The sequence below is a fragment of the Aliidiomarina halalkaliphila genome (assembly GCF_007096385.1).
Classification (GTDB): Bacteria; Pseudomonadota; Gammaproteobacteria; order Enterobacterales; family Alteromonadaceae; genus Aliidiomarina; species Aliidiomarina halalkaliphila.
On the sequence record NZ_VJWL01000001.1, the window covers coordinates 1033288 to 1211387 of the forward strand.

160 protein-coding genes and 3 tRNA genes are annotated in these 178100 nt (G+C 50.3%); 47 read left to right on the forward strand and 116 right to left on the reverse strand.

Annotated elements, in window-relative coordinates; all coding sequences use genetic code 11:
- Positions 1-195: 195 nt before the first annotated feature.
- A complete protein-coding gene (locus FM042_RS04780; protein WP_143234837.1) occupies positions 196-924 on the reverse strand; it encodes a 3-deoxy-D-manno-octulosonic acid kinase in 729 nt (242 codons plus the stop codon).
- A gap of 102 nt (positions 925-1026) precedes the next feature.
- Between FM042_RS04780 and FM042_RS04785 the strand changes: the two genes are divergently transcribed.
- Together FM042_RS04785 and FM042_RS04790 are read left to right on the forward strand one after the other, a co-directional pair.
- Complete coding sequence (locus FM042_RS04785) at positions 1027-2076, forward strand: glycosyltransferase (RefSeq protein WP_143234840.1); 1050 nt, start codon at positions 1027-1029, stop codon at positions 2074-2076.
- Between the two features lie 355 nt (positions 2077-2431).
- Positions 2432-3175 (forward strand): glycosyltransferase, encoded by a 744-nt coding sequence (locus tag FM042_RS04790; protein ID WP_143234843.1) that lies wholly within the window; start codon positions 2432-2434, stop codon positions 3173-3175.
- Positions 3176-3178: 3 nt separating this feature from the next.
- On the opposite strand, the gene rimI is transcribed toward FM042_RS04790, so the two are convergent.
- The 4 genes from rimI to FM042_RS04810 all read right to left on the reverse strand — a co-directional run bounded on the left by rimI (position 3179) and on the right by FM042_RS04810 (position 7530).
- Positions 3179-3637: a ribosomal protein S18-alanine N-acetyltransferase gene (gene rimI / locus FM042_RS04795; RefSeq protein WP_185960703.1), complete on the reverse strand. Its 459-nt coding sequence runs from the start codon at positions 3635-3637 to the stop codon at positions 3179-3181.
- A gap of 5 nt (positions 3638-3642) precedes the next feature.
- The gene (locus tag FM042_RS04800) at positions 3643-4299 is read right to left on the reverse strand and encodes a hypothetical protein (protein WP_185960704.1); all 657 of its coding nucleotides are present in this window, start codon (positions 4297-4299) and stop codon (positions 3643-3645) included.
- A gap of 260 nt (positions 4300-4559) precedes the next feature.
- Positions 4560-6599, reverse strand: a complete 2040-nt coding sequence (locus FM042_RS04805) for a S9 family peptidase (protein ID WP_143234850.1) — start codon at positions 6597-6599, stop codon at positions 4560-4562.
- Positions 6600-6948: 349 nt separating this feature from the next.
- A complete protein-coding gene (locus FM042_RS04810; RefSeq protein WP_143234852.1) occupies positions 6949-7530 on the reverse strand; it encodes a hypothetical protein in 582 nt (193 codons plus the stop codon).
- Between the two features lie 274 nt (positions 7531-7804).
- On the opposite strand from FM042_RS04810, the gene iscR reads away from it, so the two are divergent.
- Complete coding sequence (gene iscR / locus FM042_RS04815) at positions 7805-8248, forward strand: Fe-S cluster assembly transcriptional regulator IscR (protein WP_143234854.1); 444 nt, start codon at positions 7805-7807, stop codon at positions 8246-8248.
- Positions 8249-8437: 189 nt separating this feature from the next.
- On the opposite strand, the gene FM042_RS04820 is transcribed toward iscR, so the two are convergent.
- The 7 genes from FM042_RS04820 to sufB all read right to left on the reverse strand — a co-directional run bounded on the left by FM042_RS04820 (position 8438) and on the right by sufB (position 14740).
- The gene (locus FM042_RS04820) at positions 8438-8845 is read right to left on the reverse strand and encodes a SufE family protein (protein ID WP_143234856.1); all 408 of its coding nucleotides are present in this window, start codon (positions 8843-8845) and stop codon (positions 8438-8440) included.
- Between the two features lie 185 nt (positions 8846-9030).
- Positions 9031-9555 (reverse strand): putative Fe-S cluster assembly protein SufT, encoded by a 525-nt coding sequence (gene sufT, locus FM042_RS04825; protein ID WP_143234858.1) that lies wholly within the window; start codon positions 9553-9555, stop codon positions 9031-9033.
- A 4-nt stretch (positions 9556-9559) separates the two neighbouring features.
- Complete coding sequence (locus tag FM042_RS04830) at positions 9560-9916, reverse strand: HesB/IscA family protein (RefSeq protein WP_143234861.1); 357 nt, start codon at positions 9914-9916, stop codon at positions 9560-9562.
- Between the two features lie 150 nt (positions 9917-10066).
- The gene (locus FM042_RS04835; protein ID WP_143234863.1) at positions 10067-11290 is read right to left on the reverse strand and encodes an aminotransferase class V-fold PLP-dependent enzyme; all 1224 of its coding nucleotides are present in this window, start codon (positions 11288-11290) and stop codon (positions 10067-10069) included.
- Positions 11280-12545, reverse strand: coding sequence for a Fe-S cluster assembly protein SufD (gene sufD / locus FM042_RS04840; RefSeq protein WP_143234865.1), 1266 nt, complete (start codon positions 12543-12545; stop codon positions 11280-11282). The genes FM042_RS04835 and sufD overlap by 11 nt, the downstream gene beginning before the upstream one ends.
- Positions 12542-13300, reverse strand: coding sequence for a Fe-S cluster assembly ATPase SufC (gene sufC / locus FM042_RS04845; RefSeq protein ID WP_143235614.1), 759 nt, complete (start codon positions 13298-13300; stop codon positions 12542-12544). Before sufC ends, sufD begins: the two co-directional genes overlap by 4 nt.
- A 3-nt stretch (positions 13301-13303) precedes the next feature.
- A complete protein-coding gene (sufB, locus tag FM042_RS04850; protein ID WP_143234867.1) occupies positions 13304-14740 on the reverse strand; it encodes a Fe-S cluster assembly protein SufB in 1437 nt (478 codons plus the stop codon).
- A 637-nt stretch (positions 14741-15377) separates the two neighbouring features.
- On the opposite strand from sufB, the gene FM042_RS04855 reads away from it, so the two are divergent.
- On the forward strand, positions 15378-15980 hold the full coding sequence (locus FM042_RS04855) for an outer membrane beta-barrel protein (RefSeq protein ID WP_143234869.1): 603 nt from the start codon (positions 15378-15380) through the stop codon (positions 15978-15980).
- 306 nt (positions 15981-16286) lie between these two features.
- Positions 16287-16952 carry a pseudouridine synthase gene (locus tag FM042_RS04860; protein ID WP_143234870.1) on the forward strand — a complete coding sequence of 222 codons (666 nt, stop codon included), beginning with the start codon at positions 16287-16289 and terminating at the stop codon, positions 16950-16952.
- Between the two features lie 57 nt (positions 16953-17009).
- Here the strand turns inward: FM042_RS04860 and FM042_RS04865 are convergent, their stop codons facing one another.
- Both FM042_RS04865 and FM042_RS04870 read right to left on the reverse strand, forming a co-directional pair.
- On the reverse strand, positions 17010-17696 hold the full coding sequence (locus FM042_RS04865) for a transposase (protein ID WP_143234872.1): 687 nt from the start codon (positions 17694-17696) through the stop codon (positions 17010-17012).
- A 318-nt stretch (positions 17697-18014) separates the two neighbouring features.
- Positions 18015-19076: a tetratricopeptide repeat protein gene (locus FM042_RS04870; protein WP_143234874.1), complete on the reverse strand. Its 1062-nt coding sequence runs from the start codon at positions 19074-19076 to the stop codon at positions 18015-18017.
- Between the two features lie 151 nt (positions 19077-19227).
- Between FM042_RS04870 and FM042_RS04875 the strand changes: the two genes are divergently transcribed.
- The gene (locus FM042_RS04875) at positions 19228-19980 is read left to right on the forward strand and encodes a glucose 1-dehydrogenase (protein WP_143234876.1); all 753 of its coding nucleotides are present in this window, start codon (positions 19228-19230) and stop codon (positions 19978-19980) included.
- Here the strand turns inward: FM042_RS04875 and FM042_RS04880 are convergent.
- Positions 19948-20349 carry a hypothetical protein gene (locus tag FM042_RS04880; RefSeq protein ID WP_143234877.1) on the reverse strand — a complete coding sequence of 134 codons (402 nt, stop codon included), beginning with the start codon at positions 20347-20349 and terminating at the stop codon, positions 19948-19950. The genes FM042_RS04875 and FM042_RS04880 overlap by 33 nt on opposite strands.
- A 326-nt stretch (positions 20350-20675) precedes the next feature.
- Entirely contained in the window at positions 20676-21245 is a 570-nt protein-coding gene (locus tag FM042_RS04885) for a ZrgA family zinc uptake protein (protein ID WP_143234880.1), read from the reverse strand.
- A gap of 119 nt (positions 21246-21364) precedes the next feature.
- On the opposite strand from FM042_RS04885, the gene FM042_RS04890 reads away from it, so the two are divergent.
- The 3 genes from FM042_RS04890 (at position 21365) to FM042_RS04900 (ending at position 23119) form a co-directional block, all read left to right on the forward strand.
- Positions 21365-21757 (forward strand): MerC domain-containing protein, encoded by a 393-nt coding sequence (locus FM042_RS04890; RefSeq protein WP_143234882.1) that lies wholly within the window; start codon positions 21365-21367, stop codon positions 21755-21757.
- Position 21758: 1 nt separating this feature from the next.
- On the forward strand, positions 21759-22409 hold the full coding sequence (locus FM042_RS04895) for a DUF1826 domain-containing protein (protein WP_143234883.1): 651 nt from the start codon (positions 21759-21761) through the stop codon (positions 22407-22409).
- Positions 22410-22672: 263 nt separating this feature from the next.
- Positions 22673-23119, forward strand: a complete 447-nt coding sequence (locus tag FM042_RS04900) for a hypothetical protein (protein ID WP_143234885.1) — start codon at positions 22673-22675, stop codon at positions 23117-23119.
- A 418-nt stretch (positions 23120-23537) separates the two neighbouring features.
- Here FM042_RS04900 and FM042_RS04905 read toward each other — a convergent pair whose 3' ends face one another.
- The gene (locus FM042_RS04905) at positions 23538-25265 is read right to left on the reverse strand and encodes a Na/Pi cotransporter family protein (protein WP_143235615.1); all 1728 of its coding nucleotides are present in this window, start codon (positions 25263-25265) and stop codon (positions 23538-23540) included.
- Between the two features lie 437 nt (positions 25266-25702).
- Positions 25703-26305 carry a hypothetical protein gene (locus FM042_RS04910; RefSeq protein WP_143234887.1) on the reverse strand — a complete coding sequence of 201 codons (603 nt, stop codon included), beginning with the start codon at positions 26303-26305 and terminating at the stop codon, positions 25703-25705.
- A 260-nt stretch (positions 26306-26565) separates the two neighbouring features.
- Here FM042_RS04910 and FM042_RS04915 point away from each other — a divergent pair, with 260 nt between their 5' ends.
- Positions 26566-27204: an outer membrane protein gene (locus FM042_RS04915; RefSeq protein ID WP_143234889.1), complete on the forward strand. Its 639-nt coding sequence runs from the start codon at positions 26566-26568 to the stop codon at positions 27202-27204.
- 44 nt (positions 27205-27248) lie between these two features.
- On the opposite strand, the gene FM042_RS04920 is transcribed toward FM042_RS04915, so the two are convergent.
- The 27 genes from FM042_RS04920 to rfaH form a co-directional block, all read right to left on the reverse strand.
- Positions 27249-27836, reverse strand: coding sequence for a hypothetical protein (locus tag FM042_RS04920; protein ID WP_143234891.1), 588 nt, complete (start codon positions 27834-27836; stop codon positions 27249-27251).
- Between the two features lie 377 nt (positions 27837-28213).
- Entirely contained in the window at positions 28214-28546 is a 333-nt protein-coding gene (locus tag FM042_RS04925) for a hypothetical protein (protein ID WP_143234893.1), read from the reverse strand.
- Positions 28547-28788: 242 nt separating this feature from the next.
- A complete protein-coding gene (locus FM042_RS04930) occupies positions 28789-31896 on the reverse strand; it encodes a YjbH domain-containing protein (RefSeq protein WP_185960705.1) in 3108 nt (1035 codons plus the stop codon).
- A 16-nt stretch (positions 31897-31912) separates the two neighbouring features.
- A complete protein-coding gene (locus FM042_RS04935) occupies positions 31913-32665 on the reverse strand; it encodes a YjbF family lipoprotein (RefSeq protein WP_143234897.1) in 753 nt (250 codons plus the stop codon).
- A gap of 102 nt (positions 32666-32767) precedes the next feature.
- Positions 32768-34117, reverse strand: a complete 1350-nt coding sequence (locus tag FM042_RS04940) for a capsule assembly Wzi family protein (protein ID WP_185960706.1) — start codon at positions 34115-34117, stop codon at positions 32768-32770.
- An 86-nt stretch (positions 34118-34203) separates the two neighbouring features.
- On the reverse strand, positions 34204-36834 hold the full coding sequence (locus FM042_RS04945) for an SLBB domain-containing protein (RefSeq protein WP_143234901.1): 2631 nt from the start codon (positions 36832-36834) through the stop codon (positions 34204-34206).
- A gap of 82 nt (positions 36835-36916) precedes the next feature.
- Entirely contained in the window at positions 36917-38050 is a 1134-nt protein-coding gene (locus FM042_RS04950) for an undecaprenyl-phosphate alpha-N-acetylglucosaminyl 1-phosphate transferase (RefSeq protein WP_143234903.1), read from the reverse strand.
- Positions 38051-38480: 430 nt separating this feature from the next.
- Positions 38481-38975: a WbuC family cupin fold metalloprotein gene (locus tag FM042_RS04955; protein ID WP_143234905.1), complete on the reverse strand. Its 495-nt coding sequence runs from the start codon at positions 38973-38975 to the stop codon at positions 38481-38483.
- A gap of 3 nt (positions 38976-38978) precedes the next feature.
- Positions 38979-40175: a glycosyltransferase family 4 protein gene (locus tag FM042_RS04960; RefSeq protein ID WP_143234907.1), complete on the reverse strand. Its 1197-nt coding sequence runs from the start codon at positions 40173-40175 to the stop codon at positions 38979-38981.
- A gap of 3 nt (positions 40176-40178) precedes the next feature.
- Complete coding sequence (gene wecB / locus FM042_RS04965; protein ID WP_143234909.1) at positions 40179-41309, reverse strand: non-hydrolyzing UDP-N-acetylglucosamine 2-epimerase; 1131 nt, start codon at positions 41307-41309, stop codon at positions 40179-40181.
- Between the two features lie 9 nt (positions 41310-41318).
- The gene (gene wbjC, locus FM042_RS04970; protein ID WP_143234911.1) at positions 41319-42425 is read right to left on the reverse strand and encodes a UDP-2-acetamido-2,6-beta-L-arabino-hexul-4-ose reductase; all 1107 of its coding nucleotides are present in this window, start codon (positions 42423-42425) and stop codon (positions 41319-41321) included.
- 2 nt (positions 42426-42427) lie between these two features.
- The gene (locus FM042_RS04975; RefSeq protein WP_143234913.1) at positions 42428-43462 is read right to left on the reverse strand and encodes a polysaccharide biosynthesis protein; all 1035 of its coding nucleotides are present in this window, start codon (positions 43460-43462) and stop codon (positions 42428-42430) included.
- Positions 43455-44651, reverse strand: coding sequence for a glycosyltransferase family protein (locus FM042_RS04980; protein WP_143234915.1), 1197 nt, complete (start codon positions 44649-44651; stop codon positions 43455-43457). The genes FM042_RS04975 and FM042_RS04980 overlap by 8 nt, the downstream gene beginning before the upstream one ends.
- Before the next feature lie 145 nt (positions 44652-44796).
- Positions 44797-45960 carry a glycosyltransferase gene (locus FM042_RS04985; protein WP_143234917.1) on the reverse strand — a complete coding sequence of 388 codons (1164 nt, stop codon included), beginning with the start codon at positions 45958-45960 and terminating at the stop codon, positions 44797-44799.
- 21 nt (positions 45961-45981) lie between these two features.
- The gene (locus FM042_RS04990; protein ID WP_143234919.1) at positions 45982-47097 is read right to left on the reverse strand and encodes a hypothetical protein; all 1116 of its coding nucleotides are present in this window, start codon (positions 47095-47097) and stop codon (positions 45982-45984) included.
- Positions 47081-48076 (reverse strand): sulfotransferase, encoded by a 996-nt coding sequence (locus tag FM042_RS04995; protein WP_143234921.1) that lies wholly within the window; start codon positions 48074-48076, stop codon positions 47081-47083. The genes FM042_RS04990 and FM042_RS04995 overlap by 17 nt, the downstream gene beginning before the upstream one ends.
- An 896-nt stretch (positions 48077-48972) precedes the next feature.
- Positions 48973-50223 (reverse strand): flippase, encoded by a 1251-nt coding sequence (locus FM042_RS05000; RefSeq protein WP_143234923.1) that lies wholly within the window; start codon positions 50221-50223, stop codon positions 48973-48975.
- A gap of 526 nt (positions 50224-50749) precedes the next feature.
- Positions 50750-51940, reverse strand: a complete 1191-nt coding sequence (locus FM042_RS05005) for a CDP-glycerol glycerophosphotransferase family protein (RefSeq protein WP_143234925.1) — start codon at positions 51938-51940, stop codon at positions 50750-50752.
- Positions 51933-52733, reverse strand: coding sequence for a phosphocholine cytidylyltransferase family protein (locus tag FM042_RS05010; protein ID WP_143234927.1), 801 nt, complete (start codon positions 52731-52733; stop codon positions 51933-51935). Before FM042_RS05010 ends, FM042_RS05005 begins: the two co-directional genes overlap by 8 nt.
- Positions 52730-53389 carry a gamma-glutamyl-gamma-aminobutyrate hydrolase family protein gene (locus FM042_RS05015; RefSeq protein ID WP_143234929.1) on the reverse strand — a complete coding sequence of 220 codons (660 nt, stop codon included), beginning with the start codon at positions 53387-53389 and terminating at the stop codon, positions 52730-52732. The genes FM042_RS05010 and FM042_RS05015 overlap by 4 nt, the downstream gene beginning before the upstream one ends.
- Positions 53386-56436, reverse strand: coding sequence for a PEP-utilizing enzyme (locus FM042_RS05020; protein ID WP_143234931.1), 3051 nt, complete (start codon positions 56434-56436; stop codon positions 53386-53388). Before FM042_RS05020 ends, FM042_RS05015 begins: the two co-directional genes overlap by 4 nt.
- Positions 56437-56883: 447 nt before the next feature.
- Positions 56884-57993: a DegT/DnrJ/EryC1/StrS family aminotransferase gene (locus tag FM042_RS05025; protein ID WP_143234933.1), complete on the reverse strand. Its 1110-nt coding sequence runs from the start codon at positions 57991-57993 to the stop codon at positions 56884-56886.
- 1 nt (position 57994) lies between these two features.
- Positions 57995-58465: an acyltransferase gene (locus FM042_RS05030; protein WP_143234935.1), complete on the reverse strand. Its 471-nt coding sequence runs from the start codon at positions 58463-58465 to the stop codon at positions 57995-57997.
- A complete protein-coding gene (locus FM042_RS05035; protein ID WP_143234937.1) occupies positions 58452-59522 on the reverse strand; it encodes a Gfo/Idh/MocA family protein in 1071 nt (356 codons plus the stop codon). Before FM042_RS05035 ends, FM042_RS05030 begins: the two co-directional genes overlap by 14 nt.
- A 43-nt stretch (positions 59523-59565) precedes the next feature.
- Positions 59566-60537 (reverse strand): Wzz/FepE/Etk N-terminal domain-containing protein, encoded by a 972-nt coding sequence (locus tag FM042_RS05040; RefSeq protein WP_143234939.1) that lies wholly within the window; start codon positions 60535-60537, stop codon positions 59566-59568.
- 175 nt (positions 60538-60712) lie between these two features.
- Positions 60713-61882 (reverse strand): nucleotide sugar dehydrogenase, encoded by a 1170-nt coding sequence (locus FM042_RS05045; RefSeq protein WP_143234941.1) that lies wholly within the window; start codon positions 61880-61882, stop codon positions 60713-60715.
- A 170-nt stretch (positions 61883-62052) separates the two neighbouring features.
- A complete protein-coding gene (rfaH, locus tag FM042_RS05050; RefSeq protein WP_185960707.1) occupies positions 62053-62547 on the reverse strand; it encodes a transcription/translation regulatory transformer protein RfaH in 495 nt (164 codons plus the stop codon).
- A gap of 329 nt (positions 62548-62876) precedes the next feature.
- On the opposite strand from rfaH, the gene pgi reads away from it, so the two are divergent.
- The 3 genes from pgi to FM042_RS11980 all read left to right on the forward strand — a co-directional run bounded on the left by pgi (position 62877) and on the right by FM042_RS11980 (position 65329).
- A complete protein-coding gene (gene pgi / locus FM042_RS05055; RefSeq protein WP_143234946.1) occupies positions 62877-64397 on the forward strand; it encodes a glucose-6-phosphate isomerase in 1521 nt (506 codons plus the stop codon).
- 265 nt (positions 64398-64662) lie between these two features.
- Positions 64663-65175 carry an ImmA/IrrE family metallo-endopeptidase gene (locus FM042_RS05060; protein WP_143234948.1) on the forward strand — a complete coding sequence of 171 codons (513 nt, stop codon included), beginning with the start codon at positions 64663-64665 and terminating at the stop codon, positions 65173-65175.
- A gap of 25 nt (positions 65176-65200) precedes the next feature.
- Positions 65201-65329: a hypothetical protein gene (locus tag FM042_RS11980; protein WP_269902487.1), complete on the forward strand. Its 129-nt coding sequence runs from the start codon at positions 65201-65203 to the stop codon at positions 65327-65329.
- Positions 65330-65537: 208 nt separating this feature from the next.
- On the opposite strand, the gene FM042_RS05065 is transcribed toward FM042_RS11980, so the two are convergent.
- Complete coding sequence (locus FM042_RS05065) at positions 65538-65786, reverse strand: hypothetical protein (RefSeq protein ID WP_143234950.1); 249 nt, start codon at positions 65784-65786, stop codon at positions 65538-65540.
- 486 nt (positions 65787-66272) lie between these two features.
- Here FM042_RS05065 and FM042_RS05070 point away from each other — a divergent pair, with 486 nt between their 5' ends.
- The gene (locus FM042_RS05070; RefSeq protein ID WP_143234952.1) at positions 66273-67679 is read left to right on the forward strand and encodes an MBL fold metallo-hydrolase; all 1407 of its coding nucleotides are present in this window, start codon (positions 66273-66275) and stop codon (positions 67677-67679) included.
- Positions 67680-67766: 87 nt separating this feature from the next.
- Here FM042_RS05070 and FM042_RS05075 read toward each other — a convergent pair whose 3' ends face one another.
- From FM042_RS05075 to FM042_RS05135, 13 genes are all read right to left on the reverse strand, one after another.
- Complete coding sequence (locus FM042_RS05075; RefSeq protein WP_143234954.1) at positions 67767-69458, reverse strand: GAF domain-containing hybrid sensor histidine kinase/response regulator; 1692 nt, start codon at positions 69456-69458, stop codon at positions 67767-67769.
- A 47-nt stretch (positions 69459-69505) separates the two neighbouring features.
- Positions 69506-70411, reverse strand: a complete 906-nt coding sequence (locus FM042_RS05080; RefSeq protein WP_143234956.1) for an EAL domain-containing protein — start codon at positions 70409-70411, stop codon at positions 69506-69508.
- Positions 70405-70794: an Hpt domain-containing protein gene (locus FM042_RS05085; protein WP_143234959.1), complete on the reverse strand. Its 390-nt coding sequence runs from the start codon at positions 70792-70794 to the stop codon at positions 70405-70407. The genes FM042_RS05080 and FM042_RS05085 overlap by 7 nt, the downstream gene beginning before the upstream one ends.
- Positions 70795-70822: 28 nt before the next feature.
- A complete protein-coding gene (locus tag FM042_RS05090; protein ID WP_143234960.1) occupies positions 70823-72514 on the reverse strand; it encodes a two-component system response regulator in 1692 nt (563 codons plus the stop codon).
- Between the two features lie 78 nt (positions 72515-72592).
- Positions 72593-73231, reverse strand: coding sequence for a response regulator (locus tag FM042_RS05095; RefSeq protein WP_143234962.1), 639 nt, complete (start codon positions 73229-73231; stop codon positions 72593-72595).
- A gap of 375 nt (positions 73232-73606) precedes the next feature.
- Positions 73607-74284 (reverse strand): hypothetical protein, encoded by a 678-nt coding sequence (locus FM042_RS05100; RefSeq protein WP_143234964.1) that lies wholly within the window; start codon positions 74282-74284, stop codon positions 73607-73609.
- A 223-nt stretch (positions 74285-74507) separates the two neighbouring features.
- Entirely contained in the window at positions 74508-77546 is a 3039-nt protein-coding gene (locus FM042_RS05105; RefSeq protein ID WP_143234966.1) for a M66 family metalloprotease, read from the reverse strand.
- Positions 77547-78100: 554 nt separating this feature from the next.
- Positions 78101-79150, reverse strand: a complete 1050-nt coding sequence (locus FM042_RS05110) for an ABC transporter ATP-binding protein (RefSeq protein ID WP_408608847.1) — start codon at positions 79148-79150, stop codon at positions 78101-78103.
- The gene (locus FM042_RS05115) at positions 79128-80906 is read right to left on the reverse strand and encodes an ABC transporter permease (RefSeq protein WP_333472949.1); all 1779 of its coding nucleotides are present in this window, start codon (positions 80904-80906) and stop codon (positions 79128-79130) included. The genes FM042_RS05110 and FM042_RS05115 overlap by 23 nt, the downstream gene beginning before the upstream one ends.
- 399 nt (positions 80907-81305) lie before the next feature.
- A complete protein-coding gene (locus FM042_RS05120; protein ID WP_143234970.1) occupies positions 81306-82340 on the reverse strand; it encodes a Fe(3+) ABC transporter substrate-binding protein in 1035 nt (344 codons plus the stop codon).
- Between the two features lie 101 nt (positions 82341-82441).
- Entirely contained in the window at positions 82442-83269 is an 828-nt protein-coding gene (locus tag FM042_RS05125; RefSeq protein WP_143234972.1) for a 3',5'-cyclic-nucleotide phosphodiesterase, read from the reverse strand.
- Positions 83269-83733: a DUF3429 domain-containing protein gene (locus FM042_RS05130; RefSeq protein ID WP_143234974.1), complete on the reverse strand. Its 465-nt coding sequence runs from the start codon at positions 83731-83733 to the stop codon at positions 83269-83271. The genes FM042_RS05125 and FM042_RS05130 overlap by 1 nt, the downstream gene beginning before the upstream one ends.
- A gap of 264 nt (positions 83734-83997) precedes the next feature.
- On the reverse strand, positions 83998-84966 hold the full coding sequence (locus FM042_RS05135) for a calcium/sodium antiporter (protein ID WP_143234976.1): 969 nt from the start codon (positions 84964-84966) through the stop codon (positions 83998-84000).
- A 132-nt stretch (positions 84967-85098) separates the two neighbouring features.
- On the opposite strand from FM042_RS05135, the gene FM042_RS05140 reads away from it, so the two are divergent.
- Positions 85099-87111 (forward strand): BCCT family transporter, encoded by a 2013-nt coding sequence (locus tag FM042_RS05140; RefSeq protein ID WP_143234978.1) that lies wholly within the window; start codon positions 85099-85101, stop codon positions 87109-87111.
- A 381-nt stretch (positions 87112-87492) separates the two neighbouring features.
- On the opposite strand, the gene FM042_RS05145 is transcribed toward FM042_RS05140, so the two are convergent.
- The 3 genes from FM042_RS05145 to FM042_RS05155 form a co-directional block, all read right to left on the reverse strand.
- On the reverse strand, positions 87493-89073 hold the full coding sequence (locus FM042_RS05145) for a Na/Pi cotransporter family protein (RefSeq protein WP_143234980.1): 1581 nt from the start codon (positions 89071-89073) through the stop codon (positions 87493-87495).
- A gap of 102 nt (positions 89074-89175) precedes the next feature.
- Entirely contained in the window at positions 89176-89760 is a 585-nt protein-coding gene (locus tag FM042_RS05150) for a TMEM165/GDT1 family protein (RefSeq protein WP_143234982.1), read from the reverse strand.
- A gap of 312 nt (positions 89761-90072) precedes the next feature.
- Positions 90073-90906 carry a substrate-binding periplasmic protein gene (locus tag FM042_RS05155; RefSeq protein WP_143234984.1) on the reverse strand — a complete coding sequence of 278 codons (834 nt, stop codon included), beginning with the start codon at positions 90904-90906 and terminating at the stop codon, positions 90073-90075.
- A gap of 435 nt (positions 90907-91341) precedes the next feature.
- Between FM042_RS05155 and FM042_RS05160 the strand changes: the two genes are divergently transcribed.
- From FM042_RS05160 to FM042_RS05185, 6 genes are all read left to right on the forward strand, one after another.
- Positions 91342-91683 (forward strand): ArsR/SmtB family transcription factor, encoded by a 342-nt coding sequence (locus FM042_RS05160; protein ID WP_185960708.1) that lies wholly within the window; start codon positions 91342-91344, stop codon positions 91681-91683.
- A complete protein-coding gene (arsB, locus tag FM042_RS05165) occupies positions 91683-92714 on the forward strand; it encodes an ACR3 family arsenite efflux transporter (RefSeq protein WP_143234988.1) in 1032 nt (343 codons plus the stop codon). Before FM042_RS05160 ends, arsB begins: the two co-directional genes overlap by 1 nt.
- Before the next feature lie 106 nt (positions 92715-92820).
- Positions 92821-93828 (forward strand): ArsJ-associated glyceraldehyde-3-phosphate dehydrogenase, encoded by a 1008-nt coding sequence (locus FM042_RS05170; RefSeq protein ID WP_143234990.1) that lies wholly within the window; start codon positions 92821-92823, stop codon positions 93826-93828.
- Between the two features lie 198 nt (positions 93829-94026).
- Positions 94027-95211: an organoarsenical effux MFS transporter ArsJ gene (gene arsJ, locus FM042_RS05175; protein ID WP_143234992.1), complete on the forward strand. Its 1185-nt coding sequence runs from the start codon at positions 94027-94029 to the stop codon at positions 95209-95211.
- Positions 95212-95615: 404 nt separating this feature from the next.
- The gene (gene gltB, locus FM042_RS05180) at positions 95616-100091 is read left to right on the forward strand and encodes a glutamate synthase large subunit (RefSeq protein ID WP_408608848.1); all 4476 of its coding nucleotides are present in this window, start codon (positions 95616-95618) and stop codon (positions 100089-100091) included.
- Complete coding sequence (locus FM042_RS05185) at positions 100091-101623, forward strand: FAD-dependent oxidoreductase (RefSeq protein WP_232366364.1); 1533 nt, start codon at positions 100091-100093, stop codon at positions 101621-101623. The genes gltB and FM042_RS05185 overlap by 1 nt, the downstream gene beginning before the upstream one ends.
- Before the next feature lie 312 nt (positions 101624-101935).
- On the opposite strand, the gene asnC is transcribed toward FM042_RS05185, so the two are convergent.
- Positions 101936-102382 carry a transcriptional regulator AsnC gene (asnC, locus tag FM042_RS05190; protein WP_143234996.1) on the reverse strand — a complete coding sequence of 149 codons (447 nt, stop codon included), beginning with the start codon at positions 102380-102382 and terminating at the stop codon, positions 101936-101938.
- Between the two features lie 179 nt (positions 102383-102561).
- On the opposite strand from asnC, the gene asnA reads away from it, so the two are divergent.
- From asnA to FM042_RS05265, 15 genes are all read left to right on the forward strand, one after another.
- The gene (gene asnA / locus FM042_RS05195; protein WP_143234998.1) at positions 102562-103524 is read left to right on the forward strand and encodes an aspartate--ammonia ligase; all 963 of its coding nucleotides are present in this window, start codon (positions 102562-102564) and stop codon (positions 103522-103524) included.
- A 280-nt stretch (positions 103525-103804) separates the two neighbouring features.
- Complete coding sequence (locus FM042_RS05200; protein ID WP_143235000.1) at positions 103805-104041, forward strand: bacterioferritin-associated ferredoxin; 237 nt, start codon at positions 103805-103807, stop codon at positions 104039-104041.
- A 536-nt stretch (positions 104042-104577) separates the two neighbouring features.
- Positions 104578-105042, forward strand: a complete 465-nt coding sequence (bfr, locus tag FM042_RS05205; RefSeq protein WP_143235002.1) for a bacterioferritin — start codon at positions 104578-104580, stop codon at positions 105040-105042.
- Positions 105043-105053: 11 nt separating this feature from the next.
- Positions 105054-105524, forward strand: a complete 471-nt coding sequence (gene bfr, locus FM042_RS05210; RefSeq protein WP_143235004.1) for a bacterioferritin — start codon at positions 105054-105056, stop codon at positions 105522-105524.
- 16 nt (positions 105525-105540) lie between these two features.
- Complete coding sequence (locus FM042_RS05215; protein WP_143235006.1) at positions 105541-106095, forward strand: Na+/H+ antiporter subunit E; 555 nt, start codon at positions 105541-105543, stop codon at positions 106093-106095.
- Positions 106092-106379, forward strand: a complete 288-nt coding sequence (locus tag FM042_RS05220) for a monovalent cation/H+ antiporter complex subunit F (RefSeq protein WP_143235009.1) — start codon at positions 106092-106094, stop codon at positions 106377-106379. Before FM042_RS05215 ends, FM042_RS05220 begins: the two co-directional genes overlap by 4 nt.
- Positions 106376-106717, forward strand: a complete 342-nt coding sequence (gene mnhG, locus FM042_RS05225; protein ID WP_143235012.1) for a monovalent cation/H(+) antiporter subunit G — start codon at positions 106376-106378, stop codon at positions 106715-106717. The genes FM042_RS05220 and mnhG overlap by 4 nt, the downstream gene beginning before the upstream one ends.
- Positions 106714-106983 carry a Na(+)/H(+) antiporter subunit B gene (locus FM042_RS05230; protein ID WP_143235015.1) on the forward strand — a complete coding sequence of 90 codons (270 nt, stop codon included), beginning with the start codon at positions 106714-106716 and terminating at the stop codon, positions 106981-106983. The genes mnhG and FM042_RS05230 overlap by 4 nt, the downstream gene beginning before the upstream one ends.
- Positions 106980-107669 carry an MnhB domain-containing protein gene (locus FM042_RS05235; RefSeq protein ID WP_143235017.1) on the forward strand — a complete coding sequence of 230 codons (690 nt, stop codon included), beginning with the start codon at positions 106980-106982 and terminating at the stop codon, positions 107667-107669. The genes FM042_RS05230 and FM042_RS05235 overlap by 4 nt, the downstream gene beginning before the upstream one ends.
- Complete coding sequence (locus FM042_RS05240; RefSeq protein WP_143235020.1) at positions 107659-107943, forward strand: NADH-quinone oxidoreductase subunit K; 285 nt, start codon at positions 107659-107661, stop codon at positions 107941-107943. Before FM042_RS05235 ends, FM042_RS05240 begins: the two co-directional genes overlap by 11 nt.
- A complete protein-coding gene (locus tag FM042_RS05245; protein ID WP_143235022.1) occupies positions 107940-109397 on the forward strand; it encodes a complex I subunit 5 family protein in 1458 nt (485 codons plus the stop codon). The genes FM042_RS05240 and FM042_RS05245 overlap by 4 nt, the downstream gene beginning before the upstream one ends.
- Positions 109394-110899, forward strand: coding sequence for a proton-conducting transporter transmembrane domain-containing protein (locus tag FM042_RS05250; RefSeq protein ID WP_143235024.1), 1506 nt, complete (start codon positions 109394-109396; stop codon positions 110897-110899). Before FM042_RS05245 ends, FM042_RS05250 begins: the two co-directional genes overlap by 4 nt.
- Before the next feature lie 145 nt (positions 110900-111044).
- The gene (locus tag FM042_RS05255) at positions 111045-112370 is read left to right on the forward strand and encodes a complex I subunit 5 family protein (protein WP_143235026.1); all 1326 of its coding nucleotides are present in this window, start codon (positions 111045-111047) and stop codon (positions 112368-112370) included.
- 193 nt (positions 112371-112563) lie between these two features.
- Positions 112564-113157 carry a hypothetical protein gene (locus FM042_RS05260; protein WP_143235028.1) on the forward strand — a complete coding sequence of 198 codons (594 nt, stop codon included), beginning with the start codon at positions 112564-112566 and terminating at the stop codon, positions 113155-113157.
- An 83-nt stretch (positions 113158-113240) separates the two neighbouring features.
- Positions 113241-113331, forward strand: a tRNA-Ser gene (locus FM042_RS05265).
- 149 nt (positions 113332-113480) lie between these two features.
- Here the strand turns inward: FM042_RS05265 and FM042_RS05270 are convergent.
- The 4 genes from FM042_RS05270 to FM042_RS05285 all read right to left on the reverse strand — a co-directional run bounded on the left by FM042_RS05270 (position 113481) and on the right by FM042_RS05285 (position 116304).
- Entirely contained in the window at positions 113481-114008 is a 528-nt protein-coding gene (locus FM042_RS05270) for a hypothetical protein (protein WP_143235030.1), read from the reverse strand.
- A 127-nt stretch (positions 114009-114135) separates the two neighbouring features.
- The gene (locus FM042_RS05275) at positions 114136-114348 is read right to left on the reverse strand and encodes a DUF2798 domain-containing protein (protein WP_221931497.1); all 213 of its coding nucleotides are present in this window, start codon (positions 114346-114348) and stop codon (positions 114136-114138) included.
- Positions 114349-114444: 96 nt separating this feature from the next.
- Positions 114445-114909, reverse strand: a complete 465-nt coding sequence (locus FM042_RS05280; RefSeq protein WP_143235035.1) for a hypothetical protein — start codon at positions 114907-114909, stop codon at positions 114445-114447.
- Between the two features lie 18 nt (positions 114910-114927).
- Complete coding sequence (locus tag FM042_RS05285; protein ID WP_143235037.1) at positions 114928-116304, reverse strand: SLC13 family permease; 1377 nt, start codon at positions 116302-116304, stop codon at positions 114928-114930.
- Between the two features lie 175 nt (positions 116305-116479).
- On the opposite strand from FM042_RS05285, the gene FM042_RS05290 reads away from it, so the two are divergent.
- A complete protein-coding gene (locus FM042_RS05290; protein ID WP_143235039.1) occupies positions 116480-116608 on the forward strand; it encodes a DUF3149 domain-containing protein in 129 nt (42 codons plus the stop codon).
- A gap of 23 nt (positions 116609-116631) precedes the next feature.
- Here the strand turns inward: FM042_RS05290 and FM042_RS05295 are convergent, their stop codons facing one another.
- The 17 genes from FM042_RS05295 to FM042_RS05375 all read right to left on the reverse strand — a co-directional run bounded on the left by FM042_RS05295 (position 116632) and on the right by FM042_RS05375 (position 132247).
- Positions 116632-117486, reverse strand: coding sequence for an NAD(P)H-binding protein (locus FM042_RS05295; RefSeq protein WP_143235041.1), 855 nt, complete (start codon positions 117484-117486; stop codon positions 116632-116634).
- Between the two features lie 41 nt (positions 117487-117527).
- Positions 117528-118571 carry a quinolinate synthase NadA gene (nadA, locus tag FM042_RS05300; RefSeq protein WP_143235043.1) on the reverse strand — a complete coding sequence of 348 codons (1044 nt, stop codon included), beginning with the start codon at positions 118569-118571 and terminating at the stop codon, positions 117528-117530.
- Between the two features lie 184 nt (positions 118572-118755).
- Positions 118756-118831 (reverse strand) — tRNA-Lys (locus FM042_RS05305).
- Between the two features lie 40 nt (positions 118832-118871).
- A tRNA-Lys gene (locus FM042_RS05310) sits at positions 118872-118947 on the reverse strand.
- 230 nt (positions 118948-119177) lie between these two features.
- Positions 119178-119945: a tol-pal system protein YbgF gene (gene ybgF, locus FM042_RS05315; protein WP_143235045.1), complete on the reverse strand. Its 768-nt coding sequence runs from the start codon at positions 119943-119945 to the stop codon at positions 119178-119180.
- Between the two features lie 122 nt (positions 119946-120067).
- Positions 120068-120601 (reverse strand): peptidoglycan-associated lipoprotein Pal, encoded by a 534-nt coding sequence (pal, locus tag FM042_RS05320; protein ID WP_143235047.1) that lies wholly within the window; start codon positions 120599-120601, stop codon positions 120068-120070.
- A gap of 67 nt (positions 120602-120668) precedes the next feature.
- Positions 120669-122021, reverse strand: coding sequence for a Tol-Pal system beta propeller repeat protein TolB (gene tolB, locus FM042_RS05325; RefSeq protein ID WP_143235049.1), 1353 nt, complete (start codon positions 122019-122021; stop codon positions 120669-120671).
- Between the two features lie 12 nt (positions 122022-122033).
- Complete coding sequence (gene tolA / locus FM042_RS05330) at positions 122034-122933, reverse strand: cell envelope integrity protein TolA (protein ID WP_143235051.1); 900 nt, start codon at positions 122931-122933, stop codon at positions 122034-122036.
- 8 nt (positions 122934-122941) lie between these two features.
- Entirely contained in the window at positions 122942-123370 is a 429-nt protein-coding gene (gene tolR, locus FM042_RS05335; protein ID WP_143235053.1) for a protein TolR, read from the reverse strand.
- A gap of 2 nt (positions 123371-123372) precedes the next feature.
- Positions 123373-124092, reverse strand: coding sequence for a protein TolQ (gene tolQ / locus FM042_RS05340; protein ID WP_143235055.1), 720 nt, complete (start codon positions 124090-124092; stop codon positions 123373-123375).
- The gene (gene ybgC, locus FM042_RS05345) at positions 124082-124486 is read right to left on the reverse strand and encodes a tol-pal system-associated acyl-CoA thioesterase (protein WP_408608841.1); all 405 of its coding nucleotides are present in this window, start codon (positions 124484-124486) and stop codon (positions 124082-124084) included. Before ybgC ends, tolQ begins: the two co-directional genes overlap by 11 nt.
- A 1033-nt stretch (positions 124487-125519) precedes the next feature.
- The gene (gene ruvB / locus FM042_RS05350) at positions 125520-126536 is read right to left on the reverse strand and encodes a Holliday junction branch migration DNA helicase RuvB (RefSeq protein ID WP_143235059.1); all 1017 of its coding nucleotides are present in this window, start codon (positions 126534-126536) and stop codon (positions 125520-125522) included.
- A 15-nt stretch (positions 126537-126551) separates the two neighbouring features.
- Positions 126552-127175 (reverse strand): Holliday junction branch migration protein RuvA, encoded by a 624-nt coding sequence (ruvA, locus tag FM042_RS05355; protein WP_143235061.1) that lies wholly within the window; start codon positions 127173-127175, stop codon positions 126552-126554.
- Between the two features lie 45 nt (positions 127176-127220).
- Entirely contained in the window at positions 127221-127721 is a 501-nt protein-coding gene (gene ruvC / locus FM042_RS05360; RefSeq protein ID WP_143235063.1) for a crossover junction endodeoxyribonuclease RuvC, read from the reverse strand.
- Between the two features lie 6 nt (positions 127722-127727).
- The gene (locus FM042_RS05365; protein ID WP_143235066.1) at positions 127728-128465 is read right to left on the reverse strand and encodes a YebC/PmpR family DNA-binding transcriptional regulator; all 738 of its coding nucleotides are present in this window, start codon (positions 128463-128465) and stop codon (positions 127728-127730) included.
- Between the two features lie 99 nt (positions 128466-128564).
- Positions 128565-130316: an aspartate--tRNA ligase gene (gene aspS / locus FM042_RS05370; RefSeq protein ID WP_143235069.1), complete on the reverse strand. Its 1752-nt coding sequence runs from the start codon at positions 130314-130316 to the stop codon at positions 128565-128567.
- A gap of 86 nt (positions 130317-130402) precedes the next feature.
- The gene (locus tag FM042_RS05375; protein ID WP_185960709.1) at positions 130403-132247 is read right to left on the reverse strand and encodes a diguanylate cyclase domain-containing protein; all 1845 of its coding nucleotides are present in this window, start codon (positions 132245-132247) and stop codon (positions 130403-130405) included.
- A 61-nt stretch (positions 132248-132308) separates the two neighbouring features.
- On the opposite strand from FM042_RS05375, the gene cmoA reads away from it, so the two are divergent.
- Together cmoA and cmoB are read left to right on the forward strand one after the other, a co-directional pair.
- Positions 132309-133061, forward strand: a complete 753-nt coding sequence (gene cmoA / locus FM042_RS05380; RefSeq protein WP_143235073.1) for a carboxy-S-adenosyl-L-methionine synthase CmoA — start codon at positions 132309-132311, stop codon at positions 133059-133061.
- The gene (gene cmoB / locus FM042_RS05385; RefSeq protein WP_143235075.1) at positions 133048-134046 is read left to right on the forward strand and encodes a tRNA 5-methoxyuridine(34)/uridine 5-oxyacetic acid(34) synthase CmoB; all 999 of its coding nucleotides are present in this window, start codon (positions 133048-133050) and stop codon (positions 134044-134046) included. The genes cmoA and cmoB overlap by 14 nt, the downstream gene beginning before the upstream one ends.
- Positions 134047-134296: 250 nt before the next feature.
- Here cmoB and FM042_RS05390 read toward each other — a convergent pair whose 3' ends face one another.
- A complete protein-coding gene (locus FM042_RS05390; protein WP_143235078.1) occupies positions 134297-134671 on the reverse strand; it encodes a DUF6170 family protein in 375 nt (124 codons plus the stop codon).
- Positions 134672-134864: 193 nt separating this feature from the next.
- Between FM042_RS05390 and galU the strand changes: the two genes are divergently transcribed.
- A complete protein-coding gene (gene galU, locus FM042_RS05395) occupies positions 134865-135770 on the forward strand; it encodes a UTP--glucose-1-phosphate uridylyltransferase GalU (RefSeq protein WP_143235081.1) in 906 nt (301 codons plus the stop codon).
- Here galU and FM042_RS05400 read toward each other — a convergent pair.
- The 21 genes from FM042_RS05400 to murJ all read right to left on the reverse strand — a co-directional run bounded on the left by FM042_RS05400 (position 135762) and on the right by murJ (position 154268).
- A complete protein-coding gene (locus tag FM042_RS05400) occupies positions 135762-136745 on the reverse strand; it encodes a response regulator (RefSeq protein ID WP_143235083.1) in 984 nt (327 codons plus the stop codon). The genes galU and FM042_RS05400 overlap by 9 nt on opposite strands.
- Before the next feature lie 129 nt (positions 136746-136874).
- Entirely contained in the window at positions 136875-137729 is an 855-nt protein-coding gene (locus FM042_RS05405; protein ID WP_232366365.1) for an MlaA family lipoprotein, read from the reverse strand.
- Positions 137726-138928: a c-type cytochrome biogenesis protein CcmI gene (gene ccmI, locus FM042_RS05410; protein WP_143235085.1), complete on the reverse strand. Its 1203-nt coding sequence runs from the start codon at positions 138926-138928 to the stop codon at positions 137726-137728. Before ccmI ends, FM042_RS05405 begins: the two co-directional genes overlap by 4 nt.
- The gene (locus FM042_RS05415; RefSeq protein WP_232366366.1) at positions 138928-139440 is read right to left on the reverse strand and encodes a cytochrome c-type biogenesis protein; all 513 of its coding nucleotides are present in this window, start codon (positions 139438-139440) and stop codon (positions 138928-138930) included. The genes ccmI and FM042_RS05415 overlap by 1 nt, the downstream gene beginning before the upstream one ends.
- Positions 139437-140027, reverse strand: coding sequence for a DsbE family thiol:disulfide interchange protein (locus FM042_RS05420; protein ID WP_143235087.1), 591 nt, complete (start codon positions 140025-140027; stop codon positions 139437-139439). The genes FM042_RS05415 and FM042_RS05420 overlap by 4 nt, the downstream gene beginning before the upstream one ends.
- Positions 140024-142009 (reverse strand): heme lyase CcmF/NrfE family subunit, encoded by a 1986-nt coding sequence (locus FM042_RS05425; RefSeq protein ID WP_143235619.1) that lies wholly within the window; start codon positions 142007-142009, stop codon positions 140024-140026. The genes FM042_RS05420 and FM042_RS05425 overlap by 4 nt, the downstream gene beginning before the upstream one ends.
- The gene (gene ccmE, locus FM042_RS05430) at positions 141999-142532 is read right to left on the reverse strand and encodes a cytochrome c maturation protein CcmE (RefSeq protein ID WP_143235089.1); all 534 of its coding nucleotides are present in this window, start codon (positions 142530-142532) and stop codon (positions 141999-142001) included. The genes FM042_RS05425 and ccmE overlap by 11 nt, the downstream gene beginning before the upstream one ends.
- Positions 142533-142534: 2 nt before the next feature.
- Positions 142535-142732: a heme exporter protein CcmD gene (gene ccmD, locus FM042_RS05435; RefSeq protein ID WP_143235091.1), complete on the reverse strand. Its 198-nt coding sequence runs from the start codon at positions 142730-142732 to the stop codon at positions 142535-142537.
- The gene (locus tag FM042_RS05440; protein WP_143235093.1) at positions 142722-143495 is read right to left on the reverse strand and encodes a heme ABC transporter permease; all 774 of its coding nucleotides are present in this window, start codon (positions 143493-143495) and stop codon (positions 142722-142724) included. The genes ccmD and FM042_RS05440 overlap by 11 nt, the downstream gene beginning before the upstream one ends.
- Position 143496: 1 nt before the next feature.
- On the reverse strand, positions 143497-144174 hold the full coding sequence (gene ccmB, locus FM042_RS05445) for a heme exporter protein CcmB (protein ID WP_143235095.1): 678 nt from the start codon (positions 144172-144174) through the stop codon (positions 143497-143499).
- Positions 144174-144833, reverse strand: coding sequence for a cytochrome c biogenesis heme-transporting ATPase CcmA (gene ccmA, locus FM042_RS05450; RefSeq protein WP_143235097.1), 660 nt, complete (start codon positions 144831-144833; stop codon positions 144174-144176). The genes ccmB and ccmA overlap by 1 nt, the downstream gene beginning before the upstream one ends.
- Positions 144834-144925: 92 nt before the next feature.
- A complete protein-coding gene (locus tag FM042_RS05455) occupies positions 144926-145294 on the reverse strand; it encodes a PulJ/GspJ family protein (protein WP_143235099.1) in 369 nt (122 codons plus the stop codon).
- A complete protein-coding gene (locus FM042_RS05460; RefSeq protein WP_185960710.1) occupies positions 145291-145752 on the reverse strand; it encodes a hypothetical protein in 462 nt (153 codons plus the stop codon). The genes FM042_RS05455 and FM042_RS05460 overlap by 4 nt, the downstream gene beginning before the upstream one ends.
- The gene (locus tag FM042_RS05465; RefSeq protein ID WP_143235103.1) at positions 145722-146180 is read right to left on the reverse strand and encodes a prepilin-type N-terminal cleavage/methylation domain-containing protein; all 459 of its coding nucleotides are present in this window, start codon (positions 146178-146180) and stop codon (positions 145722-145724) included. Before FM042_RS05465 ends, FM042_RS05460 begins: the two co-directional genes overlap by 31 nt.
- Positions 146167-146643, reverse strand: a complete 477-nt coding sequence (locus FM042_RS05470; RefSeq protein WP_143235105.1) for a prepilin-type N-terminal cleavage/methylation domain-containing protein — start codon at positions 146641-146643, stop codon at positions 146167-146169. The genes FM042_RS05465 and FM042_RS05470 overlap by 14 nt, the downstream gene beginning before the upstream one ends.
- A 204-nt stretch (positions 146644-146847) precedes the next feature.
- Positions 146848-147807, reverse strand: coding sequence for a 4-hydroxy-3-methylbut-2-enyl diphosphate reductase (gene ispH, locus FM042_RS05475; RefSeq protein ID WP_143235107.1), 960 nt, complete (start codon positions 147805-147807; stop codon positions 146848-146850).
- The gene (fkpB, locus tag FM042_RS05480) at positions 147804-148250 is read right to left on the reverse strand and encodes an FKBP-type peptidyl-prolyl cis-trans isomerase (protein WP_143235109.1); all 447 of its coding nucleotides are present in this window, start codon (positions 148248-148250) and stop codon (positions 147804-147806) included. Before fkpB ends, ispH begins: the two co-directional genes overlap by 4 nt.
- Before the next feature lie 16 nt (positions 148251-148266).
- Positions 148267-148791 (reverse strand): signal peptidase II, encoded by a 525-nt coding sequence (gene lspA / locus FM042_RS05485; protein WP_143235111.1) that lies wholly within the window; start codon positions 148789-148791, stop codon positions 148267-148269.
- A 12-nt stretch (positions 148792-148803) separates the two neighbouring features.
- On the reverse strand, positions 148804-151638 hold the full coding sequence (ileS, locus tag FM042_RS05490; protein WP_143235113.1) for an isoleucine--tRNA ligase: 2835 nt from the start codon (positions 151636-151638) through the stop codon (positions 148804-148806).
- A gap of 68 nt (positions 151639-151706) precedes the next feature.
- The gene (ribF, locus tag FM042_RS05495) at positions 151707-152702 is read right to left on the reverse strand and encodes a bifunctional riboflavin kinase/FAD synthetase (protein ID WP_143235115.1); all 996 of its coding nucleotides are present in this window, start codon (positions 152700-152702) and stop codon (positions 151707-151709) included.
- A gap of 51 nt (positions 152703-152753) precedes the next feature.
- Complete coding sequence (murJ, locus tag FM042_RS05500; protein ID WP_143235620.1) at positions 152754-154268, reverse strand: murein biosynthesis integral membrane protein MurJ; 1515 nt, start codon at positions 154266-154268, stop codon at positions 152754-152756.
- A 336-nt stretch (positions 154269-154604) separates the two neighbouring features.
- On the opposite strand from murJ, the gene rpsT reads away from it, so the two are divergent.
- A complete protein-coding gene (gene rpsT, locus FM042_RS05505) occupies positions 154605-154871 on the forward strand; it encodes a 30S ribosomal protein S20 (RefSeq protein ID WP_143235117.1) in 267 nt (88 codons plus the stop codon).
- Positions 154872-154947: 76 nt separating this feature from the next.
- Here the strand turns inward: rpsT and FM042_RS05510 are convergent, their stop codons facing one another.
- From FM042_RS05510 to FM042_RS05530, 5 genes are all read right to left on the reverse strand, one after another.
- A complete protein-coding gene (locus FM042_RS05510) occupies positions 154948-155208 on the reverse strand; it encodes a phosphopantetheine-binding protein (protein WP_221931498.1) in 261 nt (86 codons plus the stop codon).
- A 147-nt stretch (positions 155209-155355) separates the two neighbouring features.
- Positions 155356-155973 (reverse strand): 3'-5' exonuclease, encoded by a 618-nt coding sequence (locus FM042_RS05515; RefSeq protein ID WP_143235119.1) that lies wholly within the window; start codon positions 155971-155973, stop codon positions 155356-155358.
- Positions 155973-157814, reverse strand: coding sequence for a DUF294 nucleotidyltransferase-like domain-containing protein (locus tag FM042_RS05520; protein ID WP_143235121.1), 1842 nt, complete (start codon positions 157812-157814; stop codon positions 155973-155975). The genes FM042_RS05515 and FM042_RS05520 overlap by 1 nt, the downstream gene beginning before the upstream one ends.
- A 213-nt stretch (positions 157815-158027) precedes the next feature.
- Entirely contained in the window at positions 158028-159734 is a 1707-nt protein-coding gene (locus tag FM042_RS05525; protein ID WP_143235123.1) for a sodium:solute symporter family protein, read from the reverse strand.
- Between the two features lie 3 nt (positions 159735-159737).
- Positions 159738-160004 carry a DUF4212 domain-containing protein gene (locus tag FM042_RS05530; RefSeq protein ID WP_143235125.1) on the reverse strand — a complete coding sequence of 89 codons (267 nt, stop codon included), beginning with the start codon at positions 160002-160004 and terminating at the stop codon, positions 159738-159740.
- A 186-nt stretch (positions 160005-160190) separates the two neighbouring features.
- Between FM042_RS05530 and FM042_RS05535 the strand changes: the two genes are divergently transcribed.
- Entirely contained in the window at positions 160191-163655 is a 3465-nt protein-coding gene (locus FM042_RS05535; protein ID WP_143235127.1) for a PAS domain-containing hybrid sensor histidine kinase/response regulator, read from the forward strand.
- Positions 163656-163889: 234 nt separating this feature from the next.
- Here the strand turns inward: FM042_RS05535 and FM042_RS05540 are convergent, their stop codons facing one another.
- Positions 163890-164534: a response regulator gene (locus FM042_RS05540; RefSeq protein WP_143235128.1), complete on the reverse strand. Its 645-nt coding sequence runs from the start codon at positions 164532-164534 to the stop codon at positions 163890-163892.
- Between the two features lie 32 nt (positions 164535-164566).
- A complete protein-coding gene (gene acs, locus FM042_RS05545) occupies positions 164567-166510 on the reverse strand; it encodes an acetate--CoA ligase (protein ID WP_143235130.1) in 1944 nt (647 codons plus the stop codon).
- A 154-nt stretch (positions 166511-166664) separates the two neighbouring features.
- Between acs and FM042_RS05550 the strand changes: the two genes are divergently transcribed.
- The 3 genes from FM042_RS05550 (at position 166665) to FM042_RS05560 (ending at position 169957) form a co-directional block, all read left to right on the forward strand.
- Complete coding sequence (locus FM042_RS05550; RefSeq protein ID WP_143235132.1) at positions 166665-167828, forward strand: DcaP family trimeric outer membrane transporter; 1164 nt, start codon at positions 166665-166667, stop codon at positions 167826-167828.
- Positions 167829-167991: 163 nt separating this feature from the next.
- Positions 167992-168585, forward strand: coding sequence for a DNA endonuclease SmrA (gene smrA, locus FM042_RS05555; RefSeq protein ID WP_143235134.1), 594 nt, complete (start codon positions 167992-167994; stop codon positions 168583-168585).
- Positions 168586-168604: 19 nt separating this feature from the next.
- On the forward strand, positions 168605-169957 hold the full coding sequence (locus FM042_RS05560; protein WP_143235136.1) for an alkaline phosphatase: 1353 nt from the start codon (positions 168605-168607) through the stop codon (positions 169955-169957).
- Between the two features lie 77 nt (positions 169958-170034).
- Here the strand turns inward: FM042_RS05560 and purL are convergent, their stop codons facing one another.
- A complete protein-coding gene (gene purL, locus FM042_RS05565) occupies positions 170035-173919 on the reverse strand; it encodes a phosphoribosylformylglycinamidine synthase (protein ID WP_143235138.1) in 3885 nt (1294 codons plus the stop codon).
- 168 nt (positions 173920-174087) lie between these two features.
- Here purL and mltF point away from each other — a divergent pair, with 168 nt between their 5' ends.
- On the forward strand, positions 174088-175524 hold the full coding sequence (gene mltF / locus FM042_RS05570; protein WP_143235140.1) for a membrane-bound lytic murein transglycosylase MltF: 1437 nt from the start codon (positions 174088-174090) through the stop codon (positions 175522-175524).
- A gap of 75 nt (positions 175525-175599) precedes the next feature.
- On the forward strand, positions 175600-175761 hold the full coding sequence (locus FM042_RS11840; protein ID WP_185960711.1) for a hypothetical protein: 162 nt from the start codon (positions 175600-175602) through the stop codon (positions 175759-175761).
- 9 nt (positions 175762-175770) lie between these two features.
- Here FM042_RS11840 and tadA read toward each other — a convergent pair whose 3' ends face one another.
- Positions 175771-176262 carry a tRNA adenosine(34) deaminase TadA gene (gene tadA / locus FM042_RS05575; RefSeq protein ID WP_143235142.1) on the reverse strand — a complete coding sequence of 164 codons (492 nt, stop codon included), beginning with the start codon at positions 176260-176262 and terminating at the stop codon, positions 175771-175773.
- Between the two features lie 9 nt (positions 176263-176271).
- Complete coding sequence (locus FM042_RS05580; RefSeq protein WP_143235143.1) at positions 176272-177681, reverse strand: Na+/H+ antiporter NhaC family protein; 1410 nt, start codon at positions 177679-177681, stop codon at positions 176272-176274.
- Between the last annotated feature and the right edge of the window lie 419 nt (positions 177682-178100).

Below are 178100 nucleotides of genomic sequence, written 5' to 3' on the forward strand. Positions count from 1 at the left end.
GTATCGCGTTGGCCTTCCGTCGGTTCCCCCGTACCCAAGGTATCGCGTTGGCCTTCCGTCGGTTCCCCCGTACCCAAGGTATCGCGTTGGCCTTCCGTCGGTTCCCCCGTACCCAACGCACCCCGTTGGCCTTCCGTCGGTTCCGCGTACCCCAGGTATCGCGTTGGCCCGAGGCTTGAAACTTAAGGCGCAGAATTACGCTGCATGCGTTCCCTGATAGCCCGCCATAAACGCCGACCAATCGCTCTCTTTCCAGCCGAAGCTGTCATTCTTAGTCAGCTCTTTACGCAGCGACCTCAGCAAGCGCTCACAGTTGGCCTGCTGCCACTCGCCAGGCTCCCGACGCTCACATTTATCAAAATCAATCAGCCACACTTTGTTGTCGCTATCGAGCATAATGTTGTGACAATTGAGATCCGAGTGATACACACCTTTGTCATGCATGGCGCGAACCGTAGCGCCCACGCTCTGCCACAACGCGCTATCGAGCGGGCCTTGGTCGGTCATCATGCGGAAAATATCGCGGCTATTGGGAATCATTTCAATCAATAAATCAGCACGATAGATCAAACCACGACGGGCATAACGGGCAGCGCAGGGGCGCGGCACTGGCAAACCTTCGTCCGCCATCCATTGCAATAATTGAAACTCGCGCATAGCTCTAGATTTTTCCACCGACTCTAGCCAGAACTGGTCTGTGAGCACTTTGCCCACAAGGCCGCCACGGTAATAGTGGCGCAGCACCATATTGCCCTGCTCGCCTTGCACGAACCAAGCAACATTACGCCCCGTTGAGCTTCCCACGACGCGATCCTGCTCCTGCCACCAACTTGGTTGAAAATGGGGTTCATCCGGTTCCGCGATACGCGTGGGATCCCACCAGTACACGGCCGCTGCAGTTTCTTTTTTCTGTAATCCAGACATCGCAATCCTAACCTAAACTTTACATTCATGGACTAGCGTATTGTGCGGGATCCCATGGATAATTGAAACCCGCTGTTTTGGCTCCAACCGTAGGATGTATTCATGAAGATCGCCCATATAATTCTCACCTCGTCATTTGCTGGGAGTGAACGCTACGCCGTGAGCCTCGCCAATCTGCAAGCCGAGGCTGGGCATGAGGTGCATCTCATTTTACACCGACGTGCACGCCTCAACCCGGTGAACCCCATCACCCCACGCGTGGGCGAACTCGTGCATGTGCATTATGTCAGCGGTCTGCCACCCATCGCCCGTTGGCATACGCGCAAGATCCTGCGGCGTTTAAAACCCGATGTAGCACACGGACATTTAAGCAATGCCTGCAAATCACTGCACCCTATGAAGGGCGAGCTTACGCGCATTGGTTCGCTGCATATTCACTACAAAGCGCAACAGCATGCTAAGTTAGACGGCCTGATTGCCATTGCGCCATGGCAAATTCTGCATATGCCTGAGCGCATGCGTCAGCGCACCAAACACGTGGATAATTGGATTGCCCCAGTCGATATAGATCCAGAAGCCCGACGCCGAATTCGCGCCGAGATTGGAGTCGCCGACGACGAAATTCTTATTGGCACCGTTGGTCGCCTCGAACCGAGTAAAGATCAGATGAACCTAGTGCGTTCATTTCGCCGCGCCGAAATCAATGGCGCCCGCTTGGCTATTGTCGGCCATGGACGCGAAATGAGACGGTTGAAGAAAGCCGCCGCAGGCACCGTGATTTTCCCTGGGTATGTGACCAATGTGCGCGAGTGGATGTCGGCGTTCGACGTATTTGTAAACACCGCCCATAGCGAACCCTTTGGATTAGTGTTCCTTGAAGCCATGCAAATGGGGCTACCGATTTTAGCCACCCGCACCCAGGGCGCATTGCATCTATGCGAACGTCAACGCGCCGCCGGCGATCCCGAGTTTGTACAGCCTTTATTACCCATCGGCGACTCCCTCGCCCTACAGAGTGCCTTGATCCAACAAGTAAAACGTTGCAAAACCAACGGCTGCCCCCGCATCGACTACGGCATGAGCAAATACGCCCCCGAACCCAGCCTCAACGCCATCACCAACCTCTACACAACAACTACGCCCCAGGGGTGAAACGCGTGTTTTCGAGCACCTTCAACAATTACGCCCCAGGGGTGAAACGCATGTTTTCGAGCACCTTCAACAATTACGCCCCAGGGGTGAAGCGCGTGTTTGGGGCAGCCTTCGACCCTGCCCCAACAAGCCCACAAGCCGTATAGCTGCAGCGTTTCAACAATTACGCCCCAGGGGTGAAACGCGTGTTTTCGAGCACCTCCAATTGTTTTGCCCCTGGGGCGGAATTCGTGTTTTCGCGAAACTACAATTGTTTTACCCCTGGGGCGGAATTCATGTTTTGGGCGGTGCGAGATGTAGCGAGCCCTGATATACTCGCTCGATAACCGCTCGCAAATCTGCAAGAGAGGAAAAAATGAGCCAGCCAGTCAATATTTTATGCATTAAGTGGGGCAACAAATACGGCCCTGAGTATGTAAACAAGCTCTATTCCATGGTGAAGCGCAATCTCACCCTACCATTTCGCTTCGTGTGTCTTACCGAAGACGGCGAAGGCATCGATAAAGACATCGAAGTCAAAGATATCCCCATGGTCGGATTTAAAGATTTTGACGAGCGCGCACCTTGGTCGTTCGGTCACGGTTGGCTTAAAGTGACCAGCTTCGCAAAGCCCCTTTACGATTTGGTTGGTCCTACGTTATTCATCGATCTCGACGTCGTAATTGTCGATAACATCGATTGTTTTTTCGAGCCTGAAGGTGAATTCCGCGTGATCAAAGAATGGGATAAGCGCGACGAAACCGGCAATACCTCGGTTTACCGCTTCACCATCGGCGCACACCCGGATCTCATTGAGAAACTCAAAGAAAACAAAGATAAAGAGCTAGCGAAGGTGCGTAACGAGCAGGAATACGTCACTAGCCACCTCGCCAAGCAAGGCAAGCTCCAGTACTGGCCGCCGGGTTGGTGTGTAAGCTTTAAACGCCACTGTATGCCAAAAGGTATCAGCAGTTGGTTTAAGGCTGCGCAGATCCCTGAAGGCGCGAAAATTGTCGCATTCCACGGCAAACCAAACCCACCGGATGCTATCGCAGGTCGCAGCGGCAAGTGGTACCGCCGAGTGTTACCGGTGCAATGGGTAGAAGATAACTGGAAGTAAAGGTTACTTAGCTCGGCTCATGACGATCGCGGACTCGCGTTCGTCGCCGGGCACGACCGGTGGATAATAGCCGGGACGCCGGCCAATTTCGCTAAATCCATTGCGCTCGTACAGGCGTATCGCCGCTTCGTTATGCTCGCGCACTTCAAGAAATAACATATCTTTTTGCACGCCATTTTCATCGCTGGCGAACGCCAACAAATCATCTAACAAAAGCTGACCATACCCCTTGCGATGATGCTCAGGCGCCACCGCAATATTCATCAACATAATTTCGTCGAAAAGCACATGCGACACCGTGTAACCGACCAAACGATGATTCAGAAAAAGCCCAATAACCCGATAGCGCGGACCGAAAGAGTTGCCAAATACGTTCGCGCCCCAAGGCACGCGATGCGCGGCGCGTTCGATCGTCATCATATCTGGGCTCAGCCCGTGCAGGGGGGCAAGTATGAGGGCCATATCGGTTAGCTCCGCTGCTCGAGGGCGGGTTTCAATAAGGCCCATAAGGCTTTCTTCTCGTCGACACTCAAGGTCTCCCGAGCGTAGGCGTCACAGTTAATCTGCACCAACCTCTCCCCCGACGCACTAATCAACGATGGCTTAGAGCCAATGTAACTCGCCAAATCATTAATCCAGGGATAGCGCCCGACGGGCAATGCCTGACTAAACTCCAGCGCCCATGGGCCGAGTTTATACAGATGTGGGGTGGGTGTTTCAGTGGATTGTGTGTCGGAAGCTGCAGATTGCTTCGCTGCAGTTTCTGTGGTTTTCGGGGCTTCAGGGGCTTCAGCGGTTTTCGGGGCTTCAGCGGTTTTCGGGGCTTCAGCGGTTTTCGGGGCTTCAGCAGATGCAGGGGCTTCAGCAGATGCAGAGGTTTGCCCGTTAACTTCAGCACTCTTCTCTGCAGAAAGCTCAGATGACACCGGGCGCCCAGCCTCAGTCGTATTCCCAGTTTCAACTGTCTCACCCTCAACGGACACCGGCCCACCAGGGGCAGGTGCAACCGCATCATCCGCACGCAATGGCGCATTGAACACATGAGAATCTTCAGGCAGATCAAGAAATAGCTCAGCATCAATGCCAAGCGCCTTCAGAGCCTCACGTTGTTGAGTTGTCCACATCAGCGTTTTCCCACCGCGAACCATAATATTCGTATGGTAACGCGTAAATTAAACCGTCGCCATCGTATTGCGTTAACCAACTGTAAAGCCCAACCACAACAATTTCGCCCCAGGGGCACAACTGTTGAAAAAGGCGCCCTAGCCTCACCTAACGCACCGCGTTAGCCATTTGAAAAGAAAGAAAAAACAGAATTTTACCCCTGGGGCGCAATTGTTGAAAAAGGCGCACTTCGCGAATTCCACCCCTGGGGCGTAACTGTTTAATCTTTAGCGCGGTATTTGTCGAACCAATAAATTACATAGGCGGGTTTTGCCATATGATTCGATGGACGCGCGTGCAGCGAGTGCGACGCACCAGGGATGCGCACCATCGCGGTATCAATACCACGCAGTTGCAACGCCTGATAATACTGCTCAGTTTCCGAAATCGGGGTGCGATGGTCCGACTCACCGGTAAACAGCAAGGTCGGCGTCGTCACATTGCCCACGTAAGAAATCGGCGAATGCTTCAGATAATGCTCAGGGTCTTCCCAAGGCAATGCTGGGAACCAATACTGGGTGAAGTAGTTGTACATATCCGCGTTGAGTACGAAACTATACCAATTAATCACTGGGTTGATGGCCGCCGCCGCACGGAAACGGTCAGTATGGCCAATCGCCCACGTGGTCAGCACCCCGCCACCTGAACCGCCCGTAATAAACAGCTCGTCTTCATTAATAAAGCCGCGCGCAACCACCGCATCCACGCCATCCATCAAATCATCAAAATCGTGGCTCGGATAGTTATGATGAATCAAGTTGGCAAAATCCTCGCCATAACTCGTGGAGCCGCGCGGATTGGTATACAACACCACATAGCCTTGGGCCGCCATCAATTGCAACTCCATGGCAAAATAAGGCCCGTAAGCCGTATGCGGTCCACCGTGGATTTCCAAAATCATTGGGTATTGTTTGCTCTCATCAAAGCCCGGCGGATAAATCACCCAGCCATGAATCGGCTTCTCGTCCACCGACGAGTTATACCAGAACTCTTCAACCTGCCCGATATCACGCTTCATCAGCAGATCGCGGTTCAAACTGGTAATTCCCGTTACCGTCACAGAACGCCGCTGCTGATTCAACACCGCCAGTTCTGCTGGGCGTTGCGTGCTAGCATGAGTAAACACCAAACGACCATCGGCCAACACCGCAAAATCGCCACCCGAATACGGACGACTATAAGCTAAGCCACCCACTTCATCGGTTAGTTCACGACGATCACCGCGCAGCGGCTGATGGGCCAAAGTGCCCTTGCCTTGTGCGTCATAATAAACAAACAGGCCGCGGGAGTCCGGCGCCCATTTAAAATCGCGAATGTGCTGGTCGAGGTCTGCCGTAAGTGCACGCACATTCGAACCATCAATGTTCATCACATAAAGCCCGTGGTTTTGATGCGCCAAGCGGCGATCATCAACGCCGGCAAATGCAATCATGCGGCCATCCGGCGACACCATTGGGCTGTGGTCCGGTCCGTCGCGGTCGGTCAACTGGGTCAGGTTGCGCGATTCAATATCTAAACGGAAAATCTCCGAATTAATCGGCTGCGACTTCCAGTCTTCGTAGCGATTCGCGCTAAAAAACAATGCACTACCATCGGCAGAAAAGCTCATACTGCCGCCATGATCGAAATCGCCAGAGGTCAATTTAATCGGCGTGCCGCCTTCCGCAGGCATCATGTAAATGTGACGATAGCCGCTCGGCAAATAGCCGCGTCCATCCGCGCGATAATTCATATCTTCAATAAAAATAGGCGATTCAGCCCAGTTGGCACCATCAGGACGCCCCGGCAAAGTCACCGGATTCGCCCGCCGCTGTGGTTCAAACATCGAGAAAGCAATCCAGCTGCCATCAGGCGACCAGGTTAGATTGCCCGGGCCTTGCTGCAAATGGCTAATTTGGGCTTGGCGACCAGACTCCACCCAATACACGTGAATCTGCCCATCCGCCACATAGGCAATACGCGAGCCGTCAGGTGACCAGGTTGGCTGCGACGCGTTCTGATCTTTGGAGGTTAACGCTTGCAAGTTAGAGCCGTCCGCATTTACTGTCCACAGCGTGCTGCGACGGCGATCCTGCATACGATCCATCCAATTGCGCACAAACACAATGGTTTGACCGTTCGGCGCAGGCGCTGGATCAGATGCAAACTCCAACAGAAAAACATCATCGTATTGCAATGGACGAACATTGTTCTCTGCCAACGCCACCGCGCTCAGCGACCACAACGCCACCACTAAAAATGCTGAATGTAGAATTCTCACGTGCCTTCCCCTTCTATTGCGATACCCTGATAGTACCGCACCACACCACACCCGCAACTAAACTGCGACCAACTTGCACCCACGCACGCCCGAAAACAATTCCGCCCAACAATTCCGCCCCAGGGGTGAAACCCATGTTTTCGGCAATCTCCAAAAAAAGCCAACGCACCCACAAGCCGCATCACCGCTGAATTCCAACAATTCCGCCCCAGGGGTGAAACTCATGTTTTCGGCGCTGTTCAACAATTCCACCCCTGGGGCGGAACCTATGTTTTGACCTAAGTAAGAGGCAAAAAAAAGCCGGGGAAATATCCCCGGCCGGTTCCACAAATTAATATTCAGGACAACATTAAAAGTGGAATGAAACGCCTAAGCGCACCGCATCGGTGTTGCTATTGGTAAAGCCATAGCTCGCGTCTACTGAAAACTTCGGTGAAACAAAGTAGCGGGCGCCAATTTCAGCGCGAGTTTGATGCTCACGGTATACCCGGGCGCGCTGCAATTCCACACGTAACTCCACGTCTTCACTCGGGCGAACCGCAACACCGGTGAAATACAGGTGATCAAGGTTGCTGCCGGCTGCGTCTGTACTATACGCATTCAAAAAGCCCGCACCCGCATAAACAGATGAACGCTCGTCAACTGCAAAACGTGCGCCCAAAGAAAATTCTGATTCTTCATAGGTGGCACCGTCGCGCGATACAGACTCGTAACCGCCGCGAACAAAAACCACATCGGTGATTGAACGACTGAACTGGGCGCGCATCCCGGAGAAGGTCGCGTCTGAAGAGCTGTGCTCCATCTCGCTATAACCCGCGCTCAGGTAATTGAATGAAGGTGCAACCGACGCTTCCTCTGCATTGGCGTTTGCCGCGAATACAACAGAAGACAACAAGGCACTAGAAACTAAGCTTACTGCAAACTTTTTCATGATTTAACTTCCTTTTTATACAACAAATTCGGTGTGCTTATCCGTTTCTCAACGCGTGTTTACCATTCAAAGTTGAGGTAACGGCAAACAACGTGAGCGCACAATACCAATACCGAGAGCGCTAAACCATGGGGGATTTGTCGTAAAATTGTAACGAATTGTAAAGGACGCTCCGGGAGGGAAATTCAACCGCGATAGACAAGCCACAATACTTGACTGAAATAGTCAAGTTATGCGATGCTAACGGCATTGAACTTCAGCGCGAGAAAGGGTTATGAAACTGACATCGAAAGGTCGTTATGCGGTCACAGCGATGCTGGACGTGGCACTCCACGGACACAATTCTCCTGTGACCCTTGCCGACATATCTGAGCGTCAGGATATTTCCCTATCCTATCTCGAGCAGCTGTTTGCAAAGTTACGTCGCGCCGAACTCGTGAACAGTATTCGCGGACCCGGCGGCGGCTATTTGCTCAACCGCGACCCCTACAAGATCTCTATCGGCGAGATTATCCATGCGGTAAATGAAAGTGTGGATGTTACCCGATGCCAAGGTAAATCCAACTGCCAAAGCGGCAGCCGCTGCCTCACCCACCATCTGTGGGCGGATCTCAGCGACCGAATTTCAGACTTCCTGCATGATATCAGCCTCGGCAGCCTCACCGCCGACGCAGCCAACAAAGAAGCCCCTGAGCGCATCCCTGTCCAAAGCGCCTAGCTCACTTTCGCTCCATACTTAGCCCCAGCAAAAACAGAGTTTCGCCCCAGGGGTGAAACTGTTAAAACTCAGGCGTGACACTGCCCGCAGCGCGATTGGGGAAAATCGGAGAACGTTGAAAACATGAGTTCTGCCCCTGGGGCGAAGGTGTTTTTTTACCCCTGGGGCGGAATTGTTGAGCGGAGCGGATTAGCCGGTGGCGGCAAGTTCGCGGATTTTGCCAACGATGGCGCGCAGGCCGTTGCCGCGTGTCGGAGAAATATGGCGCTCTAAATCGAGCTCTTTGAAGAATCCATCGATATCGAACTGGAGGATTTCAGCGGGTGACTTCTCATTGTATGCCGACATCACCAACGCCAATAATCCGCGTACAATTACGGCATCGCTATCCACTTGGAATGTCATCACGTCGCCCTGATGCGACGGCAATAACCACACATCACTCTGGCAACCTTTCACTTTAAGCTCATCCGCGCGGGCATCTTCCGGCAGCTTCGGCAACGCTTTACCTAAATCAATAATGTACTGATAACGCGATTCCCAATCTCCGAGAAACTCGAGATCATCAACAATTTCAGAGGGTTCAGGTAATTTCATCTGCAAGTTCCTAGCGTTAACAGCGCTTAAACACGGGTTCCACCCCTGGGGCAAAACTCTGTTTTTCCAACGCGGTGCGTTGGGTACTATGTTCGGGTATGAGTTTCACCCCTGGGGCGAAACTCTGTTTTGCTTTCACCCCTGGGGCATAACTCTGTTTTGCATTCACCCCTGGGGCGGAATTGTTAAAAAAACAGGCCGGCTTCGAGTTGGGCTTCTTCGCTCATGCGGTCGCGAGACCACGGCGGGTCGAACACCAAATTCACTTTCACCGACTCCACGTGCGGCACCATGCCCACGCGGTATTCCACATCCCCCACCAGAACGGGGCCCATGCCACATGCAGGTGCGGTCAACGTCATATCGATCAGCACGTTATTGCCCTCGATAAGCACCTTGTAAATCAGCCCTAACGATACCAAATTAATTGGAATTTCAGGATCATACACACTTTCCAACGCTTCCCACACCTGCTTCTCGTCGATCTTGCCATCGGCAGGTGACTCGAAGGTGAGTACCGTCGGTTTACGACCCAGAGCATCCGCGTCAGTGCCGTCGATGCGATACATATTGCCGCGCCACGTAATGGTGTAGTTGCCGCCAAGGTCCTGAGTGATATTCACGAACTCGCCCGCAGGCAGCGTGAGCGGATCGCCCGAGGGAACCCTGCGCGCCTTCACTTCGCGAGATAAGGAAACAATTTTCTGCATGCAGTTACGATTTCACACTGAAGCTTTCACCGCAGCCACAGGCCTCGGCGATGTTTGGATTGTTGAATTTCAGCACGCCGTTGATGCCTTCCTTCACGTAGTCAATTTCGGTGTCGCGCAACATGGGAATAGCGTTGCGAGCAACCGCGACCGTGAGTTTGTCACTTACGCGAATCACTTCGTCGCCAGCTTCTGGCGCCTCGGCGAAGTCCACCACGTAGGCATAGCCAGTGCAGCCGCTTTCGCGGGTTGCGAAACGGATAATTTGCTGCGAATCACCCAGCTTTTGCTCGAAATGACGCGCTGCGCTTGGCGTTACGGTAATTACGCTTGCTGCGGGAACAAAGGTTTCTACAGCCATTGCTTACTCCAAAATTGTTGAAACATTGAATTCCACCCCTGGGGCGGAACTCTGTTTTTACCAACGCGGTGCGTTGGCTACTGCGTTCGAATGTCGATTCCACCCCTGGGGCGGAACTCTGTTTTGAATTCCACCCCTGGGGCGGAATTGTTAAACCAGCATGTCGCGGGCTTTAGCGAGAGCGGTGAACAGAGCGTCGACCTCGTCTAGTGTATTGTACACCGAGAACGATGCCCGTGCTGTACCCGGCAGGCCAAGACGCTTCATCAACGGTTGCGCACAATGGTCGCCGGTGCGAATCGCCACACCCTGCTTGTCCAAAATAAAGCCAATATCCGCTGGATGCGTACCTTCGATAACAAAACTAAACACCCCAATTTTTTCCGGGGCAGCACCCACTAATCGCAGGCCTTTAAACTCCGAACCGAGCGCCACTGCACGATCTAACAGTGCTTTTTCATGAGCTTGCACATCGGCGACGTCCAACGTTTGGAACCATTCAATCGCCGCGGCTAAACCCACCGCCCCAGAAATATGCGGCGTGCCCGCTTCCAATCGATGCGGCAATGCGCCCCAGGTTGCGTCTTGATAACTCACTTCCGCGATCATCTCGCCGCCAGTGAGCCACACAGGCCATTCCGCTAACAACGCACGACGGCCCCACAACACACCAACCCCAGTTGGGCCGAACATCTTGTGCCCGGAAAACGCGTAAAAATCGCAGTCTAAATCTGCCACCTTCACGCCGCCATGGGCCACACCCTGAGCGCCATCAATCAACACCAGCGCTCGCGGCGAGCGTGCACGCACCTCTTTAATTAGGCTACGAACTGGGTTCACAGTTCCCAAGGCATTCGACACCTGCGGCATCGCCACAAAGGCCGTTTTCTCACTCAGCATGGTTACAAATGCATCGGCATCCAACGCGCCATTGGCCAAAATAGGCACCACGAGCAAGCGCGCGCCAGCTGCTTTACAGGCCTGCTGCCAGGTTACCAGGTTCGCGTGGTGCTCCATTTCCGTGACCAGCACCTCGTCGCCCGCTTGCAGGCGCTGAGCCATGCCTTTCGACACAATATTAATACTTTCTGTGGTGCCGCTGGTCCAAATCACTTCTTCACGACTGGCCGCACCGATAAAGCCTGCCACTACGTCCCGCGCATGTTCATAACGGCGCGTCGACTCGTCCGACAGCGCATGCGCCCCACGATGCACATTCGAATTGCACTCGGTATAGAAACTCACCAAGGCATCAATCATCGCCTGCGGCTTCTGGGTTGTTGCGGCATTATCAAGGTAAACCAACGGCTTACCATTCACTTCTCGGCTTAAAATCGGAAACTGGGCACGAATCGCCTGAACATCAAGAGCCATTGCGCACGTCCATCAGCATAAAGCGATCCCGCAACTGCGGCTCGAGCCATTTGGCCAAGGCTTTATTTGGCATTTGCGCCACCAATTCTTGGATAAAGCCAAAGTTCAACATCACTAGAGCCTGCTCGCGTTTGATACCGCGCGATAGCATATAATAGAGTGCTTTATCGTCGATTTCCGCAACCGTGGCACCATGGGCACACTGCACGTCGTCGGCATAAATCTCCAGCTCAGGCTTGGTACTAATAGTGCCGCCGCGCGACAACAATAAATTGCGATTATTCAGCTCCGCCAGAGTTTTCTGGGCATCGCGATGAATATGAATGCGGCCATTAAACACGGCGCGAGCGCGGTCACCAATAATGCCACGGGCATTTTCTTCAGTGGTGCCATTAGGCACAGCGTGTTCAATATTGGTATGTAAATCAAAGTGTTCCCGCGGCGCTAACAAATACACCGCGTTTAATTTCGCGTTTGCATGTTGCCCCGCGTGAATCACATCGTAATCCAAGCGGCTCAACTGACTGCCATAGCCCACCAAGGTGCTGTTCAAGCGCGCTTCCGTGCCCAAACTAAAGTGCGCCCCACCAATATGAATGGCATCGCCACCGTGCAAGGCAAAGCGGTAATGTTCCAACCGCGCCTTCGCGCCCAAGGCGTACTCGGCAAACGCTGTATTTACGCTAGCACCAGATCCAGCGCCATGCTCAATCACGCTCACTGAAGCTTCGTCGCCAATACGCACGAGCACCCGATGATGCGTTTCAGAACCGGCGCTGACAAAATTCAGAATACGTAGTGGCTGTGAGATTTTGGCGCCCGCGGCTACATCGATTACCAAGCCGTCGGTGGCAAGCACGTCGTTGACCAAACCAAATAAATGCGTGCGCGGCTTCACGGTACCGAACACCTCGGTGGCCGCAGCTTGCATGGCAGAGTCAGTTAGACCACCCACGCTCACGCCTTTCGGCAACTTGGGCATGTCGCCTTGGAGCTTACCGTTCACAAATACAAAATCGAGAGAGTCGACACCGTCGATCTCAGGCACCGCAGGCACATCCTGCGACAATGCCGGTAACGTCATATCTTCCAGCGGATGCAACGACGTATAACGCCACGCTTCGGTGCGTCGGGTCGGCCACTGCTGCTGCTTAAGCTCAGCTAATGCGTTCTGGCGCAGAGAGGCCAGTTCGTCTTTTTGCGCATTGGCGACCGCATCGGCACGGTCGATGACCTGTGCTAACCAATCACTCATGCGCCAGCCTCCTCAGGCTTACCCAACCAAGCATAACCTGTTGATTCCACTTCTTTTGCTAGCTCAGGACCACCGCTTTTCACGATCTTACCGTCCGCCAAAATATGCACATAATCAGGCTCGATAAAATCAAGCAAACGCTGATAATGGGTCACCACAATAAAGCTGCGCTTGCCGTCGCGCTGGCTATTCACGCCATCCGCAACCACTTTCAACGCATCGATATCCAAGCCCGAATCAGACTCGTCAAGAATCACCAACTTTGGCTTAAGCAGAATCAACTGCATAATTTCGTTACGTTTTTTCTCACCGCCTGAGAAACCTTCGTTCACGCCGCGCTTTAAGAAATCCAGCGGCAAATTCACCTGTTTGCAGGCTTCTTTAGCAATCTTCAAAAACTCAGCCGCAGTAAGTGCTTCCTCACCGCGCGCCTTACGAATAGCGTTCACCGACTCTTTCATAAATTCCATATTGCTTACGCCAGGAATTTCTACCGGATACTGAAACGCCAAAAACAGACCCTGCTGGGCGCGTTCTTCAATATCCATTTCCATCAAGTCTTCGCCGTTCATTTCAATGCTGCCGCTCACGAGCTCATAGCCATCGCGTCCCGACATCACATAACCAAGCGTACTTTTACCTGCGCCATTGGGGCCCATAATCGCGTGTACTTCACCTGGCTTCACCGTTAGGTTTAGACCTTTCAAGATGATTTTGTCTTCCACACGCGCATGCAAATCTTTAATGGTTAACATCATTTACCCCACTGAACCTTCAAGACTGATTTCCAGAAGTTTGCCGGCCTCGACCGCGAACTCCATCGGTAATTCTTTAAATACTTCCTTACAGAAGCCGTTCACGATCATCGACACGGCCTTCTCTGCATCCAACCCACGCTGCTTACACAGGAACATTTGGTCGTCACTCACCTTCGAGGTGGTGGCCTCATGTTCAACAATCGCCGACGGGTTCGAGCTTTCAATGTACGGGAAGGTATGCGCCGCACACTTATCGCCAATCAATAACGAATCACATTCGGTATGGTTACGCGCGCCGTCGGCACCCGGGCCCATTTTCACCAAACCGCGGTAGGCATTACTCGAGTTGCCTGCGGAAATACCCTTGGAGACGATAGTGGACTTGGTGTTTTTACCCAAGTGAATCATCTTGGTGCCGGTGTCCGCTTGCTGACGTCCGCGCGTTAAGGCAACGGAGTAGAACTCACCCACCGAGTTGTCGCCTTTGAGGATACAGCTCGGGTACTTCCACGTAATCGCAGAGCCGGTTTCCACCTGGGTCCACGAAATCTTCGAATTCTTGTGCGCAATACCGCGCTTGGTCACGAAGTTGTAGATACCGCCCTTGCCGTTCTCATCGCCCGGATACCAGTTCTGCACCGTGCTGTACTTAATTTCCGCGTCGTCGAGGGCAACCAATTCCACCACCGCCGCATGCAACTGATTCTCATCGCGCTGCGGCGCTGTGCACCCTTCCAGATAGCTCACATGGCTACCTTCATCGGCAATAATTAGGGTACGCTCGAATTGACCAGTGTTCAGCTCGTTAATGCGGAAATAAGTGGATAGTTCCATCGGACAACGTACCCCTTTCGGGATATACACGAACGAACCGTCGGTAAACACCGCACAGTTGAGTGCCGCAAAAAAGTTATCGCTACGCGGAACCACAGAGCCAAGATATTTCTTCACCAGCTCGGGATATTTTTGGATTGCTTCGGAAATCGGACAGAAAATCACGCCCGCTTCTTCCAGCTTGGCACGGAAGGTAGTGACCACCGATACCGAGTCGAATACCGCATCGACCGCGACACCCGCCAGCATCTTCTGCTCGTGCAAAGGAATGCCCAATTTCTCATAAGTGCGAATCAGCTCAGGATCCACCTCATCAAGAGATTTCGGCTTATCTTTCATACTCTTAGGAGCGGAGTAATAGGAGATTGATTGATAGTCAATGCGCTCGTAGCCCAAGTGAGCCCAGTCTGGCTCTTTCATTTTTAGCCACGACCGAAACGCCTGCAGACGCCATTCAAGCATCCACTCAGGTTCATTTTTCATTTCGGAAATGCGACGGATGACATCCTCATCCAACCCGGGTGGGAAGGTATCAGACTCAATCTCGGAGACGAAACCAGCGTCGTACTTCCGCGCTATCGCCTTCTCGATTTGCTCACTCATGCCAAAAACCTCATCGTCAGCTGACTCTAAATTTGGCCTGCATTATACCATTTCCCGACTATTTTACTCAAGTAATACCGCCCCCTCTTTTCAACAGTTACGCCCCAGGGGTGAAGTTCCAGTTCTCTGCTCTTTTCAACAGTTACGCCCCAGGGGTGAAGTTCCAATTCTCCGCTCTTTTCAACAGTTACGCCCCAGGGGTGGAAATCCAGTTCTCCGCTCTTTTCAACAGTTACGCCCCAGGGGTGGAATTCCAGTTCTCCGCTCTTTTCAACAGTTACGCCCCAGGGGTGTAAATCCGCTTTTTCTCTAACTCCGCGACCACCAGAACAAAGCGCCAGCCCGCGCTACACCTGTGGTTAAACAGTTGTGCCCCTGGGGTGGAACCCGTGTTTTAGGCTATCTCCGTGAGTTGTGCCCCTGGGGTGGAATTCGTGTTTTAGGCTATCTCCGTGAGTTCTGCCCCTGGGGTGGAACCCGTGTTTTAGCCGACCTCCGTGCGTTCTGCCCCTGGGGTGGAAGTGTTGATTTTGCAAAAATTCATCAAACGCTCACACTTTTTTACAATTTCCGGCAGAATTAGCGCCTACACTGATTTGAGTGAACCATTTGCGTTCCGTAACGGGGAGAATTCGCAATGAAAACGAGAGTAAAACATTGGCTTCAAGCGACGGGAGTCGCAGCTTTTATCCTAACAAGCGCAGCGTTCGTAGCGCCTGGAAACGCCCATGCGCAAGCCTTTGAAAGGGATTGGAAAGTGTCTGTACATACCGGTCGAGCGAGCTTAGACCGCTTCACAACAGGCAGTGGCACGTGGGATTCAATTACTGACGACAGCGGCACCATCTACGGTGGCTCACTCTCGTATTTCCTCCACCCCAATCTCAGCGTGCGCGGCACCTACGAGCGCGGTAGCGATTTTCGCACCATCAACAGCTGCCCAGATAACGGCACATGTCCGGCAATCGCCATTACAGAGCGCGGCGATGTGCAACACTTCGCAGCCGCACTAGTTCCAGAAGTATCGCTCACCGAAAAAGTCGATTTGTTTGGCAGTATTGGTTTAGGCACCACACGCAAAAGTGCGGGGCCAACGCTAGATAATTACAGCGACAACGGATTAGTCTACGGCGCAGGTATCGGTTACCGACTCGACCGTCGATTCTACGTATCGGGCGAATATCAGCGCTCAAGTTCTGATTACGACGTCTTCCGCGTCGCATTCAGCATCCGCTTCTAATTTTCGTTCCTTTAAACAGAGTTTCGCCCCTGGGGTGGAACTCTGTTTTTTTGTTATCTCCGCGAATTGTACCCCCGCGAATTGTACCCCTGGGGCGAAACCCTGTTTTCTCCCTCACTCCATGAAACCAATCTATTGCGTTAAGCCCAAGTACTGAGGGGCTTTCAACAACTTCGCCCCTGGGGCAGAACTCGTGTTTCCAGCGATCTCCGCGAATTGTACCCCTGGGGCGAAATTGTTGTTTTTGCTGTCTTTCGTGGGGAGCTCGCGCTAGTATTTCAGCGTTGTCCCACTATCGGAACCGTCATGATTGTCGCTACTCATCCTGATTTCTACATCGCTGCCAAACCGTCTGGAATTGGTATGCATCAAGAGGATGCCCAACTAGGCTTTATTACCATTCTCAATGAGCTTACCGGCGAAGCACTGTTTCCGGTTCATCGATTAGACAAAGATACGAGCGGGTTATTGATCGTGGCACGCTCAGCTGAGGCAGCCGCGGCTTTCGGAAAGCTATTTGAATCACGAGAGATAGAGAAATATTACATTGCCTTGGGTGGCAACAAGCCCCGCAAGAAGCAGGGGGCCATTAAAGGCGATATGGAAAAAAGCCGAAATGGGAGCTGGATGCTCACTAAAACGCTCACGAACCCGGCAATCACCTACTTTTTTAGCCACGGCACCGACACCGGTACTCGACTTTACGTACTCAAACCGATCAGCGGGAAAACGCACCAACTTCGGGTCGCGCTGAAAAGCATTGGCGCGCCTATTCTCGGAGACAAGCGCTATAAAGGGGCCCCCGCCGACCGACTCATGTTACATGCAATGGCTCTCCGCTTCATGTGGCACGGCGTGGCCCACAGCTACGTTCTACCACCGTCTGAACTAGACGATTTTCCGCAACTTGATTGGTCGCTCTTTCCCAACCTCACCACACCTTGGCTCTATCCCTGGCCGTCGAAACCATGAATTCCACCCCTGGGGTGTAGTTGTTGATCGCAGTTCAAGCCCAGGAGCTCCCTCCAGTCAAGCGCTGCAATGAGACCGCCGGCGGCGCGGATTCGACGGCAGGCCGGTGATTTCCTCAAGCAATTCCAAGAATTTTTCTGAGCCAATCGGATAACCCAGCCTGGTGCGCCAACGAATCTGCTCAATCAACTCATTCGCCATAGGGCTGTGAACTAGCTTCCTATAATTCGCCAAACGCTTTTCCACCGTATCACCTAGCATCAGATAATCTGGATGCGGCGTAATCAGCGAATTGGCGTAGCCAAGCGCATTGGCATGATAACTACTCCAGATATAACGTCCCGGGTGTTGCGTAAGATTCGCCCGCACCGGATTCAGCTCAATATAGCGATATAGCTGCAACAGATAGTCCATGGTTTCCACCGGAATCGACTTAAACCGCGTAGAAAACAACACCCCTTCGCGCCCAGCTACTTTATTGACCTTACTCACAAAAACAGAATTCAAGTTCTGCATGAACATCGAAATTCCATTCTCTTTCATCGCAGTGAGCAGGATGTGCACGTGGTTCCCCATGAGCACATAGGCATGCACCTGCACGCACGCTTCTTTAGCATACTTTTCCATGAGACGGAGATAGGTGCGGCGTAGATCCTTGGAGAAAAAGATCTCCTTGCGATCTACGCCGCGTTGGTAGACATGGTGCGGTGTCCCTACCACACAATATCTTCGCTTTGTTGACATAATTGGCCCTACCTGGCCGATGACTTAATCAAGTTCGGCACTCATCCTGAGACATCCGAACCCGCCATGAGCATCCTTGCTCGAAAATGATTATGGCCATTTTTTCGCTAATGTCATGCATCGAAATGATTTTTGCGACATTGCGTACAAAAACAACAGTTTCGCCCCAGGGGCACAGCTCACGGAGGTGCGCAAAAACAACAGTTGTGCCCCAGGGGCACAACTGTTGAAGCCGAGTATTGATAAGGGCTGCAAAGGATTTACGGGAAATCGAAAAGTGCGAGAAACATGGTTTTCGCCCCTGGGGCATAAATGTTGTTAGTTGCGCGACGCAGCCGTGTGGGTGATTCCGCGGATGATGTCTTCAACGCGCACCATTTCTTGCGTCATTTCGTTTGCTTCTTCGAGCCATTTCAATGCATTGCGGGCCTCGTCGGCGAACTCCTTAGCCTCAGCCAGTTGACCTGAAAGCTGATGCCACTGAGCACAATTTGCAAACAAGTTCGCGAACAACCGGTAATCCCATTGATTCTCGTGCCACTCCACATCTTCAAACAGCTGCAGCGCGGTATTCAAATAAGGCTCCGCTGCGGCCAAATCACGATTACTCAAGAGCAAGCGCGCTAAGCGCTCATTGCAAGAAACCACACAAAAATCAGCCTCATAGCCCGGATTTCCCTCACGCTGAAGTTCCCGCGCATGGAGTGACTCGGCAAAATGCAGGCGCGCCTTATCAAACTTAAATTGACGCTCGGCCACCTCACCAAGAAAATGATGCGCCCGCGCGATATCCACCTGATCCCGCCACTCGCGGTACTCTTTATACATGGCCTCGTGCAATTTGAGCATCGTAAAGCCAGTGTCGTAGGCCTCCTGCAACCGACCTAAATCCGCATACAAATTGCTAATAAGATCGTACACATAACCCACGGAAGCCCATGAGAAATCGTCATTTTCTTGCTCGTGAAATGCTTGGGTTTGAACCAAACACGCCTCAAAAACCTCGAGAGCGGCCTCGGCCCGACCACTCAGCCCATACACCCGCGCCAAGTTTTCAACCGTGCGATGATAGCGGCGTAAAATCTCACGATTGGGCTGCTTTTCCATCAAATGAGTAATCCGCTCAACGCCCTCACCATAGTAATCAGACGCCGCCAAATAATCGCCCAACTGCTCATAGCACGAGCCAGTATTATTGAATAAAGACAATAGGTTAAGCGAAAAATTTTCAAACTCTTCATCGCTCAGATCATCCGGCTCGCCGTCCAGCAAAAACTCCAGCGCACCGCCGTAGTAAGACAACGCCTGCTCATATTCTTCGGCTTCATGATGCTCCTGAGCACGCTCAAGAACTTCATTAAAGTCAAGCTCTTCTTCCACCTAAATACGCCCCTGCGTTAAATTCGCCATCAATTGCCCTTCATTCTAACCCAGCAGCCCGCCTACTTCACACCGCTGTGATCAAGATCAAGAGAATTGTCTAGTTTTTGTGCAACACTAGACATTCAGTCAACATCAAGGAGATTACACAATGACTACCTCACCTGTCGCACTTATCACCGGAGCAGCAGCCGGAATCGGCAAGGAAACGGCCTTAGCTTATGCACGTTCGGGGTGCGATGTCGTCGTTGCGGACATCCAAGAAAGCGCGCTTCATCAATTAGTTAAGGATATTAAGCTAATCGGTGTCGACGCCCTTGCGGTAACAACCGACGTCTCCGACATCAACGCAGTGAAAGAACTGCACAACAAGATAATGGAGCGCTTCGGACGCCTTGACTACGCCTGCAATAATGCAGGAATTGAGGGCGAAAATGCACCAACAGCTGAGAGCTCCCTCGAAAATTACGATCGCGTGATGAACATCAATGTGCGTGGGCTTTATGCTTGCATGCAGGCGCAGTTAGCCATTATGAGTAGCCAAGGGCGCGGGTCAATCGTGAATATGGCCTCGGTTGCTGGACTCATTGGCTTTCCTGGTCTGCCCGCCTATTGCGCATCGAAAGGCGCCGTGGTGCAACTTACCAAAACCGCGGCCGTTGAGTACGCTGAGCAAGGGGTGCGGGTCAACGCCGTGTGTCCAGGCGCAATCAAAACCGACATGATTGACCGGATTACCAGCAAAGATCCGGAAACGGAAAAGCAATTCGCCGCGCTACACCCCATGAACCGCATGGGTACCGCCGAAGAAGTGGCCAATGCGGTGGTGTTCTTATCGCTACCGGGAGCGTCATTTATTACTGGACAAGCTTTAGCGGTTGATGGCGGAATGGTCGCCCGTTAAGGGAAAGTTGGTCGCGATAACGGTGCCGTCTGACAATAGATATGTCATGATTGCGCCGCTATCTTCTTCGAACGAGACGTGAATTGTACAATCGGCGCGAATGCGTCCCGTTTCGTATATTGTGCCTTCGAGGGTACCATTGCAGCCCGTGATACCCTGCAAAACCCAACCTGATGCCGGTGTGGCCGTAAAGGTCGCCCTACTCCCATCGCGCACACTCATCGAACGGGGCGACAGCTCGCCCTCGCCCGCCACAACACTTGACACTACAAACTCCGGCCCACCGACGCGCTCAATAGCGCAGCCCGCCAATGGCAGCACCAATGCCAGAACACTTATCCATAAACGCATCTTCAGTACCCAACGCACCGCGTTGGCCCTCCTAAATCTAAACACACACCCCCAACTTAACAATTCCGCCCCAGGGGTACAATTCACAGAGATCGCCCAAAACAACAATTCCGCCCCAGGGGTACAATTCGCGGAGATCGCCCTAAACAACAGTTTCGCCCCAGGGGTAGAACTGTTGAACTTCAAGCGCAGCAATGGCCCCAGCCCGTTTTAAGCGTCCTCGGAGCCCCTGCAAAACATGGTTTACGCCCCTGGGGCGAAGTTGTTAGAGACAGCCCAAAACATGAGTTTCACCCCTGGGGCGGAATTGTTGAAGGCGGAGAGTTGCGGGGGGCGTGGGGACATTAACGCAATCGGAAGCTCGTGTTTGCCGGAGTGAGTTCAACAGTGTCTGTGCGTGTGTCGCGGATCCAATGAGCGTCGATGCGCTCGAGGGCGCTGTACTCGCTGAACAAATGCACCGACACCTGAGATAAATTGCGCGGTCGCTCACAGCGAAACGACATGTCGACGGTAACATCCACATGGCCGGAATGGTCTGCATCCAGTTGGCTAGTTTCCGCGTTGCCACTTACCCATGCACACTCCGCGCGCTGCGGGAATTCCAGCCAACTGCCGGATGCAAGGTAAGAAAGCACCGACTCCAACTGCTCACGCTCATCGTCGTCGCGCGGGTAATGCTCGTAGCCCACCAAATCGCCCGCCGACGCATGAAAAAACAGCGACACATCGGTGTCATCAAAGTACATCGATAGCTGGCCCACGCCATGCTCATGGCCGCCATCGTGGCTGTGACTATGGCTGTGATCGTGCCCGTTTTCATGGTCGTGGTCATGTGCAAGGTGTTCAAAATAGTACCAGCCGCCGGCGACCAGAGCGCCAGAAACCCCAAGAAAAACAGCTGCTTTCTTCATTTCTATCACCTCACGCTAATTCAAAGTTAACTCGCGACCGTTAATGTTATATTATAACATTGCCATTTGGTTCCACTATAGTAACGGAACCTGTGCTAACCGACAAACGAGAAGCCATCATGCTAAAGTCACGACTCGCGAAAGATAAACTCGGAATGTTCCTGTCTGGCCTGTGCATCGGTCATTGCCTACTCACACCACTCGCCCTCATCGCCTTCGGAACCTCCACCGCCGTCGGCGTACTTGCGAGCGAATGGGTTCACATCGCACTTTATTTACCGATGATTCTGCTCGTTACCCTGTCCATCGTTCCAACCTGCGTGCATTTGCAAGCGTACCGTCCTCTGGTGCTTGGCGTCGCCGGTATTCTCCTCATGACCATCAGCTTTGGATTCTTCGGCATCAGCGAGTTGCTTTTATCGTTAGCGGGAGCGAGTTTTGTATTTGCAGCGCATTTGCTGAATTCGCGGGCGATAAAACGCCAGCATTGTCAGGCTACATCAGGAGCTTAACATGGAAGCCCTCGCGATTAAGAGCATTCAGAACAACGAACGCCGCGCCATTTATGGCAGCGAAGCCGATGTGTTTACCTCGATCTTTGATGAACAAACTTGCATGGCCGTATGGCAACGCAGCCATTCCAAGGCGTTGCAAGCCGATATTCAGAGCGCCTTAACAGCCGCCAACTGGCGGGATGTCCGACTCGCCGCGCCTAGCAATACCATCGCCGACGCCATTTCTAAGCAACATCACCTCGGCGATGCCCTCAAGGACGATGTTATACTTCTCGCAGATATGCTCGCCTGCCTGTTCGACGCCGAACAAATTGCCTTACGGTTAGCGCGCGCGGAACAAGCAACCTGCCCTCGATTTCATATCGATCACATTCCAGCGCGCATGATCACCACTTACACCGGCGTCGGTACCGAATGGCTGGAAAACAAATATGTGAGTCGGCAATTTCTTGGCCGTGGCAACAACGGCCAACCCGATGAGCAGTCAGGGCTAATCAAGCCTGACGCGACTATCCAACAATTGCGCGCAAGCGACGTCGCCCTTATGAAAGGCGAAGCCTGGCCCAAAAACGAAGGTTTGGGCTTCGTCCATCGCAGCCCCAACCCCCAAGGCAATCCCCGCCTCATGCTCACCCTCGACTTCGCTTAAACAACAGTTTCGCCCCAGGGGTACAACCCACGGAGATCGCCCGAAACAACACTTCCGCCCCAGGGGTACAACTGTTGAACTCTAAGCGCAGCAAGAATTACAGCCTGCTTTAGGCAACCTCGAACATACCCAGAAACACACGTTGTGCCCCAGGGGCACAATTGTTGGAGATGAAGCAAAATTATCTACTTGGAACTGTTTGAATTTTATGCTCTTATAGCTAGGCATAGACTGCAAATACAATAAAAACAAGGAGATAGAAAATGAAACAATTCGAAGGAAAATTCGGTCCAGCAGTGATTCAAGCGCTTATTTTATGTGTCGTTCGCTTCTTCACAATCCCATGGTTGATCTGGAAAGGCGCAGTTTTCCGTCTTGCTGCACTCCGTCAAGCTACCGAGGAAGACAAAAATACAGAGCAAACCAGCGAATTCCCGGTGTTCAATTGGTTCAGAACTGCATGGGACGGCATCATTTTTCTGTCGTGGCCGGTAACCGCCATCATCGCCACCTTCGCACTACTCGGCGGTCTAATTAACGGCTATGCAGAGTACGCCTTCGGCGCCTTCATCATTACCGTCGTGTATGGTTACTTCGCCGTTATTTTAATGTCGCTCGCGAAGGAAAGCTTAATACTCTTCCTATCAATCGCACTCAACGTTGAGCGCATTCACGCAAAACAAGCAGGAAAATCATCAGATAACGGCTAATACCTGTTCGCTTCTGAGTTCTACCAACCCCGAGCCCGCTCGGGGTTTTTTGTACTTAAACAACACTTCCGCCCCAGGGGTACAACCCACGGAGATCGCCCGAAACACCAGTTGCGCCCCAGGGGTACAACCCACGGAGATCACCCGAAACACCAGTTACGCCCCAGGGGTACAACTGTTAGATCTCAGCCATACCAACGTCTAGAAACCTATTTAACCGATCGCGTAGAGTCCACTAAAAATGGCTTCCACCCCTGGGGCACAATTGTTGAAAAGAGCGAGGAAATCGAGCTTCACCCCAGGGGCGTAAATGTTGAACTTCACCCCTGGGGCGTAAATGTTGGGGGTTAAGTGTTGGGAAAGCCACGCAAAAGGCACAAAAAAAGCCCCGAAGGGCTTTTTTAAAAGTGCACGGAGCTTACTTGCCGTCGATGCGCATGGCCTTCAAACGACGTCCGGCGGCTGATTCATTCACATTCAGAATGTGATCACCGATACGCTCCAAACGATTCAGGATGTCGATAAAGGTCACGCCAGAACGCGCGTTGTACTCGCCCGCTTCCAAACGCGCATAGTGATTGTCGCGTGCTTCGTCGCGCACCTTATCAATCAATTGCTCTAAGCGAATGGCCTCGTCCAGCTTCACAGCATAAGGCGCCTTCATCGAATTCGACTTCATTTCCTGCACCGCAGACCCAACCGCTTCCATCATCTTGCGCATCTCGTCGAGGGCAGATTCAGGCCAGCCAGTTGTGTCTTCCAAGCGCTCGGAAATCTTGGAAATCTGATAGAAAATATCCGCAATCCGCTCGAGATCATTCACCATCGTTTGCATAAAGCGCATGCGACCAGTCAGCTCGTGTTCCATGCTGGAATGCTCACTAATACGCACCAGGTAGTCGGAAATCTCAATTTCCAACTGATCCGTCACTACTTCATACTTTCGAATCTTCTCAAGCAGCTTCTCCCGATCCGCTTTAGGATCGAACAGCAATTCGCTCAAAGCCGCATGCATTTTGTCGATCACGTCGGTGAATTGCTGCACTTCTTTCTGCGCTTGTTCTACCGACAGCCCAGGCGATGTCATCGGGCCCGCGCTGATATATTTGAGGTGGAATTCCTCGTCGTCACCGCGATCCGGCTGAATATACTGAACGAATCGCACAAGCAACGGTACAAACGCAAATAATAACAGCACGTTCAACACGTTAAACGAGGTATGGAAGAGCGACAGCGCAAGGGTCGCATTCGCCCTCGATTCCGCAGCCCCCTCCATCACCGAAATCGGCGTCGACGCAAACTGATTAACCACAAAGTCCATCGCATGCAAGAACGGGAAGATCAGCGCCAACATCCACAGCACACCGATCACATTAAAGAAGAAGTGAAACCTCGCGGCCCTCTTCGCATGCACGTTCCCCACGAGGGCCGCAATATTGGCGGTCACCGTGGTCCCTATGTTCTCCCCCAAAATCATCGCCGCAGCAATTGGGAAAGAGATCCATCCCTCGAACAGCATGACCAATGTTATCGCGGTCGCCGCCGACGACGATTGCGTCAGTAAGGTCAGCACCGTGCCCACGCCCACGAACAGAAGAAGCGACAAGAAGCCATAATCTGTCCAAGAGTCGAGGAACATGAAGATTTCAGGGTTGGTGTTGATATCCGGCACCGAGCCCTTGATGAACTCCAAACCAATAAACAGGATACCGAACCCGACCATCGCCTCAGCGATGTTCCGTAACCGATTGTTTCCTGAGAATAAAAAGGCAAAAAATACGCCGATAATTGCAAGAGCTATCGGCGTAATCTGAAACTTGAATCCAAATAAGGCGACCATCCAGGCGGTGATTGTGGTCCCTATATTGGCCCCCATGATCACCCCCGTCGACTGCACAAAGGTGAGCAGCCCGGCGTTAACGAAACTAACCGTCATTACCGTAGTGGTGGTCGAGGATTGCGTGATGGCAGTGGTTGCAAACCCAGTAAGGATACCGGATGCGCGGTTGCGAGTCATACCGCTGAGGATGCCCTTCAGCTTACTTCCAGCAATTTTTTGAAGCCCTTCGCTGAAAATTTTCATCCCGAAGATGAAAATACCCAATGAACCGATGAGCTGAAGAAAGTCAAATAACGAGTAGTTCATAAGCATGTGCGGCTCTAATAATTCATTACATTCCAATCAGTTACACACTTGGAAAGTAACCCAGCCGCTTCTCCTATGTTGGTTTTATTCATCCTAGGTGACTGCATTATAACTGCCATAAACGCCATGCGAAACAAAAACGTCACTCCTCTGTCACAAACAACAGTTCCGCCCCAGGGGTACAGTTCACGTAGATACCCCGAAACAACAGTTCCGCCCCAGGGGTACAATTAGTGTTCCGCGGCAAAAGTCCAAGCCCCACAAGGCCTCAGCGCCCAACACACCGCAACTGAAACGGTCTCGTAGTTGCCGTAAAACAGCGGTTACGCCCCAGGGGCGAAGTTGTTGGAGTTCGCCCCTGGGGCACAAATGTTTCAACGTTCCACCCCTGGGGCACAAGTGTTGAAACGCGGTCGAACGTGGAGTTGTTTAACGGATTATTCGCAAGGCGATTCTTGGTCGAAGTAGGCATAAAATAAGCGATAACCCACCTCGTAATCAGGACATACCTCAGTCCACACGTCTTCAGAAACCTCATCGCCAAGAGCCGGGCCACAAGCTTCACTCAAACGCGTAGTCCATTCTTCCGACCACATAACCTCGTCGAATGCAGCCATCCGTTCATTAAAGTCCGCCTGCATTTTTTCAGTTTCTCGGGTGTAGTCGCTATATCGCTTCACCCGGCTTTCATATTGATCTTGCAAGCTTTGACACAAAGAAGCCGACGTTCTAGGGCGGTCCGCCTCACAATCCTGATAACGCTGATTGGCCGTATCAGACTCCGACCTCAATCTCGCTGCCTCACCCTGACGCAACTCGACATGAAAATCATGAGTGAACTTCTCGTTATAAATATCGACAATGCCTTCATTTTCGTTTTGAAACGTTTCAAATTCACTCAAACACTGGTGTGCGAGCTCTTCCTCGGTAGCACTCGATTCGGCGGTTAACGTCAGAAGCCCCGCGGCCAAAACCAACGCACACACGGCACCGACAATGAGAGAAACCTTGTTGCGTGACACAAATGTAGAACCTTCCATAATCGTCCTCCTTTGCAGTAAACCTAGCAACGATGTCACCGTTCCGCCATAAAACCGCTTAAACAACATTTCCACCCCTGGGGCACAAATGTTTCAACGTTCCGCCCCAGGGGTACAATTGTTTAAACGCTGTTCAAAGCCTTACATGCAGGGGGTTGAAAGAAAAAGTGTAACAATTTGTAAGGTGCTATTTCGCAGCAATCAGCCCAGGAGTATGATGGCGTCGCCGGCTTGGCATATTACTTTCAAGGATTTTAGAAATGACTCGTTTTTCACGTTTAGCCGCAGCAAGCGCAGTGATTGCCGCACTTGGACTCACCGCCCCAGCCGCAGCTCAAAGTGCAACCGCACCAAGTTTTGACCACCTAGGCGCAAGTTATATCGATTTTGACGCCGACGGCGATAGCATCAAAGGTTTTGGACTCGACTTCGAGAAAACGCTTAGCGGCAACTGGTTTATCGGCGCCGACTACTTCAACGTTTCAGACTCAGCGAGTGAAACCTTCATGGGCGAAACCGTAAGCGCCCGCGTCGAAATGTCGTTACTCAACGCCAATGTCGGCTACAAATTCTATACCACCGACCGCTTCGCAGCCTACGCGTCAGCGGGCCTCTCGATGGTGGAAGCGAAAGTTCGCTTCAGCTCTCCAGACCTCAGTTTCAACGAAAGCGACAGCGAAACCGGCTGGAACGCCCAAATCGGTATCCGCAGCCGCATTACCGATAGCATCGAGCTAGACGCCTACGCTCGTCACGTTGAGATCGATGATGAAGACGACCAAATCATCGGCGTATCAGGCCGCTTTTTCATCAATCAAAACTTCAGTTTAGGTTTGGGCTACACCCATATAAACAGCGACCTGAGCTACATCAGCTTCACAGCGCGCTATCACTTCTAAGCCCCAAAAACAACAATTCCACCCCAGGGGTGGAATTGTTGTTTCTAGCAGCGGTATCTATTGTCGCTATTCATCGCGGTATCCCATGTGCGGCGGTCTACATCGTGATCTTCACACACCGACCACCAGATTTCATCCGCAACGGGCCATGCCTCTCGGCATGGTTCATTCAAGCCAGCCCGAAGCCGATCAAGATTATCTATACGCGCGTCAGCGTCACGCTCTGCTTCTATTAAACGGCGACGCTCACCCTGCAGCCAGCGATGCTCATTTTGGGCCCTTGCATTCACGTTACTGAACTGATTCAGAAGGTTATTGCAGTAATTCACCCCTTGAACTGCTGGGTTGCAGTTAGAAACTTGCTGATTCAACCGATTGTTTTGAGCAACCAAATATTGATAAGCATTACCACGCCGCTCATATTCCTGCACCCTCGCCCGATATTCGCGCGTCATTCGACGATTTCGGTCTAGGGCGTTTGAATACCGTGTAATATCCGTCAAGCACCGGTCAACCAAGCGACGGTCGCTTGCCTCATTTGCACTCGCGGTATGCGCCAGCGCCGAAACTGCGAGCACACACACTGCGGCAATCCACACTCCACCTCTATTTAATTTGTTTAATACATCCATCGTGGGCGTCCTCCCTTTTTATTAAACCTAGCAAGGATCGCCCATATTCGCCACAAAGCTCCGTACCCAACGCACCGCGTTGGCGCTCCCCTCGAAAAGAGCGCAAAACCCACCTTCCGCCCCTGGGGCACTAATGTTGAACTCCACCCCTGGGGCGTAAATGTTGAACTCCCCCCCTGGGGCGTAAATGTTTGAACTCCACCCCTGGGGCGTTAATGTTGTACCCAACGCACCGCGTTGGCCCGCCCCAAACAAGCCCCAAACAAGCCCCAAACCCGCCCCAAACAAGCCAAAAAAAAACCGCCCCGGAGGGCGGTTTTGTGATTTGCGCGACTTTTGTTACTACAAAACGTCACTACATAACATCAGTAGGTAACTTAGTTAGTTACAGTTACTGTAGTAGTCGTTGTAGGAGGCGTAGTTGGTGTTGTCGGCGTAGTTGGCGTAGTGCCAGTATCGTCGTCATCATCATCGTCGTCATCGCCATCATCGATGCGATCTTGTGGATCCTGGGTATCACCAGCTACTGCAGCTACTGCAATAGCAAGACCAAACGCTGAAGCAACTGCACCGGCTGCACTTGCAACACCGAGTCCACCGCCTTCAGCGCCGGCTTGACCGCCAGCTTGTCCAGATTGGCCTTGTGCGCTTACTAATACCGGAGTAAAAGCAAGGGCTAAAACCATTAAAATTGCTACTAACTTCTTCATATCCATTTCCTTATTAAGATACATGTATCGTCAACCAGATTGTTCTTGCCGATCATGCTTGTACGCAGCGAGCGTTTTAGCAAACATATCGCTCTTTGGCCGTTGCCGCATAGAAACATACCGCGACTCGTCAAAAATCAATCGTCAGACCCTATTACTTTCCGCTAAATCATTGAAAAATGCAAGGGCATTACCAAAAAACTTACATGTCAAATGCTATAGTGGCTCACATCCCACTACCGTTACCGATGATAAAACGGCGCTCTATTTTCCGTAATCGAATGCAGTTGCATCCGGCGATTCAACATATGGCCGCCATCCCGATAAATTGGCGTCCAGCCAAAGGTACCGCGAGTACGAGTTGGTCGCACCGACATCAAATCAAACGGAATCGAGATAAAGAACCCTTTAGTAAAAGAGCCCTCGCCATAGTCCGCCGACGACACATTGGTCATCGCCGCGTAAGCCCCTACGGTTAAGCTACTATCAAAGCGACGCTGATAGGTAATATTCACGCCGCGGTCACCCGCTAGGAACTGACCAAAGTTTAAGGTAAGCAAGCTATCCTGCAGGAATGGGAAATCCTCACTCATATCGTAATACACAGAGAAAAAACCAGTGGTTACTTCATAATCGAGCAAGCCCAAGCCACCGCTAAACCCACGCTGGCGTACCCGGTTCACGTCTAAACCAAACGACCAGGAACTATCCAACGGGCGATACAACACCTCACCACCCACGCCGGTGAACATGCGCTCCAACACACCGCCATAAGCTAACGCATACCAATCATTGTTGATCTGCTTAAAGTAGTTCGCCTGAATGCGATTGAGCCACACATCCTGCAGCATATACTCACGCACTTGCGTACGCACCCGCGGCAACGGATTGCGATGCCCGTCAACCGTGAAGTTAAAACGGTCGAAGTTATTGTGAATATTCACACCCACATCGCCAATCAGGCCAAAGTTCTCGTTAAACTGCCAATGCCCAAACACCGATACATAGGCCTGATAAAAATAGAAGGTTTCCGGGGCACCAAAACTCTGAATCAAATGCGGGCTCCAGCCATAAGCCGGACGCCCTTTGTATGGCCCGTACGCCTGTGCCCAACCTTCATCGCCAATCTCAGGGCGTGCTTGTGGCTCCGCCCGTTCAAAGGCCAACCAGGCGTTCTCAGGCTTCACATCCGGGTCTTCATAGTTCAGTTCAGAGCGATAACGCTGTAAGTCCAGCTCATATTTCGCCAATGGCGCGTTATAGGTCTGTTCGATAATTTCAACGCGGTTCACGTTGGCTGGCAGCTCTGCCGCCAAAATACGGGCCGTGCGATCGAGTAATTCTTTCGGCTCGCGCTGACGCCATGGATAGGTATACAAAGCCACTGTGTAATTCGGCGTAGCGTCTGTATCGATAGCCGTATCAACAGCAGCTTCCCCGCCCTCTGAAGCCGAACCCGAATCCGTCTCCCGTACATGGAAGTTCGTACCCACATAGGTAAAGTGCTGCCGCATCTGGCGGGAAATGCCCGGCCAACTCACTTCCTCAATTGAGGAAACCTTAGGCTCTTGAGGCGGTACCGGCGCAGGGGTTATCTTCACCTGTTGTAATTGATTAAAGTTGGTACGTAAGCTAATACCAAACGTCAGGGTATCGCCGCGCTCATAGCCTAAGCGCAAATCCACGTTGTTATTTAGTTGGTAATTTAAACCAAAGTTCCACGGTGTTTGTGGCCTAATGCGCACACCAGCGCGATCCAGAGAATAGTCATTGGATTCATATTCAACCTTCACTCGCAGCGGTTGCCATGGGGTTTGATATTCCACCCCACCAAATAAGGCAGTATCGCCACGAAACCATTGGTCGTATTCAAACTGGCCACCGCGACCACTAAAACTCCGGCTACGATCACAAAACCCATCAGATAGATGGCACAAAGGGTTCTTAAACTGATCCCGGGTGCCCAGTCGGCCAAACCCCATCCCTAAGGTGAAATCAAGCGGGCCCCAAGCTTTGTTGGCTACTATAAATTCACCATCAAACAACCCGGTACCGGCAAAATCCCGCAGGCCAACGGCGACTTCAGGCAGATAATAACTTTCCTGCCATAAGCGTATTTTTACATCAAAGCCTTTATCTGTATAGATTTCATCGCCACTAAATTCTGGCACGCTACTATATAAGCGATTAGGAATGCGCACATAGAATGCCGAGGCTTCCAACCAATCAAATAGCTGAAGATTTGCCGTATAACGACGATATACGTCCATATCGTTGTAGCTCAGGGAAATCTCACCCGGTTCAGCCATACGGGCAGTAGGCATTTGAATGAGCCCGGTTTGCCCGTAATTATTCTGCGTCACCCGGCGACGGGTATCGGAAAAGGCGCCCGCCGAGGTATCCATTACGTCTCGTTGCCAGTTGCCGGTATAATCATAGTCGGCGATAGTGCCGAGTCCAGTTCGCTCTTCTAAGGCATCAACCTGTGCCCCGGAATGATCATAAACAAAGTAACTGGCTAACAGGTGCAGGCTCTCAGCCAAGCGCGGGGCTGCTTTGCGCGCTTCCCGAGAGAGCCCATGCCCTAAGTCACCAATGGGAATCAGCCCATAAGCCGACCCATCCCGAGGCGGTACCAATAATAAATCCCCCGGTTGCAGCTCTACGCCAGTGGCATTATGGGGCCCCCACGGCACGTCTGTACGCACGTCGGTATTTCGTACGAGTGTCACCACGTCTTTACTAGCTTCATCCAGTAAATTCTTACGCTGGTCAGCAAAGTAACTGCGCACGGTAGCCCCTGGCACAAAGGGTTGAGCACCGAAGTTTGTAGTTGCGCCATACACATGCACCTGAGCGGCACGCTTCGGTAAATGCAGGGTGTAATGGCCTGTGGGCAGCAATGGGTTAAAATTATTGAGCAGGCGCGCACGCTCAACGCTCATTTCCCCATAAGGTTGTACACCAATGCGCCAGCCGTTTATTTGCTTGGCCAATACACGAGCAAACTCCGGATGGTAAGGATAAATCGCATCTAAATCGGCCAGTACCCGTGCCCGCGCTGCGGCTGCTTCGTTGGCTCGATCATCAAACACCAAGCGTGCATTCGGCCAATACACCTCATGCAGCGGTTCGCCTCGTTCGGCAAATTGGGCCAAGGCAAACTCGAGAAAGGCATCCAGGCGCATGGGCGCATGCAACTCCACACCGATTTGGCGCATCTGCGCTGTCTGTAGCGACGATGCTTCCTGTTCATGCGAATTCGCGGCGTTCTCCGCCTGAACTGTGTTCATTCCCACGTCCGTTAGGCTCAAAATAAGCGCAAGGGATACCAGGTTTAGGGCTGTCATTGTTTGCTGTCCTTGCTTAATCATCACGGCCCACCCATTTTACTTGAGTCATCTGAAAGGGCGTTTCGCCGGGCATCACATACTGTTTGCTTTTTACAATATGGCCGTCGTTTTCGGCCCAAAACTCATTTACAAACCGCTCGCCGGTGCGCTCAAACACGCCCCGCTCAATAATATGGGTAGTACTCACCGTGCGCGTGGGCAGTTCAATGGTCACGTTCGGCTGGATTTCAAACCGGGAGGTTACCCGCGTGCTTTGGGCATGGTTATTACGCCACATGTCGATATCACGGGTATAACTGGTGGGGCAGTGTTGTGGAGCCGTCACTAAGCAGCGCAGCGGATCCGCACTGCGGTTTGAGGTCGCCCGTAAATCAACACGGCCAATCAGTTTTTGGTTATGCTCGTCGCTGAGGCCTTGGGTGCGCACCAAGCGCCCCGCTTCAGTAACCAGTGTTACGTTATCGTTAGATACCCAATGGTATTGCGCCACGGCACCTTCGGCTTGTTCATAATCATCAATAAAGCCAAGCACCACAAAGTTTTGCGGACCGTTGCCCCGACGCAAATACACACCAGTGTAGGGGAATGCGCTAATTTGTTCCGGGGTGAGGGAGAAATCGTCGCCAGTGGCGAAAATATAACGGGCGGTTTCACGGATGTCTTGATGCACACCACTGCAGCCGGTGAATACCAATGCAGCGAGCGCAACTAGCAACAGGGAACGTAACCCTCGCCGAAAACATACTGAGCCAAGTAAATGAATCACACAATCCCCTTTTTCTTATAACAATCCATGATAGTCGGTAGAGTATAAACGCCATGGAATAAACACACCACGAAGGTGGGTTAAATTATCGCAAATAGCGTATTACCAGCGGATTTCCCAATCCACAAAGAAATTCACATGGTTTCGGCGCTCGCGTCCGTTTTCATAACCAGGTTCATTGTCTAACACACACAGCGTATCGCGCCAAAACTGAGTACCCACAATCAAACGGCTGGGGCCAAGCGGGAAGTAAACACTTACATCCGCTTGTTCACGCTCAGCCACGTTATTAAGCAAGGGGCGTAATGGGTACACATCGTGGTGATACCGCAGGGAGCGCACGCGCGTGTCGATGCCAAAGCCCGACGGCGTAAACTGGCTCATACCAAACACCGTACCTTCGCGAGATTGGTGCTCAAGATGCTCAACAAACACCCGCATGGGCGCCGAAGCATCGCTCACTAAGCCAAACAACACCGGTGTGTGCATACTGAAATCCACACCCGCGGTGTAAAACGTCTGGTCGGTATTCGATTGGTGGGTAATCACCTCCCCATAGGCAGACACCTGAGCGTAATTATGAGAAAGCACCGTCACCCGGGCATCAAGCGCCGCATTTTTACGAGTGCGATCTAAATGCGAGCCCGTATAGCGGGCACCCATTTGCACGCGTTTTAGCGGGTTAATGGTGACGCGGGCACCATAGCCATCTTCGCGACGGCGAAACTGGTCGGATGATTCCTCAAATGAGGAATCGCTAACAACAGCGCCCAAGGAACGCTCGCTGCGACCGACATAAGCCGTCGCACTCCAAGGCCCCATCCAACGCAATACAGGTGATTCGAAGGCGGTTGCACCGGCACGGGTAATGCGTAAAGCCTGCAAAGGCCGCTCCGACACCGTATGCAGGCCATCGCTTTCGTAGCTCGGTGACCACCAGGTATGCAGCTGGTCCGCCGACAATACCCAACTCCCTAGCCAATCACCGCTCAAAATCGTTGCGGCATAGGAGCCTGCGAAGCTGACATCTTGGGGATCCTGATTGCGCCCAGGTAAGGGCTCGCGATCATAACGAAACGCCGTTTGCACCCGAAACGCCGAGTGGTCGGTTTTAAAATCACGGGTGAGGGTTAAGGCAGCTTTCTCATCGTAGCCTTGGCCGTAACCACGGGTCGCACCTAAGGTGGATTGCCCGTGTAAACGCCCGGCGATGTAGCCACCTTCCTGATGAAATTCCAGCACCGCCATAATCTGCGCATAGGCTTGGCGCTCGTGAGCAGTCAGCTGGCGAATATCCACCCGGTGCATCACTTCCAGCAATGCCCCCCACATCAGAGGATATGTAGAGGCGGAAAACTGAATAACCCCGGAATCTGCCAGCACCTGCAAGTGATGGCGAACCTGCAAATCCTCAGAATCCGCCCACGGGGTCGCTTGAACCGGCGTACTCATCAGAGCACCCGCACTCCCCATCATCACAAACGCGGCCAACAGGGTCGATCGCCCGATGTTATTCACATACATCTGAGAACAGCCCATTAAATACTGTTAATCGCAGCAATCGCCACTGCCATTTGATACAGAATTTGGGTGCTGGTCGCCCATAACTGTAGATTATCTTTGTAGGAGGTATTCAACGGCACCACAATGGTGTCGCCGGGTTGCAACTCCACCCGATTAGCGCTGCTAAACCAGCCACGGCGCTGGGTAAATGGCTCTACCGAACCATCCGCGCGCACCACAAAAATCGAACGGTTATCGGCACGGCGCTTGGTGCCGCCGCTGCGTTCTAAGTATTCGCGCACACCCAAACGCTCATCATAGCGATAGGTCGAGGGCATCTGCACTTCGCCGATAATAGAAATGGTATTGCGCTGACCAGGAATCACCAAGCGATCGCCATCCCGCAACTCGATATCACGCTCAGTGCGACCTTCGATAATTTCCGATAAATTGACCACCAAGCGGCCGACCGGATCAGTGCCCACCAAATCATTCAAAAGCTGACTTAGCTCGCCGTAATTGGTGACGCCCCCTTCGGTGAGGCTAATACTCGCCATTTCCTGACGAAGCTCTCGGCTGAGTGCCTGTAGCCGTTGCCGCTCCTGCTCGCGAATTTCTTCGCGGGTAAACACGGCGCCACGCACAAAAGCATACTCGGTAAGGCCGCCGGCGCGGTCGATCACGTCACGCAGGGTTTCGCCCCGACGCACCGCATAGGTGCCCGGGAAGCGCACTTCGCCTTCCAGGGTAACATCTACGGTGTTTTGCCATTCAGGAATGCGAAATACATTAATCTGATCCCGCGCTCGTACCTGCACATTGGCGTTTCCAAGTAGGGCATCATACAAATTAAAGGGCACATACTCGGTGTTGGCAATGCCGTCTTCCAGTACGCTGCGGGTAATTTCCGCCCGGGCCAAATAGGCGGAGTCGCGCAAGCCACCGGCCGCTAAAATATACCCCGCCACAGAAGCATTCTCGGTAATTGGATACTCCCCGGGGAAACGCACTTCACCGGTCACTCTTACCATGCGCCCAGTGCCGTCGACTTGGCCTTGGGTACGAATGCGGCTAAATACCCGCTCTAAAATCTTATGGCGCGAGTGCTCGCTAAATACTTTAAGCTCGTCTTTCGAAACCCGCTCACGTTCAGGAAGCAAATCGTTTTCTAACCGAAGCTCCTTTTTCTTTTTCTCAAAGGCTTCTTTTTCTTCATCGCTGGCAAAGCCCGATAGAATGCGTTCAGACTCATGCATAAACCGACCAAAAATAATCAACTCATCGCGCGGTTGTAAGCGCAGGTTATGCTCGGCATCGCCACGCAAAGCCGAGGCCACATCGAATTGATACAGTGTAAGGGCAAAGTTATCGGTGCGCTCACGGAGTACCAAACCATAGTTAAGGTCGGCATCGGGTTTGAGATCTTGGGTAGGGCTGCGCAAAATATCATTAATGCGAATGCCCTCGCGCCATTCAAAGGCGCCGGTACGGGTTGCCGCGCCTGATACCACAATGGCGTTATCGAGCACTTCGGCGATACGCGGAACATATACCAGATCGCCATCGCGCAGTGCACGACTACCTTGGGTTTCTGCATTCACCGTGATTACCTGGCGCTGACCGTCGCGCACCCCTTGCACACGCACAGCTGGCAAGTGCGCTCCGGCACTATGGCCACCAGCAAAACGCAAGGCATCCGCTAAGGTTTCTCCAGCTTTTAGTTCATACAGTGCTGGCCGCACGACTTCACCGTCGACAGTAATCATCGGGCCGCGGCTAGGAATAAACACCGCATCGCCGGGCTGTAACAAACGATCTTTACTGGAATCGCCGTTAATCAATAAATCGTATAAATCGAATTCAACAATAGTTTCGCCAGAGCGCTTGAGCTGCACATTACGCAAGGAAGCAATATCACTCACGCCACCACTGGCCAAAAGCGCTTGGCTGATGGTGGTTAAGGAGCTCACGGTGTACGCACCGGGCTGATAGGCTTCACCCAGCACAAAGATTTGCATGCTGCGCAGCTCGCCCATAGATACCGCCACTTGCATACCAATCATGCGCGTAGATACCTGGTGGCGAATGAGATCTTTGAGTTCATCATAAGTAAGGCCAGCAACCGTGAGTGGCCCTAACCGGGGAATATGAATACGCCCTTCACGGTCTACCACCAGATTATGATTTACGGATTCCTGACCATAAAGTTGCACCAACACGGTATCGCCCGCGCCTATGCGGTAATTACCGGGTACGGGCGCGTTGTTTACCGGGGCAAAGGTTGTCGGCTGACCGGCAAATATATTATAGCCAAAGGGTTTGAGCTCTTTTTCTTTGGCTTCACGGCGTTTGCGTTCTTCGTCGGTTTCATCTTCCCTGCGATCGCGCATATCACGGCCATCCCGTTGATCACGGGGTCGAATGGTATCTGGGTCTTCCATACGCTCGCGCTCGCCCACCCCTTGCCGTTCTAACAGGCTCATATCAATGCCATACTGACGCGCTAAACGTTCTTGCTGTTCGCGCGGCAATTGCCGGAACTGTTCAATTTGAGCTTGGGTAAGCTGTTGCGCCGAAACTGTCGCACCGGGCATCAAAGCAGATAACAGCAGTACACTGCTTGCGTATAAAAGGGCGATCCCTGTTGTTACATAACCACGTTTCACCGCGTTCTCCTGTAAGCTAAAACTATTAGCTATATAGTTTTACGTAATAATTAATTTTACTTGCTGGGCTTCGTATCGTTATTTACGACGCTTTGCCAAATTGCACTCTCAAAATGCCCTTCATTTTGCGCATCAACTTTGCAAGTCGCCAGCAGTAACGCAAACTTGCAAAATACAAAAGGAAAACTACAGAATACAGTAATAGGACTATTGGCTCAGGAAAGTTAAAGTATTCAAGCGCTACACCCACAAGCATCAAAAAACACCCAACCATAAAAATCATTAGCAAAGTTTCACGAGGGGTAAACCCCGCGCGCATAAATATGTGATGCAAGTGATCACGGTCCGGTTTGAATGGGTTCTGGCGTTTTACAATCCTTCTCACCATAATTCCCAGCATATCCATTAATGGTATTGCTATTAGCCACAAAACAGCTACAGGCCTTACGCTAGTAAGTTGAGAAAATTCCGGCATTTCTAAAAATCGCAAATGATATAGATTGCTTAAGGTAGGGTTAGTTATAATTCCCAACAACCACACAATAGATAACCCAATAAACATCGAGCCCGCATCACCCATAAATACTTTTTGTAGTTTACTCGAATGACTTTGCAGGTTACGGAGTAAATACGGAATTAAAGCAAATATAAACGTTAGCCCCAGTATCAAAGGAACTTGCAATCCTGAATGCCAAGCGAGCAAACAAATTCCACCAAAAGCAACTAATGACAATCCCCCTAGTAGACCATCTATACCATCAATCATATTGTAGGCGTTCATCGCTGCCATAATAGCAAGTAACGTGAACACTCCGGAGAAGCTACCGAGCTTGAATTCGCCTAGCCCAAATAGATTCCCTAGACTAACAATTTCAACCCCACCCCAGAATACTAATACACTTGCCGAAATCAATTGCATAATAATTCGAAATCGAACGCTCAGGTCAAACCGGTCATCAAGGACACCAATACAGACCATTAGGCTCGCTGCTGAAAGATAAGCAATCATAGGTAGGGATATCTGAAGTATACAGAGCCAAACGATAATCAGAGAGCCGGCTAACGCTAGGCCGCCAATGAGGGGAGTGTCACCTTGATGGCGCTTACGGCTACATGGTTTATCCAACAATCCCACCCGATAAGCTACGGGAATACACGCAGAAAGGAGCAACCATGAAACAAGGGAAGTGCCGAGAAATACTATAAGTACGTCCATGAGTAATCCAGAATCTAATATTCAACTCTATTACTAGCCATTGACCCCGCCTGACTTATGAAATGACAGCGTATCGCTTTCCGACTAGACCACTAACGTTTTCGCCTTTTATTTTACCAACATTCGAAACAGCGCACATTGTCGCACACTGATGCACAAATCGTAAACTCAGAGTGTCCACTTCCCCATTCATGAAACTGTTCTAAACTAGAGTTCTCCAGTTTTGCTCTTTAAGCCGCCGGCGGAAATTACAAATACTCTTATAAATTCGATCCCCCTTATAATCCGACTTTCAGAACCAGGCTCATTCACGTAAACGGCTGAGTTCGGGGGGGGAGGGAACTTTACGGTCGCAAAGAAAGTCACTCGTAGTTACAAGTAAAGTCTAGCTTACAACAAAGGACGCTAGCAAAATCGCCTGATTTTTTTATCATATCTCACCAAACCTCTCCCCAGCGCTAGCTGACTCCAACCAAGCTAAATAACGATCGGCTTGCTCCTCACCTTCCTCTATGGTCCATTCTAGAAATTCTTTGCTGTCAGACTCAGTAAATGGTCCACTTTTTATTTCTAATACATTCGCAAACTCGCTCAAACACACAACTGAATGTATCGAATAAGGCGTAATTTCAATAAATCCGCCTTGCTCAAGGAATACATTGTCCCGTATTACGCCATTTCTCTCGAAAAATATAACCTTAACCTTCCCTTGTAAAACAACAAAAAGCTCTTTTTGATGCGCGTGACGATGAAAGTGAGGAGGAATATAAGAGCCCTTCAATATACAAATCAAAGTCTTTTGAATAGCATCATTGTAAGACCGATGAAGATTAAAGTGTGCACGTAATCTTGAAGAGTCGCTCGCTTTACACTTTAATGCCTGCCAAGAAACATCTGAAAAGGTTCTAAATAGAGGGTTTTCCATAATTTAACATTTCAATTTCGCTAATACTTTCCTCGCAGCCGACTCAACCGAGAAATAGTCCTCCAAAAGCTGGCGGGCACGTCTACCACATGTCTTTCTCAAATCGTCACAGGTAGCCAAATCTAAAGCTGCTCTAGCCAATGCTTCATCATCGCCATTTTCAAACACAAAGCCAGCCCCATGACTATTAATAAGCGGCATAAGGTCATTTCCGGGATTCACGCTCCCTAGAATCGGAAGACTGTTGGAAATATAGCCTAAAATTTTCCCTGGAAAATTGTGTGCGGTGTGGGCATACGATAAAGAAAAGAGACCAACATCGGCTTCAGACAACAGCACCTTAAATTCGTTCTGAGAAATGGAAGGCATTAAGGTCACGTTATTCAGCTCATTGTGATTTATGTAATCACTAACTTCTTGGTAACTTTCACCCTGACCAACTATAACAAAGTGTGCCCGCTCTTCAAATTCAAGTGATTTAGCTAAACGCACTAAATTCAGCATATCTTGGGCTTTCCCAATATTACCGCCATACAAATAAATAACTTTTTCCTCAAGCCCCAATTTCTGACGCCAGCTTGACTCAATCGGTAAGAAAACATTATGACTTACCCAATTTCGCAACACCTCAACATTATTTATAGACGGCTGGTGCCGATGCAACACATCAATGTTTTTCTCCGACATCACCCCAACACAATCGGCCACTTTATAGTTTTTAGCCTCAAAAAATTTCAGGTATCTCGTAACCGGCGAATACTCAGAAATAATTTTCGCATCGATTGCCCACTGCGGAAAAAAATCTCGCAAGATTAAATACGCCTTGCAATAAAAAAATCGTTTTAACTTAGACACCAAGCCACCAAAAAAAATGGTTGGAGAATAATATACTATTCCATCAACTTCCATTGTGCTTAATTCGGGCTTAATCGCCCGCCACGCCCGAAAAGACAACAAACTTTCATTAATTAAACGCCTAGGGCGCGAAACGTCTTTAACTGGTGGACAACGAAAGCGCCAAACAGTGACACCATCTAACTTATCTTTAACAACCTTTACGGATTGGTGTTTCTCTCCTGGGGTTAAGACAGTTACAGAATTCCCCCCCTTTACCAGCTCAACTGCTAATTCATGCACCATTTTGGCGCTAACGCGAGTACTGTTTGGCAAGTAATCATCAATCACCAACAATAAATTCATAAATCAATACTTCTTCCAAACAACTCTATTTACATAATCCGTATAGCTATGAATAATACGAACTACTTTATCTGACACATTTGGCATAGAGTAATCAGAAACTTTGCGAATCAAGCGCTCTTCTCCGCGCGGTTGGCTCGCTACAATCGCCAAACTTTGCATAATTCTATTTTTCTGAACCCCTGTCATAATCACCGCCGCTTCTTCCATTCCCTCCGGGCGCTCGTGTGCTTCTCGTATATTTAACGCCGGGAAATTCAGGATAGAAGATTCCTCGTTAATAGTTCCACTATCCGACAATACAGCTTTCGCATTCAGCTGCAACTTGTTGTAATCTTTGAATCCCAAAGGCTTTAATAGGCGCACTTCAGTGTTAAAAGTCACTCCCATTTCGTCAACTCGTTTTTTAGTTCTAGGATGAGTGGAAACAATAATAGGTATTTTATAGGTTTCACCAATCGTATTTAATGATTCAACTAGTTTTAAAAAGTTTCTATCCGAATCAATATTTTCTTCACGATGCGCACTTACCAAAAAGAAGTTCTGCTCTTGTAACTCCAACCGTTCCAAAATATCCGATTGCTCAATCGCTTCACGATAAGTTAACAATACTTCGAACATAGGGCTACCTGTTTTAATCACCATATCTGCTGGTAATCCTTCATGTATTAGGTAATCCCGTGCAATCGAGCTGTAAGTCAGATTAATATCTGCCATATGATCTACTATGCGACGATTTATCTCCTCTGGTACGCGCTGATCAAAGCAACGATTCCCAGCCTCCATGTGAAAGGTTGGAATTTTTCGTCGTTTAGCGGGTAAAACTGCCATGCAACTATTAGTATCGCCTAACACCAACAAAGCGTCCGGCCTTACTTCTGCTAATAACCTATCTACCAAAATAACTACATTTCCAATCGTTTCTGCACCGGTAGCGCCAGCAGCACCTAAAAAATAATCCGGCTTCCGGATATCTAGATCATTGAAAAATATCTCATTAAGTTCATAGTCGTAATTTTGCCCCGTATGGACTAAAATATGTTCACAATACTCATCCAACTTTTTAATTACACACGCTAAGCGGATAATTTCCGGACGTGTACCAACCACAGTTACTACTTTTAATTTTTTCATTTCTAACACTCAAACGTTGTATGCAAAGGTATCTGGGTTTTCCGAGTCAAAAATCTCATTAGCCCACAACATCACAACCATTTCTTCATCACCAATATTGGTAATGTCATGAGACCAACCAGGCACGGTTTCTATGACCTCAGGAGTATCCCCCGTCGTAAAAATATCGCACACTTCGTCAGTGTCAATATTACGAAATCGAAACCGCGCTCTTCCTTTAATAACTAAAAATTTCTCGGTTTTCACATGATGATAATGACCGCCGCGCGTAACACCCGGATGAGCAGTAAAAAATGAAAACTGCCCCGAGTCTTTAGTCTTCAACATTTCAACAAAAACGCCTCGAGAGTCTTCATTCTTGTTCAATGGATAGCCAAATTGGGATGGGGGCATGTAACTAACATAGGTAGCGTACAGCAATCGTGTAAATCCATCTCCTACCGGCTCAGTGACGAGGTTATCACGACTATCCTTAAACTTGTATAGTTGCTCAATGAGCGCTCCGACAGTGGTTTCGTAAACTGGATTAACGTCAATGTGTAAAGCTTCTTTGGGTGAGTCACACATAACTTGTAGAAATGAAGAAATAACATCATCAATATGAACCAACTTCAATGACGCAGATTTATCATGAATCTGAACCGGTAAACCGTGATTAATATTATGACAGAAGGTTGCTACCGCTGAATTATAATTAGGCTTGCACCACTTACCAAAAACATTTGGCAAACGATAAATATAAACTGGATTATTGAATTCAAAATATAGATTGAGCAAATGTATTTCAGCTTGCAATTTACTGCGGCCATAGGCGTTCGGACAGGTTGCTTGAATTGACGATGTGAAAATTACAGGAATCGTATGTCCAGCCGCTCGAATAGAATCGCAAATAATCTTAGTTAAGTCCGTATTTCCTTCAAAAAAGTCGGATTCATTTGTCGGGCGGTTAACGCCTGCGATGTGAAAAATAAAATCTGATTGTGCAACTAAGCTCGGTAAAATAGCAATACTTGATTGACGAGTAAATTTAATCAACTCTAAATCTTTGCGCCGATTTAATGTCACACAGAGATTTTTACCAATAAATCCGTCTGCCCCTGTCACTAAAACCTTCATATCTACTCCTCGGGTACCGCGTGCTCGCCTCGAACAATCGCCTGCATAAAATCTAGTTCCAAGAGCAACTTCTTCATTCCCTCCACATCCAAACGCTGAGTGTTGTGTGAGTTATAGTCATCCAATCCAGAAACATTCTTATCGCCTATATCGACATACTTGGAATAATTTAAGTCTCGCAAATCGGGCGGTATGCGGAAATATTTCCCCATGTCTTTTGCACAGCTCATTTCTTCCCGACTGCACAAGACCTCAAACAACTTTTCACCATGACGTGTTCCGATTATATCAATTGGGTGATTTGGCAAGCTTAACATTTCGCGCAATGCGATTGCCAAAGTTTCAACAGTTGCCGCTGGGGCCTTTTGTACAAAAATGTCACCATTAGAACCATGTTCAAATGCATACATTACCAAATCAACAGCATCAGCCAAGGTCATCATAAACCGTGTCATATTAGGGTCAGTGATAGTTAAATTACTGCCTTTCCGTATCTGTTCTATAAACAGAGGAATAACTGAACCACGCGAAGCCATAACGTTTCCATATCTAGTTCCACAAATAACTGTACGATCGGTATTTACTTCCCTTGACTTAGCGACAAACACCTTTTCCATCATAGCTTTCGAAGTACCCATTGCATTTATCGGATACACAGCTTTGTCAGTACTCAAGCAAACTACGCGCTTTACTCCATTTTGTATGGCAGCTTCCAACACATTGTCCGTACCAAGTACATTAGTTCGAACTGCCTCCATAGGATGAAATTCACAGGACGGCACTTGCTTCAACGCAGCTGCATGAAAAATATAATCTACCCCACGTGTTGCACCTAAAATAGAGTTGAAATCACGCACATCTCCAATGTAGAATTTGAGCTTGTGATTAGCATAATGTTTGCGCATATCGTCTTGCTTTTTCTCATCTCGAGAGAAAATTCTAATCTCTTTCAAGCCAGAATCTAGAATCTTTCTTAGCACCGCATTACCGAACGAACCTGTCCCCCCAGTAATCATCAAAATTTTGTCTTTAAACATTTCTCACTCCGAAATAAATCTTATCAACAAATTGAGAAAGTGCTGGTCCTAAATCCGACTCCCAAACACACTCATCTCTTGACTTAATGGCCGCTTCCTTATAGCCCGAATAATCATCGGACATCAATCGATATGAATCTTTGAAGCTTACAAAATCGTCGAATCCTTTTCCAATTTTTTGATTCTTGCTGAAAACTGAAGGATTAACTTTATTGTGGATTAGGACCGGAATCCCAAGGTTCATATATGAATAAACTTTATTTGGCGACGCTATCTCGTTAATGCCTACGCTGTACTTATCATCCCAACCAAAAAAAACACCCAGCACCTTATTGTTCTGGCAAAAACCCAGCATTTCAACATCACTTTTAAACTCACCCATGTACATAAAATATGGCCTATCCAATAGCAATCTATATACATAAGGTGAAATAATTTTGCCAAAAACATACAATTTAAATGAGTAAACTTGAGAGAGCTCATCCAAATAACTCAATGTATGCGGTAGATCTCGGCCTTCTACTATATTTCCAACCCAAAGGAAGTCAGCTGTTCCAACTGACAACCTCCCCCTCCCCCCCTCAAGTGCAATCTTATCCCTAGTGTTAGGAATAGAAATCCAATTTTCAGCATTCGGACAGCCGAGCCAACCTAATATATTTTTAACTTGAGCCGAAGATATCCCCACAGCACCATCAAAAATAGGCGTTTTACCAAGCCGAAAGTAAAGAGAGAGAACCTTCAATAGGAAATAACCTATAATTTTATTAAATAAATTATTTGTAATTAATTTCTCTAGCTGATAATGAACTTCCCAAGGAACGAAGTCGTGATAATCTAAAATTATCTTACTTCCCTGGGGAAAGCGACTCTTTAGTTTTTTAGCCAAAAACAAGCCAAACAAGCCAGAATCATGAATATAAATATTATTAACGGGCAATCCGTAACTAGAAATGACCTTAATGAACGGGGCTAACTGAGGAACAACCTTAAGTTTAGGGGTCGTATTATCGACATAAAGAACCGTTACATTCTTTGGTAAATCGACATCAATTCCAGAACTGAAGCGCAACTCGTATATCAAAACAACACGATTAAATTTACCTGAGAATACTTCCACTGTTCGATTAACCCTTCGATCACGCTCATCATGTCCCGGAGCTAAAAGAAACAAAATACTATCGGCCACACCCCCCTCCTTCTGTTATAAATCCGGTCTCTGATACCAAGTCGAGTGAAAATTGTGCTTAATCTAAGCAAACATTAAAACTAACCACCGCAGCTACAACCGATACTGGAGATTTTCTGAACTGCACGATCTTTAACAGCATAATTTAATTCAACTTCCCCGAAACAGCATTGTAAACACGGTTAATGCGTAAAAAAAATGAATGTCTTCCAAATTTTGCAATGCAATTTTCTCTTATCGAGACTGGACAATACATCGGCGTTTCTTTATATATACGGTTTAAACCATTCGTCAAAGAATCTATACTATCATTTTGTACCAGTATGCCATTTGAATCCTCTATTAGCTCCTCCGGACCCACACACCTAGTTGCTATTACCGGCAAGCCGCAAGCAAAAGCTTCAATAACTACAACACCAAAAGTCTCAAACTTACTCGGCAAAACAAACACATCTGACTGATGCATTTGCATTAACACTTCGAAACGATTCATTTCCCCCAAAAGCGTAACTTGGTCTTCCAATTTTAATTTTTTTATTAATATTTTTAAGTTGTTGTACTCCGGCCCTTTGCCTATTATTCTTAGTTTTACAGCACGGTTGCCCTCAAACGAATTATGAAAGGACCGTATCAGTAGGGAGTGGTTTTTGTTTTTAGTTAACGCGCCTACACTTAAAAAAACAAAAGAATTATAGGGTTTATCACCAACCTCGAACCCATCAAAATTCTCAAAAATCGGCGGTATTACATTGGGGACACACTGAAATCTATTTTCTTCCAACAACCAATTAAGCTTTTTTGCAAATCTTTCGCTCACGGCAATGGAGGCATCAAAATATCTAGATAGTCTTTTAAAAAGACGCAGTTTATACCACGGGATCGTATCGGTTAGAAAGCCGCTAAAATGTTCTGTAAGTACGATTGGTATCCTACGACATTTCTTAAAATAAAGCGACGTTAACCCTGAATCGAAGAAAGAATGAGCATGGATAATATCTGGCATACCTTTCTTTCTTACGTACCTATTGAACAATATTATTATCATCAATTGGCGTAGCATGAAAGACAGGATAGGAATTTTTGGTAGGTTAAACTTAATATTGTAAATGCCGTCCTCAGAAAATGAATCAGTGACTTTATGGCCTTCCTTGTAAAATCTAATTAAATGTTTCAACGGGATCTGATTAATAGAAATAATGCCAACTTCTAGTCCGTAACTTCTTAATATTTGCGTTTGCTCAGAAACGAAGCTAGCACTATTCGGGTAATCCAACCTTTTATACCAAGATGGCAATACCAATATATGCATATGATTACCTAAAGACAGTCACTAATGATTGGCAAGATTAATCTTGTTGGCTCTTTTCATATTATAACTATTAACATGGTAAAGTATAAATATAATAGAAAACCACAAGACAATTAGTTTTGTTCGGCTCATAAAAAAGCCTAAGTAGCTAGCATAGAGAAAAGAAAGAAGTATATTGAAGGCAATCAGAAACACATAAAACTTCTTCATTCGGAGTGTAACCACAACAATAGTTAAAGCCATCATCATTATCACAAAGTAATAGAAGTGGGAGATCGTCTCTAACATTAGATTGTAAAACCCAGAAAAAAGATATGGAATTCTGATCAAAACCATATTAACACCAGTTTGCAATTCAATAAAACGCAATAAGAACTTTAGATCAAAAATGCTTACACCAGACGCCCTTGACAAAAGAGCTAAATATAATGTGATAAAAATCAAAACAACCATAGGAATCAAAAATATCAATCCGATATCTAGGCTTCCCTTTCGTGAGCGCGATAAAAAATACAAAAATATTGGAAGCAGAATTACCAGGTAAAAATTTCTCGTAAAGAGTAACATTAATATCGAGAAAATAAGCAGTAAATATCGTCTTTGGATAAGCGCAATAATGCAATAATTAACAAACGCTATAACAAACAAATCTCTCAGGAAGCCAGAGCCCAGCATCAGAACATTTGGGCTTAACATGAATAAGCCAGTTCCTATAAGCACTGTTTTGTGCTCAAAGCCAATGGCTTTCAAAAGCGTATAGGATGACACAAATAATAATAGGTATCCCGCCAAGCCAAATAAAAACAGGTATTTATAATTTCCATCGGCTGCAAGATAAGAAAAACCAATCAAATAACCATATAGATTTGTATTTGCAAATAAATTTCTATTTTCTATTATATCATTCGCTCGGTCAGCTCTAAAAATAAGCCACGTCGCGTAAGTTATCTCATCGGGAGTTAAAATCAAATCCGTTGCATATTCACTTTTCGGATTAATAAATATATGTTCATGACTAATGGAGAATCCCACTTGGTTCGCCAAGCTAAACTTATACAAATTCAGGAAAAGTATAGCGGCGACACCAAGTGACAATAAAATTAGGAGTTTTGCCTTTTCTTTATTTATAGTATTCATTCAGCTCACTATCGATCAGCTCAATAGCCTTTTTATTGCTATGATTTTTATAAATCCCTATGTTCTTAATGCTTTTCTCCGGGTGAAAGCATCTTTTATTGGGATCCAATTCCATATCAAGACCGATAAAATCCTTTATTATTTCGGATGTAACTGCGTAATCATTGACTAAATCCTCAAACTTAACCTTGAGGATTTCTCCTTTCAATCCCCTTTGTGATTCGGCATCCCTTTGAGCTCTAAACCATTTGATAAAGTTATTAACACTATATATTTCGTTATGGCCTTGTGAATATATAAGCGATTTATGGTTATACATATCGCAGTAAACGTCCCTTGGATCTCTATCAACTATAATTATCTTAATTTTATCAAAATATGATAGTGACTTTTTAATATTTGATGCAGGAATAGCTTGATCCAACACCACATTCCTACACTCGTGCTTGTTAGCAAAATCTCTCAAAACACAGGATAGATACGATTGAGTCGCTTTCCTAAAGGCTTCACGAGAGGGCTTAGAGAAATATATTTCTTTCGCGTATGCCCTAAGCACTCTCTTTCGAACTCTTTTCAGAAAATACTGAAAGCGGCTAAGAGAGTAATCAAATATTAAACTATCCCCATTGAATTTAAAATCCACTAAGTCATTTATATAATCATAGCTCTGTCTAAGAAAGTCATTGGATACTGTTACACCGTAGGAACCGCCCATCTGAAACATCTTTATATGCTTTCTATTTAATATATTTATAAGCGTAATAAAATCATTTATGGCTAAGCCATTTTTCATTACATCCCAGTTATCCAACAGCGCCGACTCCAGATCCATAATACCACCAGGATCCTTCAATAAACGAAACTCCGTTTCGATGGCTTTTGTGTCTTTGAATCCTTTCATAAAATCTACTACTGCGCTTGAGCCTGACCAACCATACCCACTCACTGAGATAATATTAATTTTATTTTTATTCAACATTTAGATAGACTCTCGTACTAGTCAAAAAAATACGGTCGCGTTTTAGTTAATTTCTGAGCTTTCGCTTGTTGTAGTTCATCGTCAAATTAGTGCGGTTGCTTCCAGTTGTAATAGTTCCTCAGAAAGGAAGTAACTCACATGCGTACTTCTTCAAGTCCCTAGTAGCAGCCAGTCATTGACATCCTTTCAGATTTCAAATTCCTTAGAACGGGTGCTATTGATCTATTAGATCAGAAATTACCTCGGTGACTCATACTATACAATACTTGGCGGCGGCGCTGACGGAATACACGCGCTCAATACTGGGAGTCTTTCTCTTAGATGGAACACAACGTCCCTTGGTAATACCTTCGTTTTCCTGCATATCCGTAAATGCAGGAAAACCTGACAAGCTGCGTATTCTGATAACAGACACTTGCTGCGAACTCGCAGTAATCGTCAGTTTCCTTGTTCTTAATGGTATTAATAGTCTATGACTTATAGGCCTAATGCTCACCAGAGTAATTCTATCGTCTTATGCTCCCTTGCGGCCATCTGCACACGTAGATATCAGTTCGTCGACCATCAAAAATACCGTTTTCCTGGCGTAAACCACTTGTTTCCGGCGGTCTTATCGCCTCGTTGAGTTTTCGATTACTGAATTTAGTTGCTTAGCGAGATGTCATAGACGCCCGAGGAACGGAAAGTTTCCGCACAACTATAAATTCACTCAAGAATCAGACTCGCTGTATCATACTTAAATTTTGAACTGCTTATCATCTAGTTTATGAGGGTAATACTAACTACGAAAATGGGATCGAGTTTAAAATAGTGAGACAGTAATAACCACAAATTGTTAGCTATTCAGATGTAGATAACTATTTCAGTTTTACTTGGCTAGTCCACTAGAGAGGTTATCAAGAAAGAAATAAAGTACGCTTTACCAGCCAAACTTTAATAATCGCGTTCAAGCAATAAGCTATACTCGTAGCCCAGGCGGCCCCTATAATTCCATAAGTAGGTATAAATAAAATATTCCCACTTATATTCGTAATAAGAACTAAAATGGCGACATACATATTCCACTGTGGCTTCCCTGCAGCTGCTATACAGTTTGAATAGATACGAGAACCTGCGCCCGCCACAATTCCCGGCAATAACCAAATGAATGCCAACCAAACATCAGAATACTCACCACCGAATATTGGCTCTACAAGCCAATATAACGCTAAGGCAAATAAGCCGCTTACCCCTGCAGTTATAGCCGAAACTAGGCCAAATCCTTTATTTGTCAGAGCCAATCGAGCTGTTGGATTTGAGTACATTGCCGAAAGCCTGGGTAATAGGACGGTACTTGCTGCATTAGAAAGCATCCATAGCTTTTCCGCAAACTGAACTGCAATAACATAAACTCCGGTTGCGGCAGGATTCAAAAATATGTTTACTAAAAAAATATCGGCGCGGTAATTCACAAATGCTAGAATATTAGAAAGATGCGCTTTCCAACCATAACTCAGGGATTTACGAGTGTATCCCGACAAGCTAACACGTAATTCATGGTTGTAGGTTAGTAATTTATATCGAAACAGGAGAAAAAAGACCGTTAGTATACCTATGAGTTGACTAAAAATATACGCCAATACTGCACCTACAATCCCCCAACCTAATCCATATATTACAATCGAAATAGTAATTAAATTTATAAAAGGCGGCATAACCACAGTAAGGTTAAATGCCTTGAAGTTCTCTTTACCCTGGAAAACAGCATTCAGATAAGCTAAAAGTAATGCGAAGGGGAAACTCAACATTCCTAAATACAAAAGAGTTGGTGGCACTTGTGGAAAAATCAACTCACCCCACAGCAATATAATAGGAACAGCTAACGTTAACCCTATAATAATAACGTATATTCCGATACGCAGATTGCCAATCACAACAGCTGATGGTTGAAAATCCCCACGACTTACGTGATATACCGTAGCGGGTCCTAAACCAAGGTTCAACAATGTTGTTAAGATGGCAGGTAATAATATAACTAACGCGTATATGCCATTGCCTTCAGGTCCGAGCTCACGTGCTATAACTACAACCACTAAAAATTGAGCTAGAGCTGCCAACATTTGTCGCAGAAAGGTGATACCGACATTACGTCTTAACACTGACATCATTATTAATAACCTGGTAGATTCGAAGAACTGTAATGGTCAAAAGAATGCGAACCCCTTTTTAGTTAATTTCTCAACATTTCCCGTTGGCAGTCCTCGCTAAAGTAGTGAGGATATTTCCAGTTGCAATAGTTCATCGAGACGTAATTCAAATCGCGTTTGCATCAACCACTGAAAGATAGTCATTTGTTAGCATCCTTTCAGGAAATAAACTTCAAAATACGCGTTTCATTGGACTGCTAACCAAACAATTACATCGGCGACTAAAACTCTACACCATATACTTGAATTCCGAACGGAAGGTTAGACATTGGCTTGTTGTCATTGAACAGCTTTAATATACGGGGTTAATACTACTATCAAGAATAAATCTTTAGTTTAACTTACCAATAAACCCTGCCTGTTGACGCAGGCCTAAATAACGAATTGACGTTCGACAGAAAAATTTCTTATTGAAGCGTGTAGTTTTATGGATATAAACAAGAATAAGGCAGAAAACCCGATATATCTCGCACTATATTCACCGTATTTATCTACATGCAACTAATGCTAAAAGCTTCTTTGCTACACGTTGTGAAGCCTTGCCATCCTGATGAGCATGAAACATATCTCGTACTTGATTACGCCTATCTTGGTATTTTAATCCGCCATTCAAAGCTTCGCTTAGGGCATCAAGAAACTCTGCCTGAGTTTTTACTTTAGCTCCGGGCGTAACCATATCATAGTCATAAATTATACCACGAGCACTCTCGTACTCTTCTAAGTCATAAGGAATAAAGACGCACGGGCAATTTAGCAGGAGTGCATCTAAATAGATCGATGAATAATCGGTAATAATAGTATCCACATAAGGAATTATCTCTGCAACATCGATGACATTATTAATATCAGCAAGAATAAACCGTTCACCGTGCTTTCTTATTAAGTCTTTAAGCCTTTGAATATTCTTTCTATCATTCTGGTGTGGTCTAATCAACATATATGCATTATTCTTCCGCAAATACTTTGCAATACTTTCAATTTTCAAGTCTTCGAATGGAAAAAACTGCGTAAGTCCGCCATCACGAAAAGTAGGTGCGTATAATATGACTTTTTTGTTCAAAATTTCTTTTATATGTTCTGATACACCGTGCAATCGACTCACGGCAGGAGGGTTAAATAGAATATCGTTACGAGGCAAACCGGTAATCAGGACTCTATCGGATTCTAACTGATTACACGCCGACACGGATAGAGCATCAAGTTTCGAAGATGCAAGGAAAAGGGTGTATTTATCCCGCTCTTTTTTGATAGAGTTATAGTCTTTCTGAGTATAAGAGGCGTCAAGGAAACCATATTTTTTCAACATGATTGCATGCCATAGTACTATTGTGTTTTTCTTTTTCGAAAAATATCGACTATAAAAAAGCTCTCCTGAACCGTGGCAGACAATAAAATGTTTCGCTCTTAAAGAAACCCAGAAGCTACTTAAAGAGCAAATATCTAAGAATATTTTGTTATCTACTAAGCCCTTATTTTTTGTTATCCAGACAGTCCTGACATCAGCTAGTAACTCGCTATTTTCTTGCATATACTGAAATAGAGACTTGCTGTTGTCAGAGAATTGGCCATTCCGTTGGCTAAAAATAAACAGCTTATTATCTTTCGGGACAAGATAATCCAATACATAAATAAAAATACCGAGGACTTTTAAAGAAATGACTTTTATTATTTTAATCATCTCTTATTGTATCCAAGTCTAGAATTTTTTTGATATCACCTGATTTTATCTTTGAAGAGTAAAAATGCAAGTCGTCAACACTGTCCACCTCAACCCAGCCGCCATGCACAAAAGCGGGCTTGATTTCCCAACCATGATTTATCAATTCTTGAATAAAGCTTGTCATGTACATGTTATCAAAATCTTTACCGTCATAAGTTTTATTACGATCGAGATTATTATAGAACTCCACAAAATCAGATACTTTATCGGCACGAATTTTAATTATCCCCATGTACTGAGCTTGAATGTCACTGTAGATTTTCGGTGTCTTTCCTAACTCAGTAACATTGCCAGTTTCCTTATCAACTTTAAAGGTTTCCGCATCATCAAGTGGATTGTCCATTCTTAAGGCCCATAGTTCCCTCCAATTTAAGTCAGCGGCTAAACAAACTTCTGCGTTGCAATCTAGAACAGACTTCATCACGCATGGCTCGTACACTATGTCACCATAGCAAATAACAAGGTCTTCCCCCTTCTGCATCCAGTCTTGAGCACAAAATAATGTACTAACCATATTAGTTCTTTCATATCGAGGGTTAGTAAATTTCTTGACTCCAGGTGCATCAAGTTTATCTTGTAAATAGCCACCAACAATTGCTTGGTCGTTGCGCGGAACTTGAAGCATACTTAATACTTTCAGCTGATAGTGCAACATGGGTCTACCGTTAATCTCAACCATACATTTAGGCCTGTCAATTGTATAAGGCCTCAACCGCGTCCCCTGACCTGCTGCTAAAAAAATAACTTTCATAGAGGTAATTCACTTTTAAAAATATGTTCGATTAATTTTCTATCTTTCATTTGTACGTTACTTTTTCGCTCTGGGTGCCACATGATACCCCACCAAGGGAGTCTTAGATGTTTAAATGCTTCAATCTGCCCACTTTCATCATCAGCTAGTGGACACAGTTTTTCAGGTAAGGTATCGAAGGATATGCCCCATGTATGAAAACTATTTACTTGTTCATTACTCTTATAACCTGCTTGCAGCATTTCATGTGGTTTACCTAATAACTTAATATTATGCTCTGCGCCTGCATGGTTTTTGACTGGAATTAACTGCCCCCCAAGATAGTGGTGTATCATTTGCATACCGCGGCAAACTCCCAAGACAGGGATTTCCGTCGTCGACAGATAATTGAGCAATTTCTTCTCGGTACTATCGCGTGCTTGCGACGTATTCTTAGCACCGGGCAAGGAGCATAGATCATTACCACCACTAAAAATAACTCCATCAATGTCTATTTTTTTTAACCAAGCGACTGGGTCCTTTAGAGAATTAGGAATAGGAATAGTTAATATTCCTAAATCTTCAAGCAAACGGCTCCAAGCCTGATCTAAACAATCTCTAGTTTCTAAGTAGGCGCTTATGAATTCAACACGCTGAGTAACTGCAATTTTTATCATCTTATTATCTTGAGTTGACGAGAAGATGGGTTAATCTCCAATACCTTAGCCGAGGACAGCGCTTGATAGCGGGCTTCTCCAATACCAATTGCAGCCGGCAGACCAAATTCTGCAGCACGTATAGCCATATGGGAATTTGCACCGCCATACATTGTCACAAACCCTGCGATATTACGCCCAAACAGCCAATCATAACCTGGATCTGCTTGTGGAATCATAACGATCAGCCCGGATAGGTCACCGGTTTTCCCCTGTGATTGTTCCAGAGATAGGTCGATGCATTCGCCCATTACAGTTTCCGATCCCACAAAATTAGCTTGGCTATGGGGATATTGAAAGACATCAAAGTCATCCTTAGAGCAAATTAAAGGAGGAAGCTCAATAGACTTAATGAGTCGATAATAGCTCTTCCTTTTCTCCACCTTAGATTTAATACGATTAATTAATTCACTATCTAATACGGGTTGATCTTTAAACTGCAATATTTCATTTAGCTCCAAGTATGCTAATTCGGATGGTTCTAAATCATAAGCATTTCCCCAAGTACGGAATAAGTCCAATGCAGTAGATAGATTGCGGCTAAACATAAATTTTGCGTATTCCCGCCCCTCTATTGCTTTACTCAAAAAAGACTCAACAGTCATTAGATCAAAATGGAAGCCTGCGTTACCTAATGCTGCAATGAAAGCATCTCTCTCTTGTTCCCATGTACTGATGCTTGGCTGCTTTAAGGAATGAGTTTCTTGTTCAATTAGAGGACGCAAATAATGATCAGGGTTCGCGCCATAGCTTTCGGAAGTAATATCATAAGTACCTGGACGAAGATGCGCATACTTTTCAACAAATGCATCCCAATCAAAATTCCCGTCTTTAACAGCCCGTGCATCTTCACTTAACTGATGACTCACCGTGCGAATCCCTGCCATAAAAGAATCAAGTGCATTTTGACTTATAATATTCATTGAAACCGCAGACTTAAGTAATGTGGCTGCCACAAAACCAGCTCTTGCAAGATGTGCAAAAGGCAAGGTCCCATAACGCACACTATCATCTAGTAAAAGACCGGCTTTGGTTAATGGGTCAGTTTCGCTATTCAGAATAGTAATGTAGCGTTGATTAAGTCGTTCAATATTCAGAAGGTCACTCTCTACGCGTTCGAATGCATGTTGAGTAATGGATCTTAAACCCTCTTCTAAGCTTGATATTTCACTTCGTGTTAAGCCCGCATGCTCTTCGAATCGTAGTTCCCAACGCTCAAAATCTAGTGCATAACAAGTAGGTATTACATCAAATTCGACCTTGTCATGGAGATGAGGGTTCTTTTCTAGCCATTCAATATAAAAATCAACCAACTTATCTCTAAGCGAACTTGTAACATTATCTGGAACAAAAGAACTAAAGCTAGCGCGGATATCGACATAAGGATGGCCTACAAAATCTATCAGGAGAGGATGAGAGCGTACATCCTTGTATCCATACTCAGCTCTCTGTGTTGCCCAAGTGTCATCCATCACTAAGTGTCGATACAAACTGGAAGCAAGAGGATTAGGCTTGGTACCAATTATTTCAGCTGGATTCCAATCTGGCATAACGCCGAATAGCGCTTTCGTTTTACCAACAAATGGTGATGGCCTTTGAAGCCCCATGAATTTTTGTTTTGCTTGGTCTAACTCTTTGAAAAACTGATCATCGTCAAATTCTATTTGTTTTTTTACCGCAATCGGGCGGACTTGGAGTATATGCAAACCAATGTCAGTAAGCGCGAACTCGACGTCGAGTGCTGAATAATTAAGTAAATTCTCAAGCTCCCGCAGAGCGGGCAGAAGTGACGATAATTTCCTGGGAATATTTATACTGTCAGATTTTGCATCTCGCCTAATTAATAAGGTTTTGTGCTCTTTAGCATGGCCACTGGTAATGGATTCTGTACTACCGCTTATGTCATCGTAATTTGCGATATAATAGGGCGCCCCGGTATTTAGAACTCGAGTAAATACCACTCCGCTAGCAATAACATTCTGTAACATCGGTTGAACCAAAACTTGGTTATCCGGGTTGTCGTCTGGATAGGATGAAATAACTGTTTCAATAGCGTTATGTAAAGACTCAGTCTCAATACTTATATTGAGCAAACTCGTATAAGCCCCAGCATTAGACTCACTAAAACCATCTTCAGTAAGTGCGCTACTTCTTATAACAACATACCCTTGACTAAATTGTTTCTTGATTTTATTGATAATCTGATTTTCGGAATTCCTCCACTCAGATAGGGTAAAACTTACCTGATCCTCAATTCTACTAAGCTTCACCATTGACTGGAGCCGTTGAAGAGTTTGCGCTTTAGTACCCAAGACAAAATGAGCAAGATCTTCGGGTTGATTAAGCTCTGCCCAATCCCCTTTAACATCAACATATGATATTTCAAAACCAACCATTCGTAGCGTTTCTATTAAATCGGACAAATTTAACTTTACATGAGTTTCTAATAAGTGAGCCTTATACCGCTTCAAATAACATATAACCGCGTTGGAAAACTTTACTAGACCAACAAATTCCGCGTCCGCCCGACTAATAGAAATGTCTACCCCCGCTCTCATTATAGTCCCATCGTAAATACAAACCTTTTCGCTCCCTGCTTGATCTTCATAAGTTCTTCCAGCAAACCGGGTCTTCCAATGGGTATCAACCGCGACCACAATATCGCTATCAATTTTACAAATGGCATCAACAGCCTGAGGTCGGTATAAGATATCCGAGTAAGAAATAACCGCGGCATTCGTAACGTGTTCTATAGAATAAATCAAGGAATAAGCGGCTTTACTTGCGAGCCAGTCAGGATTCTCTAGAGTAATAAGGTTTGGGTAGCTTCGCTTAATCTTCTCTAATTGATACCCTCCTATAAAAATTGGTCGATCATTCACGCTCTTTAAAGTGTGCAAAAGCCAATCTAATAATCTATTTTCTCCAAGCGTAGGGTGCAGAACAGAAGGGTTAACTCCGTCGTGAGGTAATCCGGCACCCAGTAAAATAACTGTATCCTTATTCATTTATTTCGTTTCCGTCTCACTTTGTCAAATTCTTGAGTGGCCAAATATATAGCATCTTAAAATTTAAACTGGCTTCAGTCTATTTAGTGACAAGTCGAATAAAGTTTATTGAGTAAACTTTGTTACTATTCGGCTAGTACAACCTAAACACCATCAGAAAATTGAACTTTCTTAGGAAGAAAGGGGGAGGGGATGATTAAAATATCCCCTATAGGTGCAGAGAATACAACGTAATTATTATAACTTCGACTTTTTGGAGAGCTCAAAGCTTTGCAATCAGGGTTACACACAAATACGGTGCTTTGAACTTTGCAAATTATACTCCAAACTATCGCATCCGAAAATAAGTATTCATCAAGTAGTTTCACGTTTACCGGATAGATAAAGCATGAGCCCTTCTTGTATGATTGCATTGCAAGCATAATACAATAATATATTTCGACAAAATTACATGTATTTAGAGCCAAAATACTCTTTAATAGATTTTGTAATTATTTCAAGGTCATGAATATTAAGATGTTCACCAATAGGTAAACTTAAAAGTGTAGCGTCGACTCTGTTGGAAAACAGCTCTTCATTCGCCTGTTTTGCGTACTCGTATGCCTTTAATTTTGGCAAGGAAATAGGATAATGCACGCCAGTTTGAATTCCCTGATTAGCTAAATGTTTTGCAAGGTCGTCACGCTCCGTGCAGCGAATAACGAACAAATGGTAAACCTGCTTTGCCCATTCGTGCCGGACAGGTAAAGTGATTTGTTCAACATTGTTTAAATTAGACAGATAGTACTCAGCGGCAATAATACGTTTATCAGTCCATTCTGGGAGGTACTTTAATTTCACCGAGAGAATTGCTGCTTGCAAGCCATCTAAACGTGAGTTACGCCCCTCAAATTCATGGTCATATTTACCAATACGACCATGGTTTGCGATCATTCGGGACTTTCTTGCTAGCTCAGCATTATTAGTTGTGATCGCGCCTGCATCTCCATAGGCGCCAAGATTTTTTCCCGGATAAAAGCTAAATGCGGCAATATCTCCGATTGAGCCTATTTTTTGTCCTTTATATTCCGCTCCATGAGCTTGCGCACAATCTTCAATGATATACAAACCATGCAGATTCGCTAACTCCTTTAAAGCGTCCATATCGCAAGGATGTCCATAAAGATGTACTGCAATAATAGCTTTAGTCTTCGAGGTAATTCGCTTTTTGATATCCTCAATTGAAATCACATAGGATTGTGCGTCACAATCAGCGAAAACAATTTTATGCCCATTGCGAGTCACTGCTTCAGAACTAGCGATGAACGAATTTGCGGGAACAATGATTTCCGACCCATGTTCAAGCTCTAAGGCTTCTATTGCTATTTCAAGTGCATCAGTGCCATTTCCAACACCTACACAATGCAAGACATTACAATAATCAGAAAACTCTTGCTCAAATTTAGCAACATACTCTCCACCGATAAAGGCCGACTTTGTAATTACATCTCGTATGGCTGTATCAATTTCATTTTTTATGGTTTCGTATTGCGCCGCTAAATCTAGAAACTTAACCATATTACTTTAAATCCTTTATTTTCACTGCCGGATTTCCGGCGTATATACCTGGCTTCGTAATGCTCTTAGTGACCACTGCACCAGCTCCAATTACAACGTCATCGCAAATTTGAACTGGCAAGATAGTTGCGTTGCTGCCAATTGAAACTTGATTTCCAATTTTAGTACTCTTCCAAAGTGATTTTTTACCGCGAGCCGGTCCACCTTCTGAAAAGCTATCATTTATAAACATTACGCCATGTCCAATAAAACAATCCTTTCCAATAGTTACTAACTCACAGATAAATGTGTGGGACTGGACACGAGTCCTGTTGCCAATTTCTACATCTTTTTGAATCTCGACAAACGGCCCTATAAAAACCTCATCATGAATTTTACAACCATAAAGATTAACAGGCTCAACAATAGTAACGTTTTCGCCGAAATCCACATCATCCCGTACCGTAATACCTTTTATATTAGGTTGCTTCATTTCTTTGCCCTAATCGACAATACTCTGGCTTGAAATGTAAAAAAACTTCTTTCTTGGTCTCAATTGATTCGTAAATGGCATTAATGAGCTCCAAACTTCTACGCCCTTGCAATCCATCGACGAGATGCTTTGTGTTGTTCAGAATTGAGTCAATTACGTGCTCATAATATGCGTGGTGACCAAAACCATAAACATTAGGTGGGTTAACGGAATATTTTTTCATTACGTCTTTATCCCCTTTCTGCTCGTTTGTAAAGTTCCAAACTTTCATTTGATTTACTGCGAATCCACCAATTTCGACCGTTCCAGTTTCTCCTAAAATTGATAACGAGCCTTCTAAGTCTTTTGGCCGAACGGCTGTAGTCGCTTCGATAATGCCCAAAGCACCGTTCTTGAAGCGAACATTCACAATTGCGGTATCTTCAGCTTCAATATTTACAAGTGCAGTTGCACTCATTGCTTGTACACTTTCTACTTCACCCATCATCCATTCTAACAGATCAATATGATGGCTAGCTTGGTTAGTTAACACCCCTCCATCTAAGGCCCACGTTCCTCGCCATGGATCTTGATCATAATATGCTTGGGGGCGACACCAACGAACACGAACTGTGCCTAAAACCAGTTTTCCAAATCGCCCCGCTTCAACAGCCTCTCGTAATTTCATTACAGGAACGTTAAAACGATTCTGCTTAACCACAAATAGCTTGACTCCAGCCTCATCACACGCCTTAATCATCTTGTCTGCGTCTTCTAGAGTTAATGCCATTGGTTTTTCAACTACAATATGTTTTCTATATTTCGTTATGTGTATTACATGCTCAGGGTGGTGACCACTCTCGGTGAGCACAGTCACAACATCTATATCAACACTGTTCATCATTTCATCAAGGTCAGAGAAATATGGAACATCGAATTGCTCACCTATTCTTTGAGCTTTTTCAAGAACAATATCACAAACAGCTACTAGCTTTGCATCTTTAAGCTGTTGGTTTCCCAGAAGTTCAGAATGTCTTTTTGCAATTCGCCCGCAACCTAACAAAGCAAATTTCAGCATAATTAGTCCTTTGAATAAATTAATTTTATCATTGTATAAAAGGCTATCTATCTTTGTAGTATTTTCCTACTGCACTTCGGATTAAAACCACAAACAACGCCAAAATACCGCCCAATACTGCTCCTAAAATAACCATGACCGCCCGCCTTGGCTTCGCCTTTTGTTCAGGCACAACAGCGGGGTCAATCACTCGAAATACATACTCGGGCCGCACATTTGCCAGCATTATGGTCTGGGTTTGTTGCTCTAGCAACGAAGCATAAACTTGTTGTGTATTCGCTAGACGGGTATTATCCATTTCACGTTCTATAAATGCTATGCTACTTTGCGCTTCGTCGACATCGCGGCGGCGCATTTCGTTGTTAATATCTTCGATTATCCAGTCGACCCATTGTTTCGCAATAACTGGCGACTTATGCTCTATACTGACTGTGACTAAACCAGTACTTCCATCCGTAGCTACACGCAGTATATTTCTAAACTCTTGCACATATTCCCAGCTAGAAGGTTCAGCTTGCCTTGGTGGATTTACTTCACGCAACCAAGTTTGTGTTGCGGAATCATAAACATCAGCAGAATACGTTACTTGCCCTGAGTTAGGGTTCCAGCTATCGACTGCCATTAAATCTGGTAATATTTCACGACGCTCTACGAAATCGGTCAAGAATACTCTGGATTTCATTATTTCTTGTGCCAGTTGCGAATTATCTACCTGACCTCGCGGCAAATTAATTCCTGCAATTGAAGCTAAACCACCTAGCTGACCGCCAAATGCACCAAAGTTTACTTGACTTTCCTTTGTGGGGGCGAGTTTTGCTTCCGCTTGGTAAATATTCGGCTGGCTTAAAGCATACAGCATAGAGCCTATCGCAAATGCTGCGGTAATTCCCATGATTAACCACTTCCCCGCCCAAATGGTTTGCATAACCTCGAGTAAGTCTATTTCTTCATCAGCTGTATTTTGTCTTACCGTTGTCTGTGCTATTTGCTGTTTTTCATGTTGGTTAGTCTTCATTGTAATTCCTACTACATATGCAAAAAAACACCTCGTTTCCGTTACGGAAACTCCCGGATCTTTCATTGCTATTTAGTGTTATTTTGATTGAGTTAAACATAGCTACTAACCTATTAATTCATCCCAATAAATAAGATTATTTCCACTATGAATAGTATTCAATTCACAATTTAACTTAATCACTATTAAACAAATCACGGGTATAAACCTTTTCCCCAACATCGTTTAGCTCTGCCGAAAAACGATTTGAAACAATGATATCACTTATTTGTTTAAACTCAGAAAAATCACTAATCACCCTGCTGTTATAAAAGTTTTTTTCTTTTAATGCGGGCTCATATACCACAACTTCAATACCTTTTGCTTTAATACGTTTCATTACGCCTTGTATTGCTGAAGCCCGGAAGTTATCTGAGCCGGTTTTCATCACTAACCTATATACCCCAACGACTTTCGGGTTTTTACAAATAATCTCATCGGCAATGAAATCTTTCCGGGTACGGTTTGCGTCAACGATAGCTTGTACGAGGTTCTGCGGCACATCATCATAATTTGCAAGGAGCTGTTTTGTGTCTTTTGGCAAACAGTACCCACCAAAACCAAAACTTGGGTTATTGTAATGATTGCCAATTCGCGGATCTAAACACACTCCCTCAATTATTTGCCGTGTGTCTAGACCGTGTACTGCCGCATATGTATCGAGCTCATTAAAATAAGCCACACGCATTGCGAGGTAGGTGTTTGCAAAGAGCTTTATTGCTTCGGCTTCTGTACTGTCAATAAATAAGCGCGGTACATCTTTTTTAATCGCACCCTCAGCGAGAAGCTCTGCAAAAAGCTCAGCACGCTTAGAGCGCTCTCCGACAATAATGCGACTTGGATAGAGATTATCGTATAGTGCTTTGCCTTCCCGCAGAAATTCGGGTGAAAAGATAATATTGTCGCAAGCAAACTTTTCTCGTAACTCTTGAGTGTAACCTACTGGAATGGTGCTTTTGATTACCATTACAGCAGCTGGATTAACCTCTAGTACGATTGCGATTACTTTCTCTACCGAGCTTGTATCAAAATAATTGGTTCTTGGATCGTAATCTGTCGGCGTAGCAATAATTACGAACTCCGCAACTCTATAAGCTTCATTTGCATCCGTTGTTGCTTTCAAGTAAAGCGGTTTTGTGCGCATAAACCGCTCAATTTCATCGTCTTTAATCGGAGATTGCTTGTTGTTGATGAGATTCACTTTCTCTTCAACAATATCCACAGCGGTAACGTGATTATGTTGTGCCAGAAGCACTGCGTTGGATAAGCCTACGTAGCCGGTTCCGGCGACTGCGATTTTTCTCATTTTTAGAGAGATTCCTTTGTTGTTTCTATGCCAACGCAATGCGTTGGGTACATATCCCAGACACGCTACCGCCCTTAGGTTCAGGGCCCTAAATCCCGGGGGAGCTTGTGTTGTGGCCAACGCGATGCGTTGGGTACGATTCTTGTTCCATTGCCAACGCGGTGCGTTGGTTAGGTTGTAATCAACTTATCTTCTTCGATCTCAAGCTGTTGTTGTTTGCCCAGCATATCCAACAACACAATGCAGCGCTCATCACCTTTCGGCATGTGATACACCGCCTGCAACCCGGCAAATGCACCGGCTATTATTTCCACACGGCTCCCGGCCGCAAAGAGGGAAGAAACCGCGTTATTGTCGGCTTGTTCTGCGCTTTGCTCAAAATGTTCAATAATGCTCTCAGGCACGGTGGCAATATGGTTGCCAAAACGCACAATGGTGCGCACCCCGCGTGTACTACGCAGGGCGTTAATATTTAGTTGTTCGGGTTCAGACTGGATAAAGATGTAGTTCGGGAATAGCGCTTCGCGAACCAGCTTACGTTTGCCGGCAATGCGTTTTTGATGGGTAAACATAGGGCACAGGGTGCGAAAACCCTGTTGTTCCAAATTTGCTTTCGCGCGCTCTTCCTGGCGTGCTTTGCAGTGGAGTACGTACCATGCCGGCATATTCCGATACATCCTTAAATATCGTTGTGTACAGCGTAAAGCGCTTTATCTTATTGGTTTTCCGTGGTTTCTCTTGGGCCTGGATCTCTGGCATTCCTATGGCGTATCTACATCGCCCCACAGCGCCTTTGAATATATTATTATTATCTTACTCGGAATCCCGTTGATTGTACGTGATTTCAGCCTATGGGAAAAGCCCCAAACGCTCACGCACGCGCCTAGAATATAACGCTTGAATGATGGTGATTATTCCGTCTACCATTAACTTCATCTTTGTATTCCAGATATTGCTCATCACGATGTACGGAACAAAAAGGACTTTTACACTCATGAACGACACGCACCGCCATAGTGAAGCACACTTAACCGACTCGTCTTTTCGCACGGAGCTTGATGGTTTAGTGTACGACTGGAGCTATCAGTTCCTTACCCACCAACAAATTTCTGGCTATGCGCAGGCCAAGCTTCCTGCTGATTTTAACGAACAGCGAGAGCAATTGCTTAATGGCCGTTATTTGAATGCGTCTGAAGGGCGTGAGGTATCCCATGTGCTCAGCCGGGGCAAGTACTCGGTGGTACGCGAGGGGGATAAATCCAAGTTTGCCCAGATGGTGCGTAAGTTGCGTTCCGGGAAATGGCTCGGTGCCACGGGCAAGCCGATTACCGACATTGTAAATATCGGTGTGGGCGGCTCTGATTTAGGGCCGCTGATGGCATCGTTTGCCTTGCGTGAATTTGCCACCGACATTCATGAGCATCATGTGGATACGCATTTTGTGTCGTCAATGGACGGCGGCCAGCTGTATGCGGTGCTGCCCATTTGTGATCCTGAAACTACCTTGTTTATTGTGTCGTCGAAGAGTTTTGGCACCATCGACACCTTTGCCAACGTGGATACCGCCCGCGAGTGGATGTTGGAAACCTTTGAACCCTTGGGGTTAAGCGCCAGTGATTGGCTGGAGCATCATATTATTGGGGTGTCGGCGAACGCGAAAAAAATGGACGACTATGGGATTCCTGCGCCGAACCAATTGGTGTTTCCTGAAACTATCGGCGGGCGCTTTTCCTTGTGGTCGGCGATTGGGCTATCCATTGCCACCACCTGTGGCGTGCAGGTGTTTGAGCAAATGCTCGAAGGCGCGCACTTAATGGACGCGCATTTCGCCTCGGCGCCGGTGGAAGCGAATATTCCAATGCTGATGGCGCTGATTGGGGTATATAACCGCGAAGAGCGCGACATTAACAACCTGGCGATTTTGCCTTACGACGGTCGTTTTCGGATGTTGCCTTCCTATTTGCAACAACTGGATATGGAATCGAACGGCAAGCAGTATACCTATGATAACCAGCCGATTGATTACCCTACCGGACCTATCGTATGGGGTGGTTTTGGGCCGAATGGGCAACATGCGTTTTTCCAGCATTTGCATCAGGGCCACGACCAATTCACGGCAGATTTTGTGCTGGTGTTGCACCGTACCGACAAGCGTTTTTCTGCTCGGGTACAAGCGGCGTTGGCGGAGCAACAGCGCTTGGCGGTAGCGAATTGCTTGGCCCATCGTCGGTTAATGGCCTTTGGCTCAGCTTCCGACAACCCTTCCGAGAACTATCCGGGCGGGCACCCTACTTCACTGTTGGCCTTGCGCGAACTCACCCCGGCGAGTTTCGGTGCCATTATTGCCGCTTACGAACATAAAATTTTCGTGCAAGGGCTAATTTGGGGCCTAAACTCTTTCGATCAGCCTGGCGTGGAGAAAGGCAAAGAAGTGGCGCTAGACACCTTCCGCGCCCTGCACGGCGAAGACCTCTCCTTCGACCCCTCCACCGACGCCATCATTAAGATGGTTTAAACGTACCCAACGCACCGCGTTGGCCTTCCCGCAATCCCCGTACCCAACGCACCGCGTTGGCCATGCTTGCCCCCGTACCCAACGCACCGCGTTGGCCATGTTTACCCCCGTACCCAACGCACCGCGTTGGCCATGTTTACCCCCGTACCCAACGCACCGCGTTGGCTACAATTGAAACTGCACTACACCTTTCTTTCGCAATCGCTGAAAATTGGTTAAGCAAAGTAAAGTGATGTTATAATCACTTCAACCATAGGAGGTTTATATGTCCATCATTCGTGCACAAGCTGCTGCCCAAAAGGCACTTGAACTCGCATGGGATAAAAAGTTTCCTGTAGACCCTGCAGCAATTGCAAGTAGGTTGCGCATGAAAGCAGCAAATGGTGACGAGCATCATCCAATTCAGCTTATCCCCGCAAGTCGCGAAGCATTGCAAGGCGCGAGCGGAAGTGCTGAGTTCGATGAAAAAACTGGCTTTGTTTGCAAATTTAACGAGAGTGAATATCCCGCTCGCGCCCGCTTCACACAAGCCCACGAGTTAGGTCATGTGTTGCTACAACATGTTGACGAATCAACTCGTATGCTTCGGGACGACCGTTTTGAGAATTCAAACCCTCAAGAAACGGAAGCAAATGCCTTCGCTGCTGAACTGTTAATGCCAAGTAAGTACATGCCTGCACTGCTACGACAAGCTTCTTCCGTTTCTTCACTGGCGGATACTTTGGGCGTATCAATTACTGCTCTGAGCTATCGTTTAAGAAACTTAGGACTTCTATAAATTAGAATTTGCCAAGGAGGCACTCATGTCAACGAACGACTCTCCCTCTATTCCAGAACCTGATGATATTGCCGGCTCCGTCGAAGAAAATGATGAAGATAAAAAGCGCGCTATGATGGCAACACTTCCGTTCTTTGCCCAATCCCCTGATTAGCGTGGCAATCGTGGCCCAAGCACCGCGTTGGCCTTCCTTGCGAATCCCCGTACCCCACGCACCGCGTTGACCTTCCCGAGAACAATCGTACCCAACGCACCGCGTTGGCCCTCCCGAGAATAGTCGTATCCAAAGAGAAAGGGCCGAACATGACTGTTCGGCCCTTGGGCCCCCATAGCCCCCAAAAGGCGAAATTCGCCTTGAAGATCTATTTCAAACTAAATGCTTTTCCCATAACGGTGAACCAATCCTCTGCATCCTGAACCTGCACTGTATTGCCGTTCACGCCGGTAATTTCTGCATACTGCGCTTCAGGGTTTGCTTTTAAGGCTAGTGCCGCCGTTTCAATCACCCGAAAAACTGACGCTGTTCGTGGCAGGGTAATCTCGTTTAATTTCTGCTGACTACCCCAGAAAGACAGCTGATATTCACGTAAATCAGAAGCTTGCGTGGTCATAGTTACGAATCCATCTGGTGATGCCGGTGTGTTGCGTCCGCTTGCGGAAAGCACGCCTGAAGAACAACAAACCCCACGTATATCTAATGTGATTGCAAATTTCGAGAATAGTTCTGATTTTGTCGTGCAATCTGCCAGCCCCGTGTTTATTTCCGTGTTTGTGCGCCCCCCTTACACCCCTACCACATCAGACTTTCAACACTTACGCCCCAGGGGTGAAACTCATGTTTTCGGCCACCTCCAACAATTGTGCCCCAGGGGTGAAACTCGGTTTTCCCTCCATCTCCGAGAGCAGCACAACTCCCCGCCCCCCTTACCACAGCTGACTTTCAACACTTACGCCCCAGGGGCGAAACTCATGTTTTCGGCCACCTCCAACAATTGTGCCCCTGGGGTGAAACTTATGTTTTCACCGCAAAAAAACTTTTCATTTTTTACGTTGTGCGGTAAACATTTGTATATAAAACAAACACAAGGAAGCTTTTCATGGACGTTCAAATCATTCACCACGGTGCCCGCACGGGTGTAACTGGGTCTTGTCATGAGTTGTGGTTTAACCCGCAGCAGTCGGTGTTAGTGGATATCGGTTTGTTTCAAGGCGCGGAAACCTCGCCGGGTTCCGCCACGCAAGACAACCAAGCCATTGATTTTCCAATTGAACATGTCGAGGCCTTAGTGGTTACTCATTGTCATATCGACCACGTGGGTCGCCTGCCCTGGCTGCTGATTGCCGGCTTTCGAAAACCCATTTATTGCACCCGCGCCACCGCGCACTTGCTGCCTTTAGTGATTGAGGATGCGCTAAAAGTGGGTATGACCCGTAACGGTGCCTTGATTGCTCAAGTCACGGCACTGATTCGTGAGTTGCTGGTGCCAGTGGATTACCAAGAATGGGTGTCGGTGCATGATGATTTGCAGATTCGTTTTCATCAGGCGGGGCATATTTTGGGCTCTGCGTTTGTGGAATGTGAGGTGGGCCCGAGTGGCAAACGCGTAGTGTTTTCCGGGGATATAGGCTGCAAAAACTCGCCACTGTTACCGGATCCATGCCCGTTGCCTGTTGGCACGGATTACTTGGTACTGGAAAGTACTTACGGCGACCGCAACCATGAGAATCGCGTGGAACGGGCGTCGCGCTTGAAGGCGATTGTCGAGCATTGCGTAAGCGACCGCGGTGCGATTTTGATTCCGGCTTTTAGTATTGGCCGCACCCAAGAGCTGTTGTATGAGCTTGAAGACATCATTTTTCAGGAGCGTAACAACCCTGATTCGCCGCACCGCGGTGTCTGGGAGAAGATGGTGGTGATTGTCGATTCGCCGATGGCGGCGGAATTTACTAAGCAATATCGGGCCATGAAAGATTTATGGGATTGCGAGGCCACCCAGCGTCTGGAGGAGCAGCGCCACCCGCTGAATTTCTCGCGTTTGCATACGGTAAACAGCCACGACGAGCATGTGCGCATTGTGAATTATCTGCGCAGCACTGCGGATCCCTGCATTGTGATTGCCGCGAGCGGCATGTGTACGGGCGGACGCATGGTGAATTATCTACGGGCTCTTTTGCCGGATCCGCGCACCGATGTGGTATTTGTTGGCTTTCAGGCGGAAGGCACGCCGGGGCGCGATATTCAGCGCTGGGGCCCACGCGGCGGCTATGTTGATCTTGAGGGCGAGCGCATTTATATCCGTGCTGAAATTCATACCTTGGGCGGCTATTCTGCACACGCGGATCAACAAGAGTTGATGGAGTTTGTCGGCGATTTGGCCAGCGGCACGGCTTATGTGAGTGAAGTGCGTTTAGTGCACGGCGATGCGCACGTGCAACGCCAGTTCCGCGATGTGCTCCGCGAACGCTTTCCCGCCCTTGAGGTTTCCTGCGCGACGGATACTTAGCTTCGCGGGTGATGGTACCCAACGCACCGCGTTGGCCGGAGCTTGAAGGGATAATCGTACCCAACGCAGGCCAACGCGGTGCGTTGGCTACGACTTGGCGCTCATAGCATTATAAATTGCATCGTAAAGTTGCGTTCGACGTATTGGTTTTGCTAGGTGTAAGCTGATACCACAATCTTTTGTACGTGCTAGATCGAGCTCTGTTGCCGCAGCCGACAGGGCAATAATTAATGTGTGTGGCTTACTTGCTGCAATTCGCTTACTCGCATCAAACCCATCTAGAATTGGCATCTGCAAGTCCATCAAGATCAGGTCGTAATCATCCTTCAGCGCACAATCGACAACCTCTTGACCATTTGCTGCAAACGTTAGTTTACATCCAGCAGGCGTTAATAAATATTGCAGCAAATCGCGGTTAAACTTTACATCTTCGGCAATTAATATTGACTTACCTGTGAGATCTGGAATACCCGCACTTACCATTTTGGTATCGTTTTTATTGTTAGGCTGAGGTGGTGATACATTTTTAAATGATAGGTTCGTGTAGAACTTCGAACCTCGACCCAATTCGGATTCGACATGAATTGCACCTCCGAACGCATTTGCGATGCGTTGGCTGATCGCTAGCCCGAGTCCAGTTCCGCCGTAGCGTCTGCTGGTTGGCTCATCCGCTTGCTCAAAAGGCTCAAACAAACGTGTTAGGAACTCTGCATCCATACCAATACCTGTGTCTTCAACGGAAATCAGGTAATCAGCATGCCTTTTATGAATCGCCGTACAAATAATGGTGACACCAACCGAACCTGTATAGGTGAACTTCAACGCATTGTTGATTAGATTCATTAAAATTTGGGTAAACCGGAGTTCATCGGCGCTTACCCACTCTCGGCCCTTTAGATCCACGACAAAATCTAACTCAATTCCTCGAGATATTGCTTTCTCTTTGAAAACGCTTTTCAACTTATCTGCGATTTTCTTTATCGAGAAAACACTGCACTCTAAATTTATTTTTCCTGCCTCAATCTTTGAAAAATCGAGAAGGTCATTCACGATTCCCAATAGAATATTCGACGCGTAATGAATTGTTTCGACAAACACACGCTGCTGATTACTTAGCTTTGTTTCTTCTAAAAGCTCGCTGTAACCTATAACTGCATTGAGTGGCGTTCGAATTTCGTGGCTCATATTAGCCAAAAACTGCGATTTCGCCTGATTTGCCTTTTCTGCGCGCTCACGTTCCACATGAATTTTTGCAATTCCCTGCTCGCGTGCATGAATATTCACCAACATTTCCGCATATAGCCAGAGCAGGTTTCGCTCATTGTCGGTATATCTGTGATGTGTTCGGACGCTATCAAAACCTACAAAACCGATAAGTTCCTGATTATTTCGCATTGGAATGGTAATAATGCTTTTAACGCCTTGCGGCTCAAGGAGACCTCTTACACCAGAGTCGAGCGGCAGTGCATACACGTCGGGGATGTACATTTCGTTACCGTTCTTATGGGCATCTAACCATTCCGGTATGTGTTCGATGTCGACATTTTGCAGGTTATCGATTTCTGCAGTAATTCCCTCTGCACACCACTCATGCGTATTTGACGTTGTCAGTAAATCAAGGTCGTAACGAAAGATGTAGGCTCGATCAGCCCCAACGAAGATTGCCATCTCCCGCAGAGAGCGTTGAATCGCTTCATCTGCTCGATCAATTGGCAAATTAAGGTATTCTCGAGCAATCTTAATTAAAAGATTATCGGTGGTGTTTGGCAAGCTATTCATCGGACTTCATCAACCTTGTGGGAGCGTCAGTCAGTGAATGAGCATCATCATTGATGATGGCTCAAAAAAACGACTCTTGGGTCATTAGAGAAATCTTCAAGAGCTGAAATATGCAAAAGCCCCAACTTATGGGAACGCGACGTACGCAAGGAAACATGAATCTCACGGTTCCGCCAATATAGAACCATTTTTTCAGTCTGCTCACGCGAAAGTGGGCCCGAAAAATATTTTCCGGCGAGAACTTCATATCCATTCGCACGCATACAAAGCAGCATTTGTTCTGATTCGACACCGAAAATAAGTACTTGTTTGCCAAGATTGTGCGCACTATCGTAAAAATTATGAAAGTATTTGCTCATCGGCTGGCTGGTAATGGCTTCTTTAACCATATCTTCATTAATTTTGAGCAACGTAAATTCTTTCTGTAACAAAAAGTCGATGCGGGTTGGAAACGCTTTTGTATGGACCCCACAAAAACGAATGCCAAGTTCAATAGCTTCGCGCATTACATCAATTTGTTCAGAGAACATCCGACTGGACGATCTTTCGATGATGCAAATAACCAATTGGGAGAGGTCAAAATTCAATGCGTTCGCTTGCTTTTGCATATCTCGAACAATAGCCGGACTCGAGAAAGAATCTAAGTTTGCTGTTATGAGAAGCGTTAGTTTTGGCTCCATACTCAAAACGCTAGAACCTGCAAATTCCCGCATCGCTAACCTTATACAATGCTGATCAATAACCCCTGATAGCCCATGTCGTTCTGCTGTACTTAAAACACATTCCAGCTCTTGCTCAGAGAAGTTCAGCGATTTGGCATCTATGCCACAATGCAATGCGTACAGAGAGGTGGCCGCTTGAGAAACACGCACAACAGGCTCAAAGAATAGAGAAACGGAATCCTCTTCAATGGCTTCGAAAAGTACTGCCATATTAGCGACAGGCGTTACCATGACTCTAGCTCCATTAGCATGTTTGACGCGGTTGCGTGAACTTTCAGAATTGTACTTCTTAATCGTTGCAACTGACTCGCTGAAATATCCTGCATACTGTGCTCGAGCTCGGCGAACTCTTGCTCTAAGCTATTTGCCGTTATGCTGTCTGCATCTAAATGCAAGGTTCCCGCGGCAGACTTAAGCAGGTGCGCGATTCGTTTTACTTCGGTAATGCTGATTTTATTATGGTGATCTATAAGCAGTTCTGTGCGCGATGCATATTCTGAGGTTTCTGTTTTCACAGTGAGTAAGAAATCACTAACGAAATCTGAGTCGTTCTCAAAATCAGCAACTAGTGCACACAGAACTCTATGGATTTCTTTGTTCTTGGTACCAGTCATTACCTATTCCTTGATGCATATTCCCAACTCATGAGTTACACCAGAACTTCAGCGGCTCCGGCCTGCCGTAGAAATACCCTTGACCTAGGCTAACATTGAGGTGCGTTAATGCTCTGTGTTCCTCTCTTGTTTCCACGCCTTCTGCGAGCAATTCTATATTTTCTAATCTGGTTAATAAGCAAAGGCTCTTTACGATGTTTCCAGCGCTCGAATCTGTAGCTAATCCCTGAATAAATACCCGATCTAGCTTTAATTTCTTCAACGGAATTTTTAATAAGTAATTTAGGTTCGCGTACCCTACGCCGAAATCGTCTAACACGAGAGGAAAGCCGTAAGATACAAGTGACGAAAGGTTGTTTTTCGCGACACCATGTAAATCAACGGCACCCGACTCGGTTATTTCAATTTCTATACGGGAGGGATCAACACCGTGCTGTTTTGCCAATCTAACCACATCATCTGCAAAGGACCTTTCGCTTAACTGACGAGCAGAGACATTCACAGCAACTGAGGTACGTTCTGGAAATGAGCGTAATGCAATAAAACACTTTTGAAAAACCGCAAGACCTATTTCGTGAACTTGCTCGCTATTTTCAAGAATTGGGAAAAGCTCTGCGGGGCTTACTGAGCCGAGACTGGGCGAACTCCAACGAAATAAAGCTTCGTATCCCACCACCGTATAAGTGCTGATATTAACTTGGGGCTGAAAATACATCTCAAATTGTTCTTGAAGCCTTTTGGTTTCAATTTCATGTCGGATCGAGTAAGCACGTTGTAGTGCTTGTTTAGCCGCTGGCGTATAACTAATCGCATGATAACCTGAAGAACTTGACGCTAGATTGGCTGCCAAATCGGCATTCTGCTGCGCATTGGATAGGCCCTCTGGGCCTTCACTCAGTGCATACCCTAAGTTGAGCTGGATGAAGATGGATTCTTTACCAGTATTTACTCGCTTTGAGGCAACAGCCTTGATCTTACGCAGTATTTGTTCGACTTTTGCTTGCGAAGTGCCCGGGCAAATGAAGCAGAATTTTTTACTACTATAACGTGCGAGAAAAGACCCTACTGGTTGAATGCTCCGAAACCTCTCTGTTAAAGCAATAATCGCATAATCACCTACTTCCCAACCATACAAGTTATTAATAGTAGTAATGTTCGCGAGCTCAGCAGAAACGACGAAAAAATCCGCATGTTCCTGTGCCGGAACCTTTTCAAAAAAAGTGAGAATACCGGCATAATTTGGCAGTCCGGTAAGTATATCTCTTGTGTAATCTGAATTTCGAGCCAGTAACCGACGCGCCTGCGTCACAGCGATTCTTGAGACAAGCGTTTTTGTATTGAATGGCTTCGTGATGATTTCTACAACACCTGCTGCAAACGATAGTTGAGCAACTGAGCTTTCATCTTGGTCAACTAATACTACTTTCGTTGAGTGAGCATAAACCTTGTGCTCATTTAAAAGAGTAATAATTTCGGGCGCCGCGAGGTTCTTCTGCGAGGTATCTACAACGAATACGTCAATATTGCGATGACTATCAGCGAGAAAGTGAGTGAGTTCCTCCTTTGTACCGATGCACGTAACATCGTAGCCTTCTTTGCGAAGCAACCACGAGTAAACCAGCATAGAAGCTGGGACGTCATCGATGATGACCGCTCGAATGGTTGGATAGCACGCTCGCGCATTTTCTATTTTGTTATTTTTATTAATCTGCGATGGCATATTACTTGGCTTTTTATTGAGCACAAAACCAATAATAACGCCATTTTCAGCATAATCAACAAAATTGTTAAAACTGTTTTATATGTCGCCAAACTTCTTTTGAGATACATCTAGAAATCCTGCGATGTATCCGCGCAAGAATGACCGATCGAGTGGCTTAGAAAGAATATTAACGTTAGTAAGCTCTGGTCGTTCTAAATCATTTTGTTCAAGCTTTGACCCCGTCACAATGAGCACGCAAAGTCGTGTAAGGTCTTTGTTATTTTTGATTTTTCGTAGCATTTCGTAGCCATTTACGTGAGGAATATCTAAATCGAGGACGAGTAAATCTGTTGGATGCTGTCCTAGATGAAGCAGTGCTTCAATACCATCTTTAGCATAAGCTACGTCAATACGGTCGTGCATCGGTGCAAACGTGTGCTCGTAGATTTTAGTTGCCAGCGGATCATCTTCAGCTACTAGAATAGAAAGTTTACGATGAGGCTGTGTATATGCCATCGAGGTTTGGTGCTGCGATTTTACGAATTCTTTCTTATGTCCATCCATTCGCAACATAACGGATGCTTGATCGATTCGCCGATGTCCCCCGACGGTTTTCCAGGCAACTAACTCACCATTCTCAACCATTTGCTGAACGGTACCCACAGAGACGCCTAACATTCTAGCGGCCTGCGAAGTGCTCACATAATCAACTTGAGTTTCGGCTTTGCTCGACATTGTAGTTTCCAGTAGCTGGTTTTCCTATCAACCTAAAGTTTATGATTGCCGCTTTTAATACTTTATGCAAATTTTATACTTATACGCACAATGTATATTTTTGGATGACTACGTCCCCCTCTTTAACAATGAAACCAACGCAGCGCGCTAGCCTAACCTTTACGCCCCAGGGGTGAAACCCAAACACTTACGCCCCAGGGGCGAACTCCAACAACTTCGCCCCAGGGGTGAAACTCATGTTTTGCGCTGTTTTCGTGAGCCGGGAAACCGCGACGCATGCCGCATAGCTGCTGGGATTTAACAGTTCCACCCCTGGGGCGGAACTGTTGTTTTCGGTGATCTCGGCGAGTTTCGCCCCTGGGGCGTAAGTGTTGTTTATTTCACCAGGGCTTGGCGTACGAAGAGTTGGTTGCGGATGGTGACCACGTACTGCACGTCGGCAGGAACGTCGGTGTCGGACACGCAGGCTTCGCTGTCGGCGGCATCAGCAAACATTAAATGACGATGCTGTTCACTGTCGCGCCAGGCTAACCCGGCTTGCGGAAATTCGTCGGCGGGCCATTGGAAGCAGATGCGACCGTCGCTGCGCCACACGCGAATTGCATCAAGGGCGTCTTGATCGGTTTCTGGTGTCTGGTGTTGGGTAATTGCCAACAGCTCATCGGGCCCCATAAACACACGCAGGTTATAGATGTCTTTCACCGGCATGGTTACACTGAAGTTCTTACGTCCATTGTTTGAGCGTTCTTGCACATCAAAGGTGTACTGATTACGCACGCCCTCGGCAGTTTCAGTAACAACAACATACATGCCTTCCGAAGCTCGCGCTGGTGAGCGCTGAGGGATTATATTGGTAAGCTGCGCACTACTGCGATCTTCGCTAATGGAGCCGGTTAAGGTAAGGCTCTGCGCGTCTTCCAGCCATTCTGCGCTCGATTTCGACGGCTTATCGGTGTCGTAATTACCCAGTTGTTCGCTTGGGTCTTCACAGGCCGTGAGCAACCCGATGGCTGCTATCGCTCCGAGCAGCTTCATGCTTTGCGGTAAGTTCATATTGTTCTCCTTGCTCATATCCTGTTTGGGCTGCTACTAACACGCCCCAGTACCCAACGTATCGCGTTGATTCTCGCTTCGGGGTGGCCTGGGCCTCTCTACCAACGCGGTGCGTTGGGTACGATTATCATCTCGGCCTCGCTGCCAACGCGGTGCGTTGGGTACTAATTTTAGTTTAGAAAAAAGGGGCGCGTTCGCACCCCCTTGTTTCGATCTTTACGTTCTACTGGCGACGATAATACAGCACTTGGGTGTCGTCTACTGGCGTATCGAGCAGTTGCGCTTCGCCGCGGAAGATCTGCACATGCTGAACTGATTCCAGCGGCATATCAATATAGGCTTCAAAATAGCCGGTACCGGTGCCTTGCGTGGTGCTGTCTTCAATCACGCTGATTGGCACGCTAAATTGCTTGCCAGAGGCGTCGCTTGCCAAAATCGTGTACGGGCTGTTGCCATCCAATACAGCTGGCCGCGGCACTTCCATCATGCTGCGCACGACGGTGCCCTTGAACGGATGCACTACACCGCTAATCCGCGTGACGGTGCCGGCGCTCTCGCCAAGTACATTGTTGTTAGCTGTGTCGCTCGCGGTTTCACCGCCTGTGGTGAACGACTGTGATGGTGCAAGCAATAGATAATCTTGCGCTTTTTCATACACCCAATCCGAGATGTGGCGTGGGCGACAGTAGCCCATGACATCTGCATGGTTGCTTGGCGAAATCAATTCGTCGTTATCGAGGTTCACCCCTACGCTACCAATTGAGCTTGGATTGTACGGGAAATCTGGCTCTGGGTTTGCTGGGTTACCACAATCGATGTGACGAATTGAGAAGTTGTGCCCCATCTCGTGGCTGAAGGTGTCCATGCGATCGGCGCGGTCCCAGGTTACGCCCACGCGTCCTGGCACGAATGCGACACCCGCTGAGTTTCCACCCACTTCGTTGAAATCGAAGAATCCATGATAGTGGCTACCTTCAGATTCGCCGTCTGCTGCGCGTAAATCTTGTAGCTGATAAAGCAAGTCTGCGGCATCTTCAACATCGTCTTGATTGCGCACGGTATAGGCTGCGCGTCGACGTATCTCAATACGGCTTAGCGGCCAATGTACTTGCAGTTGCTCAATGATTGTTTCATCGTCTGGCACCACTGGCGTAACGCCGTTCATCACCATAGGTACAACCGTGATATACAACGGAATTTCCGGCGAGAACTTCGGCGTTTGCTCATGCACCACGTCGCCATCCATCAGCACGCGCACGGTGAGGCCATCTTGCATCCATTGCGCTGGCACTTCGGTATGGAACGAATTGCTCAATGTACCGTGAACTTTGTTGCCGACTAATCCGTTCGGAGGTGTCATATCCAGCGTGGTGCTGTCGCCATTGAGGCTGAGCTCAAGGCGTCCGGTAGGAACGCTCGCGGCGGCTGGTCCAGCGATATGAGCACGGAACATGGCCGCACGATTAGGCACTAACAGCGGCGAGGTTTTTAACATCACCTGGCCCCAATCTGCGGTTTCAAAGCGAACGTCGTGCGCCACGCCATCTTTCTGAATACGTGGTGCATCGGCGCGATGCTGGGCATCCAAGCCGTCGTCGAACAACACGGTAACCCGATAAGCCGACTGTGTGGCATTCACGGTGAGGTTGCCGGTGGTGTCGCACGGCTCAATCACTTCGTAAGGCACGCGCGCGGTTTGGTCGTAGAGGTCAAAATGGATCTCGCAGGCCAAATCGCTTAAGTCCCCGTTCGAGCTCATGGTCCAGTCGATGTGAAGTTGGTCGTCGGCAAAAGATACCTCAACATCACCATCGATATTTGGGCGATAGTCGCCGCAATCGAAGCGAGTTTGACGGTTCAATGTGGCGACCGAATTTCCGCGCTCACGGAGCGTATCGATAGCACTTGCGGTGGCGCGGTGGGTGTTACTCATACAACCGAAACCCTGCACGTTTCCGTTTGTCATACCCGATGCCACCAACGGACGCAAATCGCGGACAGGCGTATCGTAGAACAACACGGTGCGCAGATTGCTGTTATTTTCCAGTGGCTTAAGCGAGCTCACCTCGGTGTAGGAAAAAATCAGTGTTTGTAGGCTATCTTTGCCGGCAAGCGGCGTTAAATCGGTGACGCCAGTATCTTGAATACGCAGAGTCACAATAGGTAGCTCGGCGATTATATTTAGCGAGTTTACCGCGGTGTCGTTCACATTCAGGTTTGTGATCGGCAGGTCGCGCAGCGGGCTGAGGTTGCTCAGCTGACTGTTACGGAACAAGCTCAACGTGTGCAAATTAATCGCCGCTTCCATGCCTGCCAAGCTGATGATGCTCTTGTTATCGAGGTTGAGCGAGGTCAGGGTTTCCATGTCTTCGGCGGTAATGCTGTCACCCGCATCGCGACCGAAATGATCGAGCAGCGCGGATTCGAGGTTTTCATCGGCGAAGAAGATTGCTTCTTCATCGAGGAATCGAACGGTAACGGTACAGTCGCCGACGAGTGCGCCGGTGGTGTAGACATCGCCTTCGAGGGTGCCGTCACAACCTGTTGCACCGCCGAGTTCGAAGCCATCGGCTGGGGTTAGGGTGAACGAGAAGGTATCGCCAAAATTGCCGCGCGCGCTTTCTGGATCCACGCTACCTTCGCCTTGGATGTCGACGCTGACGTCATAGAATACGTCTGGTCCTGGGGTTTCTGCGGTTACTGCGAGTTCGCAGTTCGCGTCCATTGGGGCGGTTTCGATGGTGAATGTTTGATCGCCAGTTTCAACGGGCTCTTCGGCGTTACAGCCGCTAACGTTGGTAATGCTGTAGTAAGGGTCGAGCTCGACGGTAAAGGTCACGGTTTCGCCGGCGTCGACGGTTTCGCTTTCTGGCGTAATCGAGCCGCCGCCTTCGAGGGTGGCGGATGCTGTGAACTGGATGCGACGTGCGGTGACGGTAACGGTACAGTTACTGCTAATTGCGCCTGTGGTGTAGGTGCCATCGCTATATGAACCGCCACAGCCGTGGGCGTTGTTGTGCTCGTAGCCGTCGTCGTAATCAATTGAAAATTCGGCGGTATTCCCGCTTTGTACGGTAGCGGACGCAGGGGTAATGGAAGCGCCGGTACCTGTAGTTGTGGATACGGTATAGCTTTGCGGGGTGTTGCCACCGCCGCCAGTGCCACCACCAGTGCCACCGCCACCTCCGGAACCACCACCGCCACATGCGGTGAGTACGAGTAGCGCCACTGAACTGGCAATGAAAGGATAATACTTCTTCATACAGGCTTCCTTTTGTCATGTTCACGCGCGCGCCACGCCCGCAAATCTTCTTCATCTACATGTTGTTGACATCATTTTTACAAATTTGGCCATTCATTGCACGCACCTAAATGTAACATCTTGTAAACATGGCAGTTCGATATTTGACCACCTCGGGTTCCGCTAAACATTTACGCCCCAGGGGTGGAACTCACCTTTTCCGCTCTTTTCAACATTTACGCCCCAGGGGTGAAGTTCAGGTTCTCCGCTCTTTTCAACATTTACGCCCCAGGGGTGAAACTCACCTTTCCCGCTCTTTTCAACATTTACGCCCCAGGGGTGAAACTCACCTTTTCCGCTGCTTTCGAGCTCCGTCGAATTGCTCCCTATTCCGCAGCCGCTCTGAACTTCAACAGTTGTACCCCTGGGGCGAAACTGTTGTTTTAGCGGAGCTACGATTTTTGTACCCCTGGGGCGAAACTGTTGTTTTTGCCGAGCTACGATTTTTGTGCCCCTGGGGCGAAACTGTTGTTTTAGCTGAGCTACGATTTTTGTGCCCCTGGGGCGGAGTTGTTTTAGGTATCGCAGTAGCCGGCGGGGAAGAGGACAAGGTGGTCCATGTTGAGGCGTAGGCCAACTTCTTGATTTATTTGATATTCGTGGTGGGATGGGGCCATACAAATGAGGTGGCTGCCGTCTTGCAGCTCAGCGGTGTATAAAAAGTGGGCGCCACGGAATCCGCGAGCGACAATTTTGGCGCGACGTTCGCTGCTTTCGTCAATCACAATATCGTCGGGGCGAATCAATACATCCACCGCTTCGCCTTCGGTACCGCGCGGCACGTCGTCGCCGTGCAGCAATCCGAGCACTGTATCGACTTTCAAATCCTCAGTGACTGAACCGTGCAACAGCACGCCGACGCCAATGAAATCCGCTACCAAATGGTGCGCCGGACGGTGATACAAGCCATAAGGCGTGTCCCACTGCAGCAAGCGTCCGTGATACATCACGCCGGCTTTGTCGGCGAGCGCAAAGGCCTCTTGTTGATCGTGGGTCACTAACAACGCGGTAATCCCCTCTTCTTTTAGCAACGCGCGCACTTCCGTGGCCAACGACTCGCGAAGCTCCGCATCAAGGGATGAGAACGGCTCATCGAGCAACAGCAACTGCGGCTTGGGCGCCAAGGCCCGAGCCAAGGCGATGCGTTGTTGCTGACCGCCACTTAATTGATGCGGGTAACGGGGGCCATACCCCGCCAAACCAACGTGCTCGAGCAGTTGATGCACCCGGCGTTTTTGCTCATCTTGCGACTGCTCGCGAATGCCAAAAGCGATGTTGTCGAACACGGTAAGATGCGGAAACAATGCGAAATCTTGGAACACCATACCGACGCCGCGCTTCTCCGGCGGCAGCAGTTGTGCTTGCGAGCTCACTAGCTTGCCATTGAGCTCAATACGACCGCCCTGCAAAGGCTCGAAACCCGCGATAGCACGCAATAATGTGGTTTTCCCGCAGCCGCTCGGCCCCAGCAGACAGCCGATTTCGCCCTCTTCTAAGGAAAGGGTAACGTCGTCGACGATTGTGGTTCGGCCGAAGCCGACCTCAATTCCACTGAGTTTTAACAGGCTCATAGATCTCTCCTGGTTTCGGTTCGCCGGCGCGAATCTCATTCTGCAAATGCTGTCGACGGTTCATGGCACGGCTCAATAATATCACCGGAATCAGCCCTGCGAGAACAATCATTAGGGCCGCTGGACCGGCGTCGGCGAGGCGTTCATCCCCCGCCATTTCATAGGCTCGTACCGCTAAGGTATTGAAATTAAAAGGTCTTAGCACCAAGGTAGCGGGTAATTCTTTGAGCACATCGACAAACACGAGGATGCCCGCGGTGAGCAAACTTGTACGCAATAGCGGAAAATGGATGCGCGTGAGCATTTCTCGCGATTTTAAGCCTAAAATACGTCCTGATTCGTCCATCGCCTTGCTGATTTGGCTCAGTCCTGAATCGACCGTTTGTATGGAGATCGACAAAAATCGCACCGTGTACGCGAACAATAGCGCCACGATCGTGCCTGATAGCAGCAATCCGGGGTTGAACCCGAACCAGGCTTCGCTGAAATCGATAATGCGGTTGTCGAGCCAAGCCAAGGGCACCATGACGCCGACGGCGATGACCACGCCAGGAATGGCGTAGCCCAGCGATGCAAAGGCGACGCTTCCGCGCGTAAGTCGAGTATTGGCCGCGCGACGCCCGTTGAGAATCGCCTCGCGTTTGCCGTAGCACAACCAAAGCGCGAGCATCACGGTGATAAAGGCCGCGAGGCCGGCGAGGATTAAGCTATTACGTACAAGGGTCCAGAAATTTGGATCGCTCCAGATGGCAAAGCGGTCCGCCGACCAAAATATGAGCTGGAGGGCCGGTAATGCGAAACCGAACAGTACTGGGAGGAAGCAGGCGGTAAACGCGAGCGCGGCTTTCATGCCGGTGAGACGCATTGGGCGCGTGGCTTGGGAGCTGCGTCCGGCGTGATGATAGCGCGATTGTTTACGCGAGATGCGCTCCACCAACATTAAGATCACGACGGCGCTAAGCAGAATGCTCGCTAGTTGCAAAGCGCCTACTGGGTCGGCCATGCCGTACCAGGTTCGGAAGATGCCCGTGGTAAAGGTGGTGACGCCGTAAAAATGAACGGTGCCGTAATCGGCAAGGGTTTCCATCAACGCCAAGGTGACGCCGGTGGCGATCGCGGGCCGCGCCATGGGGAGTGCGACGCGATAGAAACTTTGCCAAGGGCCGAGGCCGAGGGTGCGTCCGGCTTCGATGGCTGCGCGGGATTGTTCGATAAAGGCCGCGCGGGTAATTAGATACACGTAAGGGAAGAGTACGAAGCCCATCACGAGCACTGCGCCGGTGAGTGAGCGGATCTCGGGGAAGGCGTAGTCGCCCAGTTGCCAACCGGTGACGGCGCGCAACGCGCTTTGTACCGGGCCTTCAAAGCTAAGCATGCCGCTGTAGGTGTATGCGGTGATGTACGCGGGCATGGCAAGCGGCAGCAAGAGTGCCCAGCGCAGCCAACGCACACCGGGGAACTCGCATGCGGTGGTGAGCCACGCCGCGGTGACCCCGATCACAAGGGTAATCAGCCCGACGCCAATCAGCAAAATCACTGAATGACGCACATATTCGCCAACCACGGTGCTAAATAAATGGCTGAGGGTTTCCCGCTGCTCGGCGCCAAACAAGCCCACAAAGAAGCTCGCCACAACGACCAATAGCGGCAGACAGATCAGCAACGCGACCAGCGGTAAAGACCAGTCGCGCAGTTGTTTCCACAAATTGTTACCCGCGGCCGCTAAACCGTGGCGAATCATTTCAACCATCTACATCCTGTTTTCTTTGCATTCCGCGCTGTTTTCGCATCCAACACATCGCGCTGCCCCCGCCTTCAACAACTCCGCCCCTGGGGTGGAACTGGTGTTTTGAGGCAGCTTCAACAACTCCGCCCCTGGGGTGGAACTGGTGTTTTGAGGCAACTTCAACAACTTCGCCCCTGGGGTGAAACTCGTGTTTTGAGGCAACTCCGTGATCACCCGAATCGCTCCGCACTGCCCGCCCCACCTGCGTTTCAACAACTCCGCCCCTGGGGTGAAACTCGTGTTTTGAGGCAGCTTCAACAACTCCGCCCCTGGGGTGAAACTTGTGTTTTGAGGCAGCTTCAACAACTTCGCCCCTGGGGTGAAACTCAATACAAACTCACTTTTAACTCACATTAAAGTCAATTAACGCCAGCCAGCTCGGTCCATCAAACGCACCGCGGCGGAGTTGTTCTCGCCTAGGGCGCTCATCGGCAATTCATCAGCCTTAAACTCACCCCAACTTTCCAACACTTCGCTCCACGGCGCGGCTGGATTTGCCGGGTATTCGGAATTCACTTCGGCATACCATGCTTGCGACTCAACGCCTGCAAGGAAGTCCATAAGTTTCAGCGCATTATCAACATTTCGGGCATGCTTGAGAAGGCCAATACCGGAAACATTTACGTGTACGCCTTGGCTGCCTTGCGCCGGCCAAGCAATCGCGACTTTGCTCACCGTATCTTGATTTGTCGCATCACTGCTCAGCGTCATTCCGCCAAAGTAGTAAGTATTCGCTATCGCTATATCGCACTGGCCTGAAGCAACTGCATGAATTTGGTCGCGGTCGCCGCCCACAGGGTTGCGCGCAAAATTGGCCACCAAACCGCGAGCCCACTCCTCCGTAACTTCCTCACCATGGTGCGCGATCATCGCCGCCACCATCGATTGGTTGTAGACATTATCCGACGACCGAACGCAAATACGTCCCCGCCATTTTGGATCCGCGAGGCCTAAATAATCGGTGATTTCTTCTGGATCGACGCGGTCAATTGCGTAAAACACCGGACGCGCCCGCATGCTCAATCCGTACCAAAGACGCTCGGAATCCCGCAAATGCTCTGGGATAGCGCTATCTAGCGTTGAGCTTCCCACCGGTTGGAACAAGTCTGCGACCTTTGCCCGATGCAAAGCGCCGGCATCAACGGTGAGGAACAAATCTGCGGGGCTATTGCGCCCTTCGCTTTGCAAACGCGACAATAGACCATCGCCCGAACCGGTTAGCAAGTTCACACGAATACCCGTTTCCGCGGTAAATTCATCGAGTAACGGCTTGATTAGGCCTTCATTTCGAGACGAGTAAATATTCACTTCTTCGGAGTCGCGCGGCGTGCATGCCGTGACGCTAATTGCAAACGCCAACACCACCACAAATCCTGCAAACAGAGCTTTTATTTTCATAACCTAAGTTCCTTCTTCCAATGCGGTAAGTGTAAAAGACTTGCACCGAAATGACAATCGTTATCATTTGCAATACCACCAATGCTCCCCGCAATCGTCGCTTAAAGGATGTGGTGGTGGCGGAGTTGTTGGCGGAGTTTGGTTTCACTGGAGGGTTTGAGGTGGGTAATCCATACCTCTTTTGGAGCAATTTTGAGGTTCTCTAATGTGGCATCGACCATATTTGGGGTCATGTGTTTGGTGTGAACAGCGAGTTCGTGCTTTTCGTTGGGGAATGAGCACTCGATCATTAGCACGTTGATCGCGCCGAGTTTGTTGAGCTCACGGTTGAGGAGTTCGCCAGCGGTGGTGTCTGAGGTGAAAACGAAGTGCTGATCGGTGCCGGCACGTTCCTCGCAACTGCTCCAAGTTTCAGAAGCTGGATTCTGCGCGCCCGCCTCAGGTGCCCCAGCCGAACTCAAACCAATCCCCAACGCCCCGCGCACGCTCACACCCACGGTTGGTATAGTGTGGTCTACCGGAAATAGGGTAAATGTGAGGCCTTCGAGCTCCAACACATCGCCGGGATGAATTTCATGCAGTTTCAGAACAGGGCCGCACGGCCCCATAGAGCGGGTAAAATCGGGCCAAATTTCGTCGTTAAATATATGATTTTGTAGCTTTTCGATGGTATGTGGTAGCGCGTACACCTGCACCTGGTGGTCCACATCTTCAAACATATTGCTTAAAAACATCGGCAACGACGCGATGTGGTCCATGTGCGCATGGGTCAAAATCACGTGTTTAATCTCGCGCATCGCTTCGAGGCGCAAGCTGCTCAGCCCGGTGCCCGCATCGATCAGCACCGACTTCCCCACGCGAATGCAGGTCGATCCGGTTTCAGAACCCAACCCACCAGAGCACCCAAGCACCTGAATCTGCCCATTCATTACGATACCGTCCCCACGCGCAGCTCAGTAGCAATGGTGATAAACCAAAGAAAATGCGACCCTACCACGACGAAGGTCACCGGCCGCCGGATGTTCTGATACCACTTGTCGCTTATTCGCGACAGGTCGTAGTTGAGCCAAAATAGGTACATGAGGCCGAGCAAACCGAGTGTCCACAGTGGTGGCCAGAAGGCGTAGGCGGCCCAAGCCACTAGCGGCGGCAGCATGCTGATGATCAGTGAGCCTTGCGCTCGCTCGAGTTTGCCCGCCATTACCAAGCCCCAGTGAATGCCGCCTAGAAACGATAGGATTACCGCGCTGTAGATTAGAAATATCGACAACATCTGGGCCTGATAAAAGCCAATAGCGCCGACGATAGCGGTGCCGATGAAGGGCACAATCCCCGCCCAAGTGAGGCGGTTTGCGGTAATTACGGCGTCTTCGGACATGTTCTGCTGACTCATACAAACCTCTGTTTTTAAATTAATTTCTGCCGCAGTTCTGAGTTTCACCCCTGGGGCACAACTGTTGAAAGTAGCGCCGAACACGGCTTTCACCCCTGGGGCACAACTGTTGAAAGTAGCTCCGAACACGAGTTTCACCCCTGGGGCGTAACTGTTGAAACTCAGTTATGACGAGGGGTGTAGGCGATTCTACGATTTTCGGAAATCGCTTTACGTCTGAGTTTCACCCCTGGGGCGTAACTGTTGAGCGTAAGTGTTCAAGAGTTACCGCGCTAGCACTACCCAGGCCAAGTAGCCGACATAAACGGCGAGGAAGAGCGCGCCCTCGATGCGGTTGATGCGTCCGGGGCGCTTCCAGCGCGGGAGACGGAACGCAAAAACGAGCACCGCGAGGGTGAACAATGCCATCACCACGTAGTCGCGATTCAGCACCGCTGGCTCAAAGCTGAACGGATGTATTAGACCCGCAATCCCCACTACAGCCAGTGTGTTAAATAAGTTTGATCCGAGCACGTTACCCAAAGCCAAGTCGTGTTCGTTTTTGCGAATTGCAACTATGGCGCTGGCCAATTCTGGCAGCGAGGTGCCGATGGCGACAATGGTAAGCCCTATCACTAAATCGCTCACGCCCATGGCCTCGGCGACGCTCACCGCGCCCCACACCAACACGCGCGAACTGGCAATTAACAGGAACAATCCAACAAACAGCCACATTATGGCGCGTTGAATGGGCATGGCGTGGCTGTCGATCTCGCTTAGGGCCTCGGAGCCAAGCGTGTCGTCGCCGCCCATGCCCTGTTTCACCGTCCACACCATCACCACCGCGAATACGAGTAGCAGGATAATGGCGTCGAGCCGGGTGATATTGAGGTTCCACACCACCAAACCAGCGAGCGCGGTGACGCCAATAAGCACCGGCATTTCCCGACGCAGCACGTTGGAATGCACGGTAATAGGCGCCAGCACGGCGGTGAGGCCCAACACCAAACCGATATTCGCGGTATTGGAACCGAACGCGTTACCTAGCGCGAGCCCCGGGTTCCCTTGCGCGGCGGCAAAGGCCGACACGACCATTTCGGGCGCTGAGGTACCAAAACCGATCACCAACATACCAATCAGCAACGGCGACATACCAAAGTGTCGCGCCGACACCGCGGCCCCTTCCACGAAGCGATCCGCACTCCAAATGAGCAACACCAATCCAAAAATAATCGCGACAAACGCCAACAACATGCCCGCATTCCCTTCGAAAATTTATTCTTCTGCTATCATACTGAAAAAACGTGTATTCGTCTCTGCATCAGAGTGAGAATTCATGCTCGCAAAAAAACCACAAAACTGACCACCCAAAAGAGGGCAGAAAACATGGGCACTGAGTCCGCTAAACCACGCATTTTATGGAATCCCCCTGTATTTATTGGCTCTGGGGTAATTGCCGCCATCTTCGTATTTTTCGGGATCTTCGCCCCGACTACCGCCAACGCCACTTTCTCCGCCGTGCAATCGTGGATTATGACGCATGTGGGCTGGTATTACGTGATGGTCGTCGCCCTTTTCCTGATTTTTGTGGCCTATTTGGCGTTTTCGCGCTTTGGTTTAATTAAGCTCGGCCCTGACCACTCTACTCCCGATTATAGTTACAAAAGCTGGTTTGCCATGCTGTTTAGTGCCGGTATGGGGATTGGTTTGATGTTTTTCGGGGTCGCGGAACCGGTGATGCATTATATTGCGCCACCGGTGGGCGTGGGTGAGAACTTCGACGCCGCCCGCGAGGCCATGAACATTACCTTCTTCCACTGGGGCCTGCATGCGTGGGCGATTTATGCGGTGGTGGCGCTGTCGCTGGCTTACTTTGCCTTTCGCCATAATCTTCCGCTCACCATTCGCTCGTCGCTCTACCCTTTGATCGGCGACCGGATTTATGGCCCTATTGGTCACACCGTGGATACTTTTGCGGTGGTCGGTACCCTGTTCGGCGTGGCGACGTCGCTTGGCTTCGGGGTACTGCAAATCAACTCTGGCCTTAACGCCTTGGTTGGCATTGATCAATCGGTGTGGGTACAGATTGCTCTGATTGTGATTATTACTGCTATCGCGACGGTATCAGTAGTGCTCGGCTTGGACGGCGGTATTCGCCGCATTTCGGAGCTGAACCTTTTCTTGGCTGTCGGTTTGCTGATTTTCGTATTGATTGCCGGCCCAACCGTGTACTTGCTGCAATCGCTGGTGCAAAACATTGGCACCTATTTGTCGTCGATTGTGAGTATGACCTTCAATTTGTATTCCTACGACCCTAGCACCTACGGCATGCAGGAGGGCTGTGTTGATTGTGAGCCTAACACCTGGCTGGGCGGCTGGACTTTGTTTTATTGGGGTTGGTGGATTGCATGGTCGCCATTTGTGGGCATGTTTATTGCCCGAGTATCACGCGGCCGCACCATTCGTGAGTTTGTGACAGGCGTGCTGCTGGTGCCGATGGGCTTCACTTTTATGTGGATGACCTTCTTCGGGAATACTGCAATTCATCTTATTTTGATGGAAGGTATGACGTCGTTGAGCGACGCTGTTATGGCGGATTCGTCGGTGGCGTTGTTCCAGTTCTTTGAGGCGCTACCGTTCTCCACCCTCGCCTCGATTGTGGCGACCATTTTGGTGGTGACCTTCTTCGTAACCTCGTCGGACTCCGGCTCACTGGTGGTTGATATTATTACCTCTGGCGGCGGCGACGAAGATTCACCCACCTGGCAGCGGATTTTCTGGTGTACATTGGAGGGCTTGATTGCCATTGCGCTCTTGCTCGCCGGTGGTTTGGGGGCGCTGCAAACCGCGTCCATTGCCTCGGCGCTGCCGTTCTCCATCGTGATGCTCTTGATGTGTTGGGGCTTGATCCGGGCGCTGCGGCTTGAAGTGGTGAAACGGGTGTCGCTGGAATCGGCACTAAATGCGCCGGCCGCTCAAGGGAATTGGCAGCAGCAATTGCGCCGCTTAGTGCGCCAGCCGAGTAAAGATGAGGTGCTGACCTTTATCGATACCACGGCGACAGCGGCGATGACGGCGGTAGCCGCTGAGCTTGAGAAGCAGAATATAACTGTGAAGATTGAGCGCGGCGACGACGGTCGGGTTTGGCTGCAAACGGAGCACGGCGATGAAATGGACTTTTTCTATTCGGTGCGTCCGCGCGAGTATCGCCCGCCGAGCTTTGTAATGCGCGACGTGCGCAAAGGCCGCGACGAGAAACTCAAGTTCTATCAAGCGGAAGTGCATCTGCGCGAAGGCGGACAAGATTACGATATCTACGGCTGGAGCAAAGACCAAGTGATTTCAGATATCTTGCAACAATACGAACGCCACTGGTTGTTCCTCGACGCAGTGCGGTAATTTCCGCTCGCTTTAATACCGCTGTTTAGCTCGGGCCCCTTGATGGGGCCCTTTTTTATACCCGAAATCAATTCCAGCCTCCCAACAACTCCGCCCCAGGGGTGAAACTCGAGTTCTCCGCTACTTTCAACAACTCCGCCCCAGGGGTGAAACTCGAGTTCTCCGCTACTTTCAACAATTCCGCCCCAGGGGTGAAACTCGAGTTTATCGCTATCTCCGAGAACGGTGAGATCCGCGTGTAGCCCTCTCCGGGAGTGCGATCTAACAGTTCCACCCCTGGGGCGAAAAGTATGTTTTTGGGGAGTTCCGTGAATTCCACCCCTGGGGCGTAAAGTATGTTTTGGGGGAGCTCCGTGAATTCCACCCCTGGGGCGGAATGTGTTAGTCGGTGGGATCTGGTACGGGGTAGATGACATCAGCGATGCGCATCACGCGCTTGGTACTCTCTTCGAAGAGCGCGATTACTTGTAGGCGGCGCGTCACTTCTGGGGCGGTAATCTCGCCGGAGCGGATTTGCGCCAATAGATCCGTGCGGCGGCTTTTTCTTAAGGCTTTCACGTGCGCTATCGCATCTTCTCGCTCAGCTTCGTTGAGCTGCTTGAGCGAACCGGTGAGCAGCAACTCCATAAAGGCATTCTTGAGTTCTGGGGTCAGCGCCGCATCGATATCTTCCCTCGGAGTATCTTGTAACTCGTGAAACAAGACCCGCAACTGCACACACTCTTCTCGGGCCCAGTTCAGGTTTAAGAATGTTTCGGAAAATTCTTCCAAGCTGCCTTGGGCACCGAGTTTATTGGAGAAGTCTGCAATGGCATCGAGCAGAACGCTGGTGTTGACGTCTTCTTCGGGAGCCGGCTCCGCACCTTCATCGATGGCCTTGCGTCCTCGAGCAAGGAGTTGCTTAAAAACACGTTTGATTTCGTTGTGCATCGCGGGCACCCCCATGGCGGGCATGGCTAGCACGGTACTATCTAAGTAGCGGGGCTTCTCGGAGGTGAGTTCTGGTTGTTTGATCAGGCGTTCCACCCAGCGCAATAGATGGTCGGACAAAAACCACATCAGCAAGATGCCGAGCAAGTTAAATAGCGTATGGAATAGCGCCAGGCCGGTGCTTATGTTCGTACGCCCGTCGCCACCGGCGAGCCAGTTGGAGACCCACCAGAGCGGGACGAGCAAAGTGAGCGCGATGGTTCCGGTGAATACCTTCTCTAGAAGATGAACCATCGCCAAACGTTTCGCATTCGTTGTAGCGCCGATGGAGGCGAGTAGCGACGTTGCCGTGGTGCCGAGGTTCGCGCCGATTACCAGCGATGCGCCGAGTAGTGGGGAGAGCACGCCGGTTACGGACGCAGTAAGAATGATGGCTAACGCTGCCGAGCTGCTTTGTATCAGGGCGGTGAGCACGGCTCCGGCGATCACGCCAAGGAGAATGCCGTACCAGCCGGTGGCGCCGAGGCGGTCAATGGGAATCCATTCGGCTGCGTCGATAAAGCCATCTCGGAGTAGTCCGAGGCCTAGGAAAAGAACACCAAAGCCCGCGAGCGCAAGGCCAATATGGGCCCAACGCGACTTTTTCATAAAGAGTTGCAGCAGCATACCGATGCCGATCAGGGGCAAGGCGATGATTTCTACTTTGAGTTTGAGACCGACGAGGGCGACGATCCATGCGGTCATGGTAGTGCCGACGTTGCTTCCAAACACGACCCAAGCGGCCTGCTTTAGACGCAGCATCCCGGCATTGGTAAAGCCGAGTGTGGCGACGATAACCGCCGACGACGATTGCACGATCGCAGTAATGCTAAACCCGGTGAAAGCGGCTCGTAACTTTGTTTGTGTGGAACGCTCGAGGAACTGATGCAATTTGTTGCCCGCCGCGGATTTTAGGCCGTCGGTCATCATACCCATACCCAGCAGCAGCAAACCCAGACCACCCAACGCCATTGTTACTACAACCCACGTCATCCCCGCCCTCCGTCGCTCAACAATTCCGCCCCAGGGGTGAAATTCGTGTCCCGAGCCTTTTTCAACAGTTTCGCCCCAGGGGTGAAACTCTGTTTTTTGCGCTTACCCTTTGAAATATTCGTATAAACTTAGCAGACCGATGATCACGAAGATACCACTTCCCGCGTATCGAATCGCGTTCAGCGGAAGTTTCTTAGTTAACCAAGCTCCAAAAAAAATCACCGGCAACACAACCAACGTCATACCTACCGCAGCCCCAGACGCTACCCGCAGAATGCTGTCGTAATGGGCCGCAAGCATCATAGTCGCCACCTGTGATTTATCGGCGATTTCAGACACGCTAAAGAGTAGAAAACTTGCCCCAAGGGCTCCCAAGTGAAGATACTTTTTTGGAACATCCGTGGCTTCGTCGGGCTTCTCATTGGGTGATACCAGAATAGCCATCCCCATCGCAATGAATATTACACCGACGATTAGAGCGACCCATTTGCCATTGAGCAAATCGCCGACGAAAAATCCAAGTGTTCCGGCGATCCCATGCATCAACGCTGCCGCAGCCACTAAGCCGATCACAATGGCCCACTTCTGATTGGCGTAACGGGCCGCTAACACTAAGGCGATGAATTGAGTCTTATCACCCATTTCTGCCGCTGCGACGGCTAACAACGCCGTTAAAAATTCAGTCATATTAATATCTTATCGTTTAGAGGTGCCGTTTGCCGCTATCATACCACAAGGCTCTCGAACAATTCCGCCCCAGGGGTGAACTCCGAAATCTTCGCCCCTGGGGCGGAGCTTGTGTTTTTAGACATCTCCGCGAGCGACAAAACTGGCTTAAACCCGCCGCACGAAAGGGTTTCAACAGTTTCACCCCTGGGGCGAAACCCATGTTTTAGGCGGTCTCCGAAATCTTCGCCCCTGGGGCGGAACTTGTGTTTTGACAGAAAAAGGCCTCGCGGTTTCCACCACGAGGCCTAACTAATTGTTTGAATCTAAGCCCTAATAAAAGCTGTATCTATTGGTGACGTGTTCGATAAAGCCTTCGTCTATCAGCTCTTGGAGCGCGTCGTTGAATACCTCAACTTGCTCTTTATCAACGGATTCTTTGCTAAACATCACGTACACTTCCGTTGCTGGAAGGCTAATTTGATGCTTGTCGATAAAGGCACCTAAGCCACGCCGACGAATAATGGACGCGGCCACGAGGTTATCTTCGAGGAAGCCATCAATTTCACCATCCAGAACTCGTGCTACGTTTAGTTCATTTAACATCGCGCCCACAAATTGTGTCGAATATTCAGAGTCGTACATCAAGCTCTGCAGCTCTTCGCCATAGTAGTACTCATTCACCGTTCCCACTCGCAAGCCGGCGGCGAGAAACTCTTCTACATTCGACTGATTGTACTGCGACATCCGGTCGCCGCGCACAAACAGGCTGAACTGCTCGTTACGATAAGGTACAGAGAACCACGCGAACTCATCTCGAGCGGGCGTTTGCGATGCACCCATCACGAAATCGATGTCGCCATTTTGAATCCATTCCATCAGCTCCATCCAGCTGCCTTGCTGCGCCTGAAGGGTGCAATTCATGTGAGACAACGCGCGTTTTGCGATCTCAATATCAACGCCCCCAACTTCACCACCAGCGCTCATATATTGGTAGGGTTCCCAGCTTTCAAAACCGAGAGTTAATTGACATGGAGGAACGTCCCGTTCAAGGGATGCTTCAGTAACACCACGCTCAGGTGCTTGAATTTCCTCGCGTTCTGCCGGGCTACAAGCAGCGAACATGGTTACTGCTACTGCTAACAACATTCCGGATACCCATCTCATGAGGGCCTCCTTTGTTAATGGTTATGAGCCTCGCTTTTAGTGTAGAACACAACCCCAAACGCGCAAGGTTGAACAGTTCCGCCCCAGGGGTGAAACTCGCGGAGCTGCACCAAAACATAGGTTACGCCCCTGGGGTGAATCTCGCGGAGCTGCATCAAAACATAGGTTACGCCCCTGGGGTGAAACTGTTAAACCCTATTACTGACGGAGGCTCCACGCCGATTTCACCGTTCTCGAAAAGAGAGAAAAGTATGACTTCCACCCCTGGGGCGAAAATGTTGAAAATAGAGAAAAGTTCGACTTCCACCCCTGGGGCGGAAATGTTGAAAAGAGAGAAAAGTTCGACTTCCACCCCTGGGGCGGAAATGTTGGGGTGTTGTTGAGAAACGGATGGGTGTAGTATATTTGTATATGTGTATATTCGGATATTTAAATATGATTGAGCAAATATCAGGGCAACTAAAAGCATTAGCAGACCCACATCGGGTTGAATTCTTAGGTTTGTTGCACGCGAAAGGTGAGCTTTGCGTGTGTGAAATCACCTGCGCGTTGAATCAGCCGCAGCCCAAGGTGTCGCGGCACTTGGGGATTATGCGAAATGCCGGTCTGGTAACTGTGGAACGTCGTGGCCAATGGATGTTTTATTCATTAAATCAAGCGCTTCCAGATTGGGTTCAGCAACTCGCTAAGGATGTTGTCGAGCAGAATTCGAGAACGTTCGAACAAGCGTCGAATAATCTGAAGGACATGGAACCGATACCGGAGCGTTGCTGCTAATGGGAATTTTTGAACGTTATTTATCTGTTTGGGTGGCCTTGTGCATCAGTGGTGGCATTGCTTTTGGCCTCTTGGTCCCCGATCTTTTTGCCTGGATTGCCGAAGCGGAATACGCGCAAGTTAATCTAATCGTCGCTGTGCTGATTTGGGCCATGATTTTCCCGATGATGACGCAAGTCAATCTCACCTCCATCAAGCTCGCCACCCGCGAACCCAAAGGCCTTATCCTTACGCTGGTCGTGAACTGGCTGATTAAACCTTTCACCATGTTCGCACTCGGCTATTTTTTCTTCTATATGGTGTTCGCGGACTTCATTTCGCCAGAAAATCAAGCGCAATACTTAGCCGGACTCATCTTGCTCGGGGTCGCGCCTTGTACGGCGATGGTGTTCGTATGGAGCCAACTGACCCGCGGCGACGCGTCCTACACGTTGCTGCAAGTGTCTGTAAATGATGTAATTTTAATCTTCGCATTCGCGCCCATCGCCGGCCTACTCCTCGGCCTCACCGAACTCACGGTGCCTTGGGCCACGCTCACTTTGTCGGTATTGCTATATGTCGTGATTCCTTTCATCGCAGCCATGCTAGTGCGCTGGTGGCTGCTACGCAAAGGCCCTGAAGCCCTGGTGAAATTTCAACTACGCCTCAAACCAACAGCGGTGATCGGCCTTTGCCTTACGGTATTGATTTTATTCGGTTTGCAGGCGCAATCCATCGTCAACAGTCCCTTTGTGATGTTGCTCATCGCGGTTCCTTTGGTGCTGCAAACCTACCTTATCTATGGCATCGCATTGACCGGCGCATGGTATTTACGTCTGCCCTCTCGCATCGCGGCACCGGCCTGTTTAATCGGCACATCGAACTTTTTTGAACTTGCAGTGGCGGTGGCCATCGGCGTTTTTGGCATCACCTCTGGGGCGGCGCTCGCAACCGTCGTTGGCGTGTTAGTGGAAGTCCCGGTGATGCTTTCGTTGGTTGCCTTGTCGAATCGCATGGCACCCTGGCTCAACGCCCGCAGCGAAAATAATTAAGGCTATACGCAAATTTGTAACTTATTGCGTATATCTAGTAATGTGGAATGTCATGAATTTTTTATGTGTCCTTGCGTTTAAGACATCGCAACAGAAGGAATAATGTATGAGCAGTAAAAAAATTCGCGTTGGAATTAATGGATTTGGCCGTATCGGGCGACTTGCGCTTCGCGCTGGCTTTGGCGCCGAAGAGTTTGAATTTGTTATGATTAATGACCCGGGCGGCGACGGTAACTTGATGGCGCACCTGTTGGAGTTCGACTCCACCCATGGCCGTTGGGACCGTAATATCACTAGCGATCCGAACTCCATTACTATTGATGAACAACGCCTGCGTTACACGCAACACAAGGATATTGGCAGCGGCGATTGGTCGGGCTGCGACATCGTGATTGAGGCCTCGGGTAAATTTAAAACCGCCGAAGCGATTCAGGCCTATCTGGATCAAGGCGTCGACCATGTGGTCGTGAGTGCGCCGGTGAAAAGCAAGGGCGTACCCAATGTTGTGGTCGGCGTGAACGATCTGGATTTTGACCCGCTCGAGCATTCTATTGTTAGCGCTGCATCGTGTACTACCAACTGTTTGGCGCCTGTAGTGGCGGTGATTAACGAGCATTTCGGTATCAAGCATGCGTCGATGACGACCATTCATGCGCTCACCAACACCCAGAGCATCTTGGATGCACCGCACAAAGATATCCGCCGAGCTCGCGCGCTTGGCTCGCTGATTCCGACAACCACCGGTTCTGCGCAAGCAATTACCATGATTTTCCCAGAGCTGGAAGGACGCATTAACGGTCACGCCGTGCGCGTTCCGATCGACTGCCCCTCTCTCACCGATGTGGTATTTGAAGTGGAGAAGCCGACGTCTGTGAAAGAGGTGAACGCCGCATTGAAAGCTGCCGCAGACGATGAACTCGCGGGAATTTTGGGCTACGAAGAGCGTCCTTTGGTGTCGATTGACTACAAAACTGACCCCCGCTCGTCGATTGTTGATGCGTTATCGACCATGGTGATCAACGAAACGCAGGTGAAAATTTACGCGTGGTACGACAACGAGTGGGCCTACGCCAACCGCGTTATCGACCTCGCCAAACGCATCGCCACCCGCTAACCACAACAATTCCGCCCCAGGGGTGAAACTCAGGTTTTGAGCTATCTTCGAGACCCGTAGAATCCCCCCACACCCCTTGGCGGCGCTGAGTTTTAACAGTTTCGCCCCAGGGGTGAAACTCAGGTTTTGAGCCTTGTTCAACAATTCCGCCCCTGGGGTGAAACTGTTATCTCAGGGCCTTTTTGAGAAGAAGAATCAATGAATCTGCAGCAATATTTGGTGATTACGGGAAATTATTGGGCGTTTACGCTGACCGATGGCGCCTTGCGTATGCTTGTAGTGCTGTTTTTCCACCAGCTCGGCTACTCCCCTCTCGAAATCGCCATGCTATTCATTTTCTATGAGTTTTTTGGCGTCGTCACGAACCTGTTGGGCGGCTATTTAGGCGCTCGCATTGGGCTCAATCGAACCATGCAAATTGGTTTGGTGCTTCAAATCATTGCCCTCGCAGCACTTACCGTGCCTACCGAATTTCTCACCATTGTGTGGGTGATGGCCGCTCAAGCGATTTCAGGAATCGCTAAAGATCTCAATAAGATGAGCGCAAAAAGCGCGATTAAATTACTGGTTCCTGATAACGCTCAAAGCACTCTTTATAAGTGGGTTGCGATTCTCACTGGCTCGAAGAATGCACTCAAGGGTGTCGGCTTCTTTCTCGGCGGCCTGCTGCTCACGCTGTTTGGATTTGTCGGCGCACTCTACACCTTAATGGCGCTTTTGCTAGTTACGTGGTTGCTCAGTTTAATCATGCTGCAAAGTGAGTTGGGTAAGGCGAAGGCCAAACCTAAGTTCAATGAAATATTCTCAAAAAGCCGAGCAATCAATATCTTATCCGCCGCGCGTATGTTCCTGTTTGGTGCCCGAGATGTGTGGTTCGTTATTGCTCTGCCCGTGGTACTGAGCCAACAGTTTAACTGGGACCACTGGCAAGTTGGCGCGTTTCTCGCCATTTGGGTTATCTTTTACGGCTTTATCCAGGGCATTGCGCCGCGGTTAACTGGACGCGGCCATGGCGATATTGAACAAGGGCCAAGTCGCAACGCCGCCGTACTCTGGGCTGCGGGATTAACGCTCGTGCCGCTAGGAATTGCGTTGTTGCTCAACGCCGGTGTCGCCCCACAGTGGGTGATTGTTATCGGCTTGCTGATGTTCGCGTTTATGTTCGCCGTAAACTCCTCACTGCACAGCTACTTAATTATTCGCTTTGCCAACGCCGACGGCGTATCCCTCGACGTCGGCTTCTACTACATGGCCAACGCCATGGGCCGCCTCATAGGTACAGTCCTTTCCGGTTTGATCTTCCAAACCGCGGGCTTTGTCGCTTGTTTACTGGTCTCCGTCGCCTTCCTCGCCACCAGCACTATCATCGTACGTCGCTTATAACCCTGAAAACACGAGTTTCACCCCAGGGGCACAATTATCGGAGCCGGCCCAAAACACGAGTTTCACCCCAGGGGTGCAATTGTCGGAGTCGGCCGAAAACACGAGTTTCACCCCTGGGGCACAATTGTTAAAAGCTGCATTCGGCGGGGCATGCAGCGCGATTTATGGAACCTCGGAGACACCCTGAAACCTGCATTCCACCCCTGGGGCGGAATTGTTGAAAAAGGCGCTGAAACTGAACTCCACCCCTGGGGCGGAATTGTTGAAAACGGCGCTGAACCTGCATTCCACCCCTGGGGCACAAATGTTGTGGGGGTATAGTTGGCATTCAGGGGATTTATGCGCGGGTTGGGGATTTTCTGATATGGTGAATGGAGAATATACAACAGCGGAGGGCTTGTATGGTGAGCTTGTATGGAGCGAATACGCCGGCGAATGATGTCCGCGATAATTGCGGCTTTGGCCTGATTGCGCATCTCAACGGCGAGGCGAGCCATACACTTATTCAACGGGCAATTACTGCGTTAGCCCGTATGATGCACCGTGGCGCCATTGGCGCCGATGGGAAAACTGGCGACGGTTGCGGCATTTTAATGCAGCTCCCCACTGATTTTTTTCGAACTATTGCCGAAGAACACCAATGGTCGCTGGGCAAAAAATTTGCCATCGGCCAGATTTTTCTAAGCCCAGACCCCAAAAAACAAGCCCACGCAAAGAAGATTCTCGAAGAAGAGCTACAAAAAGAAACCCTGACCATCAACGGCTGGCGCGACACCCCAACTCATCCCGACGTGCTTGGTGAGATTGCGCGTTCCACTCTTCCCGTCATGGCCCAAGTGTTTGTCACTGCCCAGCCGGGATGGCGAAAGAAAGATCTTGAGCGTCGGTTATTTATGGCCCGCCGTCGGGCGGAAAAGCGCCTGCTCGATGACCCCGATTTTTACGTCTGTTCACTCTCGTGCTTGGTGATTGTCTACAAGGGCCTGATGATGCCCGAAGATTTAACCACGTTTTATCCGGATCTCGCCGATACGCGACTAAAAAGCGCGAACTGCGTTTTCCATCAACGCTTTAGCACTAACACGCAACCACGTTGGCCACTGGCGCAGCCGTTTCGATTTCTGGCCCATAACGGCGAAATCAATACAGTCGCGGGCAATCGCCAGTGGGCGCTAGCCCGCAGTTATAAGATGCACAGCCCGTTGCTACCGGATCTACAAGACGCCGCGCCTTTTGTGAGCAATCGCGGCTCTGATTCCTCGTCGCTGGATAATATGCTTGAGCTGCTGCTCGCCGGCGGCATGGATCTGTTCCGCGCGATGCGCCTACTGATTCCACCGGCATGGCAGGGCGACCCGACTATGTCGGCAGAGCTCCGCGCTTTTTACGAATTTAACTCTATGCACATGGAGCCTTGGGATGGCCCCGCCGGCGTGGTGTTAAGCAATGGTCGTCATGTCGCTTGCAGCTTAGATCGCAACGGCTTGCGCCCAGCACGCTACGTGATCACCAACGATAATTATCTGACCGTGGCCTCGGAAGTGGGTACCTGGGATTACGAGCCCGCCGCCGTTACCAAAAAAGGCCGGCTGGGCCCCGGCGAAATGCTGGCGGTAGATACCTACAACGGCAAAATCTGGCGCTCGCGGGAAATTGATATGGATCTGCAATCGCGCCATCCCTACAAAACCTGGCTCGACGCCCATATTTTGCGCCTTACACCTTTTGAAGATACCGATGCGAGTCAGCTTGGAAAGCGTCTGTTCGACGACCCGACTATGGCCACTTTCCACAAGCAGTTTTTCTACACCCGCGAGGAAATTGAACAGGTTATCAAAGTATTAGCCATCGACGGTCAGGAAGCCACGGGCTCCATGGGCGACGATACCCCGGTGGCGGTGCTGTCGAACCAGCCGCGTCAGCTCTACGATTATTTCCGCCAACAGTTTGCTCAGGTCACCAATCCGCCGATTGATCCCATCCGCGAGCGTCACGTAATGTCGCTGGCGACCTGTATTGGTCGTGAACAGAATATGTTTAACGAAACCTCCGGTTACGCTAATCGGGTGTTGTTTGAATCGCCGGTATTGATGTACACGGACTTAAAGCAGCTAAAAAATTTAGATGATGATCACTATGCGTGGCGCACATTTTCGCTTTATTTCGACCCCGAGAAACAGAGCCTACAACAGGCAGTAGAAGCCCTCGCCGACGAGGTAATTACGGCCGTGCGCACCGATAAAATCGTGATTATCATCCTCAGCGACCGCCACATTGCCAAAGGACAACTACCGATTCCTGCGGCCATGGCCACGGGCGCGGTGCAGGCCCGATTGGTGCGCGAACAACTGCGCTGCGACGCCAATATTATCGTGGAGACGGCTTCAGTTCGGGATTCCCACCACTTTGCCGTGCTTATTGGCCTTGGCGCCACGGCGGTGTATCCGTTCTTAGCATATGAAACCATCGAACAGTGGGTTGAGCAGCATCGCATTGATTTGCCAGTGCGCGATGCGGTGCTCAACTATCGCAAAGGCATTAATAAAGGTCTGCTGAAAATTCTGTCGAAAATGGGGATTTCCACAGTGTCGAGTTATCGCGGCGCGGGCCTATTTGAGCTAGTTGGCGTGAGCGACGCCATGCATCATCTTTGTTTCCCGGTGTGTCATCGCCGTATTAATGGCGTCTGCTTCGACGATATTCAGCAAGATCTGCAGCGCCTGCATCACACTGCATGGCTCCCGCGCAAACCCTTGGTGCACGGCGGTTTGTTGAAGTACGTACACGGCGGCGAATACCACGCCTACAACCCAGATGTCGTGACTAGCCTGCAGCAAGCGGCAAACCATCGCGACGCCGATGCCTATGCACGCTATTGCAAGGCGGTGAACGAGCGGCCGGTGGCTATGTTGCGGGATCTCATGCAGCTGGTGCCGCCTGCCAAGCCCGCCAAAGTTGAGCCAGAGAGTAAAGAGCAGCTCTTTACCCGTTTTGATAGCGCGGCTATGTCGATTGGTGCGCTCAGCCCTGAGGCCCATGAGGCCTTGGCGGTGGGTATGAATCGCTTGGGCGGTCATAGTAATTCTGGCGAAGGTGGCGAAGATCCCAAGCGTTTTGGCACCTTTAAGAACTCGCGCATTAAGCAGGTGGCGTCGGGCCGCTTTGGGGTGACCCCTCATTATTTGGTGCACGCCGATGTACTGCAAATCAAAATAGCCCAAGGGGCCAAGCCTGGTGAAGGCGGTCAACTGCCCGGCGAGAAAGTGACCGCAGAAATTGCCCAGCTGCGCTATTCGGTACCTGGGGTAACGCTGATCTCGCCCCCGCCCCACCATGATATCTATTCCATTGAGGATCTGGCCCAGCTGATTTTCGATTTGAAACAAGTAAACCCCAAGGCGTTGGTGTCTGTGAAGTTGGTGTCTGAGCCGGGCATTGGCACCATCGCTACCGGCGTGGCCAAGGCTTATGCGGATTTAATTACCGTGTCGGGCTACGACGGCGGCACTGGCGCAAGCCCGCTCACTTCGGTGAAGTACGCCGGGTCGCCATGGGAGCTAGGGCTAGCCGAAGTGCATGAAGCGTTGGTAAGCAACGGCCTGCGTCATAAGGTGCGTTTGCAGGTGGATGGTGGCCTCAAAACCGGCCTCGACGTGGTAAAAGCGGCGATTCTAGGCGCTGAAAGCTTTGGTTTTGGCACCGCCCCCATGGTGGCTTTGGGCTGCAAATACTTGCGCATCTGCCATTTAAATAACTGCGCGACTGGCGTTGCAACTCAAGATAAAACCCTGCGCGACCACTATTTCTCAGGGCTGCCCGAAAAAGTCGAAAACTATTTTCACCTGCTTGCAGACGAAGTGCGTACTTACTTAGCGGCGCTGGGTGTGGAGAAACTCACCGATCTGATTGGGCGCACGGATTTGTTGGCAAAAGTGAATGACGGTCTTTCGAAGAAGCAATCGCAAGTGGATATTCAGCCGATTTTGGCGTCTGCGGGGGTGCAGTCGTCACTGCCTTTGTATTGCACCGAATCAAACCCGCCTCATGATCGTGGGCAGCTAAATCAACGCTTACTGGCGCAATGCAGCGAAAGTATTGAGCAGCGCCAATCGGCGCAATTTGAGTTTGCCATTCGTAACGACGACCGCTCCGTGGGGGCGAGCTTGAGCGGTTTGATTGCCCGCACGCATGGGCTAAAAGGCCTGAGCGCTACACCCTTAAAACTCCATTTTACCGGCACCGCCGGGCAAAGCTTTGGGGTGTGGAATGCACCGGGGCTGCATCTTCGTTTGCTCGGTGACGCCAACGATTATGTGGGCAAAGGCATGGCCGGTGGTCAGATTGTGCTTGCGCCGGATCCCGCGGCAGACTTTGTTGGCCACGAAGCGGTGATTATGGGCAACACCTGCTTGTATGGTGCCACCGGCGGGCGCCTATATGCAGCGGGTATCGCGGGCGAGCGCTTTGCGGTGCGCAATAGCGGCGCGACGGCAGTAGTTGAGGGCATTGGCGACCACGGATGCGAATATATGACCGGCGGCGTGGTCGTGGTGCTGGGCCCCACCGGCATTAATTTTGGCGCCGGCATGACCGGCGGTATGGCCTATGTACTGGACGAATCCGGCGACTTTGTATCGCGCATGAATGCAGGTTTGGTGGAAACCGTGCCGGTGCAGCAGCAAATTTTGGTGGAGCACTTGCGCAGCCATATTCATGATCATGTGGAGGCCACGGGTAGCGAACTGGCCCGAGATATTCTCGCCAATTTGGAGCAATGGCTGCCGAAGTTTGTGCTCGTGAAGCCTAAGTCTCAGGCTGTGGGCGATATGCTTGGTCACCGACCGCGCTCGAGCGGTTCGATTCGCGTGGAGGTGATGTAATGAGCCGTAACGTGTATCAGTTTGTGGATGTGCGCCGGGTGGACCCGCCGAAGCGGGCGCTGTCGGAGCGCAAAATTGCATTCGTGGAAATTCATGAGCCCATGGCCGGTGAGCAGGTAGCCGGCCAAGCCGATCGCTGCATCGACTGCGGGAATCCCTATTGTGAGTGGCAATGCCCGGTACACAACTATATTCCTCAGTGGTTGGAGTTGGCGGCGGCCGGGAAGTATATCGAAGCGGCGGAATTATCACATCAAACCAATAGTTTACCGGAAGTGTGTGGGCGCGTGTGTCCGCAGGATCGCTTGTGTGAGGGGGCCTGTACCCTCAACGACGACTTTGGTGCGGTGACCATCGGCGCCATCGAGAAACATATTAACGACACTGCGTTTGCCGCCGGATGGCGGCCGGATTTGTCCGGTGTCGTGCGGTTGGATAAGCGGGTCGCAGTGATTGGTGCGGGCCCCGCCGGCTTGGCGTGTGCCGATGTGTTGGCGCGCAATGGTATTGATGCTGTGGTGTTCGACCGCTACCCAGAAATCGGTGGTTTGCTGACCTTTGGCATTCCGGCATTTAAGTTAGAGAAATCGGTGATGACCCAGCGCCGGGAGATTTTCGAGGGCATGGGCATTGAGTTTCGGCTCAATTGCGAGATTGGCACCGATGTGGCCTTTGCAGATATTGTCGATGAGTTTGACGCGGTTTTTGTTGGGCTAGGCACATACAAAGCAGTGGATGGCAAGCTGCCCGGGCTGGATGCGAGCGGCGTGTATCCGGCGCTTTCCTATCTCATTGGCAACACCGGCGAAGTTGAACAGATGACGATGCCGGAGTATCCCTATATTTCCCTGCGTGATCAGAGAGTGGTAGTGCTTGGCGGCGGTGATACGGCGATGGACTGTGTGCGCACCGCGGTGCGCCAGCAGGCCACGAGCGTGGTGTGTGCTTATCGGCGCGATGAGGCCAATATGCCCGGCTCGCGCAAGGAAGTGCAGAACGCGCGGGAAGAAGGCGTGGTATTTGAATTTAATTTGCAGCCGCTAGAGATTGTGTCGGAAAACGGTGCCGTGACCGGGGTGCGTTTTGTGCGTACGGCTCTTGGCCCGGCCGATGGCGCTGGCCGACGCAAACCGGAACCGGTGCCCGATTCTGAGTTCGTGATGCCTGCCGATGCGGTGGTGCTCGCGTTTGGTTATCAAGCGAATCCCCCCGCGTGGTTGCTGGAGGCTGGCGTTGAAGTGAATGAATCGGGCTTGGTGGTGGCAGCCGATCCTTCTGAGGATGGTTTGGGGGTTGCCGCTTCTGGGAGCTCTATTGGAACCGAGTCTGACGCTGATTTCGACGCTCATGAAACGCACGACGGTTCTAGAACTGAAACCGCTTCGCAGCAAAAAGTACCTCTTCCCTTGCAAACCAGCAACCCGAAAATATTCGCCGGCGGCGATATGGTGCTAGGCGCCGACCTCGTGGTCACCGCCATCGCCCAAGGCCGCGCCGCCGCCAACGCCATCACCGACCACCTCACCCTCTGAGCCGGGCTTCAACAACTCCGCCCCAGGGGTGAAACTCATATTCTCAGCGGGGTTCAACAATTGTGCCCCAGGGGTGAAACTGGTTTTTTCCCCGATCTCCGCGATCGAACAAATCCCCCACACCCCGCTCCCCCATTGGAGTTCAACAACTCCACCCCAGGGGTGAAACTCGTGTTTCGCAGCATCTCCAACCGTTCCGCCCCAGGGGTGAAACTCGTGTTTCGCGGCATCTCCAACCGTTCCGCCCCAGGGGGTGAAACTCGTGTTTCGCGGCATCTCCAACAACTCCGCCCCAGGGGTGAAACTCGTGTTTTAAGCGCGGATATTGCGCTGAATGGGGCTTTGTAAGGAGATTAATGTTTCCGTGGATTGGATTTCGTCGATGACCTGCAGCCGCTCGATCAGCAAGCGCTGTAAGTCGTCGATGTTCTTTACTAACACCTTGATGAGTACGCTGTATTGGCCTGTGGTGTAGTAGGCCTCGGTAACTTCCGGTAGTGCTTTTAGCTTTTCTAACGCAGATGGATAATCGCCAGCCTGACGCAAGATAATGCCGATGAAACAACAAATGTCGTAGCCGAGTTTGCGGTGATCAATCGCTAATTTGGCGCCGGTAACTATCCCCGCTTTACGCATTTTCTCAACCCGTACATGCACGGTTGCAGGCGACACGCCGTTCGCTTTGGCAATCTCTGCGTATGAAAGGCGCGCGTTGTCGCTTAACGCGTTCAATATTTTTTTATCTAAATTATCGATCATCTAAGCAAACTCCCTATTTACGCGCTTATAATAACGAATACTTAAATAAATAGCCAAATTTTAAAATATATCCACATCATAATTAGCTTTTGTTAAAACACTATTGAACACATAGACACTTTGACGATAAAACATCTACATAGCATCAACGCATATACAATTTAACGTGAGAGGTTCCCATGAAAGCCGTATTCTTAACTCAACAGCATGAAATTCGATATATAAAACAGAAATTTACCGATGCGCTCTGTGCGGCCCTGAACCTTACTGAAATCCAAGCGCCAATTCTTACGGACCCTACAGAAGGGGTTCAGGATACGTTGTCGGGTCATGAAAAGGCGGTACAAGTTCCGGTAAAGGCGTTGCAGCGTGATTTCGAAGTGGTGCATTCGTTGGCCAAGTGGAAACGCGCAACGCTAGGTCAATATGGGTTCGAGGCGGGCGAAGGAATTGTGACGCAAATGAAGGCTCTGCGCCCGGATGAAGATCAACTGAGCGCTGTGCATTCTGTGTTTGTGGATCAATGGGATTGGGAGCAGGTTATTTCTGGCGAACAGCGTTCGCAATCACAATTGCATGCGACGGTGAAAGCGATCTACGCAGCATTACAAAGCACTCTCGCCGAATACAAAGCAGGCTTTGGTAGCGACCTCCACCTGCCAGAACAGATCACCTTTCTCACTAGCGAGGAATTGCTTCAGGCCTATCCTGAGTTTTCACCCAAGGAGCGTGAGCATGCAGCGGCCGAACAATATGGCGCCATTTTTCTTGAGGGTATTGGCGGTCAGTTGAGTGATGGCAGTATCCACGATGTGCGCGCCCCCGACTATGACGATTGGTCGCTCAACGGCGATATTATTGTTTGGAACCCCGTTCTGAAACAGTCTCTTGAGCTAAGCTCTATGGGTATTCGTGTAGACCGTGCCGCCTTGCTCAAGCAACTCACCAGCGCCGGCCGAACCGAAAGTGAGGCTTTGCCATGGCACCAGAAGCTACTTTCAGGGCAGCTACCCCAAACCGTCGGTGGCGGCATCGGCCAATCGCGCTTGTGCATGTGGATGATGCAAAAGCCTCACATCGGCTATGTACAACACGGCGTATGGTGCCCCACCACCAAATCTCAATTCGCGGACTTGCTCTAAAACAACACTTCCGCCCCAGGGGTGGAATTCACGAACCCAGACTGAAACAACACTTCCGCCCCAGGGGTGGAATTGTTGCATTCCAGCATTAATAAGTGATGCACAGCGATTGAACTCTCATCGAAGACGCGTAAAAACATGGTTTTCGCCCCAGGGGTAGAATTATCGAACCTGGTCAAAAACCTGACTTTCACCCCAGGGGCAGAATTGTTTTAATCATGGATTGATAACCATTCTCATTTGTGTTTATACTATATACATCGATAAATGAGGTGGTTTTATGTACGTTTGCCTGTGTAAAGGTGTAACCGACAAACAAATCAGCAAGGCTGTGGAAAGCGGCGCTTGCACTATGCGTGACTTGCGTCAAGAGTTTGGCGTCGGCTCGCAGTGTGGTAAATGTACTTGCCACGCACGCGACGTGTTGCACGACAGTTTGCACGCGCGCCCTGATGTTATTGAAGTGCCTATCCGTGATGCGGCTACACCTTTCAACGCCGATATCCTGTACACCTAAGTCCTACCCTCGGGACTGACATTCAATCTATCTCCAAACCGCCAGCGCACCGCGTTGGCCGCTCAGTTAATGTGCCTTGCTCTTGAGTTCCACCCCTGGGGCATAATTGTTGAAGATGCCTCGGAAACTGAATTACACCCCTGGGGCATAATTGTTGAAGATGCCTCGGAAACCGAATTACACCCCTGGGGCGGAACTGTTTAAAGTCAACTGTGGCGGGGCTGTGTGGCGATTTTGCTGATCGCGGAGATGCGCCAAACCTTGAATTCCACCCCTGGGGCATAATTGTTGAAGATGCCTCGGAAACTGAATTCCACCCCTGGGGCACAATTGTTGTAGCGCCCCCAAAACGGGAGTTTCACCCCTGGGGCGAAATTGTTGTGGAAAAGTGGGGAGGGCTTGAATTTGGGGCGTGGGAGGCCTACTCTTATTGGATGAAATATGTTGCTGTGACAATACATTAGCGATGTCTGTTGGGCAGGTGCAATGAGGCGTCAATCAAGGGCGACATATCCGATTACACAGTGGAGGTAGCTATGCGAGGAAATTCAGTGGTGTTGGCGGCACTAAACAAGGTGCTGACTCGGAAACTGACAGCCATTAATCAGTATTTCCTGCATGCGCGGATGTTTAAAAATTGGGGATTCGCGGTGCTGAACGAGCGCATTTATAAGGCGTCAATCGAAGAAATGAAGCACGCTGATGATGTGATTGAGCGCATCTTACTCCTCGATGGCTTGCCAAATTTGCAAGAACTCGGAAAGCTTTACATTGGCGAAGAGCCCGCGGAAATGCTGAAGCTCGACGACAAGTTGCAAACCGAAGACATCCGTCACATTCGTGATGCCATCGCTATTTGCGAATCAGAAAAAGATTTCGTAAGTCGAAAAATTCTCGCCACCATTCTTGAACAGCAGGAGGAACATCAAGACTGGCTGGATACCCAGTGCAGCCTGATCGACACCCTCGGCGTTGAAAATTATCTGCAGCAGCAGCTTTAAGGAGTGATTTGATGTCGAAAGCGAGTTCGAAAATCACCGATGCACTCAATGGCCTGCTCGCATGGGAGCTAACGTCCATTGATCAATATACAGATCATTCGGAAAAATACGCGGATTGGGGCTTCTCGAAATTAGCAGAGCGGATTTCCCATGAGGCCGACGACGAGCGTCTGCACGCAAAAATGCTTATCGAGCGCATCCTTTATCTGGGCGCTGAACCGAATATGGAAAACCGCCACCCTCTGCCCGATGCGGATACGGTTCCAGAAATGCTGGCGGCGGATCTGGAGCTTGAACGACAAAACGCCACGGCCCTAAAAGCCGCCATTCAATTGTGTGAAAGCGAAAAAGATTTCGTAACTCGCGATACCTTGGTGCAAATACTCAGAGATACCGAGGAAGATCACGCTTATTGGTTGCGCCAGCAACTTGGTTTGATCCATCGCCTCGGTTTGGAGCGTTTCTTACAAGCAATGATGTAACCGGGCGGGATGCTCTATGCAGCGTTTTAGGCGTTATTTCTTTGCTTTTCTAATGATGGCCATCATTTGGTGGCTCCTCACCTATGACACGGCGGCGGCCAATGGCAACCTGCTGGCTCCGTGGTGGTTGGGTGTTCCTGTGGCCCTGTTTTGTGCTTGGTTGGCCCTAAAACTTCAACCTGAACGTCCTAAAAACACTATCCGTTTGAGCGCCATTCCACTATTTTTCGGGCACTTTTGTTATCGCTCGCTGCTCGCTGGCGTCGATGTGGCATGGCGCACGCTGCACCCGAGCTTGCAGTTAAACCCCGGTTTCATCGACTATTCGCTGGACCTTCCCGAAGGCAAGCCGCGTATATTCTTTGCCACTGTGGTGAGCTTGCTCCCCGGCACTCTTGCCACAGAGCTCACCGACACCGGTATTCGGCTGCATGTACTCGACACCAACAGTGATGTCGCCAAAGACTGTGATCGCACGGTGCGTGTTCTCCAGCGCTTATTCCAGCATGAACCCGGTGAGCCACAGACAGTCCGCAGCACTGAAGATAGTAAAAGCGAGCACAAGCCATGAGTCACTTCCTCACCGGCATCGCCGTCGTGCTACTGCTCTCGCTCCTCATTGGGCTCATCCGTGTCTGGCGCGGACCCAATGAAGCCGACCGCATGCTAGCGGCCCAGCTATTCGGTACCACCGGTGTGGCCACGTTGTTAATTCTGGCAGTCGCCACTGAGCAACGTGCCCTCATTGATATCGCCTTTATCCTTGCCTTACTCGCCGCCGTTGCCACTATCGCCTTCGTACGCCGTATCGGCAGCCCCAGTAAAGCAGCCAAGAACAAGGAAAAGCAGCCATGATGTACCTGCAAATCCTGATTATCTCCGTGGGCGCTCTGTTTTTTCTAGTAGGCACCGTTGGCCTGCTGCGCTTTCCTGATGTTTACACCCGCATTCACGCACTCACTAAAGCCGATAACATCGGTATGGGGTTAATTGTCCTTGGCTTACTGCCGAGCACCGATTCTGTCGCCCAAGCCCTTAAGCTTATTTTGTGTTGGCTGCTGGTGTTAGGCGCCAGCTCCGTGGCCGCCTATTTGGTGGCCGCTAAACAGCGCGCCTCGGAAGCCAAGGAGCGCGCAGCGGATGCCAAAACCCAGCCCCTAAAAGGCGAGCAAACCAAAGCGGAGGGGTTATGATCGCTTTCGATATTCTTCTCGGCCTCGGTCTTATTTTGGCAGCAAGCGGCGTTTTCCTCTCCACCCATCTATTCCGTTCGGTGGTGTTATTTGTGGTCTTCGGTTTGCTCTTGGCCATCACCTGGACACGACTCCAAGCCCCAGATCTGGCCCTCGCAGAAGCGGCCATCGGCGCCGGCCTCACTGGCGTGCTCTTTCTTGATACCTTAGGCACCTTGCGCAAAGCCAAACAAAAACGCCGCAGCAAGAAGGAGCCACGCCCATGAACCGGACGCTCCGCATCGCTGTCGCAGGCACCGTCGCCCTCGGCACCCTGTATGCCCTGCTCGTTGCCATCCTGTGGGTGCCTGAGATTCAAGTGAACCTCCCGCAGCAAGTGGCGCTTAACCTTGAACAAAGCGGCATTGCCCATCCCATTACTGCGGTGTTGTTGAACTTCCGCAGTTACGATACCTTGCTTGAGATTGCTGTTTTACTAGTTGCGGTCGTTACCGGTTTGGCGCTGCGCGAACGTGACGCGCTCACCGCAAGCACCGAGCAAGCTCGCGATCCCATGTTACACGCGCTAACTCGGCGCTTATTGCCGCTGCTATTAATTACCAGCGTGTATATCCTCTGGTCCGGCTCGTACGCACCTGGCGGCGCTTTCCAAGCAGGGGCACTGGTTGCCGCTGCTGGGGTCATCGCACGGTTAGCTGGCTATGACATCGCCAGCCGCGCCGATGTATTGCTGCGCCTCGGCCTCGCCCTCGGCTTTATTCTATTTCTAACCGTCGCGGTGAGCGCCATGCTCGGCGGTCGCCCATTCTTAAATTATCCCGAAGGCTGGGCCGGCTCACTGATTTTCCTCATTGAAGCCGTACTCACCTTCTCCATCGGCCTCACGTTGATCAGCCTATTTGTGCATGCCCCGGGCGATTCTAGCCCTCGAGGAGGCGCCGATGACGATTGATTTATGGTACGCCGCCGTCGGTGCTGTGATTGTCGCGCTCTCGGTATTTGCATTTCTCACCAGCAAACATCTGATGAAAAAGCTCTTGGCCTTTAACATCATGGGCTCTGGCGTGTTTCTCATAATGGTCGGCTTGCCACAGCATCAACATGGCGTGGATCCGGTACCTCAGGCATTGGTGCTCACCGGCATTGTGGTGGCGGTCAGTGCCACCGCGCTCGCTTTGGTACTCTTACGACGCTACGTGCGTGCTGGAGGGAATCCCGCGCCATGACGCCTATTTTACTGATTATCCCACTGGCCTTCGCTATTCTCACTTTGCTCCTTCCCCGCCATTGGGTGCGGGCGATTATTATTCCCGGCTTAGTGCTGCAAGTAGGCGCTGCGGTACTGTTATGCATGGAGATTTATCAACACGGCCCGCAAGATTACGCGCTCGGCGACTGGCAGGCCCCGCTCGGCATCAGCTTGATCGCCGATGGTTTTAGCGTCACCTTACTTGCGCTTACTGCCCTGATTGCAGCTCTGTGCGCCATCTATGCCCAGTATTTTTTAACGCGTTACCCGCGCGAACAACGCTATTTCTGGCCGCTATTCTGGTTCCTTCTGGCGGCGCTCAACGGTATCTGGCTGGCCGGTGATTTATTTAATCTCTACGTGGGCCTCGAGCTCCTTGGCCTAAGCGCCGTGGGTATGGTGGCCCTCACCGCCGAGAAGACCACCCTCAAAGCGGCCCTCGACTATTTGTACGCGGCACTTTTTGGTTCCCTTGCTTATCTGGCCGGCGTCGCCTTGCTGTACGGTGCTTACGGGACACTCTCGATTGCCCAGCTCAGTGACATGGCTGCGGCCAACCCCACCACGCAGGTGGCTTTAGCATTAATGACCGTGGGTTTATTATTGAAAACCGCAATCTTCCCGCTGCATTATTGGTTACCCCCGGCCCACGGGGGTGCGCTGGCCCCGGTGAGTGCCTTACTTTCGGCCTTGGTAGTCAAAGCTTCGTTTTATATTCTGGCGTTACTTTGGCTTGATGTGGGCGCCCTCGCAGTCACCGTCACCGCCGCCCAAGCCATGGGTGCATTAGGTGCTGGGGCGATTTTTTGGGGCAGTTGGCAGGCCTTTCAAACCCGACAAATTAAGATGCTAGTGGCCTACTCCACCGTAGCGCAGCTCGGTTACTTAATGTTGCTGTTTCCGCTTGCCATTGGCGTCAGCGAAGCGGCGGCGCAGCTGGCTTGGCAAGGTACCATCTTGCACCTGCTCGCTCATGCCTTTGCCAAAGCGGCCATGTTCTTGGCAGTCGGAACCCTTGTGTTAGCCCTAGGCCATGGCCGTATTAACGATTTTGGTGGCGTATCCCAACGCAATCCTGTCGCACTATTTGCCTTTGGACTCTCCGCGGTGAGTTTAATGGGCCTGCCTCCAAGTGGCGGCTTTAATGCCAAGTGGCTGCTGTTGCAATCCGCTATCGCCAGCGGACAGTGGCACTGGTTTGTTGTCATGATCATCGGCGGCTTACTCACCGCCGCTTATGTGTTCCGCGTATTTCGGGTGTCGTTTTTACAATCCGCTAAACACGAGATTCAAGATACCCACCCTGCGTTGCAACTTAGTGCTTTGGCGTTAGCCTTGATGGCCATCGCCTTGGGCTTTGTCAGTGAGCTGCCTTTATCGTTAATGAACCTTACAGACATTGCGCCAGCGACCATGGGAGGCACCCCATGACAGCCCTCCTCCCTGTATTTGTACTTGCCACATCGCTGATCACCGCGGTGCTGATTTTTATCTTGCCAGAGCGCTATTACCGCCTGCGCGTTAGCCTTAACCTTGCCGCGGCGGTTCTCAAAATAGTTCTGGTGGCGGTGATGATTGCGGGCATCGCCAATCAGGTCGATTACGAGTTTCGTTATGAGCTGCTGCCAGGCATCGATTTAGTGCTCAGGGCCGACGCGCTCTCCATGCTCTTTGCTGGGCTCTCTAGTGTACTCTGGCTGTTTACCACCCTCTACGCCATTGGTTATCTGGAAGGCGCGCCCAATCGCAGTCGCTTCTTTGGCTTCTTCAGTTTGTGTGTGGCCAGCACCATGGGTATCGCCCTTGCCGGTAACTTGTTTACCTTTTTGATTTTCTTCGAGTTACTCACACTTTCCACCTATCCGCTGGTGGTGCATCGTGGCACTGAAGAATCGTTGCGAGCCGGACGCACCTATTTGAAATACACCTTGGGCGGCGGCGCTGTGCTCTTGGTGGGTGTGGCGCTGATGTATGGCTTGGTGGACCAAACCGGCACCATGACCGAATTCGCAGAAACCGGAACCTTGTCCGCATTGCCGAGCGAGCAACATTTTACCCTCGCGGTCATCTTCTTTGTGCTAATCGCCGGGCTTGGCGTGAAAGCCGCCTTAGTGCCATTGCACGGCTGGCTGCCCGTCGCCATGGTGGCCCCGGCGCCGGTAAGCGCCTTGTTGCATGCCGTTGCGGTAGTGAAAGCCGGTGCCTTTGGCATCGTGCGGGTGATTTACAATATCTATGGGGTGGAATTTGCGTGGCAACTCGGGGTGCTGCTACCGCTGGCGATCTTAGCGTCCATCACTATTATTTGGGGCTCCCTACGCGCCTTGCAGCAAGTAGAAATGAAAAAGCGGCTGGCTTATTCGACGGTGAGTCAGGTGTCGTACATCGCGCTCGGTGCCTGTTTGTTTGGCCCCATCGGCACCATTGGCGGTATCGTACATTTGCTGCATCAGGGCATTATGAAAGTGACCCTGTTTTTCTGTGCGGGGAACTACGCAGAAACCTTGGGCATTCATAAAATCAAAGATCTCGACGGTGTCGGGAGGCGCATGCCGCTCACCAGCATTGCCTTTACCCTTGGTGCCTTTGGCATGATAGGGGTACCGCCACTGGCGGGCTTTATTAGTAAGTGGTATCTGGGCATCGGCGCCCTCGATGCGGGGATGGGCTGGGTAATTGGCGTGTTAATTCTGAGCAGTATGCTCAACGCTGGGTACTTTTTACCCATTGTGTATCGTTTATGGTTTAAGCCCAAGCAAGGCCCGTGGCCGGACGAGCATATCAAAGCCGCTCGCTTTGAAACCCACGGCTTACTACTCTGGCCTACCGTCGCCACCGCTGTATTTTCGCTTGCCGCCGGTCTGTTCGCGGCCCACGCCTGGAGCCCCCTGAGTTGGGCGAGCTTAATTGCATTCCGGGAGTATTTGCCGTGATGATTTTGGCTGGATTCGTTGGTTTGGAAACATTCAAGGGTTTAGGTGGCATGGCTGGCTCCAGAGGGTTTGGAGGGTCCCGAGGCCTTGGAGGCTTCGACGGCTCTGAGGGCTTCGTAAGCATATCCCGTTCAGGAGTGAGCAGATGACGTTGATCATGTATTTATTGCATCATATTCCGCTCCCTTTGCTGGTCGTGTTTCCGCTGGTGCTGGCTTGCTGTGTGCGCACCGACACCGCCCGCCGGCGCGGCTGGATGTTGATTGCTGCGCCCTTGCCGATGCTCCTCGCCGTTCTGCTTTGGTACGCACAGGGACAGCCGGAATTCATCACCGAGATACCCTGGCTCATGCTCGGTTTGCATTGGCGCTTTGATAATACGTTGGCCCCGATTCTGTTAATGACGGTTCTGCTATGGACCGTCGCCGGCATCTATGTGTGGCAGCAACTGCGCGATAACAGTGCCGATCAACAACCCCATATCGCCCGTTACATCCGCTGCTGGCTGCTCACTTTGAGCGGTAACATTGGCCTTTTGGTGGCGGGTGACATTGCCTCCTTTTACACCTTGTTTGCCTTGATGACATTCGCCGCCTTTGGGCTTGTGATTCACACACAAACCCCAAATGCTTTGTTTGCCGGTAAAGTTTATATTCTGTTAGCGGTGATTGGCGAAGGCCTGTTGCTCAGCGGACTCATCTGGGGTGCCGCCCACGCCGCCGCCGGTGAACTCACGCCTACCGCGCCGCTCATTTCCAGCTTACCCGCCGCTATTGCCGCCAGTGCCAACGGTGTCTGGATCGCCTTACTGCTGTTCTTAGGTTTTGGCGTAAAGGCTGGTTTGGCAGGCTTACATTGGTGGTTGCCATTAGCGCACCCAGTAGCGCCAACGCCTGCCAGTGCTGTACTCAGTGGCGCCATGATTAAAGCCGGTTTGGTGGGATGGCTACTCACCTTGCCTCTTGGTGATTTTGCCGCCGGTGGTAACTTTGCAAACGTGGCATCTTTGGCGGTGATACTCGGTTTGATCGGTGCTTTCGGGGCCGCGTTGATGGGCGTGTTCGCGAAAAAAGCGAAAGCGGTATTGGCTTATTCGAGCGTAAGCCAGATGGGCATGATTACCGTGATGTTAGGCACCGGCTGGCTTTACGACGCCGCTTGGGAGGCGATTCTCGCCGCCATTGTGGTGTTCGCCGTGCATCATGGCTTTAATAAAGGCGTGCTCTTCTTTGGTGTTGGTTGGGTCAGTGCTCTAAGCGGACGCGCCGCCACGCTCATGCTCGTGTTCCTACTGATCCCCGCTCTAAACCTTATCGGCGTGCCCTTCAGCAGCGGCGAATATGCCAAAGATCTGTTTAAGCACGTGATCGCCGACCTTCCCGTCGGCCTCCTCTACCCCATTTTCAGCGCCGGCGCCCTCGCCACCACCGCCCTCATGGCCCGCTACTTCTACCTCTTGCGCAAACACTAAGCGTACAAACAACAATTCCACCCCAGGGGTGAAACTCCCATAAAACGCAATCTCCGCCAGCACCTTCAACCACAGGGATCCTTAAGCTTAACAGAGCCTCCCAGCCTGTTTTAACAGTTCTACCCCTGGGGCGGAATTGTGTTTTTAGTAAAGTTCTGCGATGCTGATTTATCGGGTTTTAGGAGCTTCTCATATGCTGGCTTTCACCAAGAAAATAATCATCGCCCTATTTATACTTGCCCTGTTCGGGGCTCCTGCGCAAGCCGAGGAGTTTCATCCTGTGGTTGCCGAGTATGTAAGCCATGAAATGATTCCCTGTGAGCATTCTGATGAGTTGATTTACTGCATCAACGACATCTACCACTATCGCTATCGCATTGTTGAAAGCCATTCACCCATGCTCGCAGCGGGTGATGTAATAAGCGCACTCTTTACCAGCTCCCATCACTACCCGGCATTTATGGAAGAACGTTTCACCTACTTTCTGCTCATGCGACACAATGACCAGTGGGTTATCGATGATTTCCTTTGGAGCTTTATCTACCGCACGAGCGATAATCAATTTGCGGAATGTGGCTGCTCATTGTTGGAAGGACGGGTCGATGATCCGCCACAAGATTTATGTCAGCTAGCAACTTTCCAGCCGCGTATTCAGATCGATATCACACACGCCAGCGCCTATGGCCGGGCTAAATATGAAGAGAATCCGGCATGGGCTGTTAATGGGAATACCGCACTGTGTACACGCGGTATTTATACTAAGGACCTACCGAAACTGTTTTTATAGCCCGCAGCGCGGGGTATTTACCGAAAAATTCACGCTTTCCCTTGATTCCAAGGAGCGAATTCCCTAACATAGCGCGGCTTGCAGGAGAGGTGTCCGAGTGGCTGAAGGAGCACGCCTGGAAAGTGTGTATACGGTAACCCCGTATCGAGGGTTCGAATCCCTCTCTCTCCGCCAGAATAACGAAAAAACCCGCCTTTACGGCGGGTTTTTTCGTTATTGCGGACGAGGGATGGTGATGAAGAACCCTTCGGTTCGACAAATTGGCAGGAAGCGAATTTGCACGCGCGAACGAGGGATGGCGATGAAGAACCCTTCGGCCTGCATCATTTAATAACTGCATCTTGCTTTGTGTGCTCTAAATTCTCACTACCGATGGCATCGGGATCTTCTGCCCCCGAAAAATCCTCCATTGAAAATCCAGCATAAGAAAACATATCTCTACTCTTATTAGCGAATTCTTCAAGCTTACGTGCACCTCTCTTTAAGGCTTCATCAATTAAGAGCTCGTCAATTTTCTTCAGATCGTACGCAAAATCATTTTTAATTAGGTGAGTTGATAACGTAGAGAAACTGCTTGATAAAATAAAGTGCGCATCGCTGCCAAATTCAACTCGCTCAAGGGCTTCGGCGACTGCACAGATGGCAATAGTTACGCTTTTAGGACGAGGCCCTATTTTTCCAGAATAAGTTTGTTTGTTTAGTTCCCACGAGTGTTCAATGATTTTACGCGCAAATGCCTTGTAGTCTCCTACTGAAAGATGCGCGTTATACCGCAACTCTTCCTCAACGATCTGCTCTAGAACTGTCGCGGCTTGGGCCATTCGCCACATATTTTTTAGGCTTTTAAACATCAAAAGTCTCTCTTTAGCTATCTATATTGTAAGCTTCAGATTTTAATAGAAAAAATAGCGCCGACTCAAGTTTATACGTGTGTTAATCAAAGGGTTGCGGTTAGACAGAAAACGCTTGTAGAGCCCGCTACAACCGCTTTCCAATCTTCTCGCTCAAGCTCCGAATACGCTGGGCGCCCAGTAACACCAATAGTGCTGCAATGGGCCAGGCGATGTAGAACGCCGTCCACCAGCGCCCGAGAAAGCCTTCGCCTAAGCCGGTATTAATCCAAGTGATTAATCCTGTCATCAGAAATGCCATATACAGTGACATCAACACGGGAAATACTAATTTCTTCAAAACTCTTGCTCCGCTCATTCATGATGCTGCGATTATGCGGGAGGCCCGCGCAAACCTCCAGCTAACTTTATGGATTGCTAATATTCAAAAAATGAATCATGCGCGGCTGAAGTAAAGAATCATCCCGATAAAAATCACGATCGGATAAATAAATAAGGCACGCACATCGGGATACCACCAGCTGTGCGCCTCGGCCACGTAAATAAACAGCACGTTGGCGACCCCGATATTCGCCAATGCCGCCGCAAACCAAGTAGCACTGAGCATGTCGTGATCATGTTCGGTTTCGGAGCGGCTATCTCGCTCGCGGTTTTGTCGTTGTTTATTCACGCTATCTTTGTAGGCGGCGAAGCAGATCAAGGCACCCGCGGCAGGCAACACCCATAAGTGTACTTTACTCGAGAAGCCGCGAAAGCTTCCATCAATATGAAAGTTCTGCTGCATCAGCTCCGGCAAACTTGGGTATATCAGGGATAAACTTATCAGAGTGAATGCAAGCACGCACAAAGCCAGCGCGCGATACCAACGAAAGTGATGACGCCAGTCGGTTTTAGGCTTCATGGCATATCCTTATCCACATCACACAAACACCATTGCCACAATGGTAATCACCCCAGCCAGCAGTACATTCAGCACCACCCCTTCCCGCGCCATTTCTTTAATGGTTATTTTCTCTGACGCGAACACGATGGAGTTGGGCGGCGTGGCTACGGGCATACAAAACGCGCAACTACAGGCAATCACCGCTGGGATCATCAGAAGCTCAATGGGCAAACCAGCGGAACCGGCGGTGGCCGCCAAGATCGGCATCAACAGCGTTGCTGTGGCGGTATTGGAGGTCACTTCCGTGAGGAAAGATACACTCAACGCGAGCAGGAAAATCAGCAGCCAGATGGGAATGCCAATCATGCCGCTTAGTCCCGCGCCAATAATGTCGCTGAGGCCCGAGGCCATAACCCCGGCTGCCAAACAGATCCCGCCTGCGAATAGAAGTAAAATTCCCCAGGGAATATTTACCGCTTGTTCCCACGTAAGTAAGCGCCCACCTTGGCCGTTACTCACCACGAACATGGCTACCACGCCGGCTAAGGCAATGGTGCTGTCGCCTACGCCGCTAACGCCGGTAAAACCCGTCCAGCCCCCAAAGGGCTCAGTGCGAAATACCCATAAGAAGATCACTGCACCAAACACCATTAACACGCGTTTTTCGTAGCGGGTGATCGGGCCTTGGGTCGGCAATTCTAAGGGCATGGATAGTTTTAGGCCGCGCGTTAGCCACCAACCGATTACCGGCAGGCCGAGCACAACCATGGGAATACCAATTTGCATCCAGCGACCAAAACCGAAGGTTTCGCCGGAGTAGGTTTCATAGATAGATGCGAAGATGAGATTGGGAGGCGTACCGATCAGTGTGGCCACGCCACCTAAGGATGCAGAATAGGCCAAACCCAGCAAAAGCGCACGTTGGAATCGATGATTATCACTGGCATCGGCCATGGCCAAGGCGACGGGCAGTAGGGCAAGCACTGCGGCGGTATTGGAGATCCACATGGACAACACCGCCACCGCCAACATAAATGACAACACAATGCGACGACCTTCGGTGACGCCAATCCAGCTCACCAAAGTGAGTGCAATGCGTTTATGCACACCGCTTGCTTCCACGGCCTTGGCCAACATAAATGCGCCCATAAAGAGCACAATCACGTGGTCGCCTAAGGCGCCGCTGGCCTCACGAAAATCGAGAATCCCACCGAGCGGTAGCAAAACGAAAGGCAGTAAGGAAGTGACGGGCAACGGCAGTGCTTCGGTAATCCACCACCACGCGACCCAGACAACAACCGCCAGTGTCCACGACGCTTGCGGCGGCATGCCTGCCAGCGTTGCAATCAACCACGCTAATAGCGCGACGACGGGGCCAATGGCGATATGGTTTGCTTTGAATGATTGCGACATGGCGCCAACCATAGTTATTCCTTGTCGTGTTCTTGTTGTTTTTTCCGATTATACCTGCGTGAGAGCATAGCACCAGCAAGGATTGAACGATGCATCAGAAGCTTGATCCACGTCATATCAGGGAATTTCGGCGACGATATACTGATGCTATCAACTTAGTAAGGAGGAACTCGCAATGAATCTATGGCGTGAGTTTTTAAGTGACCCAGTGATTTTCTTTTCATTCACTGGCTTAGCGGTGGTGTTAGGGATTTGTATTTTCTACGCGATCTACTTTATCTACAAAGTACAACACGCGGAATAGTCATACTCAACGCGATGCGTTGGCTACTCGTAGGTGGGGTGTAGGAATTCGAAGCCAGTGGCGATTAAGCGAGCGTTAGATAAACGTTTGCTACCGCGCGGCCCGATTTCATTTGAGCGCGGAAGCTGGCTAGCATCTACGCCGAGTCGTTTGGCCACGCGTTTTACATAATCTTCCGCCTGTAACGGCTCGTCGTCGGTGGCGAGGTACACATCTTCCATGGGCTCGTCGCTAAGCTTCAGCATCAACAAATGATCGAGCGCTCTGGCTAAGTCGTCTGCATGAATACGATTAGTCCAGGCTGGCGTAATGGTGTAGGTGCCCTCTTCGATACTTTGCGCCATGCGCTCCCGTCCTGGACCGTAAATGCCCGACGCTCGCACAATCACATGGGGCAACCCGCAGTCCCGAAGTACATTCTCTGCCATTAGAAGTTGCTCGCCAGAAAAGCCCGTAGGCCGCGTTGGTGTTTGCTCATCTACCCATTCCCCATCGCGCTCGCCATAAACAGCGGTGCTCGAAACATAAAGTACCGTAGGCAACATTGCTGCAGAAAAATCTTTCATGGCGGCGAGCATGGTGCGCACCGGCACCACATAGCCTTGCTGATAACCCAGCTCGGTATAAGCACTTGGCGTCAGGGTAAAAATAATGGCGTCGTAGCGGTTTTGCAGGATTCGGTGCCAGTCGTCAATGGCGCAAGCATCCCCCTGCACCAAAGAAAATTCTGGGCTGTGGGTATGTAATTCAGGAAGGTTGGCACGCTCCGGATGGCGACGCATACCGGTTACCGCGAAACCGCGATCGAGTAATAACGGCGTAAGGCGACAGGCAATGTCGCCATAGCCAACAAGAAGTACGCGGGGAGTTTCAGCCATTATCAATCCTTGCGGTGAAAGGAAGTACTCCCCTCAATGTATCAGGGCTTGAGCGTTTTTGCGAAATCGAGCATGCGATTTAAAGGCAGCATTGCGCGTTCGCCCAGTTTGGCATCCACATGAATTTCATGCATTTCACCACCCTCGGTGAGAGCGCTCTCAATGGCCGCTAAGCCATTCATTGCCATCCATGGGCAATGTGCGCAGCTACGACAGGTTGCGCCGTTACCGCCCGTTGGAGCCTCAATGAAGTGCTTCTCCGGCGACAGTTGCTGCATTTTGTAGAAGATGCCTTTATCGGTCGCCACAATATAGCGCTCGTTCGGCATGGTTTGGCTGGCTTTGATCAACTGCGAGGTGGATCCCACTGCGTCGGCAATCTCGACCACTGCCGCTGGTGATTCCGGATGCACCAGCACGGCCGCATCGGGATACTGTGCTTTCAATTGACGCAACGAATTCGCTTTAAATTCATCGTGAACAATACACGCGCCCTGCCATAACAGCATGTCTGCGCCAGTTTTCTTCGCCAGATAGCCACCTAAATGGCGATCCGGTGCCCACAGAATTTTCTCGCCCTTGCTATCGAGGTGCTCAATTAGCTCTACTGCGATAGATGAGGTGACAACCCAATCCGCGCGCGCCTTCACTGCCGCCGAAGTATTGGCATACACCACGACGGTGTGATCCGGGTGGGCATCACAAAATGCGGAGAATTCCTCGATCGGGCAACCCAAATCTAACGAACAGGTGGCTTCGAGGGTGGGCATCAACACGGTTTTCTCAGGCGTGAGAATTTTGGCTGTTTCGCCCATAAAGCGTACACCGGCAACAATTAATGTTTTCGCCGAGTGATGGGCACCAAATCGGGCCATTTCTAGTGAATCAGCCACGCAACCGCCGGTCTCCTCGGCGAGTGCCTGGATTTCGGGATCGGTGTAATAGTGCGCCACTAACACTGCGTCTTTTTCTTTCAGCAGGGTTTTAATACGCTCCCGGTGCGCTGTTTTCTCAGCGTCCGTCAGCGGTTTTGGTTTCGCTGGAAAATCAAATTCCAACGGTGGCAATACCTGTGCCTGAGTCATAGTACATCACACTCTTTGCAATCATCAGTTAACGGTGCGCCCCTGAGGGTGCGCGAAAGGTTCGCTAGTATAGCGATAATTGTGGAAAAATTCATCTGCTCTGTATGAACTTGGACTACGTGAAATCACGTGAGTTTCGATCACTTTTTTGGGAATAATCAGAGGGTAGTAAACAAGCGAGAGATGGTGGGTCGTGCAGGATTCGAACCTGCGACCAATTGATTAAAAGTCAACTGCTCTACCAACTGAGCTAACGACCCATCTAACGAGATAGTGATTAAAGGCAAAATTTGGGAAAAGTGGTGGGTCGTGCAGGATTCGAACCTGCGACCAATTGATTAAAAGTCAACTGCTCTACCAACTGAGCTAACGACCCGCTTTTCCAACACTGAACCCCGAAAATTGAGGAGCCAGCGCGTTATCAGAATGCCCTGACAACGGCGGCATAGTTTACTGAATTATCGCGTTGATGCAAGGACCAATCGCAGGTTATTTTTCAATTTTTTGGAATTTAGCCGCTTTTCGCGCAATTAGTGAGCGGAGTCGCTATTTTCTCAACTTTTCTTTAACTTAATCGTACCCAACGCATCGCGTTGGGTACCGTAATTACAACGATTCCAACTGCCGTGCCGCAAGGCCGGCTTCAGTAGAGTTTGGATATTCGCTGCGAACGCGCTGGAAGAATGTGCGTGCTTGGCTGTTATTACCACGAGCCCGCTCAATCATTCCGAGTTTCAAAATACAATCGGCACGTTTGCTCGAATCCGGATGATTCTCTACCACATCGGTAAAATGACGCTTCGCTTCATCGTAGTTTTGGCTTGCGTAATGTAACTGGCCCAGCCAATACAACGCATTACTGCGGTAAGTGGAGTTGGGATAGTTTTGTAAAAAAGCCTGAAACTCAGGGATGGCCTGGTCATAACGACGCTCTTCTAGCACCAAACGCACGGCTCGGTCATAGGCTTCGTTCTCACTCAAATCATCAGAATAGGCGATATCAATGGTTGGCACGCTCGTGGGTGCCGCGCCACTGCGGGTAGCGCTGCCACCGCCGCCATTACGGATTTGCTGACCCAGCTGGTCGATTTCTTGGTAGATATCTCGCTGGCGTTGCAATATTTGGTCGAGCTGGAACGTGTGTTCTTCCGTAATCCCACGCAATTCGCTCACTTCACGATTTAAGCGATTCAATTGTTCAAGCATCGACATTTGGCCTTGTGTGCGCGCTTCTATTAAGCGCTCTAGGCGATCGAGCCGTTGGCTTGTGGTTTCGCTACCTTGGGCATTTGCCACACTCACTACAGGGGCGGGGCCAGATGCTAGAGCGACGCCGGCGAAGGTGAGTGCAATTGCCAATCCAGAAATTCTCATCAGCATAAGATTCCGTTTTATCGTGTCAGGTCCAGAAAACCCAAGCACAGTATGGACCGAAACACTGTGCTTGGGTTTTCATCGGGAGGAAACCGAAGTTTCCTCCGTCAGAAACGTCGTTCTTAGTACACTAATACCGCACGGCGGTTTTGTGACCAAGCACGCTCATTGCTACCACGAGCAATCGGCTTTTCCTCACCGTAAGACACGGTGGTGATCTGCGACGATTGAACACCGAGGTTGCGCATATAATCGCCAACGGCTTTGGCACGACGCTCGCCTAGGGCGATGTTGTACTCAGGCGTTCCACGTTCATCTGTGTGGCCTTCGATAACAACAGAGACCGATGGATTGCGAACCAAATAGTCTGCGTGTGCCGACAACAGTTCCGCAAACTCGCTGCGAATTCCTGAATCGTCAAAATCAAAATAGATGGTGGTTTCCTGACGAAGCTCAGCATAACGCTGCTGACGCTGCTCTTCTGGGGTACGCATGCGATCTGCGCCGCCCACTTCAACGCCGCGACGGTCTTGCGACGCTTGCGTATCAGAAGTGCCAGTAGTATCGCTGTCAGCATCAGGAGTGCTTGAACACGCCGCAAGTGCTAACACAGGGATGGCAAACGCCAGAGCTTTCACAACTTTGTTTAACTGCATGATTGCTGTCCTTTAACATTCGGGTTTGAAATAGTACAACCGTTATAAACTAACATGTTTTAAATCATCAGAGAAACGGCGACCAAGCCGGCGCTTTTACTTCACCTTCGCGAGCAGGTAAGCGCGCCCGGAACCGTCCATCCATCGACACTAGTGCCAAGACCTGTCGGTCACGGTACGTTGTGCTGTAGATGATCATACTGCCATTTGGTGCAATGCTCGGAGACTCATCCAAGCTAGTCTGCGTCAACACCTGTAAATTCCCTCGGGGGAAGTCCTGACGCGCAATATGGAACAAACCATTCGCGCGGTGAACCACCACTATTCCGTTCCCATCGGGAGTTACGTTACCGCCGAGGTTAGATTCCCCCTCGAAGGTAATACGACTTACTCGTTTTGTGTCTAAATCTACGCGATACACTTGCGCGCGACCACCTCTTTCGGAGGTAAACACTAAAGATTTTCCATCCGGCGTCCAGCTCGGTTCGGTATCGATGCGCCAGTGGTCTGTGATTTTGGTTAACTGGCGACTTTCGATGTCCATAACATAGATATCTGGAGCGCCATCTTTCGACAGAACCATTGCCATCTTCTTGCCATCAGGCGACCACGCTGGCGACCCATTAATACCCGGGAAAGACGTTAATTTCTCGCGCTGCGTGGTGTAAATATCCTGAATGAAAATCTCTGGACGGCCGTTTTCAAAACTTACGTACGCCACTTTGTTGCCATCGGGCGACCAGGTTGGCGACATTAACGGTTCTGGCGAGCGCAACAATACCCGCTCATTATAGCCGTCGTAGTCTGACACCATTAAGTGATAGGGATTTTCTGCATCCCAATCAATATAGATATAGGCGATACGGGTCAAAAACGCACCCCGCTCCCCTGTTAAAGCTTCGTAAACCACATCAGAGATGCGGTGAGCATACTGACGAAACTGAGCTGGGCTCACCACAGAACTGCGGCCTTCGATGATATGTTCATTGCTGTTTACCAGAGCGCCATCGACCATCGCTTGCGCGGTACCGCCGGTGATTTGGCCGCGTAATGGATCGATCAGCTCGTAGGTGACCTGAAACCGATTACCCGATAGCGGGCTTACTTCGCCTACTAACAGTGCTTCAACGCCCAAACGAGCCCAGCGGCTGTAGTCGTTAATTTCCGTATCTTTGCCTGGCGTTGCCGGAAGCTGATTGCGCGCCACCGGGCTAAAGCGACCGCTGCGAGTTAAGTCCGCGGCAATCACTTCAGCAAAATCATAGGGCTTTTCCCCTTCCCCTAGCCATTGAAACGGTACAATCGCCAGTGGGCGGGCACGATCCTGACCCTCGGTGATCACGATCTCTAACGTCGAGCCTTGGCCAAACGCGGTAAACGCGGCCATCCACACCAATAATCCTGCGAGTAAACGTTTCATCATCACTCCAAATTAATCAAAACGCGGTTCAAACCGCATCGTAAAGCTTCTAAACTGCGCTGCCACATCGGGGTCATCCGACATAGGCAAATTTCCTGCTCGTAATACTGCCGCCCGCGCTGAATCACACACGGCACGGTCGCCGTCGCCTGCTTGTACATTAGTTACAAAACCATCGCGGGCCAAACTAATGGTGAGCACGCACGATTGCCCACGCATACTTGGGCTGGTAATCCAGTGACGCTGCACGGTGGAGCGAATCAGGGCTTGATAACGCTCAACTTCCGTCATTACCCGTTGCTGACGCACCCGGGCGCGTTCTGCTTGCTCACGCTCCAAACGCTCTTGAATTTGCCGTTCACGCTCGGCGCGTTCACGTGCTTCTTGTTCTTGTCGCTGCCGCTCTTCTTCCCGGCGCTGACGTTCCGCTTCCGCTTGGCGTTCTTGCTCACGCTGGCGTTCTAGGCGCTCGGCGGCTTCTTGACGCTCGCGCTCCGCCTGTTGTGCTTCTTGCCGCGCACGCTGGGCTTGTTGCTCAGCTTGTTGCCGTTCACGTTCTTGCTGTTCACGCTGCGCCTGCAATTCTCGGGCACGTTGTTGCTCACGTTGCCGTTGCTGTTCAGCTTCACGGGCACGACGTTCGATATCGGCAATACGTTGCTCTTCAGCACGGCGCTCTGCTTCCCGTTGCTGTTGCAGGCGCTGCACTTGTTCTTGCAAGCGACTCTCGTCGACCGCCACCGCTTCCACGATATCCACTTCAGGCGCCGCAAATTGCGGCTGCGCAAGGGTATCCGTTGCCGGTGTAAATTCCATACTGACTAAAAGCAGCGCACCGATCACCACATGCAGCCCGACCGAATAGCCGATGGGCTGCCAAGGAATGGCTCCTGCTTTTACCACGTTCTTCATCTGCTTCACTACTCCGGCGGCTGCGTCATCAAGCCCACTTTCGGGGCACCCGCACGCTGTAACAATACCATGAGCTGTACCACCTGCGCGTAAGCTACTTGACCGTCACCGCGCACAACCACTGGGGTTTCTGGGTCTAACTGCAAATGAGCCGCCACTAAGGTTGCCAAGTCGACTGCGGACATTGGCGAATCCTGATTGTCGCCCATATTAATAAAATAATTGCCATCACGATCAACGGTGGCTACTAACGGTTGACGATCATCATCCCGTAAAGGTTCCGCATCGGCCCGGGGTAGTTCAACGTCGACACCTTGGGTGATTAAGGGTGCGGCCACCATAAAAATAATCAACAGCACAAGCATCACGTCGATGTATGGAACAACGTTCATCTCCGACATAGCGGTGCGCTTACGGCGCTGAATAAAGGCCTCCATGATTAGGCCTCCTGCCCCTGTGATAACGGGCTATTGCTTGTCACTGCGCCGCCCATGGTTTGACGTTGCAAAATCGACGTGAATTCTTCGGCAAAGTTAATATAGTTGCCGTCGATAGAGCCGATTTGCGATGAAAATTTGTTATAGGCGATAACCGCTGGAATCGCTGCAAACAAACCCATTGCCGTAGCAACAAGTGCCTCGGCGATACCTGGGGCCACCATTTGCAGTGTGGCCTGCTGCACGGAGCCAAGCGCGATAAATGCGTTCATAATCCCCCATACAGTACCGAACAGACCCACGTAGGGGCTGATTGAACCGATGGTCGCAAGCACCGACAGATGGGTTTCCAGACGATCCATTTCCCGAGAGTGCGCTACGCGCATTGCCCGCTGGGTGCCTGCCATAACCATTACACCGTCGGCATTTTTTACCTGACGAAGCCGCGCAAATTCGCGGAATCCGGAATGGAACAGATGCTCAGTGCCTTGGATACGTTTGCCTTTGGCGCTCACTTCTTTATAGAGCTTGGCAAGATCCACGCCCGACCAAAAACGCTCTTCAAACTTATGCGCTTCTTGCTCGGCTTGCTGCAATATTTTGCGGCGCTGAAAGATCAGAGCCCATGACAAAATCGACATGAGCACCAACAAAATCATCACCAGCTGCACAACTAAACTGGCTTCTAAAAATAAATCAAAAAAGGATAATTCAGCTTCCACGTCCGATAACCTCTAGAATTGGACCGGGGATCGCCACCGGTTTCATCGTATGTAAATTTACGCACGCCGCTTTAACATCAGCAACACAGAGTAACTCGCCGGCAGCATTAAAGACCTGTTGTTGGCATTCAATTGATGCCCGCCGAATTCGCTTTGGCTCCACGGTGACCGTGAGGGTGTCATTAAAGCGGGCGGGCGCTTGCAAATCAAGAGCCACATGTCGCACCACAAAACCAATGCCTTGCGCTAACCACACATCTTGCTCAACGCCAGCAGCGCGCAACCATTCGGTGCGCGCCCGCTCACAGAATTTCAGGTAATTGGCATAGTAAACAATGCCGCCAGCGTCTGTATCTTCGTAATACACACGCACGGGCCAAGAAAATTCTACCAACCTCACTCCCCCTATGAGCTATTGGTCACAACAGCAAACTACTATATCGCAGGTATACTCACAAATTAAAGAGCCTGCGCTCGTTAACCCACCCCCTGCGACACACAACAATTCCGCCCCAGGGGTGAAACTCACCAATACCGCCTTCTCCGCGCAACCCAAACACTTCAAAGAACCCAATCCCCATGCGCCCTCCGAGCCTTTTTAACAACTTCGCCCCAGGGGTGTAACTGATGTTTTCTCCGATCTCCAACAATTCCGCCCCAGGGGTGTAACTGATGTTTTCTCCGATCTCCAACAATTCCGCCCCTGGGGTGGAACGATTGTTTCGCAGGTGCAACATCGACGGTAAGACATTAGCCTAACAGAAGAGTTTCACCAGACTTTTATTAATCTATAAACATTACAAAAGAATTACAAAAAGCACGTAATAAAAAGGGTTAGAAAGAATTGTTAACGAAAAGTTGGTTATTTTTTATTCCATACAAAGTTTTAACACATTAGTTTTTGTAATGCGAAATAGCAGTTTTTCTCGCTTGAGACTGGTCGGATAAGCCCTATAATACGCCCCATGTTCAGGGCAACGCTCTGACAACCAGTTTTAAGGATCGATTGTCGCTTTCCTTAATACGATGTAAGAGGTGTTCGGATAAACAGCTTTTTCATCGGTAGTTCCTGGATTTAACTTCCTCCTTGTTGTTGTTACAACTTCGCCCACTCATCCCCTGAGTGGGCTTTTTTTTGCGCTAAATTTACGTAAATCATGAGTTCCACCCCTGGGGTGGAATTGTTGGAGAATGGTGAAAACATCAGTTTCACCCCTGGGGCGAAGTTGTTGGAGATCGGAGAAAACATCAGTTCCACCCCTGGGGTACAATTGTTGAAAAGGGCTTCGGGCCCTTGTGGTTCCTAGGTTTGTTGGGTGAAGGGTGAGTGCACGGAGATGCGGAGAAAGTTGAATTACACCCCTGGGGCGGAATTGTTGGAGATCGGAGAAAAGTGGAGTTTCACCCCTGGGGCGGAATTGTTGGGGTTAGGGTTTGCTGAGGCCGAAGTGGGTGTAGGCGTGGGAGGTGGCAATGCGGCCGCGGGGGGTGCGCTGGATAAAGCCCTGTTGGATCAGATAAGGCTCGAGCACGTCTTCGATGGTGTCTTTTTCTTCGCCAATGGCGGCGGCGAGGTTTTCGAGGCCGACCGGCCCGCCCATAAACTTCTCGATAATGGCTTTAAGCAGTTTACGGTCCATGTAGTCAAAGCCGGCTTTATCCACATCCACCATATCCAATGCAGCAGCGGCTACTTCGGCCGTGATCGGGCCGCTGGATTTCACTTGCGCAAAGTCGCGCACACGGCGCAGTAAACGGTTGGCGATACGTGGCGTACCGCGGGAACGGGCGGCCACTTCTCGGGCGCCGTCGTCGGCTAATTCCATACTCAAGTAAGACGCCGAACGGCGCACAATCGTGGTGAGCTCATCCACCGAGTAAAACTCCAAGCGCTGCACGATGCCGAAGCGATCTCGCAATGGTGAGGTTAAAGCGCCCGCACGCGTGGTGGCCCCAACCAAGGTAAACGGCGGTAAATCTAATTTAATGGAGCGCGCAGCAGGCCCTTCACCGATCATAATGTCGAGCTGGTAATCTTCCATGGCGGGGTACAGCACTTCTTCCACCACAGGGCTGAGCCGATGAATTTCATCGATAAACAATACATCGTGGGGTTCTAGGTTGGTGAGCAGCGCTGCCAAATCGCCGGCTTTTTCCAATACCGGTCCCGACGTGGTTTTAATCCCTACGCCCATTTCATTGGCTACTATGTTTGCAAGCGTGGTTTTACCCAGCCCCGGCGGGCCGAAGATCAGCACATGATCTAAGGCGTCGTCGCGCCCACGCGCGGCTTCGATGTAAATTCCTAGTTGCTCCACCACATGGGCCTGGCCGGTATAATCGGCAAGGCGCTTCGGGCGAATGGCACGATCGATGACTTCATCCTCACCAGTGGCTTTCGCTTGGACGGGACGTTCGGGCATCATGCGATCAGCTTCAATCATGGTCTCTTCCTGAATTTACATCATGGCTTTTAAGGCAGCACGAATCATATCTTCGGCGCTCATGGTGTCGGTTGCAACCTGCTTCACCACTTTTGCTGCGTGGCTTTCTTTATAGCCTAGCGCAAGTAAGGCACTCATGGCCTCTTCGCGAGCGCTTTCTGCCGGAGTGCGTTCAATGTCGGCGGCGTAAGCGGCAGCACCTGGCAAGCCACCGGTATCAAAATCGGCACCGGTGAAATCTTTCAGCCGGTCTTTCATTTCCACCAACAAGCGTTCGGCAGTTTTCTTGCCGACGCCAGGGATTTTCACCAAGGTGGTTACATCGCCCTGACGCACCGATTGAATAAACTGATGGGCGCTCATACTCGACATGATCCCGAGCGCCATTTTCGGCCCCACGCCTTGCGCTTTGATTAACAATCGAAACAAAGCACGCTCGTCGGCGTTATTAAAACCAAATAGAAGTTGAGCGTCTTCACGCACGACAAAGTGCGTCCACAAGGTGACCGGCGCGCCAATACTGGGCAGGTCGTAAAAACATGTCATGGGCAGGTGCACTTCATAGCCCACGCCGTTCACATCGAGCAGTAGCTCGGGAGCATGTTTGGCTACAATAGTGCCGTGCAAGCGTCCAATCACAGTGACATCCTGTTGTTATTATCTTAGTTAATCATCATAGCGAAACTAGCGCCACTGCACACGGGTATTATGGGCATGGCAAATCGCCACCGCCAAAGCGTCGGCGGCATCGGCTTGCGGCACACGAGGTAGTTTCAGCAACTGTTTCACCATGTGCTGCACCTGTTCTTTATCCGCGCCACCGGTACCTACCACCGCCTGTTTTACCGCACGGGCGGCATATTCTTCCACCACTAAATCGTGCAATGCGGCGGCGACAATCGCAGCCCCTCGGGCCTGCCCAAGCTTTAATGCCGAATCGGGGTTGCGGGCCATAAACACTTGCTCAATGGCAAAATCTGTCGGTTGAAACTGCTGAATTAGCTCGCTTACCCCGTCATGAATCATACGCAAGCGCGTGGCCAAGGTAATATCGGTCGACCCACCTGCCCGCGCTAGCTTAATACAACCGCTGCCAAGATAGCTTAAACGCGAGCCGTCTTGTTGAATCACCCCATAGCCGGTAATCCGACTGCCCGGGTCGATGCCCAAAATGATTCGCGTCATATCTTGTTATTCCCAGGCCGACTCTGGAAGCTCGGCATTGTGGTAAACATTCTGAACGTCATCCAAATCATCCAGCATATCGATCAGTTTTACCACGGTTTTTGCGGTGTCGTCATCTACCTCGGCTTTGGTGGCGGGCACCTGAGTAACTTCTGCGTTGTCAGCAACAAAGCCCGCCTTATCTAAAGCATCTTTTACCGCCCCAAAAGCGTCTGGAGTGGTAAACACATCAAAGGAATCGTCGGGATAGCCCACAATATCTTCCGCGCCTGCTTCCAGAGCGGCTTCCATTAGGTCGTCTTCGCTCACTCCCGGCGCAAAACTCAACACACCACGCTTGCTAAACAAATAGGCGACGCTACCATCGGTGCCTAAGTTGCCGCCGCATTTGCTAAAGGCATGACGCACATCCGACACCGTGCGATTACGGTTATCCGACATGCATTCAAGCATAATCGCCACGCCACCGGGCCCGTAGCCTTCATAAGTGATTTCTTCAACGTTGTCGCCGTCGAGCTGACCGGCACCGCGCTTGATTGCCGTGTCGATGGTGTCGCGCTTCATATTGTTCGACAGCGCCTTATCGATAGCCGCGCGCAGACGAGGATTGGTTTCAGGATCCCCGCCGCCCGTACGCGAAGACACGGTGATTTCCCGAATGAGTTTGGTGAAGATCTTGCCGCGTTTGGCGTCTTGTGCCGCTTTGCGGTGTTTTATATTGGCCCATTTCGAGTGACCTGCCATAAATAGCTTCCTCTCGATATTTTATGCACCGCCGCAACTCGAAACGCGCAGCGAGACGTAACACAGCGGTGCAAATAAACCGCGCCGAAGCGCGCGGCGTTATTCTTTCACTTGGATATTCAGTTCGGCAAGGGCTGCCGGATTTGCATAGCCCGGTGCGTCGGTTAACGGACACTGGGCTGTGGTGGTTTTCGGGAATGCAATCACATCACGAATGGAGCTTGCCCCCACCATCAGCATCACCAAGCGGTCGAGGCCAAAGGCCAAGCCGGCATGAGGTGGCGCACCATACTTCAAGGCATCCAATAAGAAGCCGAATTTTTCTTGGGCTTCGTCTTCCTCAATGCCTAGAATATTAAACACCACTTGCTGCATTTGGTTGTCGTGAATACGCACCGAGCCACCGCCCACTTCCACGCCGTTGAGGACCATATCGTAGGCATTCGATAGCGCAGCGCCTGGGTTCGCCTGCAGCTCTTGTGCATTCACACCAATGGGTGCGGTGAACGGGTGATGCAAAGCGAAGTATCCTTCGTCGGTATCTTCGAACATAGGGAAATCCACCACCCACAGCGGCTTCCAGCCGTCGGCGACAAGATCGAAATCCTGGCCTAACTTCAAGCGCAATGCGCCCAAGGCTTCCGATACCACGTTCGCTTTATCGGCACCAAACAACAAGATATCACCATCCGCTGCATCGACACGTTCAAGCAATGCGGACACCACCACTTCTGGCAAGAATTTCAGTACCGGCGACTGCACGCCGTCCATTCCGGCGGCGCGATCGTTCACCTTCATCCAGGCCAAACCTTTGGCACCGTAGATACCCACAAAATTGGTGTACTCATCAATTTGTTTGCGGCTTAAAGCGGCGCCGCCCGGCACTTTAATCACTGCAACGCGACCTTTTTCGTCATTCGCAGGGCCTGAGAACACTTTAAACTCGATGTCTTTCATCAAATCAGCGACATCCACCAGCTCCAATGGATTACGCAGATCGGGCTTATCGCTCCCGAACCGGCGCATCGCTTCGCTATAGGCCATCACTGGAAAGTTACCGAGATCCACGTCCATCAGCTCTTGAAACAGCGACCGCACTAGGCCTTCGGTAAGCTCGCGTACCTGATCCGCCGACATAAAGGTGGTTTCGATATCAATTTGGGTAAATTCTGGCTGGCGATCCGCACGCAAATCTTCGTCACGGAAGCACTTTACGATTTGATAATAGCGATCAAAGCCCGACATCATCAGTAATTGCTTAAACAGCTGCGGACTTTGCGGCAACGCGAAGAACTTGCCTTTGTGGGTACGACTTGGCACCAAATAATCTCGCGCACCCTCTGGTGTTGCCCGAGTGAGCATGGGCGTTTCAATATCGAGAAAACCATGGCTATCCATATAGCGACGCACGGCGCTAGCCACCCGAGCACGGAACTGAATTTTTTCGTTCATGTCGGGGCGACGTAAATCTAAGTAGCGATAGCGCAAGCGCTGCTCTTCACTGACTTGCTGATTGTAATCAATCGGCAACGCCGCTGAGCGATTCAGAATGGTAATTTCTTTGGCGAGGAGCTCCACTTTTCCAGTGGCCATGCGCTCATTGATTTGCCCTTCCGGACGGGCACGCACTTCACCTGATATCTGCACGCAGAATTCTTGGCGCAGTTTGTTAGCTTCGTTAAACATGGCTTCAAAATCGGGATCAAAAACCACTTGCAGAAGACCGGTACGGTCGCGCATATCAACGAAAATTAATCCGCCGAGATCGCGTCTTTTGTGTACCCAGCCGGCCACACTGACTGTGTTACCGAGTTCCTGTTCTGTGACTTGTCCGCAATAGTGACTACGCATGCTACCTAAATTCCGTGTTCCAAAAGAAAGGCGCACAGTATAAAGGAGAGCGAGGCAAAAAGTCACCCGTTGTCGCCGCTTTGCGGCTAATTTAACGAGGCTAAGCCAACCCCATGTTTACCTGAATCTTTGATGTTGTACATGGCATCATCGGCGGCCTTGATGAGATCGTCGAGGGTTTCGCCGTGATCTGGGAATACGGCAATACCAATGCTCGCCCCAATGCTAGCCTCTACCGCGCCATTGTTACCGGTTAAGCGATAGGGCTCTGCAATCTTGCGCAACACCTTCTGACCCACTTGTATCGCTTGTTCTGGATTATCGATTTGACTCAGCAAAATCACAAACTCATCGCCGCCGTAGCGCGACACCACATCAGATTTTCGAATCACTCGCTGCAAGCGTTGCGACACTGCAATTAAGAGCTCATCGCCGACATCGTGGCCCTCTTCATCGTTCACTGCTTTAAAGCCATCTAAATCAATAAACATCAGCGCAAATTTTTGATCCATGGTGCGGTGAGTTACTACGGCTGCGCGTACGCGCTCCTGAATATTGGCTCGATTAGGCAACTGAGTTAGCTCGTCGTGCAATGCTTTGTAACGAGCCTCTTGCTCTTTGAGTTTTCTTCGATGCACTTCCCTGCGCATATGCTGCAACCAGAGAATAGCGCCGGCAGCAATAAAGATAACGCCGAGCAGAGAAACACCGACCCACTTACGCAGCTTTTCTGGGGCAACACCTTGGTCATATTGTGGATCAAACCAACGTTGCGACAATGCCAAGCGTTCATTTTCGGTAATCGACAAAATCGCACGATCCAGAAGGGGAACAAGTCGTGAAAATTCGTTACGGACACCAATACTCACCGAATCCCCTTCCTCATCCCGCAACACAGATAGACGCAGATGCGACAAATGTTGTTCACGGCTGCGCCCTATAAGCAATGGCAAGGAATCCAAGTATAAATCCGCATCACCGTCGAGAATCGCGGTAAACGCATCTTCAGGTCTGCTCACTAAAATCAGTTCGATGTTCGGAATGGTTTCTAAATCCGCCACCACGCTATAGCTTTCTACCACGGCTATTCGGTATCCCGACAGATCGCTAAATCGACGGATTCGTGGCATTTCTTGGGTGCCAACCACTGCCCAGGGCACATCCCAGTAAGGCACGGTAAAACTGCTAAATTCCATGCGCGCGGCAGTAGGCGTAAAAAAGGTTAAGCTATCAATGCTGCCCTGCTGCAGTGCTTTAACGCAATCGGTCCAATCGCCACATTCCTGCCAACGAATAGTTAAGCCAAGACGCGAGGCGATAATTGCCATGATATCCGCATCCAATCCGACGACTTGGTCTTGCCTATTCCGGTAAATTACCGGCGACGAATCTGCGGGAAGCCCCACTCTCAAGGCTTCAATGCTCTCGATCAACGCCGCCTCATCACTGCGCATGGTAATCGTGCCGTCGCCAGTGTAATACCCGATACGAGGGGTGTGACTCGGGGTACCTACCCCACTCACTTCAATAGTGAAGAGCAAGCCCACGTGGCGCTGGGCAATAGCTTCATCGCATACCCACGCCATGAGTTCGCGACTTTCAATTGCCTCATGCAACGCATCTTCAGAACTGAATAGGCGCGCGGTCAAGTTTGGACGCTGATTAATGACTTCAAATTCACTGCTAATTTCAGTACCGATCACAAATGCAGCAAGTGGCGCATTCAGCGCTCGGGTCGCATCATGGGCACAAATATACAATGTGTGGGGTTGCGCGGGTTGTTCTGTGTCTACATTAGCCGCAAAGCTTGGAGCGGAGACCAGAAAACCAAACAAAGCCGAAACGCCCAACAGAACCCAGCGCAAAAAGGCACGTGGCGCGGTGTTGTCGAATGTGGTCCGGCTTGCGTCTATAAGGTACAATTCATTCATTCCTAACATCATTCGCGGTGGAAACCACTGCAAACTACGAAAATAGGCATTGAGTACGGCCATGACAAAGCAACGGGATTCCATTTATGCTACACCACTCACTCAAGTGAGTGATTTTGCCTTTGATGCACAAGTTGCCAGCGTATTTCCGGATATGATTAACCGGTCCGTTCCGGGTTATGCCACTATCGTAAATACCATTGGCCGCTTGGCCAATCGCTACGCGCAAGAAAACACGCGGATTTACGATCTAGGCTGCTCATTGGGGGCGGTCAGCCTCTCCATTAAACAGCAATGCACTGTGCCTGGGGTGCATATTACCGCCATCGACAATTCAAACGCCATGGTTGAACGCTGTCAAAGCCATGTCAATGCTTATCGCGGTGCCATCCCTATCGATGTCCAAGTTGCTGATATTTTAGACTATAGGTTTGAACCTTGCTCGATTATTGTACTCAATTTTACACTTCAATTTATTGAGCAGGAACAAAGAACTAGTGTAATCCAAAAGTTATACAATGCGCTACTTCCGGGTGGATTGCTCGTATTATCTGAGAAGGTTACCCACGAAGATCCAGTAGCCGACGCACTGCTGATAGACCTGCACCACGAATTTAAACGGGAAAACGGCTACAGCGATTTGGAGATTAGCCAAAAACGGGCGGCATTGGAAAATGTGATGCGCATTGATACCCCTGAACGCCACGAAGCGCGCCTTCGCGAGACGGGGTTTACCACGGTACAGGCCTGGTTCCGCTGTTTTAACTTTACCTCGTGGATCGCTATCAAAGGGAACGCCAATGAGCACGCCTAAGGGAATACAAGCCTACTACCCATTTTTCGCACGCCTCACCGAAACCCCGCTGGCACACTGGTTAGAAACCTTACCGACTGCGTTACAGCAATGGGAATCCCAGCGCCAACATGGTGATAGCCGAAAATGGGAGCGCCTGATTGATCAATTACCTGCGCTGACGGCAAACCGCGTCGATTTACGCTCACAGGTGCAAATTGGCGACGCTCAAGAGGCCAGTGATTCAGAGCGGGCGCGCTTGCAGGGTTTATTGCAGCAGCTAAAACCTTGGCGCAAAGGTCCCTTCGATTTATTTGGAATGCACATTGACACGGAATGGCGTTCCGATTGGAAATGGGAGCGCGTTGCCCCGCATCTTACGTCATTAAAAGGACGGCGTGTGCTCGACATCGGCTGCGGCAGTGGTTACCACATGTGGCGTATGCTCGGAGCCGACGCAGATTTGGTGGTGGGTATCGATCCCAGTCATTTATTTGTGATGCAATTTCGAGCAGTGCGACGCTTTGTACCGGAGGCCTTGGCCCGCAATATTGAGTTATTGCCATTAGGGATTGAGCATATGCCAAAGCTGGCAGCATTCGATACCGTCTTTAGTATGGGCGTGCTCTATCATCGCCGTTCCCCTATCGATTTTTTGCAGCAGTGCATCGACCAATTACGCCCCGGCGGCGAGTTGGTGATTGAAACCCTCGTGATCGACGGTGATGTAAACCAAGTGCTGGTACCTGGCGAGCGTTATGCACAAATGCCCAACGTGTGGTTTATCCCCTCATCGGCCGCACTCAGCCATTGGGCCGAGCGCTTAGGTTTGCAGAACGTACGTATCGTAGACGAGAACATTACCTCGCTGGATGAACAGCGCCGCACCGATTGGATGGACAACCAATCCCTCGCGGACTTCCTCGACCCCAAGGATCGCAGCCGCACCATTGAAGGCTACCCTGCCCCCAAACGTGCCGTCCTCATCGCGCAGAAACCGAAATAACCCCTCCTTCTTTAGTTTCACCTTTAACATTACGTTTACGTAAACGTAAGCATTAAAAAGCCCAGTGCGGTGCGTTGGGTACGATTGGAGTGGGACTGGCTCGGTGGTGGGATAAGTCACGTGGGGGTGTGCGCGGCAGGGATGCCGCGCCCAAGCCTGCATGGATGCACTTGCGGCGTCCCTCACGGGGCTTTCCCAGCGCCGGGTCTCTAACGCCTGACAAGCCAGAACCGGAAGCGTAGCCAGAACCTTAGTGGCCTTGGTTATCGCCGCCGGAGTCATGGCTGTCGTTGGAGCTACCCGGCTCGTCGCGGCCAGATGCCTTGCCAGCTTCGTGTTTCTCAATGGCGGCGGGGATGTAAGGAGCCGCGAGCGAAAGGTTCACGGGGAATACCGCTAAACGATAGAGTAAGCCTAATAATAATATGGCAAGGAGTTTCCAACCGGTGCCCGGTACATACAATACCGACCAGAACAACGCCACTAGAATAACCACTTTAAGGGTATTGCCAAAGGCCTTGCGTTCAAAGGGCATCATTTGTGATGCGCGATGAATAATCGCGATACGTTCGGTTGTTGAGAACCGTTGTAATGCTTCAATCTTACGCGATGAAAAATAAATCATGCATCCTCACTTTGATACGTTTAAACTGGAAAACTTCACCGTTTTACTGGCTGTAAGTGTAACACGCTTCCGTAAATTCGACAGATTTCAGACCCCGTTTCAACGTCTTGAGGTTTACCCACGCCCCCCGCCACAGGTATCATGGCGTGTTATAGTATTTGATATTATTCAGGAACGACGAAAAGGATCTCAGATGACGACTTCATACCCCCACGGCCGTGTGACCAAGGCGATTATCCCTGTGGCAGGATTGGGCACACGGATGCTTCCGGCGACGAAAGCCATCCCGAAAGAAATGCTTCCCCTTGTGGATAAACCGCTCATTCAATATATCGTGAATGAATGCGTCGCTGCGGGTATTACTGAAATCGTGTTGGTGACCCATGCCAGCAAAGGGTCGATCGAAAATCATTTCGATGTAAACCATGAACTTGAGTCTACCTTGGCTGAACGCAACAAACAGAAACTACTAGACGAAGTACGGGCCATTTGCCCTGTGGGTATTACCATTACCGCCGTGCGTCAGGGCGTTGCTAAGGGCTTAGGCCACGCAGTGCTATGCGGTCGCCCCGTGGTCGGCAACGAGCCCTTTGCGGTGGTATTGCCAGATGTGTTGATTGACGAATACACCCACGATCCGCGCAGTGAGAACCTCGCTGAAATGATCCGTAACTATGAAAGCTCTGGGGCCAGCCAAGTAATGCTGGAACAAGTACCTCAGGATCGTGTTGACCAGTACGGCATCGCCGATCTCGACGGGGTGCAAATCAAGCCGCGAGAGCAAACGCCAATTAAAGCGCTGGTGGAAAAACCGAAGGTTGCTGAAGCCCCATCGAACCTCGCCGTAGTCGGTCGCTATGTGTTTTCAGGGAAACTCTGGCCACTGTTAGAGAAAACCCCTCCAGGCGCTGGCAATGAAATTCAGCTCACCGACGCCATGGCCATGCTGCTTGAACAAGATGCGGTACATGCTTACTACATGCAGGGCCGCAGCCATGATTGCGGCAATAAGTTAGGCTATTTGCAAACCATTGTAGCTTACGGCGAGCGCCATCCTGAACTGGGCGAGGCTTTTAAATCCTGGTTAGCATCACGCTAATACTGCCGAAGCTTTCACATGAGAGTTTAAACACGCCATGTAAAACGGTTCCGTCAAAATATTGGCTTCGTGAACCCGATATGTGGCGTTGTTCCATATTCCAAGGGCAAGATCCGGTTTGCCGTCGTGACTCAGCATAATCTTATCGCCTGCGTGACTCCAAAACACATCACCGGTACGGGCATCAAGCCACACTGCCACCATATCGAATGCGGAACGAATCCGAGAATGACACAGCTCGGTATTCAGTCGTGCTAACAAGTGATGAGGATGAATCAATACATTGTGCTCTTCGGCCATGGCTGAACGCAAAAATGGATTGAACAAGGTTTTGAGGACCAGGAGCGCGACTATATCTTGGCGGGCCAATGCATTTACGTGGGCCATGATCATCACCACTTTCTCATTGGGTAAACGATAGTAATCAATCCATATCTTCTCGCCATCGTCGCGGCCGAGCTTATGCTCCACATGAAAGCGGCCCACATTGAGAAAATCATGGGGAATGAGATCCTGAGTCAGACGTTCCACCACACCTTGATCCTCAAACAGCACATCCAGATGATCATCGAGCTCCCAGCGCTCATGTTCAAAATTAGCTTCCAACGAGCTGCGAGTAAGACAGTTTTCAATGGCATACTCGAGCACATCAAGTTGTTTTACCGGCTTCACCAAGTAATCGACGGCGCCTAAACGCACCGCTTCGCGAATGTCTTTCATATCATCGGAGGCGGAAATGACGATCACTGGCGCCGCATCTGGATCGCCAATAATCTGCTCTAAGATACGTAATCCAGAAATGTCCGGGAGGTTGAGATCGCACAGCACCACATGAGGATGCACTTTGTTGAAGAGCTCGAGCGCCTGTGAACCACTGTTTGCGATCGTCGTTGAAAATCCTCGGCCCGTTAAATACTGATTTAATAGGTCGCTGTAAATCGGGTCATCTTCGATAATTAGGATTTTTCTGCTCATGAGGCTACTCCGCGAGTACTACTCTATTGAGCATTGTTCAGAAATGCAGGGGCGTCAATTAGGAAGGGTATAGAATACGTAAAAAGCCGGGAAATCGCCGACTTTTTGACCATTCTTGCCACTCGTCCCTTACGGACGCGCGGTCTGCACAGCGGTGTACGTGGATAGGTCGAGGCGATAGGCTGCTGGCACCTGCCCTTCCCATTCGTCATCCCATTCATCCCAATCGTCCCAGGTATCCCAATCATCAGACGCAGGTGGATTACCGTCGTAGACTTTATCTGCCCACATGGAGAAGTAGGCTTCGCGCACAAAGCTGTACTCATCAATCGCGTTCTCTAGCATGGGCTCTAGCTGTTTTAGCTCAATGCGCTGTTCCAGTCCGCGAATCGCATAGCGGGTGAGAGACAGCGGCCAGCTCATAAAGGACATCGGCCAGATAAAATCATCCACAAAGTCGCCGCCGCGATCGATTACCACAGTAGGGCCAAGCGCGGGCAACATCAAATACGGACCATCCGGCGCACCATACACAGCGAGTGTTTCGCCAAAGGACTCTTTTTCGCGTCCCACGCCCATTTTGCTAGCGACATCGAAGAAGCCAAACACACCAAAGGTGCTGTTAATTAAGAACCGTCCAAAACTTTGCGCCGAGGCTTTTCCTTTTCCTTGCAAACTGTTGTTCACGATGGAGGCTGGTTCAAGGATATTCTCGGTCATGTTATACAAACCACGACGCGCCGGAGTAGGTACATTCTCATAAGCGTTCGCCAGCGGTAAGGCCACGTAGCGATCGAGAATTTCCCGGTTAAACTCCCACATGGAGCGGTTAAAATCTTCAAAGGGGTCACGATCGTCGGTAAAGTCAAACTCGTTGGCCTCATCGGCGGGCTTGCTCGCGCATCCCGCTAACAGGCCAGCGAGGCATAAGCCAAGCGCGAATCGTACCCAGGTACGATTCTGTCCACTCAGCTTTTGCATCATGGGATCATCTCCGTTAACACGATACGAATCTGCTGGCCGGTTTCCCGTTCCAGTAAGCGCGGTCGTGCTTCGAAATCGCCACTGCGACGATCCATAGTATCCCCGGTGGTTAATCGTGCACCCACAAGCCAGCTGGATGCATTCGATAAGCTCGCACCTTCGAGCATCATATCTTCGTCGGTGAGCGTAACTGTAACAGGAAAATCGGTAACGCGTTGGCGGGTTACCGCGATAGGTGCACTGCCGCCGTCCGGATCCCGCACAAATACAAACAGGTTAGCCGTCCACGGCATTTCGTTGCGCAAGGTCTCGGAGATGTCAATGGTCACCGTGAGTGTCATCACTGTGCCATCAAGACGATCTTGGGCCTGTTGCAACGAGTTTTGAATACTCGCGTAACGGGGATCCTGTTCGTCCATCATCATCAAGGCCATTTCCCACGCAGTCACTGCACGCTCATAATCGGCCCGTTCAAAATGGACAACGCCCAATAAGCCAAAGGCCTCAGTATTGCGGTTATCCTGTTGCAACACGCGCCCCAAATAGCGATTCGCCATTGCCAAATCACGGTCAGTACCGGAGAAGATTAAGGCTTGGCTATACACAAGTAAGTTGCTTGGGTTATTCGGATTCATCCGATGAGAGCGTTCGAACGCTTCCAGAGCTTGCTCTAGCTGCTGCAGTTGCATCATCATGCGCCCGTACAGTGTCCAAGCGTTCTCTTCTGGCTCATCATGCAACCGCTGACGCAGACCCAAGGCATATTCCCATAGATCTTCTTCCGTTTGCGGTGCGGCTCGATCATCTCCGAGTAACCAATCACTCAGTAATGGCAAGGTATCCCAGGCTCGATCTGCTTGCTGCTGTTGCTTCCAAGAACCGCCATACAAATACAGGCCACCTGCAAGAACCACAAGAATCACCGCAAGAATCCAGATATTGGCAGGCTTCGCTTTAACGACATCATCAGGATTATCGATTTCTGTCACGAACGTTTTCTGTAGCTCTTGTTTCGCGATTAATAATTCCCGTTCGGAAATCACGCCCTGTTCTAAATCTTCTTGCAGTTCCTGCAAGCGACTTTCATAAATTTCTTTGTTGGCTTGAATAATGGTCCATGTTTCCCATTGCTGACGACGCGCCAGCCATAAGAACACTACCGCAAAAACCAACAGGAGTGCGATCATGAGATACCACATTAGCGATCTTGCTCCTTCTTCTCTAATTCGTCGCGCTGCGCGAGCTCTGCTTCATACGCAGCAAGCTTAGCGCGCTCCTCATCGGTTAATTCAGCCGACACTTTGCGTTTGCCGCGAACATGTACCACCACGGCGACCATTCCGATAAACAAGGCTACGAAAGGCCCAAACCACAATACAAGGGTACTGCGATTTACAGGAGGACGGTAGTGCACAAAGTCGCCATAACGTACTTTCATAAATTCGATGATCTCGGCGTTACTGCGCCCTTCCATGATCATCTGATACACCCGTTGGCGCATGTCCTGCGCCAAAGGCGCATCCGAGTCGGCAATGCTTTGGTTCTGACATTTAGGGCAGCGTAACTCACCGGTTAGCTGGCTAAAGCGCCGCTCTTGTTCGGCGGTATCAAACGCATAATACTCGCCTGCGGCATGAGCCGTATGCGTTGCCGCAAGCCCCACGAGCAGCGCGAATAGCATCGTGCTTAACATAACTGTGACGCGATTCATGGCAATAGCTCCCGACGGTGCTCAGGGATTTCTAGCCCTGCATCTTGCATCGCCTGATAATAAATCGGCCCGACGCGCTGCCGCCAAACACGCTCATTAAGATCGCCTACGTGGCGATAGCGAATCACCCCATCTTGGTCCACTACAAATGTTTCCGGTGCGCCATAAACGCCCAAATCCAATGCAAGTAGCCCAGTTTCATCAAATAAATTGATTTGATAAGGGTCGCCTAAATCTTGCAACCAACGTACTGCGGCACCTCGGGAATCATCTTTGTAATTCAACCCAATAATATACACCTGCTCGTCGGCCAGTAGCTTATTCAAAAAGGTATGCTCCGCATAGCAGGTTGGGCACCAAGTCGCCCATACGTTAATCAACAGCGGACGTTCCCCGATAATGGCGTTATCGTGAGTAATATCGGGCTGGTACAAATCCGGTAACTCAAATGGCGGCACCGTGCGGCCCACTAGAGCTGATTCTAAGTGGGTAGGATCCGACCACAGGCCACGAAAGAGAAACACAGACAGTGCCAAAAATGCCGCCAAAGGCGTCAGTAAAATCAGCATACGCACTTTATGGTTCATGAGTGCTCCTCCGCTAATTCTCGTTTGCGCTCCACTTGCAAGCGCCGACGAATTCGATAGCGTTTATCCGTCATGGATAACAAACCGCCCACCGACATAATAATGGCACCCGCCCAAATCCAACGGACAAACGGCTTGTACTGAATACGCACCGCCCAGCTGCCATCGGAAAGCTCCTCCCCCATAGCAACATAGAGATCGCGCCATGGATTCACTTGCAAGCCGGTTTGCGTTTGCACCTGTCGTTGAATGGTATAAAAACGCTTCTCCGAAGTAATATTGCCAAGTACGCGACCGCTTTTGTCTCGGGTAATCTGGAAATAAGCCGTATCGCTCAGGAAATTTGGTCCTGTGCGCTCCGTCATTTCTAGGAACTCAAAGGTATAACCGCTTTGGCTAAAGGTATCGCCTGGCGCCATGCGCACGGTGCGTTCTACTTCATAGTTCTGCACCAAGGCTACACCGATAATCATCACGGCAAAGCCAACGTGTCCAAGCACCATACCCCAATGGCTGCGACCTAGCTTAATCAGGGCCGGCAACTTATGCTCCCTACTCGCGACTCGCATTTTCAGTTCTGCCACGGTGGCGCTCAGAATCCAGAACGCCAATACCAAGCCAAGAACAGCTAAACCATGTACTTCACTGGCAAAAATCCAAGGCAACAGCAATGCCAGCAGCACAGCAACGCCCATGCCCACCAGCACCGTACGCGTTAGCTCACCCATTTTATGACGACGCCAACGGGTAAGCGGCCCTAACCCGAGAATCAGGGCAAAAGGAATGGTTAACCACATAAAGATCAAATCAAAGAAGGGTTCACCAATAGAGATATTACCCATGCCCAGTTGCTGATACACCAAGGGCAACAAGGTACCGACAAGCACCACAATAGTGGCGGTCACCAGCAGCAGGTTATTTCCTAACAGCAATACTTCTCGAGAAAACAGTTCATAGCGGCTATGGCTTTGAACCTTCGCCGCACGAATGGCATAGAGTAAGAGCGAACCGGTGATCACCACACCAAGGAAGCCTAGTAAGAAGGCACCCCGGGTTGGATCCGACGCAAAGGCATGCACCGATACTAATACCCCTGAGCGTACTAAGAAGGTGCCGAGGAGGCTCAAGCTAAAGGCCGAAATCGCTAACAGCACCGTCCAGGATTTAAAGGTGCCCCGTTTTTCGGTTACGGCCAACGAGTGAATCAATGCAGTTCCCACCAGCCACGGCATAAAGCTCGCGTTTTCCACCGGATCCCAGAACCACCAGCCACCCCAGCCGAGCTCATAGTAAGCCCACCAACTGCCGACCATAATACCGAGGGTAAGGAATATCCATGCGGCTAAAGTCCAAGGACGCGACCAACGCGCCCAAGCAGAATCAAGTCGTCCCCCGAGTAAAGCGGCGATGGCAAACGCAAAAGCCACCGACATTCCCACATAACCCATATAGAGCAAGGGCGGGTGAATAATCATACCTGGGTCTTGTAATAATGGGTTCAGATCGCGTCCATCTACAGGAATCAGAGGAATGGTGCGATCAAATGGGTTGGAGGTAAGGAGCATAAATAGATAGAAGCCAACGCCTATCATCCCCATGACCGCTAATACCCGCGCGGCAAATACCAAGGGCAAGCGGCTCGAAAATTTGGCGAGAGCAGCAGCCCAACCCGCTTGAACTAACATCCACAGTAAGAATGACCCTTCGTGGGAACCCCATACCGCAGTAATGCGATAAATTAGGGGCGTTACCGACGACGAGTTGCTCGCCACATAATTGATACTGAAATCATTCACGATAAAGCCCCAAGTCAGGGCGATATAGGAAATCAGCGTAAAGATAAACATGCCATAGGTTAGCGGGCGGCCTAGGGCCATTTGGCCCCCGTGACCGCGCGCAACACCAATCAACGGTACTACCGCTAGTAGCGCTGAGAAAGCAAAGGCGAGGGCTAATGCAAAATGACCAAACTCAGCGATCATAATAACCACCTGAAGACTCCTGGTCTTCATCCGAGCTCTCGTCGTCTTCCTCTAGTTGCCATTGCGATGGTGGCACGTGCTGAATGCCTTTTAAGGCCTCCGCCAATGCCGGTGGCATATATTCTTCGTCGTGGCGAGCCAACACTTGGCTCGCCTGAATACGATTCGGTGCGATAAGTGTGCCTTGGGCGACAATGCCCTGACCTTCACGAAATAGATCCGGCAGAATACCTTCGTACTCCACGGTGATCTCCGCCGGGCCTACATCGATCAGGTTAAAGGCCACCGACAAGCCAGAGCCTTCCCGCGTTACGGAGCCGGGCACCACTAAACCACCTACTCGCAGGCGTTGGCCTACTTCTGGAAGTTGTTTTTCGCTGCCCTTGCCTTCCACTATTTCCGTGGGCGTATAAAACAAGTCGATATTCTGTGATAGCGCATACAGCACTAGACCGGTTGCCAACGCAATTCCGGCCAGAATTCCACTAGTCATGATTAACCGCTTTTTACGTCTTGGGTTCATGTTCAGGACTCTCGTTTAGCTTTTTCAATACGTTGCTGTCGGGCTTGCTGTTTGCGTGCTTCATCACGCAGCTTGGTGCGGCGCCAGACCGCTTCTAATGCCAGCAAACCGAAACATAAAAAGGTAACAAAAAAGGCCGACCACACGTATACGCCGTAGCCGCCCATCGCGATAAAAGCACTCCAACTATCAAACTGCATCTGAGTTCTCCTTATCGCCAGTATTCAATATTTTTTGCGCCCAAGGCCGATGAATCTCACGGCGTAACAATTCGTTATTCAGGCGCATAATAATCAACGCTGCCGCCAGCCCCATAAAGGCAAAAATATTCACCACCAGGGGCCATAACATTTCAGGTGCGATACTGGGGGATTCAAAACGGGTAATCACTTTGGTAATGGTCGATTGCTGATGTAGCGTGTTCCACCAGTACACCGAATAATGAATAATCGGAATATTGATCACACCCACCAAGGCCAAGATACTTGCGGCTTTACCACCAGCACGCTCATCTTCAAAGGCCACATACAAGGCCATCACCCCAAGGTACAAAAATAATAAAATCAGTTGCGAGGTAAGGCGTGCGTCCCACACCCACCAAGTGCCCCACATGGGTTGTCCCCATACCGCACCGGTAAATAACGAGATAAAGGTGAGTACGGCTCCGACCGGGGCAATCGCTAACACCGCTTGTTCTGCGGTGCGAATTTGCCATACGAGGGCAATCAATCCGGCAATGGCCATGCTCACATAAAAGCCCATCGACCAAATTGCCGCAGGCACATGGACAAAGATAATGCGGTAGCTTTCGCCTTGTTGGTAATCCGGCGGCGCATAGGCCAAGCCCCAGATTACGCCAACCAAGGTAAGCAAGAGCCCAGGAATTAAAAACCAAGGGAGAAGTTTCTGGTTTAGCGCAAAGGTTGCTTCAGACTTTGCATAAGGATGTAACCAACGCCACATATCAGTTCACACTCACTCGTAATCCGGCTTTCACCGCGAAAGGGGCCAAGGTGATGGTGATCACCAAAAACGCACCCATTAATGCCAATGGGCCTGTGGCAGACAGACCCGATACAGCTGCTTCAACTGCAGCTGTTGCGAAAATCAACAGAGGGATAAGCAGCGGCAGCAATAACAAACTTAATAATGCACCACCTTTATTGAGGCTGACCGTCAGGGCCACACCAATGGCACCGGCTGCACTTATTACGGGCGTTCCCAATAAAAGGGTCACCCATAATACGCCCCACGCCGTTGTCGGTAAATTCAGCAACAAAGCCAACAACGGCGCTATGAATAAAATAGGAACCGCTGTCATTACCCAGTGTACCGCGATTTTTGCCAATACGCTGACTTCCAAAGAGACCGGCAACAGCATCATTTGTTCCAAAGCCCCATCACGAAAATCATCACGGAACATGCGTTCAAGGCCTAACATGGCGGATAACAATGCCGACACCCAAATCACCCCAGGGGCGATGCGCGCTAAAATATCCGGCCCCGGCCCCACGCCTAATGGAAATAAGCTCACCACAATCAGTAGAAAAATCAAGGGGTTGAGTAAATCGCTCCGTTGTCGCGATGCCACTCGTAAATCCCTTTTTACAATCTGTATAAAAATCCGTGCCGCGTTTGCCATTAGTGCTGATACCTCAATGCAATGCGCTGTAACGGAAATTTTTCGGCGTTCACGGGTTGGTGCGACGTGAGGATAATAGCCCCACCTTGGCCGACATGTTCGGCAAAGCGGGCTTCTAATAAGGCAATACCGGCCACATCAAGGGCCGTAAAAGGCTCGTCAAGAATCCATAACGGTGCTTGGGTCAACCATAATCGCGCCAGCGCAATTCGACGTTGCTGTCCTGCAGAAAGGCCTTGGGCTGGAATGTCTTCGAGTCCAACCAAGCCAACGTTGGCCAAAAGTTCATAAGGGGGTTCTACCAGAGGTTGCCCTTGCACTGCCGCGTAAAACTCTAGGTTTTCGATGGCTGTGAGCTCAGGTTTTACACCGGATTTATGACCGATAAACAATAAAGACTGATGATACTCATCGCGACACTGGGTAATTGACTCGCCTTGGAAATGAACAGTGCCTGCTTGCGCCGGCAGTAGCCCGGTGAGAATCCGCAATAAGCTGGATTTACCAGCACCATTTGGGCCTTCAATTTGCCATACTTCACCGGCACGCACTGTCATACTGAGATCCGCAAAAAGGGTACGCTCGCCGCGAATAGACGATAACGCGGTTGCGGCTAACAAAATCGACGAGACGGACGTTTCGGGAGTTGCAGTGGCCATGCACACCTTTATGTTCTACGGATTATGTTTGCAGTTATTAAGTGCAGATAAATTGCGCACATCCTAGCAAAAAAACCCTTTTGGGGCGACCATTATCGACGATACCAGCCGCTTTCCTCCCCGAGCCACTGCGGGTAATCGGGATGGGCACTCACCGACCAACGCCAACCGGCTTGTTCGGCCCAAATGAACCACTGCCGGCCGTCACTAAAGACCCCAGAGCTGGTGTGTAATTGGTCTGGATGATGGCGGCTAAGAAAACGCTGTTGATAGTACCACTGGGCCATCTCTGCCTCACTGCGATACACCTGTTCAGGAATCGGCCACAGGGTTCCTAATTGATGTAACACAGTCGCTGCGCCCACCACGCCAATACTCAGTACGGAGGTAGCGACCATCACCTCAACAAGCGTCATGCCGCCCTGATGACGGTGCGGTTGCGCGGTGTTTCGCGCTTTCATGGTAACCAACCCGCTTCGATATGGCTGTCGGCGCCTTCGCTATCACTAGTTTCATACCAAATACCTTGCCATACCCGAGCCACATCCTTGAGCTGATGCTCAATCACAATAGTGACTTTCCGACAGTACCCATCAGGATTTGGACAGTCGCGCTCCTGCCATTGGCTAGATAGCGTAAATCCAAGCGGCACGTCTATATCCGCTGTGGTGACATCGCCGCGCAAATACGCTTCCATTCGATCCTGTGCGCTTATCATTAAGCGTTCCGCCCGCACCATTCTTAGATCAAGCGAGGTGAGTCGTAAACTATACAGGGCTTCCTGTAACACGCCGAGTAAAATCAAACTGCTGATCATCAAGAAAATAAGTACCGTAGGCAATGCGATACCAAGGCAATTCCCGCCGGCGTAGATAGGCCAACATCTCATCACGGATACCATGGATGACACCACTGCCATGACGCAGTATCACCCCGATAACGCCCTTGCAAACAAAACTGCTGGCTATGCAATTGGAGGCCGTCGATGCGTAAATGACTGGGATCATGTAAACCATGCCAACCGTTAGTCTCGCAGTCCCCTTCCTCCGGGCGCCACTGCAACTGTTGGCTGCGAACCCGTAACCCGATCGTGCCCAGTAATATGCAATCCGCTTGGCGCTCCGGTACGGATGTAGGATTGGCCTTTTGCTCCAAAAGAAGCGCTCGTACACTCCAATGCCCGAGTTGGTAGAAGCTTTGTAATGCATCAGCGCGCTGCTGTCCTAGCCGCGCCTGTGCCCACATCTGGGTGAATATCTGTAGCGCGGCTAACAGAGTGATGCTCGCGATACTCAAAGCAAGCATCAGCTCAAGCAGGGAAAATCCGCAGAATTTAACAGGCCGCATAGCCGCTCCAGCGGGGGCCTTGGGTACACAAACGAATACGCCCTAAGGTACTTACAACCATCCGTACTCGCGGCAATTGGGGGGCATCGAGAAGCATGAATTCAATGTGTCCGGCACTAAATCCAGCCATCCCTATGGGGGCAGTAAAGCGCGCTGCATCGCCGCTCGCAAAGTTCCATTGATAGTTCACCCTGTCGTCGCGGGGCACACATTCAGGTGTTTGCTCACTCCGCCACCAACACCATGCTAGCTGACCATGGTGCTCTCGTATTCCAAACCAGTGATCAACACCTAAACCTATACTGCGCAAACGTGTTTCCTGGGCATGGGCATAGACTTTTTGAACTTCTGTTTGCAGCCGTTGTTGTTGCCGGTAGTGATGAACGTTGGGGTAGGCAAACACACTGAGCAAGGCGAGAAAAGCGACCACAAACAACACTTCAAGCAGCGAAAACCCTTGCATATGCCCTCCTTGGCGCGCAGGTGAATACGTTTTATCATTTCGGAATGAACCGCTAGAAAGTTATGAGTACTCCGACACGAGGTGTGCATCGATAACGCGCCGTTCTACTCCCTTCGTTGTTCAAGAAGTATGGAAAAAAAAACGGGTGATTACGACATTATTGCGCAATCACCCGTTTAATTTTTACACCCAAGCCGGTGTTACTTAGGGGACCTGCACCACACGCAATTCCGGCGGGATTGAGAAAGTGACATTTTCTTCGCGACCAGAACGTTCATCAACCGCGGCGCCTTCGCCCTGCTGCTCCGCATAACGGCGTAACCAACTCACCACATTTTGTACCAGAATTTCTGGCGCCGATGCCCCTGCGGTAACGCCCACGGTGTTGATGTTCTCTAACCAGGCTTCGTTAATGCAGTTGGCATCATCAATTAGGTGCGCTTTGGTGCCCATCTTCTCAGCCAACTCACGCAGACGATTGGAGTTTGAGCTGTTACGAGCCCCCACCACCAACAACACATCCACCTCGGCGGCTAACTCACGCACGGCATCTTGTCGATTCTGCGTGGCGTAACAAATATCATCTTTGCGCGGCCCTTGAATATTCGGGAAGCGCGCCCGCAACGCATCAATAATATCGGCGGTGTCATCAACGGATAACGTCGTCTGACTCATATAGTGCAAAGCGTTCGCATCTTTTACTTGCAAGTGCGCAACATCCTCCACGGATTCCACCAGATAGATGCCGCCCGACGCACTGCTGTATTGACCCATGGTACCCTCAACTTCAGGATGCCCAGAGTGACCAATCAACACGCATTCTTGATCCCGACGACTGGCTCGGGTGACTTCCATATGCACCTTGGTAACCAATGGACAGGTCGCATCAAATACTTTCAAACCACGTTCGGTAGCGGCATCGCGTACTGCCCGTGATACGCCATGGGCACTGAATATCACAATGCTATCGTCGGGAACCTGATCCAGTTCCTCAACAAACACGGCACCGCGCGCGCGCAGCCCATCAACCACATGTTTGTTATGCACCACTTCATGGCGCACATAAATAGGTGGCGAGAACAACGCCAACGCTTGCTCAACAATAGTGATGGCGCGATCGACTCCCGCGCAAAAACCACGTGGATTTGCGAGAACGATTTTCATGAAGCCTCCACACTTAAAATTTCAACGGCGAATGTTACGCGTTGCCCAGCCAAGGGGTGATTAAAATCAACTGTCACCATATCCGCGCTTACTTCTCGCACAATACCCGGAATTTCGCGGCCATTCGGCTGACTAAATGAAATAATAGCCCCCACTTCCGCAGGTGTGTCTCCCGAGAAACGTGCCCGTTCCAAATGATAAATATTTTCCGGTAACGGCACACCGAACGCATCTTCGGGGGCGAGCGTAAACTCGCGATTATCACCGGCTTTTAATCCCAACAAGCAATCTTCAAAGTTTTTGGTTAAGTTGCCATCGCCAATGGTCAGGCGGGCAGGTTTCCCATGCACTTTGGTGCTATCTGCCGCTGAACCATCTTCTAATTTAATTGAAAAATGGAGAACTACGCGGCTGCCGGGGCCTATCACTGAGACGTCACTCATACTACAGAGGTTCCTTTCAGGAGGAAGATTTGTTTGCCTCAGGCTTCGCGCCTGAGCCAAAAAAGCTATCGTAAATCATTAAACCCGCGCCAATTACGATGGCACTATCGGCAACGTTAAATGCCGGCCAGTGGTAGCTTCCCACATAGACGTCGAGGAAATCCACGACATAACCTAAACGGACACGGTCGACTACATTGCCAATAGCACCACCGACAATCAGCATAAAGGACAAGTTCAGCCACCGCTGTTCTAGCGGCTGCCGCCGCAACATGTATACCAACACGCTGGTAATCACTACTGCGATAATGGTAAAGAACCAGCGCTGCCAGCCCCCTTGATCACTCAAGAAACTAAAGGCGGCACCGTAGTTGCGTACATGCACAATATCGAAGAACGGTAGTACATCAATGCGACCAAACAAGGGCAATGCCTGGGCTACCCAAATTTTGGTGGCTTGATCGAGCATTAAAATAATCAGCGCGAGCCACCATAAACGTAACCCACTTTGTTGCCACTGTGCCGGTTTGCTGGCTGTCATGCTGTGCTCCCGTTAAGCAAAATGGCGCGTTTCACCGGCACCGTCGACATTGCTTACGCAGCGTCCACAAATATCCGGATGACCGTCGTGTTGCCCCACATCCTCGCGATGATGCCAGCAACGCGCACATTTCTTGTGCTCCGTGCGGGCCACACTAACCTTCAACCCTTCTAGATCTGTAGATTGAGCACCGTCTGCTGACGCCATTGGCGCCACTGTCGCGGCTGACGTAAGCAACACAAAACGCAACTCATCACCGAGTAGATTGAGGGTGCTCTGTAATTCAGGCTCACAATACAAGGTGATTTCTGCCTGCAACGAGCCGCCAATCACATCATCACGACGGGCTTGCTCAAGAGCACCATTTACCGCATCACGAACAAGCAGTAATTGCTGCCATTGGCTGTTTGAGATTTTGCCGGTAGCAAGCCCTTGTGGCCAATTGGCATACCACTCGGCGGTGAACACATAAGGGTCACGGCTGCCTTGCGGCGGTGCCGGTAATTCCGACCACACTTCTTGCGCGGTAAAACTACAAATCGGCGCCATCCAGCGCACTAACGCTTCAGCAATGTGCCATAGCGCTGTTTGACACGAGCGCTGAGCCACACTGTCTTTCTTCGCGGTGTATTGGCGATCTTTAATAATATCTAAGTAGAAACTACCGAGTTCAATAGAGCAGAAGTGCATGAGCTTTTGCACCACGGTCAGGAACTGATAGTTATCAAAGGCGTCTTGAATTTCACCTTGTAGCGCTTCGGCGCGACCTACAATCCAGCGATCCAGCTCAACCATGTCGGCAGCGGCCACTTCGTGCTCACTCGGCACGAAACCATTCAAATTGGCTAACAAGAAACGCGCGGTATTACGGATCCGGCGATAAGAATCCGCTGAGCGTTTTAGGATCTCATCAGACACTGTCATTTCCGCGGTGTAGTCGTTACTCGCTACCCATAACCGCAGGATATCGCCACCGAGCTTGTTCATCACATCTTGCGGGGACACCACATTGCCCAAGGACTTCGACATCTTGCGACCGTGCTGATCAACGGTAAAACCGTGGGTCAGCACTTGCTTATAAGGCGCCCGCCCTTGTGTCGCAACACCGGTCAGTAACGATGATTGGAACCAACCACGGTGCTGATCCGAACCTTCTAGGTACAGATCTGCTGGCCACTGCAGGCCTTCATCTTGCTTCAAGACACAGTAATGGGTAACACCGGAATCAAACCATACATCCAGGGTATCGGTAAGTTTGCGATAGTCTTTAGCGTCGTCGCCCAACAGCTCTTTGGCATCGAGATCAAACCAGGCCTGAATACCTTCCGCTTCGACTTTCTTGGCAACGGCTTCGAGCAGCTCGAGGGTGCGTGGATGTGGCTCGGCGGTTTCGGTATGAATAAACAAAGGTAACGGCACACCCCAGGTACGTTGCCGTGAAATACACCAATCCGGACGCCCATCGATCATGCCGGCGATACGATTCTCGCCCCACTCGGGCACCCAACGTACGCCTTTGATTTCCTCAAGCGCTTGCGCCCGCAAGCCTTGCTTGCTCATGCTCACAAACCACTGCGGCGTGGCCCGGAAAATAATCGGAGTTTTGTGGCGCCAACAGTGCGGGTAGCTATGCTCGTAGCTTTCGTGATGGATCAAATTGCCAGCCGCTTGCAGTGCATCCACAATGTTCGGATTGGCTTTAAATACATGCTGGCCCGCGAACTGTGGCGTATCTTCTTTGTACACACCGTTGTCGTTCACTGGGTTATATACTTCAAGGTTATAGCGCTGACCCACAATAAAGTCATCGACACCGTGGCCTGGTGCGGTGTGCACACAGCCGGTACCTGAATCCGTGGTGACATGCTCACCTAGAATCACCGGTACCTGCCGATCCTGTAACGGATGGCGTAGTTGCACGAGTTCGATATCGGCCCCTTTACAGAAACCTAGCTTGTGGTAATGCTCAATGCCATATCGATCCATGGCAGAGGCCACCAGATCACTGGCCAGAATCAAGCGCTCAGGCTGGTCGCCTTCCACTTGTACTAATGCATATTCAAGGCTCGGCTCAACCGTCACTGCCATATTGGCTGGAATCGTCCACGGCGTAGTGGTCCAGATCAATACGCTGACTGGTCCCTGCCCTGGATGCCCCTCTGGATGAGAGAACTTGGCCACTGTGCCTTCACTATCCACGACGGGGAAGCGCACATCAATGGCGGGAGACGCTTTGTCTTTATATTCTACTTCCGCTTCAGCTAACGCCGAACCGCAATCCGTACACCAATGCACTGGCTTAAAGCCCTGTTGCAAATGGCCGCGTTCAATGATCGAACCTAAGGCGCGAATAATGTTCGCTTCCTGTTCGAAATTCATCGTTAAGTAAGGACGGTCCCAATCCCCAAACACACCGAGGCGTTTAAAGTCAGTGCGTTGGCCTTCCACTTGAGTCAGTGCATATTCACGGCACTTCTGACGAAACTCTGCATCACTAAGTTTTTGCCCAGGCTTGCCATATTTTTTCTCGACCACCAACTCAATCGGCAGCCCATGACAATCCCAACCGGGTACATAAGGGGCATCAAAACCACTTAAGGTTTTCGATTTCACCACCATATCTTTAATGATCTTGTTCACTGCGTGGCCAATATGGATATTGCCATTGGCGTAGGGAGGGCCGTCGTGAAGAATAAACTTATCGCGACCCGCACGTGCGCTACGGATTTGCCCGTACACATCATCCTGGTACCACTGTTTAAGCATTTCCGGCTCGCGCTGGGCTAAGTTGCCGCGCATGGGGAACGCCGTATCCGGGAGGTTTAACGTGTGCTTGTAATCACTCATGCGGTTCGGTCCAATCTCTTTAAACTTAGGGTTAAATGATGTTGTTTCACGTTCGTACTATACGGCAATTAGTCTTGATTGACTGCCGGTGTTGCTGCGGCCTGAGCGTCGGGCTCTGTGACTGAGTCGGGTAACAATAATGCACGCGCCAAGGTCGCATCTTCAGTAATCTGTGCTTGCAGGGCGGCAAAACTTTCAAAGCGACGCTCTTCCCGTAGCCAAGCCAGTGGCGTCACCACCACATTCTGGCCGTATAGCTCCGCGCTATCATTCGGCCCTGGAAACTCAAACAAGTGCACTTCCAGTAACTCTTCGGTGCCATTTACCGTGGGCTTACGCCCAATATTCGCGACGCCTGCATACACATGATTCTCGGTTTCCAAGCCCACCGCATACACGCCACGTAACGGTGGATGTAACCGGTGCAAACCGATATTCGCCGTGGGGAAACCGATAGTTCGGCCTCTTTTCTCACCGTGGCGAACTCGCCCATAAATTGCGTAGGGGCGACCGAGCATAGACGCTGCGGATTCAAAATCCGCCGTGGTCAGTGCGCTGCGAATCGCGGTACTCGACACACGAATAGACTCCGTGCGATAGCTCTGTGTATCAATGACCGCAAAGCCAAAATGATCCGCGGCTTTTTTCAACAGAGCAAAATCACCCGTGCGGCCTTTGCCAAAACGAAAATCATCGCCCACAACGAGCAAGGAGACGCCCAGCTGCGTGACCAACACCTGTTCGATAAAGTCTTCCGCCGACAGATTGGCAAAACGTTTATTAAACTGGGTAAGCAACAAACGATCGATGCCGCATTCGGCGATATGCCGGTACTTATCCTGCCAGCGATACAAACGCGCAGGCGCACGCCCTGGTGCAAATAGCTCTAACGGCTGCGGCTCAAAAATCATGGCCACCGAGGGCACATGGCGCGCTTCCGCTTGGGCATGGACTTGCTCCAGAACCGCTTGATGGCCTAAATGAACACCATCGAAGTTGCCGATAGTCAGCACGCAACCGCGATGTTCTGGCCGGATATTATGTAAACCACGAATTAATTCCATAAGCGCGCGATTATATCGTAAACCTCTCGTGCATGCATTCCCAACAGGCGTCTATTGCGCCCGCAATTCTCGTGGTCGACCACCCACTAAGAACCACACCACTAAAAACACGCTTCCGCCGACACCAATTAAGCCTGACAACCAGAGAACTCGGGTTGAAAATGCAGCCTCTAGCCATTCCCCACGCTCAGGTAAGAGCCATAACAATGCGGCGACCATAAGTAGAGTTGCCACCAACACCTTCAGCAAAAAGCGACGGGTAGGCGGTGCCAGCATGAGTACCTTCTCGCGATACAGAACGGTGCCCAGAAGTAATGCATTGATGGTACCCGACAGTGCCGTTGCTAAAGCCAAGCCAACATAGCCAAAGGGAATAGCCAAAATAATATTCAGCACCATATTCGACGCCATGGCGATAATCCCGTATTTTACCGGTCGCTTGGTATCTTGACGCGAAAAGAATCCGGTCGCCAATACCTTCACCAACATAAAACTCAGTAATCCCGTGGCGTACGCCATTAAGGCAAACGAGGATAAATGGGCGTCTTCAGGGCTGAACACACCGCGCTCAAATAGAACCAACAACATGGGTTCGGCCAAAATAAACAACCCCGCCATTGCTGGCAAGCCAAGCATCACCACCATGCGCACGCCCCAATCTAGGGTATGGCGAAATGCATCGAGGGACTTGTCGACATGGCGTGCCGACAGCGCTGGCAACACGACGGTGGCAATGGCTATCCCGAATAATCCCAGTGGGAACTCAAGTAAACGGTCGGCGTAATACAACCAACTAATGGAACCGGTCACCAAGAAGCTAGCAATTACCGTATCGAGCAACAGGTTAATTTGGCTCACCGACACCCCGAATAGCGCGGGGATCATTAAGGTGCGGATTTTCACAACACCTGGATCATGCCAACCCCATTTGGGTTTCACTAATAAGCCCGCTTGCTTTAAAAATGGGAGCTGAAACAGAAACTGGACTAAGCCACCGACAAAGACACCAAAGGCCAAGCCGATTTCAGGACGCTCCATCATCGGGGCAATCCAAAGCGCCGCCACAATGACAGAGACGTTCAACAGCACCGGCGTGAATGCAGCCACGCCAAAGCGGCCCATCACATTTAAAGCAGCGCCAGAAAGCGCGGTAAGGGTAATAAAGAAGAGATACGGGAAGGTGATCTTAAGCAGCAAGCTCGCCATTTCGAATTTATGCGCTTGCTCGCCCCCTTGCAGCCAATCCACAAACCAGCCCATACCGAACAGTGCGGCAACCACCGGCGACAAGATCATGGCTAACAGGGTAATCACGCCCACGAGGGTGCCTAGCGTGCCACTGACACGAGCCATTAATAAACGAGTTTCGTCGAGATTCTTACCACGATGATATTCTGTAAGGACCGGCACAAATGCTTGCGCAAAGGCGCCTTCGGCAAAAAGGCGACGCAAGAAGTTGGGGATTTTATTGGCGAACAAGAAAACGTCGGCTGCGGCACCTGCGCCCATAAGCGCCGCAATAGCCACGTCGCGCACTAATCCAAGAATGCGTGATAAAAACGTCATAATACTGACGATCAGGCCCGACCGAAGTAGGCGTGGCGCGGGCTTCTCAGCAGGTACAGTCGATTCCGGGTTAGGTTCGGGGCTTGAGACAGTCACAGCGTCGTTGAATTCCTGTTGATGGATGCCCGAAGATTAGCACGATGCCTAATGCGTAGCCAATGCCGTACGACCAAGGCGATAAAATATTCACCGTAAAGGCTTGCTTTTCAGGTCAGTGATCCGTAATATCCGCGCGCATTCTTTCATCGAATCCGTTTGACTTTTCGGCGCGAAAGAGGCATGATCCTCGGCCTTAAAAAGTCCGGTACAAGTTTACGAATTATCAGGAGTTTCACCTTGGCTAACATCAAGTCTGCGAAAAAGCGCGCGGTAACGGCGGAAAAGAACCGTCGCCACAATGCCAGCCGTCGCTCAATGATGCGCACTTATCTTAAGAAAGTACAAGCAGCTATCGCTGCCGGTGACCAGGCTCAGGCGCAGCAGGCATTTGCTGTTCTGACTCCAGTTATCGATCGCTATGCGACTAAAGGTCTGATCCACAAAAACAAAGCTGCTCGTCATAAGAGCCGTTTGTCTGCTCAGATCAAAGCATTGTCTGCGTAAGCAGTTACAATTGCTAAAAAAACCGCCTTTTGGCGGTTTTTTTGTGTCTGATATTTAGTGCAGATGCACACATGGCTTACATCTGGCGACGGTAAACGGCGACCAGTTCAGAGAAAGTATGAGGAAATTGATCGTCGGACATCCGCGAGAATGGATCATAGCCAAGGCGCTCTTCAAGGCGCGCCATCACAATAGCGAGACCTAAAGAATCGAGGCCACTCTCTACAAGTAGCGTTTGACTATCCATTTGGTTCAGGATTTCGCGGCCTGTTTCAGCAGCGACTTCATCCATTACATCCCGAATGACTTGTTCTAATTGGTGTTCGCGAATGGTCAAAGCATCCTCACAACGACTACATGCTGCTCAAACAAAGATTGCCATCTTTGCTCAATAGAGCGCGCAAATGTTAACAGGCTGTTGCGAAGTATACTGAAATTTGCACAAATAAAAAGCAACTTTCTAAACAACAGGCATACTTTGCTGCTAGCGTCCGGCCTTCAACACACTGCGAGTCGATGAATAGTGCCGGCCGTTACTCAGATAGGTCTGTGCCAAGAAAAGTTCAGCGCAAGCGATGGCATCATGCAAGGCATGGTGCCCGGTAAAGGTCTCAAGACCATAGCGGGAACGGCTTTGCGCCAAGGTTAATTCGCCCTGCGCAATTGCTTGTTGCCGCCGTTGCAACCGCTTTTTCTCTGCTTGCAAGGTACAGTAGAGCCCACAGGGGCGCCATGTTTCGCCTACACTTCGAAGCGACTTCTGTAAAACCGTCCAATCAAAGGCAACGTGATGAGCCACTAAACAGTGCCCTTCAGCCGCGGTCATAAAAGCGTTAAGTACGTCCCGAAGTGGTTGCCCATCGGCGATGTCCTGTTGCGACAAGCGATGCACCACGGCACTTTGGTTTAACCCCGTATCGCTGTTCACCACATAATAGGCCGATTGATCGAGCGCAATTTGCGGCGGATAAATAGGCACCCAAGCTATCGATAACATTGCATCCTGCTCTGGGTTTAAGCCATTGGTTTCAATGTCCAAGGCCATCCACTTACTTTGCTGCCACGGCTGTCGACGCTGTCGCCAACGCTGTAACCAAGCCATTACATGTTCCTACCAAACTTAAATGCAACCCCATGTTGCGCATCTTTGATAACGCGAAATGCCGCTTTTAATTGACGACGCTGCAACATACTCAGGGTTTCAGGATCAATAGCATTGGCTGGAATCGCTTCATGCTGACGGTACATTTGGATGTTCAAGCGCAGCTGCGTCAAGAACTGCCAAGCTTCGAGCAAATTCGTATTGTCTTTGTCGCTTAAGGAACTGTGTCCGCGTAGTTGGGCGAGACGCTCTGGTGTTGAGGGCACTGTGAGCCCTTTTGCTAAGGCATACAAACGTACAATATCGTTGAGGATCGCAATCGCCTGTTTCTTAATATCAATGTACTCGAATTCCCCTTCAGATTTTGTGCGGAACCGATTGAACAGCCCGAGGGGCACGCTAAGTTCACCAATATGACGAGCAATGTTGCCTAAGAACATGTCCCGCTGTGCCAGCTTCGCGACACGCTCCCGATGACTCCGATACAAGCTGGTATTTCCCGCCACCGCGCGACTATCAAAGAAAATCATACTATGCATAATCGCCTTGGGCGTGGGTGAACGAATCCACTTCTGAAACTGATCATCCCACTCCAGCGCGGTTTTTTGCCAGGTCGGATTCATCGCCATAATATCCCCGGGGCACAACCGAATACCGCAGTCTGCCAGCCCTTCACAGACAAAGGTCGCCATACCGGCAAACCACTGGCGCTGACCGTCGGTGATTGAATCCGCCAACAACAAACCATTATCCTGATCTGAGCCTAAGGTTTGATCTCCTCGTGCCTGCGACCCAAACGCCAACCATACATACGCACAAGGCGCTGAACCATGTTCCTGTTCGTACAAGCGAATCAGCTTTTTGGTCATGCCATCGGTAAGAGACGTGAGCAAACGGCCAATGGTGCCAATGTCTTTCACCCGACTTGCAAAACTGCGTAAATAATCTGGGATTTTCTTTGCTTCTTGCACCAAGGATTCTCGATCTGGTGCCTTAAACAAGGCATTGATCAGCAATACCGGTTCGCTGCGCTGTTGCTGCATCAAATCGGTGGCGGTAATCACACCCGCCGGCCGATCATGCTCATCGAGCACCGGCAAATGGTGAATATTGGTTTGGCTCATCGCCGTCAGGGCATCAAATAAACTTTCTCGTGCATGCACCACCGCCGGCATCGGTGTCATTACGGCAGCTACCGCCACTTCGGTGCTTAAACCTGCCGCCACCACGCGATTACGTAAATCGCGGTCGGTAAGAATTCCGCGCAACTGATCGTCATCGACCACTAACAAACACGACACGCGCTCTTGGGACATTGTAATCGCCGCCTCGCGAATACTGGCATCGCTGCCAATCGCCACCGGCGCACGATTGATAATCGATGCTAGGCTCTTTTCCGTCCAATCCAAACCCGTGGCTCGCCCACTCCGCTCTGCCAACAAACGCTGACCATGAGCGGTCATAAAATAGCGTTCAAAACTTTGCGAGCGCCGACGCAGCTCATCGAATACGTCCGCCGACCAGGTCCACACAATGCCGTCGGCAATGACCTGCAATTTATTGGTAATCGGTCGTCCGGTAAGCAACGACGGATAACCAAACAAATCGCCAGGCTCGAGCCGCTCAATATGCTGACCATCCTTGTCAATCAAATCCGAGGCACCCGAACGCACCAAGTACAGCATCGGCCGATCCGCCCGTATAATCTCGTCGCGATTCGCCTGACACACATACATGGCCTGCATCTTATCGGTCGCTAGCTTGAGCACGTCCGGCTCCAACCCATCAAAGGGCGGCGTCTGCTGCAAAAAGCTCCGAATATCCTGACTATCACTGGTCATTGCTTACTCCAATACCGTAATCTCGAGCCGATATAGCCCCCGAGTTATGTAAACCTCGCGGGGGACGGCACAGGGATGCGGCAGCCAAGCCCCTATGGACGGGTTTACGGCGTCCCCGACGGTGCATAATTACAGCTCGGTCCTTCCTCTTTTTTGAATTTCACCCCTGGGGCGAAATTGTTAAAAAGCCCCGCAATAGCGGGGCTTTCTTCGTTAGTGGCCGGTAGCCGCACCCGAACCTTTCGGATAACGGATCGATTCCACCAGCTCTTGGATTTCCTTCGGTGCATCTTTGGTAAACTTCAGTACCGTGATAGCTACGATGAAGTTTAAGAGCATGCCGACGGTTCCAATTCCTTCTGGAGAAATTCCGAACCACCAATGTTCCGCATTATCTGCCGCCGGATTTATAAAGCGGAAGTAGATAATATAGGACAATGTGAAGACAACACCTACAATCATCCCGGCAATGGCTCCGGAGCTGTTCATCCGCTTATGGAATATCCCGAGGATAATCGCTGGGAAGAACGAGGCCGCAGCCAGACCGAACGCGAAGGCGACCACCTGTGCCACAAAGCCCGGTGGATTGATTCCGAAGTAGGCACCGATGAGCACCGCCACACCCGCTGCAATACGTGCGTAAAGCAGTTCTTGTCGATCGGATATATCCGGCATCAAGGTTCGTTTCAACAAATCATGGGATACGGAACTTGATATCACCAAGAGCAAACCTGCCGAAGTTGAGAGAGCCGCTGCCACACCACCTGCTGCAATCAACGCCACCACCCAGTTAGGTAGATTCGCGATCTCAGGGCTCGCCAGAACAATGATATCTGCATCCACATGCATTTCATTACGTTCATCGTTAGAGAAGAACATGCGCCCATCGTCGTTCTTATCGTCCCAACGAATTAAGCCGGTGCGCTCCCAGTTGGTTATCCAGCTAGGGGCATCTTCGTAAAGCACACCCTGTTGTTCAGGGCCGTTGATAGTGTTGAGAATATTTACCTTTGTAATCGACGCAATCGCCGGCGCTGTGGTGTAGACCACGGCGATAAATACCAGTGCCCAACCACCTGAACGACGGGCATCACTGACTTTTGGTACGGTGAAGAAGCGGATAATCACGTGCGGTAAACCGGCAGTACCCACCATTAAGGCCATGGTAATTGCAAATACATCGAGGCCGGATTTGGTGCCCTCGGTATAGGCGGCAAAGCCTAACTCCGTCGACAGCCCATCAAGCCGCTCTAACAAGTACTGACCAGAACCATCCGCGAGGGTGGCACCAAACCCGGTTTGCGGCAAAATGTGCCCGGTCATCTGCATGGTGATAAACACCGCAGGCACGGTGTATGCGAAGGCTAGTACACAGTACTGCGCAACCTGGGTATAGGTAATCCCTTTCATGCCGCCGAGCAGCGTGTAGAAATACACCATGGCCATTCCAATCAACACACCTGCGGTGATGTCGACTTCAAGGAAGCGACTAAAGACCACGCCAACACCGCGCATTTGTCCGGCGATATAGGTAAACGACACTAAGATCGCACAGATCACCGCAACGGTGCGGGCGGTTTGTGAGTAGTAGCGATCGCCGATAAAGTCAGGCACCGTGAACTTGCCGAATTTACGCAAGTACGGCGCTAAACAGAGCGCCAAGAGGACATAACCACCGGTCCATCCCATCAGATAGACGCTGCCATCATAACCGAGAATCGAAATCAGACCTGCCATGGAAATAAAGGAAGCGGCTGACATCCAGTCTGCTGCTGTAGCCATGCCGTTTGCCACTGGAGGCACACCGCCACCGGCTACATAGAAGTCGTTGGTAGAACCCGCACGCGCCCAAATCGCAATACCGATATATAGAGCGAAGGTAAGACCGACGACGATAAACGTGAGTGTTTTGATATCCATGATTTACTCCTCGTCGACCTTGTATTTTTTATCGAGCTTATTCATCTGACGGATATAGATAAAAATGAGCACGATAAAGGTGTAGATAGCGCCTTGCTGGGCGAACCAAAAGCCAAGCTTGAAGCCGAAGAAGGTGATCTGATTGAGCAGATCCACCAAGATAATGCCGAAGCCAAAGGAGACCGTGAACCAAACAATCAATAACTTGATCATCAAGGAGAGGTTCTCTTTCCAATAGGCTTTGGCATGATCTTCCGATTCAAATGCCATGTGCGTTTCCTCCAGTTGTTATTGTTTACCTCAAGCAATCTAGGGTTTTTGCCAGAGTACGAAGCAAGCATGGTGGAAGCAGGTGAGTTCGGGAATTGGACCTTAGTCGAATAGCGGGTATTTCACTGGAGGTTTCCGACTAAAGTGTTAGATTAAGTGCACTGTTTCTATTGATTACCCTTTGCTATGACATTGATTCTGATTGGATCGGCCCTAGGCTACATTGGTTTGCTGTTTGCCATCGCGCTCTGGGGGGAAAAGAAGTCCACGTTTGGCTATCGCTTGAGTTTGCACCCTTGGGTGTATGGATTATCGCTCGCGATTTATTGCACTACCTGGACCTATTACGGTGCCGTAGGCAATGCGGTGGAAGGTGGTTGGAGCTTTTTACCTATTTTGCTCGGCCCCATTTTTCTCTATCTGTTTGCGTTACCTCTGATCCGCAAATTGGTGTTAGTCAGTAAGCAACAAAACTCTACATCGATCGCCGACTTTATCGCTTCCCGTTACGGCAAAAGCCACCGTATGGCATTGGTGGTGACCCTCTTCGCCGCCGCAGCCATCATTCCCTATATTGCCTTGCAACTAAAAGCCGTGGGGATCAGTTTTAATGTGCTTAGCGAGCTTCCCCCTGCTACCACGGGGGGCTCTCTCAAAGAGCTGGCTGTGGCTATTTTAATGGCACTGTTTGCCATTGTGTTTGGAACCCGTCGTTTGGAAGTTACCGAGTACCGCTCGGGTATGATGCTCGCCATCGCCTTCGAATCAGTGGTGAAGCTAGTCGCCCTCTGCGCTGCTGCCATTTTTGGTTGGATCTTATTTCGTGGCGGCAGCGATCTCGCCTTAGGTGCCCAACTCGATGCCATGGCCTTAAGTTCAGGTTGGAGCTTACGCGGTGCCCTCACCCCAGAGTTTTTTATTCAACTGGCTATGGCCGCAGGCGCCATTCTCTGCTTGCCACGGCAGTTCCATGTCACTGTGGTCGATAACTTACGTTTAAGCCATCTCAGTACCGCACGGTGGCTCTTCCCACTGTATTTAGCGCTGACCTCTCTAGCCATTGCCGCATTAGCCATTAGCGGGCAAAGTCTGCTCAGTGGGCAAAGTGACGGTTCCACCTTTCCGCTGCTGATCCCCATGGAGCATGGCCAGACGTGGCTGGCTATTTTGGTGTATATCGGCGGTATTTCCGCGGCCACGGCGATGGTCATTATTGCCACCCTCACCTTGAGCACCATGATTAGCAACGATGTGATTATGCCCATTTGGCTCACTCGAGAAGGCCGCAAGATTCCGCAACCCCATCGCTTTTCTCGGCGACTAATTCGGGTACGCCGCTACGCCATTGTGGCCGTTTTGCTTTTAGGATGGGCCTGTTACCACCTATGGATGGCGCGCCTCAATCTCGTCAGTATTGGCTTGCTTGCGTTCTCCGTTGTGTTGCAGTTACTCCCAGCGATTCTTGGTGGGCTTTACTGGCGCCGCGGTCATGCCCAAGGAGTGTATATGGGTCTGATCGCGGGTATGCTCGGTTGGTTATTCGCCATTTTACTGCCCTTAACTCAGTCGCCTATTGAACTTGCCGAACGCATTATTACTCATGGTACCGTGATTAGCTTGGGTCTGAATGCTCTCGCCTATTGTCTGTTTAGCTATCTGTCGGTTCCTGCTCTGGTGGATAAAATTCAAGCAACCGCCTTTGTGCAACCACGAGCGGCACAACAACATCCTGTAACTACCAAAACGTCTGAAACCGACGCCACCCGAGTCGCCGATTTGGTGCTTTTGATGGAAACCTTTCTCGGTGCAGAGCGTTCCAACGAGTTAGTGCGTGCTTACGAACATCATACAGTATTGCATCGGGAAGGCGTCGCCGATGCCCAGTTTATCGATTATGCCGAACGCTCTATCAGTGGCGTGTTAGGGGCGGCAACCGCGCGTTCACTCGTGACCGCCGCACTTGATAATCGCCAGTTGAAACTCGAAGAGGTGGTGCACTTTTTTGATGACACCACCCAAGCGCTGCAAACCCAGCAATCCATTATGTATTCATCTCTGGAAAACCTCGCCCAAGGTATCTCAGTGGTGAACAAAGATTTGCGCTTGGTGGTGTGGAACCGACGCTATCTTGAGTTATTTGAATACCCCGATGGCATGGTGCAACCGGGACGCCCTATCGCCGATTTAATTCGCTACAACGCCGAACGCGGTGAGTGCGGAGTCGGCGACATCGACGAATTGGTGGAGAAACGCTTACGCTATATGCAACAAGGGTCTGCCCACCGCTTTATCCGCCGCCGCTCTGACGGTCGTGTGATTGAAATGATTGGCAATCCGCTACCCAACGGGGGCTTCGTAACCAGCTTTACCGATGTCACTGAACACATCGAAACCCAACAGGCCCTCGAAGACGCCAATATAGATTTGGAAGCCCGCATTCGTAGCCGTACCGATGAAGTCAAAGAGATTAATCGGGAACTGACCGAGGAGATCGAGCGCCGCCGAGAAATTGAAAAAGCACTGCAAGCCGCCAAAGCGGAAGCCGAAGCCGCCAATGCCAGCAAAACCCGATTTCTTGCCTTGGCCAGTCACGATATTTTGCAGCCGCTAAACGCCGCGCGATTATATTTATCGGCGGTAAACGCAGACGATATGGATGAGCGCAACAGCAGTTTGGTGCACAAAGTAGATACCGCATTAGACTCCACAGAACATTTACTTTCCGCGTTGCTCTCAATAGCGAAGATGGATCAAGGGGCGATGCAACCGCAATTGCGCCATATCGATCTGGATACCATTTTAGGCCCCCTGGTGCCGGAATACGCGGTATTGGCCGAGCAACGGGAGCTACACTTCAAAGCGCGTTTGCGTAATCTAACCGTGTACACGGACCCCACATATTTGCGTCGCATTATTCAGAATTTCCTCTCCAATGCCATTAAATACACCGAGGCAGGCAAGGTGCTGCTCACCGTGCGACAACGGGCAGGCTTTGCGGAGTTAAGTGTTTGGGATACCGGCCCAGGCATTCCATCACAGAAATACGACGAAGTATTTGAAGCCTTTATTCGCTTGCATAAAGGCAGTACCAGCGGTGTTGGCTTGGGGTTGAGTGTCGCCAAACGAATGGCGGAGCAGCTTGATTGCCCCCTCACCGTGCGTTCGGAGTTAGGTCGAGGTAGTTGTTTCTCGGTGAAGGTTCCTTTAGGCGAAACGGCCAAAATCATTCCACGGCAAACCCATGAACGCTCGCAACAAGCGCATGATGGATTATGTATCCTGTGTGTTGATGATGACCGGGAGAATCTGAACGCCCTGCACGCATTACTGGATAAATGGAATTGTACCGCCGTGCAATTTACCACCCCACAAGAAGCTCTTGTTTGGGCCAAAAACAACCCTGCCCCCGATGGTGTGTTGCTCGATTACCAGCTTGGGGAGCACGGCGATGGTTTGGCGTTATGGCAATCCCTGAGAGAGTTATGGCCCCATGCGGTTCCCGGTGCCTTAGTGACCGCGGTGCGGGATCCGGAACTCAAAGTTGAAACGCGCAAAACAGGGCTACAGTTTTTAGCCAAACCGGTGCGGCCTGCCCAGCTAAAAGCCCTACTCCAGCATATGCAGCGACAAAAAGAGACGCGCACTCACTAATGGCGTTGGAGTGGCTCTGCGGAGGCTTTGAGAGAGGCTTTGGGAAATGGGGGGTTAGGATATGCCTCGTGCTCAAAGCAGGCTCAGGCCAACGCGGTGCGTTGGGAACGGAGTGCGGAGGGAGAAGTCGGCGCCGGGCGGGTGTCTGCCGCAGGGATGCGGCAGCCAAGCCCCCACGGATGGGTTCACGGCGTCCCGCACGGAGGCGATTCTCACTCCGTGCTCAAAGCAGGCTCAGGCCAACGCGGAGAGTTGCAGACGCTCTGCTATGAGCACCGCTTGCGTGCGGTTGTAGACGTCGAGCTTGCGAAAAATAGCCGTCATGTGAGCTTTTACGGTGGCTTCGGTAATGCCAAGTTCGTAGGCGATTTGCTTGTTCAGGAGGCCTTCATGCACGTAATACAGCACTCGGTACTGTTGCGGCGTGAGATCAGCAATTTTCTCTGCCAATTCCTTATCTTCCTGAGAAACATCAGAGATTTGTTCAGCCACACCTTCAGGCACCCACTCATCGCCATCCAAGATACTTGCGATGGCGCTAGCGATTTGCGCCGACGGTAAGGATTTTGGAATAAATCCGAGAGCACCAAAGCCCATACAGCGACCAATTACTTGAATATCTTCAGCGCCACTAATGACCGCGATGGGCAACAATGGATAATCATTACGAATCCGAATAAGTCCGTATAAATCCCCCGCCCCCGGCATGTGCAAATCTAACAACAATAAATCGATATCGTCGTCATTGGCCAATGCCGCTAAGGTAGAATCCAAACTATCCGTTTCACGAATGTGAAGATCGGAAAAATGATTCGCGAGCGCCCCTTGCAGGGCCTCGCGAAAAAGTGGGTGGTCATCAGCGATTAATAATCGGGTCATAGCGCTTTCCGGGCGGCTATGCGCCCGGTTCCTTACCGGTTAAGTCGATTCTCTATCAGAGAATCTACCACACTCGGATCGGCGAGCGTAGAGGTATCGCCAAGTTGACTATGTTCATTGCAAGCAATCTTCCGCAAGATCCGACGCATAATCTTACCGGAACGTGTTTTTGGTAAGCCCGGCGCCCACTGAATAAAATCAGGTGTGGCAATGGGGCTTAACTCTGAACGCACCCATTTTACCAATTCAGTAAGCAAGTCATCGCTGGCGTCCACGCCATCCACCACAGTGACATACACGTAAATGCCCTGACCTTTCAGGTCGTGGGGATAACCCACTACAGCCGCTTCTGCGACGGCTTTATGCGCCACCAAGGCGCTTTCGATTTCTGCAGTGCCTAAACGGTGGCCCGATACGTTAAGCACATCGTCGACCCGTCCAGTAATCCAGAAATGACCGTCTTCATCGCGGCGTGCGCCGTCACCCGTAAAGTAGACGTTTTTATAGGTACTAAAATACGTTTGCTCAAAGCGTTCGTGGTCGCCCCACAAAGTACGCGCTTGTGACGGCCAAGAGTCTTCTATGATCAGGTTGCCGTCGGTCGCTCCTTCAAGCACCTTGCCGTCGTTATCTACCAACTTCGGCTTAATGCCAAAGAACGGCAACATGGCAGACCCTGGCTTCATATCCGTGGCTCCTGGAAACGGCGCAATCAAAATGCCGCCGGTTTCTGTTTGCCACCAGGTATCAATCACTGGGCATGCACTGTTACCAATGGTTTCGTAATACCATTCCCAGGCTTCAGGGTTAATCGGCTCGCCCACTGACCCTAACAAACGCAGGCTGTCACGAGCGCTGCCTTTCGCAGCCGCATTCCCTTTCGCCATCAGTGCGCGCACCGCCGTAGGTGCCGTGTACAAAATCGTCACCTGATGCTTATCCACCACTTTGCCAATCCGGGATACGTCTGGATAGGTGGGCACCCCTTCAAACATCAATGTGGTCGTGCCGTTTGCCAAGGGACCATACACGATATAGCTATGGCCGGTAATCCAGCCCACATCGGCAGCGCACCAGTACACATCGTTTTCTTGCAGATCAAAGGAATACTCATGCGTCATGGAGGCATAGACCATGTAACCACCAGTGGTATGCACCACGCCTTTCGGTTTCCCAGTAGATCCCGAGGTATACAGAATAAACAAGGGGTCTTCTGCAGCCATCACTTCTGGTGGGCAATCGCTATCGCAATCACCAATCAGGTCATGCCACCAGATATCGCGATTCGCTTCGAGAGGGTAATCAGTATCTGTGTGCTTGAGTACCACCACATGTTCAATGCTTTCGCAGGCGTTATTAGATAGCGCTTTGTCTACATTTGGCTTGAGCGGCACTACTTTGCCACCGCGACGGCCTTCATTGGCGGTAATCACCACTTTGGCACCACAGTCATTCACCCGATCGGCAATGGCGTTGGGTGAAAAGCCGGCAAAAATGACCGAATGTACTGCGCCTAAGCGGGCACAGGCTAGCATGGCATAGGCCGCTTCCGGCACCATCGGCATATAAATTGCCACCCGGTCGCCTTTCTTCACACCGAGTTTCTTCAAACCATTCGCAAAGCGCGCCACACTCTCATGCAGCTCACGAAAAGAAATATGCTTTTGCACATCCACTTCGTCGCCTTCCCAAATAATCGCAGTTTTGTCGGCACGTTCTGGCAGGTGGCGGTCGACACAGTTGTAGCACGCATTTAAGGTACCATCGCTATACCACTGGATATCAATATTGCCTGGAGCAAAGCTCGTTTGCTTCACTTTGCTATAAGGGCTGAACCAGCTAATGCGCTTTCCTTCTTCGCGCCAAAAGGCTTCCGGGTCGGCAATGGATGCTTGGTATTTTTCCTGATAGCTTTCAGGATTGAGTCGCGCATGCGCTTTTACTGCATCCGACATCGGATAAACTTTTGCTGACATCTGTGTTCCTCCTTAATTCTGATGCTCCCATTTGTACTGATTCTGCCGCGGGAAACCTATTAGACCATAGTCTAGATTGATTCTCCCTGCATCTTCCCGAATGCTTAAAAGCACCGAAAGACAACGAATTGGCACGGCCAGTGAGGAGATTTTCATGGCACCATTAAAAACCTTTGGCGCGCTCGCGTCCATCGCAAGCATCACCATTGCCGGGAGTGTTTTACCCATCAGCAACGCCTATGCAGACACCCAGTTTAGCTATGGCGGCTACCTAAAATTTGATGCCATGACGACCCGCACTGACAGCGGTTCCTTACCTTCTGGCAGTATCGGACGTGATTTTTACATCCCTGGGCTCACCCCGATTGGCGGTGACAGCAACACTTATACAGACTTTCACGCTCGCGAAACTCGCTTCTTCTTTCGGGCTACGCAAAAATTAGCCAACGGCGAAACCGTCACCGGGTATGTGGAGTTTGATTTCCTCGGCACGCCAGGCGGTGATAAGCGAGTCACCAATAGCTATTCGCCCCGCGTGCGACATGCCTATATTCAATATCAAAATTGGCTCGCAGGTCAATTTTGGAGTAACTTCATGGATGTCACCATCATTCCAGAAAGTATTGATTTTATTGGAAATCCAGATGGGATCGTGTTTAATCGCCAACCCCAACTTCGCTATAGCACAGACAACGGCTGGTCATTCTCTGTAGAAGCGCCGGAAACTACAGTAACGCCTTATCAGGGGGGTAATAGTCGTATCACCACTGGTGATACGGCCATGCCCGACATTACCGCCCGTTATCAAACCCGTTTCGACAATGTACATCTCTCGGTAGCAGGTCTTTATCGGCAACTTGAGTATCGCCAACAAGGGGTGAGCGATACCACCGCTGGGTATGGTATTGCTATCAGCAGTAAGATTGATTTAGGCCCACACGATCTTCGGTTAGGTGTCGTTCATGGGGACGGTATTGGCCGTTATGTGGGGATTAACTCCGTGAATGATGCCGTGATTACTGATGATCTCAATTTAGATTCCCTAGGTTATACCGGATACACCGTGTCCTATCGGCATGTGTGGAGTGATCAGTATCGTAGCAACCTGATATTTTCCCGAGGACAGTTTAAAGACCAACGGGAACTCACCGGCATCGATGCCAACGACCACACCCAGCGCATCGCCGTAAACCTTATGTATCAAGTGAACGAAAAACTCCTTGTGGGCGCTGAACTAAGTCGAGCCAACCGCGAGTTGCTCAGCGGTGCCGACGGCAACCTAGACCGTTTCCAAGTAGGTGTGCGTTACGCCTTCTAAACTTCCCTTTGCTGCGTCCCCTATATAACAACCGTTCCTAAGGCAATCATCGTTATTCGATGATTGCCTTGTTGTTTTGCGACCAATACGCTTTCCCCTGTGCCATAACCGTCCGGAAATTTGATACACTGTTCGCAGTAGTCTTCAGTCGTTGGGAGTCGGTATGGCAAATTCAGATCAACCAGATGATGGCTTAGACTTATTTCGTGAACTGATGCACGATGTAGCCCGCATCAAAGCCGATGATGTGGTGTTGCGGCAAAAGCAAAATCTCACTCCAGAACAGCAAGAAGAGCGACGTAAAGCTGCGCAAGCCAGTGAGGATGCCGATAGCATCGCCTTGAGTGAGGAAGTGCGGGAATGGGTAGAGCCCAATGATCCGATATTTTGGCGCAAAAATGGCGTACAAGACGGGGTGTTTCGGCAACTCAAGCGTGGCCAATACGAACCACAAGCCACACTCAACCTGCATCAATTACGCGTGCGCGAAGCTCGCAGAGAAGTGGCTGGATTTATTATGGAGTGTTATCGCACTGGGGTGCGTACGGCCTTGATCATTCATGGTTTGGGTTTAAAAAGTCAACCGCGACCGGCACTCCTTAAAAGTTTATGTAACCAATGGCTCCCCGACTTAGAGCCGGTACTCGCCTTTCATTCGGCACAAAAGAAGCATGGGGGCGCCGGGGCCACTTATGTCATGATACGGAAAAATTCGACGACTAAACTGGCCAATAAAGAAAAGAACCGTAAACGTTAAAAGAGATAGGAAGATAAATATGAAGCATTTTTTTAGTGCGTTAACTTTTGCACTGGTGTTGCTGGTTGCGACCAGTTCCCCTGTACTTGCAGAATCCAAGGGCGAAGGTGTAGAGGGTCCACAGCGCATTATTTTGGTCATTGCGGACGGCATGGGTTTTCCTTACCTCACCGCCTATCGGCATTTTAAAGATGGCCGTAATTACACGCACGACAGCGATGTGGAACGGACCTGGTTTGATCGCCATTTCGTAGGCATGGCAAGCACCTACCCCGCCGACGAGACGCAAGTAACGGATTCGGCCGCAAGCGCCACAGCCCTTGCCACCGGCTATAAAACCTTTAACGGTGCTATTTCGGTGGATGCTGAACACAATCCCATTCGTACCGTGATGCAATACGCCAAAGACAACGACTGGCGCACCGGTACTGTGGTCACAACCCGCGTGACGCACGCAACGCCTGCAGCCTTTTTCGCCCACGTGCCTTCACGCCGCATGGAGGCCGACATTGCCGATCAGATGTCGGCGCTTCGAGACGATGGCACGGCCAATTTTGACGTAGTGCTTGGTAGTGGCACGCGCTTTTTTGTGCGTACTGAAGAAGATGGTACTGAAGTAAATCACATTCGTACGTTGCAAGACGCCGGCGTGCGTTTTGTGGAAAGCTACGAGCAACTGCAAGCACAACAGCGCTTACCGCTGCTGGGCCTATTCCATGATGACGCCTTCCCATATGTGATCGACGATAAGAAGCGGTTACGCATGATGAGCGAAGAGGCCCTGCGCTTATTGGATAACGAAGACCGCCCCTACATCATTATGATTGAAGCTGCGATGATCGATTGGTGTGGACATGCCAATGATATCGCGTGCGCCATGCACGAAATGGCCGAGCTCGAAGAGTTGATGGAGTTTTTATATGACTACGCGTCTGATCGTACTGACACTGCGGTAATTCTCACTGCAGACCACTCTACCGGTGGCCTGACCCTCGGTGCCGACGGCGACTATAAGTGGATGGCTGCAGAGGTTCACAAAATCGGGCGAGGTTTGCGCACCATGGCCAGCGATTTAGTCGATATGCCGGCGGTGGATTGGGATGAGTACATCGAAAAATACTTACCTTTCCCGCTCACCATGGATCAGCAATCCGCCTTGCGTGATCACTCGAGCCGCTCAGATCGCAGCCGTTCTGCAATTCAACAGGTTCTTGTGGATATCGTACGCTTTCATACAGGTACCGGTTGGACAACCGGCGGTCATACCGGTGAAGATGTTCCTGTGATTACATTCGGCCCTTGGGCAGATTACTTCCGGGGCTTCCAAGACCAAACAGATATTGGCCGACAGTTGATTGAGTGGGTCAAGTAACCCTCAATTCGCTAAGCACATCCTATAGAAAAGGGGCTTTCGCCCCTTTTTTGTGTCTGTTCCGCCGGTTTCCTGGCTTAACCGAGAGTTTTCCGAGCATTACGGAAAATCCGCATCCAGGCGCCATCTTCGCCCCAAGTTTCTGGATACCAGCTGTTAGCAATACTGCGGAATACCCGCTCTGGGTGGGGCATCATAGCCGTAACACGCCCATCGGCACTGGTAATCCCGGTAATGCCCTGCGCTGAACCATTGGGGTTGGCCGGATAGGTTTCCGTCACTTTGCCAAAGTTGTCCACATAACGCAGTGTAATCTGGCCTTGGTCGTTCAACCCTTGCAGCGCATTGCCGCTGCTGAACTCGACCCGACCTTCCCCGTGCGATACGGCAATTGGCATACGCGATCCCGCCATACCGTCAAACCAAGGCGAGTGGCTCTTTTGCACTTCGACCATGGCCACTCGCGCTTCAAAGCGTTCTGATCGATTGGTAACAAAGCGCGGCCAATGCTTAGTTCCAGGAATAAGTTCGTGGAGCGTACTTAACATTTGGCAACCGTTACACACCCCAAGTGCGAGGGTATCGGGCCGTGCAAAGAACTGCTCAAACTGATCACGGGCTTGTGCGTTAAACAGAATCGATTTGGCCCAACCTTCACCCGCCCCTAATACGTCGCCGTAAGAGAAACCACCACACGCAGCGAGGGCTTGGAAGTCGCTTAATTGGATACGACCGGCGAGAATATCGCTCATGTGTACGTCAATCGCTTGGAAACCTGCGCGATCGAAAGCTGCAGCCATTTCATAATGGGAGTTCACCCCTTGCTCACGCAGTACCGCAACTTTGGGTGCAACGCCTTTCAGAATAAAGGGCGCGGCGATATCATTAGACGGATCATAGGTGAGCGCTGCGTGCAGGCCGGGGTTCAACGGATCTTGCTTGCTCGCGAACTCTTGATCGGCGCAGTCTGGGTTATCCCGTAAACGCTGCATCTGATGGGTTGTTTCTGCCCAGATAGACCGCAATTCAGCGCGGTCGCCGCTAAACACCACATCATTGTGCTGGCGAATTGTAATGCCGTTATCCGCTGTCACTGTGCCTAAATCCACCACCATATCGCCAAGATCAAAGTCGGCAAAGCGCTGTTTCACATAATCTGCCGTTTGCGCCGATACCTGAATCACGCCTCCGAGTTCTTCCGCAAATAAGGCTGCGACTGGGTGTTGTGCGGGCGGAAGGGAGACGTCGACGCCGCAGTTTCCAGCAAAGGCCATTTCCGCCAACGTAATAAACAAACCACCATCCGAGCGATCGTGATAGGCCAGAAGCTCATCACGGGCTACTAACTCTTGCATCACGGTAAAGAACGTACGCAAATGTTCTGGGGAATCGAGATCCACGGGTTGGTCACCGAGCTCTCTATATACTTGCGCCAAACTAGACGCTCCTAGCCGGTTCTGACCACGACCCAAATCGAGCAATAACAGCCGGGTTCCATCGATATCTGGGCGCAGCTGTGGGGTTACGGTTTTACGAACATCAGTCACCCGACCAAAGGCAGTAATCACCAGCGATAACGGCGAGATCACTGCTTTTTCTTCGCCATTTTCCTGCCAACGCGTTTGCATCGACATAGAATCTTTACCCACCGGAATGGTTAATCCTAGCGCGGGGCAGAGCTCTTCACCGACAGCTTTGACGGCCGCGTACAAGCCTGCATCTTCGCCCGGATGGCCGGCAGGGGCCATCCAGTTCGCCGATAGTTTAATGCGTTTGAAATCACCAATGGCGGTTCCGGCAATATTGGTAATGGCTTCTGCAACCGCCACCCGGGCCGATGCGGCATGATTGAGTAATGCAATAGGGGTGCGTTCACCCATGGCCATGGCTTCACCAGCGTAGCTATCATATGAAGCGGCGGTGACCCCACAGTCTGCCACTGGAATTTGCCAAGGCCCGACCATTTGATCCCGCGCAACCAAGCCGGTCACACTGCGATCACCGATAGTAATCAAGAAGGTTTTCTCGGCAATGGCTGGCAAGCGTAATAAGCGTTGCACCGCATCGGCGACATCGATCTTCGCGGCATCCAAGGCTGGGCTATTCACTACACTGGTATCAGCGTTGCGATGCATCTTCGGCGGCTTACCGAGCAGTACGTTCAGCGGTAAATCCACCGGGTAGTTATCAAAGACTTCGTCGTATAAGCGTAACGTTTGCCGTTCGGTGGCTTCACCGACCACCGCAAATGGCGCGCGTTCACGCTTACAGATGGCTTCAAATACCGACAAACGCTCAGGTGCAATCGCCATCACATAACGTTCTTGAGACTCGTTCGACCAAATTGCCATCGGCGACATACCCGGCTCGTCGTTAGGGATAGCCCGCAGTTTAAATTCGCCACCACGACCACCGTCATTCACCAGTTCCGGTAATGCGTTAGATAGCCCGCCGGCACCCACATCATGAATAAACACAATTGGATTCTGATCACCAAGCTGCCAGCAGCGGTCGATTACTTCCTGACAGCGCCGCTCCATCTCTGGGTTTTCCCGTTGTACCGAGGCAAAGTCAAGGGCTTCTGAAGATTCACCGGAGGCCATGGAAGAAGCAGCACCGCCGCCCAAGCCGATATTCATCGCTGGGCCGCCAAGCACCACTAAAGGCGCACCGACAGGGATCTCGTCTTTCTCGACATGATCCGCACGAATGTTGCCCAAGCCACCGGCAATCATAATCGGCTTATGGTATCCGCGCACTTCGTTGCCGTTAAAGCTCACCACTTGCTCTTCATAGGTACGGAAATAACCGGTGATATTCGGACGGCCAAATTCGTTGTTAAAGGCTGCGCCACCGAGTGGACCTTCCAGCATAATATCTAGGGCACTGACAATGCGGCCAGGACGACCAAAATCCGCTTCCCAAGGCTGTTCAAAACCAGGAATACGTAAGTTAGACACGGAGAACCCAACCAAGCCGGCTTTAGGCTTCGCACCAATTCCGGTGGCGCCCTCATCACGAATCTCACCACCGCTGCCGGTCGCTGCCCCCGGATATGGGGAAATCGCGGTAGGATGGTTGTGGGTTTCCACTTTCATTAAAATATGAATGGGCTCGCCATGATAGCGGTACTCACTAGTGCCTGCTTCCGGGAAGAAGCGCCCTGCCTCTGAACCCTCCATCACCGCTGCGTTATCTTTGTAGGCCGACAATACGTAATCTGGCGTCGCCTCGTAGGTACGCTTAATCATTTTAAATAGCGACTTTGCTTGATCGACACCATCGATGGTCCAGGACGCATTAAAAATCTTATGCCGACAATGTTCCGAGTTGGCCTGAGCAAACATATAGAGCTCAGCGTCTACCGGGTTGCGATTCAGTTTTTGGAAGTTTTCTGTTAGGTAATCAATTTCATCATCAGCCAGCGCCAATCCCAAATCTTGGTTGGCTTTGGCCAATGCGGAGCGCCCTGCGCCCAAAATATCTACAGTTGTAAAAGGAACTGGCGCCTGCTCTGCAAACAACACATGCGCATCATCTAAGTGGGTAAAAGTACTCTCAGTCATGCGGTCATGCAGCAGCAGACTCGCATTTTTCAATTGCTCCGGGCTTAAATCCCCTTCCAAGTAATAACTGACACCACGCTCAATCCGTTCGATCCCTTCCAGTCCACAGTTATGCGCAATATCAGTTGCTTTGGACGACCACGGTGAAATCGTTCCCACCCGCGGTGTGACGAGAACTAATGCCCCTTCGGGTGCGTGTGATTCCCGTTGCGGGCCGTAATGAAGTAACGCGTCGAGCACATTTGTCTGTTCTGATGTTAAGGCCGAATGGGCCCGCACAAAATGAACGAACTCCGCGTAAATTGCGGTAACAGGCAGTTGCGCCGCCTGCAAACGTTGTAATGTTTTTTGTGCACGAAATTCAGACAAAGCAGGTGAACCACGAAGGATTTCCACAGGTAAAGCTCCGGATTGCATTGAGGGACTTGGATGGCCCTGCATTATAGAGAAAAGTGTCGCAATTTGCGACACAAACGAGAATGCACCGACCACTTCCTTCTGGTATAACTACAGGTATAACTACATGGTGATTTATTCCCAGTGCGATACCGAGGTGAGACATTCATGATGCAAACAACGCGAACACGACTACGCTCGTTGTTTTCCCTATGCCTTGGGGGTTTGCTCATTGTCCTTATCAGTGGGTGTCAGGCCGATAAGGTCGATCAACATCAACTGGAGCGCATTCAAGAACGCGGTACCCTGCGTGTGGGCACCATGATGTCGCCGGTGAATTACTATCTTGCCGCTGATCACAGCGGAACTGGGTTTGAGTACGAGCTATTTCGTAGTTTTGCCAATTCACTCAATGTCGAGTTAGAGATTGTGGTGCGCTATGAACTGCGCGAGTTGTGGCAGCTATTAGAAGCTCGGGAAGTCGACTTTCTTGCTGCGGGTCTGGATGTTACCGATGATCGTCGCCGTATTTTCCGCTTTTCTCCGCCCTATCACCATATCGAACAAAAACTCGTCTATCGCCAAGATACCCGCGATCGGCCCCGAGATTGGTCGCAAGTAGACGGCCGCATTCGTGTTGTTACGGGTAGTAGTCATGAAGGCTTACTTAAACGCTTAAGCGAACGCTACCCGCATTTGCAGTGGAGTAGCACGCCATTGTACGACGCCGATGAGCTTCTCGATCATGTGATGCGTGATGACATTGATTTCACCATCGCCGACTCGCACCATCTGGATATCAAGCGGCGCGCATTTCCCGATTTATCCATCGCCTTTACCGTGCGTGACGATACCCCACTGGCTTGGGCCTTCCCTGGAGGCACCGACGATTCACTTTATGCCGCTGCTATTGAATTTATTGGCGCTAGCCATGAAAACGGGTTGTTAGTGCAACTGGTGGATCGCTATTTTGGTCATGTGGCCCAGTTTAATGTAGTAGACACCCGCGCATTTATTGCAGCAACCGAGAATGTGTTACCTGAGTACCGTGATTTATTCGAAGAGTACGCCGGTGAATTCGATTGGCGTTTAATTGCTGCGTTGAGCTATCAAGAGTCTCATTGGAATCCTTGGGCTCGCTCGCCTACCGGCGTGCGCGGTATGATGATGCTGACGCTCCCCACTGCCGAGCAACTGGGCGTGCGCAGTCGCTTAGATCCCCAACAAAGTATTCGTGGCGGCGCCGACTACTTGCATCGTCTGCACCGCCGTTTACCGGATCGTATTCAGGAGCCAGACCGCACCTGGATGGCCCTCGCAGCCTATAACGTGGGTCTCGGTCATTTAGAAGATGCGCGTGTCATCACCCAACGTCAGGGCGGCAATCCTGATTACTGGATTGACGTACGTGAACGGCTTCCATTACTGCGGCAAAAGCAATATTACCGTAATACGCGGTTTGGCTTCGCTCGCGGCGATGAACCGGTGCGTTACGTAGAAAATATCCGTCGTTACTTTGATACCTTGGTGTGGCTCGACGAGCAGAATAGATTACCTAATGGAGAATCCGAGGCTATCGTTCGCCAAGGCCAAAGCGCACAATAGTCGATGGCTTACCGTGGTAATCGGATATAAAAGCTGTTAAAAAGAACAAAAACCGAGACCAGAAGGGGAAAGGTGATGGGACGGAAAGGTCGAGTACTTCGCAATGAACGTCGTCGCCAACTGTGGAAACGCCATCAACGCTCGGTCGCCGACCGACGCTCCAAGTGGTTCTACACCACCGAAACCTGCCATAAAGTAAGTCTTCCCATCGATTGTCGGGAGCCTGAAGAGCTCTAAGCTCTCAGGTTACTTGTCGGTCGCGGCGCGTTTTAGCGCCTTTTGCAATGCGCGGCGCTTTTTAAAAAAGCCCGACAATTGCTCGCCACAGGTTTCTCCTAACACCCCTGCACTGACCTCAATGTGATGATTCAGTTGCTCATGGCGTGTGAGGTCTAACAAACTTCCTGCCGCACCTGTTTTTGGATCCGCCGCACCATACACTAATCGCTTGATACGACTATGCACCAAAAGCCCTGCGCACATAGGGCAAGGCTCAAGAGTGACGTATAAGGTGGTGTCGAGAAGTCGGTAATTCCCTAAAGTGGCAGCGCCCTGGCGAATGGCTTGTACTTCTGCATGCAACGATGGATCACAACCACCAATGACATGATTGCGCCCTTCCCCAATAATTTCGTCTTGATATACCAGCACAGCGCCCACAGGCACTTCGCCTTCGGCCTCAGCTTCACTAGCAAGCGCTAGGGCTCGCTGCATGTAAAATTCATCACGTTCGCTCATGGCGCAAGTTTACATCATCAACCCAGCAATCACATAGAGTACTGTGGTAATGAATGCGGCGAGCAAAGCATATGGAAGTTGCGTTTGCACGTGCTCAATATGGTCCACCCCGGATGCCAAAGACGCAATAATAGTGGTGTCGCTAATAGGCGATGCATGATCCCCAAAGATCCCGCCAGCTAGTGCTGCTGCTACAAGCAAGGGCACTGGTAAGCCTAGGCTCATTGCCAGTGGAATGGCCAATGGCAACATAATTGCGAAGGTTCCCCAGCTCGAACCAATGGCAAATGCGGTGAGCGCGGCCAATAAGAAAATGAGGGCCGGTAGAATCCATGTGGGTAAGGCTTCGTTCAAGATATCTGCAAGATAGGCGCCGCTTCCGAGGGTTCGGGTGGCATCGCCAAGGGTAATAGCCAACCACAATATCACCGCAAGCGGCAAAATTTTCCACGCGCCCCGAAGTATGGCCTCCACTAAGGTTTTTGCCGGCGTACGCAAGCTCCAAGCGGAGCCGATAATGGCGATGATTAAAGCGGTCACAATGGCCACGAACACACTGACCATGCCCTTGCCGCGCACTATGGAGCCGTCTCCAGTGATATACAGCATGATGGGTACGAGCAGCACCATGGTAATTAAACTGACCAGTACGGTGGCCACGGCGCCGCGATGAATCGTTTCCACGGGCGCACGTCCAGGGCCTTTCGGTTTTGCTTCTTCTTCGGCAGCCACGGCACGCAAACGGGCTTCTCGCTCGTAACGACGCATAGGGCCAAATGACCAACCAGTCCAAGCCACACCAAACGCCATGACAAGGGCAACAATGGCATAAAAATTCAGCACCACGGCATAGATTAAGGTGGTGAGAGGATCCGCCACGCCCTGATTACCAATCAGGCCAAGGTTAAACGCGCCCCAGGCATTCAAGGGAATCAAAATACACACGGGCGCGCAGGTGGAATCAACAAGATAAGCCAGTTTCTGGCGGGAGATTCCCAACTTGTCGTACACGGGCCGGGAGGTAGTACCGGAGGTCATAATGGACACGTTCGATTCAATAAACACGGCCACGCCAAGTAACCAAGTAAAGAGTCGGGCGCGACGCTTGGTGGGCACGATTTGTTTGCGCTCAAGGGCGCGTACAAAATGGGTGAAGGTTCCCCCACGCTCGAGTACACCAAATAAGGCACCAATGGCGAGGGTAAAGCCCCAGATGAGTTGATTACTTGGGTCGATCAGAGTTTCGCCCAAGCTTACGGTCCCGGACCAAAGGCCGTCGCCGACATTGGGCATAAACAACAAGACATGGGCCAACAAAACACCACCCAGGAGTGCCCAAATCACTTTGCGGGTGGCTATGGCAAATACAATGGCAAGTAACGACGGTAACAGGCTAATCCAGCCAAGTTCGGTATTCATGAAACAATCCTTGAGAAAAACGCTCCCAAAACATTACCGACCTTTCCCCGTTCACGCAAGCTCCGTCGCGTGGCCATAGACTCCGCTGATGTAGCTGGCCTTGACGACGTGGTGAAGGGATACACTTTGTCAGGGACGCTGCAAGTCCATCCATGGACGCTCGGCCTCGGCATCCATGCCTCGGACGCCCTGCCAAAGTGTATCCCTCCCCCACATATCTACCCCACAGTCAGAACCCGAGCCTGCAACCCCACCCAAGCACCCAATGCACCGCGTTGGCCCTAGACTCCGCTGATGCAGCTGGCCTTGCGACGTGGTGAAGGGATACACTTTATCAGGGATGCTGCAAGTCCATCCATGGACGCTCGGCCTCGGCATCCATGCCTCGGACGCCCTGCCAAAGTGTATCCCTCCCCCAC

Bases quoted from the DNA above. Each gene is read 5' to 3' on its own strand.
- FM042_RS04780 (WP_143234837.1), bottom strand. From the start codon at position 924: ATGTCTGGATTACAGAAAAAAGAAACTGCAGCGGCCGTGTACTGGTGG.
- FM042_RS04785 (WP_143234840.1), top strand. From the start codon at position 1,027: ATGAAGATCGCCCATATAATTCTCACCTCGTCATTTGCTGGGAGTGAA.
- FM042_RS04790 (WP_143234843.1), top strand. From the start codon at position 2,432: ATGAGCCAGCCAGTCAATATTTTATGCATTAAGTGGGGCAACAAATAC.
- rimI (WP_185960703.1), bottom strand. From the start codon at position 3,637: ATGGCCCTCATACTTGCCCCCCTGCACGGGCTGAGCCCAGATATGATG.
- FM042_RS04800 (WP_185960704.1), bottom strand. From the start codon at position 4,299: ATGTGGACAACTCAACAACGTGAGGCTCTGAAGGCGCTTGGCATTGAT.
- FM042_RS04810 (WP_143234852.1), bottom strand. From the start codon at position 7,530: ATGAAAAAGTTTGCAGTAAGCTTAGTTTCTAGTGCCTTGTTGTCTTCT.
- iscR (WP_143234854.1), top strand. From the start codon at position 7,805: ATGAAACTGACATCGAAAGGTCGTTATGCGGTCACAGCGATGCTGGAC.
- FM042_RS04820 (WP_143234856.1), bottom strand. From the start codon at position 8,845: ATGAAATTACCTGAACCCTCTGAAATTGTTGATGATCTCGAGTTTCTC.
- sufT (WP_143234858.1), bottom strand. From the start codon at position 9,555: ATGCAGAAAATTGTTTCCTTATCTCGCGAAGTGAAGGCGCGCAGGGTT.
- FM042_RS04830 (WP_143234861.1), bottom strand. From the start codon at position 9,916: ATGGCTGTAGAAACCTTTGTTCCCGCAGCAAGCGTAATTACCGTAACG.
- FM042_RS04835 (WP_143234863.1), bottom strand. From the start codon at position 11,290: ATGGCTCTTGATGTTCAGGCGATTCGTGCCCAGTTTCCGATTTTAAGC.
- sufD (WP_143234865.1), bottom strand. From the start codon at position 12,545: ATGAGTGATTGGTTAGCACAGGTCATCGACCGTGCCGATGCGGTCGCC.
- sufC (WP_143235614.1), bottom strand. From the start codon at position 13,300: ATGTTAACCATTAAAGATTTGCATGCGCGTGTGGAAGACAAAATCATC.
- sufB (WP_143234867.1), bottom strand. From the start codon at position 14,740: ATGAGTGAGCAAATCGAGAAGGCGATAGCGCGGAAGTACGACGCTGGT.
- FM042_RS04855 (WP_143234869.1), top strand. From the start codon at position 15,378: ATGAAAACGAGAGTAAAACATTGGCTTCAAGCGACGGGAGTCGCAGCT.
- FM042_RS04860 (WP_143234870.1), top strand. From the start codon at position 16,287: ATGATTGTCGCTACTCATCCTGATTTCTACATCGCTGCCAAACCGTCT.
- FM042_RS04865 (WP_143234872.1), bottom strand. From the start codon at position 17,696: ATGTCAACAAAGCGAAGATATTGTGTGGTAGGGACACCGCACCATGTC.
- FM042_RS04875 (WP_143234876.1), top strand. From the start codon at position 19,228: ATGACTACCTCACCTGTCGCACTTATCACCGGAGCAGCAGCCGGAATC.
- FM042_RS04885 (WP_143234880.1), bottom strand. From the start codon at position 21,245: ATGAAGAAAGCAGCTGTTTTTCTTGGGGTTTCTGGCGCTCTGGTCGCC.
- FM042_RS04890 (WP_143234882.1), top strand. From the start codon at position 21,365: ATGCTAAAGTCACGACTCGCGAAAGATAAACTCGGAATGTTCCTGTCT.
- FM042_RS04895 (WP_143234883.1), top strand. From the start codon at position 21,759: ATGGAAGCCCTCGCGATTAAGAGCATTCAGAACAACGAACGCCGCGCC.
- FM042_RS04900 (WP_143234885.1), top strand. From the start codon at position 22,673: ATGAAACAATTCGAAGGAAAATTCGGTCCAGCAGTGATTCAAGCGCTT.
- FM042_RS04905 (WP_143235615.1), bottom strand. From the start codon at position 25,265: ATGAACTACTCGTTATTTGACTTTCTTCAGCTCATCGGTTCATTGGGT.
- FM042_RS04910 (WP_143234887.1), bottom strand. From the start codon at position 26,305: ATGGAAGGTTCTACATTTGTGTCACGCAACAAGGTTTCTCTCATTGTC.
- FM042_RS04915 (WP_143234889.1), top strand. From the start codon at position 26,566: ATGACTCGTTTTTCACGTTTAGCCGCAGCAAGCGCAGTGATTGCCGCA.
- FM042_RS04920 (WP_143234891.1), bottom strand. From the start codon at position 27,836: ATGGATGTATTAAACAAATTAAATAGAGGTGGAGTGTGGATTGCCGCA.
- FM042_RS04925 (WP_143234893.1), bottom strand. From the start codon at position 28,546: ATGAAGAAGTTAGTAGCAATTTTAATGGTTTTAGCCCTTGCTTTTACT.
- FM042_RS04930 (WP_185960705.1), bottom strand. From the start codon at position 31,896: ATGACAGCCCTAAACCTGGTATCCCTTGCGCTTATTTTGAGCCTAACG.
- FM042_RS04940 (WP_185960706.1), bottom strand. From the start codon at position 34,117: ATGAGTACGCCGGTTCAAGCGACCCCGTGGGCGGATTCTGAGGATTTG.
- FM042_RS04950 (WP_143234903.1), bottom strand. From the start codon at position 38,050: ATGGACGTACTTATAGTATTTCTCGGCACTTCCCTTGTTTCATGGTTG.
- FM042_RS04955 (WP_143234905.1), bottom strand. From the start codon at position 38,975: ATGGAAAACCCTCTATTTAGAACCTTTTCAGATGTTTCTTGGCAGGCA.
- FM042_RS04960 (WP_143234907.1), bottom strand. From the start codon at position 40,175: ATGAATTTATTGTTGGTGATTGATGATTACTTGCCAAACAGTACTCGC.
- wecB (WP_143234909.1), bottom strand. From the start codon at position 41,309: ATGAAAAAATTAAAAGTAGTAACTGTGGTTGGTACACGTCCGGAAATT.
- wbjC (WP_143234911.1), bottom strand. From the start codon at position 42,425: ATGAAGGTTTTAGTGACAGGGGCAGACGGATTTATTGGTAAAAATCTC.
- FM042_RS04975 (WP_143234913.1), bottom strand. From the start codon at position 43,462: ATGTTTAAAGACAAAATTTTGATGATTACTGGGGGGACAGGTTCGTTC.
- FM042_RS04985 (WP_143234917.1), bottom strand. From the start codon at position 45,960: ATGCATATATTGGTATTGCCATCTTGGTATAAAAGGTTGGATTACCCG.
- FM042_RS04990 (WP_143234919.1), bottom strand. From the start codon at position 47,097: ATGAATACTATAAATAAAGAAAAGGCAAAACTCCTAATTTTATTGTCA.
- FM042_RS04995 (WP_143234921.1), bottom strand. From the start codon at position 48,076: ATGTTGAATAAAAATAAAATTAATATTATCTCAGTGAGTGGGTATGGT.
- FM042_RS05000 (WP_143234923.1), bottom strand. From the start codon at position 50,223: ATGATGTCAGTGTTAAGACGTAATGTCGGTATCACCTTTCTGCGACAA.
- FM042_RS05005 (WP_143234925.1), bottom strand. From the start codon at position 51,940: ATGATTAAAATAATAAAAGTCATTTCTTTAAAAGTCCTCGGTATTTTT.
- FM042_RS05010 (WP_143234927.1), bottom strand. From the start codon at position 52,733: ATGAAAGTTATTTTTTTAGCAGCAGGTCAGGGGACGCGGTTGAGGCCT.
- FM042_RS05015 (WP_143234929.1), bottom strand. From the start codon at position 53,389: ATGATAAAAATTGCAGTTACTCAGCGTGTTGAATTCATAAGCGCCTAC.
- FM042_RS05020 (WP_143234931.1), bottom strand. From the start codon at position 56,436: ATGAATAAGGATACAGTTATTTTACTGGGTGCCGGATTACCTCACGAC.
- FM042_RS05025 (WP_143234933.1), bottom strand. From the start codon at position 57,993: ATGGTTAAGTTTCTAGATTTAGCGGCGCAATACGAAACCATAAAAAAT.
- FM042_RS05030 (WP_143234935.1), bottom strand. From the start codon at position 58,465: ATGAAGCAACCTAATATAAAAGGTATTACGGTACGGGATGATGTGGAT.
- FM042_RS05035 (WP_143234937.1), bottom strand. From the start codon at position 59,522: ATGCTGAAATTTGCTTTGTTAGGTTGCGGGCGAATTGCAAAAAGACAT.
- FM042_RS05040 (WP_143234939.1), bottom strand. From the start codon at position 60,537: ATGAAGACTAACCAACATGAAAAACAGCAAATAGCACAGACAACGGTA.
- FM042_RS05045 (WP_143234941.1), bottom strand. From the start codon at position 61,882: ATGAGAAAAATCGCAGTCGCCGGAACCGGCTACGTAGGCTTATCCAAC.
- rfaH (WP_185960707.1), bottom strand. From the start codon at position 62,547: ATGCCGGCATGGTACGTACTCCACTGCAAAGCACGCCAGGAAGAGCGC.
- pgi (WP_143234946.1), top strand. From the start codon at position 62,877: ATGAACGACACGCACCGCCATAGTGAAGCACACTTAACCGACTCGTCT.
- FM042_RS05060 (WP_143234948.1), top strand. From the start codon at position 64,663: ATGTCCATCATTCGTGCACAAGCTGCTGCCCAAAAGGCACTTGAACTC.
- FM042_RS11980 (WP_269902487.1), top strand. From the start codon at position 65,201: ATGTCAACGAACGACTCTCCCTCTATTCCAGAACCTGATGATATTGCC.
- FM042_RS05065 (WP_143234950.1), bottom strand. From the start codon at position 65,786: ATGACCACGCAAGCTTCTGATTTACGTGAATATCAGCTGTCTTTCTGG.
- FM042_RS05070 (WP_143234952.1), top strand. From the start codon at position 66,273: ATGGACGTTCAAATCATTCACCACGGTGCCCGCACGGGTGTAACTGGG.
- FM042_RS05075 (WP_143234954.1), bottom strand. From the start codon at position 69,458: ATGAATAGCTTGCCAAACACCACCGATAATCTTTTAATTAAGATTGCT.
- FM042_RS05080 (WP_143234956.1), bottom strand. From the start codon at position 70,411: ATGGTAACGCCTGTCGCTAATATGGCAGTACTTTTCGAAGCCATTGAA.
- FM042_RS05085 (WP_143234959.1), bottom strand. From the start codon at position 70,794: ATGACTGGTACCAAGAACAAAGAAATCCATAGAGTTCTGTGTGCACTA.
- FM042_RS05090 (WP_143234960.1), bottom strand. From the start codon at position 72,514: ATGCCATCGCAGATTAATAAAAATAACAAAATAGAAAATGCGCGAGCG.
- FM042_RS05095 (WP_143234962.1), bottom strand. From the start codon at position 73,231: ATGTCGAGCAAAGCCGAAACTCAAGTTGATTATGTGAGCACTTCGCAG.
- FM042_RS05100 (WP_143234964.1), bottom strand. From the start codon at position 74,284: ATGAACTTACCGCAAAGCATGAAGCTGCTCGGAGCGATAGCAGCCATC.
- FM042_RS05105 (WP_143234966.1), bottom strand. From the start codon at position 77,546: ATGAAGAAGTATTATCCTTTCATTGCCAGTTCAGTGGCGCTACTCGTA.
- FM042_RS05115 (WP_333472949.1), bottom strand. From the start codon at position 80,906: ATGGTTGAAATGATTCGCCACGGTTTAGCGGCCGCGGGTAACAATTTG.
- FM042_RS05120 (WP_143234970.1), bottom strand. From the start codon at position 82,340: ATGAAAATAAAAGCTCTGTTTGCAGGATTTGTGGTGGTGTTGGCGTTT.
- FM042_RS05125 (WP_143234972.1), bottom strand. From the start codon at position 83,269: ATGAATGGGCAGATTCAGGTGCTTGGGTGCTCTGGTGGGTTGGGTTCT.
- FM042_RS05130 (WP_143234974.1), bottom strand. From the start codon at position 83,733: ATGAGTCAGCAGAACATGTCCGAAGACGCCGTAATTACCGCAAACCGC.
- FM042_RS05135 (WP_143234976.1), bottom strand. From the start codon at position 84,966: ATGTTGTTGGCGTTTGTCGCGATTATTTTTGGATTGGTGTTGCTCATT.
- FM042_RS05140 (WP_143234978.1), top strand. From the start codon at position 85,099: ATGGGCACTGAGTCCGCTAAACCACGCATTTTATGGAATCCCCCTGTA.
- FM042_RS05145 (WP_143234980.1), bottom strand. From the start codon at position 89,073: ATGACGTGGGTTGTAGTAACAATGGCGTTGGGTGGTCTGGGTTTGCTG.
- FM042_RS05150 (WP_143234982.1), bottom strand. From the start codon at position 89,760: ATGACTGAATTTTTAACGGCGTTGTTAGCCGTCGCAGCGGCAGAAATG.
- FM042_RS05155 (WP_143234984.1), bottom strand. From the start codon at position 90,906: ATGAGATGGGTATCCGGAATGTTGTTAGCAGTAGCAGTAACCATGTTC.
- FM042_RS05160 (WP_185960708.1), top strand. From the start codon at position 91,342: ATGATTGAGCAAATATCAGGGCAACTAAAAGCATTAGCAGACCCACAT.
- arsB (WP_143234988.1), top strand. From the start codon at position 91,683: ATGGGAATTTTTGAACGTTATTTATCTGTTTGGGTGGCCTTGTGCATC.
- FM042_RS05170 (WP_143234990.1), top strand. From the start codon at position 92,821: ATGAGCAGTAAAAAAATTCGCGTTGGAATTAATGGATTTGGCCGTATC.
- arsJ (WP_143234992.1), top strand. From the start codon at position 94,027: ATGAATCTGCAGCAATATTTGGTGATTACGGGAAATTATTGGGCGTTT.
- FM042_RS05185 (WP_232366364.1), top strand. From the start codon at position 100,091: ATGAGCCGTAACGTGTATCAGTTTGTGGATGTGCGCCGGGTGGACCCG.
- asnC (WP_143234996.1), bottom strand. From the start codon at position 102,382: ATGATCGATAATTTAGATAAAAAAATATTGAACGCGTTAAGCGACAAC.
- asnA (WP_143234998.1), top strand. From the start codon at position 102,562: ATGAAAGCCGTATTCTTAACTCAACAGCATGAAATTCGATATATAAAA.
- FM042_RS05200 (WP_143235000.1), top strand. From the start codon at position 103,805: ATGTACGTTTGCCTGTGTAAAGGTGTAACCGACAAACAAATCAGCAAG.
- bfr (WP_143235002.1), top strand. From the start codon at position 104,578: ATGCGAGGAAATTCAGTGGTGTTGGCGGCACTAAACAAGGTGCTGACT.
- bfr (WP_143235004.1), top strand. From the start codon at position 105,054: ATGTCGAAAGCGAGTTCGAAAATCACCGATGCACTCAATGGCCTGCTC.
- FM042_RS05215 (WP_143235006.1), top strand. From the start codon at position 105,541: ATGCAGCGTTTTAGGCGTTATTTCTTTGCTTTTCTAATGATGGCCATC.
- FM042_RS05220 (WP_143235009.1), top strand. From the start codon at position 106,092: ATGAGTCACTTCCTCACCGGCATCGCCGTCGTGCTACTGCTCTCGCTC.
- mnhG (WP_143235012.1), top strand. From the start codon at position 106,376: ATGATGTACCTGCAAATCCTGATTATCTCCGTGGGCGCTCTGTTTTTT.
- FM042_RS05230 (WP_143235015.1), top strand. From the start codon at position 106,714: ATGATCGCTTTCGATATTCTTCTCGGCCTCGGTCTTATTTTGGCAGCA.
- FM042_RS05235 (WP_143235017.1), top strand. From the start codon at position 106,980: ATGAACCGGACGCTCCGCATCGCTGTCGCAGGCACCGTCGCCCTCGGC.
- FM042_RS05240 (WP_143235020.1), top strand. From the start codon at position 107,659: ATGACGATTGATTTATGGTACGCCGCCGTCGGTGCTGTGATTGTCGCG.
- FM042_RS05245 (WP_143235022.1), top strand. From the start codon at position 107,940: ATGACGCCTATTTTACTGATTATCCCACTGGCCTTCGCTATTCTCACT.
- FM042_RS05250 (WP_143235024.1), top strand. From the start codon at position 109,394: ATGACAGCCCTCCTCCCTGTATTTGTACTTGCCACATCGCTGATCACC.
- FM042_RS05255 (WP_143235026.1), top strand. From the start codon at position 111,045: ATGACGTTGATCATGTATTTATTGCATCATATTCCGCTCCCTTTGCTG.
- FM042_RS05260 (WP_143235028.1), top strand. From the start codon at position 112,564: ATGCTGGCTTTCACCAAGAAAATAATCATCGCCCTATTTATACTTGCC.
- FM042_RS05270 (WP_143235030.1), bottom strand. From the start codon at position 114,008: ATGTTTAAAAGCCTAAAAAATATGTGGCGAATGGCCCAAGCCGCGACA.
- FM042_RS05280 (WP_143235035.1), bottom strand. From the start codon at position 114,909: ATGAAGCCTAAAACCGACTGGCGTCATCACTTTCGTTGGTATCGCGCG.
- FM042_RS05285 (WP_143235037.1), bottom strand. From the start codon at position 116,304: ATGTCGCAATCATTCAAAGCAAACCATATCGCCATTGGCCCCGTCGTC.
- FM042_RS05290 (WP_143235039.1), top strand. From the start codon at position 116,480: ATGAATCTATGGCGTGAGTTTTTAAGTGACCCAGTGATTTTCTTTTCA.
- FM042_RS05295 (WP_143235041.1), bottom strand. From the start codon at position 117,486: ATGGCTGAAACTCCCCGCGTACTTCTTGTTGGCTATGGCGACATTGCC.
- nadA (WP_143235043.1), bottom strand. From the start codon at position 118,571: ATGACTCAGGCACAGGTATTGCCACCGTTGGAATTTGATTTTCCAGCG.
- ybgF (WP_143235045.1), bottom strand. From the start codon at position 119,945: ATGAGAATTTCTGGATTGGCAATTGCACTCACCTTCGCCGGCGTCGCT.
- pal (WP_143235047.1), bottom strand. From the start codon at position 120,601: ATGCAGTTAAACAAAGTTGTGAAAGCTCTGGCGTTTGCCATCCCTGTG.
- tolB (WP_143235049.1), bottom strand. From the start codon at position 122,021: ATGAAACGTTTACTCGCAGGATTATTGGTGTGGATGGCCGCGTTTACC.
- tolA (WP_143235051.1), bottom strand. From the start codon at position 122,933: ATGAAGAACGTGGTAAAAGCAGGAGCCATTCCTTGGCAGCCCATCGGC.
- tolR (WP_143235053.1), bottom strand. From the start codon at position 123,370: ATGGAGGCCTTTATTCAGCGCCGTAAGCGCACCGCTATGTCGGAGATG.
- ruvB (WP_143235059.1), bottom strand. From the start codon at position 126,536: ATGATTGAAGCTGATCGCATGATGCCCGAACGTCCCGTCCAAGCGAAA.
- ruvC (WP_143235063.1), bottom strand. From the start codon at position 127,721: ATGACGCGAATCATTTTGGGCATCGACCCGGGCAGTCGGATTACCGGC.
- FM042_RS05365 (WP_143235066.1), bottom strand. From the start codon at position 128,465: ATGGCAGGTCACTCGAAATGGGCCAATATAAAACACCGCAAAGCGGCA.
- aspS (WP_143235069.1), bottom strand. From the start codon at position 130,316: ATGCGTAGTCACTATTGCGGACAAGTCACAGAACAGGAACTCGGTAAC.
- FM042_RS05375 (WP_185960709.1), bottom strand. From the start codon at position 132,247: ATGAATGAATTGTACCTTATAGACGCAAGCCGGACCACATTCGACAAC.
- cmoA (WP_143235073.1), top strand. From the start codon at position 132,309: ATGACAAAGCAACGGGATTCCATTTATGCTACACCACTCACTCAAGTG.
- cmoB (WP_143235075.1), top strand. From the start codon at position 133,048: ATGAGCACGCCTAAGGGAATACAAGCCTACTACCCATTTTTCGCACGC.
- FM042_RS05390 (WP_143235078.1), bottom strand. From the start codon at position 134,671: ATGATTTATTTTTCATCGCGTAAGATTGAAGCATTACAACGGTTCTCA.
- galU (WP_143235081.1), top strand. From the start codon at position 134,865: ATGACGACTTCATACCCCCACGGCCGTGTGACCAAGGCGATTATCCCT.
- FM042_RS05400 (WP_143235083.1), bottom strand. From the start codon at position 136,745: ATGAGCAGAAAAATCCTAATTATCGAAGATGACCCGATTTACAGCGAC.
- FM042_RS05405 (WP_232366365.1), bottom strand. From the start codon at position 137,729: ATGATGCAAAAGCTGAGTGGACAGAATCGTACCTGGGTACGATTCGCG.
- ccmI (WP_143235085.1), bottom strand. From the start codon at position 138,928: ATGTGGTATCTCATGATCGCACTCCTGTTGGTTTTTGCGGTAGTGTTC.
- FM042_RS05415 (WP_232366366.1), bottom strand. From the start codon at position 139,440: ATGAATCGCGTCACAGTTATGTTAAGCACGATGCTATTCGCGCTGCTC.
- FM042_RS05420 (WP_143235087.1), bottom strand. From the start codon at position 140,027: ATGAACCATAAAGTGCGTATGCTGATTTTACTGACGCCTTTGGCGGCA.
- FM042_RS05425 (WP_143235619.1), bottom strand. From the start codon at position 142,009: ATGATCGCTGAGTTTGGTCATTTTGCATTAGCCCTCGCCTTTGCTTTC.
- ccmE (WP_143235089.1), bottom strand. From the start codon at position 142,532: ATGAACCCAAGACGTAAAAAGCGGTTAATCATGACTAGTGGAATTCTG.
- ccmD (WP_143235091.1), bottom strand. From the start codon at position 142,732: ATGCAGTTTGATAGTTGGAGTGCTTTTATCGCGATGGGCGGCTACGGC.
- FM042_RS05440 (WP_143235093.1), bottom strand. From the start codon at position 143,495: ATGTGGCGTTGGTTACATCCTTATGCAAAGTCTGAAGCAACCTTTGCG.
- ccmB (WP_143235095.1), bottom strand. From the start codon at position 144,174: ATGGCAAACGCGGCACGGATTTTTATACAGATTGTAAAAAGGGATTTA.
- ccmA (WP_143235097.1), bottom strand. From the start codon at position 144,833: ATGGCCACTGCAACTCCCGAAACGTCCGTCTCGTCGATTTTGTTAGCC.
- FM042_RS05455 (WP_143235099.1), bottom strand. From the start codon at position 145,294: ATGAAAGCGCGAAACACCGCGCAACCGCACCGTCATCAGGGCGGCATG.
- FM042_RS05460 (WP_185960710.1), bottom strand. From the start codon at position 145,752: ATGGCAGTGGTGTCATCCATGGTATCCGTGATGAGATGTTGGCCTATC.
- FM042_RS05465 (WP_143235103.1), bottom strand. From the start codon at position 146,180: ATGCGGCCTGTTAAATTCTGCGGATTTTCCCTGCTTGAGCTGATGCTT.
- FM042_RS05470 (WP_143235105.1), bottom strand. From the start codon at position 146,643: ATGCAAGGGTTTTCGCTGCTTGAAGTGTTGTTTGTGGTCGCTTTTCTC.
- ispH (WP_143235107.1), bottom strand. From the start codon at position 147,807: ATGAAAATCGTTCTCGCAAATCCACGTGGTTTTTGCGCGGGAGTCGAT.
- fkpB (WP_143235109.1), bottom strand. From the start codon at position 148,250: ATGAGTGACGTCTCAGTGATAGGCCCCGGCAGCCGCGTAGTTCTCCAT.
- lspA (WP_143235111.1), bottom strand. From the start codon at position 148,791: ATGACAGCCAGCAAACCGGCACAGTGGCAACAAAGTGGGTTACGTTTA.
- ileS (WP_143235113.1), bottom strand. From the start codon at position 151,638: ATGAGTGATTACAAGCACACGTTAAACCTCCCGGATACGGCGTTCCCC.
- ribF (WP_143235115.1), bottom strand. From the start codon at position 152,702: ATGGAATTAATTCGTGGTTTACATAATATCCGGCCAGAACATCGCGGT.
- murJ (WP_143235620.1), bottom strand. From the start codon at position 154,268: ATGACGTTTTTATCACGCATTCTTGGATTAGTGCGCGACGTGGCTATT.
- FM042_RS05515 (WP_143235119.1), bottom strand. From the start codon at position 155,973: ATGGCTTGGTTACAGCGTTGGCGACAGCGTCGACAGCCGTGGCAGCAA.
- FM042_RS05520 (WP_143235121.1), bottom strand. From the start codon at position 157,814: ATGACCAGTGATAGTCAGGATATTCGGAGCTTTTTGCAGCAGACGCCG.
- FM042_RS05525 (WP_143235123.1), bottom strand. From the start codon at position 159,734: ATGGATATCAAAACACTCACGTTTATCGTCGTCGGTCTTACCTTCGCT.
- FM042_RS05530 (WP_143235125.1), bottom strand. From the start codon at position 160,004: ATGGCATTTGAATCGGAAGATCATGCCAAAGCCTATTGGAAAGAGAAC.
- FM042_RS05535 (WP_143235127.1), top strand. From the start codon at position 160,191: ATGACATTGATTCTGATTGGATCGGCCCTAGGCTACATTGGTTTGCTG.
- FM042_RS05540 (WP_143235128.1), bottom strand. From the start codon at position 164,534: ATGACCCGATTATTAATCGCTGATGACCACCCACTTTTTCGCGAGGCC.
- acs (WP_143235130.1), bottom strand. From the start codon at position 166,510: ATGTCAGCAAAAGTTTATCCGATGTCGGATGCAGTAAAAGCGCATGCG.
- FM042_RS05550 (WP_143235132.1), top strand. From the start codon at position 166,665: ATGGCACCATTAAAAACCTTTGGCGCGCTCGCGTCCATCGCAAGCATC.
- smrA (WP_143235134.1), top strand. From the start codon at position 167,992: ATGGCAAATTCAGATCAACCAGATGATGGCTTAGACTTATTTCGTGAA.
- FM042_RS05560 (WP_143235136.1), top strand. From the start codon at position 168,605: ATGAAGCATTTTTTTAGTGCGTTAACTTTTGCACTGGTGTTGCTGGTT.
- mltF (WP_143235140.1), top strand. From the start codon at position 174,088: ATGATGCAAACAACGCGAACACGACTACGCTCGTTGTTTTCCCTATGC.
- FM042_RS11840 (WP_185960711.1), top strand. From the start codon at position 175,600: ATGGGACGGAAAGGTCGAGTACTTCGCAATGAACGTCGTCGCCAACTG.
- tadA (WP_143235142.1), bottom strand. From the start codon at position 176,262: ATGAGCGAACGTGATGAATTTTACATGCAGCGAGCCCTAGCGCTTGCT.
- FM042_RS05580 (WP_143235143.1), bottom strand. From the start codon at position 177,681: ATGAATACCGAACTTGGCTGGATTAGCCTGTTACCGTCGTTACTTGCC.